Source organism: Allopusillimonas soli (assembly GCF_004153445.1).
GTDB lineage: Bacteria > Pseudomonadota > Gammaproteobacteria > Burkholderiales > Burkholderiaceae_B > Allopusillimonas > Allopusillimonas soli.
This window is the reverse complement of record NZ_SDQC01000002.1, coordinates 1-230686: the sequence shown is the minus strand read 5'-3', so window position 1 is coordinate 230686 and position 230686 is coordinate 1. Positions and strand designations below refer to the sequence as shown.

Below are 230686 nucleotides of genomic sequence, written 5' to 3'. Positions count from 1 at the left end.
GCTGCGCGACCTGCAGGATCAATTTCCCAAAGCGCAATGGATAGGCGGCGACGAGGCATTCGAACGATTGGTCGCCAAAGTCGTGGGTTTCATCGAAACGCCCCGACTTGGCCTTGGGCTGCCCCTGGACGTACGCGGAACCGCTTTTCAGGAGCGTGTCTGGCGGGCATTGCAGACTATCCCGCCCGGCGTTACGGTCAGCTACAGCGAAATCGCCGAACGCATCGGCGCACCCACTGCAGTGCGCGCTGTTGCCCAGGCTTGCGGCGCCAATCGCATAGCGGTTGCCATCCCTTGCCATCGCGTGGTCCGGCGCGATGGCGACATCTCCGGTTACCGATGGGGCGTGGACCGCAAGCGGGAGTTGTTGCGCAGAGAAACCCGCCCCGACGGCCCTGCGGCATCTCCGGCAAGAGATGCGGACACGCGCCTGCTGCAAGCCCAGCGCCCACGCGGTGGAGGCTCGACCCGATGATTTCTGATCCCGCGGGTATCCATCTCCTGGACTGGGCGCTGATCGACGAGCAACTGGATACCGAGGGTTATGCCCTCCTGCCCGGCCTGCTGCAGCCACAAGAGACAGATGATCTGCTAGCCCTTATTCCGGAAATGACCGCAACGCCGCTGGCGGCATCAAACCTTGGACATGGCGAACTGTTTTATTTCGATGCGGTCTTTCCGGCAGCACTGAAGGCAGCGCGCGCGGCACTCTATTGCCATCTTGTGTCGGCGGCCAACCGCTGGAACACGGCGCTGGGTACAGGCTGCCGCTACCCCGAAGATCTGGACTCATTCGTGGCGCGCTGTCATCAGGCGGGGCAGACACAGACGGTATCGCATCTGAGCCGGTTGCGCAGAGCCGGCCACGTGGTCCTGCATCAGCGTGCTGACGGCGAACAGATTTTTCCTTTTCAGCTTGTCGCATTGCTGGCGGAACCTGGCAAGGATTTCACGGGAGGAGAATTCGTGATGACCGAGCAGCGCCCACGCATGCAATCGCGCCCCATCGTGGTGCCGCTGCGCCGCGGCGATGCGGCCATCATCAGCACAGCGCAGCGCCCCGTCAAAGGGGCGAAGGCATGGTACCGGGTCAATCTAAAGCATGCCATCGGCACTGTGCGCGGTGGCGAACGCATTGGCCTGACGCTTTCTTTTCATGACGCTCCGGTCTGATTGGCCGCCTACTCAATTTTCTTCGCCGTATTGCCGAGAACCAGGTCGCGTCCCGCGAAGACGCCGCCTGTTGTTTCCAGCGTGAAGCGCTCCGCATCGCGGCGCCGGAATGACGCCATGAACTCGTCGGCCTGGGGATCCGAGGCGCCAAGCATGCGCACGGCCTCGCGGCCAAGCAGCATGGCTGATTCGAACGTTTCGCGTATCACGTAGTCGGCATCATGCTTGACCAGCTCCACGGCATGTTCACGATCCCAGGCCCGCACCAGCAACTTGGTATGCGGGCATGTCTCACGTATGTTCTCCACGATACGGGTCGCTGCCTGCTTGTCGTCCACGCAAACCAGAATTACACGGGCATGGCGCGCACCGGCGGCGTTCAAGACATCCATGCGCGTGCCATCGCCGTAATAAACCTTGAAGCCGAACTTTGCCGCGGCGCGTATCATTTCCGGGTCATTGTCGATAATGGATATCTCCGCGCCACTGACCAGCAGCGCCTGGGTGGCAATTTGCCCCACTCGGCCAAACCCGATGACAAGCGCTTTGCTGCTGAGATCATGCGCGGCTTCGACCCCTTCCATCGACGGGGCGGGCAGCCGTGCAAAGCGCTTGTACGCAAGTAGCACAAGCGGCGTAAGCACCATGGACAGCACAATGATCGCGGTCATGTTTGCATTGACCTGGTCGCTGATCGCCCCCTGATGGTTCGCAGCCTGATAAAGCACAAAAGCGAACTCCCCACCCTGCGCCATCACGATGGCGCGGTCAATGGCCTCACAATGCGGGCTTTTCAGGAGGCGCGCCACTATATAGATACATGAACCCTTCACCAACATCATCGCGACAACGCCGGCGAAAATCACCTGCCAGCTCGCCAGCACCACGTCCAGACGCAGGGACAATCCCACCGCCAGGAAGAACAGCCCCAGGAGCAGGCCGCGAAATGGCTCGATATCGGCTTCCAGTTGATGGCGAAAACTCGATTCCGAGAGCAACACACCCGCCATGAATGCACCCATGGCCATGGATAAATGGCTTTTCTCCATCAGCACCGCAGCGCCCAGAACCACCAATAACGCCGCCGCCGTCATCACTTCCCGGGCCTTTGCATTGGCCAGAATGCGAAACAAGGGATTGAGCAGCCATAGTCCCGCGGCAATCAGCACCGCCAGCGCTCCCACTGCAACCGCGACATTTTCCATTACCTCGCCCATGTCCCTGGGCTCGGCGCCGGCCGGCGCCAGGAAAGCAACCAGCACCAGGAGTGGAACGATCATCAGATCCTCGAACAGCAGTACCGACACTATCTTCTGGCCACGCGGCTGCACAATATCCCCACGTTCGCTGAGTATCTGCATGACGATGGCGGTGGAGGTCAGCACAAAACCCATGGCGCAGATGAAAGATATGGCCAATGAAAAACCGAAAGCCATGCCGACCCCGGTAAGCATTCCGCCACAAGCGAGTATCTGGGCGCTTCCCAGGCCGAAAATCTCCCCGCGCAGGCTCCAGAGGTGCGAGGGCCGCATTTCCAGCCCGATGATGAAAAGAAACATCACCACGCCCAACTCGGCGACATGCAGCAAAGTGCCGTCATCCTGGATGAGCCCGAGCCCAAAGGGCCCTATTGCCAGGCCCGCGGCCAGATAACCCAGCACCGACCCCAGGCCCAGTTTGCGAAACAAGGGTACGGCGACCACCGCCGCGCCGAGCAAAATAATCACTTGGGCCAGACTGCCGCCGCCCGTGTCCACCGCCATTGCTGTCTCCTCTGATTATTGTGTGATATGCGCCGAGAGGCGAAGGCCACCGTTGGCGGCCGAGCATTTTACCGGCCCGCCCCAGCCAATTGAACCCGCATAGATCGAGCGCCTGCGGAGCATGCAGTATAGAACCGGCAGCACATCGTCTTGATTTTTCTTTCCCGGCAGCGGCTGTCGGCTGGATATATCTTCAATAAATAACGTTACTAATACTGATTCTTGTTTGTATTTTTAATAATTGATATAGTGCAAAACAAAATTGCTGTCGATGCGGGATCGGTGCTGCATCCTTTCCATCCCGCCGTCCTCCCCTGCCTTTCAACTTTTCAATGAGCGACTTCATGTCCCGCCCCATCTCTGCTTCACAACAGCGTTCCCTCTCCTCCTCCTTCAAGCCTTCCGTACTGCCATATCTGATCGTCGTCGGATTCTCTTTCTCCGCGGGCGGAGCTGCAGCGCAAACGACGCGCTCGGCCACCATACTTCCGGCCGTGACTGTCCAGGCGAACCACGAGGAGAACGAGCTACCGCCCGCCTACGCTGGCGGCCAGATGGCAAAAGGAGGCAGCCTGGGCGTGCTGGGTGTCCGCGACGTCATGAGCACGCCATTCAGCACCGTCAACTACACCTCTGCACTGATAGAAGACACACAAGCCCGCACCCTGGCCGACGTGATCACCAACGATGCCTCCGTACGCACCACGACATCCACTGGCGGCTTCGGCGAGGACTTCCAGATTCGCGGCTTTGCCGTTGGCACTGGCGACGTTGGGCTGAATGGGCTGTATGGGCTGTTGTCGGCGAACCGCATACCGCTGGAAATGGTCGAACGTGTCGAGCTGCTGAAAGGCCCTGGCACCCTTATGCGGGGAATTCCGCCCAATGGCAGCATAGGCGGCAGCATTAACATAATTACAAAACGTGCCGACGATACGCCGCTCACACGTGTCACCGCCACTTATACCAACAAGGCCAACCTGGAAGGCCATCTGGACCTGGGCCGTCGTTTTGGCGAGAACAATGCCTGGGGCATACGTTTCAATGGCGTATTGCGCGGCGGCGAGGCGTCCATTCGCGACGGCAGCCAGCAGCTGGGATTGGGCACGCTCGCGCTGGACTACCGAGGCACCCGGCTGCGCTGGTCGCTGGATGCCATCTACCAGGATGACGAAATCGACGACTTTCGCAGCCAGATCAGTTTTCGGCCCGATATTACGGAAATCCCATCGGCCCCCGATGGCCGCATCGCGTTTTACCCCGGCACCACCCTGACCCAGCACGACCGCACCATCGCGTCACGTCTCGAATATGACCTTACCGAGAACCTTACGGCCCATGTCGGGATGGGGTACAGGGACAACACGGTGAAACAGGTCTTCCCGATTTTCGTGAATCCCGTTACGCACGCAAGACAAGGCGTGGACGCGGAGGGAAACTTCGGCGTCATGAACTCCTATTACGACTCCTATTCCAAAACCCTGAGTGGCGATGCCGGCCTACAGGCACGGTTCAACACAGGAAGCATCGGGCATCTGGTCGCGCTGGGCGCGACACGTCTGAGCCAGGAGACAGGCAACGCCTACTCACCCGGCACGACCGCGGTGCCTTCGAACATTTATGACCCGGCCCCGCTTCCTCCGAACGCGCCGGCCCGCGCCGACACCCGGCGCGCGGCGGAAACCACGCTGGACAGCATCGCAATCACCGATACCCTCTCGTTCGCGCAGGAACGCGTCCTGCTTACCCTGGGTGCGCGCAGGCAAACGGTGGATGTGGACAGCTACAGCACCGCCACGGGCGAGAAAACCGGAAACTACAACGCCAGCGCCGTTTCCCCCGTTGTCGGCATTGTCATCAAGCCGCGGGAAGATGTCGCCCTATACGGCAACTTCACGGAGGGGCTCACGCGCGGCACGGTGGTCAGTCCCTCCTACGCAAATGCGGGCGAGATTCTGAAGCCCTATAAATCCAAACAATATGAAGCAGGCGTCAAAGTCGATTGGGGCCGCATCACCACCACGGCCGCCGTCTTCCAACTGGCCCGACCCGCCGCGCAAGCCGACGATGCGAATGTGTACGGCTATTTCGGCGAGCAGCGCAACCGCGGTCTCGAACTGAGTGCCTATGGCGAATTGCGTCCCGGACTCAGACTGATGGCAAGCGCCGCCTTTACCCAAGGGAAGCTGACCAAGACTCAAGGCGGCATCAACGAAGGCAATACAGCGCCAGGCGTTCCCAGCAGGACATTCAATCTGGGCCTGGACTGGGACACGCCGTGGGTTGCCGGGCTGAGCCTGAACGGCCGCGTCTCCCACACTTCGTCGACGTATATCAGCTCGGCCAATACCCTGAGGCTGCCCAGCGTCACGACTTTCGACGTGGGCGCCCGCTACCGCACCGACGTGGCGGGCAAGGAAGTGGTGCTGCGTGCCAACATCGACAACCTCACGGACAAGAGATACTGGCTGGCCAACGGCTCGTTTGCAACAAATGGCGCAGGCCGCACTTTCATGCTGTCCGCTTCCGTCGACTTTTAGCAGAGCCAGCACGACTTGGCAGCGCTGCAAAACTAACGCGGCGCCCGCAATTGTTGCGCCGCCTGCAACATGAAGCGTCCCTGCAGATGTCTACCCCCGACAAGCCCGCCAACCTAGACTGCACACTACCGCAGAGGCATTCTCCCTGCGGGCTTCCCATCTGCAATGAGGTCTTTCATGAAACAACACCCACCCTATCCCGGGGATGTGTTGCCTGAGGATGCAACAAGGTCGGTCGACAAAAACCGCCGGCAGTTGCTAACCATAGGCGCCATCTCTGCCGCAGCGGCGGCAATCCCTTTTTCTTCGGCGTCCTCCGCCTCGAGACGCCTCTCCGCTTCTTCCAGCAGGAGCCAGGACATGCACTCCATCATCACAAACAACGCCGAAATCCACTACAAAGATTGGGGCTCTGGCCAGCCAATAGTCTTTCACCATGGCTGGCCGTTGTGCTCTGATGATTGGGAAGTGCAGATGTTGTATTTTCTATCCAAGGGCTACCGTGTCATCGCCCACGATCGCCGTGGCCATGGCCGGTCCAGCCAGACATTCACTGGCAACGACATGGATACCTATGCCAAGGATGTAGCGGCGCTTGCCGAACACCTGGATCTGCGTGATGCCATTCATGTGGGCCACTCCACAGGAGGCGGCGAGGCCGCCCGCTACGTTGCACGCCATGGGGCCGGCAGGGTCGCAAAGCTGGTGCTGATCGGCGCAGTTTCTCCCCTGATGCTGCGTACGCCCACCAATCCGGGAGGCTTGCCGCGCGAAACCTTCGATGATTTGCGCAAGCAGCTGGCCGCTGGCCGCGCAGACTTCTATTGGTCGTTCCCGATTCCATTCTATGGCTTCAACCGCGCAGGCGCGCCCGTGTCCGAGCCAATTCGCACGAACTGGTGGCGCCAGGGCATGATGGGCGGCGCCAAGGCGCAGTATGACTGCATCGAAGCATTTTCGGAGACGAATTTCACCGAGGACCTCAAGAAGATAACCGTACCCACCTTGGTGATGCATGGAGATGATGACCAGATCGTACCGGTCGCCGACTCGGCCCTGCTCTCCGCAAAACTGCTGCGCAATGCCACCCTGAAGGTGTATGCCGGCTACCCTCATGGCATGTGCACGACCCATGCGGATGTCATCAATCAAGACCTGCTCGCGTTCTTCCGCAAAGCATGAGTCTGGGCGGATGCGCCTATCCGCTCACACATGAAGTCGATGAATGCGCGCGTACGCGACGGCATATGCTGGCGACTTTGATAACAGATGTAGTGGCCATTGTCATCGGTTGCATATCGTTCAAGGCATGACGCCAACGCGCCAAGGGCCATAGGCTCGGCTGTCAGATAAGCTGGCAGCTGTGCCAGGCCCCCTCCTTCCATCACAGCCTGAAGTACCAGCTCAGGGTCGTTGTAGGTAATCTTGGCATCCGGCATCAGCCGGCGGATGGCGCCTTCCACATTGAACTCCCAATCGGCCATGCGGCCGGAGCCCAGCCGAAGGTTGATGCAGTCGTGATGAATGAGGTCCTCGATACGGTCGGGCACACCGTGCGAAGCGTAATAAGCCGGTGAGCCATAGACACGCACACCCATGGGCATGACCTTGCGAGCGACGATCTGTGAATCGGCGAGGCGACCCTCAAGAAACGCGACATCCACATGGCCAGTGGTGAAGTCGATCGGCAAGTCATTCAACACCAGATCTATTGATACACCTTCGTACATCTCCCGAAACTCGTGCAGCAATGGTGCGATAACCCGACGGCCAAACCCCGCCGCCGAGCAAATACGCAGATGCCCACGCGGCGCTCCATCCCGCATGTCTCTCATTTCCTCTATGGCTCTTACGATTCCGTCCACGCCTTTGTGGCATCTCGAATAAAAGAAATCTCCTTCACGAGTCAGCGTTGTGGCTCTGGTCGTCCTGCGCAGCAAGCGCACGTTCAACTGCGCTTCCAGCTTCTGGACATTGCGGCTGACCGCCGAACGGCCGATACCCAGCCTGTTGGCTGCCCGCGCGAAGTTACCCTCGGTGACGACAGCAATGAATGCAACCACGCCCGCATAGGTGGTCGCAAAGCTGACCGCAAGCGGATCGTCATACGGATGGGCTTGGAAAAGTTGTGCCATGACATGCCTCTACGATAGAAAACATTGTCGGCATCAATGTGCCGAAACGTAGCAGCAAGATTGCGCCCGGTAATTTGCGAATGCCAGTTATTGTGCGTTAAAGCGTGTAAAAGCCGTACGCAGACACCCTGCTGTTCGGCCATGAAGGCCGAAACTCAGGAGATTGCCGCGCAAGCACGCTGGTGCAGGCCCGCCAACCGCTCGAGCATGCGGTCATCATTGGTGTGGAAGATTGAACCGCAGGTATCCTGAATGAGTTGGGCCGCCTGCCGAGGGTCTCCCCGCGCAAGCAGCAGGCGGGCGAGATCATGAGCAGCCCTGCGCTCCCATGCCCGAGCACCCTGCCGCCGGGCAATGTGCACGGCCCGCCGTAAGCTGGCCTCCGCCGCCGTGTCGTCGCCCTCTTCCAGATGGCGCTGCCCTTGACCGCGCAAGATTTCTGCAGCGCACCATTCTGCTTCGCCGGCCTTGGCCCTGTCCACCAATGAAGCAGTCAGCCAGGCAACATTAAATGTAAGCAGCATTTCCTGGTGCGGCGGATCATAGCCCGGCAGCAGATCGAGAACGCCAAGGACATAATTCCGTGAATTTCCCGTGGCCGACAGCAGGCCCTGATGGAACCAGTCCGCAAAGCGTAGCCAGCCCGCCAGCCCCCTTCGGCGGGCCTCGTCTTTCATCAAGCCAACCCAGTGCCTGGCAAGATCGATCTCTTCAGACCATAGCGCCACAGGACAAGCGCCGTACAAAGCAGCGCACAGCGATAAGGTATGCCTGCTTACCAGCGCACGTGCCACGGCATCAGTGGCCGTTTCCAACGCCAGGCCGGTATGGCCCTGCAGCCATAGTGTGCGGGCGAACAGCGCCTTGGCTGCAACGGCGGGGTCTACGCCCACCATGTTCGTCTGCGTACGGCCACCGCTTTCTCCCATGCGCAGCGCCGCTTCGGAGTGCTGCCTGGATAGCTCAAACTCGCCCGCGAAGTGGCAAGCCATTGCGCTGGTCCGGTGGGCCAGGTTCAAGGCTGCCTGGTCCGACCAGGACTGCACAACCTGCTGCAACTTGTCCGCATGACCCAACGCCGACGCATACGCACCGCGAAACATATCGTAGGTGCAACGCCCCCAGCGGGCCTGCAGCTCGAGTACGCGCAGGCCAGCGGTCTGCGCGCCCGCTATGGCTCGGTCGCAAACGGCGGCGAGTCCGGGATCCGAACCATTGGTATGAAGCATGGCAACCAGCAATGTCGTGGCCAGCGACGCCTTCATCTCCGTCTCGCCTTCACCCTGTGTGTCGAGTGCCGCCAATGCGGCAACGATGCTATCGCGGTATTCGGCTAGCTGTGAAACCTGAAACCATAATGGTCCGGAGGCAACGACAAGTGATGCGGCCATCGGCGCATCGGCAGACACGGACAGACAGTTTCTCAGGGCAAACCGCAAGTCGTCCAAGCGGTGAATATGCCGCTTTCCCCAGGATTGCTCGGTCAATGATGGCAACTCGATATTCGCCGCGCGCATGGCGTCCAGCATATAGGCGGCATGTCGATGCGTCAGCGAATCCTGCTCACCGTACTGTGCAGCCAACGATGCAGCATAGGCTCTTGTCGTGTCGAGTAACCGGTACGGCGCCGCTTGCGCCGCCATGTCGTACATGACCAGCGACTTGTCCACCAGCGACGCGAGAGCGTCGAGCGCATCGTCCGGGTCCGACTCTCCCATGAGCAGGGCCAACGCACCCTCTGTATCGAAGGCCCCTCTGAAAATCGCCAGAGCGCGCAGCATTCGAGATTCGCGTTGGTCGAGCAGCGCCATGCTCCAGTCCAGGGCCGCCGCCAGACTGCGGTGCCGATCTGCCGCGCCCCGATTGGCAATCGACAGCATGCGCAAGTGATCGTCCAGCCGGGCAGCCAGATCCGCGGCCGATTGCGTACCCAGGCGCGCCGCAACCAGTTCAATGGCCAGCGGTACACCTTGAAGCTGTCGCGAAATCTTGGCCAGCGGCCGGGCATCGTCTTCATGAAAGCGGCCTGCGCCTGCCGCCTGGGCTCGTGCCACAAGCAGCTCAACCGACGGCCACCGAACAAGCTGTTCCAAAGACGCCTGATGGCCGTCGGGCAGCGCCAGTGCGGGCAGGCGGAACACGCATTCGCCCAGCAGGCGCAACGGCTCCCGGCTGGTGGCAAGCACTCGCAAGCCCGGTAGGCTGGACAGCAACAGGCTGAGTGTTTCCGCAAGCCGATCCACGACATGTTCGCAGTTATCCACCAGCAGCAGAATGTCCCTGCCTTCCAGGACATGGATGATGGCACGCAACGTGTCCGGCAGATCGGCGCTCACACCGAGTGCACGGGCGATGGCATCGGGAACATGCGCCGAGGAAACCAATGGGGAGAGGTCGGCGAAACCGACCGATGTGTTCGTTTCATCTCGATAACGCGCGGCCGTGCATAGCGCGACACTGGTCTTGCCTATTCCGCCCGAGCCGACGACCGTAATCAACCTATGCCGGGCAATCAAGGAAAGCGTTTGTTTTACTTCTGCTTCACGCCCAACCAGCGGGGTCATCCGGGCCGGCAACCTGCCAAAGGCGGACTCGTTCGGGAGTTCGACCGTCCCGCTCGCTGTATTCGCTGCGGTATGCCTGCGTGTCAAGCGGCCATTGAAGCGATAACCATGCAGCGGCACATTGCTGATCCACTCCCAGCAGCCATCGCGTTCGCCGGGCACACCCAGCGCCTTTCGTATCAGCGAGACATGAACACGTACGCTGGCTTCCTCGACAACCACTCCCGACCACACGCCAGACAGCAGTTCACGGTTATCGACGAATTCACCCGCGCGCTTTACCAGAAACAACAATAAATCGAACGACCTCGGGCCAAGTCTGATGGGGCGGCCGGCCAACTCCACCCGACGCTGCTGCGCCCATATGACGAATGATCCAAACTGCCAGGCCTCATCATTATTGGCCGTGTCGTCCTGCTCGGGCGGCACGGGATCGGGAGGACTACTGGACTTTGCATCCACGGCCCCTCCTGTCGCGACCGTTTTAGATGAAACGAGTATACACCCGCAGCAGCCGCCCAGACTCGTGCCAACAAGGGCGCGAACACAGCGACGCCAAGCGCACACGCCATGATTCCGCCCCGACCCGGCAAGCAGTCAATAATCCCAGAAGACGGGCACCCAACGAAATACCTCGCCCTCGGCCGCCACCCGACAAACTGACGGAAACGGCAAATGGGTGGCAACCAGCATTTCCCCGCTCTCCGCAAGTTCGCGCAGCAGATCGATGCGAACACGCGCCGCCTCCTCGGGATCGTGCTCGAAGCCATTATGCCAGTTGGGTTGCTCGAAACCCACGGCGAACACCGCATCTCCTGCAAACGTGAGCCCTTCACCGCCGGACGCCAGGCGGACTACGCTATGCCCCGGCGTATGCCCGCCGGTACGACGCACGACAACGCCCGGTGCGACCTCGTGACTGCTCTCAAAAGTGCGCAGGTGACTGCCATATTCCTCCATGAAATGATTGGCAGTCGCACGAAGCGCATCCGGAAACCCAGGCGGCATAGCAGTACGGGAAAAATCCGGTGACCTCCAGAACTCAACCTCCGCTGCGGACACATGAATTTGCAAGTCTGGCCGCAACTGACGCTTGACGCCGTCGACGAGCAGCCCACCAATGTGATCCATATGCATATGGGTGAGCACCAAATCCGTCACTGACCCAAGGTTGACGCCGGCGGCTTCCAGTCGCTTCATCAATTGTCCTGCGCGCGGAAGCTGCAGGTCGGGATCAAGGCCGAGCCCAGCGTCAATGAGTATGGTCCTGCCGCCGCTGCGCGCCACCATCACATTCAGCGCCCAATCGAACGCATCTTTCGGTAAGTACATATCGTTCAGCCACGCTTCGCGCACGGCTGGCTCGGCGTTATGTGCCAGCATCGTGGTAGGCAGTGGCAGCACGCCGTCACTGATTACCAGTACATCGATCTCCCCTATCTTCAAGGCATAGCGGGACGGCACCAACTCATCAAGCATAGGCCTGTCAAGGACGGTTGTGTTTTCCATGTCGAACATAATGATTTCTCCAAATTTATGACTTGATTGCCCACGCCAAGCCAATCGGCCGATCGGCAGCATTCCGCCTGGCATCTCGCAAATGCAATTCATGAAAGATGTTTGAAAACTCATCATGGCGAAAGGCGTGTAGCGTCATCGTAGAGAACGCGGCCGCGATCCAGTAGCCCCAAAGAAGGGCTCACACTGTTTACTGATTTGCGCCAAATACGGCCCGGACCATGCCCTGATGGGTTAAAGCCGCTCAATGATCATCGGCCGCCTTGCCGCATGTCACGCAATCCGCCTCTATTTCCACCAACCATTCCGGATCAATGAAACGCGACACCTGAACAAATGTGCAGGCGGGCCGCACCGCTGCGAACACTTCGCCATGCGCACGGGCGGCATCACGCCATCGTTCGATATCAGTGAGCATGATGCGCGTGCGGATGACCTGGTCCATGGACGCCCCACAATCCTCAAGTGCACGCCTGACGATGTCCAGGCAAAGCTTTGTCTGTGCATAGACGTCGCCATGATGCGCCGAACGCCCGTCCTCGCCGATCGGTGCAGTACCGGCAATCGCAATGAAGGACCCTACCCGGACGGCACGGCTGAAGCCGATCTTGGGCTCCAGCGGTGAGCCAGAAGTGACAAGTTTGCGTTCTTCCATGGTTGCTGCACTCCCGAGTGTCGTTCATGATTGCCGCCACCCTATTTTCTCACAGACACGTCTGCTGTCGCTGCAGCAGCCTAGCCCGCCACCTCGCTGCGGCCTAGGTTGGTATCGAGTTGTGCGATCGCATTCCTTCAGCTATTCACGCTCTCTGTAACAATGCAGTTCCCTGAAAAGCTGCGGGCTCATGCCGAAGCGCCGGTTGAAAGCCTTCGAGAGCTGCGCGCCTGTGGCGTAGCCGGTTCGTGCCGCAATTTCCTTAATCGACATACTCGTGGCGAACAGGCTGCGGGCCTCATCCAGTCGCAGCGTCTCCACAAACCGCGCGGGCGTCTCGCCTATACTTTTAATAAAGTGCCGCACGAATGTGCGTTCCGACATATAGACCTTCTCTGCCAGACGCGGCACATCCAGCTGCTTCGAGAGGTTCTCACGCATCCAGAGAACAAGCGCAGCGAACGGTGCATCGGCCTGGGACTGCGCACTCAATACAGGGCTGAATTGCGACTGGTACCCGGGTCTGCGCGCGTAGAGCACAAGACGCTTGGCGACGCCGTTGGCCACCGCATTGCCCAGGTCTGACGCGACCATATCGAGGCTCATGTCGATTCCGGTCGTGACGCCCGCAGAGGTCCAGAGTCGCCCAACGTTGACAAAAAGCGATTGCTTATCGACATCGGCATTCGGCCACTGTGCCGCCAGATCGGCGCAGGCCGACCAATGCGTAGCCACACGCTTTCCATCGAGCAGGCCGAAGTGTGCGAGCGCGAAGGTACCCGTGCAGACGGAGCCATACCGGCGCGCAGTCCTGCTGGCCAAAACCACCCATTTACGTACTCGGTCGTCTGCCACCATTGATTCGAGACCGCTGACGCTTCCCCCGGCAATCAACAGAGTGTCAACGGAATGTGGAGACAGATCGCTTATGGAACGTGCCATCAGGCGGACTGCACTGTTCGTCTGGATTGCGCCGCTTTTCGCGGCAAGGATGTGCACTTTGTAATACGCACTGCCCAGCACAAAGTTGCCCGCCTCGAACACTGCGGCGGGACCAGTGACGTCAAGCGCTTGGCAAGCTGGGAAAACAAGGATCGCGACATTGAGCAGTTTTGACATTGGCAGATATTAACCACTTATTGTCATTTAAGCCAAAGCATGCATCGTTAGACTGAGGCTGTGTTTTCAATGCAAGCAAAGCGTCTTCATGCGTTTTTTCTCCTGCCCCACCTTCTCGACTTTTCTCAAATGGACGCCGGCAGGCCTTTCGGGATCAGTGCCTGAACCCAGGGTATGCCCGATGTCGAGCCACACATCATGATCAAATTGACAGTCGCCACAGTTGCGTCGCTCGCCGCATTCGGTGCTCCCCTGCATGCTCAGGAGACAAGTCGCATTGCCGATACGTCGACCTTGTCGGCAATCAAAGTCACCGGATCGAGATATCACTTTTCAGCATCGATCACCGCGCTCGATTCCAGCTCTGCGACACGTACTGCCACGCCCCTGATCGAAGTCCCGCAATCTGTGCAGGTTCTTCCCCGTGCCCTGATCGAGGCGCAGGACGCCCGCAGCTTGTCCGATGCGTTGGTAAACGTCTCGGGCTTGACACCTGCCCAGCCACAAGAAAGCCTGTTTGTCTCGCCAATCGTACGAGGCTTCCCCGCCGAGATATACCTGGATGGATTGCCCATGTACGGCATGAATGCGTCCAACAGTCCGGCTAGCCTTGTTGGCATCAAGCGTATTGAGGTACTCAAGGGACCAACCTCGACGCTGTACGGTGGCGGCCTGGGGTCGCCCCTGGGTGGCCTCATCAACATCGAATCTGAACAGCCGGAGGGGGCAGCGGGCGGATATGCAGCAATACGCAGCGGCAGCTATGAAACCCTCAACCCCTATTTTGATCTTACCGGGCCGTTGACATCCACAACCAATGCGCGCATTGCGGGCGAGTATCAACGCAACGGGAGCTGGATCGATAAAGTTAAGGGGGAGCGATGGTCAGTGCAGCCCAGCCTGTCATTCCAGCTCGCCCCCAAAACGGTTCTGCAGGTGCAAGGGCTGTTCAACCACAGCAGCCAGCTTGAGTACTCGGGTCTGCCCGCTGCCCAGGCATTGGGGGGGGAACTTGACCGCTACGCTTTTCCGGGTGCGCCAATTGGCCAGCCGCGCACCAAACGTGACAGCCAAATAGCGACCGTCACACTCCGCCATGAATTCAGCAATAGCCTGCGGCTGGCTGCCACTGGCCGCTATTACCACAGCAGGATCCCGGAGTACGGCAGCTTCGTCTATCCGGAATACTATCCTCCCAATCCGGCCACACCGACCATTTACCCCATCCTCCCCCTCAATTTACTGACCACCACATCGGAGAGTACGTTTGATGCCAACTTGTTGGCAAAAGTCGACATGCTGGGCGGTTATCACGAGATTTTGACTGGCATCAGCTATGACCACACCAACTTTGCGAGCGGCTTGGGATTTGCTGGTGTTCCCGCCGGAACAATAGACCTGGCCGATCCAGACTACAACCTCCACTTTGGCGTACCAGCGCCTGCCAGCGCCACTCAAACCAACCGTTATCAAACGGCCGCCGCCTATCTGCAGGACCAGGCGACCTACGGCCGGCTACATCTGACCGGTTCGCTGCGCTATACCCAGTTGCATCTGCGCGAGAAAGAGCAAGGAAACAATGTGACCTATCACCGTGTTTCCCCAAGAATAGGCGCGACCTTCGATCTTGCGCCGGGTGTCGCGGCGTATGCCGCGTATGCGACCGGTTTTCGGGCTCCGTTCGCCTTTATCGGGCTACAGACTCCCGAGCCCGAGACTTCGCGAAACATTGAGGGCGGCCTGAAGCTGGAATTGGCCGACATAGGATTGTCTGGCACGATTGCTGCATTCAGGCAAACGCGCAATAACGTCGTCACGCCTGATCCGAACAATCCGCTTTACTCTATCCAGAGCGGCCAACAACGCGCGCGCGGCTTTGAAACAGACCTTGTCTGGGAACCCACAGCGGCTTTCTCCCTGCTCCTGAACTACGCATACACTCGCGCGGAAGTAACCAAGGACAACGCCATTCCCGTTGGCGACAAACTGCCGCGCGTGCCAAGACACAGCGGACGTATTGCCGCCCGATACAGGGTGCTGAGCGGGCCTGCTCAAGGGCTGTCGTTCGGGGCGGGTGTCACGGCATACAGCGGTCGCGAACTCACCCTGCCTAATACTGTTTCCGTGCCGGGCTACGCAGTCATTGACGCGCAAGCGTCATATTCGTTCGACAGATATACGATCACGCTCTCAGGCGTGAATCTGGCGAATCGCCACGCCTACGCGCCCTACCAATATCTTTCCTTCCCGGTTGTGATGCCCATCCAACCTCGTTCTGTCTACTTAACGCTAAAGGTAGAAATATGATTGATGCCAACCGTCGAAACCTGGTTTTAATGGGCCTGCTTGCGCCTTTATCCGCGGCCGTCAGCGCCAAGGCAAAGGAGATATCGCCCGCCGCTGGCGACGCTTACGAGTACACGCCCGACAGTACGGCGCATTGGACCGGAAACGAGCAGATCGGAATGCTCATCTACCCGGGAATGACCATCATGGATCTCATCGGGCCACACTGCATGTTCGGGTCGCTCATGGGAGCGAAAATCCATCTCGTCGCAAAATCGCTTGATCCGGTGACCAGCGATGCAGGCGTGACACTATTGCCGACCGCCACCTTCGACACCTGCCCCAGCGATCTCACCTTGCTGTTCACGCCGGGCGGAACGGATGGCACGCTTGCCGCGGCGTCGGATCCCGATACCCTCGCCTTCATGGCCGACCGAGGTGCGCGAGCGCAATACGTAACAAGCGTTTGCTCGGGCGCGCTCGTGCTCGGTGCGGCAGGACTGCTGGACGGCTATAAGGCAACCTCGCACTGGTCATGCAGGGATGCGCTATCCGGATTTGGTGCAATCCCGACCGACGCCCGCGTCGTACGGGATCGCAACCGCGTCACAGGTGCTGGCGTGACAGCCGGACTCGATTTCGGCCTCGCCATGGTCGCGGAGCTACGCAGCCGTTTTTATGCCGAGTGCACCCAACTCGTGGCCGAGTATGATCCCGACCCTCCTTTCAATGCGGGCTCAGTCAAGACGGCTCCCCACAAAGTGGTCGCCGATATGACCCACCTGCTCCAGGGTTTCACGACGAAGGTCGACGAACTGGTCGTTGCAACAGCGAAAAACGGGTATCCGGTTCTGAAGGCTGGATAAGCTGAATCCACGGCATCCCATGGGTCACGGCGATGGTCCATCATGCATGCCGCAAAACAGCCCAAGCGGCGGCGGCGACTCGCTTGTGCATGCCTTGATTGGAGCGAGCGCAGACCACACTTGGGCGGAGCCGCCGAAGCCCACTCTGAGGATTGAAAGTTCTACAACTAGCCGCTCGATGTCATCATCGACCATCGTCCGGCCAAACGCCTGTCGTGGCACTCCGCTCAGCCGAGCCGCTGCAACGGCGGATAATCGAAGGTGGCTTCAAGGTGCGCCCGCCCCGGATGGTAAAGCCGCATCGTCAGATAAAAGCCCTCCCCCGCCGGCGCGGGAAGCCAGTTGCCGTCGGGCCCGGGATCATCGGCCTGGATGAAGATGCTCAGGCCCCCATCCGCATCATCCACCAGTCCACGGGTCCGATCCCCAATGGAGTGCCGTCCTATGGGATTGGCCACAAGCAGGCAGTCGCTGCGGCGATAAAGCGTGATGGACCAAAAAGCCCCCACTTGCGGCTTTGCGTCCGGCGCGAAGCGCAGGACATAGCGCCGCGCGCCGCTGAGCGCTTCGCCTTGGGCATCCACTTCGGCCATGATGTACATCGCCTCGTCGATGCCCAAAGTCCCTATCCAGTTGCGTGCGACCCGGGCCCGCGTCAGGATATCGTCGCCAAAGCTGGTGCGCACACTGACGGCCGTTGTCCAGCCGCCGCCCAATTCGGAAGGCTGCGCGACCTCGCGCAATTCGGTGTAGACATCATCCAGAGCGTCCTGCAGCTCGCCTAGCCCGCCTGGCAGCTCGGGCAGCAGCGTGGGCGAAGGATTACGTGCCAGCATCGCCGCCAGCACGCGTCGATAGTCGCCGGCCTCCGGCACCCCGGTGCCACGATCGCTCAGCAGGCAATCAATGCGGGATAACGCTGGCGTTCCATCGGGCCTGCGGATGGCGTAGCGGTCCTGCAGCACATGAGCACGCTCCAGATCCGCGGGATCGGGATCCGCCAGTATCCGGCCGATGATCCAGACGTCGTCGCCCGGCGCGTTGATGCGATGCATACCGGCGGGCACCTCGCCCGTCCAGCCGGGTCCATGAACAAACAGGCGCTGCGCCCTGCTTCCGGTGGTCCGGCATCCTGCATAAGCCCAAGGATTGGTCCATGCATCCAGAAAGCCCAGCACCCAATAGCGCTCGCCCATGTCGGGCACGTCGATGATCAGCGGCCCCGCCGACAGGTCTAGCCACGCATTGGTGAAGAGCGTGTCATTGTTGGGCGTGACGACCTCCCTGTCCTCGGGGCCGCGCAGGCGCCTGGTGTGGGTGAACTGATTCACCCAGCGCATCCTCGAGGCGGGAGAGTCGCCGGCAAAACCTTGTGCCGGATGCCTGCGGGCCGTATTCGAAGCTCGCATGCGCGCCATTTCGAACAGAGGCAAGGTGGCCATCACCGCCTGCCGGGCGGATGACGGCGGTGCCGAGGGCTCGGCACGGGTCAACAACACCGCGTCCAGGGCCAGCCCGCCTTGACCCTTGGGCAGCACGACAAAAGGATTCAGCTCCACTGAATCCAGCCTGCTGCCGGCCGACAAGGCATAGCGAGAAATACGCATAATGGCATCTGCCAAGGCATCAACGTCCGCCATGGGAGCCCCCCGGAAACCGCTGAACAGCGGCGCAATTTTCAATTCTCCTATCATCTCCCGCGCCTGCCCATGGTCCACCGGCGCCAGGCGGAAAGAGACGTCCCCCATGAGCTCAACATTCACGCCACCCGAGCCCAGCATCACCACCGGGCCCAGCACGGGGTCGCGGCGCACGCCCAGTATGCATTCCACGCCGCCGCGCACCATGGGTGCCACCAGTACGCCATCGATGTGCGCCTCGGGCGCCGCTACCCGTACCGCGGCCATGATCCGGTCGTACGCGGCGCCCGCCGCGTCCGCATCGGAAATGTCGAGGACAACGCCGCCAATGTCGCTCTTGTGCATGAGCCCAGCCGAAAGCACCTTCATCGCCACGGGAAACCCAAGCTGGCGGGCGCCGGCCATGGCATCGTCCCTGGAGGATGCACGGTGAACGGATACGGTGGGAATGCCGAAGCCGCGTAGCACATCGAGCGCGTCGGCCTCGTTATACGGCTCCGGCCGCAAGGCGACGACCTCGGGCGCGGCATCCAGGGCGGCCGCAGGCCGCTCCGCCTGTTTCCGGAAGAAGGCCATGGCGGCCAGAACGCGGATGGCCCTGGCGGGGTCTGAAAAGCATAGACAACCGAATGCTTCCAGCGACTGTTGCTGGGCGGTGTCTGCCAGCGTGCTGAACATCAGAAGCCGTCCCGGATAATCACGCCGCAGGTCCCGTGCCAAGTTCCTCTGAATTTCTTGCATGGCTGGCGTGCCGCCGAATGCCGCAAGGAAAACAAGCAGACTGCCGTGTCCCGACTCATTCAGCATGGCGCGGGCGGCGGTTTCCAGCAACTCGGGCTCGGCCGTCACCTGGCCGGTGATGTCAACCGGATTCTGTGTGGCGGCGAACGGCACGCGGGCCCGGATGATTTCCTGAGCGGCAGCCGGTAGTTCGGCCACGTCCAGTCCCGCCCTGGCCGCATCGTCCGCCATCATGACGCCCACCCCGCCAGAGACAGTCAGCAAGCCAACCCGCGTGTTGTCCGGTATACCGGACACAGCCAGGCAATGAGCAATGTCGAAAAACTCTTCGATGGTTCCGGCCCGCCAGGCGCCATGCTGGCGAAATAGGGTTTCGTAAACCGCATCATCGCCTGCCAGCGCTGCGGTATGCGACGCAGCCGCCTTCGCGCCCAACTCGCTCCGGCCCACTTTCACGACCACGACCGGCTTGCCGGCCGCATGCGCCCGATCCAGCGCCTGCCGCAGCTTGCCGCCATCCCGGCATCCCTCCAGATAGGCCATGATGACCTGCGTGGCCGGATCGCCCGCCATCCAGGCGATACAGTCGGCCACATCGATGTCCGATTCATTGCCGGTGGTCACCCATGAGGACAAGCCCATCCCGCGCTGCTGCGCCATGGCATAGGCATAGGCGCCGAACGCGCCGCTCTGACTGACGATCCCGATTTTGCCGGGCGTGGCTACACCGACCGACACCACGGGGGAGAATGTCGCATAAACTGATCGGGCCACGTTCATGAAGCCCAGACAGTTGGGACCGAGTACACGGATGCCCGCAGCCTGCGCCCTGTCTGCAAACCGACGCTGCACGGCGGCGCCCTGCGTCCCCATCTCTGCGAAACCCGCCGAGAACATGACAATACTTTTCACTCCCGCGGCGATGGCGTCCTCGAGCGCCTCCAGCGCGCTGGAGGCGGGAATGGCGAAGATGGCCAGATCGATCGGGCGGCTCACCGCCTGCAATGAAACATAGGCGCGACAACCCTCGATCTCCCGGGCTCGTGAATTGATGGGATATATCTCTCCCGCATAGCCGTGCTCGACAAGATATCGTACGGGCACGGCGCCGATTTTGCTGGAAACGGATGAAGCGCCGACAACAGCAATGGAGCGAGGGGACAGAAAGGAATCGAGGTCTGGCAAGATCATGGGGCTACTTGATAAAGGTTCAGGAAATGCTGGTGCATAACTGCTGCCTGCCTCCGCCAGTACGGAGTCCAAGCCTGAACACAAAGATATCCGCCCTACTTTTATAAGACAAGCCGAGATTTACTATCCATTTATAAGCTGAAATTATTTATGGGTAAATCGCTGCGTGGCTGGACGGACGGACAGACCCTCATCCCAATTCTTTGCAGCTTCAAGGGTGAAATCGAGAAAGCTCTCCACCGCTGGGGAAAGAGAGGATCGCCCACGAACGAAGATAGCGATGCGCCAAGTAACGGTGGGCTGGCGCACCGGAAGAAAAACCACGCCGAACCCTTCGACCAAGGATCGCGCCATTGAGGGGCAGATCACGTAGCCGGGCCTCACACGCAACAAGGATAAGGCTGTGTTGACACGATGCACCGGAATGATTTCTTTCGGATGGTGCCGGGGCGACACATTGCTAAGCACATTGAGCGCCAGATTGGGCATGTAGTTGATCAGCGGCCGTTTACGCAGATCCCTCCAGCTGACCGAGGTGCCGGCCGCGAGTGGATCGTCATGGCGCAGCGCGACCCAAAGCGGATCGATGCGAACCAGATGGGCCTCGACCGCATCGTCGGCGAGTACGCCCGCCGGCCCAAAACCGATATCCACCTTGCCGCTATGCAGTCCGGCCAGCACTTGTTCTATCGGCACATCTTCGAAGCGCACGTCAACACCGGGATGGAGTGCGCCGTAACGGGCGATGAGTTCGGGCAGCAAGGTGCACGACAAGGTTTCGGGCGCCGCCACCCGCACCAGGCCACGGCGCAGTTCCTTCAGGTTGGTCACGCTTTCCAGCGCATCGTCCAAGCCGGCCAGCACTCGCCGGACCATGGGCTCGAATTCGGCCCCGACTACGGATGCGCTTACGCTGCGCGTATTGCGATCCAGCAGCCGCACGCCCAGTCTGCTTTCCAGCTCCTTGACCAGGCCGCTAAGCGCCGCCTGCGACAGATGCATGGTGTCGGCGGCCTCAGAGAAGCTTCCACACTCGAGCACCGCGACGAATGCGCGCAATTGTCTGAACGTTACCTCAAGTGCCATGAAGCATCCTATTCGCCTTTTTTAGCAGGGCAGGTAAAAATGCATTTATAAGAAAAACCTTTAGGTTCTCAAGAATTTGCAGATTGTCCGAATAGAGCCGGGACACCTATTATCGCATCTTGAAGGCTTGCCGAGCCGCTTCCGCAAATGCCGCGCCGGCTTTTCACCTACTATTCGAACGCCCAGGAGACAAACATGAAAATGAATCGACGGACACTGCTGCGTGCTGCCGCAGCCAGCCTTTGTGCCGGTGCCGTGCCACGTGTCTTTGCACAGGGTGAATGGCCGGCCCGTGCAGTGAAGATCGTCTCGCCGTACGGCGCGGGGGGCCCTAACGACATCTCGGCGCGGCTTATCGGAGACTACCTGGCGCGCCGGCTCGGACAGCCGTTCGTCGTTGAAAACAAGACAGGCGCCGGCACGCGGGTGGGCAACACCTACGTGGCGAATGCGCAACCCGATGGCTATACAATCCTGTATGCAGCAGCACCTTACTCCACGCTGGAGGCGCTCTACGGCAAGCTGGGCTACGATCCCAGGAAAGATCTGCGTCCCATCGCCATGGTCGCCACGGTTCCGCTTTTTCTTGTCGTGAATGCAGACACACCGATAAAGACGGCGCAAGACTTGATAGCCTACGGGAAATCCCAAACCAACGGTCTGACCTTCGGTTCCCCGGGTTATGGCTCGCTTCCCCATCTGGCCGAAGAGCTATTGCTCAGGGATGCAGGCGTGAAAGGCCTGGCGGTTCAGTACCGGGGCGATGTGGCGGCCTACACCGATCTGCTGGCGGGCCGCGTCGACGCCACCCTTACTGCCATCACGGCCGCGCTGCCGCATATCAAGAGTGGCAAGTTACGGGTCATCGGTGTCGCCTCCCAGTCGCAAAGCGAAATCTATCCGCAAGCGACCACCTTGCAAAGCCAGGGTCTTCCCAATGTGGTCGCCGCAGGGTGGTATGGTTTCATCGCGCCAGCCGGCGTTCCCGACGCCATCGTGGCCCGCCTGGACACCGAGATCAATGGTGCGCTGCGTGATCCCGACATGAAGAAGACTCTGCTGGCGCAAGGAATGGAACCGCATCCGGGCAGCGCCGCCGAATTCCAGAAATTCATCTCGGCGGAGATGAGCAAATGGGGCGATGTCATCAAAAAGGCGGGAATCAAAGGCCAGTGAGGCAAAAGCCCGCCAGCCGCGCCCAACCCGGAGGAGTCTTGATAGCGCGGCATGCTACGCCGCCCGAGAGGGCAGCCCTAAGGCCAAGCCGGCGGGTCAAGTGCTGGGCGGTTGCGACAGAGGAATCTCGCAACTTATAATGTGTCATGTCGCGTTAGGTCAGCGACAGATCGCATAACCATCCGACATTGGTACGCTACGCATTGAGGTCTCGTGCAATGAGAAATGACAGTCGGCTATCCCGTATGCTCCATGTGCTGCTTCACATGGGGCGACGCAATCAGCCGTTCACGTCAGAGCAGATCGCCAAGATGCTCGATACCAACCCCGTCGTGGTGCGGCGGACGATGGCTGGCCTGCGTCGGGCGGGTTATGTGCGCTCCGAAAAAGGACACGGTGGCGGCTGGACAATAGCCTGTGATCTGAAGGAAGTTACACTTCTAGATGTTCACAACGCTGTCGGAGGGCCGAAGCTCTTTGCTATCGGCCACGAGAATGGTAATCCGTCTTGCGGTGTCGCACGGGTGGTCAATACAGCTTTAGGAGACGTGCTTTCTCAGGCTGAGGCACTCATAATAGGAAAACTGAGCGCCATTAGTTTGGCAGACTTGGCAAACGAGTTTGATGCCATTTGTCAATCCGAATGCCGAGGTATAAATACCTCGCTCCACTCAAAACAACAAAGTAAAAGCGTGAGGCACTCGCATTAGAACCAACTCACTTGTCGCCAAAGATGAGCGTCTGATGGACACCAACGGCCGCCATAGCACCTGCAGCTACGGCGAAGGCAATGTTTGCCATAGGACTCGCAATATCTCCCGCCGCGAAGACATGAGGCACCGAAGTCCGCTGCTGAGCATCGACCGAGACGTACGGGCCCATTGGCCCGTTCTCGAAAGCGCACCCCAGTTTCTCAGGTAGATCACTGCTGAGCGATGTTTGCGGTGCGACGAAAAGTCCAGATAGAGGTACCGTTCTGTAATCCGCCAAGCGGACCGCTTCAAGCTGCGGGCTCGTGCCAAGGAGTTCGACGACAGGAGTCTGCTCAACGGTGACGCCGCGTGTCGCGAGCATGGTCATCTGGTCCGACGTCGGAACTAAGACACCTTGCGTGAATAGCGTCGTTGATCCCCAATCCGACACCAGCATGGCTTGATGTATGGCCAACTCGTTACGCGCAAGCACACCCACGGGGCGTTTGTTCAATTCGTAGCCATGGCAGTACGGGCAATGTAGAACACTCACACCCCAGCGATCCCGAAGGCCAGGCAGTTCTGGAAGCACGTCCCTGACCCCCGTCGCCAAGATGAGATATTTGCCAACCGCCTCATGGCCATCAAAGAGCCTGACGCGAACGCTGTCATCGACTACAGCGACATCAATGGCTCGCTCCTCGTGACGTCGTACCGTTGGATACGCACCGAGCTGCCGCCCGGCATTGGCCAAGATGTCCGACGGCGTTTGACCATCCTGCCCGAGGAACCCGTGAGCCGCCTTCGCAAAACGATTGCGTGGCTGACCGGCATCGATTAGTAGCACTTTGCGCCGAGCACGAGCCAGTTGCAGGGCTGCGGACTGACCCGCAAAACTCCCGCCAATGATGATGACGTCAGAATTCATGTAACACTCCAAGTTACGTACTATTTGAAATTACATGAATCTCCGCTTTCCGTCAAGTCGCCGTACTGGGCAAGTACAGACCACAGATTTTCCAGCCTCCCAATGCACTCCAACACCGTGCACGGTCGCGGCAAGTTACTGCCCCATACGCCTGCGCTTGGGAGCATCACGCCAAAGCGCCGGTTCCTCCGACGGCCGCGTTATACGCCGCTTGGACGGCACGTACCAGAGAAGGATGCAGCATACCCAGCTTGGGTGTCTGTCCGTGAGGTGCAGCGGGCGGCACTGAAAACCATTCCGTACTATATGGCAGGTCTAGGGCCTGCTTGAGATTGAACTTAGTATCGTAGCTCAACCCGGCAGCCGCATAGGCCGCCTGATTGCGATCCTTCAATATCGCGAATTCACCTTGGTATAAGGTCGTGGCGCGCTGACTGGTACCGTAGGCGACTCGGACCGTGAACTGTGGTGCATCGTCATCAAACACGACCAAGATCAATGCGGGCCGGGGCTTCGGCCGAGGATGAATGCCATCCGGAAAATGGCACCAGACGATCTCGCCCGCAGTGGGCTCCCCCCACCATTGAGGGATCACGCCTTTTCCGTATCGAACAGGCTCGACTTCACCGACCGCTTCTCTCCCTGGGGAACCCGCTTCTTGATCTGGCGAACCTGCCCGGGAGTCAGCGGACCATCGTCCGCCTCATATTGAGGCAACACGCGAATAGCCAGCTCATGCAACGCACGGTGGATTGCCTGCGTTTCGTCGACACCGAGATATTCGGCCAAACGTTTGGCAGTTTCACGTGTCACGCCAGTGGTGCTATCGACCGAGCGGTAGCGAAAGGCAATCTGATTGATGGTAGTACGGGCTGTCATGCGGAACCCCTTATGGATATCAATAAGATATCCATATCTACCCTTAACGTCAAGCCGAATAATCAATCCGTCATCCTTCTCCTTGTCGGCGCCGCGCATGCTACCAACGCGCCAACTGGGTTATCTGGATGATGTTGCCGCAAGAGTCATGCAACTGGGCGATCGTCGAACCAGGCACCTCGGTCGGCGCCATTATGAAGTTGCCGCCACCAACTTGCCGCCGTACATGCCCGCTAAAGAGGCCACCGGATCCAGGATAGATCCGTTCTCTATTACTGCGGAGGTCTTGCGTACGCACTCAGGAACACGGAAACCGCCTCCTGCACCACTCGTTTGCGCTCAGTTGGACTAGGCACTCTTGCGTCGGCGCCGACGACACGCAGCCATAACAAGGGTTCGTTGATCAAACCCAGAAACTGTTTGGCAGCACGCACCGGATCATCGAAAGTCAATGTACCTCGGTGAACACATGCATCAAGATATGCCACCAAAGCCTTCATTGCGGGCTCTTTACCCGCAGCCATGAAGCGTTGAGCCAGGTCTGGGAAGACCGCCCCCTCCGCAATGACCATGCGCAACAAAGCGATGGTCTCCGGCGGCGCCCAGAAGTCGGCCACAGCTTGTCCGACCAGCTTCAGCCCATGTGCGGGATCGGACAACGCCGCAGCGTCCTGAGTGATTGCCAGTACAGGAAAGTCGTGCCAGACCTGCCGCACTGCCGCCTCGAATAAGGCTTCCTTACTCTTGAATTGATTGTAGATCGTCCTGCGGGCGACGCCCGCGTCGCGTGCAACCAGATCGATGCTTGTCCCGTTGTAGCCGCGCGTGAGGAAAGACGCGACGGCGGCCTCGAGGACCGCCTCTTGAGTAGGTGGAACACGCAGCACAGGGCTGGGGGCGACGGTCTTCTTCAAACTCGACTCCTATTGACACAAATTGCACTGCACTGTACAGTGCACATTCACTGCACAATACAGTGCAATCTACGGAGCATAACATGTCGCAAAATCCACCTTCTAAATATCCATCAGCGCATTCCTTTCACCTTGAACCAAGGAACTGAACATGGCACTTGACCCACGCATCGCCGACTTCCTCGCCAAACTACCTCCAGCGGATGGAGCCGTCGCTTCACTGGATGCCTTGCGCGCCGCCGGCGAAATGCAGTTGCGACGCTTGCATGGCCCGCTGGAACCCTGCGCTGACATCCGGACGCATACCGTGCTAAGCAACGATAACCATCCGATTCGAGTTCGCGCCTATACCCCGGTGACGGCGCACCCTGCCCCCCTGCCGGCCATTGTCTACGCACATGGCGGGGGTTGGTGTCGATGCTCACTCGATCTGTACAACAACCCCTGCATGGCATTGGCTCACGCCACCGGCTGTGTCGTCCTCTCGGTCGACTATCGACTGGCCCCCGAAAACAAGTTTCCTGTTCCGTTAAACGACTACTACACGGCCTTGTGCTGGGTCGCAAATCATGCGGATGAACTGGGGGTCGACCGCTCTCGCTTAGTGGCGGGCGGTGATAGCTCGGGTGGCAACCTGGCTGCGGCGGCGGCCTTGCGTGCGCGGGATGACGCGAGAGGCCCAGCCATTGCGCACCAACTGCTGCTGTATCCGCCATTGGATGCGGCAATGTCGTCAACGTCCTACCACGAGTTTGCCACGGGCTACTTCCTGACTCGCAGCGCAATGGAATCCTGCTGGTCCGCCTATCTGAATGACAAGGCGGATGGTGACTCGCCTTGGGCGTCCCCACTAAGAGCAACAAGCCTGTCAAACCTTCCTGCCGCCACCATCATCGTTTGCGAATACGACCCGCTCCGTGATGAAGGTGAGGCCTATGCACGCCGCCTCGCTGAAGCGGGTATCGCCACGGAGAGTCATCGTCTGCAGGGGATGGTGCATGCCTGCATCCATATGCTGGGCGTAACGCCCAGCGCTCGTCGTTTATTCGAGCTTGCAGGTAGCTCGTTGAAGCGTGCGTTCAATCTCGCGGAGCAAGCGTGACAGTGCAACCATGCAATCATTCGACGCAGTTATGCGGGAGTCCTGAGATATCATGCCTGATACCACCCATCCGATCATGGTCTCGGCGCCAATTTCGACGCATGCTCTCCAGATCCAGCGGCTGACGATTCAACCAGTCAATCACCGTTTCATCGGGTACGGCTCGAAACTGCTCCGATATAACGTTTGTATCCAGCAAAATCATTCAAAACTCGCTGCGCAGGCTGGTGAACGGTCACGGTCAAAAACCGCCATTTCTTCGTCAGTTAATGTCACCTTGCGCCCGATGTCTGCCAGCAGGTCGCCCAGCTTTACCCGGCCTTCCGGTTTCACGGCGGTAGCCAATATTTCGCACATCTCGGCTTGCAATGTACGACCGTTCTGCGCCGCCCTAACGCCTCACTGACAATCTTCTCAGCCTGTTGTCGGTCATACACCAACAGGTACATGACATTCGGCAAGCGACCTACCGACTTTACCAACCGGAAAATCAGCAATGCCTCATCTGGCGAGAGCCGATCAATGTCGTCAATTACAACCAGGAAACGCCGAGGCTGCCCTTCAACGCAAAGGTGTCGTCCACGAACACCAGCGGCGCGATCTGCGTCAGCAGGCGCGCGGTATCAAGATAGGTCTGATTCATGGCTTGAGCACCAAAAGGCCATCGGCCGAGCGAGACACCCAAGGCCGATGGCTGCCCGTCGGCAGCGTGGCCGGGTCGAGCTTGGCCACCCAAGGCAGTGCGGCCTCTCGGCCGAGTTGCAGGCACAAGCGCACAGTCTTCACGCTCGTGCAGCGTTGCAGCAGTTCACGCAGCGCGTCAGCACGCAGGCTGTAGGCGCTCTCAACGAGTTCGCGTGCTTCCTGCAAAGTCTGATGCACACCGACCTCGCTCAACAGTTCCAGCAATGCACGCTCCGGCGCCGATACCTGCGGCGCCCCGCTGCGCCTCTCGAATGGGCCGACGTGCAATAGAGCGCTCGGCTGCTCATCAAACAGACGCTTGCGGTGGTACTCCGCAGCGAAGCGCTCAGTGAACCATTCCGGCAAGCGCCCTGCCGTCCAGCCATACAGATGCAGCACTGGCTGCTGCGACACGTACTGCCGCACGCCATACCAGTCCAGCGCCGACTTGCCGCCGACATGCAGCCCCTCGAATCGGCGCTGCAACAACAACAGGCTGGGATGGAGCGTCGGAGCATCGTTTGGACGGCAGTACACGCCGCGCGCCAGGCGCGTGAGCCAACCCGCCCGGACGTAGTGAACGGCCAGGTCGGCGGAGATGCCCAGCGCCGCCAGATCCTCTGAGGTCAGCGGCGTTCCCGGTGCCAGCCGGGTGTAGAGCTTATTTAGCTTACTTGGATTAGTCGTAGCCATACTACGATTTCTACACTCTTTCCAGTCCAAGGTCAATTTGATACAGAAGAAATATTCGTAGTTTGAATACGATAATTGAAATATTTTCAAAATTTTACCCTTTCAACCCAATTACATCGGGTGACGGGCCGGCGCCCTCCCCCCTGCCTTTCCTGAATCCTCGATCCCCCGCCATGAACGCCTCCAGCATGTACGGGATCGCTGTCGAGAAATGCCGGCAGTTGCACATAGAGAGGGGTACAGCAGATCGTGGAGGTAGATGTAGGTTTGCCGACGCCCCTTCTCGTGGCTCCGGGTGGTCGCGGTCAAGACCTGCTGCGCCCATCGAAGGCGTGACCGAGTTCAATTTCAACGCCACCCAGCACCATCGGCTCTACCTGTACCGGCGGCCCGAGCACTGCAACGTCGAGCCGGAATTTGCTGCCGAATGGCGTCTCCAGGGAATGTTCGGTTGCCACATCGTCGGCGCCAAGCAACAAATTACCTTCCAGCGGGTATTCGGAAGCATCTGCATCCTTGAATGCCCACGGCATTGCGAGTCCGGCACTCAAACGCCGGGATAGTTCCGCTGCGACAAGTTCCTTCGCCCGGCGATGCTCGGCACTTTCCTGCACGGCGCGCCACCGACTGGCTTCTTCATCGTCGAAGTGCGCTTTGGGGTTGAAGGTGTGCTGGGCAGGAAGCACACGGAAATGAGATCGTCGACGCAGTTTCCCACTTTCAAAGGAGGGGCTGACCCATGTCACCAATTGCCGTGATGCGCCGGGAGATAGGAACGCAGTTTGCTCACCACCTGTTGCATACTGCGTCCACCCGAGCGGCGCGTCAGTTCTCGTTCGGTCCTTCGTCACTTCGCTTACAGCCTCACCGGCTCCACTACTACGACTACTATGACCTCTGCTGAGTCCTCGCTCCGGCTCGACGCCGTTACCCTTTCAGGATCAAGGCGAGGGTTCCCCAGGTAAGAACGCACTCCTTCACTGCACAACCGCCGGATTTACGCCACCTCGTCTTGATCACGAGAGCTTCGTGGTTTTTGGCCCACTCGCCCTGCTTGGCAACGCCTTCTATCCGGTTCTTGTCCATCGGCTCGCAGTTTATGCTCCACGCTTCCTCCCCACGCTCGGTCGCCATCACGCAGTTGCGCTTCGCTTCATTCGCTGTGATCAACTTATGGCGGGACTTGCACCCGCAGGAGTGCGCCCATGCTGGGCGCACCAAAAAAGCCCGCAATTATGCGGGCTTAGCGGCTTTTTATGCCATCAAGTGCCAGACGTGGGATCACTCCAACTCAGTCATCAATAAGAAGAAAAATCTGTCTTAAATCAAACAATTAAAATATACACATCAGCCGATACCACGCAAAACACCATGGTGAACCAATCGGCCTGCTCACCGGTGACTCAGGTGAGCAGCGGCATCGACTGCCCCCTGCAGACGTCCATTGAGTCGGAAAAGCTTACTCCACTCAGCTAGGCCATAACCATCTGACTCATTCATCGCTCAGCTTCTTTTCGTTTATTGCGATTGTCGTTTATTTCGAATAAATTAAAACCTGGGATTGCTACATAGTCCAGGAATTAGCCATGACCACCATCACACAGGCCAAGATGGCGCTGCCCGCCGAACGGGAAGTGCAGGCAGCCGTGCAAGGTCAACGCGCTTTGGCGGCCTACCTGGCAACTCGCTTTGAAACACAACACATCCAGATCTTCGATGACCGGAACCAGGCCCATCAGGTGGAGTTGCCCACCTCCGCGCTGCGTTTGCTCGTCGATATCCTGGCTGAGTTAGCCGATGGCAATGCCGTGAAAGTCGTGCCCGTCCATGCAGAGCTGACAACCCAAGAAGCCGCAGACACGCTCAACGTTTCCCGCCCCCACTTGGTCAAGCTACTGGAGGATGGCGTGCTGCCGTTCCATCGAACGGGGAAGCATCGCCGGGTGAGGTTTGCGGACCTGATGCAGTACAAGGATGCACGCGACCGCGCTAGCGAGGAGGCCATGGCCGAACTCGCCCGCCAAGCTCAAGAATCAGGCATGGGGTATGAATGAGGCACTCCCCTTTTACTGCCATCTTTGACGCCTGCGTTCTCTATCCCGCATCCGCTGCAGTGCCAGCGTGATCGTGACCTTCAACCAGCGGGACTTTCCAGCGGACGTGCTCGCCTCCTACGGAGTAGAGTCCCAACATCCCGACGAGTTTGTGGAGAATCTCTTCGATCTTGATGCAGCGGCGGTGGTAGCCGCTGCGCAGCGTCAGCGGGCACAACTCAAGAACCCGCCTATTGATGTCGATCGCTATCTGGAGATCCTATTTCGGCAAGGATTGGTTCAGACGACCAAAGCCTTAGCGACCTATCGTTCCATTCTCTAATCTCGATACCATGTTGGGATTACGTACCCCAACATGGTACCGGTGTTTTTCCCATAGCACGCTCTTCACATACCATGAAAAATGCCATTGATAATGCAAAAAGCACCATCAATGACATTTATTTTATCTAATTAAATCAATTAGTTAAGAAACCCCCTCACTCCCACTCAATCGTCGCAGGCGGCTTGCTCGATACATCGTAAGTGACCCGGTTGATGCCGCGCACCTCGTTGATGATGCGAGATGAGACTTTTTTCAGCAACGAGTACGGCAGCTCGGCCCAATCCGCCGTCATGAAATCGGAGGTCTGCACGGCGCGCAAGGCCACGACATAGTCGTAGGTGCGGCCGTCGCCCATGACGCCAACCGACTTGACGGGCAGGAAGACGGTAAATGCCTGGGAGGTGAGGTCGTACCAGCTTTTACCGCTGTTGTGATCGACGGTGTTGCGCAGCTCGTCAATGAAAATCGCATCGGCGCGGCGCAGAAGATCGGCGTACTCTTTCTTGACTTCGCCCAGGATGCGCACGCCCAGACCAGGGCCAGGAAACGGATGACGATATACCATGGCGGGCGGCAGTCCAAGCGCAACGCCCAACTTGCGTACTTCGTCCTTGAATAGTTCACGCAAAGGCTCGAGCAGTTTCAAGTTAAGCGTCTCGGGCAAACCTCCGACGTTGTGATGGGACTTGATGGCAACCGCTTTGCCGGTCTTGGCACCCGCCGATTCGATGACATCGGGGTAGATAGTGCCCTGCGCCAGCCAGCGTGCGTTGGTAAGCTTGCCCGCCTCGGTCTGAAAAACCTCGACGAACTCCCGGCCTATGATCTTGCGCTTGGCCTCGGGGTCGGCTACGCCTGTCAGCTTGCTCATGAAAGCATCGGTGGCATCTACATGAATGACCTTGATGCCGAAATGATCCGCAAAAGTGCTCATGACCTGCTTCGCCTCGTCCAGGCGCAACAGGCCGTGGTCGACGAATACGCAGGTGAGTTGGTCACCGATCGCCTTGTGAATAAGCGCCGCAGCCACGGAGGAATCGACGCCGCCTGACAGGCCAAGAATGACCTCATCGCTGCCCACCTGATCGCGAATGGCGTTGACCGCCTCTTCGACATAGTCAGGCATGTTCCAGTCGCGCGTGCAACCGCAGATTTCCGTGACGAAGCGTGCGAGCATGGCTTCGCCCTGTACGGTGTGGGTTACTTCAGGATGGAACTGCACGGCATAAAAACCGCGCTCCTCATCGGCCATGCCAGCAATAGGGCAGGATGGCGTAGACGCCATCAACCGGAAGCCAGGAGGCAGCGCAGTGACCTTGTCGCCGTGGCTCATCCATACCTTGAGCATACCGTAGCCTTCGGGCGTGGAAAAATCCTGTAAGCCGTCGAGCAGCCGGGTGTGCCCATGCGCGCGCACTTCTGCATAACCGAATTCCCGATGATCGGACCACTCGACTTTGCCGCCCAACTGTGAGGCCATGGACTGCATGCCGTAGCATATGCCCAGCACCGGGACGCCGGCCTGGAAGACTGCACCGGGTACCTTGACGGATTCTTCCGCATAGGCCGAAGCGTGGCTGCCTGACAAAATAATGCCCTTCAGCCCCTCGCGCTGGGAGGCGATGAAATCGTCGTTTACGTCGCCGGGATGAATTTCACAAAACACACCGGCGTCACGGACGCGACGCGCGATGAGTTGGGTGACCTGTGAGCCGTAGTCAAGAATAAGAATGCGCTGATGCATGGCAGGAAGGATAAGAGTCGGAAAAAGAAATCCAAGGCGTTAATGTACCGTATCGGCGCCGATTTCGCTGGCACGGCCGGCCTGCGAATCGAAGTGCTCGGGCGTTGCGGGGATTGCATCGCGGCGGCTAAAGTATGGGGTGTCAAGGAGTCTATATGCAATCATCCAACGGGCTCTCCCGCCCATCTGCCGCAGTGCTTGCGCTGGCGGGCTTTGCCGCGCTGGCTGTGGCCATGGGCATCGGGCGTTTCGCCTTCACCCCTTTGCTTCCCATGATGCAACAGGATGCCGGTCTTTCGCTGGCACAGGGAGGCTGGCTGGCCAGTGCCAATTACCTGGGCTATTTCATAGGTGCAATCGTTGCCGGGCTGTTGCCGTGGCGCGCCGCCACACAGCTGCGCATTGGCCTTTTTCTTGTCGTGACCAGTACCGCGCTGATGGGCATCGGCGCGGAATGGTTCGCATGGCTCATATGGCGCTTTCTGGCCGGCCTCACCAGCGCAATGGTACTGGTAGGCACCGCTAGTCTCTGCCTGAAGCGCCTTGCGGACATGGGCCAGCCGCACAAGGCGGGCATCATCTTTGCGGGCGTTGGCGCAGGCATCGCCATTGCGGGCCTGCTGTGCCTGTTCATGAGCCTGTTGCACATATCATCATCAAGCGCCTGGCTCATCCTGGCGCTGTCCGCCCTGGCCGGAACAGCCATAGCAAGCGTCCTGTGGCGCGATCGCACAAGCAAAGCGAAACCCTGGCCAGCGGCCGTATCCAAGCCAGCCAGTGACGCCAACCCCACAGAGAACATGCCAGAACCCTCCCTGCAGCGAGGTCCGGCTGGAAAGCTAGAGCCAGAGCCAGAGCCGGAAGCCAAGCCTGCCTCTGGATACACGGGAAGCGTGTGGTTCTATTGGCGGTTCATACTCGCTTACGGCACTTTTGGGTTTGGCTATATTCTGCCCGCCACATTTCTGCCCGCCCAGGCGCGCGAACTGGTTACCGACCCTGCCATCTTTGGTCTGGCTTGGCCTCTCTTCGGTGCTGCCGCCGCTCTTTCCACCCTGCTTACGAGCCGCCTTGCACAACGCTATGCTCGTCGCAAGATATGGCTTGTCTCGCAACTGGTCATGGCGATCGGCGTGCTGCTTCCCGCGCTGTGGTCCAGCATTGCCGCAATTGTGCTTGCCTCACTTTGCGTGGGCGGCACCTTCATGATCATCACCATGACGGGGATGCAGGAGTCCAATGCGCTGGGCGGACGCAATCCGCAGAAACTTACCGCAGCCATCACGGCGGCCTTTGCCGCCGGCCAGTTGGCAGGCCCCGTCGTATTCGCCATGCTGCATCAGTGGATGGATATCAGCCTGGACGGAGCCCTGATACTGGGCTTTGTCATCCTGCTGCTGGGCGGCCTGCTGTTGTTGCGTCCGCTGGATGCCGCGCTGTCCGCGCAGCGGGCCGCACTCCCCTTTTCTCACGGATCCTGAACATGTCTTTGCCTACATCTTCACGTAACCCACCAGCCTTCGTGCTTGTCCATGGCGCCTGGAATGGTGGATGGTGCTGGTCTCGCGTCGCACCGCTTCTCCGGCAGGCCGGCCATGCAGTGTTTACGCCCACCTGTACCGGGATGGGAGAACGCAGCCATCTGTTGAACAATGAAATCGGACCCTCGACATTCATTCAGGATGTCATTAACCAAATTGTCTGGGAAGACCTGCATGAGGTCATTCTGGTAGGCCACAGCTTTGCCGGTGTGATTATTAGCGGTGTGGCCGATCGCATACCCGAGCGGTTAAAGCATCTGGTATACCTGGATGCGTTTATTCTGGAAAGTGGTGTCAGCACCATGGACACGCTGTCCGAGGAGAATCAGGACAGATTGAAGGCAGCGGTTGACGAAGCAGGCGGTACGGTGCCGGTGCTGCCGCCACCTCGCCCCAAAAGTCTTAATATCATCGAACCGGACGACGTCGCATTTGTTCTGGACCGACTCACGCCGCAGCCCTTCCGCAGCTATGTTGAAGCGGTAACGCTCTCGAACCCGCACGGCAACGGCATTCCCGCGCATTATCTGCACTGCACGGAGCCCGCTTTCGCGGCAGTGGCGGAAAGCGACGCCTGGGCGCAGGAGAACACCGACTGGATCAGGCTGCCCCTCGCCGCCAGCCATTGCGCAATGGTGACGGCGCCCACGTTGTTGGCCAACACCTTGCTGCATATCGCATCGGAGGCAGAATAAGAATCGGGCCAGCGCCTGGAAACAGGACTGGCCCGCCTACACAGCCCGGACTAAGGGTGCGATCAATCGGCCCGGTAATTGGGTGCTTCCTTGGTGATCTGCACATCGTGCACGTGGGACTCACGCACGCCAGCAGCCGTGATTTCCACGAACTCGGCCTTGTTGCGCATGTCTTCAATGGAGGCGCACCCACAGTAGCCCATGGACGCCCGGATGCCGCCCACCAACTGATAGATGATGGCAATGACACTGCCCTTGTAGGCAACGCGACCCTCTATGCCTTCCGGAACCAGCTTGTCGACATTGTTGGCGGGGTCCTGGAAATAGCGGTCGGCCGAGCCATCCGCCATGGCGCCAAGGCTGCCCATGCCGCGATAGGATTTGTAAGAACGGCCTTGGAATAGAACGACCTCGCCCGGGGATTCTTCGGTGCCCGCGAACATGCCGCCCATCATGCAGGCATAAGCACCCGCGGCGAGCGCCTTGGCGACATCGCCCGAATAACGAATGCCGCCATCCGCGATAAGCGGTACATCGGTGCCCTTCAGTGCCTTGGCCACGTCGGCAATGGCAGTGATCTGGGGCACCCCGACACCGGCCACGATGCGCGTGGTGCAGATGGATCCAGGCCCAATACCCACCTTGACGCAATCGGCTCCCGCATCGACAAGATCCTTGGCTGCCTGAGCCGTGGCGATATTGCCGCCGATGACCTGGATATTGGGATAGTTTTTCTTGACCCAGCGCACTCTTTCGATAACGCCCGCGGAATGCCCGTGCGCCGTGTCCACCACAATGACGTCGACACCGGCATTGGCCAGCTTTTCGACGCGCTCTTCAGTGCCATCGCCCACGCCGACCGCTGCACCCACGCGCAACTGTCCCTGGCTGTCTTTGCTGGCAAAAGGATGCTCTGTATTTTTGACGATGTCTTTTACTGTGGCCAGCCCGCGCAGTTGGAACTGGTCGTTGACGATAAGCACGCGCTCAAGCCTGTGCTTGTGCATGAGCGCCTGGGCTTCATCCAGGGTAGCCCCTTCCTTCATTGTGATGAGCCGGTCTTGCGGCGTCATGATGTCGCGCAACGGCACATCGAGACGTTCTTCGAAGCGCAGGTCACGGTTGGTGACGATGCCAACCAGCTTGCCGCCTTCGACCACAGGCAGCCCCGAGAAGCCATGCTGACGCTGAAGGTCGATAGCGTCGCGGACTTTCATGGTTGGCGTAACCGTGACCGGATCGATCACTATGCCGAACTCGTGGCGCTTTACCCGTGCCGCCTCGCGCGCCTGATCGTCGGCGCTGAGGTTTTTATGGATAATGCCGATGCCGCCTTCCTGGGCCATGGCGATGGCCAGGCGCGATTCCGTAACTGTATCCATGGCCGCGGATACCAGCGGGATATTCAGCGTGATGCCCCGGGTAAGGCGAGTGGCAAGAGAGGTGTCGCGCGGCAGGACTTCGGAGTACGCTGGCACCAACAATACGTCGTCGAACGTAAGCGCTTTTTTGATGAGACGCATAAAGACTAGCTCCGTGCAAAGCGAGATTATACGCTATGCAAGGGTATCTACCTAGAAGCGCTGGCCTAACCGATCCAGACTCTTGCGTTTCGGAACATCCGCAGCCAGGGGCTGAACCCACCATGCGGGCTCGTCGCTCCACCGGTGTCCCGGTCGCCCCATCGCTCCGGCGCCCAGGACATCATGACATTGCGCGTTACGCGCTCGGGATGCGGCATCATCACCGTGAAGCGGCCGTCGGCCGTCGTGACCCCCGCCAGCCCTCCCGGGCTGCCATTGGGGTTGTATGGATACTGTTCGGTCCGCGCGCCATGATGGTCCAGATAATACAGCGCGCCGGCAACCTGCCTCGCATCGCCTTGCGCCGCGAAATTCGCATAGCCTTCGCCGTGCGCCACGGCCACAGGCACATGCGTGCCCGCCATGCCCTGCATGAATAGCGACGGCGATTCGGGAATCTCCACCAGCGAAAAGCGCGCTTCGTACTTTTCTGACTGGTTGCGCGTAAAGCGAGGCCAGTGATCCGCCCCGGGGATCATGCCGGCCAGCGCCGCCATCATCTGGCAGCCATTGCACACGCCCAGAGCAAATACATCAGGACGGTCAAAAAACGCGGCGAACTGATCCGACAACAAGGCGTTATAGCGTATCGTGCGTGCCCAGCCTTCCCCCGCGCCCAGCACGTCGCCATAGCTGAATCCACCCACAGCCACAAAGCCCTGGACATCCGCCATGCTTGCCCTGCCCGCAAGCAGATCAGTCATGTGCACATCGACGGCCTCAAAGCCAGCGGTATCGAACGCCCAGGCCATCTCCACCTGGCTATTGCAGCCCTGCTCGCGCAACACCGCCACGCGCGGACGCGCGCCACCGGCAATATATGGCGCGGCCACATCTTCTTGGGGATCGAACGCCACCAATGGGCGCAGGCCGGGATCATTTTTTTCCAGCCAGACATCAAACTCGGCCTGCGCGCAGGCCGGATTGTCCCGCAGCGCCATGATGCGGCGCGACACTTCCGCCCATTGACGGCCGAGATCAGCGCGCGCGGCCTGATAGACACACTTGCCGTCGCGATAGACCTGGATTTCGTCGCTGGTATTGGGCGCACCCAGGACATGCGAGCAGGCCGACAGCCCGGCCGCGCGCAATGCCTGCAGCACTGCATCGCGCTGGCTGCGGCGCACCTGTATAACCGCGCCCACCTCCTCGGCAAACAAGGCCTCGAGTGTCGCCTCTTCGCGCTGCACGGCCACCTGCTCGGGGCGAATCTTGTAATCGCCGGCATCGGCCGTATGCGGATCGATGGTCAGCATGTCGACACTGACGGATACGCCGACATGTCCGGCAAAAGCCATTTCGCATAATGTGGCCAGCAGCCCGCCGTCAGAACGGTCGTGATAAGCCAGGATGGCGTCCTCCGATGCGAGCTGACGAATGGTCTGCACAAATGCCTTGAGCAGCGCCGCGTCATCGATATCGGGTGCCAGCCTGCCCACCTGGCCGAATGCCTGCGCCAGTACGGAGCCACCCAGGCGATGCCTGCCCTGTCCCAGGTCGATGAGAATCAGCACGGTGTCGCCCGCATCGGTGCGCAATTGGGGGGTGAGCGTCTTGCGCACGTCGCCAACCGGCGCAAAAGCCGTGACGACAAGCGAAACCGGCGCCAGGACCTGTCGTGACTGACCCGACTCCTCCCATCGCGTGCGCATGGACAGCGAATCCTTGCCCACAGGTATGGACAGATCAAGCTGTCTGCACCAGTCGCTGACGGCTGCCACCGTATCGTAGAGCGCGGCATCCTGGCCATGGGCGCCGCAGGCGGCCATCCAGTTGGCCGACAGCTTGACGTCCTTGAGCGATCGGATATCCGCCGCCACGAGGTTGGTCAATGCCTCGGCAACCGCCATGCGGCCAGACGCGGGCGCATCCAGCACGGCCAGCGGCGTGCGCTCGCCCATTGCCATGGCTTCACCGCGCACGCCTTCATAGTCGGACAGTGTCACTGCGCAGTCGGCAACAGGCACCTGCCATGGGCCAACCATCTGGTCGCGGCTGCTGAGCCCGCCCACCGTGCGGTCGCCGATGGTGATAAGAAAAGTCTTGCTTGCAACCGTGGGATGACGCAACACGCGATGGATGGCTTCGGCCAGGTCTATCCCCACGACATCGATGGGCTGATGCGTGAATGCGGTGCGGGTCACTTCTCGGGTCATGCGCGGGGGCTTGCTCAAAATGACATCCACTGGCACGTCCACAGGCCGCGGTAGACAGTACGCCGGATCGTGCGCCTGAGCATCAGTCGCCGAAGCTTGTCCGTGCGCATCCTGCGCCAGGCCCTGCCCAGCCAGCAATACCTCAACCTCCTCAGGCAAGCCTTCCCCGAAGGTAACCCTCAGTTGTCTTTCTTCGGTGGCCACGCCCACGACAGCATAGGGGCATCGTTCCCGCCTGGCGATTTGATCGAAGCGCGCCAGATCCCGCGGCAAAATGGCCAGGACATAGCGCTCCTGCGACTCGTTGCTCCATATCTCCGCGGCGGACAGGCCTGACTCTTCGACATGAACTCGCTGCAACTCGAATACCGCACCCCGGCCTGCATCGTTCACCAATTCTGGAAAGGCATTGGACAGGCCGCCCGCCCCCACGTCGTGTATCGCCAGAATAGGATTCTGCTCGCCTTGCTGCCAGCATCGGTCTATGACTTCCTGGGCGCGCCTTTCCAGCTCGGGGTTGTCGCGCTGCACTGAATCGAAATCCAGCTGCGCGCTATTGGCACCCGCGCTCATGCTGGACGCAGCGCCTCCTCCCATGCCAATGCGCATTCCCGGCCCGCCCAACTGGACCAGCAAGGCGCCTGGCGGGATGGGATCCTTGTGCGTCAGCCTGCTGTCGATGGCGCCCAGGCCGCCCGCTATCATGATGGGCTTGTGATAGCCCCAGCGCACATCGCCGGACTCCTGCTCGTACGTGCGGAAATAGCCCAACAGATTGGGGCGCCCGAATTCGTTGTTGAAGGCTGCTCCGCCTATCGGGCCTTCAATCATGATATCCAGCGGCGTTGCAATGCGATCCGGAATACCGTAATCGTCGGCTTCCCAGGGTTCGATCGCATTCTTGAAGCGCAGGTTGGACACCGTAAAACCAGTCAGGCCTGCCTTGGGCTTCGAACCACGCCCTGTCGCCCCCTCGTCCCGTATCTCGCCGCCCGCCCCGGTGGCCGCGCCTGGAAACGGCGCAATGGCGGTGGGATGGTTGTGGGTTTCCACTTTCATCAGGGTGTGCATGGTGGCAGCATGACGTGCATAAACCGATTCTGCGCCGGGCTTGCCAGCGTGAAACACCGTGGCTTCTCCGCCCTGCATGATGGCGGCGTTATCGGAGTAAGCCACCACGGTCCCTTCGGGCTGCGCAGCGTGCGTTGCGCGTATCATGCCGAACAGGGTTTCTTGTTGCGGTTGCCCGTCTATCACCCAGCTCGCATTGAAAATCTTGTGACGGCAGTGTTCGCTATTGGCTTGCGCGAACATCATCAACTCCACATCGGTGGGGTTGCGGCCAAGTTGGCTGAATGCTTCCTGCAGGTATTGAACTTCGTCGTCCGACAATGCCAACCCCAGTTCTTGGTTGGCCGCATCCAGCGCGCCGCGGCCTTTCCCCATGACATCCACCGTCTGGATGGGCTTGCCCGGCAACGAGGCGAACAGCGCCTGTCCATCGAAGGATGCATCCACCACAGATTCGGTCATGCGGTCATGCAGACAGCCGGCAATGGCCGCCAGATGGCCTTCATCCAGCGTGCGCGCACCCAGCAGGCCGCGCGCAGGTGTGATGTGATAGCGAATGCCGCGCTCGATGCGCCGCACCCCCTCGAAGCCGCAGTTGTGGGCGATGTCGGTCGCCTTGCTTGCCCAGGGCGATACCGTGCCTAGCCTTGGCACGACGCGCAATACCAGGGTGTGCTTTCCCGCCTTAGGCTCAACGGCGCCGCCACCCGTACCATAGTCCAGCAACTGACCCAGGCGCGCCAACGCGTCCTGGGACAGATCGGCTTCCATCCAGACGTAGTGCTCGTAATGGGCGCAGATGTCACCCACGGGCAAGCCCAGGGCCTCGAACCGCTGCAACAGACGCTCGCGGCGGAATGGGGAAAGAACGGAAGAACCGGGAAAATACTGGATGGAAGTCACGGCAGACGCAGGCAAGAGGAAAGGCAAAAGGAGATGTCTTGCGTCATTTTACCTGTTTGCCGGCATCCATCGTCGGACGGCCAGGGCTGCTATGAAGCCGGTGGGTAAATGACTTCCAGGATATCCAGTTCATCCATGCCCGCGGGCGTGCGCAACGTCACGGTATCCCCCTCGCGCGCCTTGAGCAGCGCGCGCGCAACCGGCGAAATCCAGCTGATCCGCCCTTGCAGCGGCTCGGCTTCATCCACGCCGACAATGGTCACGCGGAACGTTTCGCCCGCTTTGTCCGAATACACGACTGTGGCGCCAAAGAATACTTGGTCGCGATTGGGTTGCGCCGCGGGATCGACCACCTCGGCACGCTCCAGCCGCTTGGTCAGAAACCGCATGCGCCTGTCGATTTCGCGCAAGCGTTTCTTGCCATACAGATAATCGCCGTTCTCGGACCGATCGCCATTGGAAGCAGCCCACGATACGACCTGCACGACCTCGGGGCGCTCGACATTCATCAGATGCGCCAGCTCGGCGCGCAATCTGTCATAGCCCTGGCGGGTCATATAGTTTTTGGTGCCAGCCGGCAACGCGATGGACTCAGGCAACTGGTCATCGTCATCGTCGTTGTCGGATTCCTTTACAAAAGCCTTGTTCATATTTGTCGACAATACAAAACATCGAAACCGCCCGCCGGCGGCGTCATCATATCCAATCGTGCCAGACGGGGGTCAACCCTGCCGGCAGGGGTGGCAATCCGCCCAGATCCATTTTGCCTTCACTCGGGCTATGAAAATCGGAGCCACAGGATGCCAGAAAACCGTAGCGTTTGGCGACCCTGGCGTACTCGACATACTGCACGGGCGCGTGGCTGCCGGTGACAACCTCAATGGCCTCGCCTCCCAGATCCTTGAAGACCTCGAACAGCGCATCAAACTGCGCGGGCGTATAGTGATAGCGTCCCGGGTGCGCAATGACGGCACGTCCGCCGGCGCCTTTGATCCATCCAATGGCCGCTTCCAGGCTGGCCCATTGCGTGGGCACATAGCCTGGCTTGCCGTCAGCCAGGTAGCGGTCAAAGACCTCCTGCATGGTGCTGCAATCACCGCGCTGCACCAGAAACCGGGCAAAATGCGTTCGGCTGACCAGCGATGGATTTCCCGCAAACGCCAAAGCGCCCTCGAACGTATCCGGAATACCCAGCGCTTCAAGCCTATCGGCCATTCTGCGGGCACGGATGCCTCTATCGTCCCGCATGGCAGCCAGCCCGGCCGCCAGCGCGTCGTCGCATTCATCCAGATGCAGCCCCACGACGTGCAGCGTGCGTCCGCACCACGTCACGGATATCTCAACCCCGCTGACATACCGCATGCCGAGTGCCGACGCAGCCTCCCGGGCGGCAGGCTGGCCCATCAGTTCGTCATGATCAGTCAGTGCCCACAAAACCACGCCGTTAGCATGCGCGCGCCGTGCCACCTCTGCTGGAGGCAGCACGCCGTCGGACATGGTTGAATGACAATGCAGATCGGCCTTCACATGAACTCCCCGCGCGCAATGCCCGTATAGGCCAATTCAGTGTACCGCCTATCAGCCAAGCAAGAAACGGACAACAGGCGCAATCTCCTTGTCTGTGCGCAGCGTAGGCGCGTGGCCCACGCCAGCCACATTATGCAGACTTGCACCCGGGTTGCGTCGCAACATCTCCGCCGCCGCATCAGCCGTAAGCAAATCGGACAGCTCGCCGCGCAGAATCAACAATGGAGCATGGATGCTTTCATAGGCAGCCCAGAGAATACGCTCGGAAGCCAGCAGCACGGCATCCGTTTGCGCCGCCAGCGGTTCCGCTATGCGCAGATCGTAATGCTTGACCCACTGGCCTGCCTGGCGAACAAACACATGTCTGGTAAGCTCGGCCCATCCCGCATCGTCATGTGGACCAAACCCCGCCGAAATCGTGCGGACATAATCCACAGCCTGTTCAAAGCGCTCAAAAGCCATGGGCTGGCCCACATATTCACCGATGCGCGACAGCCCCGGCCCATTGAGCGCGGGACCAATATCGTTCAGCACCATCTTGCCCAGGACCAGCGTATCGTCGGGCGGCAGGCCCGCATCGCCGCGAGCAGGCCGAGCCGCCGCGGACATGGCCAATGCACCGGCCAGCCCCATGCCGATCAGGCCGCCCATGGACGTGCCCACCCAGTCGAGCGTGGCCGGCCTCAGGCGCGCTATCAGCGTCAACATGTCGGACACATATTGCGGCACCACATAACCGGCAGGGTTTACCAGCCAGTCGGAACGGCCCCGGCCAACCACATCGGGGCATACTACGCGATACGAGCCAGCCAGTCGCCGGGCCAGCGCGTCGAAGTCGCGTCCCGTGCGCGTAAGCCCATGCACACACAACAATACGCGAGGATTGTCGGCATCTCCCCATTCCCAGTAAGCCATGCGGTGCGTGCCGGCCGGGCTTGCGCACATGACATGGTCCAGCCGGGGTTCGCTTGCGCCACCGGCTTCGCTGTTGCGGACATGGTTCATGCGCCCGGGCTCGGGCGAGGAGGAGCCAGCGGCCAGAGAGGTTGCGGTGATGTCGGTCATGGAGAACTGTGCAAGGACAATGAAAGGCCAAGTATATGCTGCGTGGCTGACCGCGGGCTAAATATGCAGCGCATGGCCCAGCGCGCGCAGTGCCGCCTCCTGTATCGCCTCTCCCAAGGACGGATGGGCATGTATCGTGCCAGCCACATCCTCCAGCCTCGCTCCCATCTCCAGCGACTGCGAGAACGCGGCGGCGAGCTCGGACACATTGCGGCCCACGGCCTGCCATCCGAGAATGAGATGATTGTCGCGGCGCGCCACAACACGCACAAAGCCGCTGGACGACGCCAAGGTCATGGCCCGGCCGTTGGCGGAGAATGGGAACTGGGCGGCAACACAGTCCATCCCCTGTTCCGCAGCCTCCTGCGGAGACAGCCCCGCCACCACGACCTCTGGATCGGTAAAGCACACTGCCGGAATGGACGCCGGCACGAAGCGCCGCGCGTGGCCCGCAATAATCTCGGCCACCATCTCCCCCTGGGCCATGGCGCGATGCGCGAGCATGGGTTCGCCGGTCAGATCGCCGATGGCCCATACCTTGTTCATTGCGGTCCGGCACTGGTCATCCACCCGCACAGCCTTGCCATGCATCTCCAGCGCCAGAGACTCCAGTCCGTAGCCCTGTATGCGCGGGCGCCGGCCAACTGCCACAAGCACCTGATCCACATCAAGCGTTTCCTGTGTCGCGTCTTTGCCGCGAACCAGCAACCCGCCGTCGGCGGACAGGCCTTCCACTGCGCAACTGAGACGCACTTCGATGCCCAGATCCTTGAGCGACTTCGCCACGGGCTTGACCAGCTCTGCATCGTAGGCGGGCAGGATGCGGTCCTGCGCCTCGATAACAGTGACGGCCACGCCCAGCTTTCGATAAGCGACGCCAAGCTCCAGGCCGATGTACCCGGCACCCACGACAGCCAGGGACGCGGGCAGCGCAGACGGGGATAGCGCTTCCGTGGATGAAATCACTTTGCCGTCGAAGGGCAGGAAAGGCAGCTCCACCGGCTCGGATCCGGTTGCCAGCAAAAGATGATCGCATCCGATGCGCAGAGTCCTGCCCCGCCCCTTTACCGGCTCACCGTCGGCCTCGCCCACCGGCGCCATGTGCACTTCCACTGTTTTGCCGTCGAGGATGTGCGCCCTGCCACGCAGCACCTGCACGCCGTTCTTTTTCAGGAGCGCCGCCACGCCGCCCGTCAAGCGCTTGACGATGCCGTTCTTCCAGGCCACTGTCTTGCCGATGTCGATGGTGGGAGCGGCAGCCTCGATACCCAGCAGCGAACGGCCCGCATGACCAGCCGCGTCATGGAATTGCTCCGCGGCATGAATCAATGCCTTGGAGGGAATGCAGCCGATGTTCAAGCAAGTGCCGCCGACCTCGCCGGCCTCGACCAGCGTGGTGGGTATACCCAATTGTCCGGCGCGAATGGCCGCCACATACCCTCCGGGTCCGCCGCCGATAATCAATAATGTCGTACTTTGCATGACCATGCTCACTCCACGAACAACAGGGCCGGGCATTCGAGGCAGTTGCGTATGCGCTGCACGAACTGGGCGGCATCCATACCGTCGACCACTCTGTGATCAAAGGACGAGGACAGGTTCATCATCTTGCGCGCAACGACCGCCCCACCCACTATCATGGGTCGCTCCACAATGCGGTTGACGCCGATGATGGCCACCTCCGGGTAATTGATAACCGGCGTGGAAACGATGCCGCCCAGCGCACCCAGGCTGCTCAAGGTAATCGTTGACCCCGACAGCTCGTCCCGAGCCGCCTTGCCCTGGCGCACGGCCTCGGCAAGTCGTGAAATTTCCGCACCCGCGGCCCATAGATCCAAGGTTTCCGCATGCTGCAGCACCGGCACCATCAGCCCCGACTGCGTCTGTGCCGCAATGCCCATGTGCACGGCGCCATAACGGGTGATCACGCCGGCCTCATCATCGTAGCGCGCGTTCACTTGCGGGAATTCCCGCAGTGCAAGCACCATGGCGCGCGCAAGAAAAGGCAGAAGCGTCAGCTTGCCACGCTCGGCGCCCCATTGTTCATTGAGGCGCGCACGCAAGGTCTCCACCTCTGTGACATCCACTTCCTCCACATAGCTGAAATGGGGAATGCGCCGCTTGGATTCCTGCATCTTCTCGGCAATTTTCCGGCGCAATCCTATGACTTTGATCTGCTCCTCGCCGTCACGCCGCGCATACGCCATGCCGCCGGCAACCGGACTGCCCTTCGCGCTGCGCTCCAGATAACGATCCAGGTCGATATGGGTGATCTGACCCGCCGGTCCGGTGCCTGGCACGAACTGCAGCTCCACGCCCATCTCCCATGCCCGCTTGCGCACGGCAGGCGATGCAAGCGGCCTGCCGCCGTTGGGACGCGCCGGCCCGGCTGGGGTTGCCGTGCGCGCCGCGCCATCGCGATCCTGCTCACGCTCCGCGTCAGTCGTGGCCTGCACGGCCGCCGACGATGGCGTACCGGTATCGGCATCGGCATCGGCAGCCCGCGCCGTCGGCTGCGCCTCGCGCACTGTTGCGTCATCCTGCTTTGGTGCGTCCGCACGCTGCGCACGGGCTTTGGCATGGTGCGCATTGCCTTCGCCTTCCACCTCCAGGTGGATGAGTTCGGCGCCCACGGCCATGATCTCGCCCACCTCGCCGCCAAGCGTCAGCACTTTGCCGTCGACCGGCGAAGGCACCTGCACCGTCGCCTTATCCGTCATGACGTCGGCCAGGACCTGGTCTTCCGCGACGACATCGCCCGGCTTGACATGCCATTCGACCAGCTCGACCTCGGCAATCCCTTCCCCGATGTCAGGCATCTTGATGATATGCACGCCCATGGTCAACGCCCTCCTGCGATTGCGCCGGCCGCGCCGCTGTCGAACCGGCCCGGAGACTCGTCCATGACATGCTTGAAGGCATTGCCTACCCGCTCGGGACTTGGAAAATAAGCCCATTCATGCGCATGTGGATAGGGCGTGTCCCAACCCGCAACCCGTTCTATGGGCGCCTCCAGGTGATAGAAGCAGTGCTCCTGCACGAGCGCCGTGATTTCCGCACCAAAGCCGCTGGTCAGCGTGGCCTCGTGCAGCACCACGCAGCGGCCGGTCTTTCGCACGGAAGCGGTGATCGTATCGATGTCCAGCGGCCAGAGGCTGCGAAGATCGATGATTTCGGCATCGATGCCGGTTTCCCGTGCGGCAACCTCGGCCACGAAGACCATGGTGCCGTATGTAATGACAGTAAGGTCTTTTCCGGGACGAAACACCGATGCGGACTCCAGTGGAATTGCGTAGTGGCCGTCAGGCACATTGCCCAGGGGATGCTTGGACCACGGCACCACAGGTTGATCATGGTGTCCGTCAAAAGGCCCGTTGTAGAGACGCTTGGGCTCCAGGAAAATGACCGGGTCATCACACTCGATCGCGGCAATCAGCAGACCTTTTGCATCGTAGGGATTGGACGGCATGACAGTGCGCAAACCGGTAACGTGCGTGAATAGCGCCTCGGGACTCTGACTGTGCGTTTGTCCGCCGTAGATGCCGCCGCCGCAGGGCATGCGTATGGTCAAGGGCGCGGTGAAATCGCCCGCCGACCGGTAGCGCAGCCTTGCCGCTTCCGACACGATCTGGTCGGTGGCGGGATAAAAGTAATCAGCAAACTGGATCTCCACCACAGGCCTGAGACCATAGGCGCCCATGCCTACCGCGGCGCCCACGATGCCGCCCTCGGAAATCGGCGCATCGAAAACCCGATGCTTGCCATATTTAGCCTGCAAACCCTCGGTGCAACGGAAAACGCCGCCGAAATAGCCGACATCCTGGCCGAAAATCACGACGTTCTCGTCGTTCTCGAGCATGACATCCATGGCCGAACGCAGCGCCTGAATCATGGTCATGGGGTGTGTATTGGCTTTCTTTTGCTGGCTCATGCTACACCCCCGCCTGCTGGCGCTGACGACGCAGATGCCAGGGCATGTCCTTGTAGACATCCTCGAACATCGTCGACACGCTGGACGTGCGCCCATTGGCCAGCGTGCCGTGGCTCTCGGCCTTTTTCTGGGCCGCGATCACCTCCGCCTCGATCTCCTTTTGAGCCTGCTGGTGCTGCTCCTCGGACCATTCGCCACGCAAGATGAGGTGCTGCTTCAGGCGTTCTATGGGGTCGCCCAGCGGAAACCGGGACCAGTCGTCGGCCGGCCGATACTTGGAGGGATCGTCGGAGGTGGAATGCGGACCCGCCCTGTAGCTCACCCATTCGATCAGCGTGGGGCCAAGATTGTTGCGCGCACGTTCGGCCGCCCATTTCGACACCGCGTGCACAGCCAGGAAGTCATTGCCGTCCGCGCGCAGCGAGACGATGCCTGTTCCCGTTCCGCGCGCCGCGAAAGTCGTGCTTTCCCCCCCGGCAATTGCCTGGAAGGAGGATATGGCCCATTGATTGTTGATCACATTCAGGATGACGGGCGCCTGATAGACATGCGCAAACGTCAATGCCGTCTGGAAGTCGGCCGCGGCCGTGGCGCCATCACCTATCCATGCGGAAGATATCTTGGTGTCACCCTTGATGGCCGATGCCATCGCCCAGCCCACAGCCTGCACAAACTGCGTTGCCAAATTGCCGGAAATCGTGAAGAAGCCATACTCCGGCATGGAATACATGACAGGCAACTGGCGTCCCCTGAGGTGATCCATGTCGTTGGAAAACAGCTGACACATCATATCGACCAGGGGCACATCCTGGGCGATCAGGAGATTCTGCTGGCGATACGACGGGAAACACATATCGCCCTTTTGCAGCACCATGGCCTGCGCCGTGCCGATGGCCTCCTCGCCCAGGCTCTGCATATAGAAAGACATTTTCTTCTGTCGTTGGGCGATCAGCATGCGCGCATCATAGATGCGCGTCTTGATCATCACGCGCAGCCCCTTGCGCAGCAGCTCCGGGTCCAGATCAGGTTCGGCCCAGGCTCCCACGGCCTTGCCGTGCTCATCGAGCACGCGGATGAGGCTGTAGGCCAGATCGGCGCTGTCGGCGACAGAGGTATCGAGAGGGGGTTTGCGGGCCTGGCCAGCGGGCTCGAGCCGCAGATAGGAAAAATCGGTGGCATGGCCGGGACGGCCGGTGGGCTCCGGGACATGGAGCCGCAGTGATTTGTTTTGTCTCATGGTCGCTTTATTGAAAATATCTTGTGGAATTTTCTTTGCTGCTTTCAAAGCCATGCCTTGTGGGCCGGCTTTCCCAGCCTTGTGGGCAGGATGAAACTATCATCGCCTATTCGCGTTCGATGCGCAAGTTGACAGGCGACGCATCCCAGCGCCTGCGGTGCATTTGCCTGGCGCTGCGCACATCCAACCCCTTGGCACTGGAATTTGCGTGGATGGAACCATGCAGGTCGGTGCGCCAGAATACGGCGCCGCTGTCCTCCCAGCGCGCCTGCACCAACGGGCTGGGATGGCCATGCCTGCTCCAGCGCGCCGCTTGGGCAACGGCATGGCGCGCATTCGTAGCCTGAATCAGCGCTTCGCTCGAAGAGGATGCCGAACCGTGATGCGGCGCCATGACCAGATCGGTTGCGGCCAGGCCCTGGCGCACCAGCGCCTGCTCCTGCAGAGCACCAATATCGCCTGTAAGCAGCGCGGCATGGTGCCTGCCTTTGATATGCAGCACGCATCCTCCGTGATTGCGTTCATTGCGCCGCCCCGAGCGTTTGTGCATGGCCTGGTTATCGCGTGCCGGGTGCGCCGGCCAAAGAAACTCAAACCGGACGCCATCCACCGTCCACGCCATGCCGGCCATGCACCGATCCCTGGCAAGCGGCAACGCAAGCGCATCTTCGTGTTTGCCTGGCTGCCGCTGAGCACCCTGCTGCAGCTTGCGCGCCTCCTCGGCCATATGCGCCTCGATGTCGAACGGCGCATAGGATCTCTTTACGGGAAAATTCGCCAGCACGCCGCGCAATCCGCCCGCGTGGTCGATATCCGCATGAGATACCACCAACGTATCCACGCTGCGCACGCCCTGCGCGCGCAGAAACGGCACGATAATCCGGCTGCCGTCCTCGGATTCGGGACTTCGGCGCGCGCCTGTATCGAACAGCAGCGTGTGGCGCGCGGTAAGCACGACAACCGCGCCGGCCTGACCCACATCCAGTGCATGCAGCGCCCAGCCGCCCTCTGGCGGACGCGCGGGCCGCCAGCACAGCGCGGGCACCAGCAGCAACCAGCCCATGCGGCGGAACGGTGCACCATAAGGCATCAGGATGCAGGCCGCGCCCGCCACAGCCAATGCGGTAATCCACCATGGTGCGGCGGCGACCGCAAAGCTGGCGACAGGCAGGCTGGCCAGCCACGCTGTGGGCGCCATGACCGCCTCAAGGCCCAGATGCCCAAGCCAGACCAGGCTCTGAGCCAACCAGCTCAGTCCGGGCACGCAGGCGGCCGCGGCCGCCAACAGCGCCACAGGCGTCACGAACAGGCCGATGACAGGAATCGCATAGGCATTTGCCAGCGGCGAAACCGCTGAAACCTCGTGAAACAGTACGGCCAATATCGGCGTGAGTGCCAATGTCACGCTCAGCTGCAAGCGGGCAGCCGCGACCAGGGACGCACGCAGTCCGACCCAGTACGATGCATGCCGGATATCTTGCGCCGCCAGACCGTTCTCGGCTGAGTTGTGTCTCATTGATATTCCCAGCCACATTCGGCTGGCAAACAGCACCGCCACGGCACCGAACGACAGCCAAAAGCCGCTGGACAGCAAGGCCCACGGGTCCAGCATGACCACCACCGCTGCGGCAAGGCACAGAATGCGCGAACCGCTGATGGGCAGGCGCACACCATAGGCAAGGGCGACAATCGCAAGCATGAAGAACGTGCGCCGGGCCGGCACGCCCCAGCCGGCAAGCAGGCAATACAGCCACGCCACAAGCAGCGCGCTCCACGACGCGGCAAGCCGCGCCGGAACGCGCTCGGCCAGGCCGTGGCGGCCCCAGCGCACACGCCGCCACAACCAAAGCACCGATACGCCTGCCAGCGCAGCCACCATGGTCACATGCGAGCCGCTGATGGAAACGAGATGCGTGATCCCGCTACGATTGAATATCTGCCAGTCGCCTGCCGGCACCGCCGCCTGGTCGCCTATGGCCAGGGCAAGCAGCACCCCGCCATACCGACGGATCTCTATATGGGGCAGCAAAGCTGCCCTCACGTAGTGCCGGGCGCGCTGGGCAACAGTGGGAAGATCAGCCCAAGGTTCGTCGCGCAGCAACTGTGGGCGGCCGCGTACCGTGCCGCTTGCGCGCACGCCTTGCGCAAACAGATGACCCTCATAATCGTATCCTTGCAGATTGCGCGCACCATACACTGGCCGAAGCACAAGCGCCATGCGCCAGACCTCGCCCGGACGCAGAACCGGAAAATCATCGCCGCCTTTACGCGGCGCGCCATAAGGGCCGCGCCAATCTGACGCGCCCCAGGTGACCAGGATGCGCCGGGGCACGCCGTCTGGGTGCGCATGCAGCACATCGGCCTCGAACTGGCGGCGGCCGGCATCCAGCCGGGGCAAGGACGCTATGCGTAACGTCACGCGCGACACCTGGTTCTCGTTGTCTTCCTCGAGCGCATCGCTCAGGCGATATTCAATACGCATGACGGTCAAAGCCAGCCCGATGCAGAACAACCAGCCTGCGAGTACCAGACACCTCGCCCGCCGGACGGGCCACCAGGCCACCAATGCCGTTGGCAGCAGCAAGGCTGCGGCCATCCACGCCAGTTCGCGCGTCTGCGGCATTGCCGGCAGCACGTGCGCCAGCCAGCACCCTCCCACAAGCGCCACCAACGCACAGCGCCCCACCATACCGCTCCCCAAGACCAGAACAGCCCGCCAGCGTAATAGGCCACATGATGGCTGTGCGGTCGAAGCGTCGGAATTTGCCCATATCGGAATATGCGCTGCGGCGGTTTTTTCACCCAATTCAGGGAATTTTTTCTATCTCTGAAGAAGCAAAGGAAAAATATTCCTCATTACATCGCCATGTGAAAATTACTTGCTGTTTTTTGATTTTTTCACAACAAAAAGGGGCAAATTTTCCAGGCCGCATTGCTTAGAATTTTAAGTATCAAAATAGTTTGCGAGCCAACCACCATGCACAGTACAACAGCCTATTCCCACCGCGCGTCCTTGCTGACCGCAATGGCCAGGAAAATAGACCTTGCATGCCAGGGCGCGGCCGACAAGCTTCCCCAGGCCGTGGCGCGCATCCTCTGCGAGCAGGGGTCGGATGCCGTTCTGCTGACTCCCGAGCAATGCAAAGGCAATGACCAGTGCTATACGCGGCATCTGCTGTATGCGGATCCCGCGGGGCGCTATACCGTCGTGGCCATCGTATGGTCGCCTGGCCAGCAGACGCCCGTCCATGCGCATTACACATGGTGCGCCTACCGCGTATTCAGTGGCAGTCTTGAAGAAGACCGTTATCAATGGGATGCCGGCCATGCCTGCGCCCACCACGGCGCAACGGTCGCGCGTGTTGCAGGACAAACAGGGTTCGGCCATGCCGGCATGGACCAAATACACCGGCTACGCAATACATCGGCGCACCCCGCCATTTCCATCCATGTCTACGGCGTTGACGCCGCGCGCGTCTCCACGCATGTCAATCGCCTTGCGCCCGAAGCGCATGAAAGCCAGCGCGAGGCCGAACTGGCCTGATCAGCCCGCGGCACCGCCGCGCAGGACGACAAAAAAAATGGCGGGCCACATCAAGGACTCGCCATTTCTGTTTTCAGCCGCTTTTCAATGCCCGGCGCCTTCAGGCAGCCGGGCGTTTGCTTCCCAGGTGTATCAGGCCCGGCGTCGCCGAACTGCTTCGCCCAAGTTCATCATCAGCCGATTGGCCCACGCAAATATAGACGTGGCGTTGATCAGATCCAGAATTTCCGCGTCGGCAAGGCCCGCATCCCTGAGCGCCGCAATGTCCGAGGCGTTGATATGCTCGGGAGATTCCGTGATTTTGATGGAAAAGGCGACCACGGCCTGCTCTCTTTCCGTTGCGCCGGCTCCATGTGGATCATCAAATACTTGCGCCACAGTATCGTTGCGTTTGGCCATCTGTTCATAGCGCTGTGCATGCACCGAGCAGCAATATACGCAGCCATTGATACGCGAAACAGTCAGTGCACCCAGTTCGCGCTCGGCGCGCGGCAGGCCGCCTGGCGCATACATAATGGTGTTGTAGGCTTCCGATCGCTGGCGCAGTATTTCAGGCTGATGCGCCAACGCCAGATAGTAATCCGACGACTTGGCCTGCGGGTGGCTCATCTCCAACACTTCAATCTGCTCGGGCGTGGCCGTATCGCAATCCACGACGTCCACCCACGCCTTCCAGTCCAGGGTTTCGTTGGTGAACCCATTGTTTTCGATCACAGTTTTCATTTGGATGCCAACTCCTTCATTGCAAGCAACCCAGCAGCAACACGGATCTGATACGAAAGAAACGCAATGAGCTGAGCGAGTGTGACGATATCCGGTGTGGCAACACCTGCGTCGCGCAGCCGCTTGATCTCCTCTGCATCCCCTTCCACCGGTTTGACGATGAGCTTGCGGGCGAAACCCAAGATCACGGTCAAGCGTGTGTCGTTCAAGGACGCCAGGGCATCCGTCTCTATGGCGGCCAACACAGCCTGCTCCACGCCTTGCGCATGCAGGGCCTGTCTGTAATGCGCACTCAACGCGGAGGATTCCGACAATGAGCACGCATAGAGCGCGACAAGCAGCCGTTCGCGCAACGCAAGGCCCCGTGCCGAGGCATCGAAGAATACGTCATAGCTCTTCTGCATGGCTACGGCGACTTTCTCGCGCGCATGGCGCACGTCATACAGTGGATCGGGCGGAACCAGGCCCGTGACGATATCCATGACATCCCCCGCGGCGGCGCCGTGGGTCTGCACGTCATGCAGTTCTTCCTTCAAGGTTTGCACGCTTTATCTCCTCTTTAGTGTGCCGAAAGGCCAATGCCGTCGGATGGCGGCCATGGCCGGACTTGGCGGCGGCAATCCGCACGGGCCGCCGCGCATGCGATACGACCCTGTGCTGACAACGGTCAAATCAGGCAGGAGTCCATTCGTCGCCGAACACCTCGGGCTCGTCATACTTCTCCAGCTGATCAAAATGCGTGTCGATGTTCTCCACAAACAGCAGCGCCGCTATGCCTTTGGCCAGTCTTTCGGCGCCGTCGCTGATCGCGGGGATGTCGCCGGATACGGTTCCATGCGACATGGCTGCGGGATAACAAAGGCAATGGATGCGCGACAGCCCCGGCACGTCATGCCCAGCCTTGGCCTGAAACTCGAAACTGGGTCCAAGGTCGGGCGAAGTCGCAAGCTCTTGATCTTCCTCCCCAGCACCCGGCGTGTAGCGCTCGATCCAAGTGCGCACATGCGGCGCGATTTCCGCATACTCGGGCCGGGTTTCCCAATCGACCATGAACCCGGTTGACAGAATGAGGAAGTCGAAATCGAACGTCTTGCTCGCGGTGTCCACCCGCAGGCGGCCTTCATGTTCGGCAACACGCACTACGGGGCTAGCAAGATTGAAGCTGACGTTTTCATGGCGTGACACGCGTAGCATGCTGCCGCGCGGAGGCGGAACCTGGCTGCGGTTGATGTAATGCCTGATCCGCCACTTCCAGGCGTCCGGCAGTTGCTGGTAGCCATGCGTAAAACCAGCACTGCCTGCGCCCTTGCCTTTGTTTACCCGGGGAATATCGGATCTGCGTATCAGCATGTCCACATGTGCGGCGCCTGCCTCGAGCGCGGTACTGGCCGAATCCATGGCGGACGCGCCCGCGCCCACGACACCAACGCGCAAGCCGCGCAATGTGTCATAGTCCATGGTGTCCGACGAATGCGCCCAATAGCGGCGGGGAATATTCTCCATGAAATCGGGTATATACGGCCCGCCCAGGCCGGCACGGCCCGTCGCCAGTACCAGGCGGCGCGCATGCAACACGCCGGGGCCAGCGGGCGCTTCAAACTCGATGCGTACATGGTCCGCGCGAGGCTGGATGCGCACGACGCGATGCCTGTTGCGAATATCCAGGTCCATCACCCGCCGATACCAACGCAAATACTCCATCCATTGCAATCGAGGTATCTTGTCCAGCGCGTCCCAGGCGTCCAGGCCGAACTGTGCTTCGTACCATGCCCTGAACGTCAATGCCGGCAGCCCCAAGGCCGGCCCCGTCAATTGCTTGGGCGAGCGCAGTGTTTCCATGCGCGCCGTGGTTGCCCACGGCCCCTCGAACCCCTCGGGTGCCGCGTCCAGCAAGACAGCCTGCATGCCCAGGTGCTTCATGCAGGTGCCCGCTGCCAGACCAGCCATGCCCGCGCCGATGATAACGACGTCCTGCAGGCACTCGCCTCCCGCACGGCCCGCTGGCACCCAGCGCTTCGCCGGCAGGTCCAACCATGCCAGGTCCTGCGCCAGCCGCTGTTCCAGCGCGGCCAGCCCGCCGGGCCGGACGCCTGCCTCGGCCTCCTCTCCCCAATCCACCTGTACGGTGAGATTGCCGTCCGCATATCCTGCCCTGTGCATGCTGTTGTCTGAATAAGCCATGTCTTTCGCACTTTCCTTGTCTCGTTCTGCAGTCCGGCATCCGCAAACGGCGTGAAGAAATCCGTCCCGATGCCGTGCCACGTTTTGTCTGCGACAAACTCGTTGACGCTATCTACCCTTGGGCGTAGTCTTTCATGCCAGCCCGCCTCGCAACAAGCGGGTTATATAAAAAGCAACTTTCGTCTGGAACAACACCTCATGCGCTACGACCTTACCGACCTCAAACTCTTTGCAGCGGTTGCCGATGCGGGCAACGTATCGCGAGGTGGCGCAGCCTGTTTTCTCGCCCCCTCCTCGGCCAGCCTGCGCATCAAACAGCTCGAGGAGACCTTGGGCACCCAATTGTTCAAACGCGAAGCGCGCGGCGTGTCGCTAACCCGCGCAGGCCAGATCCTGCTCGAGCACTGCCGCCGCTGCCTGGCCGACCTGGAGCAAATGCATGCCGACCTGGCGCCGTTTGCCAACGGCATCAAGGCGCAGATAACCCTGTTCGCAAACAGCAGCGCCATCGCCACCTTCGTACCTAACGACCTGCGCACCTATCTGCGGGACTACCCCGAAGTGCGCGTGGCCATGGAAGAGCGGCTCAGCCATGAAACCATTGACGCCGTGGTCGGCGGCCGCGCCGACCTTGGCATCGTCACCTGGAATCAAGACCATCCAGATCTCGTCTTTCTGCCATACCGGCTTAACGAGTTGGTCGTGGTCGTGCCGCCTGACGATCCGCTGGCCACCCGGAAATCAGTCACATTCGCCACCTGCCTTGAGCGCCCCTTCATCTGCATGAACAGCGGCACGGCGATATACACCTACATCGTCAACCAGGCCGCCGCACTGCGACGGCATATCGATGTGCGCATACAGGTCAGCAGCTTTTCCTCCATTCTTTCGCTGGTGCGCGCCAACGCAGGCATAGGGCTTGTGCCCCGGCCTGTCTTGCAGACGTTGAATTGCAAGGGCGTGAAACTGATTCCGCTGGATGAAGAGTGGGCCATTCGGCCGCTTACCATCTGCAAGCGGCGCGACGACCGGTACATGACGCCATATGTACAGGCCTTGCTTGACTGCCTCTTGTCGGCGCCCAAGATGGGCTGCAACCCCGAACCTGCTCAGCGCCCCGGCCAGCCAGCCGCGTAACCGGCCACAGCGCGCTGCAGAAAAGCCTTGATGCTTTCCCACGTTCTCTCATTGGAAAGCGCATTGGGGCCCGGCGCGCCGCCGCCTGTAAACAGACGCCCGGTCACCGGATGCCTGTGCGTGATCTGGGTTGTCGGCACATAGGGAAACACGATGGCATGGCCGGCGTCGGGCGTATCCACCCATTGGTAGTCATAAGGGTAGTGATTCGCCCGCAAGGCATCCACGACCATCCGGCTGTAGAGACTGGAAGGCCATGCCGCATCGTCCGTGCCCGACAGCAGGATAATGGGCGCGCGTATGCGCTCCACGGGTATGCGGGCCCGCGCAACCGCTTCCGTATCCCTGAGCGCCGTCCTGATGGAAACCTCGTGCCGCTGGCCCGCATCAAAGGCGGCCCAGCTTGCGGTTCGGTTGTCATTCCAGATGTGGACCAGCGGCTTGCCATCCAGCAGCCATGCCGGGCCATCGCGACCGACAGCAGGGTCACACGCATTCTGGCCCCCATGTACCACAGCACCCGGCACATAGGCCACGACCGCGGATACGTCCTTCGGGTAAATAGAGGCCAGAAGCAGCACCAGCTCGCCGCCACGCGACTGGCCATTCAGGGCGACAAAACCCTTGGCCGGTTTCTGAGTGGCACGTATCCAGTCCAGTCCGCGCTTGAAGTACTCCAGCGGCGTATTGGAAATATAGTCGGACAATCCCGGCGCCTTGAAATAGGCCAGCGCCAGGGCCACGTAGCCGTGCGACGCGTACAGCGCCGCGCGCGGCTCGTTGATGCCGCCACCTGAGCCGTTCAATATCATCACCGCGGGATGAGGCCCCGGCGTGGCGGGCCGGAACAGCGTGCCCACCAGCCCATCTGCCCTCACATCTTCCCGCACAACACCTTGTCCTGCAAAGCGCTGCACCAGCGTGGCCTCGGCGCTGCCCTGGCTCGTTTCGGCAAACAGATGCGTCACCAGGGGTTCCAGCAAATTGTCCGGAAAGACGTTGCTCACCCCGTCACCATCCGGTTTCTGGGACCATATCAGCCCCATTGCCGAAACGCCTTCGTAGTCGCCATCCAGTGGCGCCGTGCTGCCCAGATCGAGCCGTCCCTCTGCATCCGCCTCGAACCGCGCCGTGCTGTGCCAGTCGACGCCATCCGCGCGCCGCGTATGCGCCCGCAGCGTAACCTGGCTGCACGGCGCGAGGCCTTCCAGGCGTATGCGGCGGGGCACGTCGACGAGGTCATCCGCAGGCTGTACTGTCAGACACACTTTGCTCATGACTAGTCCTGCTTGTCGCCGATCTTGGTAACCATCATCGCTACCGTCCGATCGCTGGTCCACGGCACGACTTTCAGGCCCTTGCGCGCAGCCCAGATGTTCTTGTAGTGATACAGCGGAATGATGCCAACATCATCGCGCACCGCAACCGCCGACTCCCGCAAAACGGCCTCGCGCTTCGCGTCGTCGAATTCGGCTGTTGCCTGGCGCAGATAATCATCCACTTTGGCGCTGCTGTAATGGCCCCAGTTGGAGGCGCCCAGACCTTTTTCGGGCGATACCGTGGCCAGGATATTCACCAATGCGTAGCTTGCTTCACCTGTGCCGTTACCCCATGCAATCATGCTCATGGCGTATTCGTTCTTGCGCGCCTGTCCGGCATAGACAGCCCATGGCACAACTTCCACATTGGTTTTCACACCGATACGCGCCCAGAACTGCGCCGCGGCCTGCGCCGTTTGCGGCGCAAGCGGATAGCGGTCCGACGGAACATGCATGGTCATCTGGAACCCATCGGGGAAGCCCGCTTCCTTCAGGAGCGCCTTGGCCTTGGCGGGATCGTAGGGTATATCCTTCAACTCAGGGTTGTAGCCGAACGTTCCCTCCGGCATCCACTGATTTGCCACCGTAACCGTGTCCTGCATAATACGATCGGCAATCGCCTTGCGATTGATCGCCAGCGAAAGCGCCTTGCGCACGCGGACATCGAGCAGCGGGTTCTCCGGAAGCTCCTTTCCGCTATTGTCCTTCAGGAAGGGATTCGGCCCCTTGCGAAAGCTGGGCTGAAGCAACATGACCCGAAGACCGTTATAGGCATACACCGAGACATCTTCCGCTTTCTTGAGCCGCGGCAGATCGGATACAGATACCTTGTCTATGACATCGACATCGCCCGACAGCAAGGCCGCCGTACGCGAAGCGGCGTTGGCAATATAGCGATACACAACCTTTTCCCAGGGTTGCGGACCATCCCAGAAATCATCATTGCGCGTCATGACAACGCGATCGCCAGGGGTGTAGGAAACCAGCTTGTAGGGGCCGGTTCCAACCAGCGCCTTGCCACTGTTGTAGTCCTCGGATTTCGCAGTCTCTCCGACATGCTTGCTCACGATGTGAATGGACGCAAGGTTCAGCGGTAGATTCGGGCTGGGCGTTTTGGTCTTCACAACGATAGTGTCGTCGCCTTTCTGCTCCACACTTTCTATCATGCGCACAAACCCGCCGAATGAGGCCACAGAGCCCGGCACATGGCCAGCGCGCTTGATGGAAAAGACAATGTCCTCAGGACGCAACGGCTGGCCGTCCGTCCATTTCACGCCGGGGCGAAGCTTGAATTCCCATGTATTCGGATCAACAACCTTCCAGCTTTCAGCAAGATCAGGCGTCAGCTCCGTGCCACGCTTTTGCAGCAGCATACTGAAGAAATGCAGGTCTGAGGAACGGTCTCCCGCAAAGTTGTTCAATTGCGGATCAAGCGACGACAGAGGATCGGCAAAGCCTATCGTCAGTGTCTGCGCGCCCGCCTGTGCGCTAAGCGCCAGGGCGCCTGCGGCGAGAATACCTGCCAGTGTTCTTTTCATGTCTCGTCTCCGTTGTTGAATGAATGGATCTGAAAGTGTTGGGTCAGCCTGCTTCCGTCAAATGACAGGCGCTCCAATGGTCTGCGGCCACCTGCCTGAGGGCGGGCGCCTCCGATCTGCAGCGGTCCGTGGCGAAAGGGCATCGTGGATGGAAATGACAGCCCGATGGCGGATTCATAGGACTTGGAATCTCGCCCTTGATTGCGGCAAAGCGCTTGCCGCGGACATCGATGCGCGGCACCTCGGCAAGTAGCGCCTGGGTGTAGGGATGCGTGGGATGCTGAAACAGCTCATGCACTGTAGCGGTCTCCACGACGCGTCCCAGATACATCACCACCACGCGGTCCGACAGATGCTCCACCACACCTAAATCGTGGCTGATAAACAAATACGTCAGGTTCAGCTGTTCGCGTAGATCCATGAACACGTTCAAGACCTGGGCCTGAATCGACACATCCAGCGCGGCAACGGCCTCGTCGCAAACCAGCATGTCCGGATTCACCGCCAGCGCGCGTGCTATGCCTATCCGCTGGCGCTGTCCGCCGCTGAACTGATGCGGATAGCGTCCGCGCAGCGACGGGTCCAGCCCTGCGCGCTCAAGCTGGCTGCATACATAGGCATCGAGATCCTGTGGCGGCACAATGCGATGTATGCGTACAGCCTCGCCCACCGTATCCATGATGCGCCGGCGCGGATTCAGGCTGGCATACGGATCCTGAAATATCATCTGCACCCGCAGGCGCGTACGCCGCGCCTGCTCCGCATCCATGTCCGATACAGATACGCCGTCAATCTCGACGCGGCCCGCGCTCGGGCGGATCAGTCCGGCGGCGATGCGGCCCAGTGTCGACTTGCCACAACCCGACTCGCCCACAAGACCCACGACCTCGCCCGTTCGTATGCTCAGGTCCACATTATTGACAGCGTGTGTCACGCTCTGCGGTTTCGGCGGGCGGATACGACCAAGAATGCGGTCGGCAAGCGAAGGCGCGCGTTCTCCGAAACGGTGGTTAATGCCCCTCAGCGTCAAGAGGTCTGGCGAAGCGCTCATGCCGCCTCCTCGATCAGAATCGGATTGAAGCAGCGCACCCAATGGGATTCGGAGACCGCAGTGCGTTCCGGCATGCGCTCACAGGCCTGCGTGCGATGGGCACAGCGATCGGCAAAGGCGCAGCGATCCGGAAGCGAAAGCAGACTGGGCGTCATGCCAGGTATCTGTTTCAGGCGGGTGCCATGGCGGTTGTTGCTGGGCAGGCTGTTGAGCAGTCCCATCGTGTACGGATGCGTCGTGCGGTCGAGCACATCCGAAACCGAACCATACTCGACGATACGTCCCGCATACATGACGGCGACCTCATCCGCAAGGCCCGCCACCACCGACAGATCGTGCGTTATCCAGATCAGCGAGGTTCCATAGCGCTCCGTCAGATTCTGAATTTCCGACAGGATCTGGCCTTGGATAGTGACATCCAGCGCCGTGGTTGGCTCATCGGCAATAATGACGTCCGGCTGATGCAGCAGCGCAATGGCGATGGCGATGCGTTGGCGCATGCCCCCAGACAGTTGATGCGGGTAGGCCATGAGGCGGTCCTCGGGAGAGGCGATGCCCATCATGCCGATTGTGTCGCGTGCGAGTTCGCGCGCCTGGGCACGGCTCACCTTCTTGTGCGCCAGTACGGTCTCTATCATCTGGGTGTCGATACGCAGCACCGGATTAAGCGTCATCATCGGATCCTGGAAGATCATGGCAATGCGGTTGCCCCGCAGCTTGCGCATTTCTCTTTCCCGCAATTGGCCCAGGTCTCGCCCATTGAACAGGACCTGTCCGCCCACGACGCGGCCAGGCTTGTCGACCAGACCCATGATGGAAAAACCGGTGACCGATTTTCCAGAGCCCGACTCGCCAACCAGCCCCAATATCTTGCCCCGCTCGAGCGTGAAAGACACATTGTTGACAGCGTTCACCGCACCGGCCCGGGTGAAGAACCGGGTCTGCAGGCCGCGTACCTCCAGCAATGGATGATGGCTCATTTCTGCAACCTCGGATTGAATATTTCCCGGAGACGATCGCCCACCAGATTCAGACTGACGATGGTCACCAGCAGGGCTATGCCGGGATAGAAGCTGATCCAATACTCTCCGGAAAGCATGTACTGATAGCCGTTTGCGATCAGCAGCCCCAGCGAGGGTTCCGTGATCGGAACGCCAAGGCCGAGAAAGCTCAGCGTGGCCTCAAGCGTGATGGCGCGCGCCACCTGCAGCGTGCCGATGACGATCAGCGGAGGCAGGCAGTTGGGCAGGATGTGGCGCAGAAGAATCCGCCATTGCGGTATGGCCAGGCAGCGCGCTGCCTCGACGTAGTCGCGCTGTCGCTCAACGAGCGCCTGGGCACGGGCGGTGCGCGCATAATAGGCCCACTCCATGATCACCAATGTCAGGATCACATTGCCTATGCTCTTGCCCAGATACGCCAGAATCATCATGGCCACCAGAATCGAAGGCATGGACAGCAGCAAATCCACCAGCCGCATGATGATCGCATCTGTCCTGCCACCGAAGTACGCCGCAACCAGCCCCAGTACCGTGCCCAGCATCGCCGCCGCCAGCGCGGATCCCACGCCCACCGTCAAGCTGATGCGCAGGCCATACAGAATGGCGGAAAACAGGTCCCTCCCCTGCCCATCCGTGCCCAGCACATACGAAAAGTTATCCATCGCGCTCGGCGTGCCTGGCGCCAAACGTGCGTCCAGTATGCTGATCTGCATCAAATCATACGGATTCTGTGGTGCAAGCCAGGGAGCAAAAATCGCCGCGAGTATCAGCAGCATGGCAACCATCAGGCCAACCACGGCCGTCTTCGATGCAAAGAACCCAATGCGGAACTGGCGCCAGTTGGATTCCAATGTAAAAGGCACGGGTGCCTGTGCCGGCGGCATGGTTGTTGTACTCATGATTCGCCCCCAAGACGCACACGTGGATCAAGCAGGCGATAGAGGATATCGACGATGAGATTCAAAGTGATGAAAAGACAGACAATCACGATCAGGTATCCCACTATGACGGGCCTGTCCAGCGAGTTGATGCTGTCCAGTATCAGTTTGCCCGCGCCTGGCCATGAAAAAATGGATTCCGTAACGACCGCGCCGGCTATCGTTGCGCCCAGCTCCATGCCCAGCACCGTAACCAGCGGAATGAGAATGTTGCGCAGCACATGCACGCACACAATGCGTGACGGCGACAGCCCCTTGGCACGGGCAAACTTGATATAGTCCAGCGGCACGATTTCCCGCACACCGGCGCATGTCAGGCGTATCACCAGCGAAATCTTGAACAGCGCCAGATTCAGCGCGGGCAAAAACATGTGGCGCAGACCATCCCAGGTAAGAAACGACCACTGCATGCCCAGGAACTCGACCGTCTGTCCGCGTCCGCCAGCCGGTAACCAACCGAGTATTACGCTGAAGCACATGATGAACATCAGGCCGACCCAGAAGGTGGGCAGAGAGAAGCCCAGGATGCTGCCCGCCATGACCGCCCTGGAAAAGGGGCTTTCAGGCTTAAGCCCCGCCAGCAGGCCGATGGGAACGCCAAGCACAATCGCCAGAAACAGCGCACCCACGGCCAGCTCCACTGTGGCGGGAAGCCGCATCAGAATTAGCTTGATTGCGGGAATGTTGTATACGAAGCTCGTGCCAAGATCGCCGTGCAGCGCACTGTTGAGGAAAGACAGGTATTGGCGCCAGAGCGGTTGATCCAGGCCGAGCTCCGCAATGATGCGCGCACGCTCCACCTGATCCGCTTCCTGGCCCACCAGGATGGCAACCGGGTCGCCTATGGCGTGAATGCCGATAAAAACAATAATCGTCATCAGCAGGATGACACCTATCGACTGGAACAGCCGCCTTGCAAGCCAACCCGTCATGGCTGCATGCCCTCCTGGCCGCACTCACAGGATGAAATCGTAGGCATGTTTGCTTCCTTGTCTCTCTCGCATTATTGATCGTTGCCGGTTGGTATTCCGGTCTGTGCGAAAGAGTTTGCATGCAAGCGCCCTGCTTCACAAGTTGGATATCGCGCAATCAGCTTTTGTTGAGCGCAAAGGCTCGGAGAGCGCCGCGCCGCAGGGCCAGCCTCAGGCCTGTGGCCGCCCCGCGCCGCTCAGGCGGGGCAGCACTCGGCGAGCGGCCGCGCCTGTGCGCCGTACAACCTCATCGCGCGGCATGCCGCGCAGCGCCGCCAATGCATCGGCGATACCGGCCACCTCGCCAGGCTCGTTCCGCGCGACTGGCCCGCCAGGTTTGCCCAGCCAGGCCGGCGGAATATCCGGCGCATCGGTTTCGAGCACCAGCGATTCCAAGGGCAATTGCGCGGCCAGCCGGCGGATCTGCAGCGCACGCGGGAAGGTCATGGCGCCGCCCATGCCCAGGGCAAAGCCCCGATCTATGAATTGTCTGGCCTGCTGGAAGCTGCCATTGAAGGCATGCGCAATGCCCCCTACCTGCGGATACCGGCGCAAATGCTTGAGGATGTTGTCTTGCGAACGGCGCACGTGCAAAAGCACCGGCAGACCATGGCGTTGAGCCAGATCCAGCTGCGCGATATAAAAATATTCCTGCCGCTCCACCATGCGTGCATCCTTGAGATGCGGCACAAAGAAATCAAGGCCGATTTCTCCGATGGCCACAAAGCGTGGATCGTCCAGCGCGCTTTCGACCGCCGCCTCCAGCGCTTCCATATCGTGATCAGTGGCCTCGGGAACATAGAGCGGGTGCAGGCCCAGCGCGTACACGCCGCCTTTGAACGACCCAGCCAGCCCGCGAACCGTATCGAAGTTGCCACGACAAACGGCGGGAATGACTACGGCGCCGACCCCGCGCATGGCGGCCCGCTCAATGACCGCGCTGCGATCGGCGTCGAATTCGTTGGCATCGAGATGGCAATGCGTGTCTATCAGCATGCGTCGTCCAACTGCCCCTTGACCATGGACAGCCGACGATGCGCAAGCGCCGCCAGCGCCAGGTCATGTGTGACGATAGCAAACCCTGTGCCGAACTCCCGGTTTACCCTTACCAGCAACTCGAACATGGACTCAGCGGTATTCCTGTCCAGATTGCCTGTCGGCTCGTCCGCGAGCACGCAATCGGGTTTCGTGACCAGCGCCCGCGCCAGGGCCACCCGCTGGCGCTCCCCGCCAGAGAGCTGCCCCGGATAGTGGTCGATGCGATGCGCCAACCCCACCTGCTCCAGCACCATCTTGGCCTGTTCTCGCGCCTGCGGCCTGCCGAGGCGACGCACAATGAGCGGCATCGCGACGTTGTCCAATGCGGAAAACTCCGGGAGCAGATGATGGAACTGATACACGAAGCCAAGATGCCGGTTGCGCAATTGGCTGCGCTCCGCCTCGTTCAGACTGCTGGTATCGTCGCCATTGATAAAGACTTTGCCTGATGTCGGCAAGTCAAGCAGGCCCAGCGTATGCAGCAGCGTACTCTTGCCCGACCCAGAGGCGCCCACGATGGCCACCATCTCGCCGCGTTCCACATGCAGGCTGACGTCGCGCAGAACCTCCACCATGTTGCCGCCTTCTGTGTAGGTCTTGACCAGGTGCGTGGCCTGCAAAACGTGATCTCTGGAAGCTTCAATCATGGCGGAGCACCTGTGCCGGTTGCAGACTGGACGCCCGCCAGCTCGGATAAATGGTCGCCAGCAGCGAAAGCACCAGCGAGGTTACAGCGATGATGACGATGTCCATCAATTGCGGATCCGACGGCAGCTCGCTGATGAAATAAACCTGCGCCGGCAGAAAGTGCACACCCAGCAACCGCTCGATGAAGGCAACAATGTCGGCCACATTGAAAGCCAGCAGAATGCCGAACAATACGCCCGCCACTGTTCCGACGATGCCGATCAACGAGCCCTGCACCAGGAATATGCGCGCCACCTCGGCAGGCCTGGCGCCCAGCGTGCGCAGGATGGCAATGTCCGAACGCTTGTCCTTTACCGCCATCACCAGGGAAGACAGCAGATTGAAAGCAGCCACAGCCACGATCAGTGCGAGAATCAGGAACATCATGCGCTTTTCGGTCTGCACCGCGGCAAACCAGCTTCGATTGTTGTCTGTCCAGTCGCGTACTTCCAGGCCCTTGGGCATGGCGGCCTGCAGGTTGCTTGCCACCAGAGGCGCCTTCTGCATGTCGGCAATACGCAGCCTGACGCCCGTTTGCGCGGAATTGCGAAACACCTTGGATGCGTCCTCGAAATTGATGAAAGCCATGGAGGCATCAACTTCGTAATAGCCTGACGAGAATATGCCCGTGACAGTAAATTGCCGCATGCGCGGGGAAAACCCCGCGGGCGAGATGGAGCCTTGCGGCGCCAGCAGCAGCACCGTGTCGCCCACCTTGACGCCTAATGTGTAGGCCAGGTAGTTGCCCAGAACGATGGAATAGCTGTCCGGGGTCAATGTAGACAGCTTGCCAGACGTCATTTGACCCGAGATGTCGGAAACCGCGCCTTCGAGTGGTGGATCTATGCCCCGGATCTGCACACCGTTCAGTTGCTCGCCGCGCATGATCATGCCTTGTCCCGATACGAAAGGCGCCGCGCCCTTGACTTCGGGATTTTCTTCCGCCAGCTTGGCCACCGCCTTCCAGCCGGACAGAATAGCCGAAGGCGGCTGATTGGTGGCGTAGAGCTCGATGTGCGGCAAGACCGACAGCATGCGGTCACGCACCTCCTTCTGGAAGCCGTTCATGACCGACAGCACCACGATCAGCGCCGCCACACCCAGGGCGATGCCCACCATGGAGCTGGCCGCGATGAAAGAGACGAAGCGATCGCCACCGCCGCGTTTGCGTTTTGCCCGCGCCAAGCCGGCATAGCGCGCACCGATCCAGAATTCATATGACATCTTCAAGCCACCGTTTCCCTTTCCACTACAATTCGGGCATGCGTATCGTACTACCTGGCGCCCTGCCCGACCCGGCCGTTGCCGGCGAACTGGCTGCCCACTTGGGGAACAGCGCGCCCACCCTGCTGCAATGGCTGTCGCACGCGCGGTGCACCGCCCATGCCGCCGACACGGCGGCATCCGGCTGCCTGCCGCATGAATTGTGGCTGCTACAGGCCTGCGGCTTCCAACCCGAAGGTGACCAGAATTTTGCCACAGGCCTTGGGCCGCTTCATGCCGGGAAGGCCGGCCACCACGACGATCAACCCATATGGGTTGCCGAGCTGGTGCATGTCGCCCCATCCCGGGATGGGGCGGCGCTGCTTCCCGCGCGCGAACTGGCCATCACACCAGACCAGAGTGTAGCCTTGTTCGAATCCGTGCACGATCGCTTCCTGGAAGACGGATTCCAACTCGAACATATCGATACAGAACATTGGCGCCTCACGCCGCCGGAAGGGTTCACCGCCGCAAGCGCCAGCCCTGCGCTTGTCAGCGTCACCTCTGTCAACGACTGGTGGCCGCAGGCGGCGCAGGCCAGACCATGGCGCAGGCTGGTCAATGAGATACAGATGCTCTGGTTTGCGCATCCGATCAATGCAGCCAGGCAGGAACAGGGCCTGCCCCCCGTCAACAGTCTGTGGCTGTACGGAGGAGCCCGACCTGGCCAGCTCGCAAGCATCCCCGCAGACGACACGCAAATACATGAAAACCTGCTTGAACCCTTGTACAAACAAGACTGGGGAGGCTGGATCACGGCGCTTGCCGCGCTCGAGAACCATGTGTTTGCGCCGCTTGGCACCATGCCGTCCCAACTCATCCTGACTGGACGCGAGCGCAGCGTGTCACTGACTCCCAGCCGCGCGCACCGCTGGCTGGGCCGGTTGCCTGGCCGAAAACAAACATGGAGAACCTGGTGGTCATCCCAAAACTGAGCGTACGAGCCGCAAATCCGGATGCGGCGCGCGCGCTTGAAGCAGCCGGCATCCATCCTCTTCTGTCGCGCCTGTGGGCGGCGCGCGGCGTAAGCAGCCCTGGGGAAGCTCAAATGAGCTGGACGGCGCTGATACCACCGGGGCAACTGACGCATGTGGATCAGGCTGCAGCGCTTTTGGCCGACGCCATCCGCGACCGTAAGCGGCTGCTCATCGTGGCCGACTACGACTGCGACGGGGCAACCGCCTGCGCCGTCGGGCTTCGTGCATTGCGCAACATGGGTGCCGTGGTGGACTATCTGGTGCCCAATCGCTTTGAAACCGGCTACGGCCTGTCGCCGGCAGTGGTGGAGCTGGCCGCGTCGCACCCTTCGGGCAAGCCCGATATTCTGGTGACGGTCGACAACGGCATCGCGAGCCTGGACGGCGTGGAGGCTGCCCATGCGGCAGGCATGCAGGTGCTGGTGACCGACCATCATCTTCCCGGCGATGTCCTGCCGCGGGCGCTGGCCATCGTCAACCCCAACCAGCCTGGCTGCGGCTTTCCTTCCAAGAATCTGGCCGGCGTGGGTGTTATTTTCTATCTCATGCTGGCACTGCGGGCCACGTTGCGCCGCCGCGGTGTCTATCCCGCAGATGGAGGCCCACGCCTGGATCAACTTGCCGATCTTGTGGCGCTGGGCACGGTGGCCGATGTGGTCAAGCTGGACAGCAACAACCGACTGCTGGTAAGCCAGGGGCTGCAAAAAATGCGCAATGGGCGCATGCAGGCCGGCATACGTGCCCTGTTCGCCGTGGCTGGCCGCGAACCCAGGCAGGCCAGCGGCTTTGATCTCGGCTTTGCGCTCGGACCGCGCATCAACGCCGCTGGACGCCTTGCCGACATGAGCATCGGCATAGAATGCCTGACCACCGACGACGAAGCGCGCGCCCTGGAGCTGGCGCGCCAGCTTGATGCCATGAACCAGGAGCGCCGGGGCATCGAAAACACCATGCGCGAAGAGGCCCTGGCGGCGCTCGCGGCATCGCCGCAGCCCGAGGGGCGCGCGACAGTGTGCGTCTATCATCCGGAGTGGCATCAGGGCGTCGTAGGCCTGGTTGCATCGCGCCTGAAAGAAGCCTACTGGCGCCCCACGCTGGCTTTTGCGCGCTCGGACAGCGGCGAGCTGCGCGGCTCGGGCCGCTCCATACCCGATGTTCATTTGCGCGACGTGCTGGACCTTGTTTCCAAGCGGCACCCCGGTGTTATTCTGAAATTCGGCGGGCACGCCATGGCAGCCGGCCTGACGCTGCGCGAGGAAGCCTACAGCGTGTTCTCACAGGGTTTTGACGCGGCAGTCGCCGAACTGACGGGCCGAACGACTTTCGAACCCGTCATCGAAACCGATGGTTCACTGGAAACCGGCTATGCCAACGCCGATGTCGCTGGCCTGTTGCAGCGCCAGGTATGGGGTGCGGGATTTCCGGCTCCGGTGTTTCGCGACACGTTTTTGGTGCGCCAGCAGCGGCTGCTCAAAGACAAGCACCTGAAGCTCAGCCTGGAGCGTGGACACCAGCGCTTTGACGCCATCTGGTTCAACCACGCCGAAATGCTGCCCGAGTTCGTCGACGTGGCATACCGTCTGGATCAGAACATCTGGAACGGCCGCGTCTCCGCGCAGCTTATCGTGGAGTACGCCTGCGGCGACACAGCGTGATGCGTGCGGTTCAGGCCGTATCCTGGTTCCCGGCGCATCCGTCGCCACCGCCACGCGCCATCATTTCCTGCGCATTGCGGCCGATTTCTTCGGGCGTCAGGTCTTGCACATGCGTGGCCAGCGACCAGCGATGGCCGAATGGATCTTCCACCACGCCATAGCGATCTCCCCAGAACATATCCTCAACAGGCATAACGACCGTTGCGCCCGCCGCAATGGCTTGCTCCGTTGCCGCGTCGACATCCTGAACATATAGATGCAATGAAACGGGCGAACCCTTCAGCATTTTCGGACCCCGCGCATTCCACTCCGGCACCTCGTCCATCAAGAAGATGGCCGAATCACCTATACGCAGGTATGCGTGCGCGATCTTTCCAGGCATGAGTTCCAGGCGGCTTTTCTCAACCGCGCCGAACGCCTTCTTATAGAACGCTATTGCGTCGGCGGCGCCAGCGCACACCAGATGAGGCGTTACGGTAGCCATATCCGGCGGGATGGGCGACACCCCGCCGTGCCCCGCCTTCTGTGCGCCGGCATTGTCTTGTTTGTTTTCCATGGACTGTCTCCTATTGGAAATGACGGACGGGCGGATGCCGGCCGTGCTGGCGGCAACACCGCTTGCGTGTCGCCATGCGGCGCAATGTATCATCAGTTAGTCCTAAAAAACAACTAACAACTTGTAAAAAAGGAGTAATATTGCTGCATGAACTCATCCGATGCACTCAACAAACGCTGTTATGCCGACTGCTGCGCAGCCGCCCATGCGCTGGACCTGGTCGGCGAACGCTGGGCCTTGCTCATTGTTCGCGAACTGCTGCTCGGGCCCAAACGCTTTGGCGAACTGCGCTCGGATTTGCCTGGTATCAGCGCCAATGTGCTCACGCAGCGCCTCAACGAACTGGAATCGGCGCAGGTGCTCCAACGATGCAAACTGCCCCGCCCCGCAAGTGTGCATGTATATGCGCTCACCGACTGGGGCATGGAACTCGAGTCCATCGTGCTCCAGCTTGCCCGATGGGGTGCACGCTCTTGGGCATATCAGCGCGGCGCGGCACTGGGTCCTGATGCGCTCATACTGTCGCTCAAGGCCATGTTCAACCAGACAGCCGCGGGGAGAAAGGCGCTTGCGGTGGATCTTACGGTAGCGGGGCGTCTGTTTCGCGTGCAGGTTGCAAAAACCCGCTTCAATGCCATTCGCCTGAACGAGACGACGATGCAAACCACAGCGCCTGCGCCAGCGCCTCGGGCTCTGCCCGATGCGGCTGCGCAGGCGGATTCAGCCACGTTTCTTGCGCTTGCCTTCGGCGGCCTTCATCCCGACGACGCGGTCCGGGCAGGACGGCTCCGATACCAGGGCAGCCTGCCCGCACTGCAGCGGTTTCTGTCTCTGTTCAGCCTGCCTTCGCGGTATCAGCCACCGCCGGCTTCCCTTGCGTCCCCCGCGCCATGAGCTGCCTTACGCGAATCGGCACGGCGGCACACGGGGAAAATTGCCTATTGGTCCGCAAAAGGCGCCACGAGCTCTCCGGCAATATCGGCATAGGCCTCGTCAACCAGCAATGTCTGCACATTCAGGCTGGTACGCACAGGGCCTGGATACATCGTGCTGAATGCACCGCCTTGCATCACATGCGGAATGTCATAAGCCTGCATCAAGGCAACAATGACGGCCGCCTCGGATTCCGTCCTGGGCGAATAGATTGGTATCATAGTTATTTCCCCCGCATGCGCGCATTCGCGCGCCGTCGCACTACCTTCACCCTGTTGTACACCAACTTGCCATCCGGAGCTATCCCTTAAATGGCCGTATTCAATATTCAGCCCATTGTTTCCGCCCTCAACGACATTCGCCAGGACTGGCGGACCATGCAGCATCGTTCGCGCGAGCCGGGGGGCCGCGAGTTTCCCTCGCCAGACGCCATTGCCCGCATCATCGACGATCTGAAGGGCATTATTTTTCCCATGCGCCTGGGGCCTCTCGATCTGCGTCAGGAAAGCGAAGACTTCTATATCGGCCACACGCTCGACTCCACGCTGCATGCGCTGGTGCGCCAGGTCAGGCTCGAACTGCATTATCAGATGCGAGCCAATTGCGCCACCGAAGCCCAGATCGACAGTCGCGCCACCGAAGCGGTACAGGCCTTCGCCAACTGCCTTCCCGACATACGCAGGCAGCTCGATCTCGATGTGCTCGCCGCCTATCAGGGCGACCCGGCCGCGCGCAGCGTGGACGAAGTCCTGCTCTGCTATCCGGGGGTGTTGGCCATGATCCATCACCGCATCGCGCATCAGTTCTATAAGCTCGAACTGCCCCTGCTTGCGCGCATGTCATCCGAAATTGCGCATTCCAAGACAGGCATCGACATACACCCTGGCGCCACCATAGGATCCAGCTTCTTCATCGATCACGGAACCGGCGTGGTCATAGGCGAAACAGCCATCATCGGCGAGCGCGTGCGCATCTATCAGCACGTAACCCTAGGCGCCAAGCGCTTCCCGCTCGATGCGAATGGCAAACTCGAGAAAGGCCTGCCCCGCCACCCCATCGTGGAGGACGACGTGGTCATCTATGCCGGTGCAACCATACTGGGCCGGGTCACGCTGGGACGCGGCTGCACCATAGGCGGCAATGTATGGCTTATTGACGATGTGCCGCCCGGCAGTCATGTCACCCAAGCTGCTTTCCAGGGTACACGCACCTGCGATCCCGCCGAGGAAGGCGCCGTCGAAAAGTCCTGACAGCGGCCCCGGGAGCGACCGGTTGCCAGCGCCTGGGCGCGGCTTAATGGCAATCGGGCACTTCCTGGTCCAGATAGACCTCGAAGGCGATGTCCCGCACCCGCGTCTCGTTCAGCTCGTCCAGGTAGTGTTTGCCGCGCCAACCGCGCGTCAGTGAATGCAGCGCGGCGACCGCCTTCGCGTTGTCCCTGGACGCCACGAATACCAGATCCCTCTTCGGCCCTGGCGGCAGCGTCGCGGAAAACTTCTTCCACTCGGGATACGCAAGCAGCGTGTTCAGCATATAGGCGTCATGCACCGCCGCATCGCAGCCACCTGTTCTGAGCGCAAGTAAGGAATCGGCAGGCGCGCGCTTGACCAACTCCACCGCGCCATATTGCGAAGCGATGTGGCCGGTGTACAGGCCGCCCTCCGACAGACACACCGTCCGGCCTTTCAGTTGCTCCCAAGACTTGATATCCGTGTCCGACCGCATAATGGCCATGGGCCTGGCCACATAGCCGGTGGGAACGATGGCCATGCCCGCGTCGGACAAGGCCTGCTGCCGGCCAGAACTCAATGGCAGCAGCGCGATGTCCACCTCGCCCTTGGCGATATCAGCCGGCACGCTGCCGGCGGATATCCGCCTGGCATCCACCTCTTTGGCACCCAGCTTTTCTGCCAGTTGTGCCGCAAGGGTTTCGTCGGGCGACTCCGGCGTGCGCGGCTTTGCGCCTGGCACGAACGGCGGCACCACATAATTGAGTCCCACAGCCAGCGGCGTGGCCTGCGCCTCCGGCTCACTGGTCCACAGCAGTCCGACGCTCGCCAGCACCAGCGCAGCGCAGCCGAACACACTGAACATCCGTTTCATGACAGGCCTTCTTTTTTCACGACCGCCGCTATACGTATTGATAGCGCAATACCCGCCGCTTCAGGTTCTCGAGTATGACCTGGTCGATCAGCGTGGCAAGAATGGCGATGGTGAGAATGTTGCCCATCACGCCCATCATGTCCGCTGTTTCGCCCGAATACGCCAGGGTGCGGCCAAGCCCCTGGCCGAAACCGATCAACATCTCCGCGGAAATCAGTGCCCGCCATGCGTTGCCGAAGGCAAGCTGTGCGCCGGTGATCAGCTCCGGCATCACGGCCGGCAGATAGACGCGCTTGAGCATGTCCCAGCGGCTCGCTCCCATGACCTTGGCTGCAGAGACATGTACATTGAGCACACTTTCCGTGGCGTTCATCACCGACAGCGCCGCCGGGAAGAATGCCGCCAAGGCCACGACCACGATGATGGGCAGGTTGCCAAAGCCCATCATGATCAGAAACAATGGAACCCAGGCAATCGACGGAATCGATTGCAGGATGATGATGGCCGATTTCAGCACTTCCCGGAAGAAAAACAGGATGCCGCCGATGAGGCCAAAGCCTATTCCGAATACCAGCGCGGCCACGTATCCCAACCCAAGGCGCCCCAGGCTGCCGCTCAGCGCCGCGCGGAAATCCGATGTCTGCACGTCATTGAAGAGCCGCACAAAAACGCCAGGCACATCCGGCATCAGAAAATCAGGCAGCATCCACGCCGCCACCTGCCAGAACAGCAGAATGACCACGACGGCCAGGAACATGGCCAATTTTTTACTACCGGACGAAAGATGTTTCTGGGTGCTCATCAAAAATCAAAACAAAATGGCCGCGAGCTGCGTGCCTTGCAAATCGATGGGCCGCTGCGCCTGCGCGGCCCGTGAAATGACGTCCGCCGGCTGGCTTCTGGTGAGCCGGACGGCGGTTCTATGTCTTACAGCTTGCGCGCGTGCTGCCATGACAGGTCGACGATGCTGCCAACGTCGAACGGTTCGCCATCACGCGTTTTCAAGGACCCTTGGGCTTGCATGATGTCCGCGATTTCCTGCATGCGGGCAAGGTCCTTTTCCGTCAGCGCGGCGCTGAACGTCTGGCTTTCAATGGCGCCCTGCACGACCTGCTCGCGGGGCAGTTCACCTTTGTTCATGGTCTTGAGCGTAGGCTCGGCGATGAAATAGCTGGCAATGAGCTTGGCCGAGTCAGCCGGCTTGTTCTTGAGCATATCAATGGCTTCGCGCTGGGCATCCAGGTAGTTCCATACGACGTCCTTGCGCTCCTTGAGCACTTTGCCCGAGGTAATGACCACCATGCAAGGGAAGGGCCAGACGTCGCCGATCTCGTAGATTTGCTTTACGGGTGCGATCAGCTGCGCAATCGTCGCCTGCGGCTCAAACAGGAAAGCGGCGTCCACGCGCTTGCCGACCAACGACTGCACGGCGATCTGCGGGCTTACACCCATAATGTTCACATCGTTAGGCGTCAGGCCCGCGTTCTTGAGCACCACGCCCTTGAGCACCGTGTCAGCCGTGCTGCCCTGCTTCTGCGAAGCCAGCGTGTGGCCTTTCAGATCGGCCACGTTGCTGATGCCGGCATCCTCACGCACCACCAACGCATGGTAGCCCTGTTGGGCGCCGCCCACTACTTTGAGGTCGGCGCCGCGCGAGGACCATGAAGCCGCATTGGTAAACCCCAGCACACCGAGATCGAGTTGGCCGCCGACGATGGCCTTGATCAGATCGGTACCCGACTTGAATTCCACCAGTTCCACATCCAGTCCATGCTTTTTGTAGAACCCCGCCTCGTAGCCGACAATAGCCTGCGCATCATCCATCACTCGCTGGTATCCCACGCGCAGCTTCTCCGCCGCAAACGATGTGGTGGCAAAGGCAAATGCCGCGAGCGCGGGCACCAGTAGACGTGATAGCTTCATAAAATTACTCCATGCGGCCCGCCATACCGTCACGGCATCGGGCAAGATCGCCCTTGCGGGCCCAGTGTTGTCGATAATCTTTTTCGTTGGACGCGGTCAGGCGGCAAGCACCTCTTGCTCGCGCGCAGCGGTCCTGAGCGAACCGACGGCATGCGCGTCGTCGCCTGACTCGGCATGAATGCCCAGCAAACCCAGGATTTCACGGCGCATCGGCGCGAACTCCGACAAATCGTGGGTTTTTTCATGGTGCGCCAGGTTGAACTCCTTGAGCACCGTCGCGGGCCTTGCACTGAATACGAGGATGCGGTCGGCCAGAAACAGGGCTTCGTCCACATCGTGCGTCACCAGCAGCACTGTCGGCCCGGCTTCGCGTATCAGCTGCCGCAGCGCATCCTGGAGCGTCATCCGCGTCAAGGCGTCCAGCGCGCCAAAAGGTTCGTCCAGCAGCAGTGCCTTGGGATGTGAAATAAAGGCGCGGGCCAGCGCCGCGCGCTGGCGCATGCCACCCGATACCTGATGGGGAAAATAGTCTTCGAATCCTTTCAGATTCACTTTCTCCAGCCAGGCGACTGCCTGCTTGCGGGCTTCTTTTTTATCCTGCTTCTGAAACTCCAGCGCCAGCGCAACATTTTCGGCGAGGGTCAGCCATGGATACAGTGCATTCTCCTGGAACATAAGCGTGCGCTCGGGATGGGCGCTGCGGACCTCTTGTCCGTCCGCAAGCAGCTGCCCCGCGCTGGGCTGTTCCAGTCCGGCCGCAATATGCAAAAGCGTGGATTTTCCGCAACCCGACGGGCCAACGAGCGCCACCAGTTCGCCATCATCGATATCCCGGGAAAATTCCTTGATAACCTGCAAGCCCGAAAATTGCTTTTCTATATTCTTGAAAGAGAGTTTCATACCAGACCGATTAACCAATTGGTTATATCGAAATGTACTTCGGCGGCCTAATAGCTCACAAGAATTTTTATTCTCTTTGCTTATAAGTTATGGATATAAACATTGGGGCGCGGGTTTTTCAGCGATTTTGTTCTTTGTTCGGGTGTTTTGTGTTCGGGTGTTTTTTCGGGTTCTTAAGGCGGCCCGGCAGTACGGGCATATGGCGGACTCGTTCGCGCGGTCCTCTTCGAGGACTTCCCGCCCCTGGCGCCCGTCTCCAGGGCCGGACGCGAACTCGCTGCGCTCGGACAGCGCGTCCTCTTCTCCCTGGAGACGGACGCCAGAAACGGCGCGCTCAAAATCGTCCGCCATATGCCCGTACTGCCGGACCTCACGAAGGGTTGCCAGAATTCGCGATTGGTTGAATGCGTCGGATGACGGCTTGCTGAGTCGGTGGAATACGCGCTTTCACCCCAGACTATTTCTTTCCGGGCGGTACGAATTTCTCGGGCCTGTCCATGCCGTGATATTCCACATTGGGCATCATGTCCACCCCTATCGCCATACGGTTCGACATATTAAAGAAGCCCACTGTATCCGCCAGATCGAAAATATCTTCGCTCGACAGTCCCGCCTCGCGCAGCTTTTCCCTGTCCGCCTCAATGACCTGCTCCGGCGATTTGGTCAGCTTCCATGCAAAATCCAGCATCGCCCGCTGCCGGCTGTCGAGCGGCGCGACGCGGTAGTTCATCACCATCATCTCGCCCAGTTGCGGATCGCCTGACAATGAACGCACCGCCTGGCCATGCGCCACCAAGCAGTAATAGCAGTGATTTGCGCTGGACACCACCACCGCCACCATCTCCCGCTCCAACTTGCTCAAGCCGGAAGGCGCCAGCATCAGTTCGTTGTACATCGCCATGAAATTGCGCAGCTTGTTCGGACGCAGGCTGTAGGCCGACAAGACGTTCGGAACAAAACCCAGTTTGTCCACGCACTTCTGGAACACGATCTGCAAGTCTTCGTCCAGCGTGGCGGGATCGGCGGCGCCCAGGGACGACACGTAATCGGGTTGCGGCATGCATGCCTCCTTCTTCTCTGCTTGGTATCATGATTGTCGAAAACAGCGCAGTTCACTTTAACACCTCGCAGCGCGCGCGCCGGCCGCGCCTCAAGAGGCAATGTCGGCGAGCCGGCCGCTACGCATGTCGCGCGCTATCGGAGCAACCATGTCCACCTCATTGCCCGGCTTCCAGGGCCCAAGCGCCAGCACCGAGGCTCCCCTCGAGATGCTGGCGGCCTGCCACTACCGCATCCAGCGTCAGTGCGCCACTCTGAGGCGTCTGCGAGAGCACCTGCCGCAGCACGGAAGCGATCAGCAGGCCCGCCAGGCCGCGCGCAACGTGATGCGCTACTTCGACACCGCGGCTGTCCATCATCACGAAGACGAGGAAAAAGACCTCTTTCCCGCCCTGCTCGAAGCCATGGCTGGCTCGGATGCCGTTTGCATACGACAGCTTACCCAAGGTCTGCAGGATGATCACCGCCAGCTCGAGGCCGCCTGGCGCCGCATCCGCCAGCAACTGCTGCAAATCGAAGCCGGCGTTCAAGTGCCGCTATCCGAAAGCGATATCGATGCCTTCATCGAGGCTTATGCGCGCCATATGCGCATCGAGGAGGACGAAGTGTTTCCCATGGCCGAACGCCTTCTGGACGACACCGCTCTGCAGGCCATGGGGCGCAGCATGCGGCTACGTCGCGGCATCACTGACGATCAGATCTGAACAGCAGGCCTTTCACAAGGGGAAACCCTCGGTTTTCCATGCCCCGACACAATGCTATTCTTCCGGCGGGAAGGGACGATGCGCCCACGAGGCGTCAGCGGAACGCCTCTTGCGTCGAAGAAGAACAGGACATTCATGGAAGCATCCAAGGCAGGCGAATTCCTGCAGTTCGCCAACGTCAAAAAAACCTATGACCAGAAGACACTGGTAGTCAAGAATTTCAATCTGGACGTAAAGCAAGGCGAATTCGTGACCCTGCTTGGTCCGTCGGGGTCGGGCAAGACCACCGTACTCATGATGCTGGCCGGGTTCGAAAATGTAACCAGCGGCACCATTACCATGGACGGTCGCCCCATTACCAAGACGGCCCCCTACAAGCGCAACATCGGCATGGTGTTCCAGAACTATGCCCTGTTTCCCCACATGACGGTGGCGGAAAATCTGGCATATCCCCTGACTGTCCGCAAGATGCCGAAGGTGCAAATACGCCAGCGCGTCGATGAATATCTCAAGCTGATCGAACTGAGTCATTTCGGCAACCGTCATCCGGGCCAGTTGTCGGGCGGCCAACGCCAGCGGGTCGCGCTTGCCCGCGCACTGATCTTCGAGCCGACGCTCGTGCTTATGGACGAACCCTTGGGAGCGCTGGACAAGAAGCTGCGCGAGCAGATGCAGTTCGAGATTACGCGCCTGCACAAGCAGCTGGGATTCACTGTCATATACGTCACGCACGATCAGGTCGAGGCGCTTACGATGTCCAGCCGCATCGCTGTATTCAACGAAGGCGTCGTGCAGCAGTATGCCGCGCCCGACGACCTCTACGAACGGCCCGCCAATGCCTTTGTCGCCAACTTCATCGGCGAAAACAATCTTATTTCCGCTCAGGCGCCGATCCTCGAACGCGACGTCGTGCGCAGCAGCCTGCCAGGCGGCACATCCATCACTGCCCAGAATGGCAACTGCCAAGCCGGCGACGCCGAGAGCATCATCTCCGTACGCCCCGAGAAACTTGTCATCCAGGCAGGCGGCCCAGTGCTCGACAACCAGGTCGAGGCTCGTTTCATCACGCGGCATTACGTGGGCGATTTCATTCGCTATTATTTCGAGCTGCCAAGCGGCGGCAAAGTAGCTGTCAAGACTTTGAACGACACGCGCGCGCCGGACCTACGCGATGGACAGACCACCACGCTGGGCTGGCGCACGCGAGATTGTTTTGCGTTCAGGAAAGAACCCTTACCCGTCCAAGGAGAACTGCAGTGAAAACATATACAAGAACGCTTGCATCCGCGCTGGTGCTGGGCATGGCAGCATGGGGAAGCGCGCACGCGGAAGGCAAAACGCTAACCGTGACATCTTTTGGCGGCGCCTACGGTGCAGCGCAGAAGGTGCACCAGATAGACCCCTACATGAAGGAAACCGGCAACAACGTTCTGTTCGAGAACTATACCGGCGGCGTGGCCGAGATCAAGGCGCAGGTGCAGGCAGGCAAGATCCAGTGGGATGTCGTCGACATTGAAACCATAGACTTGGAGCGCGCCTGCTCGGAAGGCCTGCTGGAAGTCATTCCTCGGGACATTCTGCTGCCCGGTGCGGACGGCACGCCGGCCGAGGAAGATTTCATCCCGCAAGCGCTGGAGAACGAATGCGGCGTGGGGGAAATCGTCTGGGCAACGGTCTACGCTTACAACAACAAGACAATAGGCGACAAGAAGCCCTCCACCATCGAAGACCTCTTTGACCTCAAGAAATTCCCCGGCAAACGCGCCCTGCGCAAGCGTCCGCAGGTCAATCTCGAATGGGCGCTCCTGGCAGACGGCGTCAAGCCCGAGGATGTCTACAAAGTGCTCGCGACACCCGAAGGCCAGGCGCGCGCCTTTGCCAAGCTGGATACCATCAAGAACGACATTGTCTGGTTCGACAGCTGGTCGCAGGCGCCTCAACTCCTGAACGATGGCGGCGCCATTATGGTGCAGTCGGCCAATGGCCGCTTCTTTGAAGCCATCAAGAAGGAAGGCAAGCCCTTCACCATGGTATGGGACGGCAACCTGTTCGACCTGGACGCCTGGGGCATTGTCAAGGGAACGCCCAATCTCGAGGAAGCCAAGAAGTTTGTCGCCTTCACCACCAGCACCAAAGCGCTGGCAGGCTTCCAGGATGTCGCTTACGGCCCGCCGCGCCAGTCATCCATGGCATTGGTCGACAAGGCGGTCATCGAGCATCTCCCGAGCTCTCATGTGAAGGAAGGCATCAAGGCCGATGGCATTTTCTGGGCCGATTATGGCGAATCCCTGGGTGAGAAATTCAACGAATGGCTGTTGAAGTAACCGCCGCGGCGGCCGGCGCGCTGTCTCCAACCGAGATCCGCGCCGAGCGGCGGGAGCACAATCGGCGCAGGCGCGTTGCGCTTGCGCTGGTGTTGCCCCTGCTGGTTTTCGTTTTCTTTGCCTTCGTGGCGCCCATCGCCACCATGCTCTATCGGAGCGTGTACAACCCGTCGGTCGCCGAGCTGATTCCAGACACCGTGCATGAGCTCAAACGCTGGAAAGGCGAAGGCGTGCCTGACGACGTCACCTACAAGGCCATGGCGGGCGAGCTGCGTTCGCTGGCCAGGGAACGCAAGGCAGGCATATTGGCCGCGGCTGTCAACCGCATCCAGCCCGGCTCGTCCAGCCTTATCAATTCCAGCGCCCGCAAGATGCGCCGCCTGGATGACACCCAGATTGCCGAACAGGGCGCCGCCACGCTTCACGGCGCCGATCCGCGCTGGGAGCAGACTGGCATGTGGCTGGCCATCAAGCAGGTCGGCCAACCTTTCACCGACACAAATTACCTGACTGCGCTGGATCTTGACCGGGACCGCGACCGCAACATCCACTGGCGCAAGTCCGCGCGCATCTATCTGCAACTGTACGGCCGCACGCTGGGCATAGCGCTGACCATCACTGTGCTGTGCATTCTGCTTGGCTACCCGCTGGCCTATTACCTGGCACATGCGCCCCGACGCGTGGCCGGCGCGCTCATGGTGCTGGTATTGCTGCCATTCTGGACATCCCTGCTCGTGCGGACCACGGCGTGGATAGCGCTGCTGCAGACGCACGGCGTGCTCAATTCCTTCTTTGAGGCGATCGGACTGATCGATGCGCCGCTGGAGATGCTCTACACCCGCATGGCCACCATCATTGCCATGACGCATATTCTGCTGCCCTTCATGATCCTGCCGCTTTACAGCGTCATGAAAAGCATGGATGAAAGCTATGTACGGGCGGCACTATCGCTGGGCAGCCGCCCCTGGTCCGCTTTCATGCGCGTCTATCTGCCATTGACCCTGCCTGGGCTGAGCGCCGGCTCGCTGCTGGTCTTCATTATTTCTGTGGGGTACTACATCACACCCGCACTGGTGGGTGGCACCGACGGCCAGATGATTTCCAACATCATCGCCTTCCACATGCAGCGCTCCAACAACTGGGGCCTGGCTGCGGCGCTCGGCACGCTGCTGCTCGTGCTGATACTGACGCTGTACTGGGTCTACGACCGGCTGGTCGGCGCCCGCAACATCAAGCTGGGATGACGCATCATGCAAGAGGCCTATCCTTCCTACTACACATGGCGCCTGAAACTGGGCGCATGGGCGCTGCGCCTCGGGGCATGGAGCGTCCTGTTCTTTCTTATACTGCCGATACTGGTCATTATTCCGCTGTCATTCAATGCCGAGCCTTTCTTCAGTTTTACGCCAGGCATGCTCAAGCTGGACCCGGCCGCCTATTCCCTCAAGTGGTACGCATCGGTATTCCATAGCCAGAACTGGCTGCTGGCCATACGCAACAGCTTTTTCATCGGCATCTGCGCCACGTTCATCGCCACCACGCTAGGCACAATCGCGGCAGTCGGGCTGGCCAGCGATGCCATGCCGCAGCGTCGCCTGATTACCGCCTTGCTGCTTTCGCCCATGATTGTGCCGCTCATCATCGTGGCGGCGGGCATGTTTTTTTTCTATACGCGTTTCGACCTCGTCGGAACCTACACCGGTATCATCATCGCCCATGCAGCCCTGGGCGTGCCCTTTGTGATCATCACCGTCACGGCCACCCTGACGGGTTTCGACCAGTCGCTGTACCGCGCCGGACTCAGCATGGGTGCATCGCCGTTTCGCGTCTTTCGCGATGTCGTGATGCCCCTGATAAGACCCGGCGTCATTTCAGGCGCCCTTTTCGCCTTTGTAACTTCCTTCGACGAAATCGTGCTCGTGCTGTTCCTCGCCGGTCCGGAGCAAGGCACCATTCCGCGCCAGATGTTCGCAGGCCTGCGCGAGCAGATCAATCCGGCCATTCTGGCCGTGGCAACCCTCTTGATCATCGTGTCCATCGTGCTGCTAGCCACGCTGGAAATGCTGCGCCGGCGCAGCGAACGCATCAGGCTGGGGGAATGAATCACCTTCGGGCGCGGGCCGCCATTATGGCAAACCCCTAAGCAAAACTTTTGACACAAAGTTTCGGTGATGAGTACATTTAGCACGTTGTCGATTTTGCTGTACCCGTTTTGCAAACTCCGACATCCTTAATCACGGAGATACACAATGAAAATTACCCCTTCGCGCATCCTTGGCGCGCTCGGTATGAGCGTTGCACTGGCCTTCTCGTCCAGCGCCATGGCAGATGGCCCCATTATCGTCAAATTCAGCCACGTAGTCGCCGCCAAGACGCCCAAGGGCCAAGGCGCGCTCAAATTCAAGGAAGTGGCCGAGAAGCTGCTGCCCGGCAAGGTCGAGGTTCAAGTATTTCCGAACTCGCAGCTGTTCGGCGACGGCAAGGAAATGGAAGCCCTGCTGCTGGGCGACGTGCAGATGATCGCCCCCTCACTGTCCAAGTTCGACCGCTACACCAAGAAACTGCAGCTGTTCGATCTGCCCTTCCTGTTCGACGACATGGCCGCGGTGGACCGTTTCCAGCAAAGCGACAAGGGCAAGGAACTGCTCAATGCCATGCGCGATCGCGGCTTGCAAGGGTTGGCCTATTGGCACAATGGCCTGAAGGAGCTGTCCACCAACAAGGACAAGCTGCAGCGTCCCGAAGACGTGAAAGGCCTGAAATTCCGCATTCAGTCCTCCGACGTACTTGAAGCCCAATTCCGCGCCCTGGGTGCCAACCCGCAGAAACTGGCCTTCAGCGAAGTCTATCAGGCCCTGCAAACGGGTGTGGTCGATGGCCAGGAAAACACCTGGTCCAACATCTATTCGCAGAAGTTCCACGAGGTCCAGAAGACCATCGCCGAAACCAACCACGGCGTGATCGACTACATGGTCGTCACCAATGCCAAGTGGTGGGATGGCCTGCCTGACGATATCCGCGCCGGCCTTGAAAAAGCCATGGCGGAGGCCACCAAGTACGCCAACGAAGAAGCCGCCAAACTCAACGCCCGCGACAAGCAGCTCATCATCGATGCCAACAAGGCCAAGGTGGTACAGCTGTCCAAGGATGACGTCGCCGCATGGCGCAAGGCCATGGCGCCCGTCTGGAAGAAATTCGAAGACGGCATCGGTCCGGACCTGATCAAGGCTGCTCAGGCATCCAACAACAGCTAGGCAAGCTGCTACACTACCGACCGCCTGCACAGGTGAAAGAGATCTTTTCCGTGCAGGCAATGCAGTACCGTGGGGCCGCCCTATGGGCGGCCTTTATCCGTATCCAGCCTGGAGCATTACCATGAACTTTCGCTGGTTCGAGCGACTGGAAGAGGGGTTGATCGCCCTGCTTCTTGCCGCCATGACCCTCATTACCTTTGGCCAGGTGGTTGCACGCTATATCTTCAACTACAGCTTTACCTGGGCTCTGGAGCTTGCCACCTTCATATTCGGTGGCCTTATTTTCCTGGGGCTTTCCTACGGCGTGCGCATCAGCGCACATATCGGCGTGGACGCGCTGGTCAAGGTCCTGCCTCGCGGCGCGGCCCGTGTCGTAGCCATCGTCGCCTGCCTGCTGTGTCTGGTCTATACCGTCATTGTCTTCTACGGCGCCTGGATCTACGTCGACAAAATGTACATCATCGGCATCCTGGCCCAAGACATGCCCGTTCCCCAGTGGATACCCCGTCTGGTCCTGCCCATAGGCTTCGGCCTGCTGTTCATCCGTTTCGGCGCGGTGCTCCTGGACATGCTGCGTGGCCGGCGCGCCCAGTTGCTGGGCGATGAAGCCGAAGACGCCATGAAGTACGCCAGCGACGACACGTCCGTCATCACTCAGGAACAGAAATGACCACGACCGCTCTCTTCATCATGCTGTTCGTGTTCATGTTCATGGGCACGCCCGTGGCCGTTGCACTCGGCCTGTCTTCCATCCTGACCATTCTTTTCTTCGGCCATGACTCGCTCGCGTCCTTGTCGCTGAAGATGTATGAAACGTCCGAGCATTTCACGCTCATGGCGATCCCCTTCTTCGTGCTGGCCGGCGCCTTCATGACCACCGGCGGCGTCGCCAAGCGCATGATCCGCTTCGCCATCGCCACAGTCGGCCATTTCCACGGCGGCCTGGCCATTGCCTCGGTCATGGCCTGCTGCCTGTTTGCGGCGGTATCCGGATCCTCCCCCGCCACGGTGGTTGCCGTGGGTTCCATCGTCATTGCAGGCATGGTTCGCTCGGGATATCCCCAGTCGTTTGCGGCCGGTGTCATTTGCAACGCCGGCACACTGGGCATACTCATCCCGCCATCCATCGTGCTCGTGGTGTATGGGGCGGCCACCGAGACCTCCGTCGGCGCACTGTTCATGGCCGGCGTCCTGCCCGGCATTCTGCTCGGGCTGCTGCTGATGGTTGCCATCTATATCGTTGCGCGCATCAAGAACTTTCCGCGCCAGCCCCGCGCCTCGCTCAAGGAAGTACTCGCAGCCGGGCGTGATTCGTTCTGGGGCCTGATGCTTATCGTCATCATCCTGGGCGGTATCTATGGCGGCATCTTCACGCCCACCGAGGCAGCCGCGGTATCCGCCGTCTACGCTTTCCTGGTGGCCGTGTTCGTGTACCGCGACATCGGCCTGCGCCAGGTGCCGGAAGTGCTGATCGATGCAGCAAAAGTGACGATCATGCTGATGTTCATCATCGTCAATGCCCTGCTGTTCGCCCATGTGCTCACAACCGAGCGTATCCCGCAGATCATTGCCGAGCATATCATCGCCTGGGACATGGCCGCCTGGCAGTTCCTGATCGTGGTGAACATTCTGTTGCTGATTGCGGGCATGTTCATGGAACCTACCGGCATCATCCTGATTCTGGCGCCCATCCTGTTCCCCATCGCCGTGCAATTGGGCATAGATCCCGTGCACCTGGGCATCATCCTGGTGGTCAATCTGGAGATCGGCATGGTGACGCCGCCCATAGGCCTGAACCTGTTCGTAACGGCGGGCATTACCAAGATGACGATAGGCCAGGTGGTTCGCGCAGCCTCTCCGTGGCTTGCGCTGCTGTTGACCTTCCTGATGCTCATCACTTATGTGCCTGAGATATCCCTGATACTGCCCCAGTTGCTGGGGGGCTGATACCGGACGCCACGGCTCCACCGGCCGGCCTTTTCCCGGCCAGCCACCATGAAAGAGCGCCACGGCGCTCTTTCTTTTTTGCGCTGCAGCGACGGGTTGGCGCCATCATGGGCCGACGCGTTACAATGTGCGGGCTCGCGGGACAAGTACAAAAATCTACTCACACTCTTCCATAACACTTCCCGCATTCATGCCATCGCATACAAGTTCTTCACAGGCCGCCCGGCTGGGCGACTTCACAACCGACCGCCGCGTCGTTCTGCTCATGGCCCTTGCGGTCATTGTCGGTATCGCCGGGGTGGCCTCAGCATGGGTGTTGCTCAAGCTCATCTACCTGTGCACCAACATAGGCTATTACGGCAGGTTTTCATTTGAAGACCTGCCCATCGCCGGTAATACCCTGGGCGTCGGCGCCGTGCTCGTGCCCGTCGTGGGCTGCATCATCATCGGCCTCATGGCACGCTACGGCTCCGATAAAATCCGCGGCCACGGCATCCCCGAAGCCATGGAGGCGATTCTCATCGGCCGCAGCCGTATTCAACCCAAAGTGGCTGTCCTCAAGCCCTTGTCCTCCGCCGTTTCCATCGGTACCGGTGGTCCGTTCGGCGCAGAAGGCCCCATCATCATGACCGGCGGTGCCATAGGCTCGCTGCTCGCCCAGACCATCAATATGAGCTCGGCCGAGCGCAAGACGCTGCTGGTCGCCGGCGCCGCCGCCGGCATGACGGCCATCTTCGCCACGCCCATGGCCGCCATTCTGCTCGCCGTCGAGCTGCTGCTGTTCGAATGGAAGCCACGCAGCTTCCTGCCGGTTACTGTCGCAGCCATCGTCGCCGCCGCCGTGCGCCCACTGATACTGGGTCATGGGCCGATCTTCGCCTACGACGGCAGCTTCACGTTCTCCGCCACCCATCTGGTGGCCTGCGCCGCGGTCGGCATCCTGATGGGCATAGGGTCCGGGATTCTGACCGCGCTGGTCTATGCCGCCGAAGGCCTGTTCGAAAAGCTGCCCATACATTGGATGTGGTGGCCCGCCATTGGCGGCCTGATCGTCGGCGTGGGCGGCCTCATCGAACCGGCGGCCCTGGGCGTGGGATACGACAACATACGCCAGCTTCTGGACGGCAGCCTGATAGGCGGCGCCGCGCTGCTTGTGCTGGTCGTCAAGGTCGTCATCTGGTCCGTAGCGCTGGGTTCGGGCACCTCCGGCGGCGTACTGGCTCCGCTACTGATTTTCGGCGGCGCCCTGGGCACGCTGGCCAGCGGCATTCTGCCGGACGCGGATCCGGGCTTCTGGGCCCTGCTCGGCATGGCGGCCATGATGGGCGGCACCATGCGCTCGCCGCTTACATCCACGCTGTTCGCCCTTGAGCTCACGGGCAATATCAACATGCTCATGCCGTTGCTTACAGCCAGCGCCTTTGCCTATGGCGTCACCGTCCTGCTGCTCAAGCGCTCCATTCTCACGGAGAAACTCGCCCGGCGCGGCCATCACATCACCCGTGAATACCATGTGGACCCTTTCGTGCTCACCCGGGTCAAGAGCCTGATGATTACCGACGTGAAAACGCTGCCCGCCTCCATGACCGTGGAACAGGCCATTGCCCACTTCACGACTGTCGAGCGCCGCCATACGGCTTATCCCGTCGTCGATGAAGACAATGTGGTGATCGGCAAGGTGACCCGCGGCGACAGCCTGGCCTGGACGCTGGAGGAAACCGACGGCACGCAGACGCTCGAAGAGGCATTGTCGGGACGCGACCTTGTGGTTGGTCACCCCGATGACCTGGCCAGCAGGCTGGCCGACCAGATGGCCGTGTCCGGCGTCGGACGCGTGCCCATCGTCGACCCCGACACCGGCAAGCTTCTTGGCCTCATAGGCCGCAAGGATCTGCTGCGCTTGCGCGCGCTGCGTCTGTCCGACGAACAGGAACGCGTCGCCTATTTCCGCCGCAAGACCACTGCAAGACACCGACGCCTGGCCAAACGCATCGCCAAGCGCCGGAAAATGGCGGCATCCTGATACAGCGGCCCGGCAAAGGTTACAATGCCGGGTTAAGCAAAATTCCAACGCCGTTATACAGGAACCCATATGGAAGCCGAACGCCAGAACCAACTCGCTGCCCGCCTGGACGACTATGCAGAGCGCCAGGCCGCCTTGCGGAGGTATCTTTGACTACGATGCAAAAGCACAGCGCCTGCAGGTAGTCAACGCCGAACTCGAAAGCCCCGATGTCTGGAACGATCCCAAGCACGCCCAGGACCTGGGCCGCGAGAAAAAAAGCCTGGACATCGTCGTCGGCACCCTGACCGAGATCGAAGCCGGCGTCAGCGATGCGCGTGAGCTTTTCGAGCTTGCCGCGTCCGATGACGACGACGCCACCCTGGCCGCCATCGAACACGATGCCGATGCCCTGGGAGAACGTCTCGAGGAACTCGAGTTTCGCAGGATGTTTTCCAACCCAGCCGACCCACTCAACTGTTTTGTGGATATCCAGGCCGGAGCCGGGGGCACCGAAGCCCAGGACTGGGCGTCCATGCTGCTGCGTCAGTACCTGCGCTACTGCGAGCACAAAGGCTTCAAGGCCGACGTCATGGAAGAATCCGAAGGCGAGGTGGCGGGCATCAAATCAGCCACCATCAAGATCGAAGGCGATTACGCCTTTGGATTCCTGCGCACCGAAACGGGCGTGCATCGCCTGGTGCGCAAGAGCCCCTTCGACTCCGCCAACGGACGCCACACTTCGTTTGCCAGCATCTTCGTCTATCCGGAAGTCGACGACTCCGTCGAAATCGACATCAATCCGGCTGATCTGCGCATCGATACCTATCGTGCCAGCGGCGCCGGCGGACAGCACATCAACAAGACCGACTCCGCGGTACGCATTACCCACACGCCGACCGGCATCGTGGTGCAATGCCAGAACGATCGCTCGCAGCACAGAAACCGCGCCGAAGCGATGCAAATGCTGCGTTCCAGGCTATACGAGAAGGAAATGCGCGAACGCATGGCCGAGCAGCAGAAAATGGAAGATGCCAAGACCGACGTGGGCTGGGGACATCAGATCCGTTCCTACGTGCTCGATCAAAGCCGCATCAAAGACCTGCGTACGGGCGTCGAAATCTCCAATACACAGAAAGTGCTGGATGGCGACCTCGATCCATTCATTCAAGCCAGCCTCAAACAGGGGGTCTAAATGAGCATCAATACCGTCGCCATTATCACCGGCGCATCGCGCGGCCTGGGCCGGGAAATCGCCCGGCAACTGCTTGCACCGGAAAACTGTGTCATTACCATGGCGCGCAGCCACGACGCCGAGCTGGTGGCAGAAGCCGCCAAGCTGAACGCGAAACTGCAGCCCATACAAAGCGACCTGGCCAATCCCGCCGCGGCCCAGCGCGCCGCCATGCAGATCGCCAATGCCCTGCCCGAGGGCGCGCAGCGCTATCTGCTCATTAACAATGCAGGCATGGTGGACCCTGTCAGCCTCGCTGATGGCCTGGACCAGCCCGCGGCCATCACCGCTGCATTCAGCCTCAATGTAACCAGCGTCATGCTCCTGACAGCCGCTTTCCTGAAAGCCGTCAAGCCGCGCCAGGCCGACAGCCGCATCGTGAATATCTCGTCGGGCGCAGGGCGCAATGCCACCACGGGCTGGGGCGTCTACTGCGCCACCAAGGCGGCGCTTGACCACTACACCAACGTGCTGGCCGCCGAGAATCACGGTGTGCGCGTGGTCTCCCTGGCGCCAGGCGTTGTCGACACCGGCATGCAGCAAGCCATCCGCAGCGCATCGCCGTCCGATTTTCCCAATGTGGACCGCTTCGCCCAGATGCACGACAAGGGCCAGCTCGCTTCGCCGCAAGACACCGCCGCCCGCATACTGCGCTATATCGCGCGCGACGACTTCGGCTCCAAGGTGCTGGACGACATACGCCAATACGACTGAAACCATTTCCGAATGAACGATTCAACATCAGCCCCTCCCGCCACAGACGACAACCACTTGATCGCCGAGCGGCGCGGCAAGCTTGCCCGCCTGCGCGCGGGCGGCGTGGCCTACCCCAATGACTTCAGTCCCGACAGCCGGGCTGCCGATCTGCACGATACCTACGACGCGCTCGACAAAGACCAGCTGCAGCAAGCCGGCAAGCAAGTCCGTATTGCCGGACGCATGATGCTCAAGCGCGTCATGGGCAAGGCCAGCTTTGCAACGATGCAGGACGGATCCGGCCGCATCCAGGTCTTTCTTGATCGCACCAAGCTGGGCGACGAGGCCTATGCCGACTTCAAGACCTGGGATATCGGCGACATTGTGGCGGCGGAAGGCCAGGTGTTCAAGACGAACAAGGGCGAGCTGTCGGTGCATGCCGATTCCGTGCGCCTGCTGTCCAAGTCGCTGCGCCCGCTGCCCGATAAATTCCACGGCCTGGCGGACCAGGAAATGCGGTATCGGCAGCGGTATGTCGACCTCATCATGACCGATGAAACGCGCCGCACATTCATCGCCCGCAGCAAGGCCATGGCCAGTATCCGCCAGTTCATGGTGGATGCCGGATTCCTGGAAGTGGAAACTCCTATGCTGCACCCGATTCCCGGCGGCGCAGCGGCCAAGCCTTTCATTACGCACCACAATGCGCTCGACATGGACATGTACCTGCGCATAGCACCCGAGCTTTACCTGAAGCGGCTGATCGTCGGCGGCTTCGATCGGGTATTCGAGGTCAACCGCAACTTTCGCAACGAGGGTGTCAGCCCGCGGCACAACCCCGAGTTCACGATGATGGAGTTCTATGCCGCCTACACGAACTACCAGTGGCTCATGGACTTCACGGAATCGTTGCTGCGCAAGGCGGCCACCGATGCCTGCGGCAGTGCAACGCTGCAATACCAGGGCAATGTAGTCGACCTGTCACAGCCTTTCGACCGACTGACCATCGTGCAGGCGATACAGAAATATGCGCCGGAATATACGGCGACCCAATTGGATGACGCCGGCTTCCTGCGCAGCGAACTCAAGCGTCTGGGCGCCGATACGGAAGGGCCTGTGCTTTCGCGCGCGGGACTGGGCGCCTTGCAGTTAGCGCTGTTCGAGGAAACGGCGGAAGCCAAGCTCTGGAATCCCACCTTCATCATCGACTACCCGGTGGAGGTGTCTCCGCTTGCACGCGCCTCCGATACCCAGGAAGGCATTACAGAGCGCTTCGAGCTTTTCATCACCGGACGCGAGATCGCCAACGGGTTTTCAGAGTTGAACGACCCTGAGGATCAGGCAGCGCGCTTCCAGGCCCAGGTGGCAGCCAAGGACGCCGGTGACGAAGAAGCCATGTACTACGACGCCGACTACATCCGCGCACTCGAATACGGCATGCCGCCAACCGGTGGCTGCGGCATCGGCATCGACCGCCTGGTCATGCTGCTCACCGACAGCCCTAGCATTCGCGACGTGATTCTTTTCCCGCATCTGCGGCGCGAAGACTGAGCCAGATAGAGACAAGGCCTGCGCAAGCAGGCCTTGACCATTTATTGTGGCGTAAGCCCCAATCTCTTGACGACGCCATCCCAACGAACCGCTTCGTCTGAAACCAGTTTGGCATAAGCGTCACTGCTCTTGTATGTAATGTCAGCCCCAAGAGATCGCAAGCGCTCGACGAGATCGGTATTTTTCATTGCTTCAGCAGCAGCCTTCTGAAGCGACAAGTTGGCCTCCTCAGGAATACCTGCCGGCGCATGCAGGCCCACCCAACCAAAAACCGTAGCCTTTGGGTATCCCAGCTCGCCCACTGTCGGTATGTCTGGCAATACAGAAATACGTGCTGGACTTGTTACAGCCAAAGCACGGAGCTTTCCCGCCGATATTTGAGGCAAGGCCGATGGCAGTGATGGCGTGGCCACATCGACCTGATGACTGATCGCGGCCAGAATGGCGGGGCCAGCGCCCTTGTATGGCACATGTGTCCACTGCAGGCCGGCGGCCAGCTTGAGCGCTGCGCCAGCAAGATGCAACGGCGAGCCTACACCCCCTGATCCGAAATCAAGCTTGCCAGGATACTTTTTGGTCAGAGCCACCAATTCCGACAAGGACGCTACCTTAACCTCCGGATTTACAACCAACACATGGGGTACCGTCACAAATAACGAAACTGCAGCAAGATCCTTCAACGGATCCACCTGCATGCTTTTATATAAGCTTGGGGCCGTCGACAGGCTGGCATCACTTACGAGCAGCGTGTACCCGTCCGGTTTGCTGCGTGCCACATAAGCCATGGCAATCTGGCCACCAGCCCCCGCCTTGTTTTCCACAACGATCGATGTCCCGAGCAGCGGAGCCATCACGTCAGCAATATTACGCGCCACAGTATCCGTCGTTCCTCCAGGCGGATAAGGAACAACCCAAGTGATAGGCCTGTCCGGGTAGCCTTCAGCCTGCGCCTGCACGGCAAGGCTGACTGAAGCGGCCCCCAGAAGCATGAGCATCAGAACTTTCATCCGGAAATTAATCGTGATCATGAAGTGTCTCCCAATTTGTTGTGCTTTCTGTCAGCGCCTGATATGGAGTACATCAGGGCGTAAAGGCCATAAGCCTCTTCGCGCCAACCGTGTTGATACATCTGCGCTGGGGAAAGAACGTGCTCTCGCAGGCTTTGCAAAACTGACGCCCGTGTCGCCTCAACGAGAAGCACGGTCTCCGCAAACGCGTCATCTTTTCCAACAGCTCTAACGGAATCCATACGTGCTCGCACTTGAGGCTGGGCTTGTAGCCAATGCACTGCAGCAACACTGTCATGTGCAGCAACTTCCTGCATCCACTGCGCAATTTCCTGCATCTCCATCTGGCGCGCTATATCACGCGGCGCCACTCTCCAGCTGGAAATCACACCGCCCGTACCTTCGCCCTGGCTGCTTATCACCCGAAAGGTGTTACGCACTACACCTGAGAAGCCAGCCCGTATGCGCTGAGACTGGGCACTGATTCGGCTTACAAGCCCGAGATAACCTTCACTTGCCAAATCGTCTACTGTTTTCGCTTCAAAAAGCGTCAGATACTCCCGCGCTCCGTCGATAGACTGATAGCGGCGCGCACGCAGATACCCTCCAATATTCACGCGATCCGGCAAGTGTTCTGTCACATACCAAGCATCTGTTTCATCATCCAGTTCAGACGCAACATTCAGCCAAAGTGCAAGCGCACCCGCCCCTAGTAATCTGCCCACGATGTCTCCTTTTATTTATTTCAGCTCAATGCCCGCATTCTGTATGACTGCTGCCCATCTTTTGTAATCCGCCTTTATGCTGTCGGCGAACTCGGCTGGTGTCGCGGTCATTGGCTCCGCGCCTACGGCTTTAAGTTTCTGCATAACGTCCGGCTCACCAACGATTTTTTTCAGAGCATCGTGCAGTCGCGTGACCACTGGCTCTGGCGTTCCTGCCGGCGCAAGCACACCATTCCAGGTTGTAACAACAAGATCGGGTAGGCCTGACTCTTTCGCAGTGGGAATGTCGGGTAGCGCTGATGTACGGTGCGCTCCGGTTACTGCGATTGCATGCAGTTTTCCGCCTTTGATCATGCCCATTGCGGAGGGCAAAGTTGCAAACATCGCCGTCACCTGGCCGCCGATCAAACCCACAAGAGCAGGTCCTCCGCCTTTATATGGAACGTTCAAAATTTTTACGTGAGCCTGTTCGCCAAAAAGCTCCGCAGTCAAATGATTTGTACTGCCAACACCCGACGAGCCAAACGAAACGCTTTTCCCTTGGCCATGCGCCACATCAATGAACGCCTGCAAGTCTCTCGCCTGGGTTGACGGCGCCACCACCAGGACATTCGGAAACTCTGCCACGGGCATCACAGGGCTGAATGACTTTATCGGATCGTAGGGCAGTGACTTGTATAGCGTCGGGCTCATAGCAATCTCATTCGTGGTCCCGAACAAGATTGTGTATCCGTCAGGTGTAGCGTTGGCAACATAAGCAGCGCCGATTGTGCCTGTTGCCCCACCCTTATTCTCTACAACTACCGCCTGCCCCAGCAACTTTCCAAGCCTCTCTGCAACCGGACGTGCGATAAGATCCGCCACCCCTCCAGGAGGAAATGGCACAACCATGGTAATAGGCTTACTTGGATAGCTTGCGGCAATGGCCGCCACAGGCAAGGCGAGCAAACCCACCAGAACACCCAGGACACTTCGCATTCTCAAATGATGATTCATTACAGTCTCCTTCATTTGTTATAGGAAATTTATTAGCGAGCCAATAGCGCTGTGAATTCACGCACATCGCGACAATCCTCGATGCAATAGATGGCGTCAAGCAAAGCGTGAGCGCGGCTCGATGACAACACTGGAACTGCATAATTGAGGAATTTTTTTGCCAGGGCTGCAGCATCCAGAGGACGCTTTGGATGGCCCAACGGGAAATCATGGCGGCAAATATGCACCTTCCCATCGCCCAGACATACGTGTACTGCGGCGCCCGCTGCGCTCGGCCAACCCGCGTCAAGGTTCTCATCTCCCATCAGCACAACCTTGTCCAGCAACGAGTGCAACGCTGCATCCTGCATTCGTTTATTTGTGAATTGCTCGGGGCCGCAGGCGCCATCCAGCAGCGCCACTGCGGTGCAGTAATAAAAGCTGTGCTGGGCGCTTTCTATGCTCGTGGGATGACGGCGACCTGGATCAGCAGACGGGCTGGTTAATGCAAATCGCGGCAAATACACAATTACCCTGTCAATGCAAGCGACATCAAACGAATTCTTCTCATGTAATTCAATTGCGGCGCCCACGGGCGCAATCGCGGTAGCCACCACCGGATATGGCTTAGCGCAAACATCCAGAATTCGATACATCCCGTGCTGAACGGGAGAGGTCAAGTGCGCCGCATCCACCTCCCCAGCCACAACACTGGCCCAACCATGCCGGCCTTCCATCAGGTCCAATGGCCCGGTCATGCCATAGCTTGCAAGCATTGCCGCCTCCACAGCGCCCTTCGCCACCCATGCCTCCGCAGATGCTTTGATCATGGAGACTTTTCCACTCTGAAGCTGGGCAAGCGTATTGCCATGACTTGCTGCGATTGCCATTGCATGCGCTGTTCGATGAGCATCGCACCAAGATAATTTCCCAGCTGCCGCCGCGCATGAGAACTGCAAATTGGTTCCGTGATGCCAGCCACGCTTCCAAAGCGATGGAATACCGGCATAATCAGCCAGCCGTATGTGTAGCTCGTACGCTGCTATTAATGTTGCAAGCAGCTCCGCCCCGCTGCTTTTCTGGCGTTCTGCCACAGCCATTACAACAGCCAGGTTGCCGCTCGGATGCGCAGGATCCCGACCGAAGTAATAATCATTGTTGTCCAGGTATCGCAGCAGCGTTCCATTAACAAGGGTAGCGAGAGGTGCGGACGTTTTGGTTCCAGCAATAAGCGTCGATTGTTCAAGGCCGCCACAGTCTTGCGCAAACTTGATCACTGCGGAACCTGGCTCGCTGCTGAGCGCCCCGAAGGCACAGCCTAAACTATCGGCCATCAGGTCCTTGGCTCTGGCTATTACCGGCTCAGGCAAATCTGTGTACGCGATGCCATGAATAAAGTCCGCCAGCTTTTCAAGCACCGTCACTTGGCGCTGCGACGCATTATTCATTTCATTTACCTGCATTCAAAACGCGAAGCGACTAGAGCCGCCATCCACCGGGATTACAGTGCCCGTGACATAACTCGCGTGGTCAGACGCCAGGAACAGCGCCACAGAAGCAATTTCTTCAGGCTCGCCGAATCTGCCGACAGGAATCTCAGCCTTTGCATACTCCTGCTCGCTTTCTGGGGTTGGATAGCGCCGCGACATCTGCTCACTATGAATACGGCCCGGCTGAAGACAATTGACGGTGATTCCATCTGAAGCCAACTCTCTGGACAAGCCTTTAGACCAAACGTGTACTGCAGCTTTGGCGGTAAAGGCAGCATTGAGCATACGGGGCTCGGATGTGCCGGTGAAACTCACGATTCGGCCAAACTGTCGCCGCCGCATTCCTGGAACAACAGCGTGAGTCAGCTCACGAATCCTAAAGAAATTAAGCAGCATTCCTTCATGCCAAGCCTCATTGCCTGCGTCAAACTGCAAAGGCCTGCTTGCACCCGCAACGTTCATAAGAATATCTATGCCGCCGAGCAGTTTTTCCGCCTGTACAGCAACTTCCTCCGAAGCGCCCTCATCATAAAAGTTTGCCTTTAAGGGAATTATCTTCCCTTTGCCGGAAGCGACCTGGCCAGCCAATTGCTCAACAAGTTCAACGCGGCGGGCCACACCCACTACATTTGCGCCAGCATTCGCAAGCATTCTGGCAACCGTTTTTCCTATGCCTTGGCTGGCTCCGGTAACAAGTGCACTTCGTCCTTCAAAATTTAATTCCATTTTTTGCCTCCAATGAGCCTGAATTAATGTCTCATTGAATGAGACAATTGTATCGTATAATGATAATTATTGAAGACCAAGCTGATCACTGTCAATACGGATTTGCGCTGTGATAAGTTTCGGAGGACACCGCGCACCCCTTGCGACAAGAAATAAACGAAGGAAATCATGCCAAAAAGCCAGACAAGCTCGTCTCCATCCGCAGGAGCCTCACCAAAAGAAACGAGCACAGTTAAACGTGTGCTGTTATTACTGCGCTATGTGACGGACTACCCTGGGGAGAGTGTGCAGACACTCGCGAAGCGACTTAACTTGCCCCGCAGCTCGGTCCACAGGCTATTGGCCACATTACGCGACCACGATTTTCTTACGCATGAATCGGGAGGTTCGTTTTACCCAGGCTTGGAACTGTATCGTTTCGCCGCCAAACTCGGCGGCCGTATGCCGTACATCAAGCTCGCCCAACCTTACCTCTCAGGTTTATCAGAAAGGTTCCATGAGACTTCCATTCTCACTTTGCTTGAACGGCATCGACTCAAGATGTTTCATGCCGCCAATGGATCCCCTTCTGATCCCATGCGATACAACATTCAATTGAATTCTCTCGAGACGCTTGTGTGGGGCGCCACAGCGCGAGCCATACTCGCCCATCTGACAGACACCGAAATCCATCAGGCCATAGCTGAACAGACCCCTTCCCCCGTAGAAGGCCTGTTGCCCAACAAGAACGAGATCCTGGCAGCGCTTGCCTCCATACGACATGACGGCTATGCCGTCACGCATTCGCATCGGACGCAAAATACGATCGGCGTTGCAGCCCCCTTCTTCGACAGCGAAGGCGTAGTCGTAGGTAGCCTGGGCTTTTTAATTCCTTCATTCCGATGGAACAAGCCAGAGCCGAATCAATTCACAGACGCGCTGCAAGAAGCGGCACAAAGCCTTTCCCAAGAACTGGGATACACGCGCAGCATGCCTTCTTGTGATGACCCATGATTAATCTATAGCTATATAGCTATTGACGTTTACAGCATGCACTGCTACGCTTCCCACAATTGAAAAAACGGAGCGGTGTGATGTCCCAGCAGTCTCCCCAGCTGTCTTCTGCCAGCACCATTTCCCGGTATTTCCACCGGCTCGCTCCCCTGGGTCTTAGCAAGCATGCCCAGTTGCGCCAGTCCATCATTCATGCGCTTGAAGACGGGGAGCTGCAATTCGAGGACAAGCTGCCGCCCGAGCGCGAGCTGGGCGACATGCTCAGCATCAGCCTCGGCACGGCGCAGAAGGCGCTGTCTGGCCTCGCAGCCGAAGGATATGTGGTGCGCAAGCAAGGCATAGGCACCTTCGTAGGCCAGGCACGCAGTGCCATCCAGAAAGCATGGCACTACCGGTTCACAGATCCGCATACCGGCCAGCATCTTCCCGTCTTTGCCCACTTCCTGCGACGCGGCATCGTTGGGACGGGCCCCTGGGTGGACCATCTCGGCCCGGATCCAGCCGGATACATCCGCATCGACCGGCTTATTTCCATTGACGAGCGCTTCAACTGCTATAGCGAGCTCTATCTGCCGGCGTCGCCCTTCCAGCCCATGCTCGATATCCCCGAAGAGCGGCTGGAAGACATCAACCTGAAGGAAATCCTCGATGCCGAGTGCGGCTACCCCACGACCGAAGCCAAGGGCGCTGCGCGCGTGGTGCAGTTGGACGCCCGTCTTGGCGCCATCATGAAGTTGCCCGAAGGAAGCTGGGCGCTCAGGATCAACATCCTGGGCAAGGCCCGTAGGCAAGCCATTTCATACCAGAAGATGTTCGTTCCCCCTACAGACTGCGAGCTAGACATGGATTTCATCGGCTCATCCTGAGCTTTCCACCACCACCACCACTTATTCCGTTCACAACATCTGGGGCTCAAGCAGTTCAGGCCTGGCATGTGCACTGTCCGGACAAGGAGAAGATTATGGCACTGCTGTACAAGAAGCTGCGTCTCGTATTTTCCTCTGTTTGCATTGGGCTGTTGTTCTGTTCCGCGGGCGCGCAGGCGGCATTTCCCGACCGCACGCTTACCATTGTTGTTCCCTTCTCGCCTGGCGGCGGACACGACTTCACCGCCCGCCTCATGGCAGCCAAACTCACCGACGTGCTGGGCCAGCAAGTCGTTGTGCTCAACAAGCCCGGCGCCAACGGCATGATAGGCACGCATTTCGTGGCGCAGTCCGCCCCCGACGGGTACACGATGACCATGTCCTCGCCCGCCGAGACAGTCATTTCGCCCATGCTTTACCACGACATGAGTTACGACCCGGCCAAGGACCTAAGCCCGGTCACGCTCGTGGGCGTGACACCCATCGCGCTGATCGCCCACCCCTCTTTCCCGCCCAGCAGCGTGCCCGAACTGGTTGACTATGTGAAGGCGCATCCAGGCACTGTGAGCTACGGCACACCGGGCGTAGGCAGCGCACACCATCTTGCCGTGGACTGGATCGCACGCAGCACCGGCATCAAGATGCTCGACGTACCCTACAAAGGCGCCGCACCCGCGACGGCGGACGTGCTCGCGGACCAGATTCCCCTTGCCAGCGTCGGCATGGCGCCAGTTACGCCGCACTGGAAGGCGGGCAAGGTCAAGGTGCTTGCCATCATGAACAACAAGCGCCTGCCGTGGCTGCCCGATGTGCCCGTAGCCAGCGAAACCAAGGGTGCGGAAGCGGTGGATGTCTACCAGTGGATGGGTGTATTCGTACCCAGCGGCACGCCGCCTGAAGCCATCAAGGTGCTCAATGAAGCGTACGCGAAAATCCTGCACGACCCCGAAGTCAAGAAAACCATGATAGACCGCGGCGTCGATCCGGTAGGCAATACCGTCGAAGCGTTCAAGCAGTACCTCAATGAGGAGTCCAGCAAGTACAGCAAGCTGGTCAAGGACTCCGGTGTGAAAATCAACAAATAGGAAGGAGCCGCGCCATGTCCAACATTGCCCCGTTTTCATTCGTACCGCTGCCGGCGCAACGCAGCTGCGACAAACCCCGGCGCAATGGCCGCACCATGATGATAGACGATGGGCTGCCACTGGGTTACGTGGCCGACTTGTTGGACATGGCCGGCCAGTACGCCGACCTGGCCAAGATAAAGACGGGTACGGCTCGCCTGTACACGCGTGACAAGCTGCTGGCGAAACTGGCGCTTTATCGCAAGCATCAAGTTCGCAGTTTTCTGGGCGGCCAGTTCCACGAGTATGTGCTGGCCACGCAGGGTGAAGACGCCCTGCCCGCTTTCTACCAGGAAGCGCTGGCGCTGGGTTTCGAGACCATCGAAATCTCGGACAACACCGTGCCGCTGACGCGCGAGCAGCGCATGAACCAGATACGCAATGCCATCGCGAGCGGCCTGACCGTGTTTGGAGAGGTGGGATCCAAGGAAACGCTCAACGATCCAGCCCTGCTTATCAGCCAGGCGCATGACTGCTTCGACGCGGGCGCCGAACTGGTTCTTGTTGAAGCGGCCGAGCTCGTCGATCACGGCAAGCTGCGCGGCGACACCATTGCGCTGCTGAAGCGCGAGCTGGATATGTCGCGGGTCATGATAGAACTGCCGGGCCCCTGGATTGCCGATGTGCGCAGCTGCGATATCGAAAGCATGAAGAAGGCGCTTATCGCGGAGTTGGGCCCAGACTTGAACCTGGCCAATGTGGCCGCCGACACACTGATCGATACCGAAGCCAGCCGTGTCGGGCTGGGCACTGCGGGCCCAGGCGCCGCGGCACGTCATTGAATAACCACTATTACGGAGCCTGACAGTCATGGGGCATTCACGCTATCTACCCGAGCGTATGGGCTCGGCTAGCATCTCGCCGACCGGGGCATTCGAGGCAGGCAGCTTCCATTCGTTCACACTGGTGTACACCGCCGGCTTCTTCGGCATTGATGACACCGGCTCGCTGAAGATTGTGCATCGCTTTGCCAGCGACATGGGCAAGCCGCAGTTTGACGATCCCAAGGGATGGAACTACACAACCATCGAAGCATCCAACGGCGCCGTGCTCGATGTGCAATACGATGGAAAGCGCAACATACGCCCCTGGGACAAAACGCTATTCATCCGCGTCGTGCAAGGTTTCCTGCGCGAAGGAGACACGATTACCGTGCGTTTTGGCGATACGCGGCAAGGATCGCCGGGCATGCGGGTGCAGACATTCGTTGAACCGCATTTCGAATTCAAGGTCCTGGTGGATGCCTTCGCCACCTATGAGTATGTCGAGCTGCCCGAATCACCCTCCATCGCGATCGTTGCAGGCCCGCCAGTAAGCTACAAGGCAGTGCTGCCGACACTGATTCGCGTCGGTGAGCCATTCAAGCTCGGCTTCAAGGGTGAAGACAAATGGGGCAACCCGTCCGATCAGCTACAAGGCGAGTTCACACTGCGCAGCAATCTGTCTCTTAAACACATGCTGGCATCTTTCCGCATGGAGCGCGGCGAGCACGCCCGCACGCTGGAAGGGCTGGAGGCAGCGGAGCCTGGCGATCTTGAAATCGAGATATTGCATGAGGGCGAGGTCATTGCGCGATCCAACCCCTGCCGCATTGCCGCGCAATCCCGTTACCGGCATTTCTGGGCGGATCTGCATGGGCAGTCGGAGGAGACCATAGGCACCAACACCGCCCGCGATCTGATCGTGTTTGCCCGGGATCGCGCCTTTCTTGACGCCATGAGTCATCAGGGCAACGATTTTCAAATCACCACGCCGTTCTGGGAAGACCTGAACCGCCTTTGCCGCGAATTCAACAAGGATGGCGAATTCGTTATCTTTCCAGGCTACGAATGGTCGGGGAATACTGGCCTGGGCGGCGATCGCAATGTCATGTATCTTAACGAAGGGCGCCCCATACACCGCTCCTCGCACGCCCTGGTGGAAGACCTGTCGGACGTGGATACGGATGCAAACAGCGCGGACGAGTTGTTCGAGGCGCTAAAGAATGAGGACGTGATCGTCTTCGCTCACATTGGCGGCCGCTACGCGGACATTGTCATGTCCCACAATGCCCAGATCGAACGCTCCGTGGAGATCCATTCCGACTGGGGCACATTCGAATGGCTACTGGCCGATGCCTTTGAGCAAGGATATCGCGTCGGCATATTGGCCAACAGCGATGGCCACAAGGGCCGGCATGGGGCAAGCCATCCCGGCGCGTCGTTATTCGGCGCCTACGGAGGACTGAGCTGCCTGCTGGCCGAGGATCTTTCGCGCGAATCGCTGGCCGAGTGCCTGCGGCAAAGACGGCACTACGCCACCACCGGCTGTCGAGCCCATCTATCGGCGAGCGTCATATTCGACAAACCAGCCACATTATTTTCCGACGATCCAAATCTGGGCGGAAAGGTGAAAAGCCAGCCAGCGTCCCGAGCCGACATGGGTGCCGTAACAGAATACGAAGGTGACAGCGTTGAGTTCGAATTCGAACTACTCACTCATGGCTCCATCGAAAACATCGAAATACGCAATCTCATGTCCGTTCACGAAACCTTCCGACCCTATGGCGAGCAAGACCTCGGTCGCCGCATCCGGATCATGTGGGAGGGTTCAGGCTATCGCGGACGCGGCCGGCAGACCATCTGGGATGGCCAGGCGAGCATCGAAGACAACGCCTTCGAAAATCCGTCCTCCATCAATTTCTGGAATCTGGACAAGCAACTGACTCATGACGAACCGGGCCTGCTTAAATGGAAATCGCTGACGACAGGTGGTTTTGCAGGTGTGGATGTGTTTCTGCAGGCCTCGCATAACGGTACGTTGCGGATAGACACACCGTTGGTCAAGGAAACGGTCGATGTAGGGGCGATCGGCATGGAGCCCGTGACATTCGAGAACGGTGGCATCAAGCGCCGCCTTCAGATATACCGGCTGCCAGACCGCAACGAGTGCCGCCGGGTCAAGCACCGCGTGCGCGTGCCGCTGCATCGCGGCAAGGACAACGCCATCTATCTGCGCGCAACAACGGAGGACGGCTTCTTCATATATTCCAGCCCGGTCTACGTCGTACGAAAATGAATGACGTCGGACAGGCTGCCCTGCAACCTTGCTCGGGCAGGCGTGGTGCGACGGTCAGCCGTTGTTGCACCGGGGTCGTGCGTCATCGTACGCTGTCGCCGGTGCACCGGCCCCGCCAGGCTGGGCCAGGCCCGAAAACAATGAAAAAAGCGACCGACTAGCCATCTTTACAGCATCAGTCACAATTGTCCGACGCGCGCAGAACCAGCTCTCCGTCGATATCGGTCAGCTCCTCGCAAGGCGACGAGAAAACGCCGCGCTTTATCCTTTCCCGCAATGCCTGCACTGCATCCTCCAGCCGGTAATCGATCAACTCGGTCGGGACAAGCAGCTTACATCGTGGCGAGTTCAGATAGACAAGACAGCCGCGCTGATCATCGGTATAGTCAAAAGCCAGAATGATATCTTCCAGTCCCCTGGCCAACTTCTTGATGAATATATCGTGATCCATATGACAATTGCGTAATGATATTGTTGCTAAGACAGCAAATTCTATGGACTCGTCTTGCCAAAGGCATAGATGCGATTTAACTAATTGGACTAGTAGTTTTGGATAGAGGTGCAACATGGCCAAGCGCAGCAGCCCCGCAGACAACACACGCAATCATCTGGAACAGATCATCGGCGGCCTGATTGACGGCGTCATTTTCGTCAACCCAGATGGAAAGATCAGCTGGGCCAACGATGCCGCATTGAAAATGCACGGTGCGGAAAGCCTGTCTGATCTCGGCGGCACTGTGCAAGGCTATTGCCGCCGGCACGTCCTGCGATACCGCAATAACCGCAAGCTGGAACGCAGCCAGTACCCGATACATCGGCTCTTCGAGGGAATCGAATTCGACAGCGTTGTGGTGGAGGTCTCGAGAAGGAAAAGCGAGACATGCCGCATGCTGAAAACCCGAGGATTGACCCTTCAGAACATGGATGACAAGGTGGTTACCTATGTGATGATCATGGAAGACCTCACTGACCAGTTTGAAGCAGAACAGCGCTTCGAACGCACCTTCAATGCCAATCCCGCCCCTGCCCTTATATGCCGGCTTTCCGACCTGCGCTACATACGCGTCAACATGGGGTTTCTAGATATGACGGGATATCTGCAACGCGATCTTCTCGGCCGCTCCGTCTATGACATCGACATTCTTGCCAATGCCCAGGACAAGGAAAGAGCGCTGGCCGGCCTTCATGAAGGCACGACGATTCCACAAATGGAAAGCACGGTACCGCTGCCAGACGGCGGATCGAAGCACGTCATTCTGGCGGGTCAACCGCTTGAAGAATGCGAGGGCACCTGCATGCTATTCACGTTCATCGACCTGGACCCCAGAAAGCAGGCGGAGGATGCGCTCAGGCAGATGGAGGAACGCTTTTCCAGGGCCTTCCGGCTCGCACCAGTGCCCATGATGTTATGCACACTGGACACCCTGCACATCATGGAGGTGAATGATGCTTTTCTGACGGCCACCGGCCTGACATTCGACGACACACAGGAGCGGGATATCAATCAGCTGCCCATTTGGCACGACGCTCGATCCTTGAATACACTCCATACCCGCCTTAAAGCCGAGGGCAGCCTGCGCAATGAAGATATACAGCTCTATGGCGGCGATGACGAAGTCCTCGACTGCCTGCTGTCTGCCGATGCCGTGACGATTCAGAATACGCCCTGCGTACTGATGGTCATTCAAGACATCACCGAACGCAAGCACACCGAGGGCGAACTATTGGCCGCATTGGATGCCGTGATGCAGGACACGTCCTGGTTCAGCCGTACAGTCATTGAGAAGCTGGCGCAGATCCGCCGCCCCGGCAGTCCGGCGGCCAAGGCTGAAGTGGCCGAACTCACGCCGCGCGAAAGAGAGATTCTCGGCCTGATGTGCCAAGGCGCCAGCGATGTGCAGATCAGCGAGCAACTCACTTTATCCCGCAACACCATCCGCAACCACGTGGCCACGATCTACAACAAGATCGACGTTCATCGCCGCAGCGACGCCATCATCTGGGGACGCGAGCGAGGCTTTCTGGGGCCGGCCAGGCCTGTGGGAAGCGGACGGCGCACATAGTACGCCAGCACTTGTGCACGCTGCCTTTCTAATACCTACAAGGTATTGAAAAAGTACATAATTTATATTGGACACCCGGGAAGTTTGCGCCTAATCTATTCTCATCCAGCACGTTCACACAGGAGGAGACAAAGACATGGGTACGCACGCCGGCCTGGACATCAGACCGCTAACAGGTTCCTGTGGCGCCGAGTTGTTCGGCATTGACATAGCGCAACCGCTTTCCGACGAAGCCGTGAAGTCCATCAGGCAGGCATTGCTGGATTACAACGTCATCTTCTTCCGCGAGCAATCGCTGACGCCTGAACAGCACCGAAGCTTCACGCGCCGCTTTGGCGAAGTCGTGGTGAATCCTGTATATGCCCATGTGGAGGGCTATCCCGACATCATGCCCGTCGTCAAGGAGCCACACGACCAATACAACATCGGCGACACCTGGCACACCGATATGTCCTATATGCAGGAGCCGCCGCTCGGTTCGATCCTCTATGGCCGGGAGATTCCCGACTATGGCGGCGACACGCTGTTCGCCAATATGTACCTGGCCTACGACACATTGCCCGAGCCGCTCAAGGAAATGATAGACGGGCGCAAGGCCTACCATTCCGACCGCTACCTGACCTCGCGCATCAGCGAACGCAATGCAGGCCGGTCCACGCGGCTCAAGTCCGATGCGGACGTCAAGGAAAATCTTGCACTGCATCCCATGGTGCGCACGCATGATGAAACCGGTCGCAAATGCCTCTATGTGAATTTTCCGTTCACATGGCAGATCGAAGGCATGAGCCGCGAGGAAAGCCTGCCGCTGCTTCATCAGCTCTACGAGCACGCGGCTCGGCCCGAGTTTTCATGCCGCTTCCGCTGGCGCAAGGGATCGCTGGCATTTTGGGACAACCGCTGCACCATGCACTATGCCTGCAATGATTATCAGGGCAAGCGGCGCGAAATGCATCGCATGACGATTGCCGGCACATGTCCGCAATGAAGCTGACACAAGGGCACACGCTGATTACCGGTGCCACGCGAGGCATAGGACGCGCCATTGCCGAGTTGCTCGCCGAGCGCGGAGAGCCCGTCCTGGGCATCGCGCGGTCGGGAGACGATACGTTTCCGGGCCCGTTGCTGCTGGCGGATTTGCTGGACGCGGCGCAACGGCGTGAGGTATTGGCGGAAGCCGCCTCGCTGCATGGCATTCTGCGTCTGGTCAACAACGCAGGGTTCAACCACATGCAGCCGCTAGGCGCAATCACCGACGACGCCCGATCGCGTATCCTGGACCTGAATATCGCCGTTGCCATTGATGCCGCACAGGCCGTGCTGCCAGGCATGGCCGCTGCGGGCACAGGCCGGATAGTCAATATTGCCAGCCGCTCGCTGCTTGCACGCGCCGGCGGCAGTGTGTACTCCGCCGCCAAGGCGGCGCTTGTGGGCTTGACGCGTTCATGGGCATTGGAACTGGCCTCGCAGGGCATTACCGTCAATTGTGTTGCGCCCGGACCTGTTGCAACCGAGATGTTCGAGCGCAACAACCCACCCCATCTGGCGCGCAGCCGCGCGCTGGTTGAAGCCATACCTGTCGCTCGGCTAGGCACGCCACAGGAAGTCGCCCATGCCGTCGATTATTTTCTTTCGCCTCATGCCGCATACACCACCGGCCAGACATTGTTCGTCTGCGGTGGTGCGAGCATCAGCCAGATAAGGCTGTAAAACCTCCGCTTCACCGCAATCTCGAGACGACAAAACTAGATCACCAAAGGAGACAATGCCATGAAACCCATCAAACTGTTCACGCAAGCCTGTCTTGTGTCGGCGCTGGCCCTGGGCGGCAGCACCAGCGCCCTGGCCGCGGACTATCCATCTCAACCCATACGCATCATCGTGCCCTATGCAGCCGGCGGCACAACGGATCTTATCGCGCGCCTGGTTGGCCAGCACATGGGCACAGCGCTGGGACAGCCGGTGGTCGTGGAGAACAAAGCCGGCGCCGGCGGCAATATCGGCACGGAACAAGTTGCCCGCTCCAAGCCCGACGGCTACACGCTGTTGCTTGGCACCGCCGGCAACATGACGGTAAACCCCTCCATCTACAAGGACATGTCGTTTGACCCAATCAAGGACTTCCAGCCCGTATCCCTGATCGCCACACTGCCCAACCTGATGGTCGTCAACAACAAAGTACCGGCCAAGACCGTGCAGGAATTCGTCGCGTGGGTCAAAGACAACCCCAAGCCTGTGTTCTTTGCGTCCTCGGGCGTAGGCTCGACCATTCACCTGACAGGCGAATTGTTCAACATGGCGACGGGATTGCATATGGAGCACGTGCCATACAAGGGCAGCGGGCCTGCGCTAATAGACCTGGTCGGCGGCACCGGGCCCTCGGTGATGTTCGACAACATGCCTTCGGCCATAGGCATGGTGCGAGACGGCTCCCTGCGGGCGCTGGCGGTTACCGGACCTGAGCGTGAAAAGAGCGCACCCGATATTCCTACGGTAAAGGAATCAGGCTATCCCGACTTCAGCGTGGTGACGTGGTTCGGCCTGTTTGCGCCCGCCGGCACCCCTGCGGACGTGGTGCAGAAGCTGAACAAGACGCTTCAGGATATCGTGCATAGCGCAGAGGTCAGCAAAAAGCTGAGTGACCTGGGCGCAACCCCAAAGACGACGACACCTGACGAATATACTGCGATCATGAAGGATGACACCGCGAAGTGGGCCAAGGTTATCGAGACAGCGCATATCGTCAAGCCTTGATCCAGGCCGGCGGGGCGCTCAATGCATTAGCGAGCGGCGCTCCCGCCAGCCAGGGCCAGTTCGCGCACGTGCCGCACCCAGGCTTCGACGCTGTGGCTGGTTTCCTGATGGCGCCAGCAAATGGTGGAGCTTACCCGCGTGGTGGGCTCGATGAATGGCCGGGTAACCACCCCGTCTATGTGCACCATGCGCGAGGTCTCGGGAATAATGCATACGCCCACGCCGGCCAGTACCAGACCCATGCCCGCATGAATGGTACCAACCTCCTCGCACGCCTTGACCGGCACGTCGTGAGCACGCAGGAAAGCCGCGATGGTGCCATGCAAGCCCACGTCGCCGCGCAAAGCGCGAAAGAGAATCAATGGCTCATCGCGCAGGCTGCGCACCGGTACACGCCGCTTGCGCGCCAGCCGATGGCTGCTCGGCAGCGCCAGAACAAAACCTTCCTCGAATACGGGCAAGGTGGCAATCTCGGGGTGCCTTACAGGGGGCCGGTAGATGCCGCTGTCGATGGATCCGGAAAGCAATGCACTTTCTTTGTCGGCCACAGTGACCTCGCGCAAGGACACGGCAATGCCAGGATGTTTACGGCGGAATCCCGGCAGCACACTGGGCAGCAGGGAGTACGCCAGGGAATGAACAAAACCGATCACTATGCGGCCTGTCCGGCCCTGCCCCGCTTCGCGCGCCTCGAAGATCGCCTCATCGGCGGCGCTGACTATCTGTGCGGCACGCTGTGCAAACGCAACTCCAGCTTCCGTGAGGGACACGCCACGCGCGCTTCTGTAGAACAACGCCGCGCCTACCTGGTCCTCCAGGTCACGTATCTGGCGCGACAAGGGGGGCTGCGCGATACCCAGCCGGCTTGCCGCCCGGCCAAAATGCAAAGTCTCCGCAAGCATCAGAAAGTAGCGCAAATGACGTAATTCCATGGCGGGTCACAGAACGGATGGAAGAACTGTGAGTTTAACCATAGCGGCCCGCAAACCACACTCAACTTGAAAGGAAACATGCCATGACTGCCGCAGGCAGAACCGCCCTGATTACCGGAGCCGCACGCGGCATCGGTCTCGCCATCGCCACCCGTCTGGCCCTTGACGGCCATCCGGTCATTATGCTGGATGCCAGCCAGGATGTTGTCGACGCCGCCGCGGGCCTGACCGAGCGCGGGCTCCAGGCCAAGGGACTGCGTCTGGACATCTCGGACGAAAACGCCGTACGCAGCCTGCCGCAAGCATGCCGGGACTGGTGGCCGCAGCTCGCCATCGTCGTTAACAACGCAGGCATATCGCCCAAGCACCAGGGCCGCAAGCGCGATGTGCTGGACATGCCGATAGAGGAATGGCGGCGCGTGCTTGATGTGAATCTCACGGGCACATTCCTGGTTACACAAACCTGCCTGCCCACGCTGGTTGCTGCCGGCTGGGGCCGCATCATCATGATCACCAGCCAAGCGGCCCGCACCCGCACGCCAGTGCCGGGCGCTCATTACTCAGCAACCAAGTCCGGCATGACGGGCCTTGCGCGGGTGCTGGCGGGTGAAGTTGCCCAGCACGGCATCACCGTGAACTGCGTCGCGCCGGGCCGCATCCAGTCCGCCATGACAGCCGAAGCGGGCAATGACGTCAATGCCAAACATTCGGCAACCGTACCGCTCGCCCGCTTGGGCTTACCCGAAGAAGTTGCCGCCACGGTCGCGTTTCTGGCATCGGAGGGCGCGGGCTACACCACGGGCGCCACGATTGATGTCAATGGGGGCAGTTTTATGCTATAGATCGGAAATGACCCCCAGACAATTGCGCTACTTCGTTGAAATCGCCAAATCAGGCAATATCTCCGTCGCCTCCGCGGCATTGCGCATTGCCCAACCGGCGCTGAGCCAGCACGTCGCCTCGATGGAGCAGGAGCTGGGCGTCAAGCTGCTTGTGCGTCACGGCAAAGGGGTGTCTCTCACGGCCGAAGGCAAGCGATTGGTGCAGCGCGCCTCATCCATTCTTGATCAAATGGAGGCGCTGCATTCGGATGTCATAGCACCACCCGGTAGGCCACGCGGGCCAGTGCGCCTGTGCATCGCTCGGTCAATGGTTGATATCCTTGCTGCGCCGCTATACCGCAGTGTTCAGGCCACTTATCCCGATGTGCGGCTGCTGCTGTCAAGCGCCCTGTCCAGCGAAGCGCGAACCCTGATGGAGGCGCGTCAACTCGACCTGGCACTCATGCCCAATGCATTTGAGTTGCCAAATATTGTTTGCCAGCCACTGTACGAAGAAAGCTTTGCGCTGTTCGAGGCACACACCAGCATACGGCGTGTTGCGAAAACAATCGCTTTCGCCAATATCGGATCACGCCCCCTGGTCGCCCCGGACCGGGACCATGATCTGCGCCGAATGGTGGAGCGAACGGCCGTTGCACACAACTGCCCCCTCAATGTGTGCTATGAAATCAATGACCCGGCGTTGTGCATGGCGCTGGTGCGAGAGGGTGTTGCGTCCGCCATCCTGCCAGAGAACGCCAGCTTTGCTCTGCGCCATAATCCGCAGATTGCCATGCGGCGCATCATCAAGCCCAGATTGTCTCGTGTTCAATCCATCGTACGCCCGCTGGACGCGAACGGTACGGACGCAGCAATTCAGGCAGTGGCCGACATCCTACCCATGCTTGTCGACGCGCTGATCCGTACAGGACAGCTTGATGGCAAACTGGCCGACACAAGCCTGGCCCAGTGAACATAAGATTATTCTTATGAAATATAAATAGAAATAATATTGGCTTAAGACTTCCCTGGTGCCTAAACTGACTTTACTCAAAAGCGCCACCACAGGAAGGTCAGCCATGAATCCCCGCCGCAGACAGTTGATGATCGCAGCGGCCGCAAGCGCCGCATGTCTTATACCAAGTGCAGCATTCGCAGGTAATGATCGCGTCGTGCGCATGCTGGTCGGCTTCTCCCCTGGAGGAGCAGTCGATCTGGTCGCCCGGGCGCTGGCGGATGCGATGAAAGCCTCCGGCTATACCGTTGTCGTGGAGAACAAGGCAGGCGCCGGCGGGCGGATTGCCACCGATGCCCTGCTATCGGCCACAGATGACTACACTATCTTAGTTACACCGGACGGCAACCTGACGTTGTATCCGCATATATACCGCAATCTTCGCTATCAACGGGTCGACCTGGCACCGATCAGCACCATTAGCGAATTCGATTTCGGTTTCGCTGTGGGCGCCCAGAGCCCTGCCCGGGCGCTCTCGGACTATCTCTCCCTGGCAAAATCGGACGCCGCCATGGCTTCGTATGGAATTCCAGGCACCGGCACCGCCATGCAGTTTCTTGGCGCCATGCTCGCCCGGGAAACCGGCGTACCGCTTACACCGGTCCCCTACAAAGGCGGCGCGGTTGCGCTTGCGGACACCATCGGCGGCATCATTCCCGCCCTCATCACCACGACACCCAACCTGATTCCCATGCACAAAGCGGGAAAAATTCGCATCCTGGCTACCTCTGGCGCACAACCCTCGTCCCGATTGGAGAGTGTGCCGACTTTTGCATCGCTCGGGTACGCGGACCTGACGCTGATAGGTTATTTCGCGGCTTTCTGCCGCGCCAATACGCCTCAAAAGATTGTTTCCGAGCTGAATGCGGCAATCTCGCAAGCCGTCCAAAGCACGTCGTTCCAGGACACCATGAACCGTCTTGATTTCAAGGCGATCTCCAGCACGCCACAGGCGCTGACAAGCCGGATGGAGAATGAAGACAAATTCTGGGACCGCGTAGTGCGAAAAAGCGGCTACACACCCTCATAAGCTGTCTCCAGGATTCCAAGAATGCATGAATTAAAGAATGTTGTGGTCATCATGTCTGACGAGCACAATGCCGCCTACATGGGCTGTGCCGGGCACCCATTCATCAAAACGCCCAACCTGGATCGCCTGAGCCGCCGAGGAGTCCGATTCAGCAGCGCTTATACGCCAAGCCCCATTTGCGTACCTGCCCGCGCCGCGTTCGCCACAGGCATGCGGGTGCATCAAACCCGGCATTGGGACAACGCCACGCCTTATATCGGGGAACCGGACAGTTGGGGCCATGCTCTGCAGGCGCAGCACATACGTGTGGAAAGCATCGGCAAGTTGCACTACCGCTCTGAGGATGACGATGTAGGATTCGATGTCCAACATATACCCATGCACGTCGTTGGCGGTCACGGTATGGTGTGGGCGTCCATACGCGATCCATACATTACTCGGGGAGATGGAAAACGCATGCTCGGTGATCGTATCGGCGCTGGCGAATCCAGCTACACGGATTATGATCGCGCGGTCACGCGGCAGGCGTGCGATTGGCTGCAGGCGGCTTCCCGGACACGGCAACCCTTTGTTCTTTATGTAGGCTTGGTGGCGCCGCATTTCCCCCTGATTGCGCCCGAGGCCTTCTACTCGCTTTACGATGCAAAGCAGATCCCTCCGGCAAAACTGCACCCTTCCAAAGGGCACATACGGCATCCGTGGGTAAACGAATACGCTGCCTTCGAAAGAACAGAAGAAACATTCGCCAATAAGCAGGAACGCATCAATGCCTTTCTGGCCTATTACGGACTATGCAGCTTCCTTGATGACAATGTGGGTCAAATCATCGACGCTCTCGATAGCACCGGATTATCGAATACCACGCACGTTATCTATACCTCGGACCATGGCGACAATGTTGGTGCTCGTGGGTTGTGGGGGAAGTCCACGCTGTATCAAGAAAGCGTCGGCATTCCGCTCATTGTGGCTGGCCCGCGCGTGCATGCCGGAACATGCGAGACGCCCGTCGACCTGCTTGATCTCTATCCCACCATTCTCGACATGGCTGGCGCGGACGTCTGCGCCACAATGCGAAACCGCCCAGGAAAATCATTGCTTGACATTGTCAGCCTGCCTCCCGAGCCCACCCGGCCTATACTCAGCGAGTACCACGCGGCAGGCAGCAATACAGCAGGCTTCATGCTGCGCAGGGGACGCTGGAAATATCATCATTATGTGCGTTTTGAACCAGAACTCTTTGATCTGGAAGCAGATCCCGAAGAATTGCACAACTTGGCTAACGATCCGGACCATGCGAGCATTCTTCAGGAAATGAGAGGGGCACTATACGCCCTCTGCGATCCCGAGGCCATAGACGCCCAAGCCAAGGCAGACCAGAAAAAACTGATAGACAGCCTAGGAGGAATGAATGTCGCCGCCAGCATGGGCGCGAGCGGCGCCACCCCTGTGCCAGGCCAGTAATGGAGAGACACCTCGATTGCAGCAGCACGGAAGATATCCACACTGGAAAACCGCAAGGCATTCGCGCGCGCTTTCTTTTTCACGCAGCTTGGTCGCTCATACGTTCGTATTAACTCTGCAGCGGTGATAACATCGAAGCTGAAGAACAGCGATGGAATGACAGCGGATGAACGACAAAGCACGCACTGCGCGGAAAATCGCGGGAGACAAGACGCGTACACACATTCTGGATGTGGCGGAGCGCATCTGTGCCGAGAAGGGTTTTGATGCGTTGTCCATGCGCGCCATCAGCGACGAGGCGTCTGTCAATCTGGGCGCGGTAACCTACCATTTCGGCGGGAAGGACGGCCTGTTCGAAGCGCTGTTCAAACGACGCGTCCTTCCCTTGAATGAAGAACGATTAAGCCTGCTCGATGCGGCCCTGTCCCAACCCCGGGGCGTTCAGCTGGAGGACGTTATCCGGGCCTTCGTCGAACCGCCCATGCGGCTCAGCGCGCCGGCGCATAAGCTTTCCGGCAATTCGGCCATTGTGGTCATGCAATTTCTATCGCGTGCATTCTCCATGCCGGGCGAAGGCCAGTTTCTAGGCACCTATTACGAGCCCGTGCGCAGCCGATTCATCCTGGCGCTCAAGCAGCTTCTTCCGGAAGTGCCGCTGGAAGCGGTCATCTGGGGCTACAACCTGATGGTGGGCGCCATTATCTACGCAATGGGTGGGCCTGAACGCATGGAGCGCCGACCGGAAGTCTTTGCCGCCACCCCCATGCACTTCGAAACCGATGTCGATGTGCTGGTCAACCGATTTGTGCAGTTTTTCAGCGCTGGCTTTTCGGCTTATCAACAGCAATCCGCCTGACTTAAAAAACCAAGGGTAAACCCCATTGGAAATGAATGGGCTTGAGGAATAGTATTTCCAATATCATACAGTCGTATGTATTAATTTAAATACAGACTTTATGGATGCATCCCGCAGCATGCCGCACAAGCAAGTACTCAGGTATCCCACGATCCCCAAAACCAGAAGAGGTCTTACCATGAAGCGATTGCAACGATGTATGGAAACGCTGGCGCTTTCAGGCGCTCTCGCGCTCGGCCTGCTGCCCTGCGCTTCCGCCGCAACCTGGCCGGACAAGCCGATTACCATCGTCGTCCCCTATTCTCCGGGCGGCGCCACCGATGCCATCGCCCGGCTGGTTGGACAGCATATGAGCGAGCGCCTGCATCAGCCTGTCATCATCGAGAACAAGGCCGGCGCCAGTTCAAATATCGGCATGGGTTATGTCGCGAAGGCGCGGGCCGACGGTTATACCTTGCTGCTGTGCGCGAATTCGATTGTGACAAACAATAGTTTGTTCTCTTCCCTGCCTTTCGATGGCCTGCGCGATTTTGCGCCGGTGGGCCAGATAGCCTCGGCTTCTCTTGTCGTCACAGTGCCTATCGATTCCAAAATGGATAGCTTTCAGCAATTGCTGAAAGAGGCTCGCGAAAACCCCGGAAAGCTCACGTATGCCAGCGCCGGCAACGGCAGCTCCAGCCACTTGGCGGGCGAATCACTCAAGCAGGCCGCACATATCGATGTGCTTCATGTGCCGTACAAGGGGGCAGCCCCCGCCATTGCCGACCTGATAGGCGGGCGCATCTCCTTCATGACAATGAACACGATCGAGATCACCCCCTACGTCAAGGGACACCGCGTCAAGATGCTGGCCGTCGCGGCTCCCGAACGCATCGAGCAGTATCCCGACTTGCCTACTGTCGAGGAGTCAGGCCTGCCCAACTACGTGGAATCCGTCTGGTTCGGGCTCGCCGCCCCCGCCGGCACGCCCGCCGATGTCATCGAGCGTCTGAATTCCACGTTGCAGGCAGTGATTACGGAGCCGGCCATGAAGAAACGACTGGTTGACATGGGCGCGACCCCCAAGCCGGGTAGTGCCGCACAGTTTTCTGAATTCCTGAATCAGGAGCGCGCCCGCATCAAGCAGATCATTGCCAGTGCGCATATCAAGCCGAACTGATCCGGCCAGCCCCAGTAGTCAACGCCAGGAGCCTTGATGCCCAAGTTCCGCCATCGCAGCCTTTCCGATTCAGCGTGCGTCTCACTGAGCGCCGTGGGTGACTTATATATCGGCAAGGCATTGCGCAGCGAAGAGAGTCCGGCATTTCATGCGGCCATCGAACGATTTCGCGATGCGGACATCCGTTTTGCCAATCTGGAGTTTCAATTGATCTCCAGCGATATGCCTGCCGCCGCACTGGCGGGCGGCGCATGGGCCGCCGGACCTGAATCGCTGGGCGAGGAGCTGGCCTGGCTGGGCACAACCGTAGTATCCACGGCCAACAATCACGCCGGCGACTATGGCGCCGCGGGCATAAGAAACACCCAGGCCTGTTTGCGTCACTTGGGTATTTCCTATTGCGGCACGGGGAGCGATCTTGGCCAGGCCCGCATGCCTGCCTACGCCAATTCAGCTGGAGGGCGCGTGGCCTTCATTTCCGTTTCCTCCAGTTATATGCAGCACGCGAGGGCTGGCGCTCCCGGTGTGGACGTGCAAGGCCGCCCGGGCGTTTCTCCCTTGCGCTTCGGCACGCAATACCATGTGGATGCGCAGGCATATCGCGAGCTGGCGCGCATTCTGGACAAGCTTCCGGTAAACCGCACACATCGTGAGCGCCCCCTGCAGCGCAACGACAACAAGACGGACAGGCCCAGTCTGGATTTTTTCGGAATGGAGTTTGTGGAGGATACACAGTTCGGCGTTGAATCCTGGCCGGCCCACAAGGATGTTACCGATATCCAGGCCTGCATCGCCCAGGCCCGGCAGGATGCCGATTGGGTGGTGGTCAGCCTGCACACCCATGAATATGACAGCGCGCCGGACCATCCGAGCGGCTTTGCCCGGCGTTTTGCGCAGGCCTGCATCGACGCGGGCGCCGACGCCGTGCTGGGGCACGGACATCACGGACTGCGCGGCGTGGAGGTCTATGAAGGCAAACCCATCTTTCACGGCATGGGTCCTTTTGTATTTCAGCCTTATCTCTTTCCGCGCCAGCCCGCCGACTTTTTCGAGGCCTATGACCTGCAGCATGCCAGCCTCGCCGAAGTCTATGCGGCGAGGCGCGAGGCCGCCGGATTCTTCAAGCACAGAGAATATTGGGAAGCCATGCTGGTTCATCTGCAGCTGCATCCCGGCGCACCGCCCTGTTTCCGCATCCATCCCATCTCGCTGTGGCCGGATGCGGCGCACGAACCGGATGGCCTGCCTCACCTGGCAGAGGGCAACCGCGGCAGGGAAATCCTGGCAAAAATCCAGGATCTCAGTCAGCGCCTGGGCACGGCATTGCATTTGAACGACGAAACACTCACATTAAGCACGGCATGACAACGACATGTATCCACGCCTGGACAAGGCATTCTTCATCACACCAACCATACAGGAACGCAAATGAAAATCTGGTACCAGCTCGTTTCCTCCGAATCCGGCATGAAACACTTTCTGCAAGCCACCCAGAAACTATGCCAGGATGCCGCGCTGCCTGATACTGCTGTCGAGGTGCGCGGCACGTCCCAAGGCGCGCTGGGCGACCAGTTCAGGCTGTTCTGGAACTACGACGTGCGCGAGATCATCGACAACGCCCTGCAAATCAGAAAGACCGGCGGCTACGATGCGTTTGTGCTGGCTAACTCTCTGGATCCTGCCCTGGTCGAACTGCGCGAAGTCATGGATATCCCGGTGGTTTCCTTCATGGAGGTCACCTGTTTCCATGCGTGTACCATGGGTGAAAAATTCGGCCTTATCGTTCCCAACGAAAAAATGGTTCCGCGCTATCGGGAAATTCCCATCGGCTATGGCTTGAAAGACCGCCTGGCTACCGTGGAGGCCATCGAGTTCTCGAATATTCGCGGATTCGATGCCGTGTTCACCGACGAGAAGCTGGGTGACGAATGCATAGCACAGGTGAAGGCCAGTGCAAGACGCTGCATAGAGAAAGGAGCCGAAGTCGTGATACCGGCCGGGCCGCACGCCACGCTGCTGGCCATGCGCGGCATTCATCAGATCGATGACGTGCCGATCATGGACAGCTACAGGCTGCTGCTGAAATCCGCAGAAATGGTCGTTGCCATGAAGCGCCTTACCGGTGTTCATATCAGCCGCAAGCTACTGTACCAGGCGCCTTCCCAGGACTATATCGACCGGGTAGCGGATGTGCGCAACATCGACGCGCTGCGCCGTTCCTGAATCCCGTAACATGAACACCGCCATGGATATCAGGCGCCTGGCTATCAATCAGATCACCACACCGGCCTGGTCTCTTGAGCAAGCCATAGAAGGCTATGCGCGTCATGGCATTCACGGGGTAGGCGTCTGGCGCGACAAGCTTGCTGCCTGCGGCCTTATTCGTGCACGCTCGGCCTTGCGGGCCGCCGGATCCTGGGTTCCCTCCTTGTGCAAGGCCGGCAATATTGCACAATTCGCCACCGCCGGAACCAGGCCCGCGCTGGACGATTGCCGCCGCGCCATAGAGGAAGCCGCCGAAATCGGCGCCGGGTGCGTCGTGTTCGTATGCGGTGGCATTGGCACGGATAGCAAGGATATCGAGGCAGCGCGCGCAAAGGTCGCCGAAGTGCTGCACGAGGCCAGTGCATTTGCCGTCAAACATGGCGTGAGTCTTGGCATAGAGCCTTTTCACCCCATGCATGCCGCGGAGCGCGGCTGTATCAATACGCTGTCGCAGGCGCATGCGCTCTGCGCAAGCATAGGGCCGGCCGCGAGCGTGGTGGTGGATGTATTCCACGTCTGGTGGGATCCCGAGCTCTATCGCTTTCTTGCACCGCCGTATACGGATGCCATTGCCACCGTACAGCTTTGCGACTGGCGTGTTCCCACGCGCCATTCAGTGGAGGACCGGGCCATGATGGGAGAGGGTGCGGCCAATGTGCACGGCATTGCCGCGGCACTGGAAGACAGCGGCTACACAGGCCCTTATGAAGTGGAGATTTTCTCCCAGGACTGGTGGAGCATGCCGCCCGATGATGTCGTGCGCATCTGCGCGGAGCGCTACCTATCGCTGGGAACCTCAATTATTGATCCATCCAACACCTAGGAGATTCATTATGAGCATCGCCCTGATCGTCGAGTTTTCGGTAAAGCCAGAGCATCTCGACGCCTTTCTTTCTGTGATGAAAACCCATGCTGAGGCATCCCAGCAGGAGCCGGGCTGTGTGCAGTTCAAGATCATCGCAGCCAGCGCAGCCATGGACGGACGCGTATTCCTGTTTGAGGAATGGCGTGATCAGGAGGCCCTGGATTGGCACCTGAAACACTCGAAGCTCAACGATACCCGCAAGCAGTACGACCCGTGGATATTCAATCGCCACATCGTGCATGGGCACGTCGTCAACAACCCATCGTAGCCCGCAGGCATAAAAACAGCCATCAAAGGAGACAGCACACATGAATACGAAACAGATAGCCGGCATAGCGGCCCTTTCGGCCACGCTGCTTTTGGGACAACCCGCAGCACATGCACAGCCCTATCCCAGCCACGCCATCAATCTGGTTGTCGGCGCCGCGCCGGGAGGGCCGACCGACGCCGTGGCCCGGCTCCTGGGCAAGCACATGAGCAAAAGCATGGGCGTACCCGTCGTGGTCGTGAACAAGGGCGGAGGCGGCGGCGTCATCGCCTCGGAATATGTGGCCAATCAACCCGCCGACGGCTACACATTGCTGATGGGTTCGATCAGCACCCATGGCATCAATACGACGCTGTATCGTCATCTGGGTTACGACGCCGTCAAAGACTTTGCGCCGATATCGGAAGTGGTTTCCTATCCCCTGGTTCTGATCGTGAATCCGAAAACCGTTCCAGCGACCACAGTGAAGGATTTCGTCGCCTATGTACGCAAGCATGCCGATACGCTCAACCGCGGCTCCGCGGGTAATGGAACGTCCATGCACCTGGCCGGCGAACTGTTCAATCATGTGGCGGGCACGAACCTGAACCATGTGCCCTATAAGGGAAGCGCCCCCGCCATGCAGGCGCTGCTCGCTGGGCAAATAGACATCGATTTTGAAAGCATGACGGTCGCACTGTCTCACATCGAGGCGGGAAGCGTTCGAGCGCTTGGTGTCACGGGCACCAAGCGCTCCCCTCTTTTGCCCGATGTTCCGGCCATAGCCGAAACGCTGCCTTCCTACCACTTCAGCGGCTGGCTCGGGCTTCTTGCACCCGATGGCACACCAGAGCAGGCCATAGACCGCATACACGCCGAGGCGGTCAAGGCACTGGCCAATCCGGAAGTCCGCAAAAAGCTGGAAATGCAAGGTATGGAAGCGGTGGGCAGCTCGCCAGCAGAGTTCAAGGCATTCATCGCCGAACAGATCCAGTCGCTTGGTGACATCGTTCGGCGCTCCGGGGCGACGGTGGATTGACATCAGCCCCGCCTCAACCGGCGACCACAAGCAGCCCGGCGTTTCAACACAAGGAAGCACTATGAAGGAAGAAACAACCCGCAGCATGAACTCGAACACCGAAGCGCTGGATGCACGCTACATAGACGTCGCTGCTCTGGATTGGGCACCATCGCCGTTCGAAGGCATCCAGACCAAGATCCTGTACTCGGACCCCAACACCGGCATGTCCACCATCATGTTCAAAATGGCGCCCGGCGCTGTGGTGCCGCCGCATGAGCATACGGCAGTCGAACAAACCTACATGATCGAAGGAAGCCTGGCCGATGATCAGGGAGAAGTAACCGCCGGAAATTTCGTCTGGCGCCCGGGCGGCAACGCGCACAAGGCTTGGGCGCCGAAGGGGGCCGTATTTATATCATTCTTCATGAAGCCCAACCGCTTTTTCGACGGCGCTAAGTTCTTTACAGAAGACGATTGACAAGGCGGGGCAAGCGGCCACTCCACGCAAATCCATTACTATGACGTTTGCCGGCATCTCGCCGGCGACCGTTGCCACGCCATCCAGGCCATCGTTTCCACTGGCCGTCCGGCGCCGGCGAGGGCTTTCGTGACGAATAAAAAAGGCCGCGCGTAAACCCGCCATGAATCAACTTCCCCTCGCCGCAGGCTTGTCCGTGTTTATGATGCTGTCGGGCTGCACCGGACTTGGCGCCGGCACATCCGGCATCGATGCCAGCCAGCAAGCCAATGCCGCACCAATTTGCCTTGGCCGTTTTGTCATTACCCTGCCCGAAGGTGCCGAGCCCATCGCACAGGCAAGCTATCAATCCATAGAAATCGAGGACATCAAAGCGGTTTCGGGTTTCCCGAACGTAGCCCGCCAGCTTGAGGCGCGCGCAAAGAAAATGCGAACAGCCAAAATGGAGAATAGCGACTACACCAACAAACTCTATCGGGCGGCTGGTTACGATCCAGACGTGCTTTTCGGCAAGACCCAGTTCGCCGGTATACGCGTGGACCGATCTCAAAAGCAGGCGATGATCGGATATCACCCTGAACTGGATGTTCCCACCCTTCGCGTGGAACTCCACAAAGTGATAGACGACGCGCAATACGTCCTGGCAACAAAGGGCGGCAGCGCCGATGACTACGACAACATCAGCGCATTCATGTGGAAAGCAGCCGAACGGTTTCGGCACCGGGCCGCGGACGAAATCCCCAATGAACCGGGCTTTTGCATGGACAAAGGCTTATTCGCTGATGACGGCGATCCTCCTGTCAGTGAAACCTTTTCATTGTTTGTCAGATTCAAAGATCATCCAGACGCAACGTTCTCCATCGACTCGTTCGCCACAGGCGCGGCTGGAAACGAAGACGAACTTGAGATCAAATCCCGCTTTAGCGGCGCCCTGGGCCTGATGATGCGCATGTTCGCGAATATTCATGTCATGGATCGCGGCAACCGGGAAGCCGCGGGACAGAAGGGCTACCAGGTCGCATTGAGCACACCCAGCGAGGATGCGCCCGGTGCCACGATGTACAAATTCTCGTGGGCGGCAAAAGGTGTGCTCAATGACGCCACTCGCCCATACATGGAAATTGAGCTTGATATTCAGCCAGATGATGACAAACCGGCGACCATCACCAGCGGCAAAGAGGCGGAAGCGCTATGGAACCGGCTGCTGAATGGCATACGGATACGGCCGAACTCGGTAATACAACAGCAGTCATAAACGACGATTGCGGCGCCAGGTCTTCAGGCAGCGGATTTGCCAGGCGCCTCCTACCTGAATGATAGCCACATCGAATACTTCATCTTCTGATAAGGGAAAGTCGTCACCGTGACCAGCACCAGCTTGTTGCGGGTGCCATAGTACCTGCGTGTGATGACCAGGCCCGCCGTGCCCGCCGTCACTTGCAAAGTACGCGCCATCGCACCCTTTATAGGCGCGGCTGAGAATACCTGATTGACCTTGCGTATCTTCTGGCTGTAACGCTGCTCGATCAACTGCGACAAAGGCAATTGCGCCGTGACGACCTCAGGCCCCAGCGCGGAATAATCGGGGTGCACATACGCCGAAGCAGCGGCCACCGGCGCTTCCTTGTCGCCCAGCAGCTTGATTGCGTCTATGTGCAGCCACGCCTGCCCTCTTTCGCAGCCCAGAATGCCCGCCAGCCCGTCGGAAGCCGTCACCGTTTCCAGTGCGCGCACCTGCAGCGTCGCGTTCGAAATGTACTGGAACAGATCCGCAAGCTCGGATATCTGCTGGGTATAGCGGGTTTCGGGCATGTCCGCTTCAACGCGGGTGCCAACCCCGCGCCGTCTTGAAACCATGCCGGCTTCCGTCAGCATGCGTATCGCTTCGCGTATGGTGTGCCTGCTGGCGCCATAACGCGCGCATAACGCATGCTCGGTGGGAAGCAGCGACATGACCGGGTAGCGGCCCGTCTTTATACCCTGCTCCAGATCCTTGTAGATTACCCGATACAGCGGCGTGCCGTCCTCGTCGCCGCCCGCCTGGCGAAGCCTGCGTGGCCCGGCGGATGCCCTGTTTTTTCTGACCGCAGTTTCAAGCATGTAATTCTCCGGGGAATAGCCCGTGGCCGTTATACCTTATTGACAATCTCTCAAAAGGGTGCCTATCATTTGTCCGTACATAGTAGCATCGCAGTACGGAGTATTCACAAGACAAGCAACGCCTTTTCCTTCACCAGGAGGTTGTCATGGTCAAGTTACTCGCAGTACTCGCAGCGGCAACACTGGCCGCTGCGTATTCCTCCAGCGCGGCGGCACAGCAAGAACTCGTCGTTGCCGGTTATGGCGGCTCCTTCGAAGAGATAATGCGCTCGGATATTTTTCCGCCTTTCGCCAAGGAACACAATGCCAAGCTGGTTTATGTCGCCGGCAATTCCACCAATACAGTGGCCAAACTGCAGGCCCAGAAAAGCAACCAACAGATAGACGTTGCCATTATCGACGACGGCCCCATGTACCAGGCCATCGCGCTCGGATTCTGTTCACCCATACAAGGCATATCCGACGAAGATATCTACAAGACGGCGCGCTACAAAGACGACAAGGCTGTTGCCATCGGCCTGGTCGCCACGGGCATCATGTACAACAAGAAGATATTCGAGGAGAAGAAGTGGGATCCCCCCACCTCCTGGCATGATCTTACAGACCCCAAATACAAGGGTCACCTCGTCATTCCGCCGCTGAACAATACCTATGGCCTGCATGCGCTGGTCCAGTTTGCCCGCGCAAATGGCGGCGGCGAGAAGAACATAGACCCTGGGTTCAAGGCGTTCGAAGAAAAGGTAGGCCCCAATGTGCTTGTCTATGAACCCTCTCCGGGGAAAATGACAGAGCTGTTTTCAAGCGGCCAGGCTTCCATTGCAGTCTGGGGCAGCAGTCGCGTGAAGGCTTTTGCGGATACTGGCTTTCCCGTCGGGTTCGTCTATCCGAAGGAAGGCGCCTATGCCCTGCTCGCCTCGGTGTGCCCTGTGAACAAGCCCGAGCCCAACCCGCTGGCGCAAACCTTTATCCAATACCTTATCTCGCCCAGCGTCCAGGAGATCATGGCCAAGGCCCAAGGCTTCGGCCCCGTCAACAAAAACGCCAAGGTAAAGGACGACCCGCGGGTACCCCTGCCCATTGGCGACCGAGCGGCGAATCTGCTGGTGCTCGACTGGGATACCGTCAACCAACACAGGCAGGAATGGAATACCCGCTGGGTGCGTGAAATCGAGCGTTGACAGGCGTGCATCCATGGCTCATCTGGAACTGAAAGGCCTGACCCGGCGCTACGGCGACCTAACTGCTGTAGACAACCTGGATTTGTCAGTGCAGCAGGGGGAGTTCATTTCCCTGCTTGGGCCCTCTGGATGCGGCAAGACAACCACGCTCCAGATGATTGCGGGTTTTGTGGAACCCACATCCGGCAGCGTGATCCTGAACGGCAAGAACCTTGCCCGCGTACCGCCCAACAAGCGCGGACTGGGCATTGTGTTCCAGAACTACGCCCTGTTTCCTCACATGACCGCGGGAGAAAATATCTCGTTCGGCCTGGAGATGCAGGGCGTCAAGAATGCTGAACGCACACAGCGCGTCAAGGAGGCATTGAACCTTGTTGGGCTGGCGCATCTTCAGGACAGGTATCCTTCGCAAATGTCTGGCGGCCAGCAGCAGCGGGTAGCCCTGGCGCGCGCACTCGTCATCAAACCCAGCGTGCTGCTGCTTGACGAACCGCTCTCCAATCTGGACGCAAAGCTGCGCGAAGAGATGCAGCTGGAGCTGCGCAGCATCCAGCGCACAGTAGGCACCACCACCATACTGGTCACGCACGACCAGTCCGAGGCGCTGGGCATGTCCGACCGCATTGTGGTCATGAACAAAGGGTGCGTCGAGCAAGTGGCGGAGCCCTTTTCGGCCTACGAGGGCCCTGCCAGCTCTTTTGTCGGCGGCTTCCTGGGCAAGGCCAATATGTTCACGACCGCGCTGGAGACGGATGCCGGCGAGACCCGGATACGCATCGGCGAGGCGTCGATACCGTTCAGCGGGCAGCCCAGCCCATCGGGAAAAGTGATAGTCAGACCAGAGAAGATTGTTTTTTCCGAACCGTCGGCCTGCGCACTGCCAGGCCGCATCAAAACCCGCGTGTTCCAGGGCAACCACTGGCTCTGCCAGGTCAGCACATCGGTCGGCGAAGTATCGGTGATACGCCAGAACGATGGACAGCCTATACCTGCGGAAGGCGACAGCGTGAACATGCGCTGGAACGCATCGGACATGTACCCCATTGAATCAGGCCGGGAGGCATCATGACCCCCGGCAATCGGGCCAAGCCATGGCTGCTCACAGCACCGGCGCTCGTGCTGTATGCAACTTTCCTGATCGTGCCGCTCTTCATGGTGCTGCTGATCAGTTTTTTCAGCTTTGATTTCTACGGGGGCATCCAGCGCACGTTCACCTGGAAAAACTACGTCGATATCGCCACCGACGCCTATTACTATGAAGTCTATGCCAGGACTTTCGGCGTGGCGGCGGCCGTCACCGCCATTTCCATTGTCCTGGGCAGCACGGAAGCCTATGTGCTTTCCCGCATGCGCAAGCCGTGGAAAGGATTGTTCCTGATGATCGTGCTGGGGCCGCTCTTGATATCCGTGGTCGTGCGTACCCTGGGATGGGCGCTGTTGTTCGGCTCCACCGGTCTGATCAGCCAAGCCCTGCAGTTGCTGGGGCTTTCCTCGGGCCCGGTCAGCCTCATGTACACCAATCTTGGCGTCACAATAGCCTTGACACATGTATTGGTCCCCTTCATGGTCATCGCCGTGTGGGCGTCGCTGCAGCGCATCAACCCCTCCTCTGAAGCCGCCGCACGCTCTTTGGGCGCGGGCCAGCTGACCGTGGTGCGCCGGGTGATACTGCCCCAGATCATGCCAGGCATTGCTTCGGGCTCCATTATCGTTTTCTCCCTCGCGGCCAGCGCGTTTGCGACGCCGGAAATCATAGGCGGCAGAAGGCTCAAGACAGTTGCAACATCCGCCTATGATGAGTTTCTTAATACGCTCAACTGGCCCTTGGGCGCTGCGCTGGCGATTATTCTGCTCCTTGCCACCATGGCGGTGCTGGTATCGGCCAACCGCCTGATCGAAAGGCGCTACAGCGCCGTGTACAGCTAGGAGCCGGCCATGCAATTTCGTAACGGTTTCTGGAGCCTGCTTTTTCACGCGCTGTTTATCGCATTTATTCTTGCGCCCATTGTCATGGTCTGCGCCGTCGCCTTCACATCGCAAGGCTATATCTCGCTGCCTACGCAAGGGCTGTCACTGCGCTGGTTCAAGGCCATACTCGACAACCCGCGCTTCATCGACGCATTCTGGTTCAGCCTGGGCCTGGGCGCCCTGTCGGCCACCATCGCCCTGCTGGTTTCCATACCCTGTGCGCTGGCCGTTGCCCGCAACCGCTTTCGCGGGCGCGAGGCGCTTGTCGCCTTTTTCCTTTCGCCACTCATGATTCCCCATGTCGTGCTGGGGCTGGCCTTCCTGCGGTTTTTCAGCACCATAGGCCTGGCAGGCACCTATGCCGGGCTGGTGGTGGCGCACATCATTATCATCATGCCTTATGCACTGCGGCTGGTATTGACCTCCGCAGTCGGCATAGATCCAAAGCTGGGCCGCGCCGCGCTGTCGCTGGGCGCCTCCAACTGGACGGTATTCCGCCGCATCGTGCTGCCCCTCATGTTGCCCGGCGTGGTCAGCGGCTGGGTCATTGCCTTTATCACCAGTTTCGACGAATTGACCATGTCCATATTCATCGCGTCGCCCTCCACCACGACACTGCCAGTACGGATATTTCTGCAGATTGCCGATACCATCGACCCGTTGGTCACCGCCGTTTCGGCTGTGCTGATCTATGCCGCATTGATTCTCATATTCATTCTGGACAGGCTGATCGGCCTGGAAACGCTGTTTGTTGGCAAAGAATTCAAGGATCCCGGCAATGCTTGATGTGAAACTACCGGAGCCTGTGCATACGGGTGTCTACGATGCGGCGGTCGTGGGCGGCGGTCTGGTCGGAGCGTCCATTGCATACGGATTGCGGCGCACGCTTGACCACGTCACTGTGGTTGACGAGGGCGATGTGGCATACCGTGCTTCGCGCGGCAACTTCGGACTGGTATGGGTGCAAAGCAAAGGCATGGGCAAGCCGCAATACAGTGCCTGGACAAGAGCGTCGGCCTCGCACTGGGCACAGTTTGCACAGGAGTTGATGGAAAAAACAGGCGTGGATGTGCACCATGAACAGCTTGGTGGATTGCATATCTTGCTATCAGAGGAAGAGAAACAGGCGCGCATCCGTTTCATGACAGAGCTGATGGATCAGCCCGGCATGCTTCCCTACGATTGGAAGCTGCTCGATAGGCAGGAGTTGGCAGACATGGTGCCTGGCATAGGCCCGGATGTATGCGGCGCAAGCTGGACCAGCATTGACGGCACGGCCAACCCGCTCAAGCTGCTGCGCGCCTTGCACACATCGTTTTCCGCCGACCAAATAGATTACCGTCCCATGCATGGCGTGGTAAAGATCGATCATATAGACGGCCTGTTTCATATCCACACGACGCGCGGTGCAGTACGCGCCGCCAAGGTTGTACTGGCAGCGGGCCTTGGCAACAAGACACTGGGAGAACAGCTCGGTCTTCACATTCCCGTACGCCCGCAACGCGGCCAAATCATTGCCCTGGAAAGAACACGCCCTTTGCTGCGCACACCCATGGCCACGCTCAGACAAATGGATGAAGGCACCTGGCTAATCGGCGACTCGCAGGAGGAAGCGGGCTTTGCGGATCAACAAACGGGCTTGCCTATTCTTGCCACTTTGGCGGACAGGGCCGTTCGGACGTTGCCGGCACTGCGCGATGTGCGCGTCGTGCGAAGCTGGGCGGCGCTGCGTGTAATGTCCCCCGACGGCTACCCCATTTATCAGGAATCCCGCAGCTGTCCGGGCGCATTCGTTGTCACCTGCCATAGTGGCGTAACGCTCGCGGCAGCCCACGCGCTGCTCCTGGCGCCCATGATCGCCGGCGGCAGCCTTCCAGTTGAAATGGCACCCTTCTCAGCGGAGAGATTTCATGTTCCAGAGATTGCCTGAAGTCGAGCAGCAAAAGCAGGCTCGCACCATCCATATCACCATTGATGATATGGCGGTTACCTGTATGGACGGCGACAGTGTCGCCGCTGCGCTTTTTTCTTCCGGCACGCTCGCCTGTCGAGATACGGCAATCAGCCAGACCCCGCGAGGCCCTTTCTGCCTGATGGGTGTCTGCTATGACTGCCTGGTGATCATAGACGGTAAACCCAATCAGCAGGCCTGCATGACACGTGCACAGGAAGGTATGCACGTGCAGCGCCAATCGGGCGCCCGAGAGGTGCAACCATGACAAACAATCAAACCAGCCCGTACACTGCCACCAGCGGCACACCCCTGCGGCAATGCGATCTGCTGGTGATTGGCGCCGGGCCCGCCGGCCTGGCAGCCGCTACGGTGGCGGCGCAGGCGGGCGTGGACACACTGCTGCTGGACGAACAAGCAGCGCCTGGCGGCCAGATATACCGCGCCATCACGCAGCCACCCACTGAGAATCGCCGTATCCTGGGACCCGATTACTGGGCGGGCGAGAGCCTGATCGGGCCTTTTGAACAGTCCGGCGCACACTATCAGCCTTCCGCCACGGTATGGGCCATTACTCAGAAGAACTCACAAGATCCCGATAGCCGGTTTGAAGCCGCTTGCTCCATCAACGGTACGGCCGAATTGGTGCGCGCGCGGCAGCTGCTGTTGGCAACCGGCGCGCAAGAGCGCCCGGTACCGATACCAGGCTGGACGCTGCCTGGTGTCATTACCGCGGGCGCCGGCCAGATACTATTGAAAGCATCCGGCATGGTGCCCACCGGCCACATCGTTCTTGCAGGCTGCGGGCCCCTGCTCTACCTGATCGCATGGCAGTATCTCAATGCCGGCGTGAAGATCGACGCGCTGCTGGAAACCACACAGTCCAGTAATTTGAAACGCGCTTTGCCGCATGCATTGGCATTCATGCTTTCGCCGTATTTTGCAAAAGGCATCAAGCTCATGCGGGAGGTGAAGCAACGCGTGCGCATTATCAAGAATGTCAGCGATCTGCGCGCCGAAGGCGATGGCAGTCTTGAGACCGTTCGGTACACGGCCGGCGGCAAGACCCACGCCATGCCTGCCGACATGCTTCTGCTGCACCAGGGCGTTGTACCCAATGTCAACCTGGCGCGGGCGCTGGGCCTGGACCATGCCTGGAACAGTCTGCTGGACTGTTGGGAGCCTGTGGTCGATACCTGGGGCACATCGTCGATACCCGATGTATGGCTGGCAGGCGACGGCGCCGGGATAGGCGGCGCCATCGCAGCCGAGAACCGGGGCCGCATCGCGGCGCTGCAAGCCGCGCACAGGTTGGGGCGCATTACCGCGCCCGACAGGGACGCAAAGGCCAAGCCACTCCGCCATGCGTTGCGCAAGGCGCTCGGCGGACGAGATTTCTTCGATACGCTGTACCAGGCTCCGCCTTCATTTCGTCGACCCACGGGCGACACCATTGTATGCCGATGCGAGGAAATTACCGCCGCGCAAATACGCGATACCGTCAAGCTTGGCTGCACCGGCCCAAACCAGATGAAATCCTTTTTACGCTGCGGCATGGGCCCCTGCCAAGGCAGATTCTGCGGGCTTACCGTAGCCGAAGTCATTGGCGACGAGCTGGGCATACCGCCGCGCGATGTTGGCTATTACCGGCTTCGTTTCCCCATAAAGCCACTCACGCTGGGCGAGCTGGCATCCTTGCCGCAGACGGACGCGTCCATAGAGGCCGTCGTCCGCCTGAAAAAATGACATGGCCGCGCCAGATCATTCCGCCGCGGCGATTGTCATCGGAGGAGGCCTGCATGGCAGCTCGGTGGCGCTGCACCTGGCGCGCGCGGGTGTGCACGCGCTGGTGCTGGAGAAAAACTATGTGGGCCGCCACGCCTCGGGCGTGAACGCCGGCGGCGTGCGCACACTTGCCCGCCATCTTGCCGAGATTCCGCTGTCGCTTGCTTCCCTGGCGCTATGGAAGGATATTGAGAACCTCGTTGACGACGACTGTGGCTTCGAGCAGCATGGCCAGATTCTCGTGGCGGAAAACGAAGCGGATCTCGCAACGCTGCAGACTCGGCTGCAAACCTTGTCAGCACAAGGCTATATCCATGAGCAATGGCTGGCACCCTCCGCGCTATGCGAACGCATACCTGCCATCAATCCGTCTGTGCGAGGCGGCATTATGGCTGCCGAGAACGGCGCCGCGGACCCGTATCGCACAACGCTGGCATTTCGCCGCAAGGCAGAAAGCCTGGGTGCGCGGTTTCGTGAAGGCGTATTAGTAAAACGGGTGGAGCGCGTAGGCAGGCAATGGTCTGTATCGACGGAAACAGACGTATTCACCACACCCGTGATAGTGAACTGCGCTGGCGCGTGGGCAGACCGCATCGCCTCGCAACTGGGCGAGGATGTGCCTTTGGAAGCCATCGCACCGATGATGCTGGTGACATTGCCCATGCCGCATTTTCTTGATCCCGTCGTCATCGGCAGCGGACGGCCGCTCTCCTTCAAGCAGCGGGCCAACGGCACGGTGCTCATAGGCGGGGGCCGCCGCGCCAGGGTGAATCGCGACACGAACTGGACCGAGCTGGATTTTCATGCCCTGGCCGAAGGCGCACGCGTAGTATGCGAGCTGTTTCCTCATATGCGCCAGGCCGTGATAAACCGCGGATGGGCCGGCATCGAGGCCAGAATGCCTGACGATATTCCGGTCATCGGGCCCAGCATCCGGCATGAAAACGCATTCCATGCCTTTGGGTTTTCCGCCCATGGCTTCGAACTGGGGCCCATAGTCGGCAAGATTATTGCCGATCTCATCACCGAGGGCTTTACCGACCTTCCCATAGAACCGTTTCGCATTGACCGGTTTGCCCTGGGCAATGGCGCGGCGGCTACGGGAGATAGCGGGCGATAAGGCGTCTCAGTATCAAACCCACGACTTCATCTGTGCCGCATATCGACGCCATGAAGACTGGGTTTCAATCAAACATCGCCAACCGCATCATATGTTTCAACGAAAAACGGCCGGTCATGTTTCAGACTTGGCAATTGCCGACGGCTGCGCGCCGTTTCGGCCACAGTAATGGACTGAACAAGTAGACCAGGCTCACCATTCAGTTCACCCAAAACCCTGCCCTCCGGATTGATGACCATGCTGTGCCCGTAGCTTGTGCGGCCATTGCCGCTTTCGCCGCATGCGGCGGCGGCCAATACGAAGGCACGGTTCTCGATAGCGCGCGCCTGAAGCAGCGTGCGCCAATGGGCGGGGCCCGTCTGGCGCGTGAATGCAGCAGGCGCCAGCAGCACCTCCGCGCCCGCTTGGGCCAACTGGCGATAGAGCTGAGGGAAACGCAGATCGTAGCAAATGGATAACCCCACCTGACCCCAAGGCGTGGCAACAACCACACCCCTGTCGCCAGATCGGTAATTGCGGGATTCTTGAATTCGGGTGCCATCAGCCAATGTCACATCAAACATATGCAGCTTGTCGTACGCCGCGCGTACGTTGCCGCGCGGGTCAATCACCAGCGAACGATTCACCATCTTGCTCTCGGCTGCATCGTATATGACGTGCGAGCCAAGGAATATCCATAACCCCGAGTGCGCCGCCGCCTGGCAGATCTTGCTGTGAGCGTAATCTGAGTGATGCGCGGCCTCCAACATTACTGCGCGGCGGCTATCCAGGCAACTGGCATATTCGGGCAGCAGCAACCAATCGGCGCCACGCTGGGCCGCCTGATCCGCCAAACCAGAAATAGTCACCATATTCGCATCAATGTCTGGCGATGGCGCGTACTGACCAAGTGCCACAATCAGGGAAGTACTCACAACGCTTGCAACCCCAGTATTTCACGTGCTTGCTTCGGCGTTGCCACCTCGAAACCCAGCGTTTGAAGCACATTCACGCCCTTCTCCACCAACTGTGCATTGCTGGTGGCCTGCACGCCCTTTTCGACATACAGATTGTCTTCCAGACCCACACGAACATGGCCTCCCAGCAATGCGGCTTGCGCCAGCATGGGATACTCCTTGGCACCTATGCCGAACGCCGACCAGTTCGCGCCCGACGGCAGCAGGTTGCGCATCGCCAACAGAACATCCGTATCAGACGGCGCCCCCCACGGAACACCCATCACGAACTGCCATAGCGGATTTTGCTCGATCAGGCCCTCATTCATCATATGTCTGGCGAGTGCAATATGGCCGGTATCAAAGATCTCCAGCTCTGGCTTTACGCCAGCCTCACGGATGACAGCGGCAATCGCCTCGACATGCTTCTGAATATTGATAAGCGCCCCTTTGCCGAAATTTAGGCTCCCCATGTCCAGGCTACAGATCTCCGGGCGCAAGGCGGCAATATGACGAGCGCGTTCAGCGGGCGTGCGCAAGTTTGATCCTTCGGCCACTGTGTTGGGTGCATCATCGCTGGGGATGAAACGCGCACCGGCCCCGGTAGTCAGATTCACGATAACCGGCGAGCCGCTGTCTCTGATGCGTTCCACAACCTCTCGATATAACGCAAGCTCGATCGAGGGCTTCCCTGTTTCCGGGTTGCGCACGTGAATATGCGCGATGGCCGCACCGGCTCGACATGCCTCGATTGCAGAATCGGCAATCTGCCTTGGCGTAACCGGAACCGCGCGAAAGCGGCCAGCGGTATCGTCGCCACCCGTAATGGCGCATGTAATGATCGTGGGCTTGGGCATCTTGACCTCATATGAAGACATCAGTGGTTTTACTGAATTCGGATATTTCGCTTGCGTACAACTCCGGCAAAGTGAGCCGTACATTCAATAGCCAATTTAAACAGTTGTTTAAATTGTATTTTTACTAATTTTTATTAGATACTAGGCCTTTCACGTATAATTAAACGATGTTTAAACAGTCGTTTAAATAAAATGGTGAGACATTACCCCGGCGGGCCAAGGTCCAGCGAAGTCACCAAACAATTGATTCTGGATGTCGCCGAGCGCCTCTGCGCTGAAGGCGGGGTCGAAGCGTTGTCTGTGCGTGCTGTCTGCGAACAGGCTGGCGCCAACGTGGCATCCATCAGCTATCACTTCGGAAATAAGCAGAGGCTGCTGGAAGAAATGTTCCAGCGGCGCGTAACACCCTTGAACGAGGAAAGGCTTCGGCTACTCGACTGTGCCCTCAGCGGACCGAGAGATATTCTTTTGGAGGAAGTAATCCGCAGCTTTGTTGCCCCGGTGATCCGCGGCATTGCCTCCACCTCCCCTGTAGAGGGCGAAAATCTGGGGAACTCATCGCTAATCGTGACGCAGTTTCTTGCGCGCATATACTCCATGCCTGGAGAAGAGGATTTCCTCAAGGCTCACTACGAGCCGGTGCGCAGCCGGTTTGTACTCGCACTTCAGGTGTGCCTGCCCGGTCTATCGCTGGATGATCTGCTCTGGCGCTACAACATGATGGTCGGCGCATTAATCTATGCCATGGCGGGACCACAGCGGATGGCCAGGCGCCCGATTGTATTCAGCAATGTCGCCAACTCCGATCTTGAGAATGATCCAGAGTATGGCATTGAGCAGATGGTGGCATTCATCGCCTCGGGCTTTCGGGCTCGGGGGTTGGCGCAGGAATGGCAAATTAAGCACAAAGCCGTTGCCATCCACTCAGTCAGTCTGGCCGGCGCATCTCAAAAATGCCCTCCTCTTTAGCCACAACGTATTGCGCATAGCCAAGCCTGCCCAAGGGGCGAAGGCCATCAAAGTTAACACGGCCATTGACTAAAATATTGTCTTGGATGTGGATGCCTATCACCCGGCCAATAATCATGCAGTTCCGGCCATTTAATGGGTCTGGCGGCAAGTCAACCATCTGATGCACTAAGCATTCAAGATTTATCGGGGCTGCCTTGACCAGCGAGGGACGCACGAGTCTCGCTCTCGATTTTTCCAAATCCGCAGCCTGAAACTCGTCGCATTTGCTATCCAGAGGAGCACATGAGGTGTTCATCTGTTCACGCAATTCCCAAGTCGACATATTCACGACAAATTCCGGAACCTCCATTACGTTTCTCAGGGTGTCTTTCGCCCCGCCCTTCTCGTGCTGGCCATTTACGCAAAACATCACCATACGAGGGCGCTCTGCTACCGCATTGAAAAAGCTATACGGTGCAAGGTTTTCATTCCCGCTTGCGTCTATCGTACTAATCCACCCTATGGGCCGGGGAACAATGCAGGCTTTAAATGGGTCACGAGGCAAACCATGCTCGGAATCTGCTTCAAAAAACATAATGAACCTATATATAGTGGAATGCAGAATTTCTACAGTTCTATGACCGGGTTCTTGTTACATAATCTCGAATCACAGATACCAACGTATCGACCAGGTACTCCGCTTCAGACTGCGACAAGATTAGCGGTGGTGCTAGACGGACAACATTATCAGCTGTAACGCTTATCAGTAGTCCCGCATCGAGGGCCAAAGCGGGTAGAGAACCACATGGCTGTTCCAGTTCTATACCAATCAGCAAGCCAGCACCGCGTACGCCGCGTACACCAGGGACATCCACAAGCTTTTTTTGAAATTCATGAGCAATAAAATTTCCTATCACTCGTGCATTGTCATACAGCCTTTCCTGCTCAACGACGTCGAGCACCGCATTTGCTGCAGCACATACAAGCGGGTTTCCCCCGAAGGTGGAGCCATGGCTACCCACTGAAAAGATATCCATGGCTCTCTCGCCGATAAGGCAAGCGCCAATTGGAACTCCGCCGCCAAGCCCTTTCGCCAGAGCGAGCACATCAGGAACAATATTCGCGTGCTGATAAGCAAAAAGTTTTCCCGTGCGTGCAATACCCGTTTGAACTTCATCAAGCATCAACAGAATATCGCGCTCATCGCAAAGCTTCCTGAGTCTCCTCAACGAGTCCTCCGGAAGCAGATTGATACCTCCTTCGCCTTGAATTACCTCCAACAGAACAGCAACAACATCCGGATCCTTCGACGCGTTTTCAATCTCTTCTATGTCAAAACGAACGCGTTCAAACCCTTCCAGCAACGGACCAAAGCCCTCTCGGATGCTTTGTTTGGCAGTTGCGGACAGGCTGCCCATGGTACGCCCATGAAAAGCCTTCTCCATGACAAGAATTTTGGGAACAGATATGCCTCGCTTATGCCCCAGCATGCGTGCCAACTTAATGGCACATTCGTTTGCTTCAGCTCCTGAATTCACGAAAAAAGCTTGTCGCAATCCAGACATTGACACCAAGCGTTCTGCCAGTCTAATTTGCTGTGGAATGAAATAATTATTTGAAATATGGATAAGCTGTGCTGCTTGTTCACTAACCGCTTTTACAAGTGCGGGATGGGCGTGCCCCAAAGTGTTGACAGCAATTCCAGCTAGCGCATCTAGATATTTTTTACCTTGCGTGTCCCACAACCAGGCACCGTTTCCGTGCGTAAAGGTAACGGGTAAACGCTTATGGGTTGGAATAAGTGCTTCCGAGCTGAATTGTGCAGTCGCCGATTCAACAGGCTCATGAATTACATTAGTCATAGCTGTCCAAGAGGTATGGCAAACATGGTTCTTACGTTGTTCAATTAAAATTTTTCTTTGCGGATTAGGGTATCAATCTTTGTTAGTGGCCAGCGAAAGAGACTCCTTTCCATAGGTGGATTCAGACAGCTCCATGGAGAAATAGCCCTCTTCGATATCCTGGGCAATGAGCGCCGGCGAACGCAGGCTTGGATCGCCGTGCCCGCCCGCACCAGAAGTGTTGAAACAAACGATGTCCCCACGACGCAGATCCATTACCTCTTTCGATCCCAGTTCCCGAGGTTTTCCATTCCGCAGCAACGTGGTTTTTCCGATACCTCCGGGCATGCCGCCCTCCAAACCATACGGCGCAAATACATGTCGATCACTCAGCAGCGTCAACTTTCCCTTGTCTGCAAGGAGTTCGACATCTTTTTGAATACCACAACCACCTCTGTATTGGCCCGCTCCGCCCGAATCCGTAATGAAGCCAAACCGCAATATGCGTACTGGACAAGTAAGCTCGTGCATTTCGATCGGAATATTGGCGCAATTCATCACGGGAGCCATCGCCTCAGCCCCATCCTTGCAAGACATGGCACCGTACCCACCCATGATGAGGTCATAGTAGACGAACGGAGAGCCCGTGTTCGGATCAATTCCGCCTATGTTCGGGTTGCTCCAGTGAGAGAATCCCGCCAGCACCCTGTTTGGAACAGCCTTTGATAGCGCACCGTTGATCACCTCATAGATCCTCACCTGTACAGTGGCCCGCCCGCCAGAAGGAGCGGGAAAGCAAGGATTCATAAAAGAACCTTCACGTGATCTAATCTTGATAGGCGAGATGGCCCCTGCATTTTGAGGCAATGTCGCCTGAGTCAGAACCTTAATAGCAAAATAACTGTACGCTCTCGTATAGTTGATGTACGAATTGATGGCAGCATCAACTTGATCGCTGCTGCGCGAGAAGTCCAATACTATTTCACCATTCCTGACCTCTATATCGACAGCAATACATACGGGCTCCGTACCGGGCCCGGCATCATCAAGATAGTCATCAAAAGAAAAACTTCCTTGTGGGAGCGACAACAATCGCTCTCGCATGTCTGCTTCAGTGCGCTCAAGAATTATTGACACCGTGCCATCGAAAACCTCTTCACCATGGCGCTTGTACAAATCCAAGAATTGTTGCGCACCTGAAAGATTGGCATTTTTTTGTGCCGTAAGATCGCCCAGCATTATCTCAGGCATTCTGACATTGCCCAAAATTAGCCTAATTACGTTGTCATCAAACTGATAGTTGGCCATCACTCGTGTGGGAAGTATACGAAGACCTTCTTGAAATGCTTCAGATACGCCTTGCACCATTTGTGAACCCGCAGCTGCTCCACCAACATCGACTTGATGCGCTATGGTGACCGAGTATCCGATAAGTACACTACCGTCAAATATTGGTGTGACCAAAAAGCAGTCAGGAAAGTGACCCGAACCTAATTGTGAATCGTTAAGCAGAAATCCATCTCCAGGACGCATTTCCTTTCGGGGAAAGTAATGCTCAACATTCTCCAAAACATACGGCATTGCTCCCAAATGACCTGGCGTGAAATTCCCTTGGGCTATCAAGCGCCCATGCCGGTCAAAAAGTCCTGTAGAAAAATCATCCCCTTCTCTGACTGCAGCGGAGTATGCCGAATTACGTAGTGCCGTTCCCATCTCTTCAGTGATGGCAACCAAAGAACTCCAAAGAACCGAAATAGTCACGGCATCAATATTGGGTTTCGTGACTGAAGTCACAGTGCTCACGTCAGACATGGATCAGCCTCTATATCAATTAGTATGTTTCCATACTCACTAACGTTTGCCCGGTCACCCGGCAGAAGCACTGTTGCAGTCTCCCGCTCCTGAATCACTGCCGGTCCAACAATGAAATGGCCCGGCTCCAGCTGTTCACGTTCATAAACTGGACAAGGGGCGAAGCCGTCAGTTTCAGGAAAATAGACCGGGCGAGTTCGGCTGGCACTAGCGCTTGATGATTTATCCGACAATGTCTTGTGCCCCATTCCATGAGTCCACTCACCGCCAGGGTATGTATTGGCGCTTGTTGCGCTGACATGCCAGTCAATCACCTCCACCGAGCCAGTGGGGTTTACAGCGCCGTAAATATCCTGATAGCGGGATTCAAAGCGATTTCGTGCTGACAATACAAAGGAGTCGTCAATCGTGCCGCTATCCAGTTCGACTTTTATTTCAAAACCCTGCCCTGCGAATCGCATGTATGCATGACGGCTGAAATTGAACTTCTTAAGCCCTTCACCAATTTTTTCGACTTGATTTCTTACTTGTTCTTCAAGTTGCGCAAAGATTTCCTGGATGACTTCAACGTATTGAGTGTCAAGTAACACTGCATGTGTTCTTGAAGCATCCAGCTTTGTTGGAGCGTTAAGCAGTCCAATGGCAGAGCCAACTCCCGCACCCATGGGAATCATTAACCGGGGAATGGACGCTTGCCGTGCGAGTCTCGCCGCATGAAGCGGCCCAGCGCCACCGAACGCCACCATGGTATATAAGCGAGGATCACGCCCACGCTCTATCGAGACATTGCGTAGTGCGCGCTCCATTTTATTTGTGGCCAAAGTATGAATTGCCCATGCGGATTTTTCAACACTCAACCTCAGTGGCTCCGCAATATGCCTTTGAATTACCTCATAGGCAGCGTCGTAATGCAGCTGGAATGCTTTGCCATTGAAATCTTCCGCATCTATGTAGCCTAGTACGAGGTTGGCATCGGTAACAGTCGGTTCACGTCCTCCTCGGCCGTAGCAGGCAGGGCCTGGGGTGGAGGATGCGCTTTCCGGACCTACGCTGATGACACCAGCCTCAACATGAGCAATGCTTCCTCCTCCTGCCCCTATCTCTATCAGTTCTACGCTTGACACATTTAAGGGAAGACCGCTGCCTCGTTTATAGTCTATGAGATCCACCTCAAATGAGGAGGTCACCGCAGCCTGTCCATCATCAATGGCGCCCAGCTTGGCAGTAGTACCACCCATATCAAACGTGAGAATGTCCTTAATGCCTTCCGTATGACCCATGGAGGCACACATCAAGACACCAGCGGCAGGGCCGGATTCAACGATACGGATGGGATTCTGGCATGCCATCTCAGCAGGCACCAAGCCTCCGTTTGACTGCATGATATGCATGGCGGATCGAATCCCCAGGCCACCCACAGTTTCTTTTAGATCGGCGACGTAATCACGAACGAGAGGCCGCACGTAGGCATTCGCAACAGTCGTATTGGTTCGCTCATACTCCCGAATACGTGGACTCACTTCAGATGATAGCGAGATGTCTACATCAGGCAGCGCTTCCTTTAAAGCTGCTGCTACTTTCAATTCATTCCTGGGATTGCTGTATGCATGTAGAAAGCACACAGCGACAGACTGCACGTCAAGCTTTTTCAACTGTTGAACCAAGGAATGAACTTCATCCTCATCTGGGTGTACAAGAACCTCTCCGCGGGCCGAAATCCTCTCGCTTATTTCCAGTACATGGCTACGCTTGATCAGCGCAGGAGGCTTACTTAAATTCAAATTGAAGGTTTCGTGCCGCTTCTGGCGTCCGATAAGAAGAACATCCCTAAAACCACGCGTTGTAATCAGGGCGGTCTTCGCCCCCTTACGCTCCAAGATAGCGTTGGTTGCGATAGTGGTAGCGTGCAGTAGCAACTCAACATCCGACTCCCTGCCGGCATTTTCCGCAAGTAGCTCCTCCAAGCCATTCAGCGCTGCAATGGCAGGTTGTTCGCTTGTGGTGGGAATCTTTAGAAATTTGGTTTGGATGCTGCCATCTATCCTAACGGCAAAGTCGGTAAATGTCCCACCTATGTCGAACGCAATTTCTATGCTCATGCTAATCCTTTTGAACCACAAGATGAACCCATAGATATGCTAGTCATTATTGTTTCAAAAGTGGGCATGTGGACTTTTCCAAAGGACTGTAAGCATCGTCACCAGGAATAGTAGCAATCAATTTTTCGTAATCCCATGGCCGCTTACTTTCACTTGGACTTTTCACTTGAACCAAATACATATCATGTATAAGCAGGCCATCTTCACGAATATATCCGCTCTGAATAACGTCATCGGACACCTTCATCTCACGCATTACAGGCCCCACCTTTACACCGTCAGTAGTCCCTGCTTTTGCTACAGCACGCAAATAATGCAACGCCGCCGAGTATGTCCCCGCTTGAGTCATCGTTGGCGCCCTCCCGTGCCGCTCTTCAAATCGTTTTGCAAAGGAACGCGCTTGTTCGTTCAGGTCCGAATAGTACCCGGTCACATATGTCAGGCCTTGCGCCTGCTCAAGACCCACTGCATGAACATCCGTCAGCATCATTAACAACGCCGTAATGCTATGGCTCTTTGTCAAACCGAACTCGGCCGCCTGCTTAAGTGCCGTAATTGTGTCATTACCCGCATTCGCAAGGACGATGGCCTCCGCCCCTGACGCCTGTGCGCCCATCAGGAAAGAAGAGAAATCGAAATTGTTAAGCGGATGACGAACTGAGCCTTTAACCTCAATACCCACTTCTTTAGCAGTATCCATAGCATCTTTTTCAAGTTGATGTCCAAATGCATAATCGGCGGTGATGATGTATATGGACTTGATGCCTTTCTGCTTTAGCGCTTTGATAGGCGCAACGGCTAATGAGTATGTGTCATACATCCACTTAAAGCCATTTGGAACGCATGCGTCGTTCGCGAGTTTGGTAGTGCCGGGCCCGGAGAAAAGGCCAATAACATGCGTTTTATCCTTCAGCATTCGCGCCACGCCCAAGGCAATAGCCGAATTCGTCAGGTCCACCATGGCATCAACGTGGTCCACATCTATCCATTTTCGAGCTATCTGCAGGCCGATATCCGGGCGATTTTGATGATCACCAGGTATCACCTCGATCTTCATTCCCTTGCATTCCTTCGCCTTACAGTCTTCGGCAGCCAGCTGAGTCGCTATGACAGAGCCCTCGCCAACAACGTCAGCGTACGGCCCGCTCATATCCGTGAGCACGCCAATTTTGACTGATTCATTATCGGCATACGCGACCCCGCTCAAGGTCGCTACAGCCAGCATCAATGCAATGCTGAGTAGTTTCATGACGCCTCCTCTTTTTTAGTCTGGTATAGAGAAACGCAATGGAACCAATATGCTCCATTGCTCTCCCAAGCCAGTTTAGTGACGGGCAGGCAGTCAGGTTTGAAAAAAAATCAAAGTAGCGTTCTAAGCTGAACTTCAATATGGAGAAGTTCAGATCGCATTATTTTGGGCTTGCTGATTTTTAGTAGACGGAGCACTTCGATCTTTGAAGCGTTCGTAAATCAAACCAACCCCACATCCTTGGCCTTCGCCCCTGGAAAAACCGTCTGTACCTGCTTGGCGTTCAGCCCATACATGCGCTGGAATAGCCCGCCCAGTACATCACGGTAATTGTTCAGCACGGGGTAGTCGCGGTTCTGGTTCAGGGTTTTGGCTGTCAGCTCGGTTTGTTCACCGGCGATCTGACCGCCCTTGACCGAGCCGCCCATGACCCAATAGGTGGTGCCGTGACCGTGGTCGGTGCCCCTGTTGCCGTTCTCGCGGAAGGTGCGACCAAATTCGCTGACAACGACCACCACGGTGTTCTTCCACTGGTCGCCCATACCTTCCGCAAAGCCTTTCAGGCCCTGAGCCAGTATGTCCAGCCGCTTGGCGAGCGCTCCTTCGACGCCGCCCTGGTTTACGTGCGTATCCCAGCCTCCCACGTCCACGAAGCCCACATTGAAGCGGTCGCGCATCAGCGTGGCGACACGGCGGGCCTCGCCCTTGAAACCGGCCGCGGAGATTGCACCGCCGCTGGCTTCGTCCATTTCCTTCTTGATGGCATCCGCCGATGCATTGCGTACAGTGAAGCCTTCGCGCACCATGTCGCCCAGCGTCGAATCCTTGTACATGCGCTGGATGAGTTTCTGCTGACGCTCCTTGAGCGGCTTGGCCATTTTGGGAGCAGCCAATGCAATATTGGGCACATCCGCCTTGCCGCGCATGATCAAGGGCAGTTGGCCGCTGAATGCACAGGGGTGCGCCTTGTTTCGACCCATGACCTCAACCAGCCGGTTCAGGAAGCCGGAGCCATAGTCCCGCTGGCCCTTCAGGGCCTGGCCCAGCTCTATGGTGTTCTGCGTGTCGAAATGGCTGCGCGTCAGATCATCGGTGCCGGCAAAATTCACGAATGCCAACTGCTTTTCTTTGTACAACGGCAGCAGTGTATCTTTCATGATGGGATGCAAGCCCCAGTCGGCATCGAGCGGCAAGGCAACCGCCTTGCCGTCTGCCTTGGATTTGCCGGACCCTTGTGGGCGAGGTATGGCAATGGTCTTGCGCGACTCGTAATAGAAATCACTGCCTATGGGTACCAGCAGGTTGCTGGCATCGTAGGCGCCGCGCATGAATACCACAAGCAATCGTGCATTTGTTTGCGGCGCGGCGTACAGACGTGTACTGCCCAGCGCCAGTCCGGCGGTGGCGCACTGCCCAATGCGTGCTGCGGGCAGGCTGCCGAGAAATTTCAATAGATCGCGTCGTTGCATGGCTTTCCACCTGCAATATCAATGGTTCATGAAGTCGGGCGAAGACAAAAGCAGAGTATTCCACTCCGCCAGGGAGTTTGCCTGTTGCAAGGCCTGGCGTGTTGCCTTACTGACGCCGTTGCGCAAGATGCCTGCGTAGGCTTTACGCGCTTCTTCTGGCGGTTTGCGTGTCGCCGGCTTTTTGCCTTTTTCGGGCTTCTCATACAGCCCCGCCGCCGGGCTGCCTATGCCTCGCGCAATAACAAACCGCGTCTGCATCTGGCCCGACCCCTGCCAGTCGCTGCGCTCCAATGGATAGCCATCTGGCGTCACCCGGCCATAAGGTACTTCACCCAATTGCCCCAACCATCCCACAATCGGCTGCGCATTCACAATGGGGTCGCCCTCCCCATGCATCATGCGCACAGACGCCATTACATAACGCATAGGGTCCTTGAAATCTTCCTTGCTCAGCGCCTGCTGGAAGGCCTGGCTTTCAAACATGGCGCGCAGCGTGGCGGCAATGTCGCCGTCGCTGTCCAGAAACACCTTGCTCATATGGTCTATCAGCGCTTCGGGGGGGTCGTCACTTACAAAGTAAACAGCGAGTTTCTTGCTGATATGCTTTGCAGTAGCGGGCTGATGGGCCAGCAGCTTGGCCACCTCGTCGATCTCCGCCAAGCCCTTGCCATGAATGGTATGTCCCAGGAACTGCTTGTCGCCATAATCGTGCCGCGCGGGGTTGAACTCGAACAGGCCCTCGTGCACATAATCATCTTTATGCTTCTTGGGCAGCTTGGGCTGCTTGCCGGTAAGGTTTACCCCCAACCCGGTGAGAATATGGCTCAGCGCGATTACGTCCTTCTGGGTGTATCCTGCATCCACGCCCAGGGTGTGTAGCTCCATCAATTCCCGGCCATAGTTTTCATTGATTTTCTTGGCATAATTGAAACGGTTATCCAAGTAGACGAGCATAGCAGGATGACGCATGGTGGCTGCCAGAAGATCCTGGAATTTGCCCAAAGCGCGCGGGTGCACGACGCGTTCTTCATAATCAACTATCAACGGCCTCATAATTGGCCCTTTACCTATAAATACGCTGAAATGGTTCATCCAAAACCAAGTCATTTTTTCTTGCAGCTGATTAGAAGAATACACAGCACGAAATAGCGTACGCTGCTGCGCTTGGCGCTGAAAATCCAGTATCCAAGCTTGGAACTCTTCACGTTCCTTTTCCTCCATCCTGGTGCCTTGCGTTTTACTCATGTCAATTTGGCGACGACGAATTCGCAACACTAAAGCTTGAGGGTCTTTGGAGACCGGCAGGGTATCTATTGCACGTTGCACAGCCGATGGCAGCTTGGCGGGGCCGGGCTCAAGCTGCTCGTCAATAAAGGCTTTGTCGCCCACTTCCTGCAAATGCTTCGCCAGCGCGGGCGTGGCGCCCCAGGTAAGACGGTTAAGCAGCGATATCTGCTTGAGGCCAAGCGCAGCCTCTTGATGCGCCGCCTGCGCCGCTGCGGCAGCGGGTGTTTGATGCCGTGCATCCTGCTGTGCCGCACCCGTTCCCATCGCAGCCATGGAGCCTATCGCAAGAAGGGCACAGGCAAGCAATCTGCGCATCAATACATGTGTCACGGCCATGCTCTGAGTCTTCCTTCTGGAAGGTTGCTATGTGAATAGCATAGAGCATTTTGTGGCGAAAACCGGCCTGGCAGCTTATATACGATGTAAGCCAGTCGAGATTTTCTTTTCCAACGGTTTCACCGGCTCAACTGGGCTCTCCTGCTCATCCCATGGCAGCAAGCCAGCCTGGCCTTCTTCTTCTTCCGTCCGCTCCATCACGCGCAGGCCCAGGGACACCCAACAGACCAACGCAATAGCAAGCAGTGCAATTACCCACATGTTGCCCCCATTTTTTGGGTCGTACGCGTATATCATTGAAACAAAAAGTACGAAATCCCAATATAGGGCGTAAGGTGCTCATCCATTTGGCTGAAGTCGCACTAAAAAATACTGCTTTTCACATGCGACATCCGCCTACGCGAAGCTTAGCGCCTGCGCCGGTAACGCCACTCTTCCATCGCAGATTGCGCAATAGACCAGGTCTTGATTCCCCGGCGCACCATCCAGGCGGGGATGGGCCCTCGTTCGCCAATTCCGCGCCGTTGCATGATCCTGGCCTGGGTAGCCAGCCATTTCATCACCGCTTCAGCCGGCACGTAGCCCCCAACGCCCGCGCCCTCCGGCAAGGCATAGCGGGGATACTGCAGTATCGCCGCAAAGATCAACTCTTCCAGCGAGGCCCGCCTTGTGCGATGCGGCAAGGGAAAATGATCTTGCGTCAACCCCCACCCTGCATAGAAGGGGCCTCCATAGCAGTGCACCACCTTGCCGTGCAGCAAGGCCTCGAAGCCAGACAAGGACGTCATGGTATGCACTTCGTCGGCCACCAGGATGCAGTCGATGATGTTGGCCTGGTTGGCGCACAAGTCAGCGAGCACGGCCAAGGCCTCGGCGCTTACCCTGCCCTCGCGGTTGCCGGCCTCCACGTCCGGGTGGGGCTTGTAGATAATATAAGCGCTCGGGTTGGCGGCGCGCACAGCCTGCAACAAGCCCTGGTTGGTGCAGACGTCGCCCGTACCCAACCGTATGGATGCATCGTCTTCCACCTGGCCCGGCACAAGTATCACTCGCCGGCCGCCGGCATCCACGGCAAACCCGCCGGCTTGTATGTTGTATTTGCTGACGCCCGAAGCCACATACACGGCATTGAATTCACGCGCCCTGGCGATGTCGTCATTGTCCAGTTGCTGGCGCTGGATCATGCGCTCAAGATCGCTGCCCGAAGCCGGATCGTAATACATGCCGTGCGTATCCAACACAAGAGACACAGCACGAAACAGATCAGACCCCAGCCCCACAGACCGCAGAAAGCCATCTTCCATGCGCCACAGCGGCATGCCATGCCTTTGCGCCGCAGCGCGCGACGCTTCAAGCGCCTTGGTGCCCCAGATCACCATACGCCTGTCTTCAGCAAGCGGCATGTGCGCCAAGCGTGACAGTTTGCCTACAAAACGCACCTTGTTGGAACGCGTATGTACAAATGGCCGCACAACACCGCGCTTCCACACCCCCATGGCCATGCAGTACAGCGTACCGCGCGTGAGCGTTTCCATACGCTTATTGCATGCCAGGTATTCAATAACATCGAAAATACTGCCCGATTGCGCCGTGGCCGGGTTCAAATAGCGGGCATACTGCATATAGGCTGCCGCAAACAGCTGCTCGACCGAGCGGGCCACGGGCCTGCGCGCACGCAGCGCCGCCACACCGGCGTGGCGATCGTCCGTAAGCCCCCAACCCGCATACCAGGGCAGGCCGAAACACACCACCGGCTTGCCCATCATCAAAGCCTCAAAGCCCATTTGCGAGGTCACCACATAGACCTTGTCCATTTGCTCCAGCAAGGGCAGGGGCGACGCGCCACGCGCAAGTACATGCACACGCATCGCATCGGCTGGATCGATATCAGGCGCGGTCAGGTAACCACGCTTCTTACCGGCCAGGATGTCGGGATGGGTCTTGATCCAGACTTCGGCGCCAGGGTTTTCACGCAAAGCACAGGCCAGCATGTCAAGAAAGGTGTCGGGATCGGCCCCGCCCAGCGACACGGACATGTCGCCAAAAGTCTGGTCCACCACCAGTACACGCGAGGCGCTGCCTGGCTGCGCCGCCGGCAACGTTACCTCGGGCGAATGGTTGTATTTGGACAAACGATACTTGCGTATCAGGCGCATGGCCCGGCCTGCCTGCCTGGCCAGGGCATCATCCAGCTCGATTCCAGCGATAAGCGCCTCCAGGCGCGAAGGCCGTGAAGCGTCGTAATAAATGCCCAGGTCGTCCACCACCATGGACAGCGTAACGTCGCCATCCACACTAAGCCCCGGCGAGCGCAGAAAGCCGTCTTCCAGGGAAATATATGGCAAGCCCCGCCGCCTGGCATAGGCGCGCGCAGCGGCCGTGGTGGGGCGCTGCCCCCAGCCGGCGATGGCTGTCAGGCCTTCGGCGCCGCGTTTCGATATCAAGCGGACATGGTCTCCAATAAAGGAGGACAAATGCGGAATTCGCAATATGCCGGCGGAAAATATGCCTATCATGCTTGCAAGCGTGCAGTAAAAACAGGTGAAATCGGCACAAGCGGCCGCGGGCACCCATTAAAGCACAGCCCCACCCTGCATGGCAGCCTGGGGCGGGGCTGAAACTCAGAATGGAAATACCAGCGGCACCAATAGCAGTACGCACACCGAATACGCAATGCTTACCGGCAGCCCAACCCGCACGAAATCCCCCATGCGGTAATGGCCCGCCGAATACACCATAAGGTGCGTCTGATAGCCGAATGGCATGAGAAAACCCGCGCTCGCGCCATAAGCCACCACCATGACGAAAGCGGTTGGATCCACGCCAAAGGCACGCGCCGTGGACAGCGCAATAGGGAAAGCCAGAGCTGCCGCCGCATTATTGGTGACCAGTTCTGTAAGCGCCAGCGTCATCAGGTAGACCCCAACAAAAGCGCCCATGACGCCGTAGTCCTGAAATACATAACGTATTCCGCCGGCGATCAGCGCCGCCGCGCCTGATGTTTCCAGCACTGTAGCCATGGCCAGTGCCGAGCCGATAATCAATACCAGCTCAAACGGAAAACGCCGGCGGATTTCGGACAGGCTCAATACACCGCTGGCCAACAACAAGGCCAATAGCACCATCATGCCTTGCAACAAAGGCAGCCAGTTCAATGCGGACAGGGCAATCACCAGCGCAAAACCGCCGGTTACAAGCCGGTTTTGCCAGCGGCCCAGATGCGGGCGCAGGCCATCGCCGTTCAGGATATGAAAATTGCGATCCAGGTTGCGGTGTTGGCGGAAGTCTGGCCCCGTGGCCAGCAATAGAGAATCGCCCACACGCAGCGGAATGCGGCCAAGCTGACCCGTAAGCCGGCGCTCGCCCCGACGGATGGCCACCACGCCGGCATCGAACATGGTGCGGAAGTCCACCTCGCGCAAGGTGCGGCCCGCCAGCTCGGATTCATTTGAAATCACCACCTCGACCAGATTGGACGCCAGCAGCGATGAGGCCGGCGCGCCGAACACATGCAGCCCCTTGAACTGACGCATGGTTTGCAGCTTTTGAACCTCGCCGGTGAACAATAGCTGATCTTCCGGCTCGAGCACTGTTTCGGGGCCAACCGGGGAAATCAACCGGCCGCCGCGCAGAATCTCCACCAGAAACAGGCCATCCAGATTGCGCAGCCCGTTGGCCTCGATGGTCTTGCCTGCCATGGGCGAATCAGCCGCGATCAGCGCTTCGACGAAGTATGCATGCGCGTCGCGCTTGCTGTCTGTTTCGCGCACCGGCAGCAGGCGGGCCGACAAGGCAAGCACCACCAGGCACACCAGCGCCACGGGCACACCCACCCAGGTGAACTGGAACATGGCCAATGCCGGCAGGCCCGCGTTGACGGCAAAGGAATTGACCACGAGATTGGTGCTGGTACCCACCAATGTACATATGCCGCCTAATATAGAGGCATAAGACAGCGGGATGAGCAGCTTGGAAGGCGCAATGCGCCGCTGGTGCGTGACCATGCCCAGAAAAGCGCCCACCACCGCGGTGTTGTTCACAAAGGCCGATGCCAATACTGAGGCGCCGGACAGCCTGAACACGGCCCGGGTGGCTGACCCCGGCCTGATCAACAGACGGGAAAGCTGCCCCAAGATGGGAGAACGCTCAAGCGCGATGGATACCAGCAGCAGCACCACCAGGGTGGCCAGCGCCGAATTGGAAAAGCTGGCCAGATACGCGGACGCCTGAATAAGCCCGGCAAGTAAATAGATACCGGCCAGGACCGTAAAGGCAATGGCTGCCGGCACCCTGCCATGAATCAATACCGCCAACAATATGCCAACTGATGCCAGCACCAGCCACGCTGTCATCATGCACCCGGCGCGGCGGAGGGCGGCAAACGGCCTTCGGCGCCGGCAGGGAGTGCATCGTGCAGCCCCACAGCCACGAAGTGCGGGTTCTCGAAACCAGGCTTGCCATAGAGCAAGGCAAGGCCGTCCAGGGTATTCACCGCCCCGCCGGCGGCAGCCAGCACCGCGTGGCCAGCGGCAATATCCCACTCCATGGTGCGCCCAAGACGGGGGTAAAGATCTGCCTCGCCGTGCGCCACCAGGCAAAGCTTCAAAGAGGAGCCCGCATTGCGCAACTCGGCCAGCTTGCGACCATTCAGAAAGGCTGCCAACGCCTCGGCATCCCCGTGGGAGCGGCTGGCCACCACGGTAAGCCCGCAATCGGGCGGCACACGGCAAGCCACGGCGCACCGGCCCTGCGCGTCCTCGAGAAATGCCCCGACACCCTGCCCCCCGGCATAAAGACGCCCCAAGGCAGGTGCCAGCACGACACCCAGCACAGGCTGCCCCGACTCGATCAGCGCCACATTGACAGTGAACTCGCCGTTGCGGTTGATGAACTCGCGCGTGCCGTCGAGCGGATCCACAAGCCAGAAACGATCGCCCACCTGCGGAATATCGCCCGCGGCCACCGCCTCTTCGGCCACCACGGGCACGCCGGGCAGCAGCGCCTGCAGGGCCGGCACAATAAGCGCCTCGGCTTGCTGATCGGCCACGGTTACCGGCGAGTTGTCGGCCTTGCCCTGCACCTGGAAATCGGTATCGTAGATGTCCATGATGACATCCCCCGCTGCACGGACAACGGGAATGAGGCGCTCCAGCAATTCTTTTCTAGTGGGTTCGGACATAAATTAAAGATGGGTGAGTTGAAAGCGATTTGATTGTAGCGAATAGTTTTAGTCTATTCCATAATAAATTAATGTTTAATAGTGCATAAAGGCCTGAATTGGCTTACACTAGGCCCAATCTGAACGTACAGCACAGTGCCGTGGCCACCACAACCCGCTCCGTTTCCGTCACCAACCAGCGCCGTCGCCAGGCAGTCGAAATGCGGCTGGCCGGGGCTACGCTGGAAGCCACGCGACGCGCCACAGGGCTCAGCATTCCCACTGTCATCGCCGCGCACAAGGCCTATCAGGCTGGCGGCTGGGACGCCGTGGTTACCCAGAAAGGCGGGCGACCCGCCGCGGGTTACGAAAAACTCACACCAGAAGCCATCCAAGCACTGCAAACAGCCATGTTGGCCAACGACCCGAGCCAACTACAGGAGCCGGGTGAACACAGGCTATGGAGCCAGAATGCCATGGTGGCCTGGTTCAAGCACCAATGTGGCCTGGCGGTACCGGTGCGCAATGCCGCCCGCCTCGTTCACAGCTGGGGGCTGAACTGTCCCAATCTGCTGGCGCAGGCCAAGGCGTCGCGCAGCCTGGATGTCGTTCAATGGATGGCCGCCCACTATCCGGCGCTGCAGGCCGATGCACGCAAAGCCGGCGGCCAGATTCTCTGGGCCGGCCAGCGGCAGGTGGCCGCGCTGCACTGCCATCAGATCTATGCACACACTCCACGCGGCCAGGTTTTCTGGCTGCTTTTTCCCAAGACGCCAGGCCTGCAGGATTGGCGAGCATTTCTTGAAGGCCTGATCGCCCAGTTTCCCCACTCGCAACACATTGTGCTGGACAACCCATACCTGCTGCGGCCCCAGGCTTTGGGCAAATGGCTGACCGACCAAGGCGAGCGCATGTGCGCCGTGTGCCTGCCCACCGGGCAACCTGCACTTGCAGACCTGCCCGCCCCGCAGGCAACCCCTGCGGCAACCTCTTCATTTTCGACATCAACGACAAGGCAAACTATGCCCCTTACCCACTTACAGCGGCTGGAAGCCGAAAGCATTCATATCATGCGGGAAGTTGTAGCCGAGGCCGAAAACCCCGTCATGCTCTATTCCATTGGCAAAGACAGCGCCGTCATGCTGCACCTGGCGCTAAAGGCCTTTTATCCCGCCATACCGCCCTTCCCCCTGCTGCACGTGGACACGCGCTGGAAATTCCGCGACATGTACGCCTTCCGCGACAAGGTTGCCAAGGAAACGGGCATGGAGCTGCTCGTGCACATCAACCCCGACGGCGTAGCCAAGAATATCAACCCTTTCACCCATGGGTCGGCCATTCATACCGATATCATGAAAACCGAGGGCCTGAAGCAGGCGCTGGACAAACACCGCTTCGATGCTGCCTTTGGCGGAGCCAGGCGCGACGAGGAAAAATCGCGCGCCAAGGAACGCATCTTTTCCTTCCGAACGGCCCAACACCGCTGGGACCCCAAAAACCAGCGCCCGGAACTCTGGAAGCTGTACAACGCCCGCAAGCACAAGGGCGAATCCATGCGGGTATTTCCGCTGTCCAACTGGACGGAGCTGGACATCTGGCAATATATCTACCTGGAGAATATCCCCATCGTACCGCTGTACTATTCCGCGTCCCGGCCTGTGGTGGAGCGCGACGGCGCCCTCATCATGGTGGACGACGACCGCATGCCGCTAAAGCCGGGTGAAGTGCCCATGATGAAGAAAGTACGTTTTCGCACACTGGGCTGCTACCCTTTGACCGGCGCCGTTGAGTCCGAAGCCGACACGCTGCCCGCCATCATCCAGGAAATGCTGCTGACCCGCACATCGGAGCGCCAGGGGCGCGTCATCGATCACGACTCCGCCGCTTCCATGGAAAAGAAAAAACAAGAGGGATACTTCTGATGTCACACGTTTCCGACCTGATTTCCACCGATATCGCGCAGTATCTGAGCGCACACGAGAAAAAGCACCTGCTGCGCTTCATTACCTGCGGCAGCGTCGATGACGGCAAAAGCACGCTGATAGGCCGCCTGCTTTTCGAATCCAAGATGCTGTTTGAAGATCAGCTGGCTGCCGTGGAAGCCGACTCAAAAAAATGGGGCACCCAAGGCGACGCCATCGACTTTGCCCTGCTGGTGGACGGCCTGGCTGCCGAACGCGAGCAAGGCATTACCATCGATGTGGCCTATCGCTTCTTCTCCACCGACAAGCGAAAATTCATCGTGGCCGACACCCCGGGCCACGAGCAGTACACGCGCAACATGATTACCGGTGCGTCCACCGCCGACATGGCCGTGGTCATGGTTGACGCCCGCAAAGGCGTGCTGACACAAACCCGTCGCCACAGCTATCTGGTGTCGTTGATTGGCATACAGCACATTGTGGTTGCCATCAACAAAATGGACCTGGTTGACTACGCCGAATCCACCTACAACAAGATTGTCGAAGACTACATGGCCTTTGCGAAGCAGATAGGCCTGAAAAACGTTACCTTTATTCCCGTCTCCGCCTTCAAGGGCGACAACATCATCAGCCGCAGCCCCAATATGGGCTGGTACCATGGCAGCACACTGATGGGCTTCCTGGAAACCGTGGAAATCAACGAGATGCGAATGCAGCAGCAGCCCTTCAGGCTGCCGGTGCAGTGGGTAAACCGCCCCAACCTGGATTTCCGCGGCTTTACCGGCACTATTGCCAGCGGCCTGATCAAGCCGGGCGACAAAATACGGGTGCAGCCCTCGGGCAAGGAAAGCTCGGTTGCACGCATTGTGACGCAAGGCGGCGACCTGCCCATGGCAGTTGCGGGGCAGTCTATTACCCTGACGCTGGCAGATGAAATCGATATCTCGCGTGGCGATGTCATCTCCACGACGGAAGCATCTGCCGAGGTGGCCGACCAATTTGAAGCCACGCTGATCTGGATGCACGACGAACCCCTGTTGCCGGGCCGCCCCTACCTGATGAAGATTGCCAACAACATGGTGTCAACCACCGTTACGGCGATCAAGCATCAGGTCAATGTCAATACGCTGGAGCATATTGCCGCCCGCAAACTGGATTTGAATGAAATCGGTGTGTGCAACATCAGCCTGGACAAACCGGTGCCCTTCGACCCCTACGAAGAAAACCCGGATACTGGCGGCTTTATCCTGATTGACCGCCTTACCAATAATACGGTAGGCGCCGGCCTGTTGCGCTTCGCCCTGCGCCGCAGCCATAACATCCATATGCAACACGTGGATGTGAACAAGGCAGCCCGCAGTGCCATCAAGCAGCAAAAATCGTGCGTACTCTGGTTCACCGGCCTGTCGGGCGCGGGCAAATCCACCATAGCCAACCTGGTGGAAAAGAAACTACACGCCGAAGGCCGCCATACCTATTTGCTGGATGGCGACAACATACGCCATGGCCTGAACAAGGATCTGGGCTTTACCGATGCAGACCGCGTAGAGAACATACGCCGGGTTGCGGAAGTGTCCAAACTGATGGTGGATGCCGGCCTGATCGTCATTACATCCTTTATTTCGCCGTTCGAGTCAGAACGCACCATGGCGCGCGGCATGCTGGAAGATGGAGAATTCATCGAGGTGTATGTCAGCACTCCGCTGCAGGTTGCGGAAAGCCGGGATACCAAGGGGCTTTACAAGAAGGCGCGCTCCGGCGAACTGAAGAACTTCACGGGAATTGATTCACCATATGAGGTGCCGGAGAATGCGGAGATTGTGGTGGATACGAGTGGAGGCTCACCTGCAGAACAAGCGGACAAGATACTCGAGTATTTGAAAGGAAACGGGTATTGTTAGAAATGAGCGTGGGTTAAGGCCCACGCTTTTTTGAATACAGGACATTGGAGCACGGATGGCATCGAAATCGCGCATTGTAGTTGTGGCTGGTTTTCACCGCAGTCTGACATCGGCAGTGGCTCAGTGGTTGCATAACGCGGGCTTACCCATGGGTAGCTATCTAATGCCTCCCAATCCATCCAACCCAGATGGGCATTTCGAAGACATGCCACTAGTTGCACTACATGATCAGTGGCTGGCTCGCCACAATACATTTTGGCAATTTCACGATGAAGTGTCGCTTGGAATGGAGCGAAACCTGCCATATGTTGAACGATACATCGAAAGACGAAATCGAATCGATGGACCAGTTTGGGGAATGAAGGATCCGCGCCAATGCCTATTCTTACCAAGATGGAGTGAGGCGCTAGGCGACGCCGGCCACTATGTCATCCTGCTTAGGCATTGGAGCGCTAGCATTCAATCTCTTTATCGTCGTCATTCCGAGCTTCTGGCATTTCAAGAAGGCTCAGCATCTGAAAATGGCGCATTCTGGTACCAACCAGAGCTAGCAGCTGATATGTGGATAGCCTATTGCCGTCGAATCTTAGCTTTTATCGAAAAATGTCCGAAAGTTCAGCGCTTAGTTTTAACTCAACAATCAATATTAAGCGGAATTTCGCTGATTGAGCTTGTAAATAAACAATTTGACATACATCTGAATCCAAAAACGCACAGTTCGCTGAAACCATCGTTGGCTCACAACCAAGTTGATTGCAGCATATGCCGTATGATAAGCGATGAAAAAATTGCAGCTTTAAATAGTTTATGGGCCAACTTATTAAGGCATGCAGATATACGCAGCGAATACGAGCAGCCCAAGTGGGGGCCAAATATACAAGATGAACAATCAAAACGGCAAGATTTCGCCAACGATCTATTAAACTCGGCTGAACAAAACAAAGAGAATAATACGTGTACCCAAACCCTCCCTTTAAAGTGGCGCGAGCAATTATCTTTTCTACATACATATCCTCGTACGCCAGCATCATTAGGCAGCATATTAGAAGCGATAGAAAGTCGAGCTAAGTTTGACTCACATATTTGGGAACAGTTCGCGCTAGTATGTAAATTTAAAGGGCAATTAGAGCAGGCGAAATCGGCATTTCTCAACGTCATACTTAGCGGCCATACTCCTCCTTATATTTTTATGTATCTTGGTACTTGCTATGAGGCAATGTTAGATGAAGAAAGTGCTGAACATTTTTATAAGTTAGCCTTATTAAAGAATCCAAACAACGCCAGGTTCTATACGCATATGGCCAGCCTGTGGCTCACTATTGGCCGCTACGCAGAGGCGGATGAATTACTACACACTGCTTCACAAAAAGGTATCGTAACCTCTCCCCTCCTTATTCTTCGAGCGATAGCCCTCGATCATATGGGAAAGACTCAAGAAGCAATTTCCTTACTCAAGTCTCAAACAAATGCTGATCTTGAAATACAAAAGACACTCCTGACATTGCTTTTAAAGCAGGATTATTCCTTGAACAAAAGTCAATATAAAGACTGGGTCAAGAAACGTTGTCAAAATCCTAAATTTCGAAAAGCGAGCTATGCTCTCATTGCATCAGTAAAAAGTTACAGCAGTCGTTTGGATCTCGCTAACAGAATAGCTACGCATCTTACTCCACAACCTTGACCATCGTTGGGTTTCCCTTGCCGTTGTGTAAGTGTCTGTAATGATCTACTCGTCAAAAACGGTATGATCATGTGGCTCAATAAAAAGACCCGACCTAGTGTACCGAGGAGGGCCATCTCTGAAAGTGTCTCAACCGAGATTCTTACGCAAGAACGGGTAGTCAAATCACTCTCCAACGAGGCTTACAAGGCAGCATTCAGAAGAGTTACGTTTCTTCTCTGGCAGGGTTACGATTACGCTTCCCCTTCAATATTGTGCGAAAAAATAGTTTGATTGCTACCAACAACCTTACATACAACGGTATCCCCAGGTTTCAATAATGGTTTAAATTCTATATCAAAGCCCACACATCCGCGACGTGGGGGCCTAGCTGACAATAGTAAAGGGCGGAACTGAGTTGCTCGCACAGGCTTTCCATACAAGGTTCCGTTAACAAGGCACTGAACCTCAACTGGCTCGGAATTGCAGCCATAGTATGCGAATCCTCGCAAGCTCCGTGTAGTAATGTTCAACAGCTTTCCATGGACAAAAGGGCTCCCATTTCGCTCCATTTCGAGCCTTATATCCAGTAGTTCATTAGCACGTTTCAATAGTCGAATATCTTCTTTATTCGCATCGAGGATAGCTTGAATAATATCATTATCTAGACATAAATTTAAATTTTTCTCAAGAGGCTTTTTATTCTCATAATACTCTAGAAAATCAGTTCCAAATTTTCGATTCAATACGGCCAAGCTTTCACTATAACGCTCAGTGACGCCCAACAATCCAATTGTTTCCAAAGGAATTCCCGCCAATAATCTGCTTTGAAAATTATTAGCCTCAGGGCTCTTGATATAATCAAAAAAATTCTTATTAAATTTCTTATTATGACGTCTGTGATGCTCAAAATGAGAGATTATTTGAGATAATGGATGGCGTACAAAAGTAATAATATTCTCTGCAGGTATGATAGGTAAATATTTGCTAACAGGAACATGGCCAGCAATCATTCTTATTTTTGAATTTTGAAATTTAGAAAGGAGAGCAAACAGATCATTATTGCAGGCTAATCCTTTAATATCAACATGTGTTTTCCCAGACTGTAAGCCATAGTCACACGCAATGCTTTCACTGCCATATGCTTTTTCAGCAGCAACTCTAAAACTAGTGCCTGCGGTTTTAGGTACATGTACAAAATATAGAATACGGGGTTCTATCATGGAGTTTGCTAATAATACACAAATTATTCGTCTCGCGATGCAATCGAGAAATCTTCGCGTGCTCGGCTTAAGTTAACATTATAATAAGGGTCTTCAGATAAAATTCTTCCCCATTTATTTTTCATAAACTCAACTTCCGCCGAAAAGCGTGCTAATTTTACAGGGTCATCTTCTGCACCTCTAGATTTAGATTCGAAATGATATAGTTCTGCATAAGGTGTCCATAAATTTCTGTATCCTGCTTCTCGCACCTTCAGACAAAAATCGACATCATTAAACGCTACAGCGAGATTTTCTTCCATTCCTCCAACTTCAAAATAAAGTTCCCTTTTAATCAGCATGCAAGCGCCAGTAACCGCTGATAAATTTTGTGTAAGTTGAAGCCTTCGAAAATAGCCTGGGGCATCTCCACAGCAATGCTTATGAGAATGACCTGCAACGCCACCCAAGCCAACTATAACTCCAGCATGTTGAATAGTATTATCTTCATAATATAGTTTAGCGCCAACACAACCGATATCATCCCGTGAAGCATGCCGCACCATTTCCGTAAGCCAGCTGGAGTTAATAACCTCAACATCATTATTCAATAACGCCAAAATCTCTCCTCGTGATGCATTAGCTGCATAATTATTGATAGCTGAATAATTAAAATGAAACGGGTAATCCAAGACATGAATATTAGTGTGTATTTGTTGTAATTGACGCAAGTAATTTTTTACTTCAGGTTCTCGACTACCATTATCAATAATGATAATTTCAAAATTTTTATATGCAGTCTTACTCAATACGCTTTCAATGCATCTATTCAGTAACTGAAATTTATCTCGGGTGGGTATTAATATGCTGACAAGAGGGCGGGGGTGAGAAAGCGGGAATGTGACGCGATAAGTATTACTGGATATGCCCGAGTTAACCACAACATCAAATTGATCGATTGCGCGAAAGTAATCTCGCAGTGCACGCAAGCCCGCAGTGCTCGAATAAGGTTTGCATTTTTCACTCTGCGCGGTAGACCCTTCATGGATACGCCAATGGTACAGGACTACAGGAATATGAGCGATTTGCTCAGGATCAATATGTTGTAAGCATCTCAAAATCAAATCATAATCTTGACTGCCTTCTAAACCAATCCTAAAGCCACCAATTTGGTCAACAATATTATAATCAAAACAAGATAAATGAGATATATAGTTTTGGGAAAAAAATAAATCTGGATTCCAATCAGATTTAAAATGAGGAGAGCTTCTAGCTCCCGCGCTATCTATCTTATCCTCATCAGTGTATATAAATTTTAAGTTGGGCTGATTGTTTATATAAGACGCAATAAAATGCAGCGCATGCACAGCCAGCTCGTCATCTTGATCTAAAAATGCAACATAATCTCCGGCTGCCAAGGACAATGCACTATTAGAGGCCTCAGAAATATGACCATTAGATTCTCTAAAGAGGACTTTAATTCTGGGCTCTTTAGATGCGTAATGGCTTAGCATAGCTCGCACATCAATATCTGTAGAGCAATCATCCGCGATGCAAAGCTCCCAATTATCATAGCTTTGACCAACTACTGAATCAATAGCTTTGACTAAGTACTTTAAAACTGGGTTATATACCGGCATTATGATGGAAAAGCGAGGCCTCTTTAGAAATTTTTTTTGCTCGAATACTGCCGCGTCAATTGTTTTTATGGTGGCTGGACATTTGAATGATAGCCATAATTCATAGTTATAATCAGCTAGATTTCGTTTTATTTCTGCCCTATATTCTCTATATAAATAAAATAGTGGAGATTTGAATTCCGGTAGAGCCTCGCTTCTAATTCTTGACCACAAAGCCCAAGGGTCGCTCAGTGAAAATCTATTTTCCTTAATACACAAATACTCTAGCATGAGAGTTTTCACGCAGTAGGGAGATTGTGACTCAATTGCAAAGGTGTCAATAGTAAAATTTACAGCCTTATCAAACGGATCAAAACGCAAAGCTCTAGCATTATGTTTAAGCCGAATAACTAGCTCAATAGGATCCTCATTCCTAAATGCAATAGATATCGAATTTTTTTCAGTATACCCTTTACCATAATCTATATAGAGCTTAGCTAAGCCCATCGAGCAAGCAGCCGATATTTCAAAGGATAGCTTATACCAACCTTTTTTAAATCCATGAATTGACTGTACTTTAAATCCTGGATCATTATTAATGGACGTCCAGTTATACGTTTCAGCATCATTAGAAATAATATTAATATTTGGCACCAAATACAAAATCTTTGATCGCTTCTTTTCATTATTCTCTTTTAAAAGCTGTAGTCTTTTATTAATAGAAAAGCAAATATGACTAAAATATATCTCTAGGCCAGCACCGAGCTTCCAAAAACTAATTGCCATGGATTTTAGAAATTTCATGTAATTATTTTTTAATCATTTAGATGACAATTGTTTAAAATATATAAACAAACTCAATATACAAAAAATTATAATATAGGCATTAACGCCGCTAGATTAAATTTCTTTCATTTGCAAAACGAACCATAGTAGAGTCATATACATCTTTATAAGCTAGCGCTAACCGGTCTAAATCAAACTCTGTAGCCTTCCTATTGGATGATAGAGCGTATTTACTTCTAGTATTTGGATCACACATCTCCTTCATCGCCATGGCAAGTTCAAGGAAAAAAGCACGACTATCTCGTTGGTTTTTTAGTAAAATTCCGCATAAAGTAGACGTAGTACTCTCCGTCATCATAGACCGGATTTCCCCGATATCAGTTGCAATAACAGGTAATCCTTCTTGCAACGCCTGAATTAAACACAGAGGGTAAGATTCACCTTCAAAACGGGTTGGTAATATAAGACAATCTGATAAGCGCAATACACCATTAACTGTTGATTGATAGCCTAGAAAATGCACTCCATCCATACCCTTGGCTAGAGCACGTGCACTGTCTGTTGCTTCCCCGTCACCTACTAAAATCAACTGGACATCATGTTTTCCAAGCTTTTCTCGTAAAATGGAGAACCCCTCAATTGCAGCTCGCCAGCCCTTCCGTTTGATGCCGCGAGCAACTAGTACAAATACAGTCTCTTTTTCTGATATACCTAGATCGCTCCTCTTGAAGCCCGCGTCTCTACAATCACGTGGCATAGCATTGGGCAACTTAACAAAATTATCCCAATCAACCTTTCGATTGTTAAAAAAATCCAAGTTTCGATCAGCAGTATAAATCCAACTGGTAACGTTGCCAGTAATCCAGTTCACGAGCTCAGTTGGTGCGGATTCAAATCCCACATAAGAGCCATGAAGCGTAACAACCCAGGGTCTTTCAATAGCGTGTGCCCCCATCGTATAGAGAAATGCATCTGCTGCTGCAATGTGGCTATTAATCAGCGTGACACCACACTCTTCAAAAAATTGCGCCCTTCCTTTCATTGCCATTTGCGAAGCGTGATAAACAGGAATTCCTTTATATAGTCTGTTGGCCATATCGCTATTAATTTCTGTCATATCTACTGCCAACATCGAGACAAGATAGCCCAAATCATGAAGCGCATTCGCCAGGTTTATTGGAAAAAGTTCACCCCCGCCAGAATAAAAACCCAAAAAGCATATTTGAATATGCTCCCTTGCTCTCGCTTCACGCAATAGTGACTCAGTATCATATACATCTTTAAATCTGCCAAACTTAGATGCTAAATCGAAATGATTAAATTGATTTTCTATTTGTTGTAAAAATCTTATACGAGTTGATTTTGGAATACCCCAATATTGAATAATAAGCTGAAGTATTCTAATATTTTCATCATAATAGTATTTATGATTGAAATTGCTAGCAGAGGTATTAGCGCCATGCTGTCGGAAATAAGCAATAGCATCAGGCACAAAAGCAATTTGCCCCGCTCCCGCGATATGGATATAAAGAAACCAGTCTCCGCAAATTTTATAATTTCGCGCTTCTCTCCAGACACAATCTGAAATAGACACTCTACGAAATACGCAGCCGCCTACATTTGCGATAATATTATTTACTCCAAAGGCTCCATCGAACCATTCTTTAGCAGGTCGTATTAGCTGTTTATCCCAGATGCGAGGTTCCGCATTCTCACGATAAGCGTCCAGCCCCTCTTGAAAGTTACCCCGATTATCCGAAAATTGGATTCGGCCAAAGCTAATATTTATCGATTCATCGATAAAAGTTGGTACGATATGCTCTAAGAAATTGAACTCACAAAAATCATCACTTTCGCAGATCCATACTAATTCGCCTTTCGCGTTAGCCAGGCCTTTTTGCCATTGCGCAAACACATTTCCAGAATTGGAGTCATTGAAAATCAATGAGGCCTCAATGTTTAACTCCGATATTGTTTCTTGAATTATTGCTTGGCTGTCGTCTGTAGATTTATCATCCAGAATAATTATCTCTAAGTTATCATAAGTTTGATTTGCGATAGAATTAATACGCTGCTTTAGATATTTAGCATGATTAAAATTAGGAATAATAACTGAAACTAGAGGCCTAAATTTTCCTTTTCGACTTTCTATATACGACTTTGTCTCACGATGCTCTTTATGGCCAAATTGACAATAATGTAAAAAAGGATTTACGCCGCTATTTTTTATATCAACATATCGATCTATATAATATGTAGTAGAGAAGTTTGGGCATGGATCGTAGCCAAGCTTCCATCCCGCCAAAAGATAGTGGATCCTTGGGTCAATTGAGTATGTCAGAACCTCAGGATAAGTATTTATATAAAACGACTCGTCGAAGAGCTGAGAAATTTCATTTACATCATCGACACTGTAATCCGTCCAGTCCACATTAGCTAAATTAAACTTTGAGCCATGGTCAACATGCTTCGACTTTTCAATTTCAGTTATGCGTCCTTCAGCTCTCCCATGAAGAACCCAATGAACAAATGGATTTAAATTATGGCTCGAAATATCAGGATATTTATTTAAATAATATTCTCCGTCAAAATATTTAGCCGGCTTTCTGTGTTGTTTCCAGCCGATAAACAAATAATGTAATAATGGATCCAATTCCACGTCATTGTATTGCTGACAATAATACTGACTATCAAATTCAGATTTAATTAATTCAAACTGATTCTCAGTTAATCCCAAAACGAGCGTGGAGAAATGCCTTGCATTATGATATTCTTTTAATCCAAGTGGATACCTGCCCTCAGCTTTCCCATGAAATACATAATGCCAAAAAGGATTAATTTCCGCCCTTGCTATGTCTGTATTTGAGCTGATGTAATATTTAGTTGAAAAATCTCTAGACGGGTTTCTTTGTTCTTTCCATCCCCAGATCATATAGTGCGTAAGTGGATCGATGCCCGCATTTGCAACATCAGGGTATTGCTTTAAATAATAATCAGGGTCAAAATATTTTAAATAAGCTTCTCGCTCTTCAGAGCTGCATGTAAATTCTCCCTTGGCACTTTGTGGTTGAGTGGGTAGTTTAGTCTTCTTCCCTATTTCCACCCAATGTACGAGAGGGTTTATGGGCCCAATATTATGAGCATTAATATAAAATTCTGTTGAAAAATCTGGCCTCGGATCTCTTCCCTCACGCCAGCCATAATTCATATAGTGCAATAATGGATCAATACCCGAATTTACTACATCAGGATTATTTTTAAGATAAAAATCGACATCAAATGCGTTTATTATATGTGGAGAAAAATATTTCTCATCATTTTTGTTCTTTTTCCAAAACCATTTTTTAAAGTAACTCGCCATCATATACCATACGCGCTATATAGCGATCCAATATTAATTACCTTCACTTATGAGGCGCTAGATTAATTAATTTCTTTCAAAGTGCTCAATAATGGAGGCAGCTTAATTTCCGGTGCAACTCGCAATAATTCGCTTGCGATACTCGACAACTCATCCTTTTCATTGTTTGCATCCATGTGCTCAGCGCGTCTAAGAAGTTCTATAACATATCGCCCATTCATCAAATTGGAGAGAAGTATAGCTATGCTATCGATAGACTCAGAGGATAGGCCTCGAAGCGGTGCTGATGTATTATTCGTTATATTTATATAAGACGTGATTCCAAATACATCAGATAGCCAAATATTGTCGGGTTCAGACAGTCTCGCAATTTTTTCCGATACAACAGCAGGTAAGTGAAATTTTTCACCTCTTATCAATTCTATAGCTTGAAGCTCACGCATTGTCCTGCGGGTTCCATGTTTTCCATCGACAAACATGGGGCGTTGTCTATTCAAGCTACTCAGAATTAGAGCAGCCTCATGTGAAAGCGACTCATTCGCTTTCGTCTCTTCCAATAGAATTGTAGATGCCATGCTGCCTTTAACAGCAGCAATTTTGTTAAGAAAATACTCTACAATCCCTTGTGAATAGCTAGTCATCTCTTCAAAAGTATAAACATGGGTGTTTTTTCGCCCAAATGCTTGGATTGCATTACCAATCCTTCCTTTACAATTTTGCAAAGGAGGATTTTCATACATTGATTCTAAAATATCTCCCCCTTTTAAATGCTGTTGCATGACACTCGCACAATAATTGACAGGATTCCTCACTACATAGCATACAGAAATTTCATCCGCGAGTGTTTTAGCCCAGTCATTAAATTTTTTTAATTCTGGCGCAGATAAGTTCGCCATACCTTCAGCGGAAAATAGAATTACCTCTGGTAATTTGCTAGAAATTTCCTCTTCAATCACTATTCGGGCTTTTGTGCCTTCCTTTCTCAGCTCCTCAATATCTATTATGCCAGCAATCTTATTTGAAATATGAGTACGAGGGTCTTCCAAGAAAGCCGTGCACAATGCGTTTGTGTGGTTTGCAGCAATCCCGGAATATAAAACTCCCGTTTTTTCAAAAAGCTCGTGACGCTTCACGTATAAGCTGTTTTGGATAGTTGTCGTCGCGGTCTTCGGAAGACCTGCATGAAGAATGAGTTTCTTTGCTTTCCGCATAAGACTTTTTTAGTTAAGTTAATTTTCACCAAAACAGCTTGATAAGCTAGTGTCAACCTTAAATAGCTAATCTCTGTCTAACTTTGTGTAGCTCCTCTTTTTCGCCTTTAAGGCGCTTAATCCTCTCAATTGTGTATACTCGACGACGACGCTCCATATCCGATAAATCGCTAATATTTTCGAGCTTTTTTTTCTCTTCAAGCATCTGATGCATTTCAAGAGCTATCTCTTTAAAACGCTCTCCTGTATAAATAAGTTCTTTTTTACCTTCTACGCTCAGGTCAGCCATAATTCATCTCTTAAAAAAGTAATTCGAACAAAATTCCAATGCTTGGTTCAAAAATTATGTTAATTATCTCTTAATTTCCTACATCTAAATCGAAATATTTTTCCACCATTTAGCCGTTCTTCTAAGCCCCTCCTCAATAGATATGTTTGGATGCCAGCCCAATTTTTCTTCAGCTCGTGTTATATCAAGATAATTGCGTTGGACATCCACTGTTCTACTCGAGTGAAATTCAATTTTGATTTCACGCTCAAGGGCATTCTCAGATAGCTTGATAATCTCTAATAATGAATAAGGCTGTCCTGATCCAATATTTACCACATCGGGAGGGTTTGCCGATTTACAAGCTAATATAAATGCCCTGGCAACATCATCTATATAAATAAAATCCCTCTCAACTGTGCCATCCCCCCAAATGGGAAGCACTCTGTCGTTTATGCCGTGCTCCATAGCTGCTGCAATGAAACCCTGGTTACGGATTGCACGTTGTCCCTCACCATATGGGTTAGAAATCCTAATCGATATGGTCCTCATAGAACTTTGCATCGAAATAATTCGCAAATAATTCTCGATAGAAAGTTTGGAAACACCATAAGCATTAATTGGGCGTGTTAACATGTTTTCGCTCAGGGGAACATCACTTGAATATCCATACACCGTTCCACCGGATGATGAAAAGATGAATTTTTCAACCCCCTGAGTACGACAAAGATCCGCCGCCTTTATGCTATGCTCAACATGCAATCTCACCTCCGATGCTAAATCGAAATTGGCGGACCCTGGAAGCGAATTGTTGGCTAAAAAAATTACTATTTGACTACCAGCAATAGCTGACGAAAATAATGTGGAATCATTAATGGAGCCAATAATTGTCTCTACTTTGAAGCTACTGTCATCCGATATAGGGCAGACATCTATCACCGATACCTGAGCATCTTCTTTTTGTAAAGCCTTTACTATGTGCCGTCCAATAAAACCGTTTCCTCCTACCACAACTACCCGCTTCGCGGAGAGTGCATCTTGATCGTTGATTTGATTCATATAGTAGTTCAATCCTAACGTACAATAATTTATAATTAAATGAAATATAAATTTTCAAATCTTGAAACGTAACAAATCACACTCTAATCTATACAGGGGCCCGCTAAACTAAGCAAATAAGTCAGCCATGCTAAGACTGCTACCTGCCAAATCCTTGGGTGACAGGATAGGCGCCTCTTGTAACGGCCACTGTATGGATAACTCTGAATCATTCCAATGTATTGTCCGTTCCAAATCTTTATACCAATAATCAGTAGTTTTATATAAAAACTCTGCTGTGTCAGAAAGCACTAAAAAAGCATGTGCAAATCCTTCAGGTATCCAAAGTTGCCTCTTATTATCCGCAGATAAAATAACTCCGACCCATTGGCCAAATGTTTTTGAAGATCGCCGTATGTCCACAGCAACGTCATATACCGCTCCAGCAACAACCCGAACTAGCTTCCCTTGTGAATGAGGTGGTAACTGGTAATGCAGCCCTCGTAAAACATTCCTATAAGAGCGAGAATGATTATCCTGTACAAATCTTATGCGCTGTCCCACAAGCTTCTCAAACAATGCTTCATTAAAGCTTTCAAAAAAAAATCCTCGATCATCAGTGAAAACTTTTGGCTCCACAACCTTCACATCACCGATAATAGTATTAGTTATTTTCAAAATATTAATCCTCTAACATTCCTATTAGATAAGTTCCATAGCCATTCTTCTTCAGTGGGGTAGCTAGTTCAATAATGCGATCCGCCGTAATGTATCCTAGCCTGTATGCGATCTCTTCTAGACATGCGACCTTCAGGCCTTGCCTAGTCTCAATTGTCGCAATGAATTGGCTAGCTTCAAGCATAGATTCATGAGTTCCTGTATCAAGCCAGGTATACCCTCGTCCTAAAGTTTGGACATCTAATTGTTTTTCTTCTAGATATTTTTGATTTACATCTGTTATCTCCAACTCTCCTCTTGCGGAAGGTTTAACGGATTTTGCAATTTCGACTACGCGTTCATCATAAAAATAAAGGCCAGTCACAGCATATTTTGACTTCGGGCGCCGAGGCTTCTCCTCAATGCTCAAAGCCTTACCCGCTTCGTCAAACTCCACCACACCATAGCGTTCTGGATCTTGCACACGATAAGCAAAGACACTTGCGCCTATGCTTTTTTTTGACGCCTGCCTAAGCAAGTCTGCCAGGCCATGGCCATAAAATATATTATCTCCTAATACGAGACAGGAGGGGCCCCCGGATAAGAAACTCTCTGCAATCAGGAAAGCTTGAGCCAGTCCGTCCGGGCTATCTTGCACGGCATAGTGAAGATTGATTCCCCATTGCGCACCATCTTTCAAAAGATAATTAAATCTTGGAATATCTTGTGGTGTAGAGATGATAAGCACATCGCGAATCCCAGCCAGCATTAAAGTACTCAACGGGTAATAAACCATAGGTTTATCATAAACAGGTAAGAGTTGCTTTGAAACAGCCAACGTGGCTGGGTACAAGCGCGTGCCTGAGCCACCTGCCAATATAATTCCTTTACGAAGCATTTTTTTGCCTTAAAATATTATCTGAATATGATTTTTTAATTAACGATGCTGCTCTCAGCTTACAATTATTTGCGAGATATTCTCTTTGCCCTGAATTCTCTGATAGAGAAAGAATAGCATCCACCCATAACTGTTTCTCATTACTCAATAGCAATCCGTCTTTTTTATTATCTACGAAATCTTTATAAGGAGCGACACAGCTATATAAGCCAGCTGCGCCGAGCCGAGCACTATCAAAAAATTTTGTATAGCTTCTTCCTCTATTGAAAGATTTACTAATCAATGGCACTAAGAATAAATCTACGCGTCGTGATGAAGTATATGCAAAATAATTAGGCCACGACATGGCTTGAATTACACTCACGTGAGGCAAATCCCGATATAAGCGGCTTACATATGAATCACCAAATATTTCCATATAAATATTGCTACCATATTTCAGCACCGGAGCCATTACATCGTAAAGCCATATTATTTCGTCGCGATGAGAAGTCGAACCATGATAAGCTACATACACAGGCTTAGATCTGGTTAAATAGAAAGTGGGAGGACTAGGATTCAAAAGCTTAGGCTCAAGATCTGCATATTTTTCAGCCAACATGTTAGCGCCAACCCAGAGCCCTGAACAATAACGTTTAATCCAACCACGGTAGCGTAATGCTTTTTGCTTTAATTTACGTACATAATTGATTGGCAACCCCACCATGGCTGATGAATCAAGTAAATCATCATCCATAAAATAAATTAAGCCAGCCAGACATGGCTTGCATTTCTGCAACTTGCGATACCATGCGTTATTCAGATAACGCATGATTACAACCACATCTCCCCAAGCAAGCTGAAAATCTTCGGGATTTCTAGAAATATCCACCCTCAGCACTGATAGCTGTGCATACATTGATTCAATAGAAACACCAAAATAGCCTAAAGTGGGATTGTCTCCTTCATGCAGAATGACAAGGCGGGCTGGCTCTGCCATATATTTATAATTACATCTATGTTTATGAGCTATTCTCAAATAGCTGGTAAGGCGACACAATCCATTATGCATCATTGCCACCAAGGGTAGTGTATGCGTGGGGATCCACTAAAAGAGAAATCAGCACGTTGATAATTTAGATTTGGATTATAGAAAGGGTCGTGATGCATCGCTTCACCCCACCTGCGTCGCATATAGGCAACCTCAGCCTTTGCTCGCAAGCGCTGCTTGCGGCTGGTATCAGCACCCCTAGAAATCGATTCATGATGATAAAGTTGTGCATGAGGCGTCCACACGACGCGACGCCCTGCTTCTCGCACACGCAGACAATAATCCACATCATTAAAGGCCACGGGTAACTTATCTGCGTCCAGCCCATTCAGCGCAATATATAAGTGACGCCAAGTCATCAAGCAAGCGCCGGTTACAGCAGACAAATCTTGGGCTAGGACAGCGCGAGCACAATAGCCCTCGCTCTCTTTCGGCAGGTTCGCATGCAGATGTGTAGCGCAACCGCCAACCCCAACTACATCTCCCGCGTGCTGGACGCTACCGTCGTCGAAGAGAAGCTTGGCGCCCACCACACCCACTTCAGGCTGGACTAGATAGCCTAGCATTTCTTCAATCCAATCGGGTGTAATTACCTCTGTGTCATTGTTCAGCAAGCACAGCACACTTCCATCGCTATGGCTTACCGCCCAGTTGTTTATTGCGGAGTAGTTAAATTCCTTTTCATATGAAAGTATCCGAATCTTGCGATGAGAACGCAAGCTATTAAGATAAGCAATAGCTGCTGAGTCGGTTGTCTTGTTGTCAACGATGAAAATTTCGAAATTATCGTATGAGCTTTTCTTCAATACGCTTTCAATGCACGCCTTGAGGTGCTCAAAAGCATCTCGCGTGGGAATAATAATGCTCACCTTGGGCTTGGGGTCAGAAATATCATAGCGAATATGATAATAATCATTATGGTTGCTGATTACATTTCCTTTTGCACCGATACGTTTCAGGTGGCGACTCACTGGATCAGGCTCCGGCATTTCCGTCGCTGCTCGATTGGCTTGGTTTATCGGGAAATGCCAAAGTGGCGCGGGGATATGTAGAATATGTTTTGGTTTGGCCACCTCACACAACCGAAACAGAAGGTCATGATTCTGGCCGTGGTAAAGCTGTTTATCTACCGCTTCTAGCTCCTTGGCAAGCTCTTTTGTACGGTAAGCAACAGCGCTGCCAATATAATTTGTTGAGCATAATAACTGCGGCGACCAATCCGGCTTGAATACAGGGTCTTGAGGGATTTGATCAGGCCCAAAAAAGTCGTGATCTGTATAAATAATGGTGGCATCAGGCCATTGCCTTGCCTCATATGCGAGCCAGTACAATGCGTGCTCAGAAATACTAGTCCCAGCAACCAGGAACACGTACCAGTCGGCATTGAATATATGGCGCTGCGCCAAGGCGGCGAAAGCAGCAACATCAGTACACTGTAGAATTTCAAACTGCTGATATAACTGATGATGAAGTGAGGCCAACGTAGTTTGCAGAGCCTCTTCCTGCTCTCCCGTTACGAAGATCTTGAATACGGGTTTGTCCGGCCAATGTTCAATTTGTTTCCGAATCAACTTCGTGTCTATATCCTGTAGGCCGTGGAATCGCTGTACCCATAGTGGGTAATCCATAGGTGCGCATGCATCTCTGATATCGGCCATAACGCGATGTGCGCTAGGGGTATGCGTAATCAATGAACGCAACCTAAAACCCAGGCGCCGACGCACGGTATAAGTCAGCTTACGATATATGGGTAGCATGCGCTGCACTCGCCGCACGGTACGCTCAATGAGGCCAATAGACCTTGCCGACCATTGTTCGAGCTCAAACGAACCCTCAGCACCTAGAGGTTGCATATAGATACTGTGCCATTTACTTGGCAAACATATCAGTTCCAGCACGGTTCCTTTTACTGAAACAGGTATGCGGATGCTGATGGGGTCAGGCTTGCCAGCCACTTCCACCCTTAGGCACGTCATCCTGCGCATGCCATGGCTTCGGAGAACACCCCGTATTAATACCCAGCCTCCCGCCGCTGGCTTTATGCTTATGCCCAGATCAGCGCGAAACAAAGCATCTTCATCGGTTGATACCCAAATCCCCTGTGTCGCCTCCCAATGCAATCCGCGCACCGGCACAAACTGAACCGGCACGGGGCCACGTCCGCGCGGGGGAAGCGAGGCAATTGATATCATCCATGAGACTCCGGATAGAGCTCATCTATAAGCCGCTGCACATGGAATTTCCAATCGGGCAATTGAAGCCCGAACGCTTCTTGTAGCTTGGCTGTATTCAGTAGCGAATTTTGCGGGCGGAAGGCGGGCACGGGGTAATCCGCCGTGGAGATGGGCTCTATGGCATCAGGCTGCACTTTGAGTCTCATACCCTTGGCCTGAGCAAGCTCCAGCACGTAACGGGCATAGCCATGCCAGTTGGTTTCGCCTTCGCTTGCCAAGTGGTAAATACCCGAAACACTATCGCCACCCTGCCCCCGAACAGCCTGATGCAGCGCTAGCGCTGTAACGTCTGCAATCATTTCCGCGCTGACCGGCACGCCGTGCTGGTCACTTACCACTCTGAGCTGGTCTCTTTCCTGTGCAAGGCGCAGCATGGTCTTGGCGAAATTGCTGCCTCTGCTGCCATAGACCCAGCTCGTGCGGAAAATCATGAATCTATTGTGTGCTGCCTGAATCAGCGCCTCTCCAGCCAGCTTGGTGCTCCCATATACCGATAATGGGTTGCAGGCATCGTCTTCACTATAGGCCCCATTCTTCCGGCCATCAAAGACATAATCCGTTGAGTAATGAATAAGCCACGCGCTGCGCTTGCCGGCCTCTTCCGCCAATACGCCAACAGCATCCGTGTTCACACGCCTGGCCGTGTCTGCGTCCGATTCTGCTTTATCCACAGCGGTATAGGCTGCCGCATTGACGATGACGTCGGCTCGTGTTTGATTTACCAGCCGCCGAAGTCCGGCAAAATCCTCCATGTCGGCTTCGCGCCGGCCACAAGCAGTCACATTACCAAGCGTTGCCAGCGAGCGCTGCAGTTCCCAACCCACCTGGCCATCTTTTCCGAGCAATAGAATGTTCATGCTGCGTACTGTGCCTGTATCCAGTTACGATATGCGCCACTGGTGACATCATCAACCCACGCCTGGTTATCCAGATACCAGCGTACCGTCTTCTGGATGCCAGTATCAAAGGTTTCCGCCGGTTTCCAGCCCAGCTCTTTTTCCAGCTTGCTGGCGTCAATGGCATAGCGTCGATCGTGGCCTGGACGGTCTTTGACAAAAACAATTTGCGTCTTGTACGACTCGCCGTCAACACGGGGCTGCTCCACATCCAGAATATTGCATATGGTATTCACCACGTCCAGGTTGGTTTTCTCGTTCCAGCCACCCACGTTATAGGTTTCCCCCGGCCGGCCATGCTTAAGTACTGTGCGGATGGCGCTGCAATGGTCGCTGACGTAAAGCCAATCGCGCACCTGCTGGCCGTCGCCATAAATAGGCAGGGCTTTGCCCGTCAGCGCATTGTGAATAACCAGGGGGATAAGCTTCTCGGGGAAATGATAAGGCCCATAGTTGTTTGAGCAATTGGTCGTCAATACCGGCAGGCCATAGGTATGCAGGTAGGCACGCACAAGATGGTCGGATGCCGCCTTGCTGGCGGAATACGGGCTATTGGGCTCATAAGGGTTGCTTTCCTTGAAGGCGGGGTCTTGCGTGCCAAGTGAGCCGTATACTTCGTCAGTCGACACATGCAGAAAACGAAAAGCCGATTTTTCCTCTTCTGGCAGCGCTTGCCAATATGCGCGTACCGCCTCCAGCAAGCGGAACGTACCGACGATATTTGTTTGAATAAAAGCCTCTGGGCCACTAATGGATCGATCCACATGGCTTTCGGCTGCAAAGTTAAGCACTGCTCGAGGCTGGTATTGACGCAACAGTCTAGCCACCAGCTCCGCATCGGCGATATCGCCTTGCACAAAAACATGCCGCGCGTCATCGACCAAGGAGCGCAAATTATTGCGATTGCCCGCATAAGTGAGCTTATCCAGATTGATGACGGCCTCATCATTTTGAGCCAGCCAATCCAGAACAAAATTGGCGCCGATAAAGCCGGCCCCGCCCGTAACAATGATACTCATAGCATTTTCCCCTGCTATGGTCGGCGCCAGTTATTCTCCGACGCCAACCAACTGTTCTTTAGCTTTTCTGATAAGCGGCAATACCTTCTTCCACATCTTCAAACGGAATCAGTTTGCCATCTTGCAGCAGCAAGACCATATCGCAAAGATTGCGAACCTGACCCATACCGTGTGTAACAAGAATCAGGTTGGCCTTGCCGGTTCTTTCCTTGAAGGCGTTTGCCGCCTTTTTCTTGAAATGTGCATCGCCCGTGGACATGGCCTCGTCCACAAGGTAATAATCGAAGTCAAAGGCCAGGCTAAGGCCAAAGGCCACGCGGCTACGCATGCCGCTTGAAAACGTCTTTACAGGCCTGTCGAAGTATTCTTCAATTTCTGCAAACGCCTCGACATACTGCACCAGCCTTCTCAAGGTTTCACCCTTTGCACCCTGTACCCGGCATACGAACTTGACGTTCTCGCGGGCGGTCAACGAGCCTTGAAATCCGCCGGAGAGGCCAACCGGCCAGGAAATGCTTTTATCGGTAATGATTTTTCCGCTGTCTGGCGCGTCAAGGCCGCACAGCAAGCGCATCAATGTGGATTTACCTGCGCCATTTCGCCCGATAATGGCGACATTGCAATCTGGCGGAATAGTGAACGACAGATTGCGAAAAACCGTTTTCCTGCCCCCGTGGTCGTGCAGATAGGACTTTGTGACGTTACGCAATTCAATCATATCGCCAACAACTCCCTGCGCCTAACCCAATACAGTGATATGCCAAGGAACAATGTAATTATGGCAACTTCTAGCGGATATAAATAACTGATGCCTTCTGTGTGAGGAAAATGCGCAAACGTGGCTGAACGCACATTATCAAAAATATGAAGGTAGGGATTCCACAGCAACCACGACATGTATTGGCTGGGGATTGCCCAAATGGGGAAAATGATGCCCGATACAAAATAAAGCGGCCAAAATATCAACCGTATTACAGTCTTCGCGTTCGGCATCACCTCTGCGATAACGCAGAAGATCAATCCCAGGCCAAATGACAAAATGATGCCAGTCGAAAGGGATGCAATCCATTCAAGCGGCCTGTGAATCGACACGTCAATATCCAGCCACAAGGCCATGAAACCCGCAATCAATAGATATACGCAAGCCATGAGGCAAAATTCAACAATCGTTCGCGCTACAAACGTGTCAAAAGGCCTGATATTCGGGTAGGCAAACAGCGCCCTGTTGGCATTGACCGCATCCATCAGCTTCAGGGCGATATTGCGCATTAGAAAAAATGGCACCAATCCCGTCAGCAGGAAAACCGAATATTCCATGCCCGGCACATCTCGCCCATGTATGGTGCTGAATATCAGCATCATGATTGCGATATGCGCAGCCGACTCAAACAGTATCCAGAACCAGCCCATGCGGCGCGCGCCCAGCCGCGTCTGCATTTCACGCAGTACCAGCGCAAAAAGCACATCGCGTACGATTTCAAGGGTTGGGCGCTTACGCATTACGATTTCTTCCTATCGCGACACGTTCTCTACTGTCCTGCCCAACACCATCACCTGCACTATGGGCGAAATCAGCTTCTGGAATTCATACACATGCGCATTGGTCACATAAACCGCGTCCTCGGGCTGTACCAGGAACTCGCGTGCCAGGAATATGGCCGTGGGCTTGCGCATGTCCAGTCTGAATACCTTCGCCTCGGTCTGGCCATCTGGCTGGTCGACAAGGCGGAATACAAATACGCCGCGGGCGTCCGCACGTCTTTCATCCAAACCACCCACAGAGCCCAGCACCTCCAGCAAGCTGGGATGCTCGGACGGCAAATCCATTAGGCCGGGCTTTTCCACCGCCCCCATGGCCACAAAACGCTTGCGAGCCCGTTCCACGATAATTTCCGAGTGCGGCGGCACAGGCCTGTTGGCGCCCGACAGTAGATCCTGGTAGCTGTAGGTGCTGGCGTTGCCTCCTGTGCGCAACACGACCTTGACCAGATGCGGCTCCAGTAGCGGGCCGCCCGCCTCGTTGATGGCATCAAGCAAGGTCAAAGGCCCCTGCAAGGCGGAATATCGCCCCGGCGCCTTGACGGCGCCCGCAACCAGTACCGAGCCTGACAAGTCGCCCACCAGGGATACATGCACTTGCGGATCGGTTGCCACACTTTCGATATTCTTGCGGATGCGGTCCTCCACCCCGGGCAGCGTCAGGCCTGCTACTTTTGGCCGCCCCACGTAGGGTAGTGAAATCCTGCCTTCGGCGTTTACCCGTACGCGCTCGAAAACAGTGCCGCCGGCAGCCAGAGGGGCGAACAGCGCGCCTTCGGCTGCACTGTCGGAAATCGTAACGCTGATGACGTCGCCCGGTATCAGCTTTGCTTCGGGCATGGGCATGGCCGACACATCGGCCACGGGCTCCGCTTCCGCAGGGCGTAGATAGGGTTTGATCGTGTCCGCAGACAGTTCAATAAGGGTATAGGGTGGCGTTTCCACGCCCTCTTCCGTTGGCGGCTCCAGGATATCGCCCTTGGTGGGGCCCGCTCCGGAGAAAACACTGCCTCCGCAACCGGCCAGGATGGCAAGCATACCCAGCACCAGCGTCATGCGGCCGGCCACTCTGCCCAGCGGAAAAGGGGTTGCCATATTATTTGCAAGCATTTTCATGTGTTCTTTCTTTATCTGGCAGCGTTCTGCATCAATCACGATGATCTTCAATGGTGGCGATGACAAATCGCACCACGCCATAAAGCAGCAACAAGCCTATCAATATGGTGAACAGGTTGTAAATGCGTTCGGGATAGATGGCCTCCTGGGGCATATTGGGGCTCACCACCCTGACCAGGCTGCGTATTTTCTTGGTGGCTTCGATGCGGGCGTTTTCCGCGGCGGCCATGGCTGCCTTGTAGGTTTCTTCGGCCAGGCCCACGTCGATTTCACGGTCTCGGTAGGCTGCCGCGATCACGTTGAGTTTGTCGCCCTTGTCGCTTGACAGCAAGCTCTTTTTTTCCACCTCCAGCTGTCTGGACATGGCATCGATGCGTACGCGCTGCTGGCGAACCTGCGGCGTATTGTTGCCTAATGACGACATCAAGGCCTTGAGTTTGGCCTTTTCCCGTGTCAGATCGCCTTCCAGCGTGGCTATGATGGTGGCGCGCGCCTCAGCCGAGGATTGCGCATTCAGGTATTCGCTATTGGCCTGGAAGTCGACCATGGCGCGTTTCTTTTCTTCATATTTATGCCTGGCCAGCGCCAGCTCGCTTTCGGCGAAGCGCAACTGCTCGTGCGCCAGGCTGTGCGACAGCTCGTTCACGAAACGGTCGCTTTCATCCAATATGGTTTGCAGCACTTCCTGGGCGAATTTGGGCGTCAGCGCCTGTACTTCCACCGCCAGCAAGCCGGTGGTCTCGTCGTAGTAGGCCTGCACCAGGCGGCGATAGAAATCCAGCTCGTCTTCCTGGCTGGTGGTATCGAATATCCAGAAAAGCGGGTCGCGGCGCTGCTGCTCGAAATGTTTGCGCCACTGCAGCTTGTCGTCCAGCACCTGCATCATGTCCGTGGACAGGATGTATTCGCGCAAGTACAAGGTTTCTTCACGCGAAGCCGGGTTCACCCCGGCAATCATCATCGCCAAACCCGGCACCATGGCCTCGGCGTCGTTGCCCGCCTGGCGCACCACGGCTTGCGCGCTGCTGACGTAGCGGTTAACCGCAAACAGGGCGTAATACAGAATGGCAATTGCCATGGGAATGACTACCATCCACAAGGCCAGGCTATTGATGCGAAATATACGTTTCAAGGACATGTGTTGGGATATTAGTATTACTTTTTGTTTAACTTCCAGAAAGTGAGGCAATTATACCCATGGCCTATGACAATACTTCATTGAATTAAGCACCACGGGTAAACGCTGACGACGAGATATTACATTTCGTATAATCTGCATCCGGGGATCGATTTTACGTGTCGCGCAAAGTGATAGAGTCATATTTGGCACTATCCGCCGCACTTTTCATTTTCTGACATGCAAAAACAGCGTCGGAAATGTGCGCTTTGATACAATTCAACCCTCAATGCGCATGTAAAAAAAGGGCAGGATAATGGCTACGGGCGCGTACGTTCTTTGCCCCAGAACGTATTAAGTAGATTGCGCCAGGAAAAGAAGCAAAAAAGGGAAACATGGGAAAAAAAGTAGCCGTGATCGGGCTGTCCTTCCGCCTGCCGGATACGGACGCCCGACGTTACTGGCCTGATCTTCTGCAAGGCCGGGATCTAGTCACACAAGTCGACTCGCGTCGTTTCGATGTCGATGCCTTTCTGCATCCAAGCAAGTCACATCCCGGCACATCATATACATTTGCCGCCGGCTCCATTGGCGACGTGTCGCTGTTCGATCCCGAGTTTTTTGGCATTTCCCCGCGCGAAGCCAGTTACATGGACCCCCAGCAGCGCCTGCTGCTGCAATTGACGTGGGAAGCCATGGAGCACGCCGGCATCCCTCCCGCCCAGCTGCGCGGCAGTGATTGTGCGGTGTACGTGGGCATCTCCAGCAATGAATATTCCTATCGCATGGCCGACGATATGGGCGTGGTGGACTCGTCCATGGCCACAGGAAACACGGCCAGCATTGCCGCCAACCGAATTTCCTATGTATTCGATTTGCGCGGGCCCAGCATGTCGGTGGATACGGCGTGCTCGTCCTCGCTGGTGGCCTTTCACCAGGCCTGTCAGTCCATACGCTGCGGCGAATCGGGCCTGGCGATTGCGGGGGGCATCAATCTGCATCTGCACCCCTATGGCTTCATTGGCTTTTCCAAGGCATCCATGCTGTCGCCACGCGGGCGCTGCCGGGTATTCGACGCCAGCGGCGATGGCTATGTGCGATCGGAAGGCGGCGGGCTCTTCCTGCTGAAGGATTACGAGCAGGCCTTGGCTGATGGCGACCACATTCTGGCGGTGGTGGCGGGCTCTGGCGTGAACACGGATGGCCGCAAGACCGGCCTGACGGTGCCACGGTGCACGGCCCAGGCTGAGCTGATACGCCACACCATGGCCCAGGCCGGGCTTACCGCTGACGATGTAGACTACCTGGAAGCGCACGGCACCGGCACGGCGGTGGGAGACCCCATAGAGTCCCGCGCAATTGGCATGGCGCTTGGCCAGGAGCGCAAGCATGGCGCGCTGCCCATAGGCTCGGTGAAGAGCAATATGGGGCATCTGGAAACGGGCTCTGGCGTGGCGGGCCTGGTCAAGGCCATCTACAGCCTGCGTACCCGCACTGTGCCTGCAACCATCGGGGTGGAAACACCCAACCCGAATATCAAGCTGGATGAATGGAATATCCGCCTGGTTACCGAGAACATGGCGCTGCCCGCACAGGGGCGGCTGACCATAGGGGTGAACTCCTTCGGCTTTGGCGGCTCGAACGCCCACGTCATCGTCCAAACGCCTGAAGACGAGGATGGCGAGGCAGCCGACAGCGCCTTGCCCTCGCGGGAATTGGGCAATGTTGTGCCGCTGTCGGTATTCCCCGGCGCTGCGCCGGCTTCAGATGCGCCAACGCCGGCGGGCTTTCCGCTGCTGCTGTCGGCCCGCTCGGCCCAGAGCCTGAAAGACAATGCGGCGGCGCTGGCCGCGCACATGCGCGCGCACCCCGACGAATCGCTGTACGACACGGCCTACCATGCGGCGTTCCGGCGCGAATGGCTGGACCAGCGCGCCGTGGTCTTTGCGCATGACAAGACAAAGGCGGCGGATGCGCTGGAGGCCTTTGCCGCAGCCCCGGGCGATGAAACCGCGGACGTCATCACCGAGGACGCCCTGCCCGCCGCCAATGGCCCGGTATTTGTGTATTCGGGTAATGGCTCGCAGTGGGAAGGCATGGGTCAACGCTTGATGGGAGACCCTGTGTTTGCGCAGGCCATCAACGAGGTCGACGCGTTGTTTTCCCAATACGCCGGTTATTCGCTGCGGGAAGAGCTGGTGGTTGCCTGCGCGCCCGAGCGCTTTGCGCACACAGATGCCGCGCAACCCGCTCTCTTTGCCTTGCAGGTCGGCATGACACATATGCTACGCGCATATGGCGTGACGCCGGTGGCGGTAATAGGCCACAGCGTCGGCGAAGTAGCCGCGGCCTGGGCCAGTGGCGCCCTGTCGCTGGAGCAAGCCACGCGTGTTATTTATGAGCGCAGCCGCTGGCAGGAAACCACGCGCGGCCAGGGTCAGATGACAGCCGTGGCGCTGGGCGCCGCCGAGACGGCGGAGATATTGGCCGAATTGGAAGCCAATGATCGCGTTGCGCTGGCGGGCGACAACAGCCCCAAGGGCTGCACGCTGGCGGGTAATGCTGACAGTCTGGACGCGGTGGAAGCACGGCTGCAGGCGCGCAATGTGCGCTTCAAGCGGCTGGGCCTGGACTACGCTTTCCACAGCGCGGCCATGGATGGTTTCCAGAGCGATCTACTGGCGTCGCTGCAAGGTCTTGTGCCGGCGCCAGCAGAAATACCTATGTACTCCACCGTTGTGGGCGGGTGCATCAACGGCGAAATGCTGGACGCTGATTATTGGTGGAAGAATATCCGCCAGCCTGTATTGTTCAACGGCGCACTGACTACGCTGGTAGAGGAAGGCCGCAATCTTTTTGTGGAAATCGGCCCGCACGCCGTGCTGACCGGGTATGTACGCGAGGTGCTGCGCGGCCATGAAAGCCAGGGCCGCGTACTGGATCTGGCGCGCCGGGACGACGACGATCCGCAACGGGTGCGCAAGTCCGCCAGCCGTATGTTGCTGGCGGGCGGTCCGGAAAGCTGGGAACCCTTCTTTCCGCGCGTGGGCCGCTTTGTTGATCTGCCCACCTATGCGTGGCGGCAAGAGAGCTACTGGCATCCAGTCACGCCCGAGTCGCGCGGCCTGCTGGCTCGCCACAAGGTGCATGATCTGCTGGGCTACCCCGTGGCGCAGCAGGCCTGCCTATGGGAAAACGAGCTGGACACGCTGCGCTACCCCAATCTGGGCGATCACGCGCTGGACGGCGCAGTGGTCATGCCGGGCTCGGGGTATGCGGAGATGGTGCTGGCGTGCGCCCTGCAGGCCTACCCCGATGATCTGGCCGAGATCGAGGAAATGGATATCCTCGCGCCCCTGATATTGGGGGCGGAAAGCGCCAAACGCATCCGCACTCACCTGGAAGAAGAAGGTGGCCGGGTCACCATTCAAAGCAAACCGCTGGGTGCGGACCAGGCATGGACGCCGCATGCTACGGCCCGCGTGCTGCAGGAACCCACTGGCTTGTTTCTTGATGACGGCCCGCTGGCCATCCCAGACCGGGAAGCCGATGACGATGCCGCCGGCCATCTATCGCTGACCGCCGAGGCGGGACTGACCTACGGGCCCGCCTTCCAGGTGGTCAGCAAGGTATGGTATGAGGACGCCGACACGGTACTGGGCGAACTGGCCCCGCCTGAAAGCATCCAGGATGAATTGACGCGCATGCATCTGCATCCGGCGTTGCTGGACGGCGGCTTTCAGCTCGTTACACATGTCATCAAGGATGATCCCTATGCCACGCGGCGCAATGCTTTTGTGCCCGTGAAGATAGAGCGCCTGGTGCTGCGCAGAGACTTGGGTGTGCCGCGCTACATACGGGTCAATATGCGCGCGCGGGGCCCTCGCTCGCTGCGGGCGGATTTCAGTGTGTACGATGCACAGGGCATGCAGATCGCCGCGCTGCATGGGGTGCGCTTCCGATCGGTAGCGTTGCAAAAGCAAGGCGGCATACGGCTGGATTATCTGGATTATGTGCCGACACCCCGGCCATTGGCCGGCGCGCTTGGCGTTGGTACCGACGCGGGCGCCCTGGACGCGATGGGATTGGAGCAAGGGTTGCAGGCCTTTATGGCGTCGTTGTCAGCAGACGCTGCCACATCGCGCTTCATACAGGAAGTGGACCCTTTGCTGGACAGCCTGGCCGCCAGTTTTGCCGCCGACGGCACCGACGAGGCCGGCGACGAACCGAGCCCACAGGACATATGGAACGCCCTGCTTCGCGATTATCCAGAATATGCACTGGCGATCTTTGCCATTGGGCGCGCAGGCCTGCATGGGACCGCTCTGCAGCGCGGCGAGCTGACCGCATCGGCAGTAAAGCCGCGCGAGCTGACGCCTTCCGCGCTGCTGCGATTGGTTTTTGGTGGCGCCGCCCGTGTGCAACTGACCGCCGAACTCGCCGCACAGATTTCGCAGGCCCAGGCGGGGCTGAAACCAGGCCGGCGCCTGCGCGTCATGGAAATTGCCTGCGGCGAACCTCTGCTGGCTGCCGACTGCTGCGCCCGCATCGACCCCGGCGTCACAGATTACGCCTATGCCTGCCCTGATGCCGACATGCTGGAAAGCGTGGTCTGGCTTCGCGATCAGCATCCCGATATTGATCTGATCCATATTGATGCCACCGCGCCGGGCGCGGAAAACGCGGCAGTATCCGGCCAGCGGGATCTCATACTGATTTGGGGGGATTTTTCGTCGCAAGCGCAGGCCGATGCCGTGCTGCGCCATGCGCGTGCCAACCTGGCGCCCGGCGGCCTGCTGCTGCTGTGCGGGGCCCACCGGCCCGACTGGTGCGCTGCCTCGCTGGCCGGCGATACTATCGCCGCCACGGGTTGCTTTGGCTATGCAAACCCCGAGGCCTGGCAAACGGCGATACGCTCGCATGGCCTGACGGCTGGCTCTGCGCTGGTTTGCAGCAGCGATACGCCATCCGGCCCCTTCCTATTGTTGGCGCGAGCGGATGCGCTTGCCGCTGAAAATGACGATGCGCAGACAGCGGAGCAAGTCTTGGACCCTGCTGCGGTTACTGCAAAGGAGGCGGCGGCCAATGCCGCTGTGCCTTCCGAGGCCTCGAAGCAGGACGGTACGGCCAATTGGTTTTTGCTGGCGGATGCAGAGGGTTGCAGTGCCTCACTGGCCCAGGCGCTGCAACTGCGCTTGGTCAAGCAGAATGCCCGCATAAGCGACGCCGCATCGGCGGAAGAACTGGCCGCCCTGCTCTCCAGCGATCGGCGAGATGCTGCCCGGCCCACGCATATTGTGCTGCTTGCCGGCCTGGGCTTGGGCAAAGCGGACGCCACCGTGGATTGGCAGACGCGCCGTTGTGCACTGGCTGCGTCGGTGGTACAAGCGTGCGAGCATGCGGATGTGAAAGCGACCTTGTGGGTGATTGCATCCCAGGGTAGCGCGTGGTTCATGCCGTTGGCCGAAGGCGGCAATGCACCCGCTCTCGATGCGGCGGCGCAAGAATCGGCGCTGGGCGACGCGGCGCTGTGGGGCTATGCCCGCAGCCTGATGAACGAGCCTGGTCATTGCACGGTGCGTGCCATAGACCTGCCCGCACTGGATGCTGCCAACGCCGAGTCCCTGGCTGACGAGTTGGTCCTGGAGTTTCTGCAGCCGGATGCCGAGCAGGAGGTTGTACTGTCTGCGACAGGCGCCCGCATGGCGCCGCGCCTGCGTATGTTGCCTGCGCCTCGCCCGGCGGGCGACGATGGCGTGGCGGCCACGACTGAACCCGAGGCCATACAGCTGGGTTTCGAATTCTCGGGCCAGTTGCGCAATCTGCGCTGGGAAGCCGTGCCCCTGCGTGATCCCGTGGGCGACGAGATGGAAATCGAAGTGCTGGCCACGGGCCTGAACTTCCGGGATGTCATGTACACCATGGGCATGCTGTCGGACGAAGCGGTGGAAAACGGCTTTGCCGGGCCGTCGCTGGGCCTGGAGTTCGCAGGCAGGGTTCTGCGTGTGGGGCCAGAAGCGGGCCTTTTCAGGCCAGGGGACAATGTCGTGGGCTTTGGGCCGCACAGTTTTGCCACGCGCATGCTGACGCAATCGAGCGCGGTGTCGCTGATGCCCGACAACATGAGCTTTGAAGCCGCCGCCACGGTGCCCAGCGTGTTCTTCACGGTGTATTACGCCATGCAACACCTGGCGCGCCTGGAAGCGGGCGAACGGGTACTGATTCATGGCGCAGCCGGCGGTGTGGGCATTGCGGCGATTCAACTTGCCCAGCATCTGGGTGCGGAAATCCATGCAACGGCGGGGTCGGACGAGAAGCGCGACTTCCTGCGCCTGTTGGGCGTTACGCATATCTATGATTCGCGGTCACTGTCGTTTGCGGACGAGATTCTACAGGCCACGGGCGGCGAAGGCGTGGACGTGGTACTGAACTCGTTGGCCGGAGAAGCCATAAACCGCAATCTGCGCGTGCTCAAGCCCTTTGGACGCTTCCTGGAACTGGGCAAGCGCGACTTCTATCAGAACACCCATGTGGGATTGCGCCCTTTCCGCAACAACATCAGCTATTTCGGCATAGACGCCGATCAATTGATGCGTATCAAGCCGGATCTGACGCGGCGCCTGTTCCGCGAAGTGATGGACTTGTTCGAGCAAGGCGTACTGGCTCCCCTGCCTTACCGAACATTCGATGCCAACGAGGTGGAAGACGCCTTCCGCTACATGCAGCAAGCGCGACAGATCGGCAAGATCGTCGTGAACTACCGGCACGCAATACGCGATGTGTTCCGGCCGGCAGCCGCCGACACGGCAGCCTTGTCTCTGCCGGCCGATGCCAGCTATCTGGTGACGGGCGGCCTGGGTGGTTTTGGACTGCGGACAGCGCAATGGCTGGTGGATAAGGGCGCGCGACACTTGATTCTGTTGAGCCGGCGTGGCCCGACCACGGACGAGGCGTGCCACGCTATAGAGGCGCTGCGGGCGCGCGATGTGGAGGTGTATGCCACCGCCTGCGACGTGACGGATCGTGCGGCACTCGCGCAGGTACTGGAACAAGCGGGCACGGCAATGCCGCCGCTGAAAGGCGTGGTGCATGCCGCGACCGTCATAGACGACGGCCTGGCGCGCCAAATGGATGCGGACCAGATCCGGCGTGTACTGGCGCCAAAGATTCTGGGCGCGCTGCACCTGGACCGCCTTACGCGCGACCTGGCCCTGGATTTCTTCGTGCTGTATTCGTCGGCCACCACGGTTTTCGGCAACCCCGGCCAAAGCAATTACGTGGCTGCCAACGCCTGGCTGGAAGCGCTGGCGGGATACCGGCGCACATTGGATCTGCCGGCGATATGCGTGCGCTGGGGCGCCATCGATGATGTGGGTTTTCTGGCACGCAACGAGAAGGTCAAGGAAGCGCTGCAGAACCGCATGGGCGGCAGCGCCCTGCCCTCGTCCCTGGCACTGAAGGCGCTGGAAGCGATATTGCTGGCCGATGCCTCGGGGCTTGCCGTGATGGAAATGGACTGGAAGCCGATTCAACGCTTCATGCCCGCCGCAGGCTCGCCGAAGTTCAGCGATGTGGCACGCCGCGCGGCGGACACGCAGGACGACGACGGCGGCGAGCATTTCGCGCATCTGATGGAAACGCTGGATGACGAAACGCTCGATGAGCATGTGCAGGATCTGATCAAGGGCGAACTGGCGAACATTCTGCGCCTGCCTGCGGCACGTATCGATGCGCACAAATCGGTATACGACATGGGTCTGGATTCGCTGCTGGGTGTGGAGCTGATGCTGGCCCTGGAAAGCCGCTTCGGCGTGCGCCTGCCCGTGATGACACTGGGCGAAACGCCAACTGTGGCGGGGCTGTCGGGTAAACTGATCGCGATGCTGCGCGGCGAAACGACGCAGGAAGACGCTGGTTTACAGCAACAGGTGGCGCATCTGACTTCTCAGCACGTGGTGGATGTGAGCGCCGACGATATCAAGGCATTTACCGAGGACATGGCATCTCGCCAGGCGGGTGCGAGCAAAGCGGTTTAGGACGTATGGCAATACATTCGCCGAAAGGTGGCGGGCTGACAGCCCAACTGAAGCAGAAGCTGATACAGCAGGCGCTGGAGCGCAAGCTCAAGCGGGCAGGCGCGGACGAGGTGATGCAGCCTGCAGGCAGGGCCTCGGGCGCCGCATCTGGCGCAGCAGGTTCTCCCGCCGTACCCGACGGCGCGCCCATCCCGGAAGCGTTTTATCGTTTCGACATGATGCCTGCCTATCAGCAGCTGCAGATCATGTCGAAAGGCGCCGAGCATCTGGGCATTCCCAGCCCTTATTTCAAGGTGCATGAAGGCATCAGCGGCGACGAGGCGCGCATAGGCGACCGCGATTACATCAATTACGCAAGTTACGATTATCTGGGCATGTCGCGCGACCCCGTGGTGATGTCGGCGGCCAAGGACGCAATCGATCGCTATGGGACGTCTGTGTCCGCGAGCCGCATTCTGGCCGGCGAACGCCCGATACACCAGGAATTGGAACAAGCGATGGCGCAGGTGTACGACTGCGAGGACGCGGTCACTTTCGTAAGCGGGCACGCCACGAATGTATCGACCATCGGACAGCTGTTCGGGCCGCGCGATTTGGTGCTGCATGACGAGTTGGTGCATAACAGCGTAGTGGTAGGCATACAGCTGTCGGGCGCACACCGGGTGCCTTTTGCACACAACGACTGGCAGGCGGTGGATGAATTGCTGGTGCGTCAGCGCCGTCAGTTCGAGCGCGTGCTGATCGTGCTGGAAGGCCTGTATGGCATGGACGGGGATATTCCTGATCTGCCGCGCTTTGTGGAGGTAAAGAACCGGCACAAGGCTTTTCTGATGGTGGATGAGGCGCATTCGTTCGGTGTGCTGGGTGAACGCGGCTATGGCCTGCGCGAGCATTTCGGAATGCGTGGCAGCGATGTGGATATCTGGATGGGCACATTCAGTAAGGCCATGGCAGGCTGCGGCGGCTATATCGCGGGTGAAAAGGCCATGGTGGAGCATCTGCGGTATCTTGCGCCGGGCTTTCTTTACAGCGTGGGAATGGCTCCCTCATTGACCGCCGGCTCTCTGGCGGCACTGCGCTGCATGCAGGCCGAGCCGCAGCGCGTGGCCCAGTTGCAGGCGCGCGGGCAATATTTTCTGCGGGAAGCGCAAGCTGCGGGATTGGATACAGGTACCAGTATCGGGATGTCGGTGATTCCGGTGATTGTGGGCGCTTCGGTTACGGCGGCAAAGCTGTCGGCGGCTTTGTTCAAGGAAGGGATCAATGCAATGCCGATTTTGTATCCGGCTGTGCCGGAGAAGTCGGCGCGGCTCAGGTTTTTTATGAGCTGTTTGCATACGACAGAGCAGATTGATGCGACGGTGGGGGCATTGAGGCGGCTGGTTGGGTAACGGGCTGGCTTTCTTCTGGTGCGCGATGTTCGAGGGCCAAGTTTGCGTTCTTCTGGACGGCAGCACGGCCCGGGGCAGTTCGCGCTTCAATCGCGCGGTCGCCGTTGGCGACTTCCCGGCCATGCCGACTGAATTGGCGGGACATGCGCGAACTCGCCCTTTGCGCGCCTATCGGCACGCACGGAGCTCAAACAGCGCGCATTCTTCGCCCGCCAATTCAGCCGCCCTGCCCGGCGCGCTCAAAGTCGCTCGAACTGCCCCGGGCCGTGCTGCCTTGCAGTAGAGTTTGATCGCGTATTTGTGGTGAGCCGGATCGGAATAAGGATTCAGACTCCATACATCCACACTATAAACGCCGGCCTTCCGCTTCGGATTCCCGCTCGCGCGTCATATCGTGCAGTACCAGGGCCAACTGATACTGCAAGCGCAGCTGGGAATTGAGAATCTCTCGGCGCGTTAATGCATAGATCTGTGATATTCGATAACGTACTGTATTGTGATGAATGTGCAGGGCTCGCGCCGTCTCTCGATAGCTACCATTGCGATCCAGGAATGCGCGCAGCGTAGCCACAAGCCTGGCATTGCGGCGGCGGTCATACGCCATTAGCGGACCCAGCCATTCTTCGACGAATCGGCCCACGTCATTCTGTATGGACGGATGCGAGAGCAGCCGGTAAAGCCCAGTTTCGTCATGAAGTTTTATCTGGCATTTGCGTCCCGATTTCAGGCTGTGATTCAACGCATACTCTGCCTGTTCAAACGCCCTATCCAAGTGAATAATCGCGTTAGGCTGACTGATCCCCGCATTCCAGTCTGGAAAGGCCTGAACCTCCGATACCTGGGCGATATAACGCTCAATACAGGCAACACCACCATCGATTTGAAAGCCCGCCGCATCCGTGTCCGGTATGAGCAGAAGAAAGCGCGCGCCGTCCATGCTGCTGACCAGGACATCCTCAATATTCGGCTTGTCGTGGAACAGGCTGGTCGCCGCGCGTAGCGCGTGTTCATCAAGATTATGGAACTTGATAACGGCGGCAAGATAGCGGTCGTGTAGCGGCACGCCTTTTTCTCGGCCTCGCGTGATGTGCGCCTTTCGTGCGGCCGCCGACAGATTGGCATCAACAAGCGTCTGCACAAATTCATTGTTTTTTTCACGCGCGATGCTGATGCTGGCCCGGCGCTGCAACAAGCTCATTGAAATAGCGTCCCGCGCATGCACGAGACATTGGAGCGCAGTAGGGTCAGCCTGTTCTTCCGTTTCCATGGCACCAATATAGGCGTGCGGATTTGTTCCTTGATCAAACCCCATATAGACAACGCTTAACCCGTCGTCGCGCTTGCGCATCACGCCTGGATAATTAGCCAAATGCTCTGCGGGCACCGCAGCACTGCGCAAAAGTTGCTGCACCTTGTCGGCCGACGTGGTGTCTTGCGGTAGCAGCAGAGTGTGTGCATCGCCCGGGCTGATCAGAAAGACTGGCATGTTCAATAGAGAACGCAACAGCGCCATCAGCCGCTCCAGGCCCGCACCGGAGAATAGCTGCCGAGTGAATTGATTACGTATTTCCTCGGAGCGGATCAGGTGCTGAACGTCGTTATCAAGCACCAATGCGAGAATGGGACTGATAATCTGAATCCAAGCAATGTGGTCAGGAACCCTAATAATGGGAAAAGCCAGCTCGTCAGCCTTGGCGATCATGGCCGGTGGCAACGCGGTCATATAGCGATGCAGCTTGACTCCCAATCCGGCCACATTTCGCGCCACCAATTCCTCGACTAGCGTCTGCAAGCCACTACGCCGCTTAATAAGAGGAAAAGTGGAAGTCAAGGCCAGCTCATTGCCCTGCAGCCACAAAGATGCGTCGGGCGCGTCAAGCACAGTCACCGACTTGATATTCCGGCCCAAGCCATCGCGTCCGGCAATCACATCCGAGCCTTGCATCACATCCATGCCCAGAACGTCTTCCACCGTAAACCACATCTTCTGTCTCCCCCGAGATTTGAGTGCGTGTTTTCACTAGTATTGTAGGCACAAAAATGAAATCTATTTTTTGGATGTTTGGTTAATATCCGCTGCCAGTTGCCATACCTATAATCGATTGCAAGGGGGAGGTTGAATATCATGTCTTCATTGCATTCGGAGTTCACCCAGCTTGAGCTGGAAACAGAAGAAGCCGTCCAATTCCTGCAAGAAGCCGTGCGTATCAACACGGTCAGCAAGACTGGGGACGAAGCTTTGCTGGCACGCATGCTTGCGACGCGCCTGGAGCAGGAAGGCATCGGCTGTGCCCTACATGCATTGGACGATAAACGCGTCAACCTGCTCGCAACACTGCGCAGTGGCCGGCCAGGACCTACTGTCGTATTAAGCGGACACATGGATACGGTGCCCGAAGGCAGTATCACCTGGCTGCATGGGCCTTTTGACGCAACCATCGAAAGCGGAAAAATGTATGGGCGCGGCACCGTCGACATGAAGAGCGGCCTGCTTGCATTGATGTATGCGCTCATTCGCTTTGCCAGGCGCGCCCCGGACAGTTGGTCAGGTGAACTGATATTCGTAGCCACATCATCCGAAGAAACGGGTGCCGAGGGCGCAAAAGCGTTGCTGGAACAGCAGCTATTGCCCGAGTTCGATGCGATGATTATCGGCGAACCTACCGACCGGCGGTTGGTAATCGCGCACAAAGGAGCCTTCTGGACACGCGTCTGTAGTTGTGGGAAAGCCTCTCATTCTTCCATGCCCCACATCGGCATTAATGCCATAGACAAGCTGTATTCCTTCTATGCTCGGCTGCCCGAAGTCGACATATCCAGCAGTCCTCATGCCTTGCTGTCGCCGGCAACCATGGCAGTAACCCAGATACATGGCGGTAAGCAGGCAAATGTTGTGCCGGATCAGTGTGCCATGACGCTGGACATGCGCACGCTGCCCGGACAGAAACACAAGGACCTGGCTCGCCAGATGCGGGAGTTGGCAAACAATGTCATGCAGGCCGACAACGATAGCCATTTTCGATTCGAGACGCTGCTTGATATTCCCGCCATGTCGACGGATCCCGCCGCCGACATTGTATCGGTGGCCCAGGGTGTCTTGCGACAGGCAGGAATGTCTGACGGTGACGCACGCCCGCGAGGCGCCCAGTACTTCACAGACGCATCCGTCCTTCAGGCGCAGGGCAGAAACATTATCATCCTGGGCCCGGGCGATCCCGGATTGGCTCACCAGGTCAATGAACACGTAGCAGTCGATGACTATATTTCGGCCATCGACATTTACGACCAAATCCTCACAAAGTACCTGGCGTACGAGGATAGTGGCCGCTAAAGATGGAAGGCGGCTGAATGAGACTGGCAACCCATAACAACCCGATAGTCTTCAATAAACTGGAGGAGTACCCATGCTTGGAAAGCGCATTTCAAAGTATTTACCCGCTGTCGCCGCTGCCGGCCTTTTGAGCACGACCTGTTTATATGGTCTCAACGTACAGGCCAAAACCACACTGAAGGTTGGGCACATTTCAGCCGTCGAGCATCCCTGGCATCAAGCCCTGGTGGGCATGGCCGAGGATGTCAAAAAAGCGACCAACGGCGAAATCGTTATGCAGATATACCCTAGCTCGCAGCTTGGGGGTGAGCGCGAAATGGCCCAGGGTCTGGGCCTGGGGGTGCTGGAGATGGGATTGTTCGGCACTGGCGCACTGCAGGCCCTGGACAAGAGGATGATTATTGAAGAGCTGCCTTATGCATGGCCAAAGCGCGAAAATGCCTACCGTGCACTCGATGGCAAGCTTGGCGATGCATTGGCCAAGGTACTCGAAGGACATGGCATCACGACGCTAAGCTGGTGGGAAAGCGGCTACCGTCACATCACCAATTCAGTTCGGCCCATAGAAAAGCCTGAAGACCTCAAAGGCATCAAGCTAAGGGTGCCCGAAGCTGAAATGCGCATAGACACTTTCAAGATTCTGGGAGCGCTGCCTACACCAATGGCCTTCTCTGAAGTGTTTACCGCTTTGCAACAGAAAGTCGTGGACGGTCAAGAAAATCCATTGGCAACCATTTATGCCTCGAAATTCTATGAAGTGCAGGACAACCTGGCCTTGACAGGTCATATCTGGGGCTCAGCAGTACTGACAATCGCCACCAAGACATGGAACAAGCTTTCCGAAGCTAATCAAAAAATAATCATGGATGCTGCTGAAAAATGGAAACTCAAGGAACGCGAGATGATCGCCAAGAGCGACGATGAAGCGCTAGCGAAGATGAAAGAAGCAGGTATCAAGGTCACCACGCCGGATCCCACGCCATTCAAGGAGGCGGTGCAGCCTGTTTGGGACAAATACGAGAACACCTTTGGCTCGGATCTTATGGGCCTGGTGCGAAAGTATTCAGACTCGTAGTCAGCCGAGCAAGTGCGCCGCAGGCCGGCGCACGTGTCTTTCCGCCGTTGAACGAAGGAATCGCCAATGCGCGCTCTGAAACTTGCAGTACTCAAAACGACACAGTGGGTGCTCACAGCAATGCTGCTGCTCATGACTTTAGTGTTATTTGCACAGATCATATTCCGCTATTTTTTTGAAATGCCTCTGGTTTGGTCGGAGGAAATGGCGCTGGTACTCATGATCTGGGTCACATTTCTTGGCTCGGCATTACTGCTGGCTAGTCATGAACACATCAGCATTGACTTTATGGTCGAGCTCATGCCTCCCGTGTGGCAACGGTGGCTGGGCATTCTCGCTGCCGTACTACTGGCCGCATTCAATATCGCGCTCACTTATGGCGCATGGCTGGTCGTCCAGGCCACGGCATCCTCAACCTCTCCAGGTATGGGTATTTCCATGGCTTGGCATTATGGAGGAACGATGCTGGGCGGCTTGCTGCTATCTCTGGTATCAGTCGAAGAGCTCATCAAGCGCGCCAACACGCCAGCGGTGGCATCTGGATATACATCATGACCGCAACAATACTGCTCATCACGCTGCTCGCCCTCATCATGCTGAACATACCGGTGGCCTTTGCCATTGGTGTAACCTGCGTCGGCTACCTGTTCGTCAGTGATATCAGCCTGGCAATCCTGGGGCAGCGGGCGACCCAAGGCATTTATTCCTATCCATTCCTCGCTCTACCCATGTTTGTTTTTGCAGGCGTGCTGATGGAGTTTGGAGGCATAACCAGGCGCCTGATGCGATTGGCAAATGCGCTGATCGGCCACATCGCCGGCGGACTAGCCGCAGTCATGGTGTTGGGCAACGCCCTGTTTGGCACACTGTGCGGTTCAGCCATTGGAGGAACCGCGGCCGTCGGTTCCATCATGATTCCAGCGATGAAGGAGAAGAAATACTCCGCTTCATTTTCAGCATCGCTGCAGGGCTGCTGCGGTATCTTGTCGTCTCTCATTCCGCCCAGCCTGACTATGGTGATCATGGGTGTGACTGGAAATATCTCCATTGCCGATCTGCTCATAGGAGGTTTTCTTCCAGGAGTAATCATGGCAGCGATGTTGGGAACAGTCGCCGTGATCATCAGCAAACGGCGCGGCTATGGACGAGGTGAACGCGCAACGGCTGGCGAATTTGGCCAGGCATTTCTTGGCGCATTACCGCCAATGATGCTGCCAGTGATCATTCTCGGTGGAATTTTCAGCGGCATTGTCACGGTAACCGAGGCCGCTGTGCTGGCTGTCGTTTACGCTTTCATCCTCGCTGTATTTGTCTATCGAGAGATCCGCTTCGTCGATCTGCCGGCCGTTTGTATGAAAGTCCTGCGAATTGCCGTTCCCATTCAGCTTATTGTGGCCGTGTCCGCAATGTTTGCATGGATTGTCACCACCGAGCAAATTACGCAGGATTTCGTGATCTTATTCACGCAAATGACGCAGGATCCAATGATGTTCTTGGTACTGATCAGCCTATTCCTGCTGATACTGGGCACATTCATGGAAAGCAATGCGCTGATAATTATCCTGATTCCCATACTGATGCCAGTCGTCGCAAAATACAACATCGACCCGCTGCACTTCGCCATCATCTTTGTCACTAATTTGTGTATAGGAGCCGTTACGCCACCGCTAGGCGTCACGCTGATGACCGCCGCGAAGATTGCAGGCATCCGCCTTTCAGACGCCTGCAGAAGTCTGATGCCCTTCCTGCTTGCCATGATTGCCACCCTTGTTCTGGTCGTACTGGTTCCCGGAATCTCTACGTGGTTACCGGCATTGATGCATTAGTCACTGTAAGGAGAGAACATTGACTGAGAAAGCTGCCATCCAGATTCGCGACGAGGACCAAGTGGCCACCGCCATCACGGAACTTCTTCCCGGCGAATCCGTAAAAATCCGCGGGGTGCGCAAGGAGTATGAAATCCAGGTAATGGAGCTTATTCCGACAGGGCACAAGATCGCATTGCGCGACATTGCGCATAATGAGGAAATTTTGAAGTATGGTGAAGTGATCGGCGCGGCAACCACTGCGATTCCAGCTGGCCATCATGTTCATATGCACAACTGTTTTGGGCTGAAAGCCCGGCGCTTTTCCGGGCCATCCAAGCCAGGGGAGTCTCAAGATGCTTGATACCAAATTCATGGGCTACCGCCGCAGCAACGGTACTGTCGGCATTCGCAATCATGTGCTGATCATCCCAACCGTGTCCTGTGTCAATCGTGTCGCCATGGACATTGCCAATAAGGCGGGTGGTGTCACATTCATGCACCCATATGGCTGTACCTTCGATGCCGAGGAAAACCGTGTCACCGAAGAGACTTATGTGGGCCACGGACGGCATCCGAATGTTGGCGCAGTGCTGGTATTGAGCCTCGGCTGCGAAACTGCCTCCGCCGAACGTGTCGCCTCAGATATCGAAAAATCCGGAAAACCCGTCGAAACACTTGTTGTACAGCTTGAGGGAGGTTCGCGCACGACTGTCAGAGCCGGCATAGAAATAGTGGAAAGAATGCGGCGTGACCTGAACGCTCAGCCCAAGGAAGAATGCGATGTATCAGAGCTTCTGATTGCGCTGGAATGCGGATCGTCCGATGCATTCTCAGGCTTGACGGCCAATCCTGCCGTAGGCGAAGCAGCCGACATCATTGTTTCGAAAGGAGGAACCGTCATCCTCTCGGAAATCACCGAAATGGTCGGGGCCGAGCAAGTACTGGCAAGGCGCGCAAAAAACAACCGAATCAAAAACGAGCTATTGTCGCTGATCAAGCACTACGAACTGGATCTGTCGATGTCAACGGAGGACGACAGCGGCGTCTTCATTTCCCCGGGAAACATTGCTGGCGGGCTCACCACCATCGAGGAAAAGTCGCTTGGCTGTATCTACAAGGCTGGAACCAAGGCGATTACTCAAATCGTTGGCTATGGCGAAGCGCCAACGGAGCGTGGCGTCATTATCATGGATACGCCAGGGTTCGATATCGCCTCGGTGACCGGCAAAGTGGCTGGCGGTGCTCAAATCGTGCTATTCACAACTGGCAAAGGAACGCCGACAGGGTCCTCTATTGCTCCCGTCGTGAAAATCAGCTCCAACAACAAGACCTTCGAGCATCTGAATGAGGATACTGATATCAGTGCGGGTGACATTCTTGAAGGAACCAAAACCTTCAAACAAGTTGGCCAGGAAATAGCGGAACTCGTGATGGAAATCGCGCGCGGAAAAGAGGCCAAAGGGGAATATTTCAATATTCAGGAATTTGCCATTCCGAACGTCAGCGTTGTCAAGAAGGAAGTCATTCATGCCAAATTGGCAGAAAACAACGATTATCGATTCCTACAATCATCATGAAACTAGCCTACATGTATGCCACGCCAGACGTGGGCCATTCCCGAGTAACAGCAATTCAAGGAGACATTGCAGCCACACTCGCACAGATAAGAAAGACCGGGTACGAAGGCGTGGAGTTTCTCGTCTGCAACCCTGAGCAGATCAATATCTCTGCGCTGGAAGCAGCAGTCAGTCAAGAGGGTTTAGATGTGCCGGCCATATGCACGGGTGAGGTTTATGGCGAAGACAAGCTATCGTTTGCGGACCCCGATCCCGATAATCGGCAGCAGGCATGCAACCGCATGAAGAGCGCCATGGCGCTGGCAGCTCACTTTGGAGCCAGTGTCAACGTGGGACGACTACGCGGCCGTTATCAGGATGGCATACCGCCTGAACAGACCATGGCGTGGATAACAGAATCTATTCGTGAATGCGCCCTGACCTACCCTGAAACTCGTATTGTTATGGAGCCGGTAAACCATGAGTATGCGAATTGCCTGATGGGTACGCGTGACATGCTTGATTTCGTGAGCGCCGTTGATCTGCCGAACGTGGGTATCATGCTGGACATGGTGCACATGCTTATGGAAGGCGAGGACATTGACGCCTCGATCGCATCGGCACAGCGCTGTCAGCGTTTATGGCATTTCCACTTCAGTGACTCAGACAGGCTTCCCCTCGGCGATGGCCGTTATGACATCGGCGCAATCGTGAAAGCGCTTCGCGAGGCTGGGTATGAGGGCTATGCCACCGTTGAGACCTTCCAAATCCCTGACAGTCAGCACGCAATTCAACAAAGCTTCAATACGCTGCGCCCTTATTTCCAACATCAATGAGTTTTCAGAGGTAATGAAATGAAGTTTGCAAGATTTTCCAGAAATGGCCAAACAAGCTTTGGTGTGGTTCAGGATGGCCGTGTCAAGGCACTGCGCTCAGACCTGTTCGAACAGCCCGACTATAGCGGCGAAGAATATGCGCTTGATGACCTGCAGCTACTTGCACCTGTGCAACCCGGCAAGCTTGTCTGTGTTGGCCTGAATTACCGCCTCCATGCAAAAGAGTCGGGCCTGCCCGTGCCCGATGAACCCATGCTGTTTATGTGTTCGCCCGACGCCATCATCGCGACAGGAGACACTATTGTTTTGGATAGCGACACGGATCGAATAGACTTTGAAGCGGAAATTGCAATCGTCGTGAGTAAAACTTGCAAGAATGTCCCCAGTGAGCAGGCAGCAAACTTCATTTTCGGCTACACCTGCGCCAATGATGTTTCAAACCGTGATCTGCAACGCAAGGACGGGCAGTTTACTCGGGCCAAGTCTTTCGATACATACAAGCCTATGGGGCCATGGATAGAAACGGAACTGGACCCGGACAACGTGGCTATTGAACTGCGTCAAAATGGTGAGACGCGCCAGTCTTCCAATACAAGTGACATGATTTTCTCCATAGGAAGGATTTTTGAATTTGTATCCAGCATCATGACGCTTAATGCAGGTGACGTAATCATCACAGGCACCCCCTCTGGGGTCGGGCCAATGAAAGGTGGCGATGTCATTGAGATCAGCATCGAAGGCATTGGATCTCTATCCAATAAGGTCGCATCACGTCAACAATAAGAATTCCACATCTGCATCGCCGCCGCATCCTGATCGTTATCGAGCGGTGGCGAGCCTCTTTTGGTCATTGTTCTTCCGAACGTCTTCGCTGTTCCGCAACATCCGTCACTTATAGTCCCAATGTCCTCTTCATCTCGTGCGGTATTGGATCGCGAATATGACAATGTCAGAAAGATATCCACGGCATCTTTCCAGGCCATCATAAAGCACCTGGAACGACAGAGTGCCCTGGCATCCCATCGGTATCAAATGGCCAAGGACCTTGCTTATGGCAGAGGCGCGCTTGAACAACTAGACGTATTCGGGACGGGCAAACACAAGACGCCAGTACAGGTTTTCATTCACGGCGGCTATTGGCACATGCTGGACAAGCGCGATTTTGGCTTTGTGGCAAACGGGCTCGTACCACATGGCGTAACTGTCGTCATTGTGAACTATCCATTACTGCCCCAGGTCCGCATGCAGGGGCAAGTGGCCGCCTGCCACCGTGCACTGCATTGGGTGCGGGACCATATCGCCGACTTTGGTGGCGATCCCGAACATATCTCACTCATTGGCCATTCGTCGGGAGCCCACATTGCCGCCATGTTGCTCACAAGAAGAGCCCACGAAGATCTATGTCCAGGCAATGCTGTCACGCCGGAACACGCCTGTCTGATCAGCGGCATATACGATCTGCAGCCAATACAGGAATGCTTTCTGAATGATACGTTGGCGCTATCAGACGAAGAGGTGGACAGCTACAGTCCTATTCGCCAACGACCTCAAACCGATTGCCCACTTACGATTGTCGTCGGAGGCGACGAGGGGAAGGAGTATTTGTGCCAGTCACGCGGTCTGATACAGGCATGGGCAGGTACGGGCAACGCGCCAATGGCTCTGCATGTCCTAAACCAGGAAAATCATTTCACGACCAGGGCGCAATTGAATGACCCCTCCAGTTCCATCATAAAATTGCTGACGCGTTCTTGATATTGGATCGCTACCCGATCCAACGCCGCACTCTTACTTTTCTACGCAGGTTCCATGGGTGCATTCAACGCCACTCCCGGCACCTCAATGCCGTTGGGGCGGCCACGCTTAGTCACCCCGTTACGTCTTAACAATGGCTCTGGAACTTCAGGGCCATCGTCGCACGCCAGCCAAAGCCTCAATAAGTGCCGCCGCCGCTCAGGCTCCGGCCAGTCTTCATAGGCCGTCCGGGAATGGAATATGGAAAAATTAGATAGAAACTGCATATCGCCTGGCTCGAACTCCATATCGAGATACAACCCTGGGTTGCTAGTCATGGCGTCCAGGCAATCCAATGCCTCGTTTTGCTCATCAGTCAGCTTCGGAACCTCTGCCAGCAACTGGGCTTTCCTGATTCCACTGCGCACGTAATTCGCATACATGCGATTTCCCAGAGGGACAAAGACTGGGCTTGATGAGTAAGGCAACTGGCCTTCTGGAATTTCTCCCCAACGAGTACGGTGAAAGTCACCCAGCAATATCCGGGCTTTATCAGGATGCTTGGCTGCCAACTCATTCCACACTGTGGTGGAGCTTACTACGGAAGATAATCCCCCCGCTTTTGCGGGCCGCAGGCATAACAGACCCACAATATCTGAGGAGTCTGTATGGTATGGCAGGCGACTAGATGTTTGATAACCACGCACGGCGGGGTCCGCATAATCAAGGCCCAAGTTGGCCACATGCCCGAGAACATGCCCCTTGCCGTTTTGGGATACCGGCGCACCCAATAACCTTCCTAAAGACCAATATGCAATCGCGGATTGGCGCAAGGAATACTCGTTAACAGGGAAGCCTCGAAGCAGCATTAACCCGGGGCCATAGAGCACCGCTTGCTTGATTTTCTCCGCCAATGGCATCAAATTATCCAGACCGCGCAGATCGTTGCTATCGATGCTCAAAAGGTCCTTACCCGTTGACTCTACCCGGTGAATAACGCCATCCAATGCTTCCAGTTCTTGGTCGGTGAACAGGTGGGTCCAGAATTGCGGCGATTTCTTGAGCTCAGGGCCATACCATGCCTGCTCGTTGCGAAAGATTGGTAGGGTGTTTCTGTCGTTCATGATGTACTCGTGGAAATTCTTAGCCGGCGTATCGGCGGATTATGAGAAAGATCAGGATGAGCCTCACTGATCAGACTTAGTTTGGGCTCAATGCCAACTTGTCAATCAAGTCACCCCACTTCTTCATCTCCGCCTTGAGTGAAGCCAACGCTGCTTGGGGTGAGCTGCCAATTGGCTCTGCGCCTTCAGCTTCCAGCTTCTGAATAAACTCTTCATCCTGCATTACGATGCCGAGGTCAGCGTTCAGTTTGGATACGGTGGCATCTGGCGTGTCATGAGGCACCATAACGGCAAACCAGGCACCACTTTCAAATCCCGGCACGCCAGACTCTGCTACTGTAGGGACATCCTCAAGAACCTTGCTTCGTGTTTTCCCCGTAACGCCTAACGCTTTCAATTTGCCAGCCTGAATCTGCGGCAATACAAGGGGAATAGGAGCAAATGCAGCGTCAATACGCCCGCCTAGCAAGTCGTTAACGGCGGGACCCATGCCTTTGTAAGCAACGTGCATCAATCTTATGTTTTCCATTAGACCTAGCATTTCGCCAGACAAATGGTTCGCCGAGCCGATACCAGCTGACCCATAAGTCACTTCTTCCGGATGGGCCCGTGCATACTGGATCAAATCTTGGACGCTGTTGAACTTGGATTTGCTCGATGTCACCAGAACGAATGGCGGCGTTGCAACAACTGTGACGGGCCGTAGGTCCCGTAAGACATCGTATGGCAAGCCATTTATGAGCTTATGGGCAACGACTAAGTTGCCCGCTGCGCCGAGCACCATGGTATGGCCGTCCGGAGCCGCCTTGGCGACCTCGTTTACCGCGATCGTTCCCGACGCGCCTGGCTTGTTTTCGACAATGACAGGCTGCGTCCACATCCCATCCAAACCATGTGCCAGCAGACGCACTATCAAATCCGCATTACCGCCTGGCGTATAAGGAACCAGAAACCGTACAGGCTTTTTGGGAAAGGCATCCTGAACGCTATCCGCAAAAGCTGTTGCCTGCATCAAGACCAAAACTACCGATACAACGATGCCTCGAATCATTTATGTGTCTCCATTTTTATCTTGGCGTAAAACCACCTCCGTGCATTTACATTTTTGGGAGGCTTGAAGCGATTTTAGGCAAGCTATTGATCGAAATACAGTATCATTAATCAATCATGTGATCGGAAAATCAAAAACCATGAGCAGGACTATCGGCCATCGCGTATCGCAGATACGCATAAGGCATCTAGCCTTACTAGACCTTTTGATGGAGCACCGCTCGCTTCGCAAAGCCGCCGAATCGTTGGGCATTAGTGAGCCCACGGCAAGCCAGATGGTTCGAGACATGGAGGCCATGTTCGGGCAGCAATTATTCAAGCGCGGACGACGTGGAATGACCCCTAATCAGATGGCTGAAGCGTTACACAAGCGAGCTCGTGTAGTTTTGCGTGAAACACAAGCGATGGAGGAGGATCTGCGAGATTTCTCGGATGGCCTAGACATAGTCTTCTACCTCGGCGCGCTACCACGTTGTATGCACGGGCTAATTCCAACCACCCTGGCTGATCTCTATCAAAACCATTTTCGCGCCAGAGTGCATGTCATGGAAGGGTCTTCTACCCAGCTATTGAGTGCACTGGATCACGGAGACCTGGATATAGCGGTTACGCGATTACTCGACGAGCATGGTAATCCTCTTGCGGATTCCCGCTTTAATGCCCAGGTCCTATACGAAGAAGGCATGTCCATAATATGCAGCAATGGCCATGAGCTCGCCAGCGATGTAGAAGTAAAGCTCGCCGACCTAAGTAGATTTTCCTGGGTGCTACCCTCGGCCGGCTCGGTCACCCGTAAGCTTATTGAAACCGAATTTCTGAATGTTGGCCTCACCCCTCCTCGTCCAACTGTGGAGTGCGCCATATCCGCGTCGCAATTAAGCGTGGTAAGAACAGGCCACTTTCTTGGCATTTGCCCATCTTCGATCGCTCAGGAATGGCAGCAACAAAAGCTGCTGCGGGTGGTGCAGGTGAAATTAAAGGTTCCCCTGCCACCAATAGTTGCTGCGTGGCATCAGACTAAAAATGACGAGCCTTCAATCATTAGTTTCAAAGCCGCGTTATTGCGGAGTGTTCGGCCACGGAGGACAGCCAGACAATGAGATAAAATTTCTACCAATAATTCAATAAACGTTGTAATATCGAATTATGAACGAAAGCCAAGCCATCTCTGCCCTCGGCGCTCTCGCCCATACTCAGCGATTGCGTGTATTCCGCGCTCTCGTCGTAGCCGGGCCCCCCGGCCTTACGCCGAGTATTCTGGCCGACGAACTCGGGGTGGCTCGCAATACGCTTTCCTTTCATCTGAAAGAGCTGTCGCATGCCGGCCTGGCCAGCGTCGAGCAGCAAGGCCGCAATCTGATCTACCGCGCCGACTTTTCCCGGATGAACGGGCTGCTCGGCTATCTCACCGAGCACTGTTGCGAAGGCGCGCCTTGCGGCGTTGCCGACGCCAAAATCTGTTCCCCTCATTAATCAGGAGCTGCCCATGAAACGCTTTCATGTCCATCTGCATGTCGATGATTTGGCAAAAAACACCGACTTCTATTCCCAGTTGTTTGCCCAGGCTCCCATGCGCATCGAATCCGACTATGCAAAGTGGATGCTCGACGATCCCCCAGTCAACTTTGCAATTTCAACGCGAGGTACAGGCCACGGGGTTGACCATTTCGGCATCCAGGCTGAGGATGCCGTCGAACTCAACGCGCTGAAGGATCGAGCGCAGGCGGCCAGACTGGCGCTGGAGGACCAAGGCGAGACAGCGTGCTGCTATGCGCGAAGCGAGAAATACTGGATCACCGACCCCCAGGGCCTGGCCTGGGAGCATTTCCATACGCTCGGTAGCATCCCGATCTACGGTGAGTCGCGCGATGGCCAAGCCACCCCGGAAGGCAAAGCCTGCTGCTCTCCGGCATCCAGTCCCACCACACGCTGCTGTTAGGAGTGTTCATATGAGCGCCTTTGAGCGCTATTTGACGCTGTGGGTAATTCTCTGCATTGCACTTGGCGTGGCACTGGGCCAAGCCATGCCGCAACTGTTCCAAGCCATCGGGCGCCTTGAAGTTGCACAAGTCAATTTGCCGGTCGGGGTGCTGATGTGGGTGATGATTATCCCAATGCTCCTGAAGGTGGACTTCGGCGCATTGGGGAGGGTTGGGGAGCATTGGCGTGGCATTGGTGTCACGCTATTCATCAACTGGGCTGTGAAGCCGTTTTCCATGGCTTTCCTGGGCTGGTTGTTTATTCGGCAGGTGTTTGCGCCATGGCTGCCGACTGCGCAGCTAGACAGTTATATTGCCGGACTGATCTTGCTTGCTGCGGCGCCCTGCACTGCCATGGTCTTTGTCTGGAGCCGCCTGACGGGCGGTGACCCCGTGTTCACCCTGTCTCAGGTCGCTCTTAACGACACGATCATGGTGTTCGCATTCGCGCCCATCGTTGGATTGCTGCTAGGACTATCGTCCATTACCGTACCGTGGGACACGCTGCTGGTATCTGTCGGCCTGTATATCGTGGTTCCAGTCATCTTCGCTCAGCTGTGGCGCCGCGCACTATTGCGCCGTGGCAAAGCTGCCTTCGAAGCGGCACTGGCGCACATCGGGCCGCTTTCCATGGGCGCGCTGCTGCTGACGCTGGTGTTGTTGTTTGCGTTTCAGGGCGAGGCCATTATTCACCAGCCATTGGTAATTGCCATGCTGGCCGTACCCATACTAGCCCAGGTACTTCTGAATTCGGGGCTCGCCTACTGGCTGAATCGCCGACTTGGCGAGCGGCATAGCGTTGCCTGCCCATCGGCGCTGATTGGGGCATCCAATTTCTTTGAACTCGCTGTCGCGGCAGCGATCAGCCTGTTCGGATTTCAATCCGGCGCAGCTTTGGCCACTGTAGTTGGCGTCCTGATCGAGGTGCCGGTAATGCTGTTGGTGGTTCGCATCGTCAACCGAAGCAAAAGCTGGTACGACGCCGGTGCGAGCCGGTGCTGATACGCGGCGACGGTTTCCAAAAGCCCTTTGCGATTTATTTTATTATTGCTTTCTCATGCAATTTGCCGGGCCATCTCTTTAATAACGTTATACAAAATGATTCTGAGGCAACGAGTCTCCCCAGCCATAGTTGCTGACAAAGAACGGCGCGCCCGACATATTTCTGCATTTTCAATTTCAACTTCGCTGTACAGCGCCTCGGTTTCCAGCACAATGCGGCCACGCAAATTTTCCAACAGGCGCTCTGCTGTTCCTTGAGTTAGGTTCATCACTGCGCCAGCCTCACCTCAGGCAGCAAACTATCAAAATACCATTGCACAGGGCGTACGCTCGCGCTATCCAGCAGCGGTTCAGTCGCGAGCGGTATATATGGACTGAGAGCGAAGCGCTGTGGATTATCCAGCCAGGCGCTCGCGTACTGAAAGCGCCAGAGACCATCCTCCTCACGCAAGAGACCAACTTCCATGCCGTTGATTGAAGCGACCAAAGACCGCTCACTCACGACTTGCTCCTGCGTGACGGCGGATTCAAATAAGCAGCCGCAGCCTCAGGAACATCGACCACAACTCGAACACCAAGGCCTTCGAGAACCTGGAAAAGCTTGCCCCATTGCACCGCATCGTTACCACTCTCGACTTTGCCAAGGAAGTTTTCGCTGACCCCGATACTGCCGGCAGCATCGTCCTGACGTATCTTCTGAGCCTTGCGGCTGGCACGCACCACTTTTCCGAGCTCGGCTGCATCCTCAATGGGTATTTGCATATAAAATCCGCACGATCGTGCGGATTTATCATGCAAATACCAACATAGCATCGGAATCCTCGCATCTGTGAGGATTTTCTTTCACGGCGGCTACCTTCTCACTGAGTTTGAAGACAATCAACTCACATCCAGGTTCTTGATAACCGGCGCCCAGGTATCTATGGTGTTCTGAATGTACTGCGTGAATTCATCGGCATTCTTGTAATCCGTCTTGAGACCGAACTGATCTGTACATTTGCGGAACTCGGGCGTATCTATCGCTGCCTTGAAAGCGGCGTCGATCTTCGAAACTACATCAGGCTCCAGCCCCTTGGGTCCGACTAGGCCAAGTATGCTGGGTGCAACGATGTCGTACCCGGCCTCCACCAGAGTGGGTGCATTTTCAAAACCTTGCATGCGCTGTTCGGTAAATACATTAAGCAGGCGGAGCCGACCATCACGCACATAAGGAACCCATTCCGCAGTTTGCGCCATGATGTCGACATCACCGCGCAACAGTGCCATGGATGCCTCGACGCCACTCTTATAAGGCACGTGCGTCCACTGCACACCCACCTCGTCGCCCAATTTTTCCATGGTCAAGTGCTGCGGCGTGCCAACACCTGCTGTACTGAAGGCCACTTTGCCCGGCTTTTCCTTCGCCAGTTTGATAATGTCATCAAGCGACTTGAGCGGTGAGTCTGCGCGCACCAGCAAGCCAACCTGATATTGCGCCACCATGGCGATGGGTGTTAGATCCTTCATGACATCGTAATCTATGCTGGGCACCAGATAGGGACTCAGCACGGCGCCTGTTGAAAGGGCCGCAATGTTGTAACCATCGGGCTTCTGGCGGGAGATATAGCCGATGGAAAGCGACGAGCCACCGCCGGGCTTGTTTTCAACCACAATGCTTTGGCCTAGTTTTTGGCTGGCTGTAGCTGCCAGCGCGCGAAAACACATATCGGTACCACCGCCGGCGCCATAGCCCACGACAAGTTGGATGGGACGCGAAGGATAATTTGCATCCTGCGCGTGGGCTGCCCCCAGGCCACCTCCGGTGGCGATCAGGCAGGAAACGGCTTGAATCATGAAGGACTTGTTCAACAAACGCATTATCTGTCTCCTCTGAAAACTGCTCGATGACAATAACATAAGTCTAGCTTTATAGACTATTATGCGTTAAATTTTCGGCATCAACAATCAGCCTCGGGATGTGGGCCCGCATCATGGAAAAAAATGGATTGAAAGTGCTCGTCACCGGCGCAAGCCGGGGTATAGGCCGCAGCATCTGCGAGCGGCTGGACGCCGATGGCTACGAAGTCGTGGGTATTGCGCGCAACCGCCCCGAAGATTGGCCAGAGCATATGGCTTTTCACAGCGCCGACCTATCCGAGCGAGAAACAGTGAAGAAAACCCTGGCCGGTTTGGCGGAATCAGGTCCTTTCTACGGGCTGGTGAACAACGTAGGCTTTGTGCCTATAGGCACGATCGAGAATGTTGATACGCTCGATCTGCAACGCGCCATCGCGCTAAATGTGGAAGTGGATATTCTATGTGCCCAGGCCCTGCTCGCGGGCATGCGCGCCGAGGGCAAAGGCCGCATCATCAATATCAGCTCCCGCGCCGCGCTCGGAAAGCAAGGCAGAACGCTCTATAGCATGACCAAGGCCGGCGTCATCGGCATGACCAGAACGTGGGCATTGGAACTCGCCGGCAGCGGGATTACCGTCAATGCCATTGCGCCGGGCCCCATCGCTACAGAGTTTTTCCAGGGCGCAAATGACCAGAACGATGAAGCTACCCGCAAACTTCTGGCAGGTATTCCTGTGGGCCGCATCGGCCAACCTCAAGATGTAGCGCACGCGGTGGCCTATTTCATCGATCCACGCTGCGGCTTTGTGACAGGCCAGACACACTATGTGTGCGGCGGCATCACCATCGGCGCGGCATAAGCCCTGCTACGAACGCTGCCCTGCGCAGCGAGAGGCCCATCTAACTGAACATCACCGCGCACACCGCAGTAGCGCCGCGCGACAATGGAGGCGATATGAATCAACGTTGGCAAAACCGCCCAGAGGGCTCGAATTGGGGTGACTTCGGGCCCGATGACCAGCTCGGAAGAGTCAACCTGCTAACCCAGGAACAGGTGTTGAAAGGTGTGCGCGAAGTGCGCGAAGGCAAGGTGTTCTGTCTTTCCCTGCCCCTGGACATGCCTGGCGGCATGGTGTTGAACCCACGCCGCAAGCCGCCGCGTTTGGCAGCCACCGAACGCGATGGCGTGCCATATATGAATTTTTCCATGCAGAATCTTGACCCGTCGTCCATAGACGTACTGAGCGACGACCAGGTTACGCTGTCGCTTCAGTATTCGACGCAGTGGGATGCATTGGCGCACGTGGGTGCTCAGTTTGACGTTGATGGCAGTGGCCAAGCCAGCAAGGTTTACTACAACGGTTATCGGGCTGGCGAAGATGTGCTTGATGCACCCGACCACGAGCACGATGATAACGGCTGCTGCGGAGCAAGCCAGAGTTTCGGCGCACGGAAGCTGGGTATCGAGAACTTTGCGGTCAAGGGCATGCAAGGGCGTGGGGTGTTGGTGGATTTTGTGCGCCACTATGGCCATGAGCGCACCGTCATTGGCTACAAGGAGCTGACCGAGGTCATGGATGCGGACGGCGTTCAGGTGGAACAGGGAGACATGCTGGTATTGCGAACGGGCTTTGCCGAAACGGTATTGAGCATGAAAGGCAACCCCGACGCCGACACGCTGCACAATTCGGGCGCAGTACTCGACGGCGCGGATACCCGCCTTCTGGAATGGGTTACTGAAAGCGGCATTGCCGCCATCTGCGCCGACAACTATGCTGTGGAGGCTTACCCTGCGCGCAGCCAAGGCGATAAGAAATCCTTGCTGCCATTGCATCATCATTGCCTGTTCAAGCTGGGCCTACCGCTTGCCGAGTTATGGTATCTGCGCGATCTGGCGCAATGGCTAAGCGACAACCAGCGCAACCGCTTCTTGCTCACTGCGCCCCCGCTGCGGCTGCCCCGTGCCGTGGGTTCGCCGGTAACGCCTATCGCCACGGTTTAAACACATTGTTCAAGACAGCAGCATGAATTTTACTGACCTACTCTCCAAGCACGCGGCAGAGCGCCCCGACGCAATTGCCTTGTATGACGTCGATCATGCCGTAAGCTACCGCGCGCTGCATGAAGAGGCCAATCGGCTTGCGGCTTTGCTGCATGAACAGGGTGCTCGATCCGGCGACCGGTTGGCGCTCTGGCTGCCTAACAGTTTTGCCTGGCTGGCCATCTTCCTTGCCTGCGCTCGCCTGGGCATCACCGTTGTTGCAATGAATACGCGTTTCCGCAGCCGCGAGGCCGGTGATCTGATTTCGCGCGGACGATGCCGCTGGCTTGCCATGTGGCCATCCTTCAAAGGCCTGCCATTCACACAGATACTCCGTGACATCGACAGCAGCCTGCTGTCCGGCATTGAAGGCGTGCTTGTCGTGGGCGACGCGCCAACGGAGCCGCCTATTCCCGCAGCGCGCATGCTTGGCTATGACAACATGCCCACCGCGCCCCTGCCCGCTTCCTTGCAGATGCCCGCCGGCACGGCCCACGCCCTGGTCTATACAACGTCCGGAACCACTTCGCAATCCAAGCTCGTCGTGCATGACCAACAAACCATGATCACGCACGGCCATGCTGTGGCCCGCTTTCACGGCATCAAGACGGATGACGCCATACTCATGGGTGCACCCTTCTGCGGCGCCTTCGGATTTTCGGCCGCTTTGGCCGGGCTTGCCTCGGGCGCCGCACTGATTTCATCACCGGTGCTGGATCCGGCGGAATGCGCGCGGCAGATCAGGCAATACAGGGCTACCCACACTTTCGCCAACAACGAGCTGCTGGACCGTATTCTGGACGCGGCGGGCGACCAGGAGAACCCCTTCCCTTCTCTGCGCATTGCCGGTTTTGCCAGTTTCGCACCGTCTTTGGGGGATCTGCCTCAACGTGCCGAGAAGGCAGGCATTTCGCTTGTCGGGTTATATGGTTCAAGCGAACTTCAGGCTCTGGTGGCGGCACAGAAGGCCGATGCGCCGCTGAGCGTGCGGGAACAGCCCGGCGGAGAACTGGCATCGCCCGAAGCCAGGGTGCGCGCGCGGGATACGGAGTCAGGCAAGATCCTGCCCCATGGCGAGATCGGAGAAATAGAGATTCTTTCGCCCAGCCTCATGAAAGGCTATCTTGATAACGAAGCGGCCACACAAAAAGCGGTGGACGCCGAAGGATATTTCCGGACCGGCGATCTGGGCCATACAGTGGATAGCCATAGTTTTGTTTTTCACGCGCGCAAGGGCGACTTTCTGAGGCTGAGCGGTTTTCTGGTCAACCCCATCGAGATAGAGCAGTTCATAGAAGCGTTGGATGGCATTACCGCCTGCCAGGTGGTTGGCGTGGCCCATCAAGGCAAGACCGTACCCGTGGCTTTCGCGCTCGCTGATGAAGGTTCCAGGATAACTGAGCAGGATGTCATTGCCCACTGCCGGGCCAGCCTGGCGCATTTCAAGATACCGGTGCGCGCGGCAATTATCGAAGCCTTTCCCGTGGTTGAAAGCGCAAACTCGAATAAAATCCAGCGCGGCAAGCTGCAGGACATGGCGCTTGCCTTGCTGGACAGCGCAGCCACGTCAAAAGCCAGCGCCGCGCGTCGATAGTTGCGCTCGAGTCCGACGCGACAAAACCGGAGAACCTAGACGATGTCCAATGCCGCGTTGAACAGTGCCGTGATGAACCGTAGCCGTCTGCCGCTATACCTGCAGCTGGCCGCCGAGTTCCGCCGCTGCATAGACTCCGGCATGTGGCCGCGAGGCGAGCGCCTGCCTACGCTGGAAACGTTGATGCAGTCCTACGATGTTTCACGTATGACGCTGCGTCAGGCGTTAAGCGTGCTGGAAAGCGAAGGGCTTATACGCCGGGCACGGGGAAAAGGCACTTTTGTGGAGCCACGCCGCGATCATCCGGTTGCACTGGCCATACCTACATCGTGGCAGGAGGCCGTGGCGCTTAGCGACGTGCTGGGCACACAAAGCATTACGGAAGCCGAACGCGCAGTCGGTTCCCTTCCCGACTCGGGCATGTGTTGCCAAGCACAGCCGGCGCCCAAGTATCAATATCTATGCAGGCTGCACAGTACAAATGGGCAGCCATTCTGCTACAGCGAGGTGTACGTGGAAGATACACTGTTTCGCGCCCACCGCAAGAAATTCAAATCGCAGGCGGCAGCGTCAGTGATTGCCCGCGTACCAGGCCTGGAGGTAACAGAGTCGCGGCAAAAGCTGACGCTTATCCACGCCGGCTTTCAATCCGCGAACGCGCTGCGGGTCAACCCAGGCGACAGCGTAGCGGAAGTTCGCCGTTTAGCCTGCGCCGACGGCGTCATCATCTATTACGCGCGTCTTGAGTTTCCGCCCCGCTTTGTGGAGCTTGAGTTGGATTTGCTGGCGAGGTAGCCAATGTGTCATATACCGATGTTGACAAGGGCAGCATTTAATTCAGTACCCACGCTGTAAATCGACCTTTGTCACCAGTTCTTCGCCAGATAGAAACGCCACCAGGTTTTGTTCAAACAGCACAATGCCTCTAGCCCAATAGGATGCTGTGTTGCCGGCTGTGTGGCTGGTCATGATAACCCTAGGGTGCCCCCAAAGTGGATGATCTTCCGGCAAGGGCTCGGGCTCGACCACGTCCAGCCCAGCACCTGCCAGGATGCCGTTGTCTAAAGCCTCGACCAAGTGTTCGGTATGAACGGTAGCGCCACGGCCTACATTATAAAAGTAGCTACCGGGGCGCATTGCGCCAAATATCTTCGCATTGATCAGATTATTTGATTCCTGTGTGCCTGGAAGGCAGGCAACCACATGATGGCATTGTGATGCCATATCCGGGATCTGGCTGGCTGAATAAAGCTCAGCGACGCAAGCAACTGGACGAGATGAACGACGGACGCCGAGCACTCGCATACCCAAAGCATTCGCTTTCTTGGCAAGAGCTTGACCAATGGCTCCTAGTCCGATAATACCTAGGGTCTGACCACTCAGTTCGAACAATGTGAGCTCGTGACTTTTGGTCCAGCGCCTGTGTTGCTGAGCATGGCTTAAGGCCGGCAGATCGCGAGCAAAACTCAGCATGAGTGCAAGCACATGCTCGGCTATATTGGACGCAGCCACACCTCGATTGTTGGAGACAAGAATTTGCCGCAGCCGGGCAGTTTCAACATTAAAGCCGTCAGCACCTGCACCCAATAAGTGCAGCCAGCGAAGCCTTTTCCCAGCAGCAATAATCTGGTCCGTGGGCCAACCGAAGAACGCATCGGCATTGCGCACCTCGGACAACGTCTCGTGTTTACTGCGGGAAAATATCCAGTCTAATTTCGGGAATCGCTCGTGCAGGCGTTCCTGGTATTCCTGCGCCAGTTTGAAACCGACTACGATCTTGCAGCCCATTTCTTATACCTTCTTAGTTATCAACTACAGGCAGCGCCGCCACGATTTGTCGGATCGACACGTCGCGCAACTGCATCGCCATCTCAAGAAATTCAGATGGATCTAATACTTCTTGGAAAGAAAAGCAGTCACTGGCTTTGTCGAACAATTGCTCGTCTGTCAATGGCATTTCAGCACTTCCCCGTAGCATCGTGACTCTCTTCTCAAAGTGCCGGCCGTCTTTCAAGTGCACTACTATATTATTCCATCTCGGAAAGGCTGGCCCGGCCTCCTCATGAACAGAAACACGGGAGAAGAAAGCCTGCACATGCGGCCTGCGGACGTTCTCGTCTCTGAAGCTACGCAACTTAACGTAACCATCGGCGAGCGCTGCCGCCACTGCGTGTTGCATGCTGAATTTTGCTTCCAGGCCAGTTTGAGGGCTCGCATGAACTAAGGGAGCAGTTGCGCGATAGTTCGCCGTGACTTCTACATGGCTTACCTGATCCAGAGTAAGCCCGTACTGTTCCCGAAGATCAAGAACACCGTCTATTGTGCGATGCGTCGCATAGCATAATGGATATTTCTTGATTTCAATTCCACTGTCAAGAAGCTCAAGTTTATCTTTCCCCAATAAGCTGAGTGACTGCGCGAGGGATTCGCCATCCGCATATAAGGACATAAAGCCATACTTTCCATCTATGGCCTCGGGTGCGCTATCAAAGCCATGATGAGCAAGCATCGCAGACCGAACTGCGCAGGCAGCGCTATGCCCCGCTTGGAATGATTTCGCCATGGTGCCAAAATTGGATCGGGTACCGGCTGCTTGCGCAACAGCCAAGCCCAGAGCATTTGACGTTTGTTTCACAGAAAGCCCAAGCAGCTTAGCGCACGCTGCAGTCGATCCCAGGACGCCGATCGATGCTGTGGAATGCCACCCTTTCGCATAGTGGTCGCTCATCATTGGGCGCGATAAGCGCACAATGACCTCCAACCCCACGGCATAAGCAGCAGCCAAATCACGTCCTGACTTGTCTAAGGCCTCAGCAAGTGCAACCAATGCAGGCAGCAATACGATGCTGGGATGGCCTCTCATGGGAGAACTGACATCGTCAAAATCCAGAACATGCCCCGCCACACCGTTTTGAAATGCGGCATCTTCAATTGGCAATTGAATGCCCGGCCCCCAGCATGTGGCATGCTGTGATGCACGCCGCCCTGCTAGATAACCTCTTGCTATAGTGCAAGCCTCCTCATGGCATCCTGCGACGGCTACAGAAACGGTATCAATCAAAGCACGGTAGACAGCGGCATAATGTGCTTCCGACAATGTGTCAGGTTGGAAATTTTCGACAAACTGGCCTATGGCAGCACTTGCACCAATCCATGCTTGTTGCTCTTTGTTCATCGCGCGCCATCCACTCTTGTATATACTCTTCCGTCGGCAATGCGACGTGCGGTGCGCCAAATCATTGCGGAATCGATCAGTATCCGGCTTTCGTCGGGTATCAGCTTGCTTTCGACCTCTATGATTCCACTAGGATGTCCGAGGCGTAACATGCTATCCGCCGATGTATGCTGGCCAACGTATTGGTTTGCGACGGAACCAGATATTCGGCACGCTACGCCAGTACATGCGGTAACTGTCGCAGCCATGGCTTTGCTGGTTGCCCCAGTGGAGAACTGACGACATGTCAAATCAATGGAGGTGGCGTGTATAGGGTCGCCGCCAGTAAAGGGCTGATATGTTGACGGCCGTTGTACTACCACACACATGGGCGTCGAGGGAGCGGTCCGAGAATGCCAATATTGTGAAAGACCCACACGCGCGGCCACCTCGGCACGAATAGCATTCAGCTTTTTCTTCAGATCGTCGTTTTGATCAATCTGCTCCGGCGTCTCCGTCCCAACCATACCTATCGTGTCGGCTGCAACAAATACAACCAGGTTTGCACAGTCCACTACCGAGACGTCTATGCTGCCGTAGCCCGGGACAGACAAATGTGTCATGACACCACCTAGTGGCAATAACTCGCCGGTGATCGCACCAGCAGCGCGGCTGAAATCCAGACCAATGGGTGCACCCGTTCCCGGCACCCCTCCAATAGAGAAATCGCCAGCCTCCACCGGCACACCGCCAGACATCGGCACATGCACATGTATGACGCGGTCGGTGTTCAAGTTATGAACGCGAACAAGCGCAGAGCTGTCTGCACCCTGGACAAGACCCTCTTCCAATGCGAAGACGCCAACGGCGGCTGTCAAGTTTCCACAATTCAAATTGAAATCAACTTCGGGGGCAATTATGCCAACCTGTCCAAACAAGTAAGTAACATCTGTATTGGACTTGATGGGAGCGCCAATAATCGCGGCCTTGCTTGTGAGTTTGTCGGCACCGCCCATTCCGTTAATCTGTCGTCGATCAGGAGAACCAAAGATATCAAGCAAGAATGGCACTAATACGCTTCGGTCCTGTGGGACATCTTTTTCATGAAAAAAAATACCCTTGCTAGTCCCACCCCGCATCAGGACAAAAGGGGTGCTATGACGGGCGTTCATAAGGTTCCTCCTTGGTTCGGCTGCCTACCCAGTCAGGGGCAAGCAGACGCCGCAAATCACCAGGCTTCATACACTATCTTGCGCAACTTGCCTTGATGGCTGCCCAACTCACGATTGCGATCCGCATTGAAATTCAAAAGCGACAATTTCACGATCTCATCAAGCATATGTCGCGCGACTCCGAGATCTCGTAAATGCCGAGGAACTCCCAGATCAGAAAATTCTTTCTCAAAATGCTCCGCCAATAGAGCGTGCGCAGTCCCCCGCCCGCTAGGGATAGCATCCATTTCAATCGTTTCGGCTAACGCCGCAACAATATCCGGGCACAAATGGCCAAACTCACGGATCACAGGCGCCGTATAGACTGCATTCGCGCTGCCTTGATCCACCGAATCAACAAGTGTTAGCGTGGCTGCCACCAGCGCATATACAACGCGAGCAATCCAGTGCGCGTCAAATGGCCTGCCCCCGTCGTCTTCATCTCTGTTCTGAAGCAAGGCGGCGGCACAAATATCGATGCGGGCGGCGGCGTCCTGCTCGTTCCTGAGTCTAGGCATGGCTCTTCTTGACAGCCTCAAGGCTTGCCTACGGCTACCCTCAACCAAGGGATTTGCATCGGCGAGTGTGCATATGTTCATGAGTGATCGCCAATAAACCGACAACCCTGTTGTGAATGCCAACTCGGGTGGCGCAGTCAACAATGCACGATCATCCCAAAAGATAGCCGCAGGCCGGGTTTTTGGATCAAAGAATTCGAGCCTTCTGCCATTCTCCACATCCTTCACAGCCGCCCCGCCTCTATTTTGCGCGCTGGTTCCTGCGGTAAGAATATTGATAATGGGCAGCTTGGTTGAACGAAGCTTCGGGCTGACCGGACGACCATTATCTGGATACTGTGTGACAAGGGAATCCAGATCTCCTGGCTCGCTGAGCAAAATATCAACGACTCTTGCCGCCTTTAGCACACTGCCCGCGCCAACAGCAACCAGGATATCTGCCCGGCATTGGCGCGCATTAGCCACCGCTGCTTGTATGTCAGGCAACGGGGCATCCTTTCCCATCTTTCCGAAAACGCCGACCAAACGCTCACCCAGCAGATCAGCAAGCAGGGGAAGTAGTTCTGTCTTGTTCGCCACCGATCGTCCACAAAGAATCATGGCTCGGCGGGCGCCTAAACGATCCACTTCGTATGGCAAATAAGACAAGGCTTGGTCACCCGCATGAACCCTGACTGCGTGAGTTGTCGACAAGAACGTATTGCTGTCCGGCATGATATGAATATACTCAGGGCAAAGGTGTCAGGCGGGCGGCAAGCCGTTACGCAGTAGGTCTCGCGCAATAACCCAGCGGTGCACTTCGCTCGGGCCTTCTACGATGCGCAGAACGCGCACCATGCGTGAAATGTATTCCAGCGGCAGCTCCTTGGATACTCCCATCCCGCCAAACAGCTGAATGGCACGGTCCACAACCCTTCCTATCATCTCAGTGCCTTGAACTTTGACCAATGATCCATCTTTACGAACATCGGTATCGCCTTGATCAAGCTTCCAAGCCAAGCGGTAAACCATCATGCGAACCATTTCAAGTTCTTGATAACTATCTGCAATCCACCACTGTATGGTTTGTCGATCTGCGAGGGGAGCACCGAATGTCACACGCGTATTTGCCTGTTCAATCATCATCTGAAGGCAACGGGTTGCCAAGCCAAGGCATCTCGCCGCTATCTCGAGCCGCCGCACGCCCAAACGCTTCGAAAGTGGCGCGAATCCATGCCCGACCTCACCTAGCACCTGTGCGTCGTCCAACTCGACGTTGTCGAATACAACCTCATAGGGATGGTACTCACCAATCATGGGGAATGAAGTTGGCACGCTCAGGCCGGGGGTGCCCTTATCGACGAGGAAGGCTGTAATACCTCCGCGCGATCCCTTGGACGCATCTGTGACTGCCATCACAATCATGAAATCAGCGCGGCGAGCATTGCTGATCCATATCTTTGAGCCATTTAGCACCCACTTTCCGTTTTTTCTTTCCGCCTTTGTCTTGATCGCAGCGGCATCGGCACCGGCGGCGGGCTCCGTAAGCGCCAAGCAACTCTTTTTTTCTCCACGGGAATACGGCAACAGGTAGCGATCGATTTGATCGCCCCTGCAAAGCTCATTCAACATGAACAAGTTTGGGCTCTCAGGCGGAAGAACAAAAGGAACAATGCAATGCTTAAGCTCCTCAACCACCACGCATTTTGTCAACATCCCCATGTCCTGACCGCCGAACTTCTCGGGCACATCGATACCCCATAATCCAATCTCGCGTGCACGACCCTGTAAGCGGGCATCCAGTTCACTGGGAATAAGGGAGTCGTCTGAAAAACCCCTTTCAGCTTCGCGGCGTATTATGAGCGCTTCGTGTGGCATTAGCTCCTTACTGACAAAGCGGGCCACGGTCTCGCGGACCATGCGCGTACTCTCGGGCAACTCGAAATCCATACTTATTCTTCCTGCACAAAGTTATGTAATCTGTTTTGGCTGTCGCGCCACCTCAGCAGCCCTTATAGTCGGGCTGTCTCTTTTCTTTGAATGCGCGACGCCCTTCCAAACGATCCTGCGTGTCGCGCATCAGGCCGAATGCGAAGCGCTCGTGATCCAGTGCCGATGGCAGGGGCATATCCATACCCTGATAAACCAAACGCTTGATTGCTCTCACCGACAATGGAGCATTGGCTGCAATACGCGCCGCTATCTCCCTGGCAGTCGAGAGCAACTCGGACGCGTTGACGATCTTGCTGACCAGCCCGACACGCAAAGCTTCCTGAGCACTTATACGGTCGCCTGTCAACATGAGCAGCATTGCATCTGAAATACCAATGGCCCGCGGCAGCCTTTGCGTTCCGCCTGCTCCCGGAATGCTTCCCAACCGAACTTCTGAAAGAGCAAACTGAGCATTTTCTGAAGCAATCCGGATGTCGCAAGCCAATGCGAGCTCAAGACCTCCTCCCATCGCATAGCCGTTGATTGCGCAGATGAGAGGCTTGTCGGTATCCAAGCCAGCCAACAAGTGGTCCGACTCTGCCCGGCCGAACGTCAACTCAGCAAAACTCTCCTTGGGCGGCATGGTTTTTTTTAGATCCGATCCCGTACAGAATGATTTCTCACCCGCGCCAGTCAATATTGCCACTCGAATATCATCATCCTGATGAATCCGGCTCCAGGCGACCTTCAGCTCTTGTCTTGCCTCTGGATCAATCGCATTCAAGGCTTCGGGCCTATTCAACGTTATCGTCGCAACGTGATTCTCTACACTAAATATAAGGCTCATGGTTTCTCCAAGTGCACTTTCGTAGCTATACCAGAATATTCTTCTCAATCAATGCGGTAATTTCTGTTTCTGACAGCCCCAGCAATTCCCTACCTATCTCCTGAGTATGCTGCCCCAACATTGGCGCAGGTGAGGAGGGAGCCGACGCCGCATTTGAGAACCTGAAGGGCGCGCAGTTATAGGTGCTTGGACCCATTTCCGGGTGATCCAGGCTTATCCAATGCTTTCTGTCCTGGAGTTGGGCATCCTTTTCCAGGACGTCCCGCGCATCCTGCACCGGCCCAGCTGTGACACCCATGTTCTGCAACGCTACCGCAAGCTCCAAGCTGTCCCATTTGGAGCTTGCTACGGACAGGACTTGCTCGATTTCACCCTGATATCTAAGCCGACCTGCGCCGCCAGCCCACTCCGCAGGCACGATCAAGCCCAGAACCTCGCAAAGAGACGCCCACTGCTTATCGGACTGAACCGTGATTGCTATCCATCTATCCCGTCCCTTGCAAGGAAAAACTCCTTGTGGTGCAAACTTGGGATGCCTGTTTCCCCTACGATTCTGTATGACACCATTTACCTCATAGTCCATGACAGCAGGGCCGATCATGGCGATTGTCGGTTCAGTCTGGGCGATATCAATGCTCTGCCCCACGCCCGTCCTGCGTTGGTGTCGCAAAGCGGCGAGGATTGCGAATGCAGCATGCGTGGGGTTGGGAATGTGGTCTGGGAAGTTTGTGCCGGTTCCCGCTGGCTCTTTATTGGGCAATCCAGTCAAATGCTGCAGGCCCGTAACCGCGCCGATTGTGAGTCCATAGCCCAAATCATTCCGATCCGGCCCTGTGGCTCCTTGCATCGACATAGAAACATAGATAATGCCCGGTCTGATTGTACGCACAACGTCATACCCCAATCCCAACTTATCCATAATCCCGGGCGTAAAATTGTTGGTCACGATATGGGCATTGCCTATCAAACGTTTTGCCAGAATCAGCCCTTGTTCTTCCTTGATATTTATGGTGATGCTGCGTTTACTCGAGTTTCTATCGGCAAAATAGCCGCTACGGTTGATTCCCGGTATCCCGTCTTTATATGGTTTAGCCAGGCGCAGCGTATCAAGACGCTTTGATGTTTCTATCTTTACAACATCTGCGCCAAGGTCGGCCAATAATTTCGTGGTGTATGAGCCGGCTCCAATCCATGTGAAATCCGCAACGAGTACCCCTTCCAACAAGCGCTTCATTGAATGTCACCTTTACTCATCAACAGGACATGGATCTGTTCTTTCGAAAAGCCTTGCGCAAGAAAGACCTCCTCGGTGTGCTGACCCAGCACCGGCGCAGCGTGATGTAAGGCCCAAGGAGTTTCAGAGAGCATGTACGGCGCGCCCGGCATTCTAAGCCTCACTCCCGCCGAACTCGCTGTCTCGACGAAATAACGGCGATGCTGCCGCTGCGCTGTATCAAGCTCTGACGTATCGTTGATCGGTGCAATAGGGATTCGCCGTTCCCGGCCTTTGGATTGGAGTGCAGCCTTGGTATGTTTCAGGGCAAAAGGGATGAAGATTTCGGCGAACCTATCTTTCGCTTCCTTGGAGCTTAGAAACTTTGTGTCGAGCCAACAAGCATCCGTAAGGCTCGTTGCACCGGGCACGCCTTCGTCAATCAGCCAACGTGCGGTATCCGGCCAGAAACGATTGCCTCCCACACCCCCCGCCATGAGGTATACATACCCATCGTCGCAAGGAAAAACTCCCGTGCCTGCGAGACGTTGTTCGCCAGCATTCCGCTGGCGCACAGTCCCTTCCAGATCGTAGAACTGCACGGCATTCTCCATGCCCATGACCACACATTCTTGCGCCGATACGTCTATATGTTGTCCTCGACCGCTTTCCTCAGCCTCGAACACCGCCGCCATGGCAGCTACTGCACCAAATACATTTACTGCCCCAACAGCCTGCTCACCGAATGCCACCATAGGAGAAGTATCGGTATAGCCAGCCAGATACAGCATGCCGCCCATCGCCATTGCAACGATGTCGTTGCCTTGCCACTGCGCGTAGGGTCCTTTTTGACCAAAGGCGGTCATACTTACCATGACGAGTTGTGGCGCATCGCTTTGCAGATCCTCATAGCTCAGTCCTCGCTCAGCCATGACGCCTGGCGCTTCGCTTTCGATCAACAAATGCGCCTTCCTCGACAGCTTGCGCAAAGCCGCCTGCCCGCTCTCCGAGTTGAGGTCAAGTACAACGCTTTTTTTGTTTGTATTCTGATATTGAAAAACAAGACTGTTCTCCCTACCCGACGCCCCATGAATGTATGGCTCGTCATGTCGGGTTGCGGCGCCTGCTGGTGGTTCAATCAGAATGACTTCTGCTCCCATGTCGGCAAACAGCTTGCCGCAGTAGCCCCCCCAGGGACCCGCCACATCCAGCACGGTAAGCCCGTCCAAGGCCCTTGATGACAGCGCAGCACGCTGCCCAGAAATCACATCATCGTCCATTAATAAATTCCAATATATGATCTATATCTAGCTATCACGCTAGGATAACCATGTGATTTGCTCATCGCCCCTAGCATTTCATGCTTAACGGAGCACCATCAATTCCATATGTTGAACTCTGAAAGCTGACAGTTTATGATCTGGCATCCCAAACTCGGAAGCACACATGCCAGATAAAGATAAAGCTGCAAAGGTTTCATCCATCGCCGTGTCAGGCACACAAACCATACAACGGGCTGCTAGCCTGCTGCGTCTGCTTACTGCGCACAACCGCACAGGCATGCGTTTGGTCGATCTCTACCAGAAAACAGGCCTGGAAAGATCCACCACCCACCGAATCCTGCAAGGCTTGATTGCCGAGCAATTGGTCGCCCAGCATCCGGACAACAAACGGTATTTCCTGGGTGCAAGAATCTACGAAATGGGCCTGGCCGCCGCCCCTCCTTTCAACTTGCGCGACCTTTGCCATCCTCATATCCGCAAACTCGCTGAAGCTACAGGGGATACTGTGTTTCTCGTGACACGCGCTGGCTTTGACGGCGTGTGCATAGATAGAATGGAAGGCTCATTCCCAATACGCGTCTTTGTTATGGACGTCGGCAGACGCCGACCATTGAATATCGGCGCCGCCAATATTTCCATGCTCAGCACTTTGTCCGACGAGGAAATCAGACGAGTAGGTCTTGTAAACGAAGCAAAAATCAAAGAAAGCTACCCCAAATATTCAGAACGTGATTTGTGGAATAAGATCAAGCATCGACGGCAAAATGGGTATGTCATTAATACTGTTCTAGAGGTAGCAGGCGCAAAAGCAGTTGCTGTGCCCGTCCGCACCACTTTCGAAAAATCTGCAAGCGTCGCACTCAGCGTTTCTGCGGTGGAAAACCGTCTAAGCGCAAAACGCGTTGTGGAAATTGCCGCCCTTTTGCTCGATACCGCTGAGAACATCTCGGCTGAAATCAAGCAGCTCCTTCGCTAATCGTCATCGGTGGAGAACGGATACTCCACCGATAGACCGCCAATTACTACTTTGACTTATATATATCAGCCAGCTTGGCGAGTTCGCCCCATTTCTCGATATTTCGCTTGATGCTGTCGTGCATTTCTTGCGGTGTACTGGCAACAACAACGTACCCCTCTGCTTCAAGGCGTGACTTCTCGTCTTTGAGAGCTTTGACGATGGCTGCGTGGAGCTTGCTGACCACCACCTCAGAGGCACCCGCAGGCATATCGAAACCGTACCAAGTGTCGGAGTCGTAGCCTTTCAGGCCAAGCTCATCAAAGGTTGGAACTTCGGGCAACGCAGGGCTTCGCTCAGGGCTGCCTATCCCAAGGATACGAATCTTCCCCGCCTTGGCAAGTTCAACGGCTGACGCTGACTGGACAAACATCATGTCAATATGCCCACCCAGTAGATCGTTCATGGCAGGCGCACCGCCTCGATATGGAACGTGATTAATATCAACAGCAGCCTTTTGATTGAACATTTCACCAGCCATATGCTGGGAGGTTCCAACACCCGCCGATCCAAAAGTCAATGTGCCAGGCTTGGATTTCGCTGCCTTAATAACATCCTCCACCGACTTGAAGGGGGAATCGGATTTCACCACGAGCACGAGAGGGGCATTTACCGCGATCGACAACGGTTGAAAATCCTTGAGTGAATCGTAAGCAACCTTCTTATAAATCACTGGATTAACGGATAGTATGCCGTCGGTGGTCAGCATGAACGTATAGCCGTCCGAAGGCTGCTGCATGACGTGATCGGCAGCTATCATGCCGCCCGCACCCGAGCGATTCTCTACGACCACAGGCTGGCCCAGTTGCTCTGAAACTGACTGGCCCACTAGACGTGCAAGCGCATCGGTACTTGCCCCCGCTACATAGGGCACAACCAGCGTAATCGGCGCGGAAGGATAGCCTTGAGCCGCTGCACCGAAATGCATCAGCATCAAAGAACCTGCAAAGGCAGCAGCCTTTATCAGTTTTTTGCACATGAACAGTATCTCCTTATATTTTTCTCTAGCGTCACGAGTGCAGCAGGCGTAACGGCTAATGAATTAACAAAGCAGCTGAAAAACTCATACAGCCAGTAAATGGTATCGGCACATATCGGGAATATCTACCAAATAAGCGGATTAATAGTCCAATATGTGAGATATACAGATACCACTAACCATCGAGTGGCACAGGCATATCGCTTCTCTTACGTCAGTATTTATTCAGGCCGGGCAGAGACTAGTTAGTGATAGCCTCGGCTAGTACTCGCTTTAATCCATCGGCGGCTTTCGCCGTCACTGCGAATCGCCGCGGATCTGCGATCAGGCAGCATCATCCATGGCGAAACTCGGTATGCGATACCCATCGGGATGATCGACATAGATCATTCGCACAGGCGCATCCAGACGTAGCTGATCAACAACCTCGTGATTCATGCTGGACACCATTATTGGCCCTTCCTCCAACTGAACAGCCACAACCAGATGCGGAGCCGGATACGCTGGCAGATACGTACGATGAAATACTGTCCACGAAATAATTCGTCCCCGGCCTGAAATCGACCGCCACTCATATTCCATGCTCAGGGATGTTGGACACGCGGGGCCAGGCGGATAGCGAAACTCCTCTGACGCTGAACACCACTGCAGTTTCATACTGTCCTGGCTGATGCTCTCCCACATTGGAGCGTCATAAGGTGAAAATAGTCTTGGCGTTTTAGCGGCTTCCTTCACGTGGCTGCTCCTTATGCACCGTAGATTACAGACATGGCCTTTCCTGCCACATCGGAGGTATATTGAACATGCCTGCAGTTGGGAACCTGACGCTCACCCAAGCCGCCTCGAACCTGACGCACTGCCTCCACTTGATGATTCCATCCCTGCATATAGGATTCGGAAAGGTGCCCACCTCCGGTGTTGATCGGCAGTTTCCCGCCTACACCTATGCCTTTCTGGGCGACAAACTCACCCGCCTCGCCTATGCCACAGTATCCAAAGCCTTCCAGCGCAAATAGGATATGGGGGCTGAAGCTGTCATATACCATTAGTGCATCCACATCCTGAGGACCAATACCCGCAGCGTCAAATACCTGCTTCGCTGCCTTTTGTTGGGCGGGCAAGTAAAAATCCAATAAGCGAGGTCCAAGACTGGTTGCCTTGCTATTGAGATCAGCGCGGCCAATGCCGCGAATGTAAACTGGCTTCCCTCCGCTTTTGGCGGCGGCCTTTCTCGCTCGATCAGCTTCCATGATGATCAGCGCAACACCGCCATCATTTATCAAGCAATAGTCATACAAGTGCAAAGGCTCAGCGATGTAGTTGCTGGCAAGATAATCATCCATACTGATCGTTTTGCGCATAATCGCATGCGGGTTTAGACTCGCCCACTGCCTTTGGGCCACCGATACCTGACCAAGCACGCTGTCGTCCAGCCCATTCAACTGTTTGTAGCGCTGATACATCAGTGCATACAGTGCGCCTTGCGATGTAAGCCCCCAGGGACTGTGATAAACGTACGAAAGAAAAGAGCCGCCACCCATGGCTTCAGGACCACCGTATTGCACCGCGGCTGAACGTTGATCATTGCCATACACGAGGGCAACAACCTCAGCCATCCCCGCATTTATGGCAAGTACTGCCTGAAGCACGGCTTGAATGGCGTCGGCCTGTCCGCCCCAACGCGGATTGATATTGAGGATTTCACCCATCCGTTCGTAAGCCGTAGTTGGGCCGACAATCAGACCGTCTATATCATCACGATCAATACCCGCATCTTGCAATGCCCTGTTGAATGCAAGCGTCGCATAACCGTTTGAATCATGCGGCTTTTCACCTTTACGCACACGTCTGTAATCTTCAGCCCAATCCGTGTGCCCGACACCGACGACAGCTGAAATGCCTGATGTATCTCTGTTCATTATGACGCGGCTCTCCCATGCGTTCTGCGTTGAAAGCAAACAAGATCACAATATGGACTTACTTCAATCTCATAAACATGAGCCTAAACTCAGAGGAGAGCGGAGAAATAAGCCTATTATTCTGATAAACCATGAATTTAATTATAAGTTTCAAAACGCTCAAGCCTGGGCAAACAGCTTGTGTATTTACTCAATATCTCACATATTGGAACTACCGCACGACAGTAAAAATGCCCCGAGCCAATTTGCTTGAGGCATCCTAGGAGGCTCGACGCTGTCGGAAAAACCGCGCGGCGATTATGTCGTCAAGTCGCTGCCGCCTGGCGGCGCTTCCAATCAGCATAAAGTTCTGGCCGAGATTCGATCCGCGTTGGAATATGCTTGATGGCCATCGACTGCTCTGTAAAGGGCTTTGCGAGATCAGCATAGGCATCTGCCGTGGACAGGCCGAAGGGTGCGCCGTCATCATTCGAATAAGCGTATGTGATCGCGCCAATACCCGCCATGCGCATTGCACCCATGCACATAGGACAGGGATGGCCACTCGCAAAGACCGAACAGCCTTCGAGATTGGCTGAACGCAGCTGCTGGCTGGCAGCCCGGATAGCAAGTAGCTCTGCATGGGCCGTTGGATCGTTTGTGGCGACAATTTCGTTGACTGCCGAAGCGATGATCCGGCCATCCTTGACGATCACCGCCCCAAAAGGACGCCCCCCGGCTTCCACGTTGGCATATGCCAGCTCTATAGCATGGCGCAGGAAATCCATATTCTGTTCCATTGGTTGTGTTTCTTCGGAATTATCCCGCATCGGCGGCCGCTAGGCCATCTGGCGTAGCGCGCATCATCCGAACGCGGCTTTGGTACTGCGAGCAGCGAGCTCTCCAATGGCCGCATATAGTAACTAAACATTACAACACAATCTCAGTGACGTGGAGACTGTTACTGGCAGCCTCGCGGCATGGTTCTTTCGTTGGACTACAAAAGGCCAACCTTGACAGGGTTGGAGAAGCAGATGATTATTATCACAGTGGCTTACATATCAAAAGAATATATACACGAGACAATCAAGGAGGAAAGCCATGGTGCCGAATCGCAATGGTTGGGTGCGAGCGTTGGCGGCAGCCACCGCCGCTGGCATGTTTTATGTCGCTGCAGGCGCAGTTGCCGCGGACAAAGAGCTCGTCATCGTCACGTCGTTTGCAACCGATCAAACCGCCGTGTTCAAACAGGCCTTCAACAAGGCTCATCCGGATATCAACGTCAATATCATCAACAAGGGCACTTCCGCCGGCGTGAAGTATTTGCAGGAAACGGCCGGCAACAACAAGACGGACCTTTTCTGGGTCTCCTCGCCCGATGCGTTTGAAGTCCTGAAGGCGAGCAACCTGCTTGAGAAATATTCTCCCAACGCAAAGGGAACGGCATCTGAAATCAGCGGGTATCAGATTGATGATCCGGATGGTTATTTCTTCGGCTTTGCGCTGTCTGGCTATGGGTTCATGTGGAATACGCGTTATCTGGAATCCTACAAGCTGCCCAAGCCCCAGACATGGGAGGATCTGACCAAGCCCGTCTATTTCGGTCACCTGGGCATTTCGGCGCCATCGCGGTCAGGGACAACGCACTTGGAAATCGAAACCATTCTCCAGGCCCAAGGTTGGGAGAAAGGCTGGAGGACAGTAAAGGAAATGGCTGGCAATGCCAAGCGCATTACCAACCGCAGCTTTGGTGTTCCTGAGGGTGTCGACAGCGGCGAGTTCGGCATTGGTATCGTCATAGACTATTTTGGCTTTACGTCCAAAGCCGCGGGCTTCCCCGTCGAGTTTCACTATCCCCCGCAAACCACCCTGGTGCCGGCCACTATCGGTGTCGTGGCGAATGCGCCGCATAAAGACGCGGCGCATGCATTTGTGGATTTTGTGCTTTCGCCCGATGGCCAGGCGCTGCTTTTCAATCCAAAGGTAATGCGCCTGCCGGTAAACAAAGAGGCCTACAAAAAAGCGCCGGAAGGCATACCCAACCCTTTCGAGGGCCAGATCAAGGCTGGCGTGCAGTTCAACTCGGATCTCTCACAAGCTCGCTACAACGTCGTGAACTCCCTGTATGACGTGATGGTTACCTACCGTTTCACGGAATTGCGGGAGGCGGTGAAGGCGATCAATGAGGCGCAGGCCGCACTGAAGGACTCCACGAATTCCGAAGCCCTAAAATTACTTGATGAAGCCAAAGCGCTTGCGTACGACGTACCCATCACAGAAGAAAAGGCGGGTGACAAGGACTTCAGCGCAATCTTCAAGGTTAAGCGAAAGAAAGCCGAAGACAAGGTCACCGGGCGGCAGGCCGAGGTTGAAAAGGATTGGGATAACAAGGTTGTGGAACGCTACAGCAAGGCACAGGAGCTTGCCAACAAAGCCCGCTCCATGGCGTGATGTGTATCCTGCTGCCTGTTCGTATCCCGTCGATGACATGAGGCAGGCAGCAGACTGCGTGTGTAATGGACTTTAGCTTGGAGGGGAATCGGTAATGGCCAGTGCGAATCAGCACTCACTAAGATTCTCTTCCCTGAGACCTTATCTGGTCTATGGCGTCATAGCCGCCTTTCTGATCCTGTTTCTTGCCCTGCCTGTACTGAAGGTTATTTATGTCGCCTTTCAGGATACGCACACGGGCGGGCTTACGCTCGTTCATTTCCACGACTTTTTCTCAAACAGCCTGTTTCGCGAATCTTTCTACAATTCGCTGTATGTCGCCTGTGCGTCTGTTGTCCTGGCATCTGTCTTTGCCCTGCCCCTTGCCTATTTCACCAGCAGATTCAATTTTTCCGGCTCGATCATCATCCAGACATTGTCGTTCATCCCTTTGCTCATGCCGCCATTCATTGGCGCCGTGGCACTGCAGTTGCTGTTGGGACCGAACGGTAGCGTGAATCTCCTGTTACGCGAGTATTTCGGATTCACTATTCCATTCATGGAGGGGCTGAATGGCGTTATCCTGGTCGATAGCATCCACTACTTCCCGTTTATCCTGATCAATCTTTCGGCCAGCCTGGCCAATATCGACAGATCCATGGAAGAGGCTGCGCAGACACTGGGTTCCAGCGGATTCCGGCTTTTTCGCAGAATTGTATTTCCGCTCTCCATGCCCGGCTTTGTCGCTGGCGCCTCTCTGGTGTTCGTGAAGGTTTTTGATGACCTTGGAACGCCCCTGCTGCTGGATGTGAGCAAACTGCTGCCACCCCAGGCTTATCTACGGATCACATCGATCGGAATATCCGACCCGATGGGGTATGTGATTTCATGCATACTCGTCGCATTCTCCATCTTCGCCATGTGGGTCTCATACCTGGGCATGCGCGGGAAAGATTACGCCACCATTCAACGTGGCGGAGGCGGTCTTGCCAAGCGCAATCTGCGCGCATCGGAATCAGCTGCTTGCTATCTTGTTGTGCTTCTTATTCTCGCCATTGTGCTTGCGCCGCATCTTGGGCTCCTGCTGCTTTCATTGGGGACGATCTGGTCTTTCAGCGTACTGCCTGCGGGCTTCACGCTGGGTCATTATCATCAGGCGGTCACCACTGCCGCGGGCTTTATTACAAACACGATCATCTATGCCGGTCTGGCGGCCCTGATTGATGTCGTGATCGGCACCGCGATCGCGTATATAGGACAGCGCACCCATGTCGTCGGGCGCAAATGGCTCGACTATCTGGCCACATCTTCGCTCGCCATTCCAGGCGTCGTGCTCGGTATCGGCTACCTCAGAATGTTCAACAATGTGGAGATGCCCTACTCCGGCCAGACCATGGCATCGTGGTGGGGCGTTATTGTCATTGCCCTGTCAGTACGGCGCCTGCCCTATGCCTTGCGCGCCTGCATGGCCGGCCTGCAGCAGGTACCGGTGGCGCTTGAGGAAGCCTCTCAGAATATCGGCGCAACGTCTGTCAGAACAATATGGCGAATTGTCGCGCCACTGATGTCTGGCGGTTTGGTGGCGGCATTCGTCACCAGTTTTGCCACAGCGGCAGTGGAGCTGTCTGCAACGCTTATGCTCGTTTCAAAAGAGGCGGATGCGCCCATTTCCTATGGAATCTATCTGTTCATGCAAACTGTATCCGGGCGCGGCGCAGGCGCAGCGCTGGGGATTATTGCCGTTGTCATCGTTGGTATTGCAACGTTCCTGTCCCATCAGCTCATTGCGGGCGCCAGACGCAACATGGCATGAATAATCGCTTGGAAGCCTAAGATATGAACACTCAAACTTCCATTTCGCCAAAGGGCGTATCGCAAGAATACCGCTCACCGGAAGCAGAACCTTCTGTGCTGCATGCATCTCCGGTAAGAATCGATATCGAGCAATTGACACTGTCTTTTGGATCGACCGAGGTGCTCAAAGGCATCGATCTTTCCATAGAGCCGGGCGAATTCTTTGCTTTTCTAGGCCCGTCAGGCTCGGGCAAGTCTACGCTTTTGAGAGCCATTGCTGGCTTCGGTCCGGCGCATCAAGGACGGATTCTCATTGACGGAGAAGATATAGCCGGACGCATGCCTTGGCAGCGCGACGTCGGGATGGTTTTTCAAAGCTATGCGCTGTGGCCTCACATGAGCGTCGCAAAAAATGTCGCCTACGGCCTAGAAGAGCGGCGTGTTCCGCGTTCCGAGATCAAGGAACGCGTGTTGGCGGCCCTGGACCTCGTCGGCATGGCCGACTATGCCCAGCGATATCCGTCGCAGCTTTCAGGTGGCCAGCAACAACGCATTGCGCTTGCGCGCACGCTTGCCGTCGAACCGCGCGTATTGCTGCTGGATGAGCCGCTGTCGAATCTTGATGCCGGCCTGCGCATTCAGATGCGCCAGGAGCTGCTCCAGTTGCAGCGCCGCCTCGGTATAACGACCATATTCGTGACACATGATCAGGAGGAGGCAAATACTATTTGCGACCGAATCGCTGTCTTGTCGAACGGCATTATCCAGCAGATTGGCCAGCCTTCGGAACTCTACGACAACCCGGTCAATGAGTTCGTGGCCAGATTCCTCGGAACAACGAATATTATCCCAGGTCATGCAGAGCCCACAGGATCTGGGGCTGTCTTTACTGCGGATGGCGGCGCCATTCGCCTGCCGCTGGCTGAAGCGTCCCATGAAGGGCGCGGGCATCTCGTCATCCGGCCGCAGGGCATCGATGTGATTGAAAGCTCGTTCGATGGCGATATCATTGGCGGCATTGTCAGTGCAAGAGAGTTTCTTGGCGGATCAACACGTTACAGCGTCAAGGTGGGTACCCTAACCTTGCTGGTGGACGTAAAACATGTACGCGGCGATCCTGGTTTCAGCGTGGGCGACAGCCTTGGCCTTTCTGTTTCTTCGGGGCAAGCGATATTTTTGCGGGCCAATGGCTGACCACCTCAGGCCCCAGGAATCATGGTGAGACTCTGCTGACCTGCGCAGCCATCAGCATGATTGATTTATAGGCACGGAGCTAAGTTTGTCCTGCAGTACAGGCACGGAAGGCTATTGTTATTTGATGTTCCATCAGAAAGCTTATAGAGTAGCGAGTATCCCTCATAAGAGGCGAGTATCCCTCATAAGAGACAAATTGCTTAATAAATGCCCGTTGGAGAATTGGCATTCAGAAATATAGCCGCTCCTATTTCCGGCAAACCGCGGATATGAACAAGACAATTTCTGAAGCCATTCCAAGCCAGATCGAAACTGACGATCATCCACTTCAAGTCGTGCTGCTGCTCAATGTGGGCCATGCTCTGGACCATCTGTTTCTGCTGATTTTTGCCACAGCAGTCGGAACAATCGCCGTCGAGTTCAATTTCGCACATTGGGAAGATTTGATGCCCTACAGCGTGGGGGCTTTCTTCCTGTTCGGGCTCGGATCTGTGCCGTCCGGTCGCCTTGGCGACCTGTGGGGTCGCCGACAAATGATGCTGGTTTTCTTCTTTGGCCTCGGTGCTGCCGCATTACTGACTGCCTTGGCGCGCGGCCCCTGGCAGTTGGCGGCGGGATTGGCCCTGATAGGCTTGTTCGCATCCATCTATCACCCCGTGGGTATTCCCATGCTGGTGCAGCGGGCGAGCCGACCCGGCGCCGCCATAGGGATCAACGGGCTGGCCGGCAACCTGGGCGTAGCCGGGGCCGCACTGTTGACGGGTTTTCTGGTACAGGCATGGGGCTGGCGCATGGCGTTCGCGGTACCCGGCGTGATCGCCATCGGCTGCGGCGCGGCTTTCGCACTGCTCTGCGGCCCGCAAGGCGCCGCACCAGGGCGCAGTCGCAAGCCCCCACAAGTGGTGCTGCCACCGAAGTTGCTAGCCCGCGCCCTGATCGTGATGACTGCGGCGGCCGTCACGGGCAGCATGCTCTTTAATTTCACCACCAACGGAAACACCCAATTCCTGACCGAACGGTTCGAAAACCTGATCGAAGACCCCGCAATGATTGGCCTGCTCCTGGCCATTATTTACACGCTGGCTTCCTTGACCCAGGTCGTGGTCGGCAAGCTGATCGACAAGGTGCCACTGAAGCGCTTGTATTTGTGTCTGGTGCTGGCGCAGATTCCTTGGCTGCTACTGGCATCTCTTGCAAGCGGATGGTGGCTTTTCATCGCGCTGCTGGGCGCCATGGTTTGCATATTTGGCTGCATTCCCTTCACAGATGCAATGATCGTCAAATATGTGGACGACAGCATACGATCGCGGGTAGCTGGAATGCGCCTGGCCGTCTCCTTTGGCATCAGCTCGCTCGCGGTGTGGCTGCTGGGGCCGGTTGTGAAGGCGTCCAGCTTTGCCTGGCTGTTTTTGATTATGGCCGGAATTGCCACCTGCACCGCATTGGTTGTGCTGCTGCTGCCATCAGACAGCGTGGTGGCTCGTTCGCAGGGGTGAAGGGCTGCCAAGCCATACAAGAAGAAAGGATTGCTGAAACTGGATTAATCCTTACCTGCCTGGTTCAGAGATCCAATTACGCGAATGGCGACGGCTGACGTATTGTTCATATGGTCAACACAAGCCTGAAACGCTTCCTGTTCGTTGCTGTCCTTTATAGCGTCTACAATGCGGCGCATTTCTCCAATAGCTTGTCCGATACGGCCGGGGCCCAATATAGAAGTCGCACGTAAGCGAGAGATTTTGCCATGCAAACTCTCCAGCGTGCTTTTTAGCACTCTGTTATAGCAGGCTGCTAATAGCGCATCATAAAACTGCTCAACGGCCTGCAGTTGAGCATCCACATCCTCACGGTTAACGGCGGCCTCAAGTGAGCCAAGTGCAGCCTCAAGCAACGTGCGTTCCGACCTGGTTGCCAGCTTGATGAAGTTTTGCGCAGCAAGACCCTCCAGCACTGCTCGCACCTGGTAAATATCAGCAGCCTCTGCGGCATCCAGCGTCGCAACTCTAAACCCGCAATTGGGCTCATTCGTGACATATCCATCTCGCAACAAAGTCTGTAACGCCTCGCGGACAGACTGACGGCTTGCTCCAGTGAATTCACACAACAAGCGCTCAGGCAGACGGGACCCGGCGCGCCATTGGCCTGACAGTATCTGCTTGCGAATGGCCAATGCCACCGTTGAACGTTTTGATTTCATATGTGAAGGGCAGAGATCAATCTAGTAAGTATAAGGGACATTGATTGTATTGATGTTAATACTTATTGTCTGACAATTTTTAAATTATTATTATTCAATTTTCAAGAAATCAGCCTCAGAAATGCTCCTTGCTCTCATTTACCGCGCTCACGACGCTGGATACACAGCTTGAGCCACTGCGGGGAGCTTGGGCGCCAAATCCATCTCATGGTTCTTATATGCACTCGCTCGTCAACCTTTTTATAGATATTCCCACGTCCATCATCAGCGACTCGATGCGTCGAATAGCCGGCTCATCTGCTTTGAAGCCATTTCACGGCTCGCAAACGTTGCTGGGCACTGCATACACAGTCAGAGTGCGTGCCGGTGACAACTTGTACATCCACGATGCCCTGCGCAAAGCGCAATCGGGCGATGTTCTTGTGATTGACGGAGGCGGCGACACGGATCGCGCTCTAGTCGGGGAAATCATGATGAGTGTCGCAAGGATGCGAGGCCTCGCGGGATTGGTTGTGGACGGCGCCATACGCGACTCCGATGCATTTAGACAAGCAAATTATCCATGCTACGCCCGGGCAGTCACACATCGCGGACCATTCAAGAACGGTCCCGGCGAGCTAAACCTGCCTGTTTCAATAGACGGCTGCGTGGTGACCCCTGGGGACATCATTGCAGGTGATAGCGATGGGGTTGTATTTATTCCGAGCGATATGGCAGAAACCGTTGCCGCCGCGTCACGCAACAAAATGCGGACTGAAGAAGCAGTATTGGCCGGCATTGCCAAAGGCCAATATGACGACACTTGGATTGACGACGCGCTCAAGCATCAGCACGTTTGACCTGTTCATTTTCACATCAAAGACAACGCTATGGAGGCCATAATCTTATGCGTGTAATTAGACAAAAACTATTTCAGACACTCTTAGCTGGCGTTATAGCTGGAGTGTGCAGCACGACCGCAGCAGCTTCTTCAAACTATCCCTCCGCACCCATTAAGCTGGTCGTGCCTTGGTCCCCAGGTGGGGCGACTGACGTATTGGGCCGATTGATCGCAAAAGGGCTGACGGAGCGGATTGGCCAAACCGTTGTCGTGGAGAATCATGCCGGTGCTGGTGGCAATATCGGCACAGCATCGTTTGTTCGAGAGAAACCAGATGGCTACACGTTGCTCGTGGCTACCAGCTCAACGAACGCTGCCAACCCGCATCTCTATAAGCATCTGGGATTCGACCCAGCCAAGGACTTCTCACCGATCGCCTTTGTAGCCAAAATTCCAAACGTGCTTGAAGTACCAAAGGACTCATCATTCAAGACCTACAAGGATCTTATGGACTATGCGAAGGCACATCCTGGCAAGCTTAACTATGGCTCGGCCGGAGTGGGCTCATCCCAACACCTGGCAGCATCGTTGCTGAAACATCTGACCGGCATTAACGTGGTGCACATTCCTTTCAAGGGTAGCGGGCCAGCCGCTTCAGCGCTCATGGGAGGACAGTTGGATTTCATGATCGACACAGGCTCAGTTAACCAAGTCAAGGCGGGCTCATTGCGAGCTCTGGCAGTGGCCTCCGAGGAACGGACCGCGGCTTTGCCCAAAGTACCTACCTTCGCTGAACTTGGATTACCCGACATGATTGCGTTTGCCTGGTATGGCATCGTAGCGCCGGCTGGTACGCCAGATGAGATCGTCTCCTATCTAAACAAGGAGATTAACGCCGTCGTGCAATCACCAGAAGTCAAGCAACACCTGGAAGACATGGGAGCACAAGTGCCACCGCCTAGCGATGCAAAGGCGTTCTCGAGCTTCATGCAAAGTGAACTAAGTCGCTACGGCGATTTGATCAAGATGTCGGGCGCCAAGATGGAATAAGCATAGCGCTTCCAATTGATGGTCGATCAGGTGACCGGGCTCATTCCACCATCAACATTGATGGCTGTCCCGGTAATATAGGATGCCATGTCGGAGACCAGGAAGCACACCGTCTGGGCAAATTCGCTTGCATGACCCAGGCGTCCCAAAGGTATTCCCGTGGCCAAGCCATTCAGATAATCTTCGTAAGGCATGTCCGGGCAGTCACGCGCGTGCCGCCTGACCCACTGATCCGAGCGTATTCTTCCCACGCACAGCGCATTCACAAGAATATTGTGCGTCGCGAGTTCGTTGGCCATGAGCTTCGTCATGGCCACGCCTGCAGCTCGGGTCATGGAAGTTGGGGCACTGCACGCCTGCGGGGCCTTGGCGCCGATATTGACCACATTTACGATACGTCCCCAGCTTTGCTGCTGCATCCCCGGAATGACAAACTGGGCCAGCTGTATGGCTGGGGCCAGCTTCAGATTGATGTCGGCGAAAAGCGAATCGCGAGTAAGCCCCATGAACGAATCGCGCGCTGATGAGCCGGCGTTGTTGATCAGGATATCGACGGTGCCGAAATCCTGCTTGATTGCGCCGCAAGCCTGCTCCAATTGAGTGGCATCGCTAACGTCGCATTGATATCCGCGAATGTCGCGGCCTGATTCTTCCGCAATTTCCTTAACGGCGTTGTCAAGATTGGCGGCATCCCTGGCGAGAATCGCCACATTTGCGCCAGACTGAGCCAACTGCAGCGCAATCGCTTTTCCCAAACCCTTGCTCCCGCCGCTTATCAGCGCCGACCGGCCATTGAGCACGACATTCATCGTATATCCACCTTTACATTCAGTTAATGACAGAAAACGTGACAGCTGTATATGTTTCCACTGTATTCATATGATCGGCGGCCAGATACTAAAAATGGAGAAAGCTCCGTTCCCAAAACGTCAAAACAGGTGTAACCAGCCTCCATACCATAAAAGACAAAATATATGCATCAGGGCTGCATGTCCACAATCTCACGCCTGCGAATGCCTTGCGCACGGCGCCGGGTTGCTATTGGATCTGATACCGAAGCACCAACAGAGGAGGACAAATGAGACACTCATTAATAAAGACTATTATCCTGGCATGTGCGATAACCCTGGGAGCACCAGTAACCACGGCTGCGGCCAGTTCCTATCCTGATAAGCCCATCAAGATTATTGTGGGTTTTGTGCCAGGCGGCCCAACCGATCTCTACGCCAGGATAGCCGCCCGAGGGCTTGCGGAGATACTCGGGCAACAAGTGGTGGTTGAAAACAGAGCTGGAGCCAGCGGCGGAATTGCCGCGGCGTCGGTGGCAAAAGCCGAACCAGACGGGTATACCTTGCTGGTGAATGTTGTCTCCGACATCATTACGCCTCTTGCCAAGAAGAACGTTGGGTATAACCTCGAAAAGGATTTCTCGCCAATTGGATTGATCGCAGATGCGCCAAACGTGCTGGTGGTGAATCCGAGTGTTCCCGTGAATTCTCTCAAGGAATTGATCGATTATGCCCGCCAGCATCCTCATACTCTGAATTACGGCTCTGCCGGCACTGGGACTGTGAGCCATCTGGCCGGCGCCCTGCTCGCCTCCGCCACCAATACCGATATCACCCACGTTCCCTACAAGGGCACCAACGGCGCACAAATGGATTTACTGGCTGGCCGTATTTCCATGATGTTCGACAATATGACCAATGGCCTGGCGAATGCCAAGGCTGGCAAGGTGAAGGCGCTGGCCGTTACATCGCCCGAGCGATGGCCCGATGCCAAGGATCTGCCAACGATGACTGAACTCGGCTTTCCGGGCGTGACGATCATGTCGGTGTTCGGACTTGTTGCCCCGGCGGCAACGCCAAAACCCGTTGTTGAAAAACTGTCCAACGCGCTTGCCGAGGCCTTGCAGAACAAGGAGTACAGAAACAATATCATTCAATCTGGAGCTCAGCCAGGCTCGATGAATGCAAAAGAGTACGGAGAATACATTGCCCAGGAGTCCAGGCGTTGGGAGAAATTCCTGGAGCAGCATCCCGGCATCATTCCAGCAGAATAAGCCCTTGTGAGCCGCGCCTACTGATCCAGATATCAAAGGATAATCCGCATGAAGTACCCAGAGTTGAAGCTGCATATAAATGGCCAGTGGCGCGCCGGAGGACCGGCAACGCTTGATGTGCAAGACCCAGCAACGGAAGAGGTGCTGGGGAAATTGCCCGTGGCCAGCGAAAGGGATGTGGATGAAGCCATTCGTGCCGCAAATGCCGCGTTTCCGGCCTGGAGCCGCAAACCGCCTCTTGAGCGGGGGCAGATCCTGACGCGCGCTGCGGCCTTGATGCGGGAGCGTATCCAGGCCCTGGCCTACATAATTACCAGAGAACTTGGCAAGCCTCTGGCTGAGGCCAGAAACGAGGTTATTACAGCGGCTGAAATGTTTGAATGGGCCGCGGAGGAAGGCCGGCGTACCTATGGCCGCATTATTCCGGGTCGCATTGAAGGTATCCGGCAAATGGCGACGCTTGAACCAATAGGCCCTGTAGCTGCCTTTTCTGGCTGGAATGCGCCTGCGATTACACCTTCTCGCAAGATTTCGGGCGCTCTCGCCGCCGGCTGCACAGTAGTTATCAAGCCGTCGGAGGAAACGCCCGCCATCGCCCTGGAAATAGTACGCGCGCTGCAGGATGCAGGCCTGCCAGAAGGCGTGGTAAATATGGTTTTTGGAGATCCTGCAGCCATCTCCACCCAGCTTCTGCAATCGCCACTGATCAGAACAGTGACTTTCACTGGATCGATTGGTATTGGACGCGCCATGGCCGAGCGCGCTGCAGCCGGACTCAAGCGTATCACGCTCGAACTGGGCGGCCATGCGCCTGTATTGGTATTTCCCGATGCGGAAATCGACGCAGCCGTGGATGCAATCAGTGCCGCCAAATTTCGCAACGCCGGCCAGATTTGTACATCCCCCACACGCATGTATGTGCACGAATCCATCTATGAAAAATTCCGGGACAAGTTAGTGTCACGGGCTGCTTCAATCAAGGTTGGCAATGGCCTGGATGCCGGCACGCAAATGGGACCGATGGCCAACCCGCGCCGGCTTGAGGCTATGACACAGCTTACGGAAGATGCGATGAATCAGGGCGCGGCGATTGCAGCGGGCGGGAAGCGGCTGTATGACAAAGGCTGGTTCTGGGCACCGACTGTTATCGACCATTTCACAAACGATTGTGCTGCCGCCAACACCGAGCCATTCGGTCCCATGGCGCTGTTGCAGCCTTTCTCCACGTTCGAGCAGGCATTGGAGCAGGCCAATCGCCTCCCATTCGGCCTGGCTTCTTATGTGTTCAGCCAGAACATTCGCACCATAAACAATGCCTGCGCAGCCATTCAAAGTGGCGTGGTGTGCGTCAATCACTGCCGGGCATCGTTGCCTGAAACCCCTTTTGGCGGAATCAAGGAAAGCGGCATCGGGCGCGAAGGTGGATTGGAAGGCCTGAAAGAATTCCTGCAGGTCAAGTATATAAGCCAGATATAAGTGATGGACGCTAGGCAGAATGAGAGTCACATGACACAATCAGTAGGGTTGATCATTGCAGAAAGTCTTAAAGCGCATGGTATAGACAGACTGTTTTGCGTGCCCGGGGAAAGCTATCTGGGACTAACTGACGCACTGAACGATGTGCCTGAAATAGGTCTGGTCGTATGCCGGCACGAGAGTGGAGCCGGATACATGGCCATCGCCGATGGCCTTCTGGGCAAGCGGCCAGGAGCTTGTGTGGTATCACGAGGCCCGGGTTTGTCCAATGCCATGATTGCCTTGCATACAGCGCTTCATGACGCTGTTCCCTTGGTCATGCTGATAGGACAGGTGGAACGACGCGACATGGGCAGGATGGCGCTTCAGGAGCAGGATTACAGCAAGCTTCTGGCAGACATAAGCAAAGCGGTCATTGAAGTGAATGAAGCGTCTCAGGCGTCAGAGGCAATTGCGCGCGGGTTTCATTTGGCAATCAGCGGTACACCGGGGCCAGTGGCAATTGTATTGCCGGAGGATCTGCTGGATGAGCAATCTGATCTGCCTGTCGTGCCGCCGCGCGCGAAGACCCTTCCCGGCCCTCTTCCGGAAGACCTGCAACAGTTGGCAAGCATGTTGCAACAGGCAAAGAAACCATTGATCTGGCCAGGTGCATGCCTGAACAGCGAGCAAGCACTGGCTGATCTGGAGCGTTTCGCCGAGGTGTGGGCTGTGCCAGTGTGTTGCACAAACAAGCGCACGCATCAGTTTGATTCCAGTCATACGCATTATGCAGGCCACGTAGGTATACGGACGCCAAAGAGACTCCTGGATCAGTTGAAGGAAACAGATCTGTTGGTGGCGGCCGGAGAGCGTCTTACCGATACGTTGAGCCAATACTATACGTTTCCCATCGCGCCAAACCCTCAAATGGACCTCGTTCATATCTGGCCTGATGCCAATGAGGTCGGTCGGGTCTGGAGTCCGGCACTAGGGATGGCCAGCGATCCACATGCGGTAATCAAAGGCTTGCTGAATTTGAGTCCAGGCAACCCTACGCCGGAGCGGCTCGAATGGATTCAACGATTGCACACCGTGCAGAAGGCGCTGAGCGAGCCAAGCTGGGATAAGGTGGAAGATGGCTTGAATTTTGCATCGGCCATCTGCGCCATCGACAGCCGGTTGACGAAAGATGCTGTCATCACTGTCGACGCGGGTAGCTTTTCTACGTTTCTGTACCGCTACACTCACTTCCACCGCGGCCAAGAGATGCTGACTTCAGTCGTGGGCGCCATGGGCGCCGCCGTGCCCATGGCAGTTGCTGCGTCGTTGCGCGATCCAGGGCGGCAAGTCGTGGCGTTTGTTGGCGACGGCGGCACACTCATGACTGGCAATGAATTGGCCACGGCAATGCGTTATGGCGCAAACCCTATTATCGTGATCGCGGACAATGGCTACTATGGGTCAATAGGCCTGCACCAGGACACACGTTATCCAGGCAGGCCGTTCGAGAGTGCAACACAATTGGCAAACCCCGACTTCGCCGCATGGGCACGCTCATTCGGCGCAAAAGGCTATACCATCAGTACGCAAGATCAAATCGACCAGGTACTGCCACAGGCATTCACACCTTGCCGCGAGCCTGTCGTCGTTCACGTTAAATGTTCAGCGCACCAGATGAGCGCGTGGCGCCAGGCCAGCCGAAAATTGAATTTCACCAGACTATAGCTATAAGTATCAACGCAATACTGACCCGGCGTCGGCTGGAAGCATGCTTCAGTACGCCTGTTGATACCTTTTGGAGAAACACTTTATCTAGTCGAACACGGCTTCGATGTTGGGGGCAGCGGGCACCTTGACGGCCCACTGGCGCAGCTGCTCGGCATTGGCCTGGGCAATGCGCTGGTGCACCCACGGCGGGCAGCCGGCAAAGCGGCTCTGGATCAGTGCCTGCAGAATGGAGGCAGCGCCTTGCTCAATGCCTTGTTCAATGCCCTTTTGCACCCCCTGTTCAATGCCCTGCTCGCGGCCGCGAGACAGCCAGAGTCGTTCCAGTCCGGTCATGTATGCCATTGCATGCTCCTTGTCGATGTCCTGTAAGGCGCGGTGAAACTGCGCATCGAGCGCCTCGGGCAGGGCCAGCATCCATGACCTGTCCGGGAATTTCCTACCAGTGAGAGCTAGAGATTCCGGCCTGGGTTGTTAATTCTTGGTTCAGGGTTCTCACGAACTGCCGTGGGGTCAAATAATTCAAGCTGGAATGCGGCCGGATCTCATTGTAGTGGCGACGCCAGTCCTCAATGATGACTCTGGCCTCCAGGCGGTTGCGGAACCATTCCATAGACAGACATTCATCACGAAACTTACCGTTGAAACTTT

The 230686-nt window shown here is 56.8% G+C and carries 199 protein-coding genes and 2 pseudogenes (1 of these 201 cut by a window edge); 95 read left to right on the top strand and 106 right to left on the bottom strand.

Annotated elements, in window-relative coordinates; genetic code table 11:
- Together ada and ERD78_RS06825 are read left to right on the top strand one after the other, a co-directional pair.
- Nucleotides 1-475, top strand: the 3' end of a protein-coding gene (gene ada, locus ERD78_RS06830; RefSeq protein WP_129968541.1) for a bifunctional DNA-binding transcriptional regulator/O6-methylguanine-DNA methyltransferase Ada. The gene continues 686 nt to the left of window position 1, outside the view; the window shows 475 of its 1161 coding nt (coding positions 687-1161); its start codon lies off the left edge, out of view; it ends in the stop codon at nucleotides 473-475.
- Entirely contained in the window at nucleotides 472-1173 is a 702-nt protein-coding gene (locus ERD78_RS06825; protein ID WP_129968540.1) for a 2OG-Fe(II) oxygenase, read from the top strand. Before ada ends, ERD78_RS06825 begins: the two co-directional genes overlap by 4 nt.
- An 8-nt stretch (nucleotides 1174-1181) precedes the next feature.
- On the opposite strand, the gene ERD78_RS06820 is transcribed toward ERD78_RS06825, so the two are convergent.
- Nucleotides 1182-2936 carry a monovalent cation:proton antiporter-2 (CPA2) family protein gene (locus ERD78_RS06820; protein WP_129968539.1) on the bottom strand — a complete coding sequence of 585 codons (1755 nt, stop codon included), beginning with the start codon at nucleotides 2934-2936 and terminating at the stop codon, nucleotides 1182-1184.
- Between the two features lie 344 nt (nucleotides 2937-3280).
- Between ERD78_RS06820 and ERD78_RS06815 the strand changes: the two genes are divergently transcribed.
- Nucleotides 3281-5476, top strand: a complete 2196-nt coding sequence (locus ERD78_RS06815; RefSeq protein ID WP_129968538.1) for a TonB-dependent receptor — start codon at nucleotides 3281-3283, stop codon at nucleotides 5474-5476.
- Between the two features lie 360 nt (nucleotides 5477-5836).
- Nucleotides 5837-6658: an alpha/beta fold hydrolase gene (locus tag ERD78_RS06810; protein WP_245152373.1), complete on the top strand. Its 822-nt coding sequence runs from the start codon at nucleotides 5837-5839 to the stop codon at nucleotides 6656-6658.
- Here ERD78_RS06810 and ERD78_RS06805 read toward each other — a convergent pair.
- The 5 genes from ERD78_RS06805 to ERD78_RS06785 all read right to left on the bottom strand — a co-directional run bounded on the left by ERD78_RS06805 (nucleotide 6625) and on the right by ERD78_RS06785 (nucleotide 13467).
- A complete protein-coding gene (locus ERD78_RS06805; protein ID WP_129968536.1) occupies nucleotides 6625-7611 on the bottom strand; it encodes a LysR family transcriptional regulator in 987 nt (328 codons plus the stop codon). The two genes, ERD78_RS06810 and ERD78_RS06805, sit on opposite strands and share 34 nt — an antisense overlap.
- A 155-nt stretch (nucleotides 7612-7766) precedes the next feature.
- A complete protein-coding gene (locus ERD78_RS06800; RefSeq protein ID WP_245152372.1) occupies nucleotides 7767-10637 on the bottom strand; it encodes an ATP-binding protein in 2871 nt (956 codons plus the stop codon).
- 135 nt (nucleotides 10638-10772) lie between these two features.
- Nucleotides 10773-11693, bottom strand: a complete 921-nt coding sequence (locus tag ERD78_RS06795; RefSeq protein ID WP_129968535.1) for an MBL fold metallo-hydrolase — start codon at nucleotides 11691-11693, stop codon at nucleotides 10773-10775.
- Between the two features lie 244 nt (nucleotides 11694-11937).
- Nucleotides 11938-12348 carry a RidA family protein gene (locus tag ERD78_RS06790; protein ID WP_129968534.1) on the bottom strand — a complete coding sequence of 137 codons (411 nt, stop codon included), beginning with the start codon at nucleotides 12346-12348 and terminating at the stop codon, nucleotides 11938-11940.
- A gap of 141 nt (nucleotides 12349-12489) precedes the next feature.
- Entirely contained in the window at nucleotides 12490-13467 is a 978-nt protein-coding gene (locus tag ERD78_RS06785; protein WP_129968533.1) for a GlxA family transcriptional regulator, read from the bottom strand.
- Nucleotides 13468-13665: 198 nt separating this feature from the next.
- Between ERD78_RS06785 and ERD78_RS06780 the strand changes: the two genes are divergently transcribed.
- The 3 genes and pseudogenes from ERD78_RS06780 to ERD78_RS06770 all read left to right on the top strand — a co-directional run.
- On the top strand, nucleotides 13666-15774 hold the full coding sequence (locus ERD78_RS06780) for a TonB-dependent siderophore receptor (RefSeq protein WP_209019954.1): 2109 nt from the start codon (nucleotides 13666-13668) through the stop codon (nucleotides 15772-15774).
- On the top strand, nucleotides 15771-16619 hold the full coding sequence (locus tag ERD78_RS06775) for a DJ-1/PfpI family protein (RefSeq protein ID WP_129968531.1): 849 nt from the start codon (nucleotides 15771-15773) through the stop codon (nucleotides 16617-16619). The genes ERD78_RS06780 and ERD78_RS06775 overlap by 4 nt, the downstream gene beginning before the upstream one ends.
- Nucleotides 16620-16676: 57 nt before the next feature.
- A pseudogene (locus ERD78_RS06770) lies at nucleotides 16677-16760 on the top strand (transcriptional regulator); the annotation flags it as partial.
- Between the two features lie 86 nt (nucleotides 16761-16846).
- Here ERD78_RS06770 and ERD78_RS06765 read toward each other — a convergent pair.
- On the bottom strand, nucleotides 16847-20191 hold the full coding sequence (locus ERD78_RS06765; protein WP_129968530.1) for an acetate--CoA ligase family protein: 3345 nt from the start codon (nucleotides 20189-20191) through the stop codon (nucleotides 16847-16849).
- A 144-nt stretch (nucleotides 20192-20335) separates the two neighbouring features.
- Nucleotides 20336-21277: a LysR family transcriptional regulator gene (locus ERD78_RS06760; protein ID WP_129968529.1), complete on the bottom strand. Its 942-nt coding sequence runs from the start codon at nucleotides 21275-21277 to the stop codon at nucleotides 20336-20338.
- 195 nt (nucleotides 21278-21472) lie between these two features.
- Between ERD78_RS06760 and ERD78_RS06755 the strand changes: the two genes are divergently transcribed.
- Together ERD78_RS06755 and ERD78_RS06750 are read left to right on the top strand one after the other, a co-directional pair.
- On the top strand, nucleotides 21473-22453 hold the full coding sequence (locus tag ERD78_RS06755; protein WP_129968528.1) for a Bug family tripartite tricarboxylate transporter substrate binding protein: 981 nt from the start codon (nucleotides 21473-21475) through the stop codon (nucleotides 22451-22453).
- Between the two features lie 218 nt (nucleotides 22454-22671).
- Nucleotides 22672-23163, top strand: coding sequence for an Rrf2 family transcriptional regulator (locus tag ERD78_RS06750; RefSeq protein ID WP_129968527.1), 492 nt, complete (start codon nucleotides 22672-22674; stop codon nucleotides 23161-23163).
- Nucleotides 23164-23170: 7 nt separating this feature from the next.
- Here ERD78_RS06750 and ERD78_RS06745 read toward each other — a convergent pair whose 3' ends face one another.
- The 4 genes from ERD78_RS06745 to ERD78_RS06725 all read right to left on the bottom strand — a co-directional run bounded on the left by ERD78_RS06745 (nucleotide 23171) and on the right by ERD78_RS06725 (nucleotide 25866).
- Entirely contained in the window at nucleotides 23171-24073 is a 903-nt protein-coding gene (locus ERD78_RS06745) for an NAD(P)/FAD-dependent oxidoreductase (RefSeq protein ID WP_129968526.1), read from the bottom strand.
- A gap of 166 nt (nucleotides 24074-24239) precedes the next feature.
- A complete protein-coding gene (locus ERD78_RS06740) occupies nucleotides 24240-24668 on the bottom strand; it encodes a hypothetical protein (protein WP_129968525.1) in 429 nt (142 codons plus the stop codon).
- Nucleotides 24665-24952, bottom strand: a complete 288-nt coding sequence (locus ERD78_RS06735) for a hypothetical protein (RefSeq protein WP_129968524.1) — start codon at nucleotides 24950-24952, stop codon at nucleotides 24665-24667. Before ERD78_RS06735 ends, ERD78_RS06740 begins: the two co-directional genes overlap by 4 nt.
- 272 nt (nucleotides 24953-25224) lie before the next feature.
- Nucleotides 25225-25866 (bottom strand): TetR/AcrR family transcriptional regulator, encoded by a 642-nt coding sequence (locus ERD78_RS06725; protein WP_129968523.1) that lies wholly within the window; start codon nucleotides 25864-25866, stop codon nucleotides 25225-25227.
- Nucleotides 25867-26017: 151 nt separating this feature from the next.
- Between ERD78_RS06725 and ERD78_RS06720 the strand changes: the two genes are divergently transcribed.
- On the top strand, nucleotides 26018-26968 hold the full coding sequence (locus ERD78_RS06720) for an alpha/beta hydrolase (protein ID WP_129968522.1): 951 nt from the start codon (nucleotides 26018-26020) through the stop codon (nucleotides 26966-26968).
- A 201-nt stretch (nucleotides 26969-27169) separates the two neighbouring features.
- Here ERD78_RS06720 and ERD78_RS19890 read toward each other — a convergent pair whose 3' ends face one another.
- The 5 genes and pseudogenes from ERD78_RS19890 to ERD78_RS06695 form a co-directional block, all read right to left on the bottom strand.
- Nucleotides 27170-27301: a hypothetical protein gene (locus ERD78_RS19890; protein WP_342365338.1), complete on the bottom strand. Its 132-nt coding sequence runs from the start codon at nucleotides 27299-27301 to the stop codon at nucleotides 27170-27172.
- Nucleotides 27298-27492 carry a P-loop NTPase fold protein gene (locus tag ERD78_RS20000; protein ID WP_245152406.1) on the bottom strand — a complete coding sequence of 65 codons (195 nt, stop codon included), beginning with the start codon at nucleotides 27490-27492 and terminating at the stop codon, nucleotides 27298-27300. The genes ERD78_RS19890 and ERD78_RS20000 overlap by 4 nt, the downstream gene beginning before the upstream one ends.
- A gap of 115 nt (nucleotides 27493-27607) precedes the next feature.
- Nucleotides 27608-28345, bottom strand: a complete 738-nt coding sequence (locus ERD78_RS06705) for a type IV toxin-antitoxin system AbiEi family antitoxin (protein WP_129968521.1) — start codon at nucleotides 28343-28345, stop codon at nucleotides 27608-27610.
- A 94-nt stretch (nucleotides 28346-28439) separates the two neighbouring features.
- Nucleotides 28440-28553: pseudogene (locus tag ERD78_RS19995) on the bottom strand (DUF2274 domain-containing protein); the annotation flags it as partial.
- Between the two features lie 97 nt (nucleotides 28554-28650).
- Nucleotides 28651-29031 carry a hypothetical protein gene (locus tag ERD78_RS06695; RefSeq protein ID WP_129968519.1) on the bottom strand — a complete coding sequence of 127 codons (381 nt, stop codon included), beginning with the start codon at nucleotides 29029-29031 and terminating at the stop codon, nucleotides 28651-28653.
- Nucleotides 29032-29931: 900 nt separating this feature from the next.
- On the opposite strand from ERD78_RS06695, the gene ERD78_RS06685 reads away from it, so the two are divergent.
- Nucleotides 29932-30399, top strand: coding sequence for a helix-turn-helix domain-containing protein (locus ERD78_RS06685; protein WP_129968518.1), 468 nt, complete (start codon nucleotides 29932-29934; stop codon nucleotides 30397-30399).
- A gap of 67 nt (nucleotides 30400-30466) precedes the next feature.
- Nucleotides 30467-30721: a VapC50 family PIN domain-containing toxin gene (locus ERD78_RS06680; protein WP_245152370.1), complete on the top strand. Its 255-nt coding sequence runs from the start codon at nucleotides 30467-30469 to the stop codon at nucleotides 30719-30721.
- A 157-nt stretch (nucleotides 30722-30878) separates the two neighbouring features.
- Here the strand turns inward: ERD78_RS06680 and guaA are convergent, their stop codons facing one another.
- Complete coding sequence (guaA, locus tag ERD78_RS06675; RefSeq protein WP_129968517.1) at nucleotides 30879-32468, bottom strand: glutamine-hydrolyzing GMP synthase; 1590 nt, start codon at nucleotides 32466-32468, stop codon at nucleotides 30879-30881.
- Between the two features lie 155 nt (nucleotides 32469-32623).
- On the opposite strand from guaA, the gene ERD78_RS06670 reads away from it, so the two are divergent.
- Both ERD78_RS06670 and ERD78_RS06665 read left to right on the top strand, forming a co-directional pair.
- On the top strand, nucleotides 32624-33949 hold the full coding sequence (locus tag ERD78_RS06670) for a YbfB/YjiJ family MFS transporter (protein WP_167668870.1): 1326 nt from the start codon (nucleotides 32624-32626) through the stop codon (nucleotides 33947-33949).
- 2 nt (nucleotides 33950-33951) lie between these two features.
- On the top strand, nucleotides 33952-34704 hold the full coding sequence (locus tag ERD78_RS06665) for an alpha/beta fold hydrolase (protein WP_129968515.1): 753 nt from the start codon (nucleotides 33952-33954) through the stop codon (nucleotides 34702-34704).
- 62 nt (nucleotides 34705-34766) lie between these two features.
- Here the strand turns inward: ERD78_RS06665 and guaB are convergent, their stop codons facing one another.
- From guaB to ERD78_RS06615, 10 genes are all read right to left on the bottom strand, one after another.
- Entirely contained in the window at nucleotides 34767-36227 is a 1461-nt protein-coding gene (gene guaB / locus ERD78_RS06660; protein ID WP_129968514.1) for an IMP dehydrogenase, read from the bottom strand.
- Between the two features lie 65 nt (nucleotides 36228-36292).
- The gene (gene purL / locus ERD78_RS06655) at nucleotides 36293-40417 is read right to left on the bottom strand and encodes a phosphoribosylformylglycinamidine synthase (RefSeq protein WP_129968513.1); all 4125 of its coding nucleotides are present in this window, start codon (nucleotides 40415-40417) and stop codon (nucleotides 36293-36295) included.
- Nucleotides 40418-40506: 89 nt separating this feature from the next.
- The gene (gene greB / locus ERD78_RS06650; RefSeq protein WP_129968512.1) at nucleotides 40507-41067 is read right to left on the bottom strand and encodes a transcription elongation factor GreB; all 561 of its coding nucleotides are present in this window, start codon (nucleotides 41065-41067) and stop codon (nucleotides 40507-40509) included.
- Nucleotides 41068-41113: 46 nt separating this feature from the next.
- On the bottom strand, nucleotides 41114-41944 hold the full coding sequence (locus ERD78_RS06645) for a 3',5'-nucleoside bisphosphate phosphatase (protein WP_129968511.1): 831 nt from the start codon (nucleotides 41942-41944) through the stop codon (nucleotides 41114-41116).
- 51 nt (nucleotides 41945-41995) lie between these two features.
- On the bottom strand, nucleotides 41996-42949 hold the full coding sequence (locus ERD78_RS06640; RefSeq protein ID WP_245152405.1) for an alpha/beta fold hydrolase: 954 nt from the start codon (nucleotides 42947-42949) through the stop codon (nucleotides 41996-41998).
- 117 nt (nucleotides 42950-43066) lie between these two features.
- A complete protein-coding gene (gene lpdA, locus ERD78_RS06635) occupies nucleotides 43067-44497 on the bottom strand; it encodes a dihydrolipoyl dehydrogenase (protein WP_129968510.1) in 1431 nt (476 codons plus the stop codon).
- 2 nt (nucleotides 44498-44499) lie between these two features.
- Entirely contained in the window at nucleotides 44500-45849 is a 1350-nt protein-coding gene (locus ERD78_RS06630; RefSeq protein WP_129968509.1) for a dihydrolipoamide acetyltransferase family protein, read from the bottom strand.
- A gap of 2 nt (nucleotides 45850-45851) precedes the next feature.
- Nucleotides 45852-46940 (bottom strand): alpha-ketoacid dehydrogenase subunit beta, encoded by a 1089-nt coding sequence (locus ERD78_RS06625; RefSeq protein ID WP_129968508.1) that lies wholly within the window; start codon nucleotides 46938-46940, stop codon nucleotides 45852-45854.
- A gap of 1 nt (nucleotide 46941) precedes the next feature.
- The gene (locus ERD78_RS06620) at nucleotides 46942-48177 is read right to left on the bottom strand and encodes a 3-methyl-2-oxobutanoate dehydrogenase (2-methylpropanoyl-transferring) subunit alpha (protein ID WP_129968507.1); all 1236 of its coding nucleotides are present in this window, start codon (nucleotides 48175-48177) and stop codon (nucleotides 46942-46944) included.
- Nucleotides 48178-48283: 106 nt separating this feature from the next.
- On the bottom strand, nucleotides 48284-50866 hold the full coding sequence (locus ERD78_RS06615; RefSeq protein ID WP_129968506.1) for a DNA internalization-related competence protein ComEC/Rec2: 2583 nt from the start codon (nucleotides 50864-50866) through the stop codon (nucleotides 48284-48286).
- A 288-nt stretch (nucleotides 50867-51154) separates the two neighbouring features.
- Here ERD78_RS06615 and ERD78_RS06610 point away from each other — a divergent pair, with 288 nt between their 5' ends.
- Nucleotides 51155-51721, top strand: coding sequence for a cysteine dioxygenase family protein (locus tag ERD78_RS06610; RefSeq protein ID WP_245152369.1), 567 nt, complete (start codon nucleotides 51155-51157; stop codon nucleotides 51719-51721).
- Between the two features lie 132 nt (nucleotides 51722-51853).
- Here ERD78_RS06610 and ERD78_RS06605 read toward each other — a convergent pair whose 3' ends face one another.
- From ERD78_RS06605 to ERD78_RS06595, 3 genes are all read right to left on the bottom strand, one after another.
- Nucleotides 51854-52444, bottom strand: coding sequence for a peroxidase-related enzyme (locus ERD78_RS06605; RefSeq protein WP_129968505.1), 591 nt, complete (start codon nucleotides 52442-52444; stop codon nucleotides 51854-51856).
- Complete coding sequence (locus ERD78_RS06600) at nucleotides 52441-52989, bottom strand: CMD domain-containing protein (protein WP_245152368.1); 549 nt, start codon at nucleotides 52987-52989, stop codon at nucleotides 52441-52443. Before ERD78_RS06600 ends, ERD78_RS06605 begins: the two co-directional genes overlap by 4 nt.
- A 127-nt stretch (nucleotides 52990-53116) precedes the next feature.
- Nucleotides 53117-54625 carry an NAD(P)-binding domain-containing protein gene (locus ERD78_RS06595; protein ID WP_245152367.1) on the bottom strand — a complete coding sequence of 503 codons (1509 nt, stop codon included), beginning with the start codon at nucleotides 54623-54625 and terminating at the stop codon, nucleotides 53117-53119.
- Nucleotides 54626-54823: 198 nt separating this feature from the next.
- Here ERD78_RS06595 and ERD78_RS06590 point away from each other — a divergent pair, with 198 nt between their 5' ends.
- Nucleotides 54824-55762 (top strand): LysR family transcriptional regulator, encoded by a 939-nt coding sequence (locus ERD78_RS06590; protein ID WP_129968504.1) that lies wholly within the window; start codon nucleotides 54824-54826, stop codon nucleotides 55760-55762.
- On the opposite strand, the gene ERD78_RS06585 is transcribed toward ERD78_RS06590, so the two are convergent.
- From ERD78_RS06585 to ERD78_RS06545, 9 genes are all read right to left on the bottom strand, one after another.
- Nucleotides 55735-57039 (bottom strand): acyl-CoA thioester hydrolase/BAAT C-terminal domain-containing protein, encoded by a 1305-nt coding sequence (locus ERD78_RS06585; protein WP_129968503.1) that lies wholly within the window; start codon nucleotides 57037-57039, stop codon nucleotides 55735-55737. The two genes, ERD78_RS06590 and ERD78_RS06585, sit on opposite strands and share 28 nt — an antisense overlap.
- A gap of 2 nt (nucleotides 57040-57041) precedes the next feature.
- Nucleotides 57042-58619, bottom strand: coding sequence for an ABC transporter substrate-binding protein (locus ERD78_RS06580; RefSeq protein ID WP_129968502.1), 1578 nt, complete (start codon nucleotides 58617-58619; stop codon nucleotides 57042-57044).
- A gap of 43 nt (nucleotides 58620-58662) precedes the next feature.
- On the bottom strand, nucleotides 58663-59670 hold the full coding sequence (locus ERD78_RS06575; protein ID WP_129968501.1) for an ABC transporter ATP-binding protein: 1008 nt from the start codon (nucleotides 59668-59670) through the stop codon (nucleotides 58663-58665).
- Nucleotides 59667-60650 (bottom strand): ABC transporter ATP-binding protein, encoded by a 984-nt coding sequence (locus ERD78_RS06570; RefSeq protein ID WP_129968500.1) that lies wholly within the window; start codon nucleotides 60648-60650, stop codon nucleotides 59667-59669. The genes ERD78_RS06575 and ERD78_RS06570 overlap by 4 nt, the downstream gene beginning before the upstream one ends.
- Complete coding sequence (locus ERD78_RS06565) at nucleotides 60647-61570, bottom strand: ABC transporter permease (protein WP_245152366.1); 924 nt, start codon at nucleotides 61568-61570, stop codon at nucleotides 60647-60649. Before ERD78_RS06565 ends, ERD78_RS06570 begins: the two co-directional genes overlap by 4 nt.
- The gene (locus ERD78_RS06560) at nucleotides 61567-62541 is read right to left on the bottom strand and encodes an ABC transporter permease (RefSeq protein WP_129968499.1); all 975 of its coding nucleotides are present in this window, start codon (nucleotides 62539-62541) and stop codon (nucleotides 61567-61569) included. The genes ERD78_RS06565 and ERD78_RS06560 overlap by 4 nt, the downstream gene beginning before the upstream one ends.
- A gap of 210 nt (nucleotides 62542-62751) precedes the next feature.
- Nucleotides 62752-63576: a TatD family hydrolase gene (locus tag ERD78_RS06555; protein ID WP_129968498.1), complete on the bottom strand. Its 825-nt coding sequence runs from the start codon at nucleotides 63574-63576 to the stop codon at nucleotides 62752-62754.
- Nucleotides 63570-64265 carry a lipoprotein-releasing ABC transporter ATP-binding protein LolD gene (gene lolD / locus ERD78_RS06550; RefSeq protein WP_129968497.1) on the bottom strand — a complete coding sequence of 232 codons (696 nt, stop codon included), beginning with the start codon at nucleotides 64263-64265 and terminating at the stop codon, nucleotides 63570-63572. The genes ERD78_RS06555 and lolD overlap by 7 nt, the downstream gene beginning before the upstream one ends.
- Nucleotides 64258-65529: a lipoprotein-releasing ABC transporter permease subunit gene (locus ERD78_RS06545; protein WP_129969069.1), complete on the bottom strand. Its 1272-nt coding sequence runs from the start codon at nucleotides 65527-65529 to the stop codon at nucleotides 64258-64260. The genes lolD and ERD78_RS06545 overlap by 8 nt, the downstream gene beginning before the upstream one ends.
- 38 nt (nucleotides 65530-65567) lie before the next feature.
- Between ERD78_RS06545 and ERD78_RS06540 the strand changes: the two genes are divergently transcribed.
- Nucleotides 65568-66503, top strand: a complete 936-nt coding sequence (locus ERD78_RS06540) for a hypothetical protein (protein ID WP_129968496.1) — start codon at nucleotides 65568-65570, stop codon at nucleotides 66501-66503.
- Nucleotides 66485-68200 (top strand): single-stranded-DNA-specific exonuclease RecJ, encoded by a 1716-nt coding sequence (gene recJ / locus ERD78_RS06535; RefSeq protein WP_129968495.1) that lies wholly within the window; start codon nucleotides 66485-66487, stop codon nucleotides 68198-68200. Before ERD78_RS06540 ends, recJ begins: the two co-directional genes overlap by 19 nt.
- A gap of 10 nt (nucleotides 68201-68210) precedes the next feature.
- Here the strand turns inward: recJ and ERD78_RS06530 are convergent, their stop codons facing one another.
- Nucleotides 68211-68756, bottom strand: coding sequence for a VOC family protein (locus ERD78_RS06530; protein ID WP_245152365.1), 546 nt, complete (start codon nucleotides 68754-68756; stop codon nucleotides 68211-68213).
- A gap of 147 nt (nucleotides 68757-68903) precedes the next feature.
- On the opposite strand from ERD78_RS06530, the gene ERD78_RS06525 reads away from it, so the two are divergent.
- Nucleotides 68904-69650 (top strand): winged helix-turn-helix transcriptional regulator, encoded by a 747-nt coding sequence (locus ERD78_RS06525; RefSeq protein ID WP_129968494.1) that lies wholly within the window; start codon nucleotides 68904-68906, stop codon nucleotides 69648-69650.
- A gap of 44 nt (nucleotides 69651-69694) precedes the next feature.
- Here ERD78_RS06525 and ERD78_RS06520 read toward each other — a convergent pair whose 3' ends face one another.
- Entirely contained in the window at nucleotides 69695-69910 is a 216-nt protein-coding gene (locus ERD78_RS06520; RefSeq protein ID WP_129968493.1) for a hypothetical protein, read from the bottom strand.
- Nucleotides 69911-70000: 90 nt separating this feature from the next.
- On the opposite strand from ERD78_RS06520, the gene epsC reads away from it, so the two are divergent.
- On the top strand, nucleotides 70001-70939 hold the full coding sequence (gene epsC, locus ERD78_RS06515; RefSeq protein WP_129968492.1) for a serine O-acetyltransferase EpsC: 939 nt from the start codon (nucleotides 70001-70003) through the stop codon (nucleotides 70937-70939).
- Nucleotides 70940-70982: 43 nt separating this feature from the next.
- Here epsC and ERD78_RS06510 read toward each other — a convergent pair whose 3' ends face one another.
- From ERD78_RS06510 to ERD78_RS06490, 5 genes are all read right to left on the bottom strand, one after another.
- Nucleotides 70983-71792: a type 2 periplasmic-binding domain-containing protein gene (locus ERD78_RS06510; RefSeq protein ID WP_129968491.1), complete on the bottom strand. Its 810-nt coding sequence runs from the start codon at nucleotides 71790-71792 to the stop codon at nucleotides 70983-70985.
- Between the two features lie 28 nt (nucleotides 71793-71820).
- Nucleotides 71821-72594, bottom strand: coding sequence for an ABC transporter permease (locus ERD78_RS06505; RefSeq protein ID WP_167668869.1), 774 nt, complete (start codon nucleotides 72592-72594; stop codon nucleotides 71821-71823).
- A 125-nt stretch (nucleotides 72595-72719) separates the two neighbouring features.
- Nucleotides 72720-73715, bottom strand: a complete 996-nt coding sequence (locus ERD78_RS06500) for an ABC transporter substrate-binding protein (protein WP_129968490.1) — start codon at nucleotides 73713-73715, stop codon at nucleotides 72720-72722.
- Between the two features lie 96 nt (nucleotides 73716-73811).
- Nucleotides 73812-74615: an ABC transporter ATP-binding protein gene (locus ERD78_RS06495; RefSeq protein ID WP_129968489.1), complete on the bottom strand. Its 804-nt coding sequence runs from the start codon at nucleotides 74613-74615 to the stop codon at nucleotides 73812-73814.
- A 457-nt stretch (nucleotides 74616-75072) separates the two neighbouring features.
- On the bottom strand, nucleotides 75073-75675 hold the full coding sequence (locus ERD78_RS06490) for a peroxidase-related enzyme (RefSeq protein ID WP_129968488.1): 603 nt from the start codon (nucleotides 75673-75675) through the stop codon (nucleotides 75073-75075).
- Between the two features lie 148 nt (nucleotides 75676-75823).
- Here ERD78_RS06490 and ERD78_RS06485 point away from each other — a divergent pair, with 148 nt between their 5' ends.
- From ERD78_RS06485 to lysS, 12 genes are all read left to right on the top strand, one after another.
- Nucleotides 75824-76378 carry a hemerythrin domain-containing protein gene (locus ERD78_RS06485; RefSeq protein ID WP_129968487.1) on the top strand — a complete coding sequence of 185 codons (555 nt, stop codon included), beginning with the start codon at nucleotides 75824-75826 and terminating at the stop codon, nucleotides 76376-76378.
- Nucleotides 76379-76513: 135 nt separating this feature from the next.
- Nucleotides 76514-77638 carry an ABC transporter ATP-binding protein gene (locus ERD78_RS06480; RefSeq protein WP_129968486.1) on the top strand — a complete coding sequence of 375 codons (1125 nt, stop codon included), beginning with the start codon at nucleotides 76514-76516 and terminating at the stop codon, nucleotides 77636-77638.
- Complete coding sequence (locus ERD78_RS06475) at nucleotides 77635-78702, top strand: ABC transporter substrate-binding protein (RefSeq protein WP_245152364.1); 1068 nt, start codon at nucleotides 77635-77637, stop codon at nucleotides 78700-78702. The genes ERD78_RS06480 and ERD78_RS06475 overlap by 4 nt, the downstream gene beginning before the upstream one ends.
- Nucleotides 78687-79946 (top strand): ABC transporter permease, encoded by a 1260-nt coding sequence (locus ERD78_RS06470; protein WP_129968485.1) that lies wholly within the window; start codon nucleotides 78687-78689, stop codon nucleotides 79944-79946. Before ERD78_RS06475 ends, ERD78_RS06470 begins: the two co-directional genes overlap by 16 nt.
- Nucleotides 79947-79952: 6 nt before the next feature.
- Nucleotides 79953-80804: an ABC transporter permease gene (locus tag ERD78_RS06465; RefSeq protein WP_129968484.1), complete on the top strand. Its 852-nt coding sequence runs from the start codon at nucleotides 79953-79955 to the stop codon at nucleotides 80802-80804.
- A 147-nt stretch (nucleotides 80805-80951) separates the two neighbouring features.
- Nucleotides 80952-81956 carry a TRAP transporter substrate-binding protein gene (locus ERD78_RS06460; protein WP_129968483.1) on the top strand — a complete coding sequence of 335 codons (1005 nt, stop codon included), beginning with the start codon at nucleotides 80952-80954 and terminating at the stop codon, nucleotides 81954-81956.
- Nucleotides 81957-82077: 121 nt separating this feature from the next.
- Nucleotides 82078-82626 carry a TRAP transporter small permease gene (locus ERD78_RS06455; protein ID WP_129968482.1) on the top strand — a complete coding sequence of 183 codons (549 nt, stop codon included), beginning with the start codon at nucleotides 82078-82080 and terminating at the stop codon, nucleotides 82624-82626.
- Nucleotides 82623-83903, top strand: a complete 1281-nt coding sequence (locus tag ERD78_RS06450; protein ID WP_129968481.1) for a TRAP transporter large permease — start codon at nucleotides 82623-82625, stop codon at nucleotides 83901-83903. The genes ERD78_RS06455 and ERD78_RS06450 overlap by 4 nt, the downstream gene beginning before the upstream one ends.
- Before the next feature lie 190 nt (nucleotides 83904-84093).
- Complete coding sequence (locus ERD78_RS06445; RefSeq protein ID WP_129968480.1) at nucleotides 84094-85926, top strand: chloride channel protein; 1833 nt, start codon at nucleotides 84094-84096, stop codon at nucleotides 85924-85926.
- Nucleotides 85927-85995: 69 nt separating this feature from the next.
- A protein-coding gene (prfB, locus tag ERD78_RS06440; RefSeq protein ID WP_129968479.1) for a peptide chain release factor 2 occupies nucleotides 85996-87100 on the top strand; the annotation gives its coding sequence in 2 pieces (ribosomal slippage) (nucleotides 85996-86076 and nucleotides 86078-87100; 1104 coding nt in all).
- Nucleotides 87101-87853 carry an SDR family oxidoreductase gene (locus tag ERD78_RS06435; protein ID WP_129968478.1) on the top strand — a complete coding sequence of 251 codons (753 nt, stop codon included), beginning with the start codon at nucleotides 87101-87103 and terminating at the stop codon, nucleotides 87851-87853. It abuts the gene before it with no gap.
- A 12-nt stretch (nucleotides 87854-87865) separates the two neighbouring features.
- Nucleotides 87866-89386 carry a lysine--tRNA ligase gene (gene lysS / locus ERD78_RS06430; RefSeq protein WP_129968477.1) on the top strand — a complete coding sequence of 507 codons (1521 nt, stop codon included), beginning with the start codon at nucleotides 87866-87868 and terminating at the stop codon, nucleotides 89384-89386.
- A 41-nt stretch (nucleotides 89387-89427) separates the two neighbouring features.
- Here lysS and ERD78_RS06425 read toward each other — a convergent pair whose 3' ends face one another.
- Genes ERD78_RS06425 through ERD78_RS06405 form a run of 5 tightly spaced genes read right to left on the bottom strand, consistent with a single transcriptional unit; the run spans nucleotide 89428 to nucleotide 94309 of the window.
- On the bottom strand, nucleotides 89428-90414 hold the full coding sequence (locus tag ERD78_RS06425) for a Bug family tripartite tricarboxylate transporter substrate binding protein (protein WP_129968476.1): 987 nt from the start codon (nucleotides 90412-90414) through the stop codon (nucleotides 89428-89430).
- Nucleotides 90411-91118 (bottom strand): DUF4286 family protein, encoded by a 708-nt coding sequence (locus ERD78_RS06420; RefSeq protein ID WP_129968475.1) that lies wholly within the window; start codon nucleotides 91116-91118, stop codon nucleotides 90411-90413. Before ERD78_RS06420 ends, ERD78_RS06425 begins: the two co-directional genes overlap by 4 nt.
- Nucleotides 91119-91133: 15 nt before the next feature.
- Entirely contained in the window at nucleotides 91134-92114 is a 981-nt protein-coding gene (locus ERD78_RS06415) for a Bug family tripartite tricarboxylate transporter substrate binding protein (RefSeq protein ID WP_167668868.1), read from the bottom strand.
- Between the two features lie 32 nt (nucleotides 92115-92146).
- Entirely contained in the window at nucleotides 92147-93541 is a 1395-nt protein-coding gene (locus ERD78_RS06410) for an MmgE/PrpD family protein (RefSeq protein WP_167668867.1), read from the bottom strand.
- A gap of 15 nt (nucleotides 93542-93556) precedes the next feature.
- Nucleotides 93557-94309 (bottom strand): SDR family NAD(P)-dependent oxidoreductase, encoded by a 753-nt coding sequence (locus tag ERD78_RS06405; protein ID WP_129968472.1) that lies wholly within the window; start codon nucleotides 94307-94309, stop codon nucleotides 93557-93559.
- A gap of 168 nt (nucleotides 94310-94477) precedes the next feature.
- Between ERD78_RS06405 and ERD78_RS06400 the strand changes: the two genes are divergently transcribed.
- The 5 genes from ERD78_RS06400 to ERD78_RS06380 all read left to right on the top strand — a co-directional run bounded on the left by ERD78_RS06400 (nucleotide 94478) and on the right by ERD78_RS06380 (nucleotide 100349).
- On the top strand, nucleotides 94478-95302 hold the full coding sequence (locus ERD78_RS06400; RefSeq protein WP_129968471.1) for an IclR family transcriptional regulator: 825 nt from the start codon (nucleotides 94478-94480) through the stop codon (nucleotides 95300-95302).
- Nucleotides 95303-95382: 80 nt separating this feature from the next.
- Entirely contained in the window at nucleotides 95383-96168 is a 786-nt protein-coding gene (locus tag ERD78_RS06395; RefSeq protein WP_129968470.1) for a GntR family transcriptional regulator, read from the top strand.
- Between the two features lie 95 nt (nucleotides 96169-96263).
- On the top strand, nucleotides 96264-97253 hold the full coding sequence (locus ERD78_RS06390; protein WP_129968469.1) for a Bug family tripartite tricarboxylate transporter substrate binding protein: 990 nt from the start codon (nucleotides 96264-96266) through the stop codon (nucleotides 97251-97253).
- A gap of 14 nt (nucleotides 97254-97267) precedes the next feature.
- The gene (locus tag ERD78_RS06385) at nucleotides 97268-98074 is read left to right on the top strand and encodes a phosphosulfolactate synthase (protein ID WP_129968468.1); all 807 of its coding nucleotides are present in this window, start codon (nucleotides 97268-97270) and stop codon (nucleotides 98072-98074) included.
- 28 nt (nucleotides 98075-98102) lie between these two features.
- Nucleotides 98103-100349, top strand: a complete 2247-nt coding sequence (locus ERD78_RS06380) for a PHP domain-containing protein (protein ID WP_129968467.1) — start codon at nucleotides 98103-98105, stop codon at nucleotides 100347-100349.
- Nucleotides 100350-100524: 175 nt separating this feature from the next.
- Here the strand turns inward: ERD78_RS06380 and ERD78_RS06375 are convergent, their stop codons facing one another.
- Entirely contained in the window at nucleotides 100525-100800 is a 276-nt protein-coding gene (locus tag ERD78_RS06375; RefSeq protein WP_129968466.1) for a hypothetical protein, read from the bottom strand.
- Nucleotides 100801-100915: 115 nt separating this feature from the next.
- Between ERD78_RS06375 and ERD78_RS06370 the strand changes: the two genes are divergently transcribed.
- The 4 genes from ERD78_RS06370 (at nucleotide 100916) to ERD78_RS06355 (ending at nucleotide 105163) form a co-directional block, all read left to right on the top strand.
- Entirely contained in the window at nucleotides 100916-102412 is a 1497-nt protein-coding gene (locus ERD78_RS06370; RefSeq protein ID WP_129968465.1) for a helix-turn-helix transcriptional regulator, read from the top strand.
- Nucleotides 102413-102548: 136 nt separating this feature from the next.
- Nucleotides 102549-103397: a TauD/TfdA dioxygenase family protein gene (locus ERD78_RS06365; protein ID WP_129968464.1), complete on the top strand. Its 849-nt coding sequence runs from the start codon at nucleotides 102549-102551 to the stop codon at nucleotides 103395-103397.
- Nucleotides 103394-104119: an SDR family oxidoreductase gene (locus ERD78_RS06360; protein ID WP_129969065.1), complete on the top strand. Its 726-nt coding sequence runs from the start codon at nucleotides 103394-103396 to the stop codon at nucleotides 104117-104119. Before ERD78_RS06365 ends, ERD78_RS06360 begins: the two co-directional genes overlap by 4 nt.
- A 60-nt stretch (nucleotides 104120-104179) precedes the next feature.
- Entirely contained in the window at nucleotides 104180-105163 is a 984-nt protein-coding gene (locus ERD78_RS06355; RefSeq protein WP_129968463.1) for a Bug family tripartite tricarboxylate transporter substrate binding protein, read from the top strand.
- Between the two features lie 26 nt (nucleotides 105164-105189).
- On the opposite strand, the gene ERD78_RS06350 is transcribed toward ERD78_RS06355, so the two are convergent.
- The gene (locus tag ERD78_RS06350) at nucleotides 105190-106095 is read right to left on the bottom strand and encodes a LysR substrate-binding domain-containing protein (RefSeq protein WP_129968462.1); all 906 of its coding nucleotides are present in this window, start codon (nucleotides 106093-106095) and stop codon (nucleotides 105190-105192) included.
- 83 nt (nucleotides 106096-106178) lie between these two features.
- On the opposite strand from ERD78_RS06350, the gene ERD78_RS06345 reads away from it, so the two are divergent.
- The 13 genes from ERD78_RS06345 (at nucleotide 106179) to ERD78_RS06285 (ending at nucleotide 118568) form a co-directional block, all read left to right on the top strand.
- Nucleotides 106179-106937: an SDR family oxidoreductase gene (locus ERD78_RS06345; RefSeq protein ID WP_129968461.1), complete on the top strand. Its 759-nt coding sequence runs from the start codon at nucleotides 106179-106181 to the stop codon at nucleotides 106935-106937.
- A 7-nt stretch (nucleotides 106938-106944) separates the two neighbouring features.
- A complete protein-coding gene (locus tag ERD78_RS06340; protein ID WP_129968460.1) occupies nucleotides 106945-107889 on the top strand; it encodes a LysR family transcriptional regulator in 945 nt (314 codons plus the stop codon).
- A gap of 106 nt (nucleotides 107890-107995) precedes the next feature.
- Nucleotides 107996-108961 (top strand): tripartite tricarboxylate transporter substrate-binding protein, encoded by a 966-nt coding sequence (locus ERD78_RS06335; RefSeq protein WP_129968459.1) that lies wholly within the window; start codon nucleotides 107996-107998, stop codon nucleotides 108959-108961.
- 21 nt (nucleotides 108962-108982) lie between these two features.
- Nucleotides 108983-110422: a sulfatase-like hydrolase/transferase gene (locus ERD78_RS06330; protein ID WP_129968458.1), complete on the top strand. Its 1440-nt coding sequence runs from the start codon at nucleotides 108983-108985 to the stop codon at nucleotides 110420-110422.
- A gap of 166 nt (nucleotides 110423-110588) precedes the next feature.
- Nucleotides 110589-111278 (top strand): TetR/AcrR family transcriptional regulator, encoded by a 690-nt coding sequence (locus ERD78_RS06325; RefSeq protein ID WP_129968457.1) that lies wholly within the window; start codon nucleotides 110589-110591, stop codon nucleotides 111276-111278.
- Nucleotides 111279-111456: 178 nt separating this feature from the next.
- Entirely contained in the window at nucleotides 111457-112437 is a 981-nt protein-coding gene (locus ERD78_RS06320; RefSeq protein ID WP_245152362.1) for a Bug family tripartite tricarboxylate transporter substrate binding protein, read from the top strand.
- 36 nt (nucleotides 112438-112473) lie between these two features.
- Nucleotides 112474-113802, top strand: a complete 1329-nt coding sequence (locus ERD78_RS06315) for a CapA family protein (RefSeq protein ID WP_129968456.1) — start codon at nucleotides 112474-112476, stop codon at nucleotides 113800-113802.
- A gap of 63 nt (nucleotides 113803-113865) precedes the next feature.
- Complete coding sequence (locus ERD78_RS06310) at nucleotides 113866-114660, top strand: aspartate/glutamate racemase family protein (RefSeq protein ID WP_129968455.1); 795 nt, start codon at nucleotides 113866-113868, stop codon at nucleotides 114658-114660.
- 10 nt (nucleotides 114661-114670) lie between these two features.
- Nucleotides 114671-115525 (top strand): sugar phosphate isomerase/epimerase family protein, encoded by an 855-nt coding sequence (locus tag ERD78_RS06305; RefSeq protein WP_167668866.1) that lies wholly within the window; start codon nucleotides 114671-114673, stop codon nucleotides 115523-115525.
- A 10-nt stretch (nucleotides 115526-115535) separates the two neighbouring features.
- Nucleotides 115536-115835 carry a putative quinol monooxygenase gene (locus tag ERD78_RS19730; protein WP_167668865.1) on the top strand — a complete coding sequence of 100 codons (300 nt, stop codon included), beginning with the start codon at nucleotides 115536-115538 and terminating at the stop codon, nucleotides 115833-115835.
- Nucleotides 115836-115875: 40 nt separating this feature from the next.
- Nucleotides 115876-116853, top strand: coding sequence for a Bug family tripartite tricarboxylate transporter substrate binding protein (locus ERD78_RS06295; protein ID WP_129968452.1), 978 nt, complete (start codon nucleotides 115876-115878; stop codon nucleotides 116851-116853).
- Nucleotides 116854-116914: 61 nt separating this feature from the next.
- Complete coding sequence (locus ERD78_RS06290; protein WP_167668864.1) at nucleotides 116915-117313, top strand: cupin domain-containing protein; 399 nt, start codon at nucleotides 116915-116917, stop codon at nucleotides 117311-117313.
- Nucleotides 117314-117476: 163 nt separating this feature from the next.
- A complete protein-coding gene (locus ERD78_RS06285) occupies nucleotides 117477-118568 on the top strand; it encodes a T6SS immunity protein Tli4 family protein (protein ID WP_129968451.1) in 1092 nt (363 codons plus the stop codon).
- Nucleotides 118569-118618: 50 nt separating this feature from the next.
- On the opposite strand, the gene ERD78_RS06280 is transcribed toward ERD78_RS06285, so the two are convergent.
- Entirely contained in the window at nucleotides 118619-119413 is a 795-nt protein-coding gene (locus tag ERD78_RS06280) for a GntR family transcriptional regulator (protein ID WP_129968450.1), read from the bottom strand.
- Nucleotides 119414-119559: 146 nt separating this feature from the next.
- Here ERD78_RS06280 and ERD78_RS06275 point away from each other — a divergent pair, with 146 nt between their 5' ends.
- The 8 genes from ERD78_RS06275 to ERD78_RS06240 are packed head-to-tail and all read left to right on the top strand — an operon-like array spanning nucleotide 119560 to nucleotide 127415.
- Complete coding sequence (locus ERD78_RS06275; protein ID WP_129968449.1) at nucleotides 119560-120591, top strand: ABC transporter substrate-binding protein; 1032 nt, start codon at nucleotides 119560-119562, stop codon at nucleotides 120589-120591.
- Between the two features lie 13 nt (nucleotides 120592-120604).
- Nucleotides 120605-121660, top strand: a complete 1056-nt coding sequence (locus ERD78_RS06270) for an ABC transporter ATP-binding protein (protein ID WP_129968448.1) — start codon at nucleotides 120605-120607, stop codon at nucleotides 121658-121660.
- A complete protein-coding gene (locus ERD78_RS06265) occupies nucleotides 121657-122517 on the top strand; it encodes an ABC transporter permease (protein ID WP_129968447.1) in 861 nt (286 codons plus the stop codon). Before ERD78_RS06270 ends, ERD78_RS06265 begins: the two co-directional genes overlap by 4 nt.
- Nucleotides 122518-122526: 9 nt before the next feature.
- Entirely contained in the window at nucleotides 122527-123345 is an 819-nt protein-coding gene (locus ERD78_RS06260) for an ABC transporter permease (RefSeq protein ID WP_129968446.1), read from the top strand.
- Nucleotides 123338-124489 (top strand): NAD(P)/FAD-dependent oxidoreductase, encoded by a 1152-nt coding sequence (locus tag ERD78_RS06255; RefSeq protein ID WP_129968445.1) that lies wholly within the window; start codon nucleotides 123338-123340, stop codon nucleotides 124487-124489. Before ERD78_RS06260 ends, ERD78_RS06255 begins: the two co-directional genes overlap by 8 nt.
- Complete coding sequence (locus ERD78_RS06250) at nucleotides 124470-124778, top strand: (2Fe-2S)-binding protein (RefSeq protein ID WP_129968444.1); 309 nt, start codon at nucleotides 124470-124472, stop codon at nucleotides 124776-124778. The genes ERD78_RS06255 and ERD78_RS06250 overlap by 20 nt, the downstream gene beginning before the upstream one ends.
- Complete coding sequence (locus ERD78_RS06245; protein WP_129968443.1) at nucleotides 124775-126256, top strand: FAD/NAD(P)-dependent oxidoreductase; 1482 nt, start codon at nucleotides 124775-124777, stop codon at nucleotides 126254-126256. Before ERD78_RS06250 ends, ERD78_RS06245 begins: the two co-directional genes overlap by 4 nt.
- Before the next feature lies 1 nt (nucleotide 126257).
- Entirely contained in the window at nucleotides 126258-127415 is a 1158-nt protein-coding gene (locus ERD78_RS06240; RefSeq protein ID WP_129968442.1) for an NAD(P)/FAD-dependent oxidoreductase, read from the top strand.
- A 68-nt stretch (nucleotides 127416-127483) separates the two neighbouring features.
- Here ERD78_RS06240 and ERD78_RS06235 read toward each other — a convergent pair whose 3' ends face one another.
- Together ERD78_RS06235 and ERD78_RS06230 are read right to left on the bottom strand one after the other, a co-directional pair.
- Nucleotides 127484-128329, bottom strand: coding sequence for a carbon-nitrogen hydrolase family protein (locus tag ERD78_RS06235; RefSeq protein ID WP_129968441.1), 846 nt, complete (start codon nucleotides 128327-128329; stop codon nucleotides 127484-127486).
- Nucleotides 128326-129228: a beta-keto acid cleavage family enzyme gene (locus ERD78_RS06230; protein ID WP_245152361.1), complete on the bottom strand. Its 903-nt coding sequence runs from the start codon at nucleotides 129226-129228 to the stop codon at nucleotides 128326-128328. Before ERD78_RS06230 ends, ERD78_RS06235 begins: the two co-directional genes overlap by 4 nt.
- A gap of 171 nt (nucleotides 129229-129399) precedes the next feature.
- On the opposite strand from ERD78_RS06230, the gene ERD78_RS06225 reads away from it, so the two are divergent.
- The gene (locus tag ERD78_RS06225; protein ID WP_129968440.1) at nucleotides 129400-130176 is read left to right on the top strand and encodes a TetR/AcrR family transcriptional regulator; all 777 of its coding nucleotides are present in this window, start codon (nucleotides 129400-129402) and stop codon (nucleotides 130174-130176) included.
- Here the strand turns inward: ERD78_RS06225 and ERD78_RS06220 are convergent.
- The 10 genes from ERD78_RS06220 to cysQ form a co-directional block, all read right to left on the bottom strand.
- On the bottom strand, nucleotides 130136-130753 hold the full coding sequence (locus ERD78_RS06220; protein ID WP_129968439.1) for a flavin reductase family protein: 618 nt from the start codon (nucleotides 130751-130753) through the stop codon (nucleotides 130136-130138). The genes ERD78_RS06225 and ERD78_RS06220 overlap by 41 nt on opposite strands.
- Before the next feature lie 40 nt (nucleotides 130754-130793).
- A complete protein-coding gene (locus ERD78_RS06215) occupies nucleotides 130794-132020 on the bottom strand; it encodes an aspartate aminotransferase family protein (protein ID WP_129968438.1) in 1227 nt (408 codons plus the stop codon).
- A gap of 72 nt (nucleotides 132021-132092) precedes the next feature.
- Nucleotides 132093-133811, bottom strand: a complete 1719-nt coding sequence (locus tag ERD78_RS06210) for a hydantoinase B/oxoprolinase family protein (protein ID WP_129968437.1) — start codon at nucleotides 133809-133811, stop codon at nucleotides 132093-132095.
- Nucleotides 133799-135910: a hydantoinase/oxoprolinase family protein gene (locus tag ERD78_RS06205; RefSeq protein WP_129968436.1), complete on the bottom strand. Its 2112-nt coding sequence runs from the start codon at nucleotides 135908-135910 to the stop codon at nucleotides 133799-133801. Before ERD78_RS06205 ends, ERD78_RS06210 begins: the two co-directional genes overlap by 13 nt.
- A gap of 46 nt (nucleotides 135911-135956) precedes the next feature.
- Entirely contained in the window at nucleotides 135957-137159 is a 1203-nt protein-coding gene (locus ERD78_RS06200; protein WP_129968435.1) for an ABC transporter substrate-binding protein, read from the bottom strand.
- 221 nt (nucleotides 137160-137380) lie between these two features.
- Nucleotides 137381-138628 (bottom strand): DUF1501 domain-containing protein, encoded by a 1248-nt coding sequence (locus tag ERD78_RS06195; RefSeq protein ID WP_129968434.1) that lies wholly within the window; start codon nucleotides 138626-138628, stop codon nucleotides 137381-137383.
- Between the two features lie 18 nt (nucleotides 138629-138646).
- Nucleotides 138647-140179 carry a DUF1800 domain-containing protein gene (locus ERD78_RS06190; protein WP_257216509.1) on the bottom strand — a complete coding sequence of 511 codons (1533 nt, stop codon included), beginning with the start codon at nucleotides 140177-140179 and terminating at the stop codon, nucleotides 138647-138649.
- Between the two features lie 479 nt (nucleotides 140180-140658).
- Entirely contained in the window at nucleotides 140659-142695 is a 2037-nt protein-coding gene (locus tag ERD78_RS06185; protein WP_180029191.1) for a capsular polysaccharide biosynthesis protein, read from the bottom strand.
- A 177-nt stretch (nucleotides 142696-142872) separates the two neighbouring features.
- On the bottom strand, nucleotides 142873-144606 hold the full coding sequence (locus ERD78_RS06180; RefSeq protein WP_209019953.1) for an SLC13 family permease: 1734 nt from the start codon (nucleotides 144604-144606) through the stop codon (nucleotides 142873-142875).
- Nucleotides 144603-145430 (bottom strand): 3'(2'),5'-bisphosphate nucleotidase CysQ, encoded by an 828-nt coding sequence (gene cysQ / locus ERD78_RS06175; RefSeq protein WP_129968431.1) that lies wholly within the window; start codon nucleotides 145428-145430, stop codon nucleotides 144603-144605. The genes ERD78_RS06180 and cysQ overlap by 4 nt, the downstream gene beginning before the upstream one ends.
- A gap of 200 nt (nucleotides 145431-145630) precedes the next feature.
- Here cysQ and cysD point away from each other — a divergent pair, with 200 nt between their 5' ends.
- From cysD to ERD78_RS06160, 3 genes are read left to right on the top strand one after another with little or no spacing between them, the layout of a single operon-like run.
- Nucleotides 145631-147331, top strand: coding sequence for a sulfate adenylyltransferase subunit CysD (gene cysD, locus ERD78_RS20160; protein ID WP_129969060.1), 1701 nt, complete (start codon nucleotides 145631-145633; stop codon nucleotides 147329-147331).
- Nucleotides 147331-149232: a sulfate adenylyltransferase subunit CysN gene (gene cysN / locus ERD78_RS06165; RefSeq protein WP_129968430.1), complete on the top strand. Its 1902-nt coding sequence runs from the start codon at nucleotides 147331-147333 to the stop codon at nucleotides 149230-149232. The genes cysD and cysN overlap by 1 nt, the downstream gene beginning before the upstream one ends.
- Nucleotides 149233-149287: 55 nt before the next feature.
- Entirely contained in the window at nucleotides 149288-150913 is a 1626-nt protein-coding gene (locus ERD78_RS06160; protein WP_129968429.1) for a hypothetical protein, read from the top strand.
- Between the two features lie 233 nt (nucleotides 150914-151146).
- On the opposite strand, the gene ERD78_RS06155 is transcribed toward ERD78_RS06160, so the two are convergent.
- The 16 genes from ERD78_RS06155 to ERD78_RS06080 all read right to left on the bottom strand — a co-directional run bounded on the left by ERD78_RS06155 (nucleotide 151147) and on the right by ERD78_RS06080 (nucleotide 170904).
- Complete coding sequence (locus tag ERD78_RS06155; RefSeq protein WP_129968428.1) at nucleotides 151147-152115, bottom strand: sulfotransferase family 2 domain-containing protein; 969 nt, start codon at nucleotides 152113-152115, stop codon at nucleotides 151147-151149.
- Nucleotides 152116-152138: 23 nt separating this feature from the next.
- Complete coding sequence (locus ERD78_RS06150; RefSeq protein WP_129968427.1) at nucleotides 152139-154517, bottom strand: glycosyltransferase family 2 protein; 2379 nt, start codon at nucleotides 154515-154517, stop codon at nucleotides 152139-152141.
- A gap of 91 nt (nucleotides 154518-154608) precedes the next feature.
- A complete protein-coding gene (locus tag ERD78_RS06145) occupies nucleotides 154609-157863 on the bottom strand; it encodes a glycosyltransferase (RefSeq protein ID WP_129968426.1) in 3255 nt (1084 codons plus the stop codon).
- A 59-nt stretch (nucleotides 157864-157922) separates the two neighbouring features.
- Nucleotides 157923-158993, bottom strand: coding sequence for a hypothetical protein (locus tag ERD78_RS06140; RefSeq protein ID WP_129968425.1), 1071 nt, complete (start codon nucleotides 158991-158993; stop codon nucleotides 157923-157925).
- A 136-nt stretch (nucleotides 158994-159129) separates the two neighbouring features.
- Entirely contained in the window at nucleotides 159130-159360 is a 231-nt protein-coding gene (locus ERD78_RS06135) for a hypothetical protein (protein ID WP_129968424.1), read from the bottom strand.
- 84 nt (nucleotides 159361-159444) lie between these two features.
- Nucleotides 159445-160398: an NAD-dependent epimerase/dehydratase family protein gene (locus tag ERD78_RS06130; protein ID WP_129968423.1), complete on the bottom strand. Its 954-nt coding sequence runs from the start codon at nucleotides 160396-160398 to the stop codon at nucleotides 159445-159447.
- A gap of 108 nt (nucleotides 160399-160506) precedes the next feature.
- Nucleotides 160507-161055 carry a dTDP-4-dehydrorhamnose 3,5-epimerase gene (gene rfbC / locus ERD78_RS06125; protein WP_218940795.1) on the bottom strand — a complete coding sequence of 183 codons (549 nt, stop codon included), beginning with the start codon at nucleotides 161053-161055 and terminating at the stop codon, nucleotides 160507-160509.
- Nucleotides 161056-161059: 4 nt separating this feature from the next.
- On the bottom strand, nucleotides 161060-161932 hold the full coding sequence (rfbA, locus tag ERD78_RS06120) for a glucose-1-phosphate thymidylyltransferase RfbA (RefSeq protein WP_129968421.1): 873 nt from the start codon (nucleotides 161930-161932) through the stop codon (nucleotides 161060-161062).
- Entirely contained in the window at nucleotides 161922-162911 is a 990-nt protein-coding gene (locus ERD78_RS06115; RefSeq protein ID WP_129968420.1) for a glycosyltransferase family protein, read from the bottom strand. The genes rfbA and ERD78_RS06115 overlap by 11 nt, the downstream gene beginning before the upstream one ends.
- Before the next feature lie 71 nt (nucleotides 162912-162982).
- Nucleotides 162983-165154 (bottom strand): glycosyltransferase family 2 protein, encoded by a 2172-nt coding sequence (locus tag ERD78_RS06110; protein WP_129968419.1) that lies wholly within the window; start codon nucleotides 165152-165154, stop codon nucleotides 162983-162985.
- Nucleotides 165151-166053 (bottom strand): dTDP-4-dehydrorhamnose reductase, encoded by a 903-nt coding sequence (gene rfbD / locus ERD78_RS06105; protein ID WP_129968418.1) that lies wholly within the window; start codon nucleotides 166051-166053, stop codon nucleotides 165151-165153. Before rfbD ends, ERD78_RS06110 begins: the two co-directional genes overlap by 4 nt.
- Nucleotides 166050-167111, bottom strand: a complete 1062-nt coding sequence (gene rfbB / locus ERD78_RS06100) for a dTDP-glucose 4,6-dehydratase (protein ID WP_129968417.1) — start codon at nucleotides 167109-167111, stop codon at nucleotides 166050-166052. The genes rfbD and rfbB overlap by 4 nt, the downstream gene beginning before the upstream one ends.
- Before the next feature lie 58 nt (nucleotides 167112-167169).
- On the bottom strand, nucleotides 167170-167829 hold the full coding sequence (locus tag ERD78_RS06095; protein ID WP_129968416.1) for an ABC transporter ATP-binding protein: 660 nt from the start codon (nucleotides 167827-167829) through the stop codon (nucleotides 167170-167172).
- Entirely contained in the window at nucleotides 167826-168575 is a 750-nt protein-coding gene (locus ERD78_RS06090) for an ABC transporter permease (RefSeq protein ID WP_245152359.1), read from the bottom strand. The genes ERD78_RS06095 and ERD78_RS06090 overlap by 4 nt, the downstream gene beginning before the upstream one ends.
- Before the next feature lie 48 nt (nucleotides 168576-168623).
- Nucleotides 168624-169745, bottom strand: a complete 1122-nt coding sequence (locus tag ERD78_RS06085) for a polysaccharide biosynthesis/export family protein (protein ID WP_245152358.1) — start codon at nucleotides 169743-169745, stop codon at nucleotides 168624-168626.
- A gap of 52 nt (nucleotides 169746-169797) precedes the next feature.
- The gene (locus ERD78_RS06080; RefSeq protein WP_129968414.1) at nucleotides 169798-170904 is read right to left on the bottom strand and encodes a KpsE/RkpR family capsule polysaccharide export protein; all 1107 of its coding nucleotides are present in this window, start codon (nucleotides 170902-170904) and stop codon (nucleotides 169798-169800) included.
- Nucleotides 170905-171278: 374 nt separating this feature from the next.
- Here ERD78_RS06080 and ERD78_RS06075 point away from each other — a divergent pair, with 374 nt between their 5' ends.
- Both ERD78_RS06075 and ERD78_RS06070 read left to right on the top strand, forming a co-directional pair.
- Nucleotides 171279-178919, top strand: coding sequence for a type I polyketide synthase (locus ERD78_RS06075; protein WP_129968413.1), 7641 nt, complete (start codon nucleotides 171279-171281; stop codon nucleotides 178917-178919).
- A gap of 5 nt (nucleotides 178920-178924) precedes the next feature.
- Complete coding sequence (locus ERD78_RS06070) at nucleotides 178925-180310, top strand: aminotransferase class I/II-fold pyridoxal phosphate-dependent enzyme (protein WP_129968412.1); 1386 nt, start codon at nucleotides 178925-178927, stop codon at nucleotides 180308-180310.
- 346 nt (nucleotides 180311-180656) lie between these two features.
- Here ERD78_RS06070 and ERD78_RS06065 read toward each other — a convergent pair whose 3' ends face one another.
- Nucleotides 180657-182264 (bottom strand): PucR family transcriptional regulator, encoded by a 1608-nt coding sequence (locus ERD78_RS06065; RefSeq protein WP_257216508.1) that lies wholly within the window; start codon nucleotides 182262-182264, stop codon nucleotides 180657-180659.
- Between the two features lie 171 nt (nucleotides 182265-182435).
- Here ERD78_RS06065 and ERD78_RS06060 point away from each other — a divergent pair, with 171 nt between their 5' ends.
- From ERD78_RS06060 to ERD78_RS06020, 9 genes are all read left to right on the top strand, one after another.
- Nucleotides 182436-183641, top strand: coding sequence for a M20 family metallopeptidase (locus tag ERD78_RS06060; protein WP_129968410.1), 1206 nt, complete (start codon nucleotides 182436-182438; stop codon nucleotides 183639-183641).
- 73 nt (nucleotides 183642-183714) lie between these two features.
- Entirely contained in the window at nucleotides 183715-184716 is a 1002-nt protein-coding gene (locus ERD78_RS06055; RefSeq protein WP_129968409.1) for a TRAP transporter substrate-binding protein, read from the top strand.
- A 66-nt stretch (nucleotides 184717-184782) separates the two neighbouring features.
- Nucleotides 184783-185271: a TRAP transporter small permease gene (locus tag ERD78_RS06050; RefSeq protein ID WP_129968408.1), complete on the top strand. Its 489-nt coding sequence runs from the start codon at nucleotides 184783-184785 to the stop codon at nucleotides 185269-185271.
- Nucleotides 185268-186542, top strand: a complete 1275-nt coding sequence (locus ERD78_RS06045; protein WP_129968407.1) for a TRAP transporter large permease — start codon at nucleotides 185268-185270, stop codon at nucleotides 186540-186542. The genes ERD78_RS06050 and ERD78_RS06045 overlap by 4 nt, the downstream gene beginning before the upstream one ends.
- Before the next feature lie 19 nt (nucleotides 186543-186561).
- A complete protein-coding gene (locus ERD78_RS06040; RefSeq protein WP_209019952.1) occupies nucleotides 186562-186885 on the top strand; it encodes a UxaA family hydrolase in 324 nt (107 codons plus the stop codon).
- The gene (locus tag ERD78_RS06035; protein WP_129968406.1) at nucleotides 186878-188101 is read left to right on the top strand and encodes a UxaA family hydrolase; all 1224 of its coding nucleotides are present in this window, start codon (nucleotides 186878-186880) and stop codon (nucleotides 188099-188101) included. Before ERD78_RS06040 ends, ERD78_RS06035 begins: the two co-directional genes overlap by 8 nt.
- Nucleotides 188098-188916, top strand: coding sequence for a sugar phosphate isomerase/epimerase family protein (locus tag ERD78_RS06030; RefSeq protein ID WP_129968405.1), 819 nt, complete (start codon nucleotides 188098-188100; stop codon nucleotides 188914-188916). Before ERD78_RS06035 ends, ERD78_RS06030 begins: the two co-directional genes overlap by 4 nt.
- Nucleotides 188917-188934: 18 nt before the next feature.
- Entirely contained in the window at nucleotides 188935-189699 is a 765-nt protein-coding gene (locus ERD78_RS06025) for a fumarylacetoacetate hydrolase family protein (protein ID WP_129968404.1), read from the top strand.
- Nucleotides 189700-189819: 120 nt separating this feature from the next.
- Nucleotides 189820-190671 (top strand): alpha/beta hydrolase, encoded by an 852-nt coding sequence (locus ERD78_RS06020; RefSeq protein WP_129968403.1) that lies wholly within the window; start codon nucleotides 189820-189822, stop codon nucleotides 190669-190671.
- Between the two features lie 41 nt (nucleotides 190672-190712).
- On the opposite strand, the gene ERD78_RS06015 is transcribed toward ERD78_RS06020, so the two are convergent.
- Nucleotides 190713-191774, bottom strand: a complete 1062-nt coding sequence (locus ERD78_RS06015; RefSeq protein WP_129968402.1) for a TauD/TfdA family dioxygenase — start codon at nucleotides 191772-191774, stop codon at nucleotides 190713-190715.
- 76 nt (nucleotides 191775-191850) lie between these two features.
- Complete coding sequence (locus ERD78_RS06010; RefSeq protein ID WP_129968401.1) at nucleotides 191851-192825, bottom strand: Bug family tripartite tricarboxylate transporter substrate binding protein; 975 nt, start codon at nucleotides 192823-192825, stop codon at nucleotides 191851-191853.
- Between the two features lie 139 nt (nucleotides 192826-192964).
- Between ERD78_RS06010 and ERD78_RS06005 the strand changes: the two genes are divergently transcribed.
- From ERD78_RS06005 to arsB, 4 genes are read left to right on the top strand one after another with little or no spacing between them, the layout of a single operon-like run.
- A complete protein-coding gene (locus ERD78_RS06005; RefSeq protein WP_129968400.1) occupies nucleotides 192965-193924 on the top strand; it encodes a LysR family transcriptional regulator in 960 nt (319 codons plus the stop codon).
- Between the two features lie 46 nt (nucleotides 193925-193970).
- On the top strand, nucleotides 193971-194297 hold the full coding sequence (locus ERD78_RS06000) for an ArsR/SmtB family transcription factor (RefSeq protein ID WP_129968399.1): 327 nt from the start codon (nucleotides 193971-193973) through the stop codon (nucleotides 194295-194297).
- 13 nt (nucleotides 194298-194310) lie between these two features.
- On the top strand, nucleotides 194311-194763 hold the full coding sequence (locus ERD78_RS05995; RefSeq protein ID WP_129968398.1) for an ArsI/CadI family heavy metal resistance metalloenzyme: 453 nt from the start codon (nucleotides 194311-194313) through the stop codon (nucleotides 194761-194763).
- Nucleotides 194764-194773: 10 nt separating this feature from the next.
- Nucleotides 194774-195805, top strand: a complete 1032-nt coding sequence (gene arsB, locus ERD78_RS05990; RefSeq protein ID WP_129968397.1) for an ACR3 family arsenite efflux transporter — start codon at nucleotides 194774-194776, stop codon at nucleotides 195803-195805.
- A gap of 53 nt (nucleotides 195806-195858) precedes the next feature.
- On the opposite strand, the gene ERD78_RS05985 is transcribed toward arsB, so the two are convergent.
- The 4 genes from ERD78_RS05985 to ERD78_RS05970 form a co-directional block, all read right to left on the bottom strand.
- Nucleotides 195859-196074: a hypothetical protein gene (locus ERD78_RS05985; protein WP_129968396.1), complete on the bottom strand. Its 216-nt coding sequence runs from the start codon at nucleotides 196072-196074 to the stop codon at nucleotides 195859-195861.
- Nucleotides 196074-196307, bottom strand: coding sequence for a HipA N-terminal domain-containing protein (locus tag ERD78_RS05980; RefSeq protein ID WP_129968395.1), 234 nt, complete (start codon nucleotides 196305-196307; stop codon nucleotides 196074-196076). Before ERD78_RS05980 ends, ERD78_RS05985 begins: the two co-directional genes overlap by 1 nt.
- A complete protein-coding gene (locus ERD78_RS05975; protein WP_129968394.1) occupies nucleotides 196304-196567 on the bottom strand; it encodes a helix-turn-helix domain-containing protein in 264 nt (87 codons plus the stop codon). Before ERD78_RS05975 ends, ERD78_RS05980 begins: the two co-directional genes overlap by 4 nt.
- Before the next feature lie 117 nt (nucleotides 196568-196684).
- Nucleotides 196685-197662, bottom strand: coding sequence for a Bug family tripartite tricarboxylate transporter substrate binding protein (locus tag ERD78_RS05970; RefSeq protein ID WP_245152357.1), 978 nt, complete (start codon nucleotides 197660-197662; stop codon nucleotides 196685-196687).
- 113 nt (nucleotides 197663-197775) lie between these two features.
- On the opposite strand from ERD78_RS05970, the gene ERD78_RS05965 reads away from it, so the two are divergent.
- The 4 genes from ERD78_RS05965 to ERD78_RS05950 all read left to right on the top strand — a co-directional run bounded on the left by ERD78_RS05965 (nucleotide 197776) and on the right by ERD78_RS05950 (nucleotide 202071).
- Nucleotides 197776-198501: an SDR family oxidoreductase gene (locus ERD78_RS05965; RefSeq protein WP_129968393.1), complete on the top strand. Its 726-nt coding sequence runs from the start codon at nucleotides 197776-197778 to the stop codon at nucleotides 198499-198501.
- A 95-nt stretch (nucleotides 198502-198596) separates the two neighbouring features.
- Complete coding sequence (locus ERD78_RS05960; protein ID WP_129968392.1) at nucleotides 198597-199643, top strand: cyclase family protein; 1047 nt, start codon at nucleotides 198597-198599, stop codon at nucleotides 199641-199643.
- Between the two features lie 22 nt (nucleotides 199644-199665).
- The gene (locus ERD78_RS05955; RefSeq protein WP_129968391.1) at nucleotides 199666-201276 is read left to right on the top strand and encodes an AMP-binding protein; all 1611 of its coding nucleotides are present in this window, start codon (nucleotides 199666-199668) and stop codon (nucleotides 201274-201276) included.
- A gap of 42 nt (nucleotides 201277-201318) precedes the next feature.
- Nucleotides 201319-202071, top strand: a complete 753-nt coding sequence (locus ERD78_RS05950; protein WP_129968390.1) for a GntR family transcriptional regulator — start codon at nucleotides 201319-201321, stop codon at nucleotides 202069-202071.
- A gap of 42 nt (nucleotides 202072-202113) precedes the next feature.
- On the opposite strand, the gene ERD78_RS05945 is transcribed toward ERD78_RS05950, so the two are convergent.
- The 8 genes from ERD78_RS05945 to ERD78_RS05910 are packed head-to-tail and all read right to left on the bottom strand — an operon-like array spanning nucleotide 202114 to nucleotide 211410.
- On the bottom strand, nucleotides 202114-203064 hold the full coding sequence (locus ERD78_RS05945; protein ID WP_129968389.1) for a D-2-hydroxyacid dehydrogenase: 951 nt from the start codon (nucleotides 203062-203064) through the stop codon (nucleotides 202114-202116).
- 13 nt (nucleotides 203065-203077) lie between these two features.
- The gene (locus ERD78_RS05940; RefSeq protein WP_129968388.1) at nucleotides 203078-204451 is read right to left on the bottom strand and encodes an MmgE/PrpD family protein; all 1374 of its coding nucleotides are present in this window, start codon (nucleotides 204449-204451) and stop codon (nucleotides 203078-203080) included.
- The gene (locus ERD78_RS05935) at nucleotides 204448-205602 is read right to left on the bottom strand and encodes a PrpF domain-containing protein (RefSeq protein ID WP_129968387.1); all 1155 of its coding nucleotides are present in this window, start codon (nucleotides 205600-205602) and stop codon (nucleotides 204448-204450) included. Before ERD78_RS05935 ends, ERD78_RS05940 begins: the two co-directional genes overlap by 4 nt.
- A gap of 56 nt (nucleotides 205603-205658) precedes the next feature.
- The gene (locus ERD78_RS05930) at nucleotides 205659-206873 is read right to left on the bottom strand and encodes an iron-containing alcohol dehydrogenase (protein ID WP_129968386.1); all 1215 of its coding nucleotides are present in this window, start codon (nucleotides 206871-206873) and stop codon (nucleotides 205659-205661) included.
- Between the two features lie 27 nt (nucleotides 206874-206900).
- On the bottom strand, nucleotides 206901-208088 hold the full coding sequence (locus ERD78_RS05925) for an acyl-CoA dehydrogenase family protein (RefSeq protein WP_129968385.1): 1188 nt from the start codon (nucleotides 208086-208088) through the stop codon (nucleotides 206901-206903).
- 52 nt (nucleotides 208089-208140) lie between these two features.
- Entirely contained in the window at nucleotides 208141-208917 is a 777-nt protein-coding gene (locus tag ERD78_RS05920) for an enoyl-CoA hydratase/isomerase family protein (protein WP_129968384.1), read from the bottom strand.
- Between the two features lie 25 nt (nucleotides 208918-208942).
- Nucleotides 208943-210151, bottom strand: a complete 1209-nt coding sequence (locus ERD78_RS05915) for a CaiB/BaiF CoA transferase family protein (RefSeq protein WP_129968383.1) — start codon at nucleotides 210149-210151, stop codon at nucleotides 208943-208945.
- Nucleotides 210148-211410, bottom strand: coding sequence for a CaiB/BaiF CoA transferase family protein (locus ERD78_RS05910; protein WP_218940794.1), 1263 nt, complete (start codon nucleotides 211408-211410; stop codon nucleotides 210148-210150). The genes ERD78_RS05915 and ERD78_RS05910 overlap by 4 nt, the downstream gene beginning before the upstream one ends.
- A gap of 166 nt (nucleotides 211411-211576) precedes the next feature.
- Between ERD78_RS05910 and ERD78_RS05905 the strand changes: the two genes are divergently transcribed.
- Nucleotides 211577-212389: an IclR family transcriptional regulator gene (locus tag ERD78_RS05905; protein WP_129968382.1), complete on the top strand. Its 813-nt coding sequence runs from the start codon at nucleotides 211577-211579 to the stop codon at nucleotides 212387-212389.
- 46 nt (nucleotides 212390-212435) lie between these two features.
- Here the strand turns inward: ERD78_RS05905 and ERD78_RS05900 are convergent, their stop codons facing one another.
- From ERD78_RS05900 to ERD78_RS05885, 4 genes are all read right to left on the bottom strand, one after another.
- Complete coding sequence (locus ERD78_RS05900) at nucleotides 212436-213407, bottom strand: Bug family tripartite tricarboxylate transporter substrate binding protein (protein ID WP_129968381.1); 972 nt, start codon at nucleotides 213405-213407, stop codon at nucleotides 212436-212438.
- Nucleotides 213408-213731: 324 nt separating this feature from the next.
- A complete protein-coding gene (locus tag ERD78_RS20105; protein WP_257216506.1) occupies nucleotides 213732-213989 on the bottom strand; it encodes a Zn-ribbon domain-containing OB-fold protein in 258 nt (85 codons plus the stop codon).
- Nucleotides 213990-214153: 164 nt separating this feature from the next.
- Nucleotides 214154-215326 (bottom strand): thiolase family protein, encoded by a 1173-nt coding sequence (locus ERD78_RS05890; protein ID WP_129968379.1) that lies wholly within the window; start codon nucleotides 215324-215326, stop codon nucleotides 214154-214156.
- Between the two features lie 305 nt (nucleotides 215327-215631).
- Nucleotides 215632-216105, bottom strand: a complete 474-nt coding sequence (locus tag ERD78_RS05885; RefSeq protein WP_129968378.1) for a nucleoside deaminase — start codon at nucleotides 216103-216105, stop codon at nucleotides 215632-215634.
- Between the two features lie 301 nt (nucleotides 216106-216406).
- Here ERD78_RS05885 and ERD78_RS05880 point away from each other — a divergent pair, with 301 nt between their 5' ends.
- The 4 genes from ERD78_RS05880 (at nucleotide 216407) to ERD78_RS05865 (ending at nucleotide 222219) form a co-directional block, all read left to right on the top strand.
- Nucleotides 216407-217756 carry an ABC transporter substrate-binding protein gene (locus ERD78_RS05880; protein ID WP_129968377.1) on the top strand — a complete coding sequence of 450 codons (1350 nt, stop codon included), beginning with the start codon at nucleotides 216407-216409 and terminating at the stop codon, nucleotides 217754-217756.
- 94 nt (nucleotides 217757-217850) lie between these two features.
- Nucleotides 217851-219548, top strand: coding sequence for an ABC transporter permease (locus ERD78_RS05875; protein WP_129968376.1), 1698 nt, complete (start codon nucleotides 217851-217853; stop codon nucleotides 219546-219548).
- A gap of 98 nt (nucleotides 219549-219646) precedes the next feature.
- Nucleotides 219647-220723 (top strand): ABC transporter ATP-binding protein, encoded by a 1077-nt coding sequence (locus tag ERD78_RS05870; RefSeq protein WP_371734577.1) that lies wholly within the window; start codon nucleotides 219647-219649, stop codon nucleotides 220721-220723.
- A 269-nt stretch (nucleotides 220724-220992) separates the two neighbouring features.
- On the top strand, nucleotides 220993-222219 hold the full coding sequence (locus tag ERD78_RS05865) for an MFS transporter (RefSeq protein WP_129968374.1): 1227 nt from the start codon (nucleotides 220993-220995) through the stop codon (nucleotides 222217-222219).
- Nucleotides 222220-222263: 44 nt separating this feature from the next.
- Here ERD78_RS05865 and ERD78_RS05860 read toward each other — a convergent pair whose 3' ends face one another.
- Nucleotides 222264-222920 carry a GntR family transcriptional regulator gene (locus ERD78_RS05860; protein ID WP_129968373.1) on the bottom strand — a complete coding sequence of 219 codons (657 nt, stop codon included), beginning with the start codon at nucleotides 222918-222920 and terminating at the stop codon, nucleotides 222264-222266.
- Between the two features lie 128 nt (nucleotides 222921-223048).
- On the opposite strand from ERD78_RS05860, the gene ERD78_RS05855 reads away from it, so the two are divergent.
- Nucleotides 223049-223759, top strand: a complete 711-nt coding sequence (locus ERD78_RS05855) for an RraA family protein (protein ID WP_245152356.1) — start codon at nucleotides 223049-223051, stop codon at nucleotides 223757-223759.
- 197 nt (nucleotides 223760-223956) lie between these two features.
- Nucleotides 223957-224790, top strand: a complete 834-nt coding sequence (locus tag ERD78_RS05850; RefSeq protein WP_245152355.1) for a Bug family tripartite tricarboxylate transporter substrate binding protein — start codon at nucleotides 223957-223959, stop codon at nucleotides 224788-224790.
- A 26-nt stretch (nucleotides 224791-224816) separates the two neighbouring features.
- Here the strand turns inward: ERD78_RS05850 and ERD78_RS05845 are convergent, their stop codons facing one another.
- The gene (locus tag ERD78_RS05845; RefSeq protein WP_129968371.1) at nucleotides 224817-225599 is read right to left on the bottom strand and encodes an SDR family oxidoreductase; all 783 of its coding nucleotides are present in this window, start codon (nucleotides 225597-225599) and stop codon (nucleotides 224817-224819) included.
- 269 nt (nucleotides 225600-225868) lie between these two features.
- On the opposite strand from ERD78_RS05845, the gene ERD78_RS05840 reads away from it, so the two are divergent.
- The 3 genes from ERD78_RS05840 to ERD78_RS05830 are packed head-to-tail and all read left to right on the top strand — an operon-like array spanning nucleotide 225869 to nucleotide 230035.
- Nucleotides 225869-226852, top strand: coding sequence for a Bug family tripartite tricarboxylate transporter substrate binding protein (locus ERD78_RS05840; protein ID WP_129968370.1), 984 nt, complete (start codon nucleotides 225869-225871; stop codon nucleotides 226850-226852).
- A 48-nt stretch (nucleotides 226853-226900) separates the two neighbouring features.
- Nucleotides 226901-228328 carry an NAD-dependent succinate-semialdehyde dehydrogenase gene (locus ERD78_RS05835; protein WP_129968369.1) on the top strand — a complete coding sequence of 476 codons (1428 nt, stop codon included), beginning with the start codon at nucleotides 226901-226903 and terminating at the stop codon, nucleotides 228326-228328.
- Nucleotides 228329-228358: 30 nt separating this feature from the next.
- Nucleotides 228359-230035 (top strand): thiamine pyrophosphate-dependent enzyme, encoded by a 1677-nt coding sequence (locus tag ERD78_RS05830; protein WP_167668862.1) that lies wholly within the window; start codon nucleotides 228359-228361, stop codon nucleotides 230033-230035.
- Nucleotides 230036-230122: 87 nt separating this feature from the next.
- Here the strand turns inward: ERD78_RS05830 and ERD78_RS05825 are convergent, their stop codons facing one another.
- Complete coding sequence (locus ERD78_RS05825; protein WP_129968367.1) at nucleotides 230123-230452, bottom strand: hypothetical protein; 330 nt, start codon at nucleotides 230450-230452, stop codon at nucleotides 230123-230125.
- Between the two features lie 22 nt (nucleotides 230453-230474).
- A partial coding sequence (locus ERD78_RS05820; RefSeq protein WP_129968366.1) for an integrase core domain-containing protein occupies nucleotides 230475-230686 on the bottom strand: 212 nt, incomplete at its 5' end.

Coding starts and splice junctions, on each gene's coding strand:
- ERD78_RS06825 (WP_129968540.1), top strand. CDS start 472: ATGATTTCTGATCCCGCGGGTATCCATCTCCTGGACTGGGCGCTGATC.
- ERD78_RS06820 (WP_129968539.1), bottom strand. CDS start 2,936: ATGGCGGTGGACACGGGCGGCGGCAGTCTGGCCCAAGTGATTATTTTG.
- ERD78_RS06815 (WP_129968538.1), top strand. CDS start 3,281: ATGTCCCGCCCCATCTCTGCTTCACAACAGCGTTCCCTCTCCTCCTCC.
- ERD78_RS06810 (WP_245152373.1), top strand. CDS start 5,837: ATGCACTCCATCATCACAAACAACGCCGAAATCCACTACAAAGATTGG.
- ERD78_RS06805 (WP_129968536.1), bottom strand. CDS start 7,611: ATGGCACAACTTTTCCAAGCCCATCCGTATGACGATCCGCTTGCGGTC.
- ERD78_RS06795 (WP_129968535.1), bottom strand. CDS start 11,693: ATGTTCGACATGGAAAACACAACCGTCCTTGACAGGCCTATGCTTGAT.
- ERD78_RS06790 (WP_129968534.1), bottom strand. CDS start 12,348: ATGGAAGAACGCAAACTTGTCACTTCTGGCTCACCGCTGGAGCCCAAG.
- ERD78_RS06785 (WP_129968533.1), bottom strand. CDS start 13,467: ATGTCAAAACTGCTCAATGTCGCGATCCTTGTTTTCCCAGCTTGCCAA.
- ERD78_RS06780 (WP_209019954.1), top strand. CDS start 13,666: ATGATCAAATTGACAGTCGCCACAGTTGCGTCGCTCGCCGCATTCGGT.
- ERD78_RS06775 (WP_129968531.1), top strand. CDS start 15,771: ATGATTGATGCCAACCGTCGAAACCTGGTTTTAATGGGCCTGCTTGCG.
- ERD78_RS06765 (WP_129968530.1), bottom strand. CDS start 20,191: ATGATCTTGCCAGACCTCGATTCCTTTCTGTCCCCTCGCTCCATTGCT.
- ERD78_RS06760 (WP_129968529.1), bottom strand. CDS start 21,277: ATGGCACTTGAGGTAACGTTCAGACAATTGCGCGCATTCGTCGCGGTG.
- ERD78_RS06755 (WP_129968528.1), top strand. CDS start 21,473: ATGAAAATGAATCGACGGACACTGCTGCGTGCTGCCGCAGCCAGCCTT.
- ERD78_RS06750 (WP_129968527.1), top strand. CDS start 22,672: ATGAGAAATGACAGTCGGCTATCCCGTATGCTCCATGTGCTGCTTCAC.
- ERD78_RS06745 (WP_129968526.1), bottom strand. CDS start 24,073: ATGAATTCTGACGTCATCATCATTGGCGGGAGTTTTGCGGGTCAGTCC.
- ERD78_RS06735 (WP_129968524.1), bottom strand. CDS start 24,952: ATGACAGCCCGTACTACCATCAATCAGATTGCCTTTCGCTACCGCTCG.
- ERD78_RS06720 (WP_129968522.1), top strand. CDS start 26,018: ATGGCACTTGACCCACGCATCGCCGACTTCCTCGCCAAACTACCTCCA.
- ERD78_RS06705 (WP_129968521.1), bottom strand. CDS start 28,345: ATGGCTACGACTAATCCAAGTAAGCTAAATAAGCTCTACACCCGGCTG.
- ERD78_RS06685 (WP_129968518.1), top strand. CDS start 29,932: ATGACCACCATCACACAGGCCAAGATGGCGCTGCCCGCCGAACGGGAA.
- guaA (WP_129968517.1), bottom strand. CDS start 32,468: ATGCATCAGCGCATTCTTATTCTTGACTACGGCTCACAGGTCACCCAA.
- ERD78_RS06670 (WP_167668870.1), top strand. CDS start 32,624: ATGCAATCATCCAACGGGCTCTCCCGCCCATCTGCCGCAGTGCTTGCG.
- ERD78_RS06665 (WP_129968515.1), top strand. CDS start 33,952: ATGTCTTTGCCTACATCTTCACGTAACCCACCAGCCTTCGTGCTTGTC.
- guaB (WP_129968514.1), bottom strand. CDS start 36,227: ATGCGTCTCATCAAAAAAGCGCTTACGTTCGACGACGTATTGTTGGTG.
- greB (WP_129968512.1), bottom strand. CDS start 41,067: ATGAACAAGGCTTTTGTAAAGGAATCCGACAACGACGATGACGATGAC.
- ERD78_RS06640 (WP_245152405.1), bottom strand. CDS start 42,949: ATGAACCATGTCCGCAACAGCGAAGCCGGTGGCGCAAGCGAACCCCGG.
- lpdA (WP_129968510.1), bottom strand. CDS start 44,497: ATGGTCATGCAAAGTACGACATTATTGATTATCGGCGGCGGACCCGGA.
- ERD78_RS06630 (WP_129968509.1), bottom strand. CDS start 45,849: ATGGGCGTGCATATCATCAAGATGCCTGACATCGGGGAAGGGATTGCC.
- ERD78_RS06625 (WP_129968508.1), bottom strand. CDS start 46,940: ATGAGCCAGCAAAAGAAAGCCAATACACACCCCATGACCATGATTCAG.
- ERD78_RS06620 (WP_129968507.1), bottom strand. CDS start 48,177: ATGAGACAAAACAAATCACTGCGGCTCCATGTCCCGGAGCCCACCGGC.
- ERD78_RS06615 (WP_129968506.1), bottom strand. CDS start 50,866: ATGGTGGGGCGCTGTGCGTTGGTGGCGCTTGTGGGAGGGTGCTGGCTG.
- ERD78_RS06610 (WP_245152369.1), top strand. CDS start 51,155: ATGCACAGTACAACAGCCTATTCCCACCGCGCGTCCTTGCTGACCGCA.
- ERD78_RS06605 (WP_129968505.1), bottom strand. CDS start 52,444: ATGAAAACTGTGATCGAAAACAATGGGTTCACCAACGAAACCCTGGAC.
- ERD78_RS06595 (WP_245152367.1), bottom strand. CDS start 54,625: ATGGCTTATTCAGACAACAGCATGCACAGGGCAGGATATGCGGACGGC.
- ERD78_RS06590 (WP_129968504.1), top strand. CDS start 54,824: ATGCGCTACGACCTTACCGACCTCAAACTCTTTGCAGCGGTTGCCGAT.
- ERD78_RS06585 (WP_129968503.1), bottom strand. CDS start 57,039: ATGAGCAAAGTGTGTCTGACAGTACAGCCTGCGGATGACCTCGTCGAC.
- ERD78_RS06580 (WP_129968502.1), bottom strand. CDS start 58,619: ATGAAAAGAACACTGGCAGGTATTCTCGCCGCAGGCGCCCTGGCGCTT.
- ERD78_RS06575 (WP_129968501.1), bottom strand. CDS start 59,670: ATGAGCGCTTCGCCAGACCTCTTGACGCTGAGGGGCATTAACCACCGT.
- ERD78_RS06570 (WP_129968500.1), bottom strand. CDS start 60,650: ATGAGCCATCATCCATTGCTGGAGGTACGCGGCCTGCAGACCCGGTTC.
- ERD78_RS06565 (WP_245152366.1), bottom strand. CDS start 61,570: ATGAGTACAACAACCATGCCGCCGGCACAGGCACCCGTGCCTTTTACA.
- ERD78_RS06560 (WP_129968499.1), bottom strand. CDS start 62,541: ATGACGGGTTGGCTTGCAAGGCGGCTGTTCCAGTCGATAGGTGTCATC.
- ERD78_RS06555 (WP_129968498.1), bottom strand. CDS start 63,576: ATGCTGATAGACACGCATTGCCATCTCGATGCCAACGAATTCGACGCC.
- lolD (WP_129968497.1), bottom strand. CDS start 64,265: ATGATTGAAGCTTCCAGAGATCACGTTTTGCAGGCCACGCACCTGGTC.
- ERD78_RS06545 (WP_129969069.1), bottom strand. CDS start 65,529: ATGTCATATGAATTCTGGATCGGTGCGCGCTATGCCGGCTTGGCGCGG.
- ERD78_RS06540 (WP_129968496.1), top strand. CDS start 65,568: ATGCGTATCGTACTACCTGGCGCCCTGCCCGACCCGGCCGTTGCCGGC.
- ERD78_RS06530 (WP_245152365.1), bottom strand. CDS start 68,756: ATGGAAAACAAACAAGACAATGCCGGCGCACAGAAGGCGGGGCACGGC.
- ERD78_RS06525 (WP_129968494.1), top strand. CDS start 68,904: ATGAACTCATCCGATGCACTCAACAAACGCTGTTATGCCGACTGCTGC.
- ERD78_RS06520 (WP_129968493.1), bottom strand. CDS start 69,910: ATGATACCAATCTATTCGCCCAGGACGGAATCCGAGGCGGCCGTCATT.
- epsC (WP_129968492.1), top strand. CDS start 70,001: ATGGCCGTATTCAATATTCAGCCCATTGTTTCCGCCCTCAACGACATT.
- ERD78_RS06510 (WP_129968491.1), bottom strand. CDS start 71,792: ATGAAACGGATGTTCAGTGTGTTCGGCTGCGCTGCGCTGGTGCTGGCG.
- ERD78_RS06505 (WP_167668869.1), bottom strand. CDS start 72,594: ATGAGCACCCAGAAACATCTTTCGTCCGGTAGTAAAAAATTGGCCATG.
- ERD78_RS06500 (WP_129968490.1), bottom strand. CDS start 73,715: ATGAAGCTATCACGTCTACTGGTGCCCGCGCTCGCGGCATTTGCCTTT.
- ERD78_RS06495 (WP_129968489.1), bottom strand. CDS start 74,615: ATGAAACTCTCTTTCAAGAATATAGAAAAGCAATTTTCGGGCTTGCAG.
- ERD78_RS06490 (WP_129968488.1), bottom strand. CDS start 75,675: ATGCCGCAACCCGATTACGTGTCGTCCCTGGGCGCCGCCGATCCCGCC.
- ERD78_RS06485 (WP_129968487.1), top strand. CDS start 75,824: ATGTCCACCTCATTGCCCGGCTTCCAGGGCCCAAGCGCCAGCACCGAG.
- ERD78_RS06480 (WP_129968486.1), top strand. CDS start 76,514: ATGGAAGCATCCAAGGCAGGCGAATTCCTGCAGTTCGCCAACGTCAAA.
- ERD78_RS06470 (WP_129968485.1), top strand. CDS start 78,687: ATGGCTGTTGAAGTAACCGCCGCGGCGGCCGGCGCGCTGTCTCCAACC.
- ERD78_RS06465 (WP_129968484.1), top strand. CDS start 79,953: ATGCAAGAGGCCTATCCTTCCTACTACACATGGCGCCTGAAACTGGGC.
- ERD78_RS06460 (WP_129968483.1), top strand. CDS start 80,952: ATGAAAATTACCCCTTCGCGCATCCTTGGCGCGCTCGGTATGAGCGTT.
- ERD78_RS06455 (WP_129968482.1), top strand. CDS start 82,078: ATGAACTTTCGCTGGTTCGAGCGACTGGAAGAGGGGTTGATCGCCCTG.
- ERD78_RS06450 (WP_129968481.1), top strand. CDS start 82,623: ATGACCACGACCGCTCTCTTCATCATGCTGTTCGTGTTCATGTTCATG.
- ERD78_RS06445 (WP_129968480.1), top strand. CDS start 84,094: ATGCCATCGCATACAAGTTCTTCACAGGCCGCCCGGCTGGGCGACTTC.
- ERD78_RS06435 (WP_129968478.1), top strand. CDS start 87,101: ATGAGCATCAATACCGTCGCCATTATCACCGGCGCATCGCGCGGCCTG.
- lysS (WP_129968477.1), top strand. CDS start 87,866: ATGAACGATTCAACATCAGCCCCTCCCGCCACAGACGACAACCACTTG.
- ERD78_RS06425 (WP_129968476.1), bottom strand. CDS start 90,414: ATGATCACGATTAATTTCCGGATGAAAGTTCTGATGCTCATGCTTCTG.
- ERD78_RS06415 (WP_167668868.1), bottom strand. CDS start 92,114: ATGAATCATCATTTGAGAATGCGAAGTGTCCTGGGTGTTCTGGTGGGT.
- ERD78_RS06410 (WP_167668867.1), bottom strand. CDS start 93,541: ATGAATAATGCGTCGCAGCGCCAAGTGACGGTGCTTGAAAAGCTGGCG.
- ERD78_RS06405 (WP_129968472.1), bottom strand. CDS start 94,309: ATGGAATTAAATTTTGAAGGACGAAGTGCACTTGTTACCGGAGCCAGC.
- ERD78_RS06400 (WP_129968471.1), top strand. CDS start 94,478: ATGCCAAAAAGCCAGACAAGCTCGTCTCCATCCGCAGGAGCCTCACCA.
- ERD78_RS06395 (WP_129968470.1), top strand. CDS start 95,383: ATGTCCCAGCAGTCTCCCCAGCTGTCTTCTGCCAGCACCATTTCCCGG.
- ERD78_RS06390 (WP_129968469.1), top strand. CDS start 96,264: ATGGCACTGCTGTACAAGAAGCTGCGTCTCGTATTTTCCTCTGTTTGC.
- ERD78_RS06385 (WP_129968468.1), top strand. CDS start 97,268: ATGTCCAACATTGCCCCGTTTTCATTCGTACCGCTGCCGGCGCAACGC.
- ERD78_RS06380 (WP_129968467.1), top strand. CDS start 98,103: ATGGGGCATTCACGCTATCTACCCGAGCGTATGGGCTCGGCTAGCATC.
- ERD78_RS06375 (WP_129968466.1), bottom strand. CDS start 100,800: ATGGATCACGATATATTCATCAAGAAGTTGGCCAGGGGACTGGAAGAT.
- ERD78_RS06370 (WP_129968465.1), top strand. CDS start 100,916: ATGGCCAAGCGCAGCAGCCCCGCAGACAACACACGCAATCATCTGGAA.
- ERD78_RS06365 (WP_129968464.1), top strand. CDS start 102,549: ATGGGTACGCACGCCGGCCTGGACATCAGACCGCTAACAGGTTCCTGT.
- ERD78_RS06360 (WP_129969065.1), top strand. CDS start 103,394: ATGAAGCTGACACAAGGGCACACGCTGATTACCGGTGCCACGCGAGGC.
- ERD78_RS06355 (WP_129968463.1), top strand. CDS start 104,180: ATGAAACCCATCAAACTGTTCACGCAAGCCTGTCTTGTGTCGGCGCTG.
- ERD78_RS06350 (WP_129968462.1), bottom strand. CDS start 106,095: ATGGAATTACGTCATTTGCGCTACTTTCTGATGCTTGCGGAGACTTTG.
- ERD78_RS06345 (WP_129968461.1), top strand. CDS start 106,179: ATGACTGCCGCAGGCAGAACCGCCCTGATTACCGGAGCCGCACGCGGC.
- ERD78_RS06340 (WP_129968460.1), top strand. CDS start 106,945: ATGACCCCCAGACAATTGCGCTACTTCGTTGAAATCGCCAAATCAGGC.
- ERD78_RS06335 (WP_129968459.1), top strand. CDS start 107,996: ATGAATCCCCGCCGCAGACAGTTGATGATCGCAGCGGCCGCAAGCGCC.
- ERD78_RS06330 (WP_129968458.1), top strand. CDS start 108,983: ATGCATGAATTAAAGAATGTTGTGGTCATCATGTCTGACGAGCACAAT.
- ERD78_RS06325 (WP_129968457.1), top strand. CDS start 110,589: ATGAACGACAAAGCACGCACTGCGCGGAAAATCGCGGGAGACAAGACG.
- ERD78_RS06320 (WP_245152362.1), top strand. CDS start 111,457: ATGAAGCGATTGCAACGATGTATGGAAACGCTGGCGCTTTCAGGCGCT.
- ERD78_RS06315 (WP_129968456.1), top strand. CDS start 112,474: ATGCCCAAGTTCCGCCATCGCAGCCTTTCCGATTCAGCGTGCGTCTCA.
- ERD78_RS06310 (WP_129968455.1), top strand. CDS start 113,866: ATGAAAATCTGGTACCAGCTCGTTTCCTCCGAATCCGGCATGAAACAC.
- ERD78_RS06305 (WP_167668866.1), top strand. CDS start 114,671: ATGAACACCGCCATGGATATCAGGCGCCTGGCTATCAATCAGATCACC.
- ERD78_RS19730 (WP_167668865.1), top strand. CDS start 115,536: ATGAGCATCGCCCTGATCGTCGAGTTTTCGGTAAAGCCAGAGCATCTC.
- ERD78_RS06295 (WP_129968452.1), top strand. CDS start 115,876: ATGAATACGAAACAGATAGCCGGCATAGCGGCCCTTTCGGCCACGCTG.
- ERD78_RS06290 (WP_167668864.1), top strand. CDS start 116,915: ATGAAGGAAGAAACAACCCGCAGCATGAACTCGAACACCGAAGCGCTG.
- ERD78_RS06285 (WP_129968451.1), top strand. CDS start 117,477: ATGAATCAACTTCCCCTCGCCGCAGGCTTGTCCGTGTTTATGATGCTG.
- ERD78_RS06280 (WP_129968450.1), bottom strand. CDS start 119,413: ATGCTTGAAACTGCGGTCAGAAAAAACAGGGCATCCGCCGGGCCACGC.
- ERD78_RS06275 (WP_129968449.1), top strand. CDS start 119,560: ATGGTCAAGTTACTCGCAGTACTCGCAGCGGCAACACTGGCCGCTGCG.
- ERD78_RS06270 (WP_129968448.1), top strand. CDS start 120,605: ATGGCTCATCTGGAACTGAAAGGCCTGACCCGGCGCTACGGCGACCTA.
- ERD78_RS06265 (WP_129968447.1), top strand. CDS start 121,657: ATGACCCCCGGCAATCGGGCCAAGCCATGGCTGCTCACAGCACCGGCG.
- ERD78_RS06260 (WP_129968446.1), top strand. CDS start 122,527: ATGCAATTTCGTAACGGTTTCTGGAGCCTGCTTTTTCACGCGCTGTTT.
- ERD78_RS06255 (WP_129968445.1), top strand. CDS start 123,338: ATGCTTGATGTGAAACTACCGGAGCCTGTGCATACGGGTGTCTACGAT.
- ERD78_RS06250 (WP_129968444.1), top strand. CDS start 124,470: ATGTTCCAGAGATTGCCTGAAGTCGAGCAGCAAAAGCAGGCTCGCACC.
- ERD78_RS06245 (WP_129968443.1), top strand. CDS start 124,775: ATGACAAACAATCAAACCAGCCCGTACACTGCCACCAGCGGCACACCC.
- ERD78_RS06240 (WP_129968442.1), top strand. CDS start 126,258: ATGGCCGCGCCAGATCATTCCGCCGCGGCGATTGTCATCGGAGGAGGC.
- ERD78_RS06230 (WP_245152361.1), bottom strand. CDS start 129,228: ATGTCTTCATATGAGGTCAAGATGCCCAAGCCCACGATCATTACATGC.
- ERD78_RS06225 (WP_129968440.1), top strand. CDS start 129,400: ATGGTGAGACATTACCCCGGCGGGCCAAGGTCCAGCGAAGTCACCAAA.
- ERD78_RS06220 (WP_129968439.1), bottom strand. CDS start 130,753: ATGTTTTTTGAAGCAGATTCCGAGCATGGTTTGCCTCGTGACCCATTT.
- ERD78_RS06215 (WP_129968438.1), bottom strand. CDS start 132,020: ATGACTAATGTAATTCATGAGCCTGTTGAATCGGCGACTGCACAATTC.
- ERD78_RS06210 (WP_129968437.1), bottom strand. CDS start 133,811: ATGTCTGACGTGAGCACTGTGACTTCAGTCACGAAACCCAATATTGAT.
- ERD78_RS06205 (WP_129968436.1), bottom strand. CDS start 135,910: ATGAGCATAGAAATTGCGTTCGACATAGGTGGGACATTTACCGACTTT.
- ERD78_RS06200 (WP_129968435.1), bottom strand. CDS start 137,159: ATGAAACTACTCAGCATTGCATTGATGCTGGCTGTAGCGACCTTGAGC.
- ERD78_RS06195 (WP_129968434.1), bottom strand. CDS start 138,628: ATGCAACGACGCGATCTATTGAAATTTCTCGGCAGCCTGCCCGCAGCA.
- ERD78_RS06190 (WP_257216509.1), bottom strand. CDS start 140,179: ATGGGAACGGGTGCGGCACAGCAGGATGCACGGCATCAAACACCCGCT.
- ERD78_RS06180 (WP_209019953.1), bottom strand. CDS start 144,606: ATGATGACAGCGTGGCTGGTGCTGGCATCAGTTGGCATATTGTTGGCG.
- cysQ (WP_129968431.1), bottom strand. CDS start 145,430: ATGTCCGAACCCACTAGAAAAGAATTGCTGGAGCGCCTCATTCCCGTT.
- cysD (WP_129969060.1), top strand. CDS start 145,631: ATGCGGCTGGCCGGGGCTACGCTGGAAGCCACGCGACGCGCCACAGGG.
- cysN (WP_129968430.1), top strand. CDS start 147,331: ATGTCACACGTTTCCGACCTGATTTCCACCGATATCGCGCAGTATCTG.
- ERD78_RS06160 (WP_129968429.1), top strand. CDS start 149,288: ATGGCATCGAAATCGCGCATTGTAGTTGTGGCTGGTTTTCACCGCAGT.
- ERD78_RS06155 (WP_129968428.1), bottom strand. CDS start 152,115: ATGATAGAACCCCGTATTCTATATTTTGTACATGTACCTAAAACCGCA.
- ERD78_RS06150 (WP_129968427.1), bottom strand. CDS start 154,517: ATGAAATTTCTAAAATCCATGGCAATTAGTTTTTGGAAGCTCGGTGCT.
- ERD78_RS06145 (WP_129968426.1), bottom strand. CDS start 157,863: ATGATGGCGAGTTACTTTAAAAAATGGTTTTGGAAAAAGAACAAAAAT.
- ERD78_RS06135 (WP_129968424.1), bottom strand. CDS start 159,360: ATGGCTGACCTGAGCGTAGAAGGTAAAAAAGAACTTATTTATACAGGA.
- ERD78_RS06130 (WP_129968423.1), bottom strand. CDS start 160,398: ATGAATCAAATCAACGATCAAGATGCACTCTCCGCGAAGCGGGTAGTT.
- rfbA (WP_129968421.1), bottom strand. CDS start 161,932: ATGCTTCGTAAAGGAATTATATTGGCAGGTGGCTCAGGCACGCGCTTG.
- ERD78_RS06115 (WP_129968420.1), bottom strand. CDS start 162,911: ATGGCAGAGCCAGCCCGCCTTGTCATTCTGCATGAAGGAGACAATCCC.
- ERD78_RS06110 (WP_129968419.1), bottom strand. CDS start 165,154: ATGATATCAATTGCCTCGCTTCCCCCGCGCGGACGTGGCCCCGTGCCG.
- rfbD (WP_129968418.1), bottom strand. CDS start 166,053: ATGAACATTCTATTGCTCGGAAAAGATGGCCAGGTGGGTTGGGAACTG.
- rfbB (WP_129968417.1), bottom strand. CDS start 167,111: ATGAGTATCATTGTTACGGGCGGGGCCGGCTTTATCGGCGCCAATTTT.
- ERD78_RS06095 (WP_129968416.1), bottom strand. CDS start 167,829: ATGATTGAATTGCGTAACGTCACAAAGTCCTATCTGCACGACCACGGG.
- ERD78_RS06085 (WP_245152358.1), bottom strand. CDS start 169,745: ATGGCAACCCCTTTTCCGCTGGGCAGAGTGGCCGGCCGCATGACGCTG.
- ERD78_RS06080 (WP_129968414.1), bottom strand. CDS start 170,904: ATGTCCTTGAAACGTATATTTCGCATCAATAGCCTGGCCTTGTGGATG.
- ERD78_RS06075 (WP_129968413.1), top strand. CDS start 171,279: ATGGGAAAAAAAGTAGCCGTGATCGGGCTGTCCTTCCGCCTGCCGGAT.
- ERD78_RS06070 (WP_129968412.1), top strand. CDS start 178,925: ATGGCAATACATTCGCCGAAAGGTGGCGGGCTGACAGCCCAACTGAAG.
- ERD78_RS06065 (WP_257216508.1), bottom strand. CDS start 182,264: ATGGATGTGATGCAAGGCTCGGATGTGATTGCCGGACGCGATGGCTTG.
- ERD78_RS06060 (WP_129968410.1), top strand. CDS start 182,436: ATGTCTTCATTGCATTCGGAGTTCACCCAGCTTGAGCTGGAAACAGAA.
- ERD78_RS06055 (WP_129968409.1), top strand. CDS start 183,715: ATGCTTGGAAAGCGCATTTCAAAGTATTTACCCGCTGTCGCCGCTGCC.
- ERD78_RS06050 (WP_129968408.1), top strand. CDS start 184,783: ATGCGCGCTCTGAAACTTGCAGTACTCAAAACGACACAGTGGGTGCTC.
- ERD78_RS06045 (WP_129968407.1), top strand. CDS start 185,268: ATGACCGCAACAATACTGCTCATCACGCTGCTCGCCCTCATCATGCTG.
- ERD78_RS06035 (WP_129968406.1), top strand. CDS start 186,878: ATGCTTGATACCAAATTCATGGGCTACCGCCGCAGCAACGGTACTGTC.
- ERD78_RS06030 (WP_129968405.1), top strand. CDS start 188,098: ATGAAACTAGCCTACATGTATGCCACGCCAGACGTGGGCCATTCCCGA.
- ERD78_RS06025 (WP_129968404.1), top strand. CDS start 188,935: ATGAAGTTTGCAAGATTTTCCAGAAATGGCCAAACAAGCTTTGGTGTG.
- ERD78_RS06020 (WP_129968403.1), top strand. CDS start 189,820: ATGTCCTCTTCATCTCGTGCGGTATTGGATCGCGAATATGACAATGTC.
- ERD78_RS06015 (WP_129968402.1), bottom strand. CDS start 191,774: ATGAACGACAGAAACACCCTACCAATCTTTCGCAACGAGCAGGCATGG.
- ERD78_RS06010 (WP_129968401.1), bottom strand. CDS start 192,825: ATGATTCGAGGCATCGTTGTATCGGTAGTTTTGGTCTTGATGCAGGCA.
- ERD78_RS06005 (WP_129968400.1), top strand. CDS start 192,965: ATGAGCAGGACTATCGGCCATCGCGTATCGCAGATACGCATAAGGCAT.
- ERD78_RS06000 (WP_129968399.1), top strand. CDS start 193,971: ATGAACGAAAGCCAAGCCATCTCTGCCCTCGGCGCTCTCGCCCATACT.
- ERD78_RS05995 (WP_129968398.1), top strand. CDS start 194,311: ATGAAACGCTTTCATGTCCATCTGCATGTCGATGATTTGGCAAAAAAC.
- arsB (WP_129968397.1), top strand. CDS start 194,774: ATGAGCGCCTTTGAGCGCTATTTGACGCTGTGGGTAATTCTCTGCATT.
- ERD78_RS05985 (WP_129968396.1), bottom strand. CDS start 196,074: ATGAACCTAACTCAAGGAACAGCAGAGCGCCTGTTGGAAAATTTGCGT.
- ERD78_RS05975 (WP_129968394.1), bottom strand. CDS start 196,567: ATGCAAATACCCATTGAGGATGCAGCCGAGCTCGGAAAAGTGGTGCGT.
- ERD78_RS05970 (WP_245152357.1), bottom strand. CDS start 197,662: ATGCGTTTGTTGAACAAGTCCTTCATGATTCAAGCCGTTTCCTGCCTG.
- ERD78_RS05965 (WP_129968393.1), top strand. CDS start 197,776: ATGGAAAAAAATGGATTGAAAGTGCTCGTCACCGGCGCAAGCCGGGGT.
- ERD78_RS05960 (WP_129968392.1), top strand. CDS start 198,597: ATGAATCAACGTTGGCAAAACCGCCCAGAGGGCTCGAATTGGGGTGAC.
- ERD78_RS05955 (WP_129968391.1), top strand. CDS start 199,666: ATGAATTTTACTGACCTACTCTCCAAGCACGCGGCAGAGCGCCCCGAC.
- ERD78_RS05950 (WP_129968390.1), top strand. CDS start 201,319: ATGTCCAATGCCGCGTTGAACAGTGCCGTGATGAACCGTAGCCGTCTG.
- ERD78_RS05945 (WP_129968389.1), bottom strand. CDS start 203,064: ATGGGCTGCAAGATCGTAGTCGGTTTCAAACTGGCGCAGGAATACCAG.
- ERD78_RS05940 (WP_129968388.1), bottom strand. CDS start 204,451: ATGAACAAAGAGCAACAAGCATGGATTGGTGCAAGTGCTGCCATAGGC.
- ERD78_RS05935 (WP_129968387.1), bottom strand. CDS start 205,602: ATGAACGCCCGTCATAGCACCCCTTTTGTCCTGATGCGGGGTGGGACT.
- ERD78_RS05930 (WP_129968386.1), bottom strand. CDS start 206,873: ATGCCGGACAGCAATACGTTCTTGTCGACAACTCACGCAGTCAGGGTT.
- ERD78_RS05925 (WP_129968385.1), bottom strand. CDS start 208,088: ATGGATTTCGAGTTGCCCGAGAGTACGCGCATGGTCCGCGAGACCGTG.
- ERD78_RS05920 (WP_129968384.1), bottom strand. CDS start 208,917: ATGAGCCTTATATTTAGTGTAGAGAATCACGTTGCGACGATAACGTTG.
- ERD78_RS05915 (WP_129968383.1), bottom strand. CDS start 210,151: ATGAAGCGCTTGTTGGAAGGGGTACTCGTTGCGGATTTCACATGGATT.
- ERD78_RS05910 (WP_218940794.1), bottom strand. CDS start 211,410: ATGGACGATGATGTGATTTCTGGGCAGCGTGCTGCGCTGTCATCAAGG.
- ERD78_RS05905 (WP_129968382.1), top strand. CDS start 211,577: ATGCCAGATAAAGATAAAGCTGCAAAGGTTTCATCCATCGCCGTGTCA.
- ERD78_RS05900 (WP_129968381.1), bottom strand. CDS start 213,407: ATGTGCAAAAAACTGATAAAGGCTGCTGCCTTTGCAGGTTCTTTGATG.
- ERD78_RS20105 (WP_257216506.1), bottom strand. CDS start 213,989: ATGGAATATGAGTGGCGGTCGATTTCAGGCCGGGGACGAATTATTTCG.
- ERD78_RS05890 (WP_129968379.1), bottom strand. CDS start 215,326: ATGAACAGAGATACATCAGGCATTTCAGCTGTCGTCGGTGTCGGGCAC.
- ERD78_RS05885 (WP_129968378.1), bottom strand. CDS start 216,105: ATGGAACAGAATATGGATTTCCTGCGCCATGCTATAGAGCTGGCATAT.
- ERD78_RS05880 (WP_129968377.1), top strand. CDS start 216,407: ATGGTGCCGAATCGCAATGGTTGGGTGCGAGCGTTGGCGGCAGCCACC.
- ERD78_RS05875 (WP_129968376.1), top strand. CDS start 217,851: ATGGCCAGTGCGAATCAGCACTCACTAAGATTCTCTTCCCTGAGACCT.
- ERD78_RS05865 (WP_129968374.1), top strand. CDS start 220,993: ATGAACAAGACAATTTCTGAAGCCATTCCAAGCCAGATCGAAACTGAC.
- ERD78_RS05860 (WP_129968373.1), bottom strand. CDS start 222,920: ATGAAATCAAAACGTTCAACGGTGGCATTGGCCATTCGCAAGCAGATA.
- ERD78_RS05845 (WP_129968371.1), bottom strand. CDS start 225,599: ATGAATGTCGTGCTCAATGGCCGGTCGGCGCTGATAAGCGGCGGGAGC.
- ERD78_RS05840 (WP_129968370.1), top strand. CDS start 225,869: ATGAGACACTCATTAATAAAGACTATTATCCTGGCATGTGCGATAACC.
- ERD78_RS05835 (WP_129968369.1), top strand. CDS start 226,901: ATGAAGTACCCAGAGTTGAAGCTGCATATAAATGGCCAGTGGCGCGCC.
- ERD78_RS05830 (WP_167668862.1), top strand. CDS start 228,359: ATGACACAATCAGTAGGGTTGATCATTGCAGAAAGTCTTAAAGCGCAT.
- ERD78_RS05825 (WP_129968367.1), bottom strand. CDS start 230,452: ATGCTGGCCCTGCCCGAGGCGCTCGATGCGCAGTTTCACCGCGCCTTA.